Origin of the sequence: Amycolatopsis sp. NPDC049691 (assembly GCF_040675005.1) — a bacterium.
Taxonomy (GTDB): Bacteria; Actinomycetota; Actinomycetes; order Mycobacteriales; family Pseudonocardiaceae; genus Amycolatopsis.
Genome location: NZ_JBFANX010000007.1, coordinates 45986 through 270312, shown reverse-complemented (window position 1 = coordinate 270312; position 224327 = coordinate 45986). Strand labels below are relative to the sequence as shown.

Sequence of the window (224327 nt, the reverse complement as noted above, 5' to 3'; positions counted from 1 at the left end):
CGCCCCCGCTCTTTCTTCATAAACTTTCTTAAAACACTTTTTAACACACACGACCGATGCCCAGCAGGTCCACGAAAGCCAGGGCCGCCGGGGTCGGGTTCGCTTCCGCCCAGATCACGTACTCGACCCGGGCCGGGGCGTCGGTGATCTCGATCGTCACCACGCCCGTCAGCTGCGGTGCGTACCCCGACGGCAGCATCGCCACGCCCAGCCCGGGGCCGACGAGGCGGGGCACGTAGTCCGCGCTCGTCACCTCGTACGCCACCTCGCGGTCCAGGCCCGCGGCCGCGAACGCCTGGTCGGACTGCGCGCGCCCGGCGGTGCCCGGCGGCAGGTCGACGAACACCTCCGACGCCAGGCGTTTCAGGCTGACCGACGATTCGCCTGCCAGCGGGTGGTCCGGGGCCACCACGGCGATCAGGTGGCCGCGGGCCAGTTCGCGGACCGCGACGCCGCGCGGGGTCGCCGTCGTGGGCAGGCCGAGGAACGCCACGTCGAGGCTGCCGTCGCGGACCTGCTCGATCAGGTCGTCGCTCGCGCCGACCCGCAGGCTGATGCGCACCTGCGGGTACCGGTCGTGGAACTCGCGGATCGTGGCCGGGACGTCGGCCGCGGTGACCGTCGGGATCAGGCCGACGGCCAGCCGCCCGCGCACCTCGCCCACCGCCGCCGCGACCTCGGCCGCCGCCCGCTCCGCGGCGGCCAGGCACTGGCGCGCCGGCGGCAGGAAGGCCTCGCCCGCCGGGGTCAGCCGGACCCGGCGGCTCGTGCGGTCGAACAGCCGCGCGCCGAGCTCGCGCTCGAGCCGCGCGACCTGGTGGCTGAGCGCGGACTGGACGACCAGGCACCGCTCGGCGGCCCGGGTGAAGCTGTTCGTTTCGGCGATCGCGACGACGTACCGCAGCTGCTGGAGTTCCACCCATCCATCTTGAACCACGATCGCTGCGGTGACGAACATGTGTTGGACTCATCAATCCGTCTCCGGTGGACTTGCCGTATGACAAGCCAGCTCCTGCGGACCGACCCCCACCGGGTGGACGTCCCGCGCATCGCCCTCACCGCGGTCGCGCCGATGGTGTGGGGCACCACCTACCTCGTCACCACCGAGTTCCTGCCGGCCGGCCACCCGCTCTTCGCCGGTCTCCTGCGTGCGCTGCCCGCCGGGCTCATCGCGCTCGCCCTCACCCGGACGCTGCCGCGCGGCGCCTGGTGGGGCAAGGCCGCCGCACTCGGCGTGCTCAACATCGGCCTCTTCCTGCCGCTGCTGTTCGTCGCCGCGCAGCGCCTGCCCGGCGGCGTGGCCGCGACACTGGGTGCCGCGCAGCCGCTCGTCGTCGCCGTCCTGTCCGTGCCGCTGCTGCGCGAACGCCTGTCGGGGTGGCGGCTCGGCTGGGGCGTGGCGGGCATGGCGGGCGTCGGCCTGGTCGTGCTCGGCCCGGCGGCGGCGTTCGACGGCGCCGGCATCGCGGCCGGCCTGGGCGGCGCGGCCACGATGGCGCTCGGCGTGACGCTGACCAAGCGCTGGGGGCGCCCGGAAGGCGTCGGCCCGGCGGCGTTCGCCGGCTGGCAGCTGACGGCGGGCGGCCTGTTCCTGCTGCCGCTCACGGCCGTGTTCGAAGGCGCACCACCGTCGATCGACGGCCGGGCCGCGCTCGGTTACCTCTGGCTGGGCCTGATCGGCGGGCTGCTGACGTACGCGCTGTGGTTCCGCGGCGTGACGACGCTGCCGGTGGCGTCGGTGGCGGTGCTGGGGCTGTTGTCCCCGCTGGTCGCGGCGCTGCTCGGCGCGGTCGTGCTGGGGCAGCTGCTCGGTTGGGTGCAGCTCGTCGGGTTCGCGCTCGCGCTGGCCGCGCTGGTGGCCGGTCAGGTTCCGGGTGCGTCCGTCCGGAAAGGACAGTCACGGTGAAGATCGCCGTCGTCGGCGCCGCCGGTATGGTCGGCTCCCGCGTCCTCGCCGAAGCCGCCCGGCGCGGCCACGACCTCCTCGCGATCCTGCGGACGCGGCGCCCGGCCGCACTCCCGCCCGGCGTCGGCACGGCCGAGGCCGACGCGAACGATCCGGAGCGGATGGCCACGCTCTTCGCGGGCACGGACGCGGTCGTGGCCGCCGCCCGGCCCGCGCCCGGTCAGGAGCACACCGTCGGCGCCACGACGACGGCGCTGCTCGACGCGGCCGCCAGGGCGGGCACCCGCGTCCTCGTCGTCGGCGGTGCGGCCCCGCTGCGGGTCCCCGGCGGCGGGTTGGTCCTCGACGACCCGCGGTACGTCCCGCCCGAGTACCGCGCCATCGCCGGTGCGAGCGCCGCGCAGCTGGCCGTCTGCCGGGCACACCCGGCCGCCGACTGGGTCTACCTCAGCCCGCCGGCGGTCCTGGAGCCCGGCAGCCGGACCGGCGGCTACCGCCGCGGCACGACGACGCTGCTGGCCCGGCCCGGCGGCGAATCCCGCATCTCGGCCGAAGACCTCGCGGCGGCCGTCGTCGACGAGCTCGAGAACCCTGGTGCGGACCGGCACTTCACGGTCGGCTACTGACCTTCGTTTCACACCGCACCCGCGGGGCCGCCTCGGTCCCGGAAGCGACGCAGTCGACCCCCTTGCCGGGCCCGGGAACCGGGTAGGCGAAGACGGTCGGCGCGTCGCTGTCGCGGCCGGCGGAGAACTTGATCACCGTCGGCCGCCAGGATCCGGTGCCGTGCAGGACCTTCGAGTAGTACGCGGTGTGCGGGCCGATCGTCGTGCCCATGCCTTCGCCGTCGTCGTTCAGCTCGTGCACGGTCAGCACGTAGTCCCCGGCGGTGTACTTGCCCTGGCCCTCGTGCCCGGCTTCGGCCGGGGTCGCGCTGACGACCTCGGGCGCGACGGGGTCGGCGGCGGTGGCGATCACGGTGGCCCCGGCCGCCACCACCGCCGCCCCGGCGGCGACCGCGATGACCCCGATCCTCCTGCCTGTGAAGTCCATGACGATCAACCTAGGAGCGGGGACCGGCCACCACCTCGGCCGAAGGGACACCGGATCTCGTCCTTTCGGCCGAGGCCGAGGCCGAGGTCAAGGGCGGACGAACTCGTAGGTCAGCAGGGCCAGCGCGGTCCCGACCGTGCGCGCGCCGGTCAGCCGCGCCGCCTTGAACCCGCTCGGCTCGGGGAACAACCGCGCGCCCGTGCCGACGACGAACGGGTAGGTCATCAGCCGCAGCTCGTCGGCCAGGTCGTGCTCGAGCAGCGTGCGGACCAGCGTTCCGCTGCCGTACACCACGATTTCCCCGCTCACCTCTTCCTTCAGCCTCGCGACTTCCTTGACGACGTCACCCGCGAGGACCGTGGTCTCGCCCCAGCCGGCGTCTTCGACCGCGGCGGAGGAGACGACGTACTTCGGCAGCGCCCGCAACCGGTCCGCCCACTCGCCGGGGCGCGCCGCCCAGCCCCGGTTCAGGAAGTACCCGTGGGTCCGCCGGCCCATCAAGAGCGCCGAAGCGCCCACCGCCTCCGCGTACTCGACCTCGGCCCACGCCGCGCGGTCTTCGTCGCCGATCCGGGTGAACCAGCGGACGGACCCCTCCTCGCCGGTCGGGTCCTCGACGACCCCGTCGAGCGTGACGTTTTCGCTGATGATGATTTTTCCCATGCCCGGGCAGACGCCGGGACGGCCGGAAAGGGGGCGGCCGCCCCCTTCGCGGCGCCGGCGGCGTCCGTACAGGATGGAAGCGCGAGCAGGGAGACGAGGCCGGATGGGAACCGAACTGATCGGGCGGGCGCGGGCCGGGGACGGCGAGGCGTTCCGGGCGCTGACCGAACCGCACCGCCGTGAGCTGCAGGTGCACTGCTACCGCATGCTCGGCTCGTTCCAGGACGCCGAGGACGCCCTGCAGGACACGTTGCTGTCGGCGTGGCGGGGCCTCGGCGGTTTCGACGGCCGCGCGTCGATCCGCACCTGGCTGTACCGGATCGCCACCAACCGCTGCCTCAGCGCGCTGCGCGCGGCGGGGAGGCGCCCGGCGAAGGCGTGGGACATCCCCGGCGTCGAGCCGCCCGAGCCGACGCGGCTCGGGGAAGCCGTCTGGCTCGAGCCCTTTCCCGACGCGCTCCTCGAAGGCGCGTTCCCGGTGCCGCCCGGCCCGGAGGCGCGGTACGAGCAGCGCGAATCCGTCTCGCTGGCGTTCGTGACCGCGCTGCAGGTCCTGCCGCCGCGCCAGCTGGCGGTGCTGGTGCTGCGCGACGTCCTCGGGTTCCCGGCGGCGGAGGTCGCCGCGATGCTGGACACGACGGTCGACTCGGTGAAGAGCGCCCTCAAGCGCGCCCGGGCCGGGCTGCGGCGGCAGCGACAGCAGCGCGAACCGGCGCCCGCGCCGGGCTCGCCCGCCGAGCGCGCGATCGTCGCGGACTTCGTGCGGGCGTGGGAAACCGCGGACATCGGCGCGCTGGTGGCTCTGCTGACCGACGACGTGTTCGTGTCGATGCCGCCGCTGCCGCTGGAGTACGAGGGCCGGGACGTGGCCGCCCGGTTCTGCGCGGCCTTGTTCGGCGCGGGCCGCCGGTTCGACCTCGTCCCGACGCGCGCCAACGGCCAGCCGGCGTTCGGCGCGTATCTGCGTGGTTCCGCCGGCATCCGGCACGGAACCGGCTTGTACGTGCTGACCTTGGCGGGTGACCGGATCAGCGCGATGACCCGGTTCGAGAACAGCGTGCTCCCGGCGTTCGGGCTGCCGAGGTCGGTGCCGGGGTGACTCAGCCCGGCAGCGTCGCGGGCAGCCCGAACGCCGGGAAGAGCCGCTCGTCCAGGAACACCACGATCCGGCCGATGACCCCGCCCTCGGCTTCCACGACGTGGATGCCGTGGCCGGCGAACGAGCCGTCCGCCCGCCGCGTGTAGCTGCCCATCGCCGGGAACCCGTTCGCGCTCGTCGGCAACGCCCGGCGGGGGGAGCCGAAGATCCGGCGCGTGTGGTGCTCCAGCACGGCGTCCCGGCCGTGGAACCACACCGCGATCGGCGGCATCTGGTACTCGACGTCCGACCGCAGCAGCGCCGCCAGGCCCGCCGTGTCCGCGTCCTCGAACGCCTTCAGGTAGCGCCGCAGGACTTCGTCGTCGAGCGCCGGGTCCGGCCGCACCCGGTCTTCGACCGGCTGGTCGGCCGCCAAGGTCGCGCGGGCGCGCTGCAACGCGCTGCGGGCCGCCGTGGTCGTCATGTCCAGCGTCGCGGCCGCCTCCGCCACCCGGAACCCCGCCACTTCCACGAGCATCAGCACCGCCCGCTGCCGCGCCGGCAACCGCTGGAACGCCGCCACCACCGCCAGGCGCGTGCTGTCGCGCAGCGCCGTCAGCTCGGCCGGGTCGTCCCCGGCCGTCGGCAGCGGCTCGAGCCACGACACCGTGTCGATCCTGGGCAGCGCCCCGGCGGTCTCCGTCCCCGCGCCGAGCCCGGCGGGCAGCACCCGCCGCCGCGCGCTCTTCAGCACGTTGAGGCACGCGTTCGTGGCGATCCGGTACAGCCAGGTGCGCACCGATGAGCGTCCTTCGAAACCGTCGAAGGCCTGCCACGCGCGCAGCATCGTGTCCTGCACCAGGTCTTCGGCGTCCTGGAAGGAGCCCAGCAGCCGGTAGCAGTGGGCGAGCAGCTCTCCGCGGTACGGGTCCGCCAGCCGCCAGAAGTTCTCGTCAGACATCGGGTCCTCTCCTGTCCACGCCGGTGCGGACAACTCGGCGGCCCCGGATGCACCGGTGCGTTCGCCCGCCGTGCCCGGTCCACCCGGTCATGACACCCGGAACCGCGAAGTGATTCCCGAACGGGCCCGGCGCCGGGCCCGCCCCGCCGTCGACGGCGTGCTGCAGGCGGCCCTCGGCGCGGGCATGGTCGCGATGACCTGGCCGTCGGCGCCGCTCCCGCTGATCGTGCTCTACGGCTTCGCCGGGCTGTGGTTCGCGGCCCGGTCCCTGGCCGGCAGGCGCGGCCACGACGCCCACCACGCCCTGATGGCGGCCGCGATGGCGTGGATGCTCTCGCCCGGCGGTGCGTCGAAGGTCGTGGCCCTCCCGCTGACGGCGGTCTTCGCGGTGACCGGTGCGTGCTGGCTGGCACGGGCCGGTGCATTCCGGCCGTGTGCCTTGTCGGACCGGAAGACCCAGACCCCGGATGAGGGAGAACGACCGATGGTGGACCTGCCCCGGATCGCTTCGCGGGAAGAGTGGCTGACCGCCCGCAAGGAACTCCTGCGGGAGGAGAAAGAGGTGACCCTGCGGCGGGACGCGCTCGCCGCGCGGCGCCGCGAACTGCCGATGGTGAAGGTGGACAAGGACTACGTCTTCGACGCGGCGGCCGGGAAGGCCCGGCTGCTCGACCTGTTCGAGGGCCGCCGCCAGCTGGTCGTCTACCACTTCATGTTCGGCCCGGACGACACCGAAGGCCACAACAGCTGCGCGCTGCTGGTGGACAACATCGCGCACGAGGAGCACTTGCACGCCCTCGACACGACGGTCGCGCTCGTGTCCCGGGCGCCGATCGCCCGGCTGACGGCGTTCCGGGAGCGCATGGGCTGGACGATCCCCTGGTATTCCTCGCTCGGCAGCGACTTCAACTTCGACCACCACGTGACGAACGACGAGTCGGTGGCCCCGGTCGAGTACAACTACAAGGACAAGGCGACGCTGCTGGCGAAGGGCACGCCGTGGTACGCCGAGGGGGAGTGGCAGGGCCTGAGCGTGTTCGTCCGCGACGGCGACGAGGTGTACCACACGTACTCGACGTACGAACGCGGTCTCGACCAGCTCGTGACGACGTACACCTACCTCGATCTGACACCCCTGGGGCGGCAGGCGCACATCACGAAGTTCAGCCTGCACGACCAGTACGCGTCGCCGGCGGATCGGGAATCGCATATTCGCATTTCAGATACCCTCGCCGAAAATTCCGGACCGCCGGCCGTCCGTCGCCCGTGATCAATGGACGGCAGATCCGCCGGTGAATCAATTTCGGTTACACCAACAACGGTGATTCACCCGATCGTGTAAATGCGCGGAAAGACCGACCGCCGCGGATAGGCGTGCAGTGGTGATGGCGGTAGGGTCGCCGGCGACACAGCAACTCGAATGGCTGATCGCCTAACTGATTTCCGAAGGAAAGCAAAGAGGGAATTGGACTTCGACGCACTGGCTGCCGAGCTGCGCACGCTCCGGGACAGCGTCGCCGGGGTGACCGGCACGGTGCTCGCCGCGGTCGACGGCATACCCATCATCGCCGACGCGGACGACTACATCGATCCGGCGAAGATCTCCGCGCTCGCCGCCGCCGATCTCGGAATCGCGCGCCAAGCCGCCGAAATGACCGGGAAGGGCACGCTGAGCCAGACCGTGGTCTTCGGCAGCGAGGGGTACCTGGCCGTCTACGCCGTCGGCCGGCTGGCGCTGATGGTCGTCCTGGGGGACAAGGGCCTGAACGTCGGGCGCCTGCTCTTCGAGACCCGGCCGGTCATCGACCGGATCGGCACGATCCTGGCCGCGTAGCGGAAAAGCCCGTCCAACGGAAAGGTGCAGCATGATGATGAACATCGACACCGCGCTGAAGGAAGCCATGTCGATCACCGGCGCCGTCGGCGTCGCCCTGGTCGACTACGAGAGCGGGATGTCGCTCGGCACCAGCGGTGGCGGCGAGTGGCTCGACCTGGAGGTCGCCGCCGCGGGCAACACCGAGGTCGTGCGGTCGAAGCTGCGGGTGATGTCCTCGCTCGCGCTCAACGACACCATCGAGGACATCCTGATCACGTTGCACCGCCAGTACCACCTGATCCGGTTGCTGAACTCGTCGCGGAACTCGCTGTTCCTGTACCTGGTGCTGGACCGGGAACGGGCGAACCTGGCACTGGCCCGCCACTACCTGAAGCGCATCGAAGCCGACCTGCAGGTGTAGCCGCGGGGGAGGAGGAGACGATGACCGGAGGCGGCTCCCGCGCCGCACTCGTCATCGGCTCGGCGTTGATGCACGACCTCGGTTCGCTGTTCCCGGTGGCGATGACCCTCGCCGGCGACGAACTGGCGTTCACCTTCGTGTCGTCCTGTCCCTCGCCCGACGCCGTCGAGGAGTGGGTCCGGTTGCGGTCGGGTGCCGTCGTCGCCGACCGCGTGCTCCGCTTCTCCGTCGACGCGGACCGGCGGCGGATCCGCGTCGAGCTGGCCGGATCGCCGGTCCGGGCCCTGGTCGTGCTCGCCGACGAGGTCACGGCGGCGTCGGTGAACGCCCCGCGGCTCGGCCGCTGGCAGGACCAGGTGCCCTGCACGCTGCAGGTCGCGATGGACGAGCTCGCGCGGGTGCTCTCGCGCTGTCACCACCGCGCCGGCGGCGCCGAGCCGTTGATCGACCTCGACCTCGCCTACCGGCCGGACCGCGAGTACGAGATCCGGCTGGCGGGGGCGCACGAACGGGTGCGGCCCTTCATCGCCCCGGTCCGCCCGGTGCTGGCGATGCGCTGGCGCTCGACGACCTCGGCGCAGCGCAAGGCGTTCCTCGACGAACTGCCGGACGGCGTGCCCGCCCGCGGCTGGCTCCGCCGTCGGCGCACTGTCCGGCTGATGGGGCTGGACGTGGAGGTTTCCCCCTGAGCACGCGGTGGTGGCAAGGTGAGCCGCATGCGGATCAGCGACGACGACTACCGGTGGTTCGCCGGCCGCGCCCTCGACGGGATGGCGACGATCCTCACCGAGCTCGGCGACGAGCGGGCCAACCGCCGTCCCCCGCTGCCGGGGGCGAACACGCCCTACGCGATCGTCACGCATTGCCTGGGCGTGCTCGAGTTCTGGGTCGGCGCACTGGTCGCCGGCCGCCCGGTCGAGCGCGACCGGGACGCGGAGTTCACCGCGTCGGGACCGGTGGCCGAGCTGCTGTCCCGCTTCGCGGTGGCGAAGGAGCGGCTGCGCGCCGATCTCGCGGCGGCCGACTCGGCGGCGCCGCTGCGCGCGCCGGCGCCGCCGAAGTACGCGGACACCCCGGCGGGCCGGACGCAGGGCGGGGCGCTGCAGCACGCGTACGAGGAACTGGCCCAGCACCACGGCCAGCTCGAGCTGACCCGGGACATCCTGTGCCAGGGCCGGCCGGTGAGCGGCTCCGCCGGAACGGTGTAGCGGTTCGCGGGGCCCGCCGGTCGTGATCACGCGGCCGGGTGGCCGCGGTGTGGCTCAGGCCCGCGCTCGGGCGGCTCCTGCCGCAGGGCCAGGGCGGGGAGCGCCAGGATCACCGCCTTCCACTCGCCGCCGGTCCGCCCCGCGGTGACCTCCGCCGGCGGCCGGGTCAGGCCGGGTTCCGCGGTGCGGCGGGGTCGCTGCCCGCCAGTTCCGCCGGGTCGACGTCCAGCGGCTGCCACCGGAACACCCCCGCCCCCTGGGCGTACGCCAGGTGTCCGCCGAGTGCGCCGCCCGCACTCGCCGCCGTCAAGCCGAGCGCGCCCAGCACCTTTCCGCGCACCGGCCGGCCGCGGCGGCGGGCCGCGTAGGACGCCCCGAACAGCGCGATCGCCACCGCGTTGCTCGCCGCGTGGACCAGACCGACCCGGCGTTGCCGTACGTCGAGGTCCGCGTAGTCGGCCAAGCCGAGCACGATCGCCGGCGGGGCCGCCAGCAGCCCGGCCGCCACCAGCCGGCGGGCTTCCTCCTGACGGCCCGGCAGCAGGTCGAACGCCGCCGCGCAGAGCCACGCGCCGATCGGGACCGTCACGGCGATCGGGTGCAGCGGGTGGCCGAGCCACCGCCCGCGCAGCAGCTTGCCGACCGTGCTCTCCGCCGGGCCGCGCAGGCGCCTGCTCAGCTCGGCCGCCGGTTTGTCGAGGGCCTCGGCGTGTTCGACCGCGTGCAGGGCCCGATGAGGTGCGGGGGAGTTCATTCCTCGCGGCTACCCCGTCCGCCGCGCCTCAACCCGCGTCCCACGCCGCTCTCGCGTGGCTCACGAACTCGGCGCGGCTGCCCGCGGTGATCGCCCCGGTCCGCGTGCGGTAGCAGTCCAGCACCGCCGCGAACCCGGTCGCCTGCAGGAAGTCGCGCACCGCGGGCCGGTCACCCGTCACCACCCGCAGGCGCGCGGCCGAAGCGCGGTCGTGCGCCGCCCGCACTTCGCGGACGCCCGCGACCGAGAGAAACGACAGCTCGGACAGGTCCAGCACCAGCACTTCCGGTTCGCTCGCCAGCACCCGTGCCGTGGCCTGGCCGAGCTTCGGCGCCGTGCCCGCGTCCAGCTCACCGGTGAGGACGAGGACGACGACGCCGGGCTCGGCCCGCGTCCGGAGGACCCGGAGCCGCTCCGGCTGGAAGGAACCGGTCATGGGCATGCACCGTCCTCGGGCGAAGAGACGAAGTACCCGATCGGCTACCCGGGTGCCGGAGCGGCAAAACCGGGTTCAGGCGCGCATCAGGATGAAGTCGCCGTGGCCGCCGTAGCCGAGGACGTCCTCCGCGTACTGGGTGCCGTCGAACGTGGGCAGCCACCAGCGGTCGCCGATCCGCACCAGCATCGGGTGCGGGATGTTCGTGCCGTACGGCGCGTTCAGCGTGCCCAGCTTGCGCAGCCGGAGGTCGTAGACCGGGTACTCGCGGGCGTCGCCGTCGCTGGCGAACAGGTACCACCGGCCGCCCACCCGCTGCAGGATCGTCCCCTCCGTCTGGCTGACCGACGTGTCGGCGCCCAGCAGCGTCAGGCCCTGGTCGTAGTCGGCGCCGCGCGGCGCGGCCGCGAGCGCGGGGTGGAAGACGAACGACGGCTGCTGCGCGGGGCTTTCGACGAACGCGATGTGCCACCGCCCGTCGATCCGGGTCAGCGCCGGGTCCCACGAGCTGACCGCGGTCGGCAGCGGGAGCTGTGCGGTGGGCAGGACGTGCACCCCGGACAGCACGTTCTCGCGGGTGACGGTGTGCCGCACGTGCACCCCGGCGAAGGAGAAGTCGCCCCAGGAGCTCATCAGCAGGATGAACCGGTCGTCGTCGACGACGATCTGCCCGGCGTGGTCGCCGAGCACGACGCCGTCGCGGGCGAAGAACAGCGTCGCGACCTGCTCCAGCTTCGTCGGGTCGGCCAGGTCGAGCGTCCACACCGCCCAGTGCGCCTGCTGGAAGAAGCCGAGGCCGGCGTTGGTCATCGTGAGGTAGAGCTTGCCGTCGCGGAGGTAGGGCCGGCCGTCGGCGTACTGCACGACGTGCGGGTCGCGGACGCCGGCCTGGCCGAAGTAGCCGGCCCGCACCCGGCCCAGCCGCGCCGGGCGGCGGCTGCCGTAGGCGTAGCCGAGCTTGCCCAGCACGGCCGGGTCGCGCAGGTCGATCCGCGCGCGCACCTGGTCGCGTTCGGTCAGCAGCGGCCGCCAGCCGGCGCCGGTGTCGGCCAGCACCGTCACGGCGTTTTCGTTGACCACCACGGCGAAACCGAACGCTCTCGGCAGGCTCGCCGCCGCGGTCTTGACCACGGCGGTGCCGCTCGCGGTGGTGATTTCGATGCCGGCCTGTCCCGCGGCGGGGTCGTAGGTGCCGAGCACCGAGACGCCGGCCCCGGCCAGCCCGGCGACCACGGGCGCGCCGGCGTCGCGCACCTCGACGGTCACCGTCCCGTAGGGCGCCTTCGGCCGGACCCCGGTCTTGACGAGGGCGCCGGGCCGGGCCGCGGTGTCGACCTGGACGAACTTCGGGGCGATCAGGGCGAAGGGCCGGAACTGTTCCGTGACGGTGAACTTCAGGGAGAGCGGGTCGGTGCCGGCGGCTTCGGCGGTCCCGCCGAGCAGGCTCGCGGTCACCCCCGTCACCCCCAGCGCGGTGAGGGCACGCAGCACGTCGCGTCGATCGAAGTCGGTCACCTTTGACCTCCGGGTGGGGACGGATCGGACGGCTCAGTTTGCGACGTGGCATGCCACGTTGCAACCGGCGCGGGAGCCAGGCGCGGGGCATGCTGGACGCGGCGTGCCGGCAGAGGAGGTCCCGGGTGAGCGGCAGGACGACCGAAAAGGCGTGGCCCCGGCCGCCCGGCCTGGCGACCGGGCCCGCCTACCTCGACTACAACGCGACCACGCCGGTCGATCCGCGCGTCACCGAAGCCGCGCTGCCGTACTGGACGGACTTCTTCGGCAACCCGTCGAGCGAGCACGCCTACGGCGGCGAGCCGCGCCGGGCGCTGGCCGCCGCGCGGGCGCGGGTGGCGGCCCTGATCGGCGCGCGGCCGGGGGAGATCGTGTTCACCGGGTCCGGGTCCGAGGCGAACCTGCTGGCCCTGCGCGGCGCGGTGCTCGCCGCGGGCGCCCGGGACGCACACCTCGTCGTCCAGCCGACCGAACACCCCGCCGTGCTGGAGACGGCCCGTGCGCTCGGCCGGCTGCACGGCACCCGGGTCACCGTGCTGCCCGTCGACCACCAGGGCCTGGTCTCCCTCGACGCGCTGGCGGCGGCCCTGCGGGCCGGCGCGGATCGCACGGTCGTGTCGATCATGGCGGCGAACAACGAGACCGGCGCGATCCAGCCGGTCGCGGAAGTTTCCGCGGTCGCGCACTCCCGCGGCGCGCTCGTGCACTGCGACGCCGCGCAGGCGTGCGGGAAGATCCCGGTCGACGTCGGCGCGCTCGGCGTCGACCTGCTGACGGTGGCCGGCCACAAGGTGTACGCCCCGCGCGGCGCGGCCGCGCTCTTCGTGCGCGAGGGCGTGGTGCTCGAGCCGGTCGTCTACGGCGGCGGGCAGGAACGCGGCCTGCGGGCGGGCACCGAGAACGTCGCACTCGCGGTGGCGCTAGGGACCGCCGCCCGCCTCGCGGCCGACGACCTCGCCGCGGGCGCCGCGGAGCGGATCGCGGCGCTGCGCGACGACCTGCACGCGCGGCTCTCGGCGGCGCTGCCGGGCCGCGTCCGCGTCAACGGCCCCGCGGCGGCCGGGCGGCGGCTGCCGAACACGCTCAACGTCAGCGTCGAGGGCACCCGCGGTCACGAGGTGCTGGCCGCCGCCCTGGCGATCGCGGCCTCGACCGGATCGGCGTGCCACAGCGGGATCCACGCGCCGTCGCCGGTGCTGACCGCGATGGGGTTCGACGCGGACCGGGCCCTGTCCGCGATCCGGCTGTCCCTGGGGCGGTGGAGCACCCCGGCCGACGTCGACACCGCCGTGCACGCGATCGCATCGGCCGCGAGCCGCTGAGCCGGGCGCCCGGGAACCGCGGCGTAGTGTCGCATCGTGCAGATGCCGACACAGCGGGGACGCGGGCCCGCCCGCGACCGCGTGTGCCGGCGGTGGGCCGCCTCCGCGGGCCGGCCATGACCGCCGGACCGGAGACCGCGCCGCGGGGCTACGACCACGCCGCCGTCCAGTACCGCTCAGACGCCGAGCTGCTCGCCGTCGCCGTCCCGTTCCTCGAGGGTGGGCTGGCCGCCGGCGAGCCGACCGTGGTGTCGCTGGAGCCGGACCGGGCGGAGCTGGTGCGCCGGGCCCTCCCCGCGTCCGCGGACGTGCGGTACCTGACCGCAGACGAGCTTTACGTCCGCCCGGCCGCCGCGATCCGGTCGTACCGGACGATGCTGGCCGGGCTGGTCGCCGGCGGCGCCACCGGCATCCGCGTCTTCGGGGAGATCCCGCGCGCGGCGGTCGACGCGGCGTGGGACGGGTGGGCGCGCTACGAAGCCGCGGTCAACCACGCCTACGACGAGTTCCCCCTGCGCAGCGTGTGCGCCTACGACACCCGGACCACCCCGCGGCACGTCCTCGACGACGTCGCCCGCACGCACCCCTTCGTCCTGACGCCCGGCGGGCGCCACGGCAACGCCGGCTACGTCGACCCGCCGGCCTTCCTGGCCGGCCCGCGGCCGGTGGCGCCGCTTCCGATCCAGCACACCGCCCCGCTCGTCGTGTTCACCGACCCGCAGCCCGCGACGGCGCGCCGGGCCGTGCTCGAGCTGGGCAAGACCGACCTGCCCGCCGCCGAGATCGACGACCTCGTCCTGGCGGTCAGCGAGATCGTCGACAACGCGCTGCGCCACGGCCGCCCGCCGGTCGAGATGCGGATCTGGGCTGACCCGGGCCACTTGGTCGTGACGGTGCACGACACCGGCGACGGCCCGGCCGACCCGTTCGCGGGACTGCTGCCCGCCGCTCACCGGATCGGCGGCCGCGGCCTGTGGATCGCGCACCAGATCTGCAGCCAGGTGGCCCTGTACCGCGACGAAACGGGCTTCACCGCACGGCTCACGGCGGGCAACCCCTGAGCGTCTATTCCTCGTCGGCCGTGGTCAGCGCGCCGCGGTTGTCGACCAGCGCGGCGGCGATCTCGGTCAGCTTGACGTTGAGCTCCTGCGAAGTGCGCCGAAGCAGACCGAAAGCGGCGTCGGCGCTGAGTCCCTGGCGGGCCATCAGGATGCCCTTCGCCTGGCCGATCACGTCGCGGGACTCGATCGCGCGGCGCAGGTGCGTGCGTTCCAGTTCGGCGAGCTCGGCCACCCGGGCGTGCTCGAGGGCGAGCGAGGCGTGCGTGGCCAGCAGCAGGGCCCGGTGGCGGTCGGTCGGCGTGATGCCGCCGCGATCGGCGTAGATGTCGAGCGCACCGGTGAGCCCCGCCGGGCGCGACGACGGCAGCAGGGCCGTGGACAGCACCGCGCCCAGCCCGTGCGCGGTCGCGACGGCGGCGAACTGCGGCCACGCCGGGGACCGCGCGAGGTCCTGGTCGAGCGAGTAGGCCGGTCCACCGGGGGCGGCGGCGTCGAGACAGGGCCCGGAGCCGGTGCGGTACTGGACTTCGTCGAGGTCGGCGGCGATGCCCGGGATCTCCACCGGGGTGAAGAAGCGGCCGGCGGCGTCCCGCAGGGTGATGCTGACCAGCCGCGCGTGCGGCACGACGACGGTGGTCGCCGCGACCACGTCGTTCAGGGCCTGGGTCACCGTGGACGCGTCGAGCAGGACCCGGGTGAGGGCCGCCAGCTGCTCACCGAGCCGTCCTCGGACGTCCGCTCGGCGCCGTGGCGGTCGATCGCTTCGTCCACACTGGCGTGCACGGGCAGCGTGTCCCCGGGCAGCGCACCGCGCGGGATCCGGGTGTTCAGCGCTCCCGGGTCGAGCAGGACGGCCGACCGGACCCCTCCTCGCGCGCGGCGCACGGCGAATTCGCCGAGCGCCCGCACCCCGGCCGCGGAAAGGGTGCCGACGTCCCACAGGTCGAGGATCACCAGGTGCGGGGGCGGCAAGGTGACGGTCGAATCGAGCAGCCGGGCCAGCGCGGCCGTGGCGGTCCCCGTGTCGAGCGTCCCGCTGAGCCGCAGGACGAGGGCCTGCTCCGCGTCCATCGGCAAGACCTCGACGTCGCCGGTCATGTCCCCACCTCCTCGTCCGCGGTCCGAAGAGAATCGGTTACCCGCACCGGCGGTGCTCAACCCGCCCCATCACCGGTTCGCGGACGTCCGCGGTGCGCGCGGCGGGTGCGTCGCCCCGCCGTAGTGGGTGGCGCCGAGCGTCACGGCGGCGACGAGCGCGACCGCGCCGGTGACCGTCCCGATGCGCGCCGGTGTGCGCAGGCGCGGGGGGCGGGGGCGGGGGACGTCGGCGGCGGCGTCGGACAGCCTCGCCGTCGCCCACCGGTAGCCGTGGGCGAGCGAGAACGCCAGGGTGGCCCCGATGATGAAGAAGTCCGCGACGTTGAAGGAGTACTTGCCGATCGGGACGAAGTCGATGGCGCCGCGGACGCTGCCCGGCGCGGTGACGTGGTGGAGCCCGAGGCGGTCCAGCAGGTTGCTGGTCCAGCCGCCGATCGCCAGCGCGGCCGGCGCCCGCAGGAGCACCGGGTGCCGCCGGCGCAGGAGCAGCAGCACCGCGGCGGTGAGCAGCGCGGCACCGGCGAGGTCGAGCACCGCACCGGTCACCGGCCCGGCGTACCACGCGCCGACGACCGGCCCGACCAGCGGGTTGCCGCCGAAGTTGATGCGCGTCCGCGGCACTTCCCGCCAGGCCCACGCCTTGGTCACCTGATCCGCGGCGACGACCAGGAGCAGGGCGTAGGCCGTCCACGGCGGGCGGAGGACCGGTCCTTCGAGCCGGGACGTCCCGGCGGTGCCGTCAGGGTTCATCGGTACCTCACAGCCCGGGCCGGGCGACCACGGCCGTCGCCCGGACGGGTGGCGACGGGGCTGCGTGGATTCGCGGGGTCGGTTAATACCCCACCGGCGGTCCGGTCAAACATCCGTCCTTTGTGGACGGACTCGGGCGGCGGTCTTGATGTGCGGCACGTCCCGGCTCAGCTCCCGGAAGCCGACGCCGTGGTACAGCTCCCGCGCGGCGGGACGAGCCGGCGCGCCGAGGCAGGCGACTGTCGCGTGGGTGGCTCCGGCGTCCCGCGCGCGCCCCAGCCCGTGCAGGAGCAGCGCGCGGGCCAGGCCGCGCCGCCGGTAACCCGGATGCGTCCCGACGGGTTCGAACTCGGCGGTCCGGTTCGGTTCGTCGAGCCACAGGATCGCCGAGGCGGCCATCGTCCCGTCCGGCGCCTCGACGAGGACGTGCAGGTCGCCCCGGTACGCCGTGGTCCGCCGGACGCCGTCGTAGCTCTCCGCCGTGTACGTGGTCGGCGCCCAGGCGTCGACGTGTGCCCGGACCGCGGCGGCGGGTCCGGCCTCGGCTGCCGTGCGGAAGCGGAATCCCCGCGGCAGCACGGGTTCCTCGATGTCGGTGAGGTCGCGTTCGGTGAGCTGGGTCCACGAGCCCGCGTCGCCCGCCGCGACCGGGTCGGGCCGGTAGCCGTGGGCGGCCCAGCGCGCCAAGGCGACCTCGTCGGCCGCGCCCGGCAGCACCGTGCGTTCGACCTCGCCCGCCGTGGCGTCGAACCAGGCGATCACCTCGTCGACCAGCCCGGCGTGCGCGGGGTGGACCTGGTAGGCCAGGTACGCGCCGGTGATGTTGCGCACCGACCCGTCGGTGCGCCGCACCCGGCGGGGGAGCTGGGCCCAGCCCCACGCCACCAGGTCGCCGCCGGAGAACCACAGCCGGCGCGGCCAATGCGCGCCCTCGGCCGCGTGGCCGCGGCCCCAGTTCCAGGCCAGCTCGCCGTAGGAGGCGTCGCTGTTGACCAGGTCCGGGCGCAGCGCGGTGACCCGCTGGGCGAGGCCCTGCATCAGCTCGACGTCCGCGGCGGTCAGCAGCTCGGCGTTCCCCATGGCCGGTCACTGTGGCAGGGGACCGGCGACGCCGTCGAACCGTTTTCGCGAGCTAGAACCGGTCGGGGATGCCCGCCAGCACCGCGCTCAGGCTCGGCAGCCACCGCTGCCGCGGATCGGGCGCCGACAGCCACTCCGTCGCCACGTCCACCCGGCGCGGCCCGACCGGCAATGGCAGCAAGGTGCCCCACGCCAGCACGTCGACGTTCCTCGGCAGCGTGTCGCGCGGCGGGATCAGCCCGTCCGTCTCCGCGAGGAGGGCCACCCGCGGGCCGTGCTGGGTGGGCAGGTGCATCGCCGGGCCCTGGCAGCCCGTCGCCGCCAGCCGCGCCAGGACCGGGCCCGCGCTCAGCTTGGGCAGCGTCACCGCGCAGATCCCGTTCTCCAGCGCCAGGAACGGGTGGACTCCCCGCCACTTCACCGGCCAGCCGAAGAGGCGGCCGTAGAAAGCGTCGACCCGGTCGCCCGCCGGGTCACGGGGCGCGACAGGCACCTGCTGGTCGAGCGACATCGTCGACGCCTTTCCACTCGCGGGGCGGGGTGCTGCCAGCCTAACGGCACTCAGTGCCGTTAGCAAGCCCGGCTGCTACCGTCCCCGCCATGACCGATTCGCCGCGCCGCGCGCCGGCCACCCGGGTCGGGGCGACCCCCGCCGGACGGCGGCAGCTGCGCCGCGCCCTCGCCTCGGCGGCGGTGGACCTGTTCGCCGCCAACGGCTACGAGGCCACCACGGTGGACGACATCGCGGCCGCGGCCGGCGTCGGGCGCCGCACGTTCTTCCGGTACTTCGACGCCAAGGACGACGTCCTCTTCGCCAACCACGACGAGATCGTGGCGGAGATGGAAGACGCCTTCGCCGCCGCCGACCCGGCGCGCGACCCGGTCGAGGTGGCCTGCGACGCGGTCGGCCTCGTGCTCGACTCCTACGCCGCCGAGCTCGACGTGTCGCTCAAGCGCTTCGCGCTGACCCGCACGGTGCCTTCGCTGCGGGACAAGGAGGTCGCGACCGTCGACCGCTACCAGCGCGTCCTCGCGCGCTACCTGCAGGCGCGCTACGAACAGCAGGGCGACGCGGCGGCGAGCCTGCGGGCGGCCGTCGCCGCCGCGGCGATCGCGGCCGCCAACAACCACGTCCTGCGGCGCTGGCTGCGCACCGGCGGCGAAGACGACATCAAGGTCCGCGCGGCGGAGGCGTTCGCACTGGTGGTCGCCGCTTTCCGGGCTCCGCGCGCGGACCCGGCCACGGTCGTCGCCGTGATGACCACCGCGACGCCCCTGCACGAGGTGGTCGCCCAGGTGGGGGAGATCCTCCGCCACCCGTAGTGGCACTGAGTGCCACGCTGCCGGAAAGCCGGTTTACACTCGGCCCGTGGCGAAGCGGAAAAACGTGAAGCCGACGCCGTTCCGCGAAAGGAACGGCGAAAACCCGTTCAACGCTTCCGGCGTGGTGCGAACGGGTCCGCGGCGCTTCACCTTCGTCGACAACAAAGACCCCACCGCATTGTTCGAAATGACGTTCGACGCCGGCTGGGAGAAAGTCGACCGCATCCGCCGGCGCCGGCTGCTCGGCGCCGGCGACTTGGGCGATCCCGAAGGGCTCGCCAGTGCCGACCACGACGGCGAAACCGTCCTGATCGTCTCCTCCTCGCTGTCGGTCGAGCGAAACCGGGTCAACGACGGCTTGGTGCGCGTCCGGTACGGCCCCGACGGCGACCTGCCCGCCGAGCCGATGGCCGGCTTCCGGGCCTGGCTGCTCGACCGCGTACCCGCCCTCGCCGCGCCCGGCACGCGGGAACCGGACGACGACGGCCTGAACGTCGAGGGCCTCGCCTGGGACGCGGCGACGAGCGCGCTCCTGCTGGGCCTGCGAGGACCGGTGGCACCCGGCCGCGTCGCCCTGGTCCGGATCCCCGTCGACCTCGGCGGGAAGTGGACGACGGAGGCCCTCGGCGAGCCCGCCGTGCGCTCGGCCCGCCTTCCGCGACCCGCGGCGGCCCAAGGCATCCGCGACCTCTCCTGCACCGCGCCGGACGGCGACCTCCTCGTGTTGCTCGGCCGATCGGCCAGCCACGACGACGCGCCGTTCCGGCTCGGCGTCTGGCCCCGCGACGGTGACGTCATCCGGCTGCTCGACATCACCTTCCACCACACCGCGAAACCCGAAGGCGTCACGACCTTCCCGGCCGGCGGCGAACGGAAGATCCTCGTCGTCGACGACACCGGCGGTTATGCGGTCCTCTAGGAGAAGTACAGCTTCGACGCCGCCGGGTCCTGGACGACCCGGGGCCGCCCGGACGGCGCCGGATCGGCGGCGAACGCCGCGCCCGCCCCGGTCCGGACGCTCGTCAGCGTGAAATAACCGCTGTAGGCGAAGGGGTCGCCCGGCGGGTCCACCGGGGTCACCGCGAACTCTTCGGCGTGGTCGGCGTTGTCGGCCGCGCGAGTGCAGAGCAGCTGGTGGCCCTGGGCCGACGTCGTCGTGCTCGCGTGCAGGAACCGGCCGGACGCCTTGGCGGCGAGCGACTTCCCGGTGCCGAGGGTGTCGAAGCACCACAGGTCCGCCTCGTCGACGGTGGCCGGCCGCAGCCGGTGGACGACCTCGAAGCTCCCGGGTTCGAAGGTTTCGGTGCCGCTGGCGTGCATGCACTCGTTGGTGACGTCTTCGCGGACGAACGCCCCGTCCGGGCCGGGCAGGCCGCCGCCGAGGTAGCCGGCCGACGTCGCGAGCCGCAGCTGCTTCCGCAGGACGGTGACCTGCGCGGGCAGGCCGGGCACGCCGAGCCCGGTCAGCACCGCCGCCATCCGGTCGAGCAGCGGCTTGAGCACCGTTTCCTGGGTCCGGTGGCCGAACACGCTCTCGCGGTAGGCGCGGATCCGGCCGAGCAGCTGCGCGCGGCGGTCCGGGTCGTCGCGCACGAGCTTGGCGAGCAGCCCGGCGGTGTCGATCCGGAAGTGCCGGTCCGGCTGCAGCGTCTGGTCGAGGCCCCACGGGATCAGCTTGAACCTGATGTCGCCGGCACCGGGCGCGGCGACGGCCGCCACGTCGTTGTAGACGTAGGTGTTGTTGGTGTTGCGGGAATAGCCGTCCCAATGCTTGAGGAAGAACTCCATCGCGTACAGCTTGACGAACTGGTCGAGGTCGAACACCTCGCTCGCGCCGGCCAGCCCGTGCGCCGCGATGTGGTCGATGGCGAACTTCAGGTCGGCCTTGTCGTCGAACTTCGACAGCGGTTCCACGCCGATGAAGCCGAACCGGGCGGCGACGAAGTCGTCCTTGTGCTCCAGCTCGTAGAGGTTTCCGTCGGTGTGCCCGAAATTGCGCTCGATGTACCGCGGCATGATCGGCTCGACGTTCACGTACACGCCCGGGCTGTCGACCCCGGCGACCCCTTGGCCGATCGGCGTGCCGTTCACGAGCACCTTCGCGAAATTGCCACGGGAATGGGGGAGACCCGCGAGTTCGAACAGCCGGTAGCCCAGCAGCTGCCGGAGGTAGGAAAGGTCCTGCACGGAGTTGTTGAGGGTCAGGTAGCGCGATCCGATCAGATCCCGGATCGGCGCCTTGTTGGCGTCGGTGAACTTCGCGAAATCGACGTGCAGGCACGGCTTGTCGCTGTTGATCGAGCCGCAGAAGGACTTCTTCTTGATCCCCACGTCGGTGAACGTCGTCCTGGCGGGGAACTGCGTCCCGGAGATCGTGACCGACGCCTTCCGCCAGGTGTAACGGCTTCCGCCGGTCCAGTCGAAGTTGCACACGCCGCCGGCCGGCTGCTCGGTGCGCACGGCGTCCCAGTCGGCCTGCGGCACCGCGATCTCGACCGTCAGCACATTGCCGATCTCGTAGAGGGAATCGAGGGCTTGCTGTTCCTGGGCGCTCATCCCGTCATGGTACGGCCGATTTCCCCGGCGCAGGCCGGCGGAAAATTCAGCGGCGAATTTCGCGTTCCGGCCCTTTCCCGTTGCTGTATCACCCGGCTCGCGGCAGGTGGACGGCGGTGATGCCGGCGAGGACCAGGTCCAGCCCGGCGAGGAACTGCTCGCGGTCGTCGTGCCCGCGCACCTCGGCCGCCACCGCCCGGGTGAAGGGGTAGTCGTCCGGGTCCAGGTCCTCCCACGCCGCCGAGACGGCGTCGAGGAATTCCTCGCGGTCGCCGCCCGGCGCGGCGCCCGCGTTGTTGGCGGCGTTCTGGCCGGCGGCGCCGAAGATGTAGCTCACCAGCGCCGAGGTCGTGGTGAACAGGTGGCCGTCCGGCACGCCCAGGGCGCGGACCTGGCGGCCGATGCTCTCGAAGATCCGGGGTGTCACCGACCCCCACGGGCTGCGCGAGAGCTGCAGCGCCAGCTGCGTGGCGAGCCAGGCGTGCCGCTCGATGGCGTCGAACAAGCCGAGCGCGACGGCGCGGATCTCCTCACGCGGCGAGCCGGGGGAGCCGACGGCCAGCGCGGCGGCGATCACCCCGTCGGTCGCCGCGTCGAGCAGCTCGCCCTTGTTCGCCACGTGCCAGTAGATCGCGCCGGCGCCGGTCGCGAGGCGCTCGGTCAGCGTCTTGAAGGTCAGCCCGGCCTCGCCGGAGGTGTCGAGCAGTTCGACCGCCGCTTCGACGATCCGTTCCCGGCTGAGTGCCTCGGTGCGCCGGCGGGTCCGTGGTGCCATGCCTCATCTTGACATAGCTGGAATGATGTTCCAACATGGAATGACATTCCAGAAGGAGGCATCGTGCACGTCACGATCATCGGAGCCGGGCTCGGCGGTCTCGTCCTCGCCCGCGTCCTGCACGTCCACGGCATCGCGGCCACGGTCTACGAGGCCGAGCCGTCCCCGGCTGCCCGCGCGCAGGGCGGGCTGCTCGACATCCACGTCGGCACCGGCCAGGCCGCCCTCGAAGCGGCGGGCCTGACCGACGAGTTCCGCCGGCTGGTCCTGGACGGGCACGAGGCCACCCGGGTCCTCGACCGCGACGGCACGGTCCTGCACGACGAGCCCGACGACGGCACCGGGGGACGCCCCGAAGTACCCCGCGGTGAGCTGCGGCAGCTCCTGCTCGGCTCGCTGCCGGACGGCACCGTCCACTGGGGACACAAGGTCACCGGCGTCCGCGCGCTGGGAGGCGGCCGGCACGAGGTGACCTTCGCCGGCGGCGCCACCGTCACCACGACCCTGCTGGTCGGCGCGGACGGTGCCTGGTCGAAGGTCCGGCCGCTGCTCTCCCCGGCGACGCCGGAGTACATCGGCCGGTCGTACGTCGAGACCTTCCTGTACGACAGCGACACCCGGCACCCGGCCGCCGCGAAGGCGGTCGGCGGCGGCGCCATGCTCGCGCTCGCCCCGGGCAAGGGTATTCAGGCCCACCGCGAGAAGGGCGGCACGCTGCACACCTACGTCGCGCTGACCCACCCGATCGACTGGTTCGGCGACTTCGCCGACGCCGAAGCCGCGATTGCCCGGACCGCGGGGGAGTTCGCGGGCTGGGCGCCCGAGCTCACCGCGCTGATCACCGACGGGGACACCCCTCCGGTCCTGCGGCCGCTCCACACGCTGCCGGTCGAGCACCGGTGGGAGCGGGTGCCGGGGGTGACGCTGGTCGGCGACGCCGCCCACCTCGCGGCCCCGAACGGCGAAGGCGCGAACCTGGCGATGCTCGACGGCGCCGAGCTGGCCCTGGCCCTGGCCGGGCACGACGACGCCGAGACCGCGCTGGCGGCGTTCGAGCGGGTTATGTTCCCCCGCAGTGCCGAGGCGGCGGCCGACGGCAACGAGCTCCACGAGCTGCTCTTCGGCGACGACTCACCGCACGGGCTGATCACGCTGTTCACCCGGGGAGCGAGCGGGTAGGCGCTTACCCCGCGTGGGGCGCCGGAGCCGGCGCGGCCGGCACCCGCAGGGTCGGGCGGAGGGCGAGGACGACCGCGCTGGTGACCGCCAGGTGCATCAGCATCAGACCGACCACGTTGGCGGCCGTCGCGCCCGCCGTCAGCAGGAGGAGGTCCGGGATCCACGTCAGGACGAGCACCAGGGGAACCACGACCCGCAGCACCTTCGCGTTGCGGCGGGCGATCAGTCCCCAGCCGGCGGCGCCGGCGAGCAGCCCGAGCACCGTCGCGGGCAGGTAGGCCGCGGGGTTGAGGCCCATGCCGATGCCGCCGTCGTCGAGCGCGGACGCCGCGAGCGCGATGACCGTGTTGACGGCGGCGGCCGCCACGAGGGCGATCCCCAGGCGGAGAACCGTGACCGAGGTCGGGGTGGCGGTGGTCGGCATCGCTCCTCCTTGGGTTGCGTGTTAAACCCAAAGGTAGTTCGGGTTGCGTGTTAAAGTCAAGCGTGCGGGAAGCAGTGGAGCCCTTCGGCCGGCTGGGCGATGATGAGCGGCGCGCGTGGGTCAACCTGGCCAAGGTGCTGCTCACGCTGCCGGGAGCGCTGGAAAGCCAGCTGCTGCGGGACGCCGACCTGACGTTGCTGGGCTACATGATCCTGGCGCGGCTTTCGGTGGTGCCGGGGAACAGCCTGCGGATGAGCGAGATCGCGGAGATGGCCAACGGGTCGCTGCCGCGGATCTCCCACGCGGTGGCCCGGCTGGAGGATCGCGGGTGGGTGACCCGGAAGGTGTGCACCGGCCAGGGCCGCCGCTTCACGACCGCCACCCTGACCGACGCCGGGCGCGCGCACCTGGCGACCGCGTCCCCCGCGCACGTGGCGAACATCCGGCGCCTGGTGATCGAGCCGCTTGGCGCCGACTTCGTCCGGCTCGGGGACGCCGTCGAGCGGATCGTCGAGAACCTGGGGCTGCCGACCGAGGTCTTCAAGCGGCCGGAAGCCTGACCGGCTCGGGCGCCCGACTCCGCCGTCGGTCACCATGGGACCGTGTCCCAGCCCGAAGCCGCCGGCCCCGGCCTGCTGTACCTCGTGAAGCAGCTCGAGCTCGCCGTGCGGGCCCGGCTGGACGAGGTGCTCCGCCCGGTCGCGCTCACGCCCCTGCAGTACACCGCGCTCACCGTGCTGGAACGGCGGTCCGGGCTCACCACCGCCGAGCTGGCGCGCAACTCCTTCGTCACCGACCAGGCGATGGCGGACATGGTCGTCGCGCTCGAACGGCGGGGCCTCATCGCGCGCGAAGGCGATCCGCGGGACCGCCGGCGGCGGGTGATCGGCCTGACCGACCCCGGGCAGGAACTTCTCGACCGGGTCCGCGACGACGTCACCGCGCTCGAACACCGGATGGTCTCGCAGCTGGACCAGCGTGACGCGGCCCGGTTCCGCGCGTACGTCGTCGCGTGCCACGCAGCGCTCGCGGATCGGCCGTCGCACTGAAAAGTACAGGAAACCTGTACATCTCCCGCGCGGCGTGGGACTCTCGGTGCCACATCGAGCCGGGCGTGACGGCCCGGGGTGAGGGGCACCACCATGCGCGTCCTGGCGCTGATCGGCGCGATCCTGCTGGCGGCCGGCTTGGTCCCGGGGACCGCGGCCGCGGCCGCGAGCGAACACCACACGGGTCAGCTGCCGGACGGGGCCACCTGGGTGGCGGACGTGCCGGCCGCCTGGAACGGCACGACCATCCTCTACAGCCACGGTTTCGGCCCGCTCACCGCGCAGGACGCGCCGGACGACGAAACCCGGGACGCGCTGCTCGGCAGCGGGTACGCGCTGGTCGGCTCCTCCTACAGCGGCCCGTCGTGGTGGGCGCTCGCCTCCGCCGTCGACGACCAGTTCGGCGCGCTGGCGGCGGTCGGGCGGCTGACCGGCCACCCGCGCCGCACGATCGCGTGGGGCACGTCGATGGGCGGTCTCGTCAGCGCCCTCGAAGCCGAACGCGGCGGGCTCGACGGCGTGCTGAGCACCTGCGGCCTCGTCGCCGGCGGCCTGAACCTGAACAACTACCAGCTGGACGGCGAATACGCGCTGGCCCACCTCCTCGCGCCCGCGCAGGACGTCAAGCTCGTGCGGTTCGCGAACGCGGCCGAGGCGAGCGCGTCGGCCGCCGCGCTGACGAAGATCGCCACCGACGCCCAGGCCACGCCCGCCGGGCAGGCGCGCATCGCGCTGGCCGCCGCCCTGATGAACGAGCCCGGTTGGTTCACCGGCCCGACGCCGCCGGCCCCCACCGACTACGCCGGCCAGGAAACCCAGCAGCAGCAAGAACTTTCGCAGTTCGTGCTCGGGTTCGTCGTCTCCGGCCGGTACCAGATCGAGCTGGCCGCCGGCGGCAACAGCGCGTTCACCGCCGGCGTCGACTACCACGCCCTGCTGGCCGGCAGCAGCCACGCCCGCCAGGTACGGGCGCTCTACCGCGCGGCGGGGCTGGACTTGGACGCCGACCTCGCGACGCTGACCCGTGACGCCGACATCCGGCCGGATCCCCAGGCCGTGCGCACCCTCGCGCGCACATCCGCGGTGACCGGACGGTTGCGCGTCCCGACCCTGGACGTCCACACGATCGCCGACCAGCTCGTGCCGGTGGAGCAGGAAGACTGGTACGGCAAGCAGGTGCGCCGGGCGGGCGCCGGAAGCCTGCTGCGCCAGGCCTACGTCGGCGCGACCGGGCACTGCGCGTTCCGGACGGCGGAGACGATCGCGGCCCTGCACGCTCTCGAGTCGCGGATCGAGACCGGGCGCTGGGGCGACGTCGCGGAACCGCGGCGTCTCAACGAAGCCGCCGGCGGCACCGGCCGGTACGTGCGGTTCGACCCGCCGCCGCTGACCGGTGCCCGCCGGTAGGGGCTACGACCGGAGGACGAACGCGGCGACGTCGAGACCGAGCTGCCGCCCGGCTTCGTGGTCGAGGCGGGTGTGGACGCCGGCGACGATCCGGCTCAGTCCCGCCTCGTCGGCGGCGTCCTGGAACGTGGCGAACCGCCGGACCACCCCGGGCAGCGCTTCGGACGTCACGGCCAGTGGCCACCGTGGCCCGAACTCCTGGCGCAGCACCAAGGCGCCCGCCTGCGAGACGACGCTGTGCGCGCCGGGGTACGCCGGGTCGGCCGGGGTGGTGGCGAGGCTCGACCAGTCGGGGACGCCGTCCGTCGCCGGGTTGCCGTCGTCGCCCGCCAGACGGATCGCCGTGATCGGGCGCCAGATCCGGTAGTGGTACTTCGCTTCGTAGAACGCGATCACGGCGTCGGCGAAGGCGAGGTTCAGCCGCGCGAACACCCGCGCCGCGACGACGAGGTTGCCGTGCGAACCGCCGACGACGGACTGCGCGATCTCGTTCCAGTAGTTCCAGATCGGCGCCGCCCAGAACCGCGCCCGCACGGTTTCGTCCGCGGTGCGGGTGGTGCTGCCGTCCCGCCCGGCCGCGGCGACTTCGTTCAGCGCCTTCGCGTACCGCGTACCGGTCAGCGCGGGGTAGGCGCCGGGCCGGAACCGGCCGGCGCGGTCGAGCACGAACGGCGTCACCGCGGCCCAGTGGGTGAACGCGGCGGGCGCGAACGCGGGCGGCGTCGGCCGGTACTGCCCCGGCGCGGTGCCCGGGGGAATCGCCGGCGGGACGGCGGCCGAGCCGTCGTTGGCCCGCAATCCCAGCAGCAGCCGGGCGACGAGCCCGCCGGCCCGCACGCCGGCGGCCCGGCCCGCCGGGTGCACGCGGGCCAGCTGGCCGGCCAGCAGGTTCGCGAACTCGCCCGCACGGGTGGGGTACAGGGCGGCCAGCACGTCGTGACCGGCCTGCGCCGCGGCCGCTTCCGGGTTCGCCGCGGCCGGGACTTCGACGGTGAACAGGTAGGGCCGTCCGGTCCCGGTCGTCGCGACGACGGCGTCGTGGATCGCCGCGTGCAGCAGGGCGAAGCTGCGCGTCGGGTGCACGGTCGCGGGCTGGAGGCCCGCGGTGCGGACGGTGGTCAGCAGCTCCCGGTTCCAGGCGAGGACGACGTCCGCGCCGCCCCGCCGGCCGCCGGCCGCGGCGGCGGGCGACGGCAGGCCGGTGGTGGCGAGCACGGCGGCGGCCGCCCCGCCGGTGACGAGCAGGTGCCGTCGCGACATCGATGTGGTCATTTCTCTCCCCGGTTCGGCGGATGGTCCGCTTCCCGATACGGTCCTTGGTTACGGCGTAACCCCGGCCCATATCCCTCATCCGGCGGGAAGAATCGGCAGGGGAGAAGGCGGGCGGTGCCGGTGGCACAGCGGTTCCGGCGCAAAAGCGCCGAACAGGACGAAGCGGCACCGAGACCGCGGCTGCACGCGGTCGGCGCGGATGTCTACCCGGACTGGGAGGCGGTCTACCGCGACAACGTCGATCGCGTGTACCGGCTGATGTTCTCGAAGGTGGGCAACCGGCCCGACGCGGAGGACCTCACCACCGAGGTGTTCCTGACGGCGTTGCGGCCGCTGCGCGTCTCGGCGAGCATCGGCGAGGTCCGGGCGTACCTGCTGGCCACCGCGCGGACGGTGCTGGCCGGGCACTGGCGGCGCACGCTCGGCCGGGAGATCACCACCCTCGACGAGGAGCGGGACATCGCGGCGTTCGAAGCCGGCGCCATCGACCCGCGCACGCCGGCCCGCGCCGAAGCGATCCTCGCGCGGCTGCCCGAGCGGTACGGCCGGATCCTGCGGCTGCGGTTCCTGCAGGCGTGCTCACTCAAGGAGGCGGCGGCGGAGCTGGACATCACCGTCGGCAACGCGAAGGTGCTGCAGCACCGCGCGTTGCGGCAGGCGGCCCAGGTGGCGGAAGGGATGGAGCCGTGACGACTCGAGGTGTCCGCCGGTTCGTCAAGGATCTCCTGCGCCGCCGCCGGCCGCGCGCGTTCGCGGCCGGTCCCGGCGACGAGGCCGAGCTGCGGACCGCGGTGCTGCTGCGCGCCGCCCGGCCGGGTGCCGGGGCGGCGAGCGAGGAGTTCGTCGCCGGGCTGCACCGCAGGCTCGCCCAGGAGCTCGGGGAACCGGCGCCGACGGGCAACCGGCGCCGGTTCATCCAGGTGTCGTCGGCCGCCGCGGTGGCGGCCGCGGCGGGCGCGGGCGTCGAATACCTGGTGACGTCCGGGACCGCCGAGCCGGCCGCCGAGGACGTGCTCCGCCCGGAGAACGGCGAGTGGCGGGCGGTGGTGGCGGCGCACGACCTGCCCGAGGGTGGCGTGCTGCCGTTCGACTTCGGGGCGGTGGCGGGATTCGTGCAGCGGTCGGCCGGGCAGGTGCGCGCGGTCTCGGCGACGTGCACGCACCTCGGCTGCCGGCTGAACCTGGACGCCCCGGCCCGGCGGCTGAACTGCCCGTGCCACCGGACGTCCTTCACCGTGGACGGTGCCGTCCTCGTGCACCAGCTGCCGGTGACGCCGCCGCCGTTGCCGCACCTGGTGGTGCGCGAGGCCGGGGGAGTGGTCGAGGTGCTGGTCCCGCCGACGGGAGCGTGACACCCGCGCGTATTCCGGGCATGAGGAATTCCGTTGCGGTGAAACACTTCCTGCTCGTCACGGTGGCGGCGGTCCGGGCATGACTCCGCCACCGTGACGGTGACGCCGTGACCGGCGGTCAGCGCAGGTACGAAGCCCCGTTGACGTCGAGGATCGCGCCGGAACTCCACGCGGCTTCGGGCGAGGCGAGGTGGACGATCGCCGCGGCGACGTCCTCCGGCGTGCCGACCCGGCCGAACGGGCTCTGCTCCCGCAGCTCGTCGCCACCGGGGCCGGCGAGCTTGGTCTCCTGGCGTTCGGTCGCGACGAACCCCGGCGCCACCGACGTCACCGAAATCCCGTGCGGTGCCAAGGCGATCGCCATCGACTGGCCGAACGCCTGCAGTGCCGCCTTGCTCGCGCCGTAGGCCGGGTGCTCGGGTTCGCCGCGGAACGCGCCCCGCGAGCCGACGTTGACGACGCTGCCCGGGCGGCCCTGCCCGATCAGGTGCCGGGCCACCGCCCAGGTGACGTTCGCGGCGCCGAGCAGGTTGACCTCGACCGTGCGCCGCCACACCTCGACCCACTGGTCGTAGCCGACCTCGGCGACGGCGTGCCGGGTCCGTTCGGTCGGGGCCTGCGCGGCGTTGTTGACCAGGACGTCGACCCGGCCGAGCGCCGCGACCGCGTCGTCGGCGAGCCGCCGGGCCGCCGCCGGGTCGCCCAGGTCCCCGGCCAGGCACACGTGCCCGGAGCCTTCGAGTTCGCCCAGCGTCGTCTCGGCGTCTTCGCGGCGCGTGCCGTAGTGGACCGCCACGCGAAAACCCCGGGCGGCGAACGCTTTCGCGGTGGCGCGGCCGATCCCGCGGGACCCGCCGGTCACGAGCACGCCCTTCACTTGCCGTCCACCTCGACCAGGTCGAGCCGCGGGGTTTCGCCGGGGCCGACCGGGAACTGCGCGAGGAACGTGACGCCGTCCTCCTGCGCGTCGAAGCGGGCGATCCGGGTCGCTTCCGGTTCGTAGAAGACGTCTCCGGGCCGCAGCAGCGTTTCCGGCTCGCCTTCGATCTGGTAGACGGCGGACCCGGTCTCGATGCTGCCGAACACCGGTCCATTGTGGACGTGCAGGCCGGCGCCGTGGCCGGGCGCGATGGTGATCCGGCGGACCTCGACGAGGTCGACCAGGCGCGGGGCGGGGAGCCGCTGTTCCAGCACGAGCGTCCGGGTGACGGGTTCGGCGGGGACGGGCGCCGGTTCGCCGCCGGCCACCGCGTCGCCGATTTCGGTCGCGGTGCCGTCGCCGGGGATCTCCTCGATGGCCAGGTGGGTCATCGCGGTCGTGTCGGTGGCACCGTGCCAGTGCCATTCGCCGGCGGCGACGCGGACCGTGTCGCCGGGCCGGACCAGCTGGGCCGGGCCGCCGCGCCGCTGCACGTACCCGGTGCCCTCGGTGACGACGAGGACCTGGCCGAGCGGGTGCCGGTGCCAGCGGGTACGCGCCCCGGGCGCGAACTGCACGCGGTCGACGCGCGTCCGCGACGGGCCTTCCGGGACGGCGAGGGACGTGACCCACGCGCTGCCGCTGATCGCGTCGGCGGGCGCGGGCGTGCTGGTCTGCGGGACGGGACGGACGTGCACGAAGGACTCCTCAGTGGACGGTGAGCAGGGCGAGGACACCGGAAACGGCCTGGTCGAACGGTTCGGGCGCGTTGGCCGCGCGGGCGAGCACATAACCGCCCTGCAGGACGGCGACGACGGTGGCGGCCAGTGCGGCGGGGTCCGGTGTTGGGGGAAGCTCCCCCGCGGCCTGGCCTTCGCGCAGGACGTCGGCCAGCCGGGCCTGAAGGCGGGTGAGCGTCGCGTCGACCGGAGCGCGCAGCTCGGGGTCGGCGACGACCTCGGGGTCCTGCGTGAGCCGGCCGACGGGGCAGCCCCGGAGCACTTCGCGCTCGCGGCGCAGGTACGCGGTGATCCGCTCCACGGCGGTGCCGGGCCCGCGCAGCTGGGCGTCGGCGGCGGCGAGCAGCTCGTCCGCGCTGCGCCGCACGGCTTCCAGCGCGAGTTCCCGCTTGCCAGAGAAGTGGTGGTACATGCTGCCCTGCCCGGCGCCGGCGCGCTGTTGGATGGCCTTCGGGCTGGTGCCGACGTACCCGCGTTCCCACAGCAGCTCGCGGGTGCTGTCGATGAGCTGGTCCCTGGTGTCCACGTCCGGGACTGTACATACTAGTAGGTACAGAAGCCAGTGCTTTGCCGTTTCGCACGCGCGAGCATGGCGCGCAGCTCGGTCGCACCGACGTTCGCGCCGAAGGCCTCGGCACCCGGCTCGAGACGGACACCCTCGGCGAGCGGGCCGGCCACCACCGGATCGAAGCCGAAGGCGTCGACCAGCTCCGCCACGCGCGCCACGTCGGCCGGGTCGTCGCCCGCGAGCGCGATCGCCTTGCGGCCCGGGGCGCCCGCGGGCCGGGCCTCGTCCTCGAGGTCGTGGTAGCCCATGTGGTTGAACGCCTTCACCACGTGCGCGTCCGGCAGGAAGGCCTGGACCGTTTCGCTGGTCGACACGCGCAGGTCCGCCCGGACGCCGTCGACCTCCCACCAGTAGTTCATCGCGTCGACGACCAGCTTGCCGGCGAGCGCCGCCGCCGGGATCGTGCGGTACTTGCCCAGCGGCAGCGCGAGCAGGACGACGTCCGCCTTGGCCGCCGCCTCCCCGGCGGTCACCGCGACCGCGCCGGGGGTGAGGACGTCGACGGTGAGCGCGATCTTCTCCGGCGCCCCGGAGCCGGCGACGAGCACGTCGTACCCGGCGGCCAGGGCGAGGCGCGCCAGGACCGTGCCGACCTTGCCCGCGCCGAGGATCCCGATGATCATTCCGCCGCCGCCAAGAGGTCGCGCACCATCGGGATCACCTTGGCGCCGTACAGCTCGACCGCGCGCAGGCGGGCGCTCACCGGCTGGGCGCCCGCGGTGTAGATCAGGTCGAACCGGCCGACGCCCAGCTCCGCGACCGCGCGGGCGATCTTGCGGGCGACCGTCTCGGGTGACCCGATGTACAGCGAGCCGTGCTCGATCTCGTGGTCGTACTCCTCGCGCCGGATCGGGGCCCAGCCGCGCAGCGCGCCGATCCGGTCCCGGATCACGCGGTAGTGCGGCCAGAACACTTCGCGCGCCTGCTCGTCGGTGTCGGCGACGAAGCCGGGGGAGTGCATGCCGATCGGGTGGGCGGTGGTCCCGAACTGCGCCGCCGCCTTGCGGTAGAGATCGACGTACGGCGCGAACCGCCCCGGCGGGCCGCCGATGATCGCCAGCATCAGCGGGAGGCCGTGGCGGGCGGTGCGGATCACCGACTGGGGCGAGCCGCCGACGCCGACCCACGTCGGCAGCCGTCCGCTTTCGGTCTTCGGGTGCACGTCGGCGGCTTCCAGCGGCGGCCGCAGGGTTCCGCGCCAGATCACCGGTTTCTCGTCGAGCAACCGCACGAACAGGTCGAGCTTCTCCTCGAACAGCGCGTCGTAGTCGCTCAGGTCGTAGCCGAACAGCGGGAACGACTCGGTGAACGAACCCCGCCCGAGGATGACCTCGGCGCGGCCGCTCGACAGGGCGTCGACCGTCGCGAAGCGCTGGAACACGCGGACCGGGTCGTCCGAGCTCAGCACCGTGACGCCGGAGGACAGCCGGATCCGCGACGTGCGGGTGGCGATGCCGGCCAGGACGGTCTCGGGGGTCGAGATCGCGTACTCGGGCCGGTGGTGCTCGCCGAGCGCGAGCACGTCGACGCCGAGTTCGTCGGCGAGCACGGCTTCGTCGACCACCTGCCGGATGGCCGCGGCGGGGGAGAGGGGCCGTCCGGCGTCGTCGTGCGGGACGTCGCCGAAAGTGTCGAGCCCGAAGTGCAGGTCGGTCACGCTGACTCCTTTGATTGACACGTCAATCATCCGCTCGATATGATTGACGTGTCAACCAGGAGGTGTGGTGACCCAGCCGACACGACGGCGGCGCGTGCTGCCGACCACGGAGGAGCTGCGTGTCTGGCGCGGCTTCATCGAGACCGCCGAGGCCCTGCGCGCCGAGCTCGGCGCGCGCCTGCAGGCGGAGTCCGGGCTGTCGCCCGGGGACTACGCGGTCCTGCTCGCCCTCACCGAGGCCGACGGGCAGCGGCTACGATCGTCGCAGCTCGCCGACGACATCGGCTGGGAGCGCAGCCGCCTGTCGCACCACCTCGGCCGGATGGAGAAGCGCGGCCTGCTCCGGCGCGAGGAGTGCCGAACGGACAACCGTGGCGCCGAGGTGGTGCTGACCCCGGAAGGCGACGCGGCGTTCCGCGCGGCGACGGTCCCGCACCTGACGGCGGTGCGCGAGCTGTTCGTGGACGCGCTGACCCCGCACCAGCTCGCCGCGGCCGGCGAGGTCGCGGCGGCGCTGCGGGCCAACCTCGGCTAGAGCCGGGAGGTCCTGCCGGTGATGTCGCGGGCGCCGCGAGTCCGGATCAGGCTGGCCACGACGGCTGTCGCCAGGATCAGGCCCACCACTGCCAGCGACAGACCCGTCGGGATCTTCCAGACCTCCAGCAGCAGCATCTTCACGCCCACCCAGACCAGCACCAGCGCCAAGCCGAGCTTCAAGTACACGAACCGGTGCATCAGATCCGCCAGCAGGAAGTACATCGCGCGCAGGCCCAGGATCGCGAACGCGTTGGACGTGAACACCAGGAACGGCTCCCGCGTCACCGCGAAGATCGCCGGGATCGAGTCCACCGCGAAGACCACGTCGGTCACCTCGATCAGCACCAGGACCGCCAGCAGCGGGGTCGCCACCCAGCGGCCCGCCTCGCGGACCAGGAACCTGCCGCCGTGCTGGACGTCGGTCGTCGGGACGAGGCGGCGGAACACGCGCAGGACCGCGTTCCGCTCGTAGTCCACCGCCTCCGCGCGGTGCAGCGCCATCCGCACGCCCGTCAGCACCAGGAAAGCGCCGAACACGTACAGGATCCAGGCGAAACTCGCGAGCAGCGCCGAGCCGGCCGCGATGAACACCGCCCGGAACACCAGTGCGCCGAGGACGCCGTAGAACAGGATCCGGTGCTGGTGTTCGCGTGGCACCGCGAAATAGCCGAAGATGATCGCGAACACGAAGACGTTGTCGACCGCCAGGGACTTTTCGATCACGTACCCGGCGAAGTACTGGCCCGCGAACTCCGCGCCCCAGGCCCACCAGACGACGGCGCCGAACGCGACGCCCAGCGCCACCCACACCCCCGACCACACCAGCGCCTCGCGGACGCCGACGACGTGCGCCTTGCGGTGAGCGAACAGGTCGATCGCGAGCATGAGCAGGATGACGCCGAGCACGGCAGCCCAGGCCCAGAAGGGGACGGTCACGGCACACTCCTCCGGTTCGGTGCGAACCGGAGGTCTTCCCGGCCACCGCGAGGTGGCGCCGGCACCGGGTCTGCGCCGGGGCAGCCGGATTGACGATGCCGGACCGGGGCGGGTACTCCCCTCCGTCCACTCCAGAATGACGAACTTTGCTTCGTCTGTCAACTGTGGACGGCTAAGCTCCCCGCATGGCTTCGTGGACGTTCCTGAGCAACCACGCGCACGTCCTGCTGTGCCTGGCCGAGAACCCGGACCACCGGCTGCACGACCTCGCCGAGCGGGTCGGGATCACCGAACGCGGCGTGCAGCTGATCCTCGCGGACCTGATCGCGGACGGCTACGTCGAACGCGAGCGCGTGGGCCGCCGCAACCACTACACGATCCACCCGGAAGGCCGCCTGCGGCACCCGCTGGAAGCCCACCACCGCGTGGCCGAGCTGGTGGCGGCGCTGGGCCCCAAGCGGCGTTGAACCCTCAGTCCAGCACAGGCAACGACAGCCGGAAGCACGCGCCTTCGCCGACCGCCGTCTCCAGCTCGACGTCGCCGCCGTGCGCGCGGGCCAGCGAGCGGGCGATCGACAACCCCAGGCCCGCGTCCGCGCCGCCGGCCCGCGTGCGCGACCGGTCGGCGCGGTAGAAGCGGTTGAACACCTTCTCCGCCTGCCCGGCCGTCAGCCCCGGCCCCGTGTCGGCCACCTCCAGGACCGCGCGGCCCGCCACCGTGCCGACGCCGATGCGGACGCTCGTGCCCGGCGGGGTGTGCGCGGCCGCGTTGCCCACCAGGTTCGTCACCACCTGGCGGAGCCGGGCCTCGTCCGCGTCGACCGGGGCCGGGCCCGGCGGTCCGTCGCCGCCCGGGCCGGTGAGGGCGACCGTGCGGGACGGGTCGAGCGCGCGCAGGTCGTGCCGGGCGTCGCCGGCGAGGGTGCGCAGGTCCATCGGGGCCCGGTCGAGCTGCTCCTCGGGGGCCTCGTCGAGCTGGGCGAGCAGCAGCAGGTCCTCGGTGAGCGCGGTGAGACGGGTGGCCTCCCGGTCGATGCGGCGCATGGCTTCGTCCACATCGGACGGTTCGGGCAGGGCGCCCATCCGGTACAGCTCCGTGGACCCCTTGATGCCGAACAACGGCGTGCGCAGCTCGTGGCTGACGTCCGCGACGAACGCGCGCATCCGCGCCTCCGACGCCGCCCGGGCGGCGAAGGCGTCCTCCAGCTGGCCGAGCATGGTGTTGAGCGACGCCGCGAGGTGCCCGATCTCCGTGCCGGGCGGCGCGAGGACCGGGACGCGTCGGGTGAGGTCGCCGCCGGCGATCGCGGCCGCCGTGTGCTCGATCCGGCGCAGCGGGCGCAGGCCCCGGCCGAGGGCGAACCAGCCGGCCGCGGTCAGCAGGACGAGCAGCGCCCCGCCGGTGATCAGGCTGCTCACCCGCAGCTGGGTGATCGTGGCGTCGGCTTCGGCGAGTGGTGCGGCCGAAACGATCGTCCCGCCCCAGCGGGCGGCCGGGCGCGCGACGGCCCGCCAGCGTTGCGAGCCGTCGGTGGCCACCAGGTCGACGCCGCTCCCGCCGGTGGGCACCGTGCGCAGCGCGTCGAGCGGCGGCAACGTCGAACCCGGTACTCGCGACGAGTGCAGGCCGCCCACGACCGCGCCACCGGCGTCCAGGTAGACGACGTACGGGCTGCCGAACAGGTCGAGCGCGGGGTCGAGGAGGTCCGGCCGCACGGCGGGGTTCCCGGCCGGGGGCGGGCTCGCCGCTAGGGAGATGAGCTCGGTCATCGAGCGCAGCTGGCCGTCGAGGCGGTCGAGCTGGAAGCGTTCCAGCTGATCGGTGACGAGCGCGCTGACGAGCGTCAGGCCGGCCAGCAGGAGGCCCGCGGTGAGCAGCAGCAGCCGCGCCCGCAGCGACAGCCGCCTCACCGCCGGGGCTCGCGCAGCACGTAGCCCACGCCGTGCACGGTGTGGATCAGCTTGGGCTCCTCGGTGTCGACCTTGCGCCGCAGGTAGGAGATGTAGGTGTCGACGATGCTGGCGTCGCCGCCGAAGTCCTCGCGCCAGACGCGGTCGAGGATCTGCGCCTTCGACACGACCCGGCCGGCGTTCTCCATCAGGTAGCGCAGCAGGCGGAACTCGGTGGCGGACACGCGGACGGGCCGCCCCGCGCGGGTCACCTGCCGGCCGTCGGCGTCGAGGGCGAGGTCGCCCACGGTCAGGACCGCGGCCGGGTGCCCGGCGGTGCGGCGGAGGATCGCCCGGATCCGCGCGATCAGCTCCGCCAGGTCGAACGGCTTCGTCACGTAGTCGTCGGCGCCGAGGGACAGGCCGGTGACCTTGTCGGCCTGCCCGTCCCGCGCGGTGAGGAAGAGAACGGGCACCGGGCGGTGCTGCTCGCGCAGCCGCCGGACCACTTCGAAGCCGTCCAGGTCGGGCAGCATGACGTCCAGCAGCACCAGGTCGGGCGGTTCTTCGGTGGCCGCGGCGACGGCTTCGGTGGCCGTCGCCGCGGAGGTCACCCGGAAGCCGGCGAACCGGAGGGCGGCCGAGAGCAGCTCGCGGACGGTGGGTTCGTCGTCCACCACCAGCAGCCGGGTCATCGCGTCCATGCCCGCGAGGATACGGAGATCGCGCGGACGAGCAGGCTGCCGGCGAGCCCCGCGACGGCCCCGCCCGCGGCTCCGGCGACCAGGGCGAGGAGCGGGTTCGCCGCCAGCCGCGCGCCGAGGACGGGGACCGAGAAGCCGAACACGGACACCGAGAGGTCGACGGAGAACCGCGTGAGGAGCGCGACGGCGGTCGAGACACCGCCGACGATCACGGCGAGTTCCGCGGCTTGGCGCAGGGGTGGGTGGCGCCGGTGGAGGGCGACCGCGATGCCGCAGCCGAGCAGCACCACGGCGGCGATCCAGTGCGTGGCCGGGAAACTCGTGTCCGGCGCGCAGGAGAGCAGGCCGGTGGTGCCGAGGTGCCAGGGGACACCGAGGCCGGTCAGGACGGCGGCGGGCAGCAGCTGGGGGAGCAGGAGCAGGACGGCCCCGGCCGCGGTGGCGCCGCCGAGGATCCCGGCGGCGACCAGGCAGACCGCGGCGAGGCACGCGAGCGGCCACCCCAGGGCGCGCAGAGTTGGTGCCACGGAAGGGAAACGCGCGATCAGCCAGCATGCCGCGACGACCACGAGCGCGAAGGCCAGGGCGCCGGCGACGGTGGGTCCGGCGGCCACGGAGAACGCGGCTTCCAGGTGAGAGGGGGTTGGTAGGCCGCCTTGGGTGGGGAACCCGGCGCCGAGGCCGCCGGGGAACGGCTGATGGGCTCCGGCGGAAGGCCAGATGCCAAGCCCACCCGGCAGGGGCCGGCTCAACCCTCCGGAAGGCCCGGTGCCAAGCCCACCCGGCAATGCTTCCCGCATCCCCGCCGGGGAACCGGCGCCCGACAGCGCGGCCGAAGCACAGCCCCGCGGCGCACCGATACCACCCGGCAAGCCCACCTTTCCCCTTGCCCAGAACGAAACCGTCCCCAGCGTCCCCGCGAAAGCCACCCCCGCCACCGCACCCCGAACGACCAGCCCCTCACGCCGGCGCAGCAACAGCCACCCCAAAACCACCGCCCCGGCAAGGGAAACCCCGAGCGGAATTCCGCTCAACCCACCCCGCAAGGCAACCGGAAGCCCGCCGACGGCAGCGGCCTGGAGATCGACCGACCCGCCCACGGCCAACGCGACCACCGCCGCCGTCGACGAACCGACCTGGTCCATCCCGAGCAGCAGCAACCCCACCGCCGCCACGCCCGCCATCGCCACCAGCGACGCGGCCGCCGCGAGCAAGCCGCGGACCACCTCGCGCATCAGACGTCCCGGCGGCGGAACACCACGAACGCCACCGCCAGCACCGCGGCCACCCCGGCGCACATCCCGCCCAGGTTCAGCCACGGGTGCGGGAAGTCCGGGTCGGGCACCGTCTTCAGGACCGCGGACGCCCCGAGCGTCGGCCAGTAGAAGAACAGCCCGCGCACCCACGCCGGGAAGAGGCCGGCGAGCGCCGGGACCAGGAAGACGATCCCGACGAGCGTCGCCAGCGCGCCCGCCGTCGCCCGCATCAGCGTGCCGAGCCCGACCGCCAGCAGCGCGATCGCCGCGAGGTAGAGCCCGCCGCCCGTCACCGCGGACAACGCTCCGGGATCGCCGAGGGACGCCCGGGGCAGGCCCTGCGCACCCAGCACCGCCTGGCCGAGGAAGAACGCGGCGAACATCAGCACCTGGCCCGCCACCACGGCGACGGCGACGGCGACCACGACCTTGGCCGCCAGCAGCCGCTCCCGGCGGGGCGTGGCGACCAGGGACGTCGCCACCAGCCCGGTCGCGTGCTCGCCGGTGACGACCAGGATGCCCAGTACCCCGATGATCAGCTGCGCGACGATGTACGACGTCAGGCTGCGGTTGGTCGGGTCCCAGGCCTGCGGGTCCTCGGCGTAGGCCTTGCCGGCGGCGTTCATCGCGAGGGCCGTGATGCCGAGCCCGGCCGCGAACAGGCACGCCAGGGTGTACCAGGTCGAGCGCAGGCTGCGGAGCTTGATCCACTCCGCGTGGACGGACCGGGTGAAGCTCACGCGCCCACCCCCGCGTACTCGAGGCTGTCGCGGGTCAGCTCCATGAACGCGTCTTCGAGCGAGACGCGCTGCGGGGTCAGCTCGGCGAGCGCGACGCCGTGGTAGGCGGCGAGCTTGCCGATCTCCCCGCTCGTCAGGCCGGAGACCACGAGTGAGGCCTCGGCGCCTTCGCGCACCTCGGCCCCGGCGGTGACGAGCAGCCGCGCGAAGCCGGCGTCGGGCGTGCGGACGAGCACGGTCCCCTCGCCGCGCACCAGCTCGCTGACGGCGGTGTCGGCGACGAGCCGGCCGCGGCCGATCACGACCAGGTGGTCGGCCGTCTGCGCCATCTCGCTCATCAGGTGGCTCGACACCAGCACGGCCCGGCCTTCGCCGGCCAGGGAGCGCATGAAGTCGCGGATCCACCGGATGCCTTCCGGGTCGAGCCCGTTCACCGGCTCGTCGAAGATCAGCACGCGCGGGTCGCCGAGCAGCGCCGCCGCGATGCCGAGCCGCTGCCGCATGCCGAGCGAGAACCCGCCCGCCCGCTTGCCCGCGACGCTCTCCAGCCCGGTCCGGGCCAGCACCTCGCCGACCCGGCGCCGCGGGAGCCCGTTGCTCACCGCCAGGGCCAGCAGGTGGTCGTACGCCTTGCGGCCACCGTGGACGGCACCCGCGTCGAGCAGCGCGCCGACCTCGGTCAGCGGAACGGGGAGGTCGCGGTAGCGGCGCCCGCCGACGGTGACGGTTCCCCGCGTCGGCGCCGCGAGGCCGAGGATCAGCTTCATGGTCGTGGACTTGCCCGCGCCGTTCGGCCCGAGGAACCCGGTGACCTGCCCGGGCTCGACGGTGAACGACAGGTCGTCGACGACGGTGTCGGGGCCGTACCGCTTGGTCAGCCCGCGCACTTCGATGGTGGTCATGCCGGCGAGCGTGGCCCGCCCGCCTGGCCGGTTCCTGGGAGGTTCTGGGAGAACCCTGGGAGTTCGCGCGGCCGGGAGCGTCTTCGCCCGTCGCTTCCCCGGAAATCGAGCCCGGGCGCCGGTCAGCCGCGGGTGGCGCGGGCGCGCAGGTGCGCCCGTTCGCCGTGCTGCCCGAAGAGGATGAGCAGCTCGACGGCCTTCCCGTCGGCGCTGCCGAGCCAGTGGGGCAGCGTCGTGTCGAACTCCGCGGCCTCGCCCGCCGGCAGCACCAGGTCGTGCTCGCCGAGGACCAGCCGCAGCTTCCCGTGCAGCACGTAGAGCCACTCGTGGCCGTCGTGGGTCTGGTGCGCCGGCTCCGGCGGCCGGTCGCTGCCCGGGATCAGCATCTTGTACGCCTGCATGCCGCCCGGCCGCCGGGACAGCGGCACGAACGTCATGCCGTGGCGGTGGATCGGGGCGAGGTGGACGCGCGGGTCGCCGGTGCGGGGCGCGCCGACGAGGTCGTCGAGCGGGACGCGGTACGCGCGGGCCAGCGGCAGCAGCAGTTCCAGGCTGGCCCGCCGCTGCCCGCTCTCCAGCCGCGACAGCGTGCTCTCCGACACCCCGGTGGTGCCGGCGACCTCGGCCAGCGTCAGCCCGCGGGTCCGGCGCAGCGCCCGCAGCCGCGGGCCGACCGCGTGCAGGACGTCCTCGATGTCGTCGCTCACCCGGCCATCTTGCCGAAACCGCAAGAAAGCGTGCCACTCCGGCACGGCCGCGCCACGGTGGGGCCATGACCGCCACGGAATTCTGGGACGCCCACTACGCGACCCCGCGGGACGAACCCCGCCCGAACGTCCGGCTCACCGAGGCCGTCGCCGACCTGCCGCCCGGCACCGCGCTCGACCTGGGCAGCGGCGCGGGCGGCGACGCGCTGTGGCTCGCCCGACGCGGCTGGCGCGTGACCGCGGCCGACCTCTCCGGCGTCGCGACCACCCGTCTGGCCGGACACGCCCGCGAACTCGGGCTCGGCGAGCGGATCCGCGCCGAGCGGCACGACCTGGCCGAGACGTTCCCCCCGGGCCGCTTCGACCTCGTCTCGGCGCACTACCTGCACACGTCCTTCGCGTTCCCGCGCGCCCGCGTGCTGCGCCGGGCCGCGCACGCGCTGGTGCCGGGCGGCCTGCTGCTGGTCGTCGACCACGGGTCGGTCGCGCCGTGGTCGTGGGACCGGGAGGCCCGGTTCCCCGCGCCACGGGATGTGGCGCGGTCGCTGGATCTCGACGCCGGCGAGTGGACCGTCTCGCGTGCCGAAGCCCTCTCCCGCCGGGCCACCGGACCCGGCGGGCAGGTCGCCGAGGTCGTCGACCACCTGCTGCTGATCCGCCGAAGCCGATGACCGTCCGAGGAGGACAGACCATGCCCCGCCGACGTGACACCCCGCCCCCGCGGACCGGCCCCGGCGAGAAGGACGTGCTGCGCGGGTTCCTCGACCAGCTGCGCGCCGCGGTGGCGGCCAAGGCCGAGGGCGTGCCGGAACCGCAGGTCCGGACACCCGGCGTGCCCTCGGGCACGTCCCTGCTCGGCTTGGTCCGGCACCTGACCCACGTCGAGCGCTTCACGTTCCTCGGCGAGCGGACGGCCGACTGGCAGGCGACGTTCCGGCCGCGGCCGGCCGAAACGGCGGCCGCGCTCCTGGCGGGCTACCGCGCGGCGGTCGCCGAGGCCAACGCGGTGATCGACGCGTGCACCGACCTGACCGAGCCGGTGGCCCGCCCGGGCGGGACGCAACCTTCGATGCGCTGGGCTTTGGTCCACATGATCGAGGAGACCGGCCGCCACGCCGGCCACGCCGACATCCTGCGCGAGCTGATCGACGGGTCGACGGGCCGGTGACCGGTGCCCGGCGTGGTCGGGGGCGCGCCGCCGCGGGCGGCTTCCCCGGCGACGCGCTCGGGTACGTCGCGACTGTCCGAACAGGACAGCCGAGCCGGGCCCGCCGGTGGTGCGGCGGGCCCGGGTCCGGTCCTAGCGGATGGTCTTGTTCGCGGCGAAGTAGGCGTTGGACGGCGTCAGGAACGACAGCACCACGCCGATGACGGCGACGACCACGCTCACGTAGCCGAGCACCGTGGTCTGCCCGGCCAGCACCGAAATCAGCTGCAGGGCGGTGATCACCGTGAGCACGATCCGCGCCCAGTTCCGGCCGGCGCGCAATTTGAACGCGAACAGCAGGTACAGCGCGGCGATGATCACCGCGATCACGAGCGCGACGACCATCGTGATCGTGACGGCCTGGTCGATCTGCGCGTCGGTCAGCCCGCCGCCGCTTTGTCTGTTCGAATTCCGCAGTGTGTCGGCGATCGCGTCACGGCTTGCGAAGATCAGGAAGCCGCCGACGAGGCCGATGACGGTCGAGGCGATGAACGCCCAGAAAGCGCCTTCGACCGTGCTGGGCCGTGCCGGCGCGGTGGCGGGCTGCCCCGCCGCCGCGGATTCGGGGTAGTTCGGGTAGTTCGGTGATTCGGTCATAGAGATCGAATAGCACGATCACCACCCGGCCGCCGAACGAACCGCCATTTCCGGCGCGAAACCGTGATGTCGGACATCAGTGCCGGCGGGTGAGTGCCTCCCGTTTGACGAAGCCGATCACCGCGGTCGCGACGAACAGCACCGCGCCGACGATGATCAGCCAGAAGAGGCCCTTGATGACGATGCCGAGAACGGCCAAAACGGCCCAGATCACCAGCAACCCGACGAGAAGACCCATGTCAGCTCCCTTTTCGAAGGTGACGGCGGGGTACCCGCGCTCGCGGGGCGCTACACCCGGCACCGGCGTCGCCAGTACGCCCAGGTGACGGCGGCCAGCAGCGGCGCCCAGAGCAGCAGCGGCAGGTAGCAGGCCACGAGCAGGGCGTGCCGGCCCGGGCCGGCGAACGTGACGGCGCCGAACCCGGGGAAGTCCCGGAACGCGTACCCCCAGATCACCGCGAGGGCCAGCGCCCCGGCGGCCGCCGGGACGATCGCGGCGTACGGCGCGACCCGGCGGCCGCCGAGCAGCGGGACCCACCGCGGGACGCGTTCGCCCCACGGCCGGACGAGGCCGAGGGTGAGCAGGGCCAGTGCTTCGGAGACGACGCTCAGCCCGACGATGTACGCGGCTTCGCCGAAACCGATGACGTAGTAGGGCCGCAGCCCGAGGTCGGCGCCGCCCGCGAGGAAGAGCCGCCAGATCCCGGACGGCAGGGTGACGAGCGGGACGGCGTGGGCGGCGGCGACGGCCCACCGCTGTGGGCGGACGACGGGTGTGGTCATGGCCCCAGCCTGGCTCGGCCGGGGCGCCGCGACCTCCCACCCGGGTATCAGCCGTCCCCTCGCTCGGGGGAGGCGCGCTCGTGCAGCGTCGCCTCCAGCTTGGCCAGCAGCCCGGTGAGCGTCGTGCGCTCGTCCCGTGTCAGCCCGCCGATCAGGTCCGCTTCGTGCTCGAGCAGCCGGCGCACGGTCGCCTCGATCAGGGCGTGGCCGGCGTCGGTGAGCTTGACCGCGACCGCGCGGCGCGACGCCGCCGACGGCGCCCGCTCGACCAGGCCTGCCTGCTCGGCGCGGGCGATCCGCTGGGAGATCGCGCCCGCGGTGACCAAGGTGCGGCGCGTGATCTCGCGAGTCGTCAGCTCGTACGGCGGCCCGGCGCGCCGGATCACGCTCAGCAGGTCCAAAGTCGACGGATCGATGCCGAGCTCGGCCAGCGTCCGGCGCCGGTCGTCGGCCAGCAGCTTGGCGATGCGCCAGGCGGGCGTGATGACCTCGATGGACTCGGTCCGCACGCCGGGCAGCTCGCGCTGCCACGCCGCCGCGATGTCGGCCGCGGGCCAGCGCAGGATCGCTTCCATCGGGTAGCCGTCGTTGGACACCCTCGCCTCCCGTTGCTACGTTTAGAGCTAAACATAGCAGAGGAGGAGTGTTCGTGAGTCGTATCGTGCTGGTCACCGGCGGCGGGAGCGGGCTCGGCAAGGCGGTCGCCGCCCGCTTCCGCGCGGCCGGGGACACCGTGGTCGTCACCGGCCGGGACGCCGGCCGCCTCGAACGCGTGGCCGGCGAGCTCGACGTCCGTCCGATCCCGTGCGACGCCACCGATCCCGGGCAGGTGGCCCGGCTGGCGGACGAGCTGGGCCCGGACCTCGACGTCGTCGTGAACTCGGCGGGCGGCAACACCGACCTCGCCGGCGAGCCGGGCCCGGGCCTGGCGGGCGTGCTCGCGGCGTGGCGGGCGAACCTGGACGCCAACCTGCTCAGCGCCGTGCTGACGACGACCGCGGTGCTCGGCAAGCTGCGCCCGGGCGGCACCATCGTCGCCGTCGGGTCGATCGGCGCCGAGTACGCGTCGGGTTCCTACGGCGCGGCGAAAGCGGCGCTGGCCGCGTGGACCGCCGGGCTGTCGGCGGAGGTCGGTCCGAAGGGGCTCACCGCCAACGTGATCTCGCCGGGGTACATCGCCGAAACCGCGTTCTTCCAAGGCAAATTGACCGATCGGCGGCGGGAGGCGCTGATCGCGGCGACGCACAACGGCCGGGCCGGCCACCCCCGCGACATCGCGGAGACCACGTTCTTCCTGGCTTCCGAAGGGGCCCGGCACATCACCGGCCAGACGCTGCACGTCAACGGCGGCGCGTTCACCACTCGTTGACGTCCATTGTGGATTCCCAGCCGAGGTCCGCGGAAATCCTCGCGGCGGCCCGGGCGGTGACCCGGCCGGCGGCGTCGAGGCGCCCGCCGAGCCGCCCGGCGGGCGCGGAGACGTTGAGCGCGGCGACGACCCGGCCGCGGAAGTCCCGCACCGGTGCCGACACCCCGGCGAGGCCCGGCTCGAACTCTTCGTGGACGCGGGCGTAACCGTCCCGCCGGGCTTCCCGGATCTTCGCCGCCAACCGGGGCAAGGAGTCCACTTCGGACGGTTCCGGGAAGCGGACGTAGAGGTCGTCGGGGGAGGCGTCGAGCAGCAGCACGCGCCCGGCGGACGTGCGGCGGGCCGGGACACCGCGGCCTTCCCAGCCGGGCGCGCGGAAGGAGTGCCCGGACACCGAAAGCACGGTGAGCACCTCCTGGCCGCGCAGCACGCAGAGGTGGGTGGTCTCTTCGAGCTCGACCGCCAGGTCCCGCATGACCGGTTCGGCGGCGCGGACGAGCCGGTCGTCGACGGTCCGGGCGACGAGCGAGAACAACCGCCTGCCGAGCCGGTAGGCGAGCGTGTCGGGATCCCGTTCGACGACGTCTTCTCCGGCGAGCGCCTTGAGCGCCCGCGAGACCTGGCTCTTCTCCCGCCCGGTGAGCCGCGCGAGCCGGGCCACACCCAGCCCGCCCGCGCGCTGGGCCTCGGGTGAGGCGAGCGCTTCGAGGAGGTCCAGGTCGCGGCGGAGGCCGTGGCCGGGGTGGCGCTGGTCGTCGGGCATGCCCGCGAACGTAGCAAGCCGCGGTTGGCGTGAGCGCAACGCGCGTTGCGATCGCCGGCTGGTCCTTGCCCGGCGTTTCCGGTGGCTCCTACCGTCGAGCGGGTGCGGATCACGGCCATCACCCTCGACCGGCTGCGGCTGGACCTGGACCCGCCGCTGCGCGCGGCCTGGGACCCGGACCCACGCCGGCACTTCGACGCCACGATCGTGCGCGTCCACACCGACGACGGCGTCACCGGCATCGGCTCCGGCGACACCATGGCCGGCTTCGAGGCCGTCGAGCACCTGTTCCTCGGCGAGGACCCCCTCGACATCGTCCGGCACGTCCAGGCCATCGAAACGGCGAACTTCCACGGCGGTCGCTTCTGGCCCCTCGAAGCCGCTCTCTGGGACGTCATCGGCCAGGTCGCCGGCCTGCCGGTGGCGACCCTGTTCGGGAACGCCACGCGTTCGCTGCCCGCGTACGCCTCCTCGGCGGAGCTGAAACCGCCGGCGGAACGCGTCGAAACCGCCCTGCGGGCCCGGGAAGCCGGGTTCCGGGCGATGAAGATCCGCATCGCCCGCGAGCGCGTGGACGATGGCGTCGCCGCGGTGGCGGCCGTCCGCGACGCGCTCGGCCCGGGCTTCGGGATCATGGTCGACCTCAACCAGTCCTGGCGGATGGCCGGCGACACGAGCGCCGCGACCGACCTCGCGGACACCCGCAAGCTGGTGCGCCGGCTGGCCGAACTGGACGTCCTGTGGGTCGAAGAACCGTTGCCGTACCACGACCTCGACGGCTTCCGCACGCTGCGGGCGGAGAACCCGGGCGTGCGGATCGCGGCGGGGGAGATGCAGCACTCGGTGCCGGAGCTGCTGCGGTACCTCGAAGAGGACGTCCTCGACGTCTACCAGCCGGACGTCGTGCTGGCGGTCGGCCTGCACCGCGCCCGGACGCTGGCCGAGCTCGCGCGGCTCAAGCACCGCGCGTTCACCCCGCACAGCTGGACCAACGGCATCGGCGTGCTCGCCAACCTGCACGTCTCGGCCGGGGTCGGTGGTGGCCCGTACTTCGAGCTCCCCTGGGACCCGCCCGGCTGGACGCCCGGGCGCCGCGACTTCATGCTGGCGGCACCGCTGATGATCACCCCGGACGGCGACCTGGAAGTTCCTCCGCGGCCCGGTCTGGGTGTCGAACTCGACGAGGAGGCGGTGGACCGGTGGCGGATCTGACGCGCTGGACCGTGGTACCGGGCGGCCGGACCGAATACGGGCCCGGGGTACTGGCCGAGCTGCCCGCCTTCGTCGATTTCGTAGGGCACGCGCGGGTGTTCGTTGTCACCGATCGCGGTCTGCGGGCCACCGGGATCGTCGGGCGCGTCGAGAAGATCCTGGCGGCGGCCGGGATCGAGCACGCCGTGCACGAGGACGTCGGCCCGAACCCGTCGACGGCGGAGCTGGACCGCGGGGCCGCGCGGCTGCGCGAGTTCGGCGTCGCGACGGTGCTCGCGCTCGGCGGCGGGTCGGCGCTGGACGCGGCCAAGGGCATCGCCCTGCTGGCCGGCAACCCGGGCGCGGCCGCGGCGGACGCGGACCGGCTGTGGGACGCGCGCGACGGCCTGCCGCTGATCGCGGTGCCCACCACCGCGGGCACCGGAGCCGAGACCAACGGCTTCGGCGTCACCGAAGACCGGTGCACCCGCCGGAAAGTCTACATCGGACACTCGTCGGTGCGGCCGCGGATCGCCGTTCTGGACCCGGAACTGACGCTCGCCCTGCCCGCCGCGGTGACCGCCGCGACCGGGCTGGACGCGCTGGTCCACGGCATCGAGTCACTGGCTTCGCGCGGGTCGACGCCGTTCTCCGCGGCGTACGCGACGCAGGCGGTCGAGCTGGTCGGCCGCTGGCTCCCGGTGGCCTGCCGCGACGGCGGCGACCTGGCGGCGCGGTCCGGGCTCATGCTGGGCGCGCACCTGGCCGGGCACGCGCTGACGTTGTCCGGGCTCGGGCTGGTCCACGGGATCGGGCACGCGCTGACCGCGCACACGGGCACCCCGCACGGCGTGGCGCTGGCGGCCGTGCTGGAGGAGGTGCTGGCGTTCGGTGCCCCGGCGTACGAGGCGACGGCTCGTGCGTTGTGCCGGCCGGGCGAGGCGATCGAGGCGGTGCGCGGGATTTCCGGCGCGCTCGGGATCAAGCGCCCGCTGCGCGAACTCGGCGTCGCCCGCGAGGACCTCCCGGTGATCGCGGCGGACGCGGTCGCCGACACCGTCACGAAGAACACGCCCCGGCTGCCGTCGGAGGCGGAGGTCGTCGAGCTGCTGCGGAGCGTGTACTGAACCGCTACGCGGCGAGCCCGGCCGCCACCGCGAGCAGGTGGGGCGCCAGCGCGTCCGCGATCACCGCGTACCCGGCCGACGAGGGGTGGAACCGGTCCGCCGAGAACAGCGACGCGTCCGCCGCGAACCGCCCGGTGAGCTGCGGGCCCGCGGTGGCCACGGCACCGCCGGCCCGGATCGCGGCTTCGGCTTGGGCGCTCGCGTAGTGGCCGCTCGCCGCGGAGACCAGCTCGCGGTAGGGCCCCGGCACCCGCGACACGATGCCCAGGTCGGGGGCGGGCACGACGAGGACGCGGGCGCCGGCGCGGACGAGCCGGGCCACGGCGTCGTGCAGCTGGCGGGCACCGACGGCCGGCGAGACGAACCCGGCCAGGTCGTTCGCGCCGATCACGATCAGCGCCAGGTCCACGCCGGCGCGCAGGGCGGCGCCGGCCTGGCGGTCCAGGTCGGCCGAGCGCGCGCCGGGCACGCCGAAGCCCTGAAGCTGAACGACGTGGCCCGCGGCCCGCAGCCGCCGCGCGAGCCGCTGCCCGAGGGTGTCCTCCGGGCGCGCGCTGCCGACACCGGCGGCCAGCGAGTCGCCCAGGACGCAGAATCGGAGCGTGGTCATCGTGGGTACAACGTCCGCGGGGCGTGGTTGTTTCCCGGGCGGTTCGCTTGACTAGGACCGTGGTCGTGCGGGTGCTGCTCGGGCTGGTGCTGGTCGTCGTGCTGGCGCTGGCGCTGGTGTGGGTCTTCCAGCGCCGTCTGATCTACCTGCCGGACACGACGCCGGTGCCCGCGGCGGCCACGGTGCTGCCCGGCGCCGAGGACGTCCGGCTCCGCACCGCCGACGGCCTCGACCTGGGTGCGTGGTTCGTCCGGCCCGCTCAGCGGGAACCGCTCGCGACCGTGCTGGTGGCGAACGGCAACGGCGGCAACCGGGCCGACCGGGCGCCGCTGGCGGCGAAGCTCGCACAGGCGGGGCTGGCGGTGCTGGTGTTCGACTACCGCGGCTACGGCGGCAACCCCGGCGATCCCGGCGAGGACGGCCTGGCGCTCGACGTCCGCGCGGCCTGGCGGTTCCTGACCGAGGACCGGCGGGTGCCGCCCGGCCGGATCCTCTACTACGGCGAGAGCCTCGGCTGCGCGGTGGTGACCGAGCTGGCGCTCGAGCACCCGCCGGCCGGGCTGCTCCTGCGGTCGCCGTTCACCGAGCTGGCTGCGGTCGGCGCCGAGGTGTACCCGTACCTGCCGGTGCGGCTCCTGCTGCGCGACCGGTTCCCGGTCAAGGAGGAGGTCGCTCGCCTGCGGGTGCCGACGGTGGTGGTCCTGGGCGGCCGCGACACGGTCGTCCCGCCCGCCCAGAGCCGCGAAGTGGCCGCGGCGGCCGCGGCGCGGCTGGTGGAGATCCCGGACGCCGACCACAACGACCCGGTGCTCCTCGAGGGACCGGCACTCGTCGAGGCGGTGTTGTCCCTGGTGCCGCGCTAGGCGTTGGCGGCGACCCACTTGGCGATCTGGGCGCGGTTGGTGCAGCCGAGCTTGGTGAGGATGTGCTGGACGTGGCTCTCCGCCGTCCGCTCGGAGATGTGCAGCAGCGCCGCGATCTGCTTGTTCGTCAGCCCGTCGGCCACGTGCGCGGCGACCTCCCGCTCGCGGCGGGTCAGCGGCCCCGGCGTGTCCCCGCGCAGGGTCGCGGCCAGCGCGTCGGCGGCCTGCCGGACCGGGGCCATGCCCAGCCGGGCGGCCGTCGCCGACACCGAGGCCGCCAGGCCGAGCGCTTCGGGCACGTCGCCCGGACGGCCGCGCCGGGCCAGCGTCTTGGCCAGCTCGAAGCGCGCCAGCGTGGCGTACGGCGGGGTGCCTGCCTCCTCGTTGGCCGCGATCGCGAGCCGGGATTCCCGCACGGCTTCGTCGAGCCGGCCGGCGGCCGCGGCCGCCAGCGCGAGGTAGCGGCGGACCGAGCCGGTGACGAGGATCGAGCCCGCGCCGCCGGTGACGAACAACCCGGCGTGCGGCCGCAGGATCGCCGCCGCCCGCTCGACGGCCTCCGGCGGCCCGAACTCCGCGCCCACCTCCACCGCGGCCGCGGCGACGGGCAGCGTCGCGGGCACCGGCGCGGGCTCGAAAACCGCGCCGCGGCGGTAGAACCCGGCCGCCCCGGCCCGGTCGCCCATCTGCAGCAGCCACGCCGAATGCAGCAGGGCGACGAACGGCGGAGCGTGCTCGGTGAAGATGCTCGCCATCGCCGGCGTCACCAGGCTCGCCCGCCCGGTGAGCCCGGCGACGGACGCCAGCACGGTGATCGGCACGCCCCGCAACGACATGTGCGCCCGGTCCGCGACGAGCGCGAAGCTCTGCTGCAGCGCCTCGACGGCGTCGTCGAACCGCCCGCGCGCGATGGCGACCGTCGCGGAGCTGCGCAGGTGGTGCCAGCGCGCGAGCGGACGGCGGAGGCGTTCGGCCGGCAGCCGCAGCGCGTCGAGCTCCTGTTCGGCCTCCCCGAACCGGCCGAGCATCAGCAGTGCGTCGAACCGCCACAGGTGACCCCACAGCAGCGCGTCGGCGTCGTCGCGGTCTTCGCCGAGCGCGAGCATCCGCTGGGCGAGGGCCAGCCGTTCGTGCACGCCGTCGGGGCCGGACCGCACCATCTGCCGGGCCCGCAGCGCCGAGCAGAGCACGTCCGGGTCGCCGAGGGTCTCGGCGATGGCCAGCGCCTCGGCCGACTCGGCCTGGCCGCCCCCGAGGAACCCCGCTTCCCCCGCGTGCAGGGCGAGCAGCCGGGCGCGCAACGGGTCGTCGCCCGGCGGCAGCCCGGCGAGCGCCTCGCGGGCGATCTTGGCCCCGTTGAAGCTGCCCCACGGATCGGACAGGCCTTCCATCGCCAGGGCGATTTCGCCCAGCAGCGCCGGATCACCGGCCTCCCGGGCCGCGACGGCGGCGGCCTCCAAGGCCCGCGAGCCGCGTTCGATCTCGCCGCCGCGCAGGTGGGCGACCCCTTCGCGGCGGCCGAGCCGGGCCCGGTCGGCGGCGGACGCGGGCGCCGCGTCGAGCGCGCGCCGGTAGAGCTCGGCGGCGCGTTCCCAGGCGAGCTGGGCCAGCGCCTGGTCGCCGGCGCGCTCGGCCCAGTCCGCGGCTTTCGCCGCGTCGCCGACGGGCAGCGATTCCAGCCAGTGGTGGGCGATTTCCGACGTCCGGGCCGGGTCGCGGTGCTCAAGCCAGGCCGCCAGCCGGGCGTGCGCGGTCAGCCGCGCCGCCGTCGGCAGGTCCGCCGCCGCGGACTCCCGGATCAGGTCGTGCTTGAAGCTGCGCGCGGTCACGATCCCGGCTTCGGCGGCCTCGTCGAGGTCGGTCAGGACGTCGGCGGCGGGCCGGCCGGTGACCTCGGCGAGCGCGGTCGGGTCGAGGTCGCGCCCGAGCACCGCGGCGGTCGCGACCAGCAGCCGGCACGGCTGGCTCAGCCGGGCCAGCCGCGCCCGCACGGTGTCCACGACGCCGTCCGGCAGCGCGTCCCCGCCCGCGCCGGCCAGCCGGGCCAGCTCGGACACGAAGAAGGGGTTGCCGCCCGACCGGCGGCTGACGAGCGTCGCGAGCTCGGCCGGGACGCCCCCGCGGCCGAGCTGTTCGACGACCTCGGCTTCGGTCAGCCCGGCCAGCCGGATCCGGGTCAGGACCGGCTCGCGGGCGAGTGCGGCGAGCGCGGTGGTGAGGGCTTCGCGGCCGGTCGCCTCGGTGTCCCGGTAGGTCGCGACGACCAGCACGGGCGCGCGGTCGAGGTCCCGGGCGAGGTGGACGAGCAGGGCGAGCGACGCGGCATCGGCCCACTGCAGGTCGTCGAGCACGGCGAGCAGGCCGTGCGGCGCGGCTGCCTCGCGCAGGCCGTCGGCGAAGGCTTCGAAGGCCTGGAAGCGGGCCTCGGCGGAACCGTTCGCGTCGCCGGTCGGGAACGGCCGGTCCAGTGAGCGCGCCAGCTGCCGGAAGACCCAGTACGGCGGGCTGCCTTCGTCGTCGCTGGCGCGTCCCCAGCCGACCGGCACGCCGATGTCCTCAGCGTGCCGGGCGAGTTCCCGGGCGAGGCTGGTCTTGCCGATGCCGGGCTCGCCGACGACGAGCACCACCCGGCCCCGCCCGGCCCGCGCTTCCGCGAGGCCGGCGCGCAAGAGGTTCAGTTCGCCGGCCCGGCCGACGAAGCCCCGGCCGAGCTCCATGCGCCAGTACGATACGGCGCCCGCGCGGCTCCGGCGTGGTTCGCCAGGCCGGCGGGGGAGGCGGGCAGGTGCCGGTCAGGGGGTCCGCCGGGTCAGCGGGGCTCGCCCGGCCACCGGAACTTCGGCCCGGCCGGCCAGATCGGCGCCGGGAACCACGACGCCCGCGCCAATCCCTTGACCAACGTCCGCCAGAGCGCCTTCACGCGACCCACGTCCCTCGCGCGCAGACCGCCCGGACCCGCAGCAACGCCCGCGGGTCCGCCAGGGGATCGCCGTCCACCGCCAGCAGGTCCGCGTCGAACCCGGGTGCCACGCGGCCCTTGCGGTGCGCCAGTCCGCAGACCCCCGCCGCGACCGAGGTGACCGCGCGCAGCGCGTCGGCCGGGGAGAGGCCGATCTGGCGCAGCATCAACGGCGCCCACGGCAGCACCCCGTGCGGCTTCACCGGCGCGATCCCCGCGTCCGTGCCCGCGACCACCCGCGCCCCCAGCTCGTGCAGGCGCCGGTAGTTGCCGATCACGCCCGGCATCCGGCGCGCGATCTCCTCGGGCGGTGCCAGGCCCTCGACCGGCACCATGCCGACCGTCGCCCCCACCGCCACTCCCTGGTCCACGACGGCCCGCAGCAGCTCCTCGGAGTGCTCGACGCCCGTCGCGGTCCAGAACGTCACGTGCTCCATACCGTCGACGCCCGCCGCGAGGGCGTCGACGATCGACGGCGTGCCGTGGGCGTGCGCCGTCACCGGCAGCCCGTGGCGGTGGGCCTCGTCGACCGCCGCGCGCAGGACGTCCCGGTCGAACTGGGCGTCCTCCTGGCGCGTGCCCGGCGTCATCGTCCCGCCGCTGGCCATGATCTTGATGACGTCGGTCCCGCGTTCGACGTGCTCGCGCACCGCCGCCCGCACCCCCGCCTCGCTCGCCTCCGCGACGCCGCCGAGGAAGTGGCAGTGCCCGCCCGGGCTGGTGATCGGCGGCCCGGCGGCGACCAGCGACGGCTGGTCCGCGCGGTCCCGCAGCCCCAGCGACAGGTAGCCGCGGTCGCCGAGGTCCCGCACCGTCGTCACCCCGGCCCGCAGCGACGCCCGCCCGGCCTCGGCCATCGCGGCGAACGCCTGCTCGTCGTCCCGGGCGGCGAGCCGTGCGACGGGTTCGGTACTGGCGTCGAAGGCCAGGTGGACGTGCGTGTCGACCAGGCCCGGCAGCAGCGTCGCGCCACCCAGGTCCAGGACGTCGGCCCCGTCGGGGACGGTCCCGCCGGACTCGACGCCCAGTACCGTGGCGCCGTCCAGCACCACCAGCGGGTTCGCCACCAGGGCGGACCCGACGCCGTCGAACAACCGGGCCGCGCGCACCGCCGTGAGCCGCCGCCGCTCGGTCACCACAAGCTGTTTCGTCATGGGGCCACGATCGCCCGGATCCGCGGTCCGCACGTCGAGGCAACTACGGAGACGCGGTACGGAGATCGGTCAGCGGTTCGCCGCGCTGACTTGGTCCTGGACCCGCGTCCGCACCGCGCTCTCCGCCGACAGTCGCGCTTGGACGGTCGGCGTAGAACGCACCGGGCCGGCGACCGGGTACACCCGGTCCTCGCCCGGCAGCGGGACCCCCGGGCAGGTCGTGCTGCCGGGCCGGGAGTTCTTGGTGAGGAACACGTTCACCAGCCCGTCGACGCACGGGTTGCCCGCCAGCGCGTACTGCCCGTGGAACGGCGAGTCGTCGACCGACACCAGCGGCACCCGCGCCGAGCGCACCGCCGCCGATGCCTGCTCGTAGCCGGTCTGTGGATCGAATTCCCCTTGCACCACAAGGATGTTCGCCGCCACCGAAGCGGGCACGTCCGGCAGTTCGTGCTGCGGCGCGTCGGACCAGAAACCGCACGTCTCGCCGAGGCCGTAGGCCCAGCCGAACAGCGGGTACCGCGGTCCCTGCCGGTCGCTGAGCCGCCGGTACCAGGCCGCCGGACGCGTCGGCTGGTCACCGCACGCGACGGCGTAGCGGGTGCCGGGCGCCTGGGTGTAGTCCGGCGCCGCCGCGGCCACGACGGCCGGGGTCACGGCGGCGGCCGGGACCCCGAACGCCTTGTGGGACACCGCATCCAGCGCGTCGGCCAGCGCCGGCGGGGGAGTGGCCGCGGTACCGTCGAGCGCCGCCGCGCCGCCGAGGAGGACGACCGCGCCGAGCAGCCACTGCAGCTCGCTGCCGTTGCCGACGAAGATGCCGTCGAAGTTGTCGGGCGAGACGCCCTGACTGCCGTAGTAGGCCCGGACGCGTTCCCACTTCGCCTTCACCTCGGCGGCCGTCCCGCCCAGCTGCGCGGCGAAGTTCCGCGCGAGCCACGGCACGTAGACGTCGTCGAACTGGCGCTGGTCGATCACCGGGAACGCCTCGAAGTCGGCCTGCAGCCTGCCTTCGAAGTCGACGCTGGAATCGAGCACGGTCTTGCCGGTGTGCTCCGGGAACAGCGACGCGTACTTGGCGCCGAGCCACGTGCCGTAGGAGTAGCCGAGGTAGTTCAGCTTCTCGTCGCCGAGCAGGGCGCGGATCAGGTCCATGTCGTGCGCGGTCTGCCACGTCGTGACGTAGGGGGCGAGCGCGTCGCTCTGGCACGCTTCGGCGACGGCCCGCGGACGCTTCTGGTGTTCGGCGATGCTCGCGGCCGACCGGTCGCGGGCGTCCAGCAGGCCCTGCGGCAGCCGCCCGACCGGTACCCGGCACTGGAAGCCCTGATCGCCGGTGCCCGCGTGGCCGGTGCCGCGCGGGTCCATGCCGACGAAGTCGTAGAGCCGGTGCACGGACGGCTCCAGCGCGGCGAGCGGACCGGCGAGCGTGCTGCCCTGGCCGCCGGGCCCGCCGGGGTTGAGCAGGAGCGCGCCCTGCCGTTCGCCGGTCGCGGCGGCGCGGCTGACCTGCACCGTCAGGTCGGTGCCGGCGGCCGGGTTCGCCCAGTCGCGCGGCACGGTGACCAGCGCGCACTGCGTCGGCGCGTCGCCGGCGCCCGGCTTGAACGGGCAGTCGCCCCACTGGAGCTGCTGGCTGGTGTACGGCGTGAGCGGGTCCGCGGCCGCGGCGGGCACCGCCGCCGCGAAGAGGGCGGCCGTCGCGGCCGCGAGTCCGGTCCGGGAGATGCGCACCGGGTGTCCTTTCGTCGCCGGGTGGGGTGCGCCCGAGCCTGGCCCGGCGCCGGGCGCCGGTGATCAACCCGGAGGACGAACTCGCCGCCGACGCCTCGACCCTGGGTATGAGCCGGCCGGCTCAGCGCGCGCCGCGCCGCGGGGATCGGGATCATGGGCTCATGACCCGTCCGGGAATCGGCGTCGTCGGGCGCCGCCTGGTGCAGTTCCTGCTCGACGAACTGCTCGTCTTCCTGCCGATGCTGCTGCTCGCGATCGCCGTGGTCTGGCTCTTCCACCCGAACGGCCCGGGCCTGCTGACGTTCCTCAAGGTCGTCCTCTACACGATGCTGGTGCTGGACTTCCTCGGTCTGGTGTTCGTCAACGTGTGGTGGCCCTACCGGCACGGCGGGCAGACCCCGGCGATGCGCTGGCTGCGCCTGCGCATCCGGACCCTCGACGGCGGCCACCCGACCTTGGGCGCGCTCTTCGTCCGCGACCTGCTGATGGTCGTCGACGGCTTCGCGTGGGGCCTCGCGGGCATCGTGGTGATGCTGGTGTCGCGCCGGCGGCAGCGGTTCGGCGACATCGTCGCGCGCACCGTCGTCGTGCGCGTGCCGAAGTCAGTGGACCAGGCCGCTTTCCCACGCCCAGATGGCGATTTCGGTGCGGTTGCGGGCCCCGAGCTTGCGCTTGACGGCGCCGATGTGGGTTTTGACCGTGGGCAGCGAAACCACGAGTGAGCGGCAGATCTCGTCGTTCGTCGCCCCGCGCGCCACGGCCTTCACGACGTCGAGTTCCCGCGGCGTGAGCGGGGTTTCCGGCGCCGGGCGGGACGTGGCGCGCGTGAAGTGCGCGAGCAGCCGGGTCGTGATCGCGGGGGAGACGAGCGCTTCGCCGTGAGCGGCCGCGTGCACGGCTTCGACGAGCAGGTTCGGCCCGGCGTCCTTGAGCAGGAACCCGCACGCCCCGGCGCGCAGGGCCGCGTGCACGTTCTCGTCGAGCCCGAACGTCGTCACCATCACCACGTGCAGCGGGTCCGGGACGTCCGGGCCGGCCAGCAGTTCGGTGGCGCGCAGCCCGTCCACACCAGGCATCCGGATGTCCATCAGCGTGACGTCGGGGCGCAGTTCGCGGGCCAGCCGCACGGCCTGGTCGCCGTCGGCGGCCTCGCCGACGACCTCGATGTCCGGTTCGCCTTCCAGGATCAGCCGGAAGCCCGCGCGGACCATCGCCTGGTCGTCGGCGATCAGCACTCGCGTCGGCAACCCGCTCTCCCCTCCCGCGGCGGTCAGTCCGGCCGCAGCGGCAGCCGCGCGACCACGCGCCAGCGCCGGCCTTCCGCCGGTCCCGCGTGCACCGTACCGCCCACCGCCGCGACGCGTTCGGCCATCCCGAGCAGGCCGTAGCCGCCCCGGCGGGCGGGCCGGGCGGCGCCGTCGTTGACCACCTCGACGCGCAGCCCGCCGGGCGGTTCGTGGTGGACGAGCACCCGGACCTCGGCGGCGTCGGGCGCGTGCCGCCGGACGTTGGTGAGGGACTCGGTGAGCAGCCGGTGCGCGGTGGTCACGACCTCCGGCGCGACGGCGAGCTCGCCGAGGTCCGGGCTGACGTCGAGGTGGATGCGGTCGTCGTCGGGCACCGCGCGGTCGACGGCGGTGGCGAGGTCGGCGGGCGGCACGAAGAGGTCTTCGTCGCCGGTCCGCAGCGCGCCGACGAGCCGGCGCATCGCGGAAAGCGCCGCGGCGCCCGCGGTTTCGAGCTCGGCGAAGGTCGCGGTGTCGCCGCCGGTGCGCTCGGCGACCCGGTGCGCGGCCTGGACGCGCACCACGATGCCGGTGATCTGGTGCGCCACCAGGTCGTGCAGTTCGCGGGCCAGCCGGAGCCGTTCGGCGGAGCGGAGTTCGAGGACGTCGACGCGGTGGCGGACGTCGGCGTCGCGCAGCACCAGGCCGCCCGCCAGGGCCCCGCCCCAGACCACCGCGGCGCCGGCGGCGTAGAGCGCGGCGGGGGAGCCGGTGCCGTAGCGCAGGATCGGGGCGAGCGTCGCCGCGCACCCCCCGAGCACGGCCTGGACGGCGGCCGCCCGCGGGGAGAGCCGGTGGCAGGAGGCGCCGACGACGAGCGCGATCGCGAGGGTCTCGGCCGCGCCCGGCTGCGGCGGGAGCCGTGTGCCCGCGACGGCCAGTGCCGCCGCGATCACCGAGCCCAGCAGCGAAAGCCCGGAGACGGCGGAGGCCAGCCCGGCGATGTGGTCGGGGAACCGGCGGCGCAGCACGGCCAGCACCGCGATGACCGGGCCGGCTCCCGGCGCGAACTCGATCGCGACGCTCGTGAGACCGCCCTGGCCCGGCACGGCCCGGGCGGCGAAGACCATGTCGAGCACCACCAGGACGCCGAGCACGACCGCCTCGGCCACCAGCGGGCCGCGGCGGCCGGTCCACGGGATCCGGTCGGTCACCTGCCCGATGGTGCCGCACCCGGCGGCCCGGCGCTCCGCCCGCGCCCGGAGTTCGTACCTGGGTACGAGACCGCGGTGGGGATCTCGTACCGCCGGTTGATCGATCGCGCGGGGGTTCCGGCGAGGCTGGGGAGCATGAACGGATTCCAGGCACCGGAGACCGAAACCCGCCCCGGGAAGATCGAGGGGCTGCCGGGCTGGTACTTCGTGCTCGTCGGGCTGCTGGTGGCGTCCAACGACCTCAGCCTGCAGTTCGGCGACCGGTACCACTGGGTCGTCTTCCTGCCGATCGTGCTCGTCGTGGTGCACCTGACGCTGTGGTTCACGCTGTTGTCCCGGCGCCGCAAGTACCTGCGCGCGGTCTGGCGCAGCAAGCAGGCCCTGGTCCTCGTCGCCGTGCTCTTCACGCTGCGGCTGGGACTCCAGTTCGGACTGACGAAGCTCACCGACAGCGCCGCGCCGCTGCACAGCTACACGCACCTGATCCTCGGCCTCGTGATGCTCGTCGTCACCACGGCCGGGGCCTGGTTCGACCAGTGGCTCATCCTGCGCGTGGTCAACCGGCGGGCGTGACGCTGGTCCCGCGCACCACGAGCCGGTGGGGGGCGACGATCGAACGCGGCGGGCCGGGCTCGGCGGCCAGGCGGTCCAGGGCCAGCTCGGCGATCCGGTCCTTGTCCGGGGACACCGTGGTCAGCGCCGGGACGCTGAACCGACCGTCCTCGATGTCGTCGAACCCGACCAGCGCGAGGTCGCCGGGCACGGTCACCCCGCGGTCGGCGGCCGCGCGCAGCGCGCCCAGGGCCAGCTCGTCGGTGAAGCAGAAGACGGCGTCGGGCGGCTCGGCCCGGTCGAGCAGCTCCAGCATCGCGCGGTGGCCGTCCGCGCGGTGCAGGCGCCGGACGGGCACTTCCAGGTCCGCTTCGGCGGGCACGCCGGCTTCGGCGAGCGCCTGGTGGTACCCGGTGAGCCGCTGGCGGGCGGTCGCGTTGAGCGAGCGCGGCTGGATACCCAGCGCGGCGATGCGCCGGCGGCCGGTGGCGAGCAGGTGCCCGGTGGCCTCGCGCGCGGCGGCGACGTTGTCGATCGCGACGTGGTCGACGCCGGCCGCGCCGTCGTGTTCGCCGAGCAGCACCAGTGGGACGGTGTCGGTACGGGCCGCCAGCTCCGCGGGCGCCACCGCCCACGGGCTGAACAGGACGCCGTCGACGAGCTGGCTGCGCCGGCCGTGCAGCAGCTCCTTCTCCCGCTCGGCGTCCCCGTCGGTCTGGTCGATGAGGACGGTCAGGCCGCGGCGTTCGGCGATCCGGACCGTCCGCGCGGCCAGCTCGGCGAAGTACGGCGAGTCGATCTCCGGGACGACCAGGGCCACCAGCCCGGTCCGGCCGCGGCGCAGCGTCCGGGCGGCCATGTTCGGCCGGTAGCCGAGCGCGTCGATGCTCGCCTGCACGCGCTCGCGCGTCGCCGGGGCCACGTAGCGGAAGCCGTTGACCACGTTGGACACGGTCCGCACCGACACCCCGGCGTGTTCGGCCACGTCCCGCAGTTTCGGGTTCACGTCCGCAGCCTACCTCTTGCAACGTGGCATGCCACGTTGCAAACTGAAGTCGCCACGCCGTCGTGACGCCTTGGAGGTCCCCATGACCACGAACCTGACCTCGCCGTTGTCCACCGCCGAGGTCGACTCCCTGACCCGCCGGCTGTACGAAGACGGCATCATCGGCCTGCCCCAGGCCTTCCCGCGCGAGTGGGTGGCCCGCCTCGGCGAAGACATCGACACGGCGTTCGCCGAGGCCCGCTCCCGGCCGGACGGCGCCGTCGGCCGCGGCCCGAACCGCTTCTACGTGGAAATCCACCCGGAACAGCTGCGCGGCTTCGCCGACCTGGCGGGGCACCCGTGGATCACCGCCGTCGCCGAGTCGGTGCTCGGGCCGGACTACCGGATCGTCGAGGTCGGCTTCGACGTTCCCCTCGCCGGCGCGGTCGACCAGCCGTGGCACCGCGACTTCCCGATGCCCGAGGAGACCGCTCGCCACCGCAGGCTGAACTCGCTCGCCGTCAACGTGACCGCCGTCGACACCGAGCCGGACATGGGCCCGTTCGAGATCGCGCCCGGCACGCACTGGGACGACGGGACCGCCTTCGACCACGGCATGTTCCCGCCGCGCGAGGCCTACCCGCGCTACCGCGAGCTCGCCGTCCGCAAGTTCCCGCGGATGGGGGACATCTCGATCCGCTCGGCGCTGACCGTGCACCGCGGCACCGCGAACCACTCGGCGAAATCCCGCCCGGTTCTGGTGCTGGGCCTCGACGCGCCGGGCGCGGGCAACGACGAGCGCCACGACACCGCCGTGACGCGCGAATTCTGGGCGTCCCTGCCGGAATCCGTGCGGGCGCACCTGGACTGCCCGATCGTCGACACCCTCACGCCGATCACCCAGAAGCACACGATCGAGGGCTTGGTGATGGGCGAAGATTCCTGAACCCGATGTTTGCCCGTCCCGGCCCGGGGCACCAGAAAGCCATGACTGAAGCAGGGATCACCGAAGTGTCGGGCCGGGCCGGGGTCGTCGCGGGGTTGCGCCGCGTGCTGCTGGCGTTCGGGGTCGGGGGCGCGCTCGCGTGCCTCGCCTGGATGGCGCTGTGGCTGGCGATGCACCTGTAGGAGCTAGAACTCGTCGGACGCCGTCAGTTCGTGCTCCAGCGAGTCCGCCCGGGCGACGACCGACTTGAGCGGCCGCTCGAACTCGTGCTCGATGCTGAGATCTTCGAGCGGCACGGTGTGCTTCAACAGCGCCACGCCGTCCACGACCGCCGCGCCGCCGACCGCCGAGTTGCCGGCCAGCTCGAGCAGGCGCCGCAGGTCGATCTTGTCGGCCCAGCCGACCGGTGAGGAGATTTCCACCCACGAGCCGCCGTGCAGTTCCTCCACGTGGTGCGCGGTCACCTGCTGCGTGCGGCCGTCCGGGCCCTCCAGGCGGAACCGGAGCCAGCCATCGGTGTCCTCCAGGACTTCGTACCGCGTCCGAACGTAGTTGATCACATCGGTCCAGGTGGTCACCCGCTCCGCCTCTCCCTCGGGCCTGCTGCGCGGTCGCAGCATCTCACGAGCCCCTGCCTCAGATGATCCCGGCTTCGATGAGCTGCGGCCAGATTTCACTCTGGTCGGCCACGGTGACGCCGTGCTTCTCGGCCTTCGTCAGTTTCGCGGCGCCGACGTCGGCGCCGGTGATGAGCAGGTCCGTGCTCGCCGAGACCGACGAGGCGATGGTGGCGCCCGCCTTTTCGCACAGCCGCTGGAACGTCGGCCGGGGCACCTTCTCGCCGGAGCGCGGGTCGCTGATCGAGCCGGTGACCACCACCGTCTTGCCCGCCAGGGGAGCGCCGGCCGCGACGACCGGCGGCAGGTCCTCCTCGCGGACGTCCAGCGAAACCCCGCGCTCGCGCAGCCGCTCCAGTTCGGGCCGCAGCCGCGTCAGGTGCTCGATCAGCGACGCGGCGACCTTCGGCCCGATGTCCTCGACGGCGACCAGCCCGTCGACGCCGGCGTCGAGGACGTCTTCCAGCGACCCGAACCCGGCCCGGCACAGGCGGGCGGCCGTTCCTTCGGACGCCATCGGGATGGCGAGCCCGATCAGCGCCCGGCGCAGCCCGACCGAGCGGCTGCCGTCGATCGACTCGATCATGCGCGTGGCCGAGACCTCGCCGATGCGGTCGAACTCCAGCAGGCGTTCCTTCGTCAGCCGGTAGAAGTCCGACGGGTGTTCGAGGTCGCCGGACTCGGCCAGCCGCTCGATCCACACGCCGCCGATCGCGTCGATGTCCGCCGCGGCCCGCGACGCCCAGTGGATCAGCCGCCGGACGGTCTGCGCGGGGCAGGAGACGTTGGTGCAGAACAGTTCCCGGCTGTTGCCCTGCTCGGTCAGCGGCTGCCCGCACGATGGGCACGCGCTCGGCGGCACGATCTCCCGCTCGGCGCCGGTGCGCTTCGACGCGTCGAGCACGCCGGCCACGAACGGGATGACGTCCCCGGCGCGGCGCACGAGCACGGTGTCGCCGATCTTGATCCCGCGGGCCTTGATGACCTCCTGGTTGGCCAGGGTCGCCCGGGTGACCGTGGTGCCGCCGACGAACACCGGCTCCAGCCACGCCACCGGCGCGATCTTGCCGGTCTTGCCGACGTCCCAGACGACGTCGGCCAGCACGGTGGTCTTCTCCTCGGCGGCGAACTTGAAGGCGAGCGCGCCGCGCGGCGAGCTCGACCGGGTGCCGGCCGCCGCGTAGGCGTCCCGGTCGGCCAGGCGCAGGACGGCGCCGTCGAGGTCGTAGTCCAGCTCGTTGCGCCGCCGCTCGATCTCGCCGATCACTTCCTGCGCGGCGGCCGCGTCGGTGCAGCGGCGCATGTCGGCGGCGGTGAAGCCGAGCGTGTGCAGCGCGCCGCCCAGGTCGGTGTCCGCGCTGTCGGGGTCGGTGTAGAGGTCGAAGGCGAAGAACCGCAGCCGCCGCTCGGCGACGGTGGCCGGGTCCTTGGCCCGCAGCGTGCCGGCGGCGGCGTTGCGCGGGTTGATCAGCGGCTTGTCCGGGTGGGCCTCGTTGTAGGCGGCGAAGGTGGAGCGCAGCATGACGGCCTCGCCGCGCACCTCGACCCGGCCGGGGGCGTCGAGCCGCTCCGGGATGCCGTCGGTCAGCGCCCGGACCAGCACGGTGACGTCGTCACCCGTCGTGCCGTCGCCGCGGGTGACGGCGCGCTGCAGCCGGCCGTCTTCGTAGACGACGGCGAGCGACAGGCCGTCGAGCTTCGGCATGACGACGACGGGCTGGCCGGGGAAGCGGTCGAAGAAGGCCTCGACCTGCTCGGGCTTGGTGGCTTTCTCCAGCGACAGCATCGGCCGCGAGTGCCGGATCGGCGCGTGCAGCACGGCCGGCGCGCCCACCTGGTCGAGCGGGTTGGGGTCCGGGGTCAGCTCCGGGTTCGCCTCGACGAGCCCCCGCAGCTCGTCCTCGATCGCGTCGTACTCCGCGTCCGCCACGACGGGCGAACCCCGGTAGTACGCGTCGCGCAGGACGACGATGCGATCGGCGAGTTCCTGAATGCGTTCCCGTGCTTCCACGACCAGGACATTACCGGGCAGCACCGACGAAAACGCTCAGCCGTCGCCGAAGCGCCCGGCGATCCCCTCGATCTCCGGCAGGCCGGCCGGCTCGGCGAAGTCCGTCAGCCCCGGCAGGTCGCCGACCACCCCGGCCGGGGTGCCGTCCGCGGCGATCCGGCCGAGGACCGCGCGCATCGCTTCGGTGGCCGCCAGCAGTGTCGAGATCGGACAGATGATCAGCCGGAACCCCAGCTCCCGCAGCCGGTCCCGGCCCAGCGGCGGGGTCTTCCCGCCTTCGGCCCAGGTGAACAGCAGCGGCACGCCGCGGAAGACGTCCGTCGACGTCGGGCCGCCCCAGCAGCGACGCCGTCGTGCCGGAGCCGGTCAGGTACACGGCCGGGAACCCGGCGGCTTCGACCAGCCGGGCGCTGAGCCGGCAGATCGGCCACGGCGATCACCTCCTCGCGGAGGCGTTCCCGAGCGGTCCCGGGGCCAACCGCACCCGCTCGAACACGATCTTCTCGTACGGGCCGGCCGTGCCCGTCTCGTACAGGACGCCGAGCGTGGCGGGGTCGGCCTGGACCAGGTCGGAGTACGCGGCAGGGCCGCTGGTGAGCGTCGGGCCCGCGCGCCAGGTGCGCCCGCGGTCGGTGCTCAGCCGCAGCTGCATGACGGTGCGCGTGGCGGGGTCGGCCGGGCCGGAGTACACCAGCAGCCACGGGACGGTCGTCTGCAGGACGCTGCCTTCGACCTTCGGCCCGGACAGCGCTGGCTGCACCCGGTAGGGCCGGACGAGCGTCTTCCCACCGTCGGCGCTGTAGCCGTCGACGCGGTGTTCGGGGGCCGAACCCTGGTTGCGGCTGGAGAAGTAGAGGGTGCCGTCGGGCAGTTCGGTCGCGGTGGTCTCGTTCGCGGCGACGACACCGTCGGTGCGGTCGTCGGTGAAGCCGATGTGCCAGGTGCGGCCGTCGTCGTCGCTGTAGAGGTCGTGGCCGCCGTAGTACTTGGCTTCGGTGCCGACGTCGGCCGAGCCGGCAGGCGGGGAGGCGGAGTGGTTGGCGGGCACGACGATCCGGCCGGCGTGCGGGCCGTGGCGCAGCAGGGTGGCGTGCCCGGGGCCGGTGGCGTACCACCGCCAGCCGGGGAGCTTGGTGTCGGCGGTGACGTCCCGGGCGGCGCTCCACGTGCGGCCGTCGTCCCGGCTGCGCAGCACGAACACGCGGCGGGTGTCCTGTTCGGACGCCTGCCCGGACATGATCTGCTTCTCCGAAACGAGTCCGTTGTGGACGGTCAGCAGGACGAGCTCGCCGTCCCGTGCGAGCACGGGCGTGGGGTTGCCGGCGGTGGCGTCGCCGTTGCTGTCGACGACCGACAGCGGGCCCCAGGTGCAGCCGCCGTCGCTCGAGGTGCGGGAGACGGTCTGGATGGCCCCGGAGTCCCCGGCCGAGTCGCGCCGCCCTTCGGCGAAGGCGACCAGGGCGCCGTCCACGGCCCGGACGACGGCGGGGATCCGGAACGTGTCGTAGCCCTCGGTGCCGGAGGTGAAGGGCACCGAGGAAGTGCAGCCGGGAGCGGCGGTGGCGGCGGGGGTGCAGGGCAGGCCCATGGTGACGGCGGCCAGCAGGATCGTGCCGAATCTGCGCACCGGGTTCGACCTCCTCGTCGAGGTAGGACATGGGATGTCTGACGTCCTATGTCCGGCAAACTTAAAGAGGCCGCGCTCGATCGTCAAGGGCTACGGTGCGCTTGGCTGGTTACCGGCGAGCGCGACGACGTTCGGCGGTAGCGGCCGGCCGGAGGTGCACCCGGGTGTGGGGGAGGTTGGGCGGGTGGCAACCGGCGCTCACCGGGTTCGGCCGGCGGCGAGGGCAGGCCCTCGGGCGCCGGTTACCGGCGGGGTGCGTCACACGGGCCGAAGTACCGGCACTCCACCAGCGCGCGCACGTCGTGCGCCCGCGCGACCGGCTCCAGCTCGTCCACCATCGCCGTGAGCGTCACCAGGTCGACGTGGCCAGTCCCGGTCAGCGGGAACAGCCGCTCCCTCGTGTCGTGCTTCGCGCACCCGCTGCCGCGCAGGTTGCCCGCCGGGAGGACGCCGAACACCACTTCGCCCTCGTCGCCGAAGGTGAAGTAGCACTGCAGGACCATCGGCGTCGTGTCGCCGACGTCGTTGGTCCGCTCGCCGCCGAAGCTGGCCGGGTACGACCAGCCCGCCGTGGCGTCGTCGAGGAACCGGACGTCGGCCGGGCCGGTGTCGCCGTCGAGCCGCCAGCCACGGGCCAGCAGGTGGTCGTGCACCTCGAGCTGGCGGGCGATGAGCAGCGTCGCGGTCATGCCCCCAGTGTGGCCCACGCCGTCGTCCACGATCGGGTGACCTACCGATGGGGCTGGCTCCCGCGGCCCGGGACTGATAAGCCTCTGCGCGTGACGATGGACCTGCACAGCATCAACCCGTGGGAAGTGTCGTTCCTGCGCGAAGAGGTCGGCGGTTACTTCACCAACGGCGTCGAGCTCGCGCCCGGCGCGACCGTCCTGGACGTCGGGGCCAACGTCGGCGTCTTCTCCGCGGCCGTCTACGAACGGCTGGCCGGCGACGTGCGGATCTACGCCTTCGAACCGTTGCCGCCCCTGTACGAGAAGCTGGCGCGCAACGGCGAGGACTTCTTCGCGGGCCGCGTGAAAGCGCTGCCCTTCGGGCTCGCGGCCGGCGAGGACGAGCTCGACTTCAGCTACTTCCCGGGCGCGACGATCTTTTCCTCGTCGTGGCGCGACGAGGGCAACGTCGAGGCCGAGCGCCGCCGGGTCACCGCGAGCATCGTCGAGATGATCCGCCGGGGCGGCCTGGGCGCGGCGGCCCGCCGCGTACCGGCGCCCGTGCTGCGCGGGCTCGTCGGCCGCAAGCTGCGGGTGCTGCGGGACCTGGAGACCCACCGCGTCCGCGTGCGGCCGCTGTCGGCGGTGCTCGACGAGGAGGGCATCGACCGCGTCGACCTGCTCAAGGTCGACGTCGAGGGCGCCGAGCTGGAAGTCCTGCGGGGCATCGAAGACCGCCACTGGCCACTGGTCCGCCAAGCGGTCGTCGAGGTCGAGCGGTGGTCGGCCAACCGCGACCGCGTCCAAGACGTGTTCGCCACGCACGGCTTCGCGGTCGAGGCGGTGCAGGACCCGGTCCAGCGGGCGGCCGACATCGGAATGGTGTTCGCGCTGCGGTAAGCGGTTGCCTTGACGCGGGCGGCACTGTTTAGCGTCGCCCTCCGTGAAGTTCGGAATCAGCTACAGCACCCCGCACCTCGGCGTCGACCCCGCCACTCTCCTGCGCGTCGCAACGGACGCCGAGGAACTCGGCTTCGAGTCGCTCTACCTCCCGGAACACGTCGCCCTCCAGCCCGGCATGAAGATCGGGGCGATGGCGCTGGACCCGTCGCTGCCCTACGGCGACCCGCTCGAGTGCCTGGCCTTCGTCGCCGCCGGGACGACGCGGCTCCTGCTCGGCACCGGCGTCCTGCTGCTGCCGTACCACCACCCGGTCGTGCTCGCCAAGCGGCTGGCGACCCTCGACCTGCTGTCCGGCGGGCGCCTGCGGCTGCTCACCGTCGGCGTCGGCGCGCTGCCCGGCGAGGCCGCCGCGGCCGGCGTCGACTTCACCACCCGGGGCCGCCGGGCCGACGAGGCGATCGACGTCCTGCGGCTGCTCTGGGAAGGCGACGAGACCGGCGTCAGCCACGACGGCGAGTTCTTCCGCTTCGCCGACGTCTGCAGCTTCCCCAAGCCGACCGGCCGGCTGCCGATCCACGTCGGCGGCTCGAGCGCGGCCGCCGCGCGCCGGGCCGGGCGGCGCGGCGACGGCTACTTCCCGGGCGGCAGGCTCACCCCGGACGAGCGCCGCCGTCAGCTCGACCTCGCCCGGTCGGCTGCGGCCGACGCCGGCCGGGATCCGGAGGCCCTGCAGTACACGCGATGGGGCTCGCTCGGAATGTCCGAAGTGGACGTCGAGGCGCTCGCGGACGAAGGCGTGACCCGGCTCGTCGTGAGCCCGTCGACCGCCGACCCGGCCGCCCAGCGGGAGGAGCTGGCGGCCTTCGCCGAGCGGTTCGCCCTGGTTCGTCCGGTTGAGCCAGTCGAGTGAAGGAACCGGAGTCGCAATTTTTCTGACTGATGTCAAGTTCTTGCGTGACGGCGCTCACTTGTTGCATGCTCGGGTGGCTCTGAGTCCCCTCCCCGCCGTCTCGAAGAAGAGAAGACGCCATGACTCGAACGCGCCTGTCCCGGCTCGCCGCCGGTTTCCTCGCCGTGGGGCTGTCCGCCGCCGGGCTCTCCCTCGCCTCCGCCGCGAGCGCTCCACCGGTACCGGCGGCGCAGCTCGCCGACGTGCCCCTGACCAGGACGGTGTCGGCGAGCAGCGCGCTGCCCGGCTACCCCGTCGCCAACGCCGTCGACGGCGACCAGGCCACCTACTGGGAGTCGGCGAACAACGCGTTCCCGCAGTGGATCCAGGCCGACCTCGGCGCCACGAAGACGCTCTCGCGGATCGTGCTGAAGCTGCCCGCCACCTGGGAATCCCGCACCGAGACCCTCGCCGTGCGCGGCAGCACCGACGGCACGGCGTTCACCGACCTCGCCGCCGCCACCGGGTACGCCTTCGCCGCCGGCACCAACACCGTCACCATCCCGGTGACCGCCTCGACCCGGTACGTCCGGCTGAACGTCACCGCGAACACCCGGTGGCCCGCCGCGCAGCTCTCGGAATTCGAGCTGTACGGGCCGGACTCCGGCGACACGCAGGCGCCGACCGCGCCGGCGAACCTCACGCTCACCGAGCCCGGGTCCGGGCAGCTCAAGCTCACGTGGTCGGCTTCGACCGACGACGTCGGCGTCACCGGGTACACCGTCTACCGCGACGGCACACCCGTCACCACGGTCACCGGCACCGAGTTCACCGAGACGCGGCCCGCCGGAACGCGCGTCGAGTACTTCGTGCGCGCCAAGGACGCCGCCGGGCACGAGTCCGCCGACAGCAACCACGTCGTGCGCCAGGGCACCCAGGCCGGCCGGAACCTCGCCGCGGGCAAGCCGATCGAGGCCTCCTCGAGCGTCTTCTCCTTCGTCGCCGCCAACGCGAACGACGGGAACACCGGCACCTACTGGGAAGCCTCCGGCCACCCGAGCACGCTGACCGTCAAGCTCGGGGCGAACGCCGACCTCGACCAGGTCGTCGTGCAGCTCAACCCGGACCCGGTCTGGGGCGCGCGGACGCAGACCTTCGAGGTCCTCGGCCGCGACCAGGGCGCCACGGCGTTCACCACTCTCAAGGCCGGCGCCGACTACCGCTTCGACCCGGCGGCGAACCAGAACACCGTGACCATCCCGGTCACCGGCCGCGCGGCCGACGTCCGGCTCCGGTTCACCGGCAACTCCGGCGCGCCCGGCGGGCAGGTCGCGGAGTTCCAGGTGTCCGGCACGCCGGCGCCGAACCCGGACCTCGTCGTCACCGGCACGACGTGGACCCCGGCGAACCCGACCGAGACCAGCCAGGTCGCGGTCTCGGCGACGGTGCGGAACGCGGGCACCGCGCCCGCGCCCGCCACGACGGCCACCGTCAGCCTGGGCGGGACGGTCGTCGGGACCGCGACCGTCGGTGCCCTCGCCGCCGGCGCGTCGACGACCGTGACGGTGAACGCGGGCACCCGCCCGCAGGGCACCTACAGCCTGGCCGCCACGGTCGACCCCGCGAACACCGTGGTCGAGCTGGACGACACCAACAACACCTTCACCTCACCGGCCCAGCTGGTGATCGCCCAGGCGCCGGGCCCCGACCTCGAGGTCACCGGCATCACGTCGAACCCGGCGAACCCGGCGGCCGGCGCGGCGGTGTCGTTCACCGTCGCGGTGCACAACCGGGGTACCAGCGCCACCGGCACTTCGATCACCCGGCTGACCGCCGGCGCCACCACCCTGACCGGAGCGACGGGCGCGATCGCGGCCGGTGCCACGGCGACCGTCGCGATCTCCGGGACGTGGACCGCCACCAACGGCGGCGCCACCCTCACGGCGACCGCCGACGCGACGAACACCGTGGCGGAGACCAACGAGTCCAACAACGAGCTGTCGCGGGCGATCGTCGTGGGCCGGGGCGCGGCCGTGCCGTACACCGAGTACGAGGCCGAATCCGCCCAGTACCAGGGACAACTGCTCCAGGCCGACCCGCTGCGCACGTTCGGGCACATGAACTTCGCGACCGAGTCCTCGGGCCGCCAGTCCGTCCGGCTGGCGAGCCAGGGCCAGTACGTCGAGGTCACGTCGGCGAACCAGGCGAACTCCATCGTCGTCCGCAACTCGGTGCCCGACGCCCCGGGCGGGGGCGGGCAGGACTACACGCTCAGCCTGTACGTCAACGGGACCTTCGCGCAGAAGCTGACGCTGTCGTCGAAGCACAGCTGGCTCTACGGCACCACCGACGACCCCGAAGGCCTGACGAACACCCCGCAGGGCGACGCGCGGCGGCTGTTCGACGAGTCGCACGCGCTGCTGTCCCAGTCCTACCCGCCGGGCACGAAGTTCAGGCTGCAGCGGGACGACGGCGACACCGCGGCCTACTACGTCATCGACCTGGTCGACCTGGAACAGGTGGCCCCCGCGCTGCCGAAGCCGGCCGAGTGCACGTCGATCACCGAGTACGGCGCCGTTCCCGGCGACGGCGTCGACGACGCCCCGGCCATCCAGCGCGCGGTCACCGACGACCAGAACGGCAGGATCGCCTGCGTCTGGATCCCGGAAGGGCAGTGGCGGCAGGAAGTCAAGATCCTGACCGACGACCCGACCGTGCCCAACGGCGGCGGCCAGTACAACCAGGTCGGCATCTCGAACGTGACGATCCGCGGCGCCGGCATGTGGCGTTCGCAGCTGTACTCGCTGATCCAGCCGCAGGACGCCGGCACGATCAACCACCCGCACGAAGGCAACTTCGGCTTCGACATCGACAAGAACGTGCAGATCTCGGACATCGCGATCTTCGGCTCCGGCCGGATCCGCGGCGGGGACGGCAACGCCGAGGGCGGCGTCGGGCTCAACGGCCGCTTCGGCACCGGCACGAAGATCTCGAACGTCTGGATCGAGCACGCGAACGTCGGGGTCTGGGTCGGCCGCGACTACAGCAACAAGCCTGAGCTGTGGGGCCCGGCCGACGGCCTGGAGTTCAGCGGGATGCGGATCCGCGACACCTACGCCGACGGCATCAACTTCACCAACGGCACGCGCAACTCGAAGGTGTTCAACTCCTCCTTCCGCACCACCGGCGACGACTCGATGGCGGTGTGGGCCAACCAGTACGTGAAGGACCCGTCGGTGGACATCGCGCACGACAACGCCTTCACCAACAACACGGTCCAGCTTCCCTGGCGCGCCAACGGTCTCGCGATCTACGGCGGGTACGGGAACCGGATCGAGAACAACCTGGTGTCCGACACGATGAACTACCCGGGCATCATGCTGGCCACCGACCACGACCCGCTGCCGTTCTCCGGGCAGACGTTGATCGCGAACAACGCCCTGTACCGCTGCGGCGGCGTCTTCTGGGGCGAGCAGCAGAAGTTCGGCGCGATCACGTTCTTCGCGCAGGGCAAGGACATCCCGGGGGTGACGCTGCGGGACACCGAGATCCACGACTCGACCTACGACGGCATCCAGTTCAAGACCGGCGGCGGCGTGGTGACGGCGGCGATCACGAACGTGACCGTCGACAAGTCGAACAACGGAGCCGGGATCCTCGCGATGAGCGGCGCCCGCGGCAGCGCGACGCTGACGAACGTGCGGATCACCGGGTCGGCCAAGGGTGACGTCGTCGTCGAGCCGGGCTCGCAGTTCGTGGTCACCGGGACTCCGGTCCCGGCGGTGGTCGCCGCGGGCCGGCGCGGGGCCAGGTAGGCGACCGGGTGCCGGGGCGGCCCGCCCCGGCACCCGGCCGGCCGCGGCGCGGGACCGCTGGGGCCCGGTTCACGCGTCGGTGGGGGAGCGGCTCCACACCACCGCCGCGTGCCAGGCGGCGATCAGCGCTTCGTCGTCGGCGTAGCTGGGGCACGTCCCGACCGGGATCCACGCCTGCTCCACCGGGGTGCCGTCCTCGACCCGCAGGACCGTCACCCCGGCGTACTCCACGACTTCGCGGCCGTGCCCGGCGGGGACCGAAACCGCGCGGGTGCCCAGCCGCAGCCGCACCTGCCGTTCGCCCGTCATCGACCCCGCTTTCCCCGTCATGCTCCACGGTGGTGTCGCGCACCGGCCGGGATCTGTAACAGCCGGGCCGCTCCGGCTGCGGTGAACGGCAGGAATCGGCCGCCCAGCGGCGCCCGCGCGACGAGTGGTTGCGTCCGTTCGTGCTAATCCACGTGTGAGGACGTTGCGGACCGGTCACTCCGTGCCGGGAGAATCCTTCTGGGGGAGGTGCCGTGGACGTGACGCCCGAAAGTTTCGAGTTCGCGCCGGAGCCGGTGCAGATCAGGCTGGTGCGGTCCTGGGTGCGCGAGCGCCTGGCCGCGGCGGACGTGCCGGCCGGGGTCGCCGCGGACGTCGTGTTGATCACCGACGAGCTGGCGACCAACGCGGTCCGGCACGCCGCCGGGCCGCTGCGGGCGCTGCTGGTCCGCTCCGACGCCGCGGTCTGGATCGGGGTGGAGGACGCCGGCGGGTCCGCGTGGTTCGACCCGGTCGCGCCCGAGGCGGCGCCGGCGGGGACCGGGCTCACCCTGGTCGCCGCGTGCTCCGACCGGCGCGGGTACTTCCACCGCCGGGACGGCGGGAAGACGGTGTGGGCGGAGATCCCGCTCGCGTACTGAGCGGGGTCAGCTGCGGCGCAGCGCGATGACCACCGTGTCGTCGGCGTAGGTGACGACGTCGTGCATCCGGCCCACCAGCTCGCGGGGCAGGACGGCGGCCGGCCGGGCGGACAGGTCGCGGGCCAGCGGCAGGAGCCGGGCCTGGCCTTCGATGATGTCCTTGCGGCTTTCCACCAGCCCGTCGGTGTAGAGCAGCAGGGTGTCGCCCGGCGCGAGCTCGGCCTCGGCCAGCCGCGGGCTGCCGGGGTCGGGGAAGCCGATCCCGCGGCCGACGACGGGCGAGGGCAGCAGCCGCGCGTCGCCCGCCGCCGTCACCAGCAGCGGCTCCGGGTGACTGCCGTTCGCCAGGAGCGTGCGGCCGGTCGCCGGGTCGGCGCGGGCGAGCAGGACCGTGGCCATCAGCCCGGGCTCGATCGCGGCCAGGGTGCGGGCGGCGTGCGCGATCAGGTCCGGGAACGGGTGCCCTTCCAGGGCGAGCGTCCGGATCGCGTGGGTGACGGTCAGGGCGTGCCGGGTGGAGGTGACGCCGTGGCCGACCGCGTCGACGAGCGTCACGTGCAGGTCGCCGCCGGGCAGGACGAACCAGTCGTAGAGGTCGCCGCCGGTCGGGGAGTCCTGGTCGGTCGGGGAGTAGTGGACGGCCAGTTCCAGGCCGGGCACCACCGGCGGCGGCGGGCGGAGGGCGTCCTCCAGCTCGCGGAAGATGCGCGCGTGCGCGTGCCGCAGTTCCTCGTCGCGCTGTTCGAGGTCGACGTACATCGCGAGCACGCCGCTGTTGGTCTCGGCGAGCTCGTGCTTGAGGTCCCGCTGCTCCTGGGCCAGCGTGTCGGCGCGGGCGATCAGCGCGAGCATCTCCGCGCGGGTCGCCGGTTCGTCGTCGAGGCCGGCGGGCTCGCCCGCCGGCCGCCCGCCGGTGAGGTGCCAGGTGAGCGTGCCGTCGGTCCCGGCTTCGGGCAGCAGTGGCAGTCCGTTGCGCCGGCGCTGGCTCACGGCGCGGGCGAGCCGGACGGTGACGGCGAGCCGGTGGCCGTCGGCTGTCGTGGTCACGTCGACGGCCTCCCCGGCGGCGAAGGCGGGTTCGGCGAGCAGCGTCACGGCGAGCACCAGGCGCGCGCGGTCGTCGGCGGGCACGCCGGCTTCGCCGCAGGCGGTGCGCAGCCGCCGCCGGAGGCGGAGGAGGTCGGGGTGCATCAGGCGGGCCGGCCCGGGTGCAGGGCGAGCAGAGCCGCGTCGTCGCGCGGGTTCCGGTACCGGTGGGCGAGGTCCGCGGCGAACAGCAGCACGTCCGCCGGGCGGCCGGGACCGCGCCAGCCGCCGCCGACGCCGTCGGTGTGCAGGACGACGGCCTCGTCGCCGGCCAGCGCGAGCTGCCGGACCGGGGCCGCCGGCAGCGAGAACCCCACGATGCCGGGCGTGCTGAGCAGCAGCCGCGACGAGCCGCCGACGGTCGCGCCGCTGACGTTGCCGACCCCGCAGAACTCGAGCCGGTGCGGCGCGACCCGCACCAGCGCGACCGCGGCGCCGCGGGTCGTGCGCAGCGCGCGGTGCATGTTCGTCAGCTGGTGCGGCAGCGGCCGGTCCGGGTTCTCGGTGAACACGCGCATCGCGGCGTCCGCGGCCTCGGCGGCGTCCGGCCCGTGGCCGAGCCCGTCGGCGACGCACGCGGTGCGGCTGCCGGTCACCTCGGCCAGCGCGACGGCGTCACCGCAGAACTCCTCACCCTCGCGCGGCAGCCGGAAGTGCCCGGCCGACCCGGAAAACGCGGGTCCCGCCGGGTCGAGGACGCGGGCGGCGGCGAGCGTCCCGGCGGCAGGCGAGGACGTGATCCGGAACCCGGTCGCCATCCGCTTCACCGCGCCCAGGCCGGCGCCCAGCGTCGCGGTGGTCGTGTGGCCGTCGACCAGCCAGTGGTCGAGGTCGGCCATCCCCGGGCCGTCGTCGGCGGCCAGCACGTCGATGCCGCGCCCGGTGAGCGACCGCTGCACGAACAGCGACCCGCCGCGGGTGTGCTTGTCGATGTTGCCGGCCAGCTCGGCGGCCACGACCGCGGCGCGTTCGGCCAGGACGTCGGGCAGCCCGGCGTCGTTCGCCGTTTCCCGCGCGACCCGGGCGGCGGCGTACGCGGCGCTCGGGTGGTCGACGCGGATCCGGCGGGTCGGCTCGGCGACGGTCGCGGTCACGGTTTCCAGCGCACGACGGTGACGGTGGTGCCGCGGCCGGGTGCGGTGTCGAGGTGGAAGTCGTCGACCAGGCGGCGGGTGCCGCCGAGGCCGTGGCCGAGGCCGGCGCCGGTGCTGAACCCGTCGGTCATCGCCTGCTCGACGTCGGCGATGCCGGGGCCGTCGTCGCGCACCTGTAGCCGCAGCCCGGTGCGCCCGCGCGCGTCGCGGACGACGCCGACGGTCATGGTGCCGCCACCGCCGTGGATGTAGGCGTTGCGGACGAGCTCGCTGGCCGCGGTGACGATCTTGGTCTGGTCGACGATGGAGAAGCCGGCGGCGACCGCGGCGGCCCGCACGGCGTGGCGGGCGGCGAGCAGGTCTTCCTCCACCCGCACCGGGTGGACGTCGTGCTCCTCGCCGATCCGCTCGTCAGGGCGCATGGGGCGCCTCTTCGGCGGGGCGGCGCCAGCCCAGCAGCTCCATGGCCTGTTCGGCGTTGAGCGCGGTCGCGACGCCGGTGAGCCGCAGCCCCAGCTCGGTGAGGGTCAGCGCGACCGCCGGGCGCATGCCCGCCACGACCATCCGCGCGCCGAGCAGCCGTCCGGTGCCCGCCAGCTGCATCAGCACGCGGGCGACGAACGAGTCGATGATCTCCAGGCGGGAGATGTCGATGATGACGCCGCGGATGCCCTCGTTCGCGATCCGCTCGGTCAGCTCGTCGGTGAACGCCAGCGCGGTCTTGTCGTCGAGGTCGCTCAGCAGGCCGCCGAGCAGGATGTCGCCGAGCCGCAGGATCGGCAGGCCGGCGCTCACCCGGTCACCCCGCCCGGGCGGGTGCCCTCGTCGATGAGCCGCATCGCGGTCGCCAGCGCGTCGGCGAGCGAGCCGCGGGTGACGATGTGCGAGAGGTCGATGCCCAGCTGCGTGATGGTCTGCGCGATCGACGGGCGGATGCCGCTGACGACGCACTCCGCGCCCATCAGCCGGACGGCGCCGACGGTCTGCAGCAGGTGCTGCGCCACCGCGGTGTCGACGGTCGGGACGCCGGTGATGTCGATGATCGCCACCCGCGCCTCGTTCGCCTGGATCGCCTCCAGCAGGCTGTTCATCACGACCTGGGCGCGGGCGCTGTCGAGCGTGCCGATCAGGGGCACCGCGAGGACGTGGCGCCACAGCCGCACGACCGGCGTGGACAGCTCGAGCACCTGGCTGTGCTGCTCGCGGATGATCCGTTCCCGGCCGCTCGCGTACACCGCGAACGTCAGCACGCCCGCGCTGTCGAGCAGCTCGTTGACCAGCAGTGCCGCCCGGTAGCGCAGCGCGGAGTCCTCGGTGTGGCGCTCGATCGCGCCGAGCATCGTCCGCTTCAGCGCGAGCATCGCCATCGCGGTGGCCGACGGCTCGGCGCCCACGCGGGCCCGGCGTTCCGACCACGACGTCAGCGCGTCGCGCACCGCCGGGTCCTGCTCGACGATCCGCGCCACCGGCAGCGAGCCGCCCACGGCCCCGCGCAGCGCTTCCAGCAGGCCGGTCGCCTCGCGCTGCAGCTCGCGGCCGCTCTCCGGACCGGTGCCCGCCTGCTGCCCGGCCCAGTCGCGCACCAAGGTGGCCTGGTCCTCGGCCAGCATCCGTGCCAGCACTTCCCGGACCTGGCCCTCGTCCGTGCCCAGCACCGCACCCCTCCTCGACTCCGGGGCGCGCGCTGCTGTACGCCGGCTGACTATTGTCATAAGACAACGATTGTGCCGACTATACAACGCGGGGTTCAGGGCGTCCCGGCGGACTCGCCGTCGGCGAGGGCGCGGTACTCCCGCAGCCCGGCGGCCAGCGCGGACCGGCCCGCGGGGCTCATCTTCGCCAGCAGCGCCTCGACGTTCTCGCGGCGCCGCGCCCGCAGGTCCCGCAGGTAGGCGCGGCCGCGGTCGGACAGCCGCAGCGTCAGCTCCCGCCTGCTGCGCGCGCTGGGCAGCCGCTCGAGGAAGCCCACCGCCTCCAGCCGGTCGCAGAGCCTGCTCACCAGCGGCGGCGTCGAATCCAGCTGTTCGGCCAGTTCCCGCAGGTTGACGCCGTCGTGGCGGTCCAGCGCCACCACCGCGCGCAGCTGCGACACCGAAAGCGGCCGCGGCGAGATGTCGCGGACACCTTCGAGCACCGCCTCGAACAGCTCCGCGAGGCTCGCGAGCGCCGCCTCCCCGTCCGGGGCGGCCTGCTCGCGGGTTGGCTCCACGGCCCCCATCGTGGCATCTCTATGCTGAACCGGCAGCACGGCTCACGCGACTCGCCGTGGGCCGGCGAGCAGGAGGCGGGCATTGGACAGATCCCTGGCAGTGGAACGGCTCCTGCGTGACGTGCCGCCGCACGACCTGCCGGCCGCGCTGCGCTCGGCGCTGCGCGAGCACTTCGGCGCGCTGGCGGTCGAACTGCTGATGGCCGACTACGCGCTGACCGAGCTGTGCCGGGTGGGCCGCGAGCCCTACACCACCGAGCCCATTCCGGTGGACGGCACGACGCCGGGGGCCGCGTTCGTCGCCCAGGCGGCGACGTTCGAGCACGACGGCGATCGCGTCACGGGCTACCTGCCGGTCAGCGTCCGCGGCGACCGGCTCGGCGTCCTCGCGGTGACGTTGCCGGCGGAGCCCGAGCCACCGGTGTGGGCGGAGTTCGAGCGGTTCGCCGAGGCGGTGGCGCACGAGCTGTTCGTCGCCGACCGCGACACCGACCTCTACGTCCAGGCGCGGCGGTCGTCCCGGCTGACGCTGGCCGCGGAGATGCAGTGGCAGCTGCTGCCGGGCCGGGCGTGCACCCGCGCCGAGTTCGCGCTGGGCGGCCAGCTCGAACCGGCGTACGCGATCTACGGCGACTGCTTCGACTGGTCGGCGTCGGCGCGCAAGCTCGCCGTCACGCTGATCAACGGCATGGGGGAGGGCAGCGAAGCCGCGCTGCTGACCAACTTGGCGGTCAACGCGCTGCGCAACGCCCGCCGCGCCGGGATCCCGCTCGACGCGCAGGCCGAGCTGGCCGACCAGGCGGTCTACGCGCACTACCGCGGCGCCGAGCACGTGGCCGCGCTGCTGCTGGAGTTCGACCTCACCACCGGCGCGGTGGCGGTGGTCGACGCCGGGTCCCCGCGGCTGTGGCGGCTGCGCGACGGCAAGGCCGAGCGCGTGATCTTCGACGAGCAGCTCCCGCTGGGCACGTTCGACGGCACGATCTACGAGTCCGAAAGCTTCCAGGCCACCGAAGGCGACCGGTACGTGTTCGTCAGCGACGGCGTGTACGACGCGATCGGCCCCCACGGCGAGCACTACGGCGACCGGGAGCTGGCGGAAGCGGTCACGGCGACGGCCGAGCTCCCGGCCGCGCACGTCCCGGGCGCGGTGCTGCGCGAGCTGAGCCGCCGCCGGCGCGGCGGCCAGGCCGAGGACGACGCGATGGTCGTGTGCCTCGACTGGTTCGGGCCGGCCCCGCTGCCCGACACGGCCCCGGCGGTGACGGTGCGCCGCGCCGAAGAGGCCCGGTAGCCGGTCAGTCCCCCTCCCGGCGCGCGAGTTCGGCGCGCAACACGGCGATCTCGGCGTGGGCGGCGGCGAGCTCGTCCTGCAGGCCGATGATCCGCGCGGCGGCGGCGAGGGTGTGGCCGTCGTCGAGCTGCTCGCGGACCCGGGTGACGAGCGTGAGCTGGCGGCGCGTGTAGCGGCGGTGCCCGCCGCCGGAGCGGTGCGGCCGGACCAGCCCGGCGGTGTCGAGGCTGCGCAGGAACGCTTCCTGGACTTCGAGCACGGCCGCGACCTGTCCGGTGGTGTAGGTGGGGTAGTCCTCGTCGTCCAGCTTGCTCGCGTCCGCCACGGCTTCAGCTTATGGTGAGCAGGGGGTTGAAACAACCTGCAGTCGGTGCTATAGAAATAGTGAAGCGCAGGACATGACCTGGTGATATCGCGAGACGATCCGGGGAGTGGGAACGATGATCGTTCGTTCGGCAGGCGGGTTCGCCGATCTGGTGCTGGCGGATCCCGCGTGGCTCGAGGCGGAGTTCGACGCCATCGTGGCCGCGAACTTCGGTCCGCCGCCACCGCTGTCCCCCGCACCGCGCGCTTCGGGTTTCCCTCACCCTTCTCTCGGCCGCGCCCGCTCGCGGCGGTCTCCGCGCGTCCGGGCTCCGGCCGGGAGGTGCCCGCGGCGGGAGCGCTCGCCGCCCGGAACAGCCGTGAAGTGCCGGTGATGGACGAGAAAGGGGTGATGTGCTGACGGCTGTCGGGGATGCCCGCGGCACCGGCGTGGGCCGCCTGCCCCGAACGCGGCCGGTGAGCGAGGAACGTCCCGGCCCCGCGCCTCCAGGCGCACCACCGCGGCGGCCACGCCCCGCGCCCGGCGCCGTCGAAGGGAGAGCCACCACGGACAACCGGTTCGACACGCAGTTCCTCCGCGCGGGGTACCGCGCCCCGCGCGGAGGACGGGCCCCGGTCAGCCGGTCTGCGCGCGGATCCAGTCCGCCACGACGTCGACCCGCGCGATCGTCTCCGCGCCCGGTCCGGGGCACGGTGGCCCGGTGTTCACGATGGCCACCAGGGTTGCGCTGTGGTCGCCGTCGTCCGAAACGAAGAACGGGCCGCCCGAATCCTCCGGGCAGGGGCCGTTGTCCACCGTGCGCGTGCCGACCGGCAGTGCCTCCAAAGTGGACTCCGCGATGCCGGAAACCCGGAACCGGCCGCGTTTGAGGTGGTCGGACGGGCCGAGCACGGTCGCCGAATGCGACCCCCAGCCCGCGAACTGCAGCTCCTCGCCGACCTTCGGGCGGGTCGAGGCCAGCGTCACCGGCGCGATGTCCGCGACCGGCGTGCTGAGCTTCGCCACCGCGAGGTCGTTGACCGGCGACTGGCGGACGTCGACGACGACCGCCGTGTGCCCGCCCGGGTCGGTGTCCTTGAGCCGCCCGATCGTCACCGTCATCGTGTACGGCGGCCGTCCGCCGATCCGGGCGTCCTTCAGGTCGTGGAAGCAGTGGCCGGCCGTGACGACCCACTGCGGCGCGACCAGCGAGCCGCTGCAGGCGCCGTCGCGCACGCCGCCACCGGGGACCGGGATGTCCGCCGACGTCAGCTTCGCGTTGAACGGCAGGATCGGCGCCGGCGCCGGCGCCGGGCTCGGGGGAGCGGGAGCCGGGTCGCGGCCCAGCGCGGCGGTGTCGGGCAGGCGGTGCCCGCCGAGGGCCGCGGCCAGCGCGGGTCCGGCGGCCGGTGTGCCGATGGCCGCGCCCGCGAACGCGATACCGGCCCCCACCAGCACCGCGAGGGTCACGGCCCGCGCGCGGAAGCGGCGCCGTCGATCCGAAGTCGTCCTCACACCCTTAATGCACGGATGGGAGCCCGGAATGGTTGTGCGCGACGCTCACTCGCGCGCGGCGATCGCGGGCCACAGCACCGAAACGACCGCTTCGGGGATTTCGTCCCGCCCGTCGCCCCGGTAGAAGGCGGCGAAGTAGCTGCCGAAGCACATCGTCGCGATGGTGTGCTTGTCGACGTCGTCCCGCACGGCGCCGTCGTCCTGCAGCCGCGTCAGCACGTTCTCGACGAGCGTGACCCGCGGTTCGACGGCGTGCTCGCGCAGGATCCCGAGCAGCTCCGGCGTGCGGATGGCCTCGCCGGCGAAGTTGCCCATGAGGACCATGGCGTCCGGGTTGAAGTACGCGGGGTCCAGCCGCCGGACGGCTTCGGTGAACGCCTCGCGCGGGGCCATGCCCGCCAGGTCGATGGAGTAGCTGTCGCGCTGCTTGCGGAAGCCGTAGTCCAGCGCGTCGACGACGAGGTCGAACTTCGTGCTCCACCGCCGGTACAGCGTCGGGCGGCTGACCTTGGCGTCCGCGGCGATGTCGCCGATGGTCATGAGCGAGTAGCCGTCCCGGACGAGCCGCTCGCGCGTGGCGAGGATGATCGCCTCGTCGAGGGCGGCGTCGCGGGGACGGCCCCCGGGGCGCGGGGTGTCGTCGTCCGACGCTGCTGCCATGAGCGGAGCCTAGCGGAAATGTTACGACCTCTGGTTGTTAAGTTACGATACTTGACTGTAACGAAACTTCGGCTTACCTTCGGAGCACCACCGGAAGGAGCCCCCGATGACCACCGCGCAGCAGCTGATCGACCGCAGCATCCCGTTCCTCGACGCCGTCAAGAACCGGACGGCGGGCGGGGAACTGGAGACCTGGCTCAACACCCACCACGGTCCCGGCAGCCCGCTCTACGACGACCTCGCCCGGATGATCACCGACGGCGTCCGCGACGGCTGGGCGGCGAACATCGAAGTGGACGGCCCGAAGTACCGGCGCAGCCGGATCGCCGATCCCCAGGACGTGCTGAACTACTTCAGCGTCACCGCCGTCTACATGGACAGCGTCGAGCCCTACCGCGGCCAGTACCACCAGCACCCCTACGGCGAGCTCAACCTCGTCGTGCCGCTCGACGCGGGCGCGAAGCTGATGGGCCCGCGCGGCTGGAGCGGCGCGGGCTGGACTGCACCGGGACCGGGCAGCCACCACTACCCGGAGGTCAAGGGCGGCGCGCTGATCGCCCTGTTCTACCTGCCCGCGGGCCGGATCTCCTACGACATCACCCCGCCGGCCGAGTGAGCACGACCGTCGAGGACGCGCTGCTGACCCGCCGCAGCTGCCGCGCGTTCCGGCCGGACCCCGTGCCCCGCGCGGAGATCGAACGGCTACTGGAGCTGGCGGCCCGCTCGGCCAGCAACTCCAACTGCCAGCCGTGGCGGGTGCACGTGCTCACCGGCGCGGCCAAGCGGGCGCTGACCGCGGACCTGCTGCGCGCGCACGACGAAGGCCGCCGGGCCGCGAGCGAGTTCGGCTACCAGCCGGCCGCCGACGAATGGCCCGAGCCGTTCCGCTCCCGGCGTCGCCGCTTCGGCGAAGGGCTCTACCGGGACACCCTCGGCATCGAGCCCGGCGACACCGCCGGCCGCCTGGCCCACCACCGGCGCAACTACGACTTCTTCGGCGCGCCGGTCGGCATGGTGCTCACCGTGAGCAGGCTGCCCCTGCGCGGCGCGCTCGTCGACGCCGGGCTGTTCCTGCAGGGGCTCATGCTCGCCGCGCGCGGGGCCGGGCTGCACACGTGCGCGCAGGCGTCGCTGATCGACTACCACCCGGTCCTGCGCCGCCACCTGGGCGTGCCGGCCGACCACGTGGTCGTGTGCGGGATCGCGCTCGGGTACGCCGACGACGAGCACCGGCTCGGGGCCCACCGCACGACCCGCGAGCCGGTGTCGGCGTTCGCGACCTTCCACGACCGGGCCACGGGCTAGGGGCGCCGGCCCGCCTCGTCGACGAAGGTCTTCACGGTCACGGCACTGTCCCGGGTGCCGAGGAACTGGTGGGTAGCGGCGTCGAAGACCAGCACGATCCCCGGGAAACCGGGCGAGTCGGCGGGGTTGGTCCACGTGATGCCCACCCCGGGCCGGCCCGCGCCGTCGGTGACGTGGTCCAGTGCCGTCAGCCCGGGTGCCTTCGCCGCCGCCTGGTAGAGAGCGGCGTAGGAGGCGGGGGTGAGGGCCCGCTCGTCGGCGAGGGTCAGCACGTTCTTGCCCATCGTGTTGACGCTGTCCTTGCCGCCGGGGATGGTGCGCAGGTAGGCCAGCATCGCGTCGGCGGTCGTCGGCAGGTCGGCGTGGTAGGCGGGGGAGGGCCGGCAGTCCTCCAGGGTGCCCTTCTTCTTCGGGTCGTACGGGCCGGAGTACGGGGCCTTGCCGTCGTGGCAGCCGGGCAGCACGGTGTCGGTGCCCAGGAGGCCGTCGCGGGTGCCGTCGACCGACAGCCAGATCTCGCGGACGTGGTGGTCGGGGTATTCCGTCTTCACGTAGAGGAACTGGTCCGGCCGCGGCGGGGTGGCCGGTTCCCGCAGCGCCGCGCTCGCCGCCTCGGTCAGGACCTTGACGGGGTCGGCGTGCGCGACGCCGGCGCCGATGCCCACCCGGTCGGCCGGGGCGAGCGCGACGACCGCGGTGATCGCCGCGGCCAGTCCGATCGTGGCGCCGGCGGCCCAGAACCAGCGGCGGGACCGGTGCGGTCGTTCGCCGCGCGCCGCGGCCAGCAGCCGCTCCCGCGCGGGGGCGAGGTGTTCCGCCGGCGCGAAGCCGACCGCCTGCGCGCGTTCGCGGATCAGGTCGAGGTCATCCATGGCTGGCGGTCTCCTTCACGGGGTCGAGGGCGCCGAGTTCGGCGCGGACGCGGCCGCGGGCGCGGTTGAGCCGCGACTTGACGGTGCCGACGGGGATGGCGAGGGCTTCGGCGACCTCCTGGTAGCCCAGCCCCTCCGCCGCGACGAGCAGCAGGACGTCCCGTTCGCGCGGCCGCAGCTTGGCCAGCGCCCGGTCGAGGTCGGCGCCGAGGGCCTGGGCGGTGACCTGCTCGGCGACCCGGTCGGCGTGCCCTTCGTCGACGCCGGGCGGCCCGACGGCCAGGCGGAGCTTCAGTTCGCGCACCTCGTTGCGCCACTGCCGCGAGACGAGGTTCGTCGCGATGCCGTAGAGCCACGGCCGCGCGTCCGGCCGGGAGAGGTCGAACTTCGCCCGCTTGCCGAAGGCGATGAGGAACGTGTCCGCGAGGACGTCGTCGGCCGCCGTCGGGCCGAGCCGCCGGACGAGGTAGCGGTGGATGTGCCGGGAATGGCGGTCGAAGATGACCGCGAACAGGCTCGGTTCCGCCCGCGACCGCGCGATCACGCTCGCGTCGTCGGTGTCTTCCGGGGTCATCGCCCGCCTTTCGCCGCGCCCAGTGTCATCTGCTGTTCTCGCGAGCCGGGGAGCGGGTTCCGGCGACGAAGGGTGAAGTGACACAGGTCACGCGAGGACGAAGGCGACCCGATCCGGGAATAGCGGCGGGGTGGCCCGGTTGCACCAGGACGGACCCAGCGCAGCACCGCCCGAGCGGCGGGAACCCCCGAAGGAGCACCCGTGCCCGGGAAGTCCCTGCACTTCAACGCCTTCATCTGGCCGAACGGCTACCACGAGTCCGCGTGGCGGGTGGTCGAGGACGACGTCCGCGGGGTGCTGGGACTGCCGTACTACGCGGACATCGCGCGGACCGCCGAGCGCGGCCTGATGGACTCGATCTTCCTCGCCGACAACATCGCCATCGCCGAGTACCGCGTCACGCACCTGCCGCAGACGCAGTTCGACCCGATCTCCGTGCTCTCGGCGCTGGCCGCGGTCACCGGGAAGATCGGCCTGATCGGCACCGGCTCGACGACCTACAACAAGCCGTGGGAGCTGGCCCGCCGGTTCGCCACCCTGGACCACCTCAGCGGCGGCCGCGCCGGCTGGAACATCGTCACCACCATCACCTCGCTGGCCGCGGCGAACTTCGGCGAGAAGGCCCACCCCGACCACGCCGACCGGTACGAGCGCGCCCACGAGTTCGTCGACGTCGTCACCCGCGCCTGGGACAGCTGGGACGACGACGCGATCGTCGGCGACCGCGAGAACGGCGTGTGGGCCGACCGCGCCAAGCTGCACGCGCCGCGGTTCCACGGCAGGTTCTACGACGTCGAGGGCGTGCTGCCGTTCCCGCGGTCGCCGCAGGGCCGCCCGGTGCTCGTCCAGGCGGGACAGTCGGCCGCCGGCATCGGGCTGGCCGCCCGGTACGCGGAACTGGTGTTCTCCGGACCGCCGTCGCTGGAGGCGGCGGTGAAGTTCCGCGCCGAGCTGGACGCCCAGGTCGTCGCGGCGGGCCGGGACCCCGCGCGCGTGCGGGTCTTGCCCGCGCTGATGGTGACCCTGGGCGGCACCGAGGCCGAGGCGAAGGCCCGGGCGGAGCGGCTCGAGGAGCTGGCCAGCCCGGAGTTCCGGTGGCAGAACGCGCTCTACACCGCGGGGCTCGACCCGGACGCGTTCGACCCGGACGCGCCGCTGCCCGCCGAGCTGCGGGCCGAGGGCGGCTCGAGCCGGCTGCAGCAGCTGGCCGCGGCGGCCCGGGAGCGGCCCGAGGCGTCGCTGCGCGAGATCGCGCAGAAGGTGACCGGGGGAGCGGGGCAGGTCCACTTCGTGGGCACGCCCGAGCAGCTCGCCGACCACGTGCTCACCTGGCAGGACGCCGGCGCCGTCGACGGGTTCACCATCATGGGCTCGACGCTGCCCTACGAGCTGGCCGCGTTCGTCGACCACGTCGTCCCGATCCTGCAGGCCAAGGGCCGGTACCGGACCGAGTACACCGGCTCGACGCTGCGTGCGCACCTCGCCGGGTGAATCCCAGTATGTGGTTTCTGTCGGTGGGTCTCGTTAGGGTCCTGACCGTTCGATCGTGATTGAGGAGTGTGGGACGTGGGCTGGACCCGGAACATCCGAGTGGCCGCGCTGGTGGCGGTGGCCGCTCTGGGCCTGACAGCGTGCGGCGGCGGGGACGACAAGCCCGCCGCGGCGGGCAAGGGCGGGGCGCCGATCGTCGTCGCGTCCTTCAACTTCACCGACAGCCAGATCCTGGCGGAGATCTACGCCCAGGCCCTGGAGGCCAAGGGCTACCCGGTGACGCGGAAGCTGAACCTGGGCTCGCGGGAGCTGATCTACCCGTCGCTGAAGTCCGGTGAGCTGCAGTTCATCCCGGAGTACCAGGGCTCGGCCATCGCCGCCGGGTTCGGCAAGGACCCGGTGAAGGACGCGAAGGGCGAGCACGAGCAGCTGGCGAAGCTGCTCGAGCCCAGCGGGGTTTCGCTGCTGGACTACGCGGCGGCGGAAGACAAGAACACCTACATCGTGAAGGCCGACCTCGCGCAGTCGAAGGGCCTCACGACCATCGGCGACCTGAAGAAGCTCGACAAGGTCGTCCTGGCCGGCGGCCCGGAGTGCGAAAAGCGGCTGACCTGCTTCAAGGGCTTCACCGACGTCTACAAGCTGACGAACGCGACGTTCCAGACCGTCCAGGAGCTCGGGCCGCGGGTGCAGCAGCTCGACTCCGGTGGCGTCACGGTCATCCCGGTCGACTCGGTGAGCCCGCTGGCCGGCGACAAGAAGTACGTCGCGTTGAAGGACGACCTGTCCATGGTGCCGACCGAGAACGTCGTCCCGGCGGTCACCAAGAAGGTCCTCGACGAGCGCGGCCCGGACTTCGCGGCCGCGGTCAACGCCGTGAGCGCGAAGCTCACGACGGAGGGGATGCGCGACCTGAACAAGCGCGTCGACTCCGACGGCGAGAAGGCCGCGGACGTGGCGAAGGACTGGCTGGCGCAGCAGGGCCTGGTCTGAGCCGGGGGGAGGCCTCAGCCGGGTGCCTGCCGGCTGAGGTCCTCCCACCGCGTGTACTCCTCGGCGCGCATCCGGGCCAGCTCCCGGACCATGTCGAACGACGCGCTGCCGACGACGAGCCGGCGCGGCGGGTCGGCCAGCGCGGCCACGCGCAGCACGACCGGCGCGGCCGTCTCCGGTGCGGGCCCGGCGTCGTCGCCCCACATCTCCTCGAGCTCCGTGCGCAGCTCGCGGTACGCCGGGTCGGGCGTCGTGGTCGTCGTGCCGCTCGTGAACAGTTCGGTCGCGTAGCCGCCCATCTGCAGGTTCGTCACGTGCACGCCGAACCGCTCCACCTCCATGGCCAGGGCCTCGCTCAGCGCGTCCAGCGCCGCCTTGCCGGCGCCGTAGAACCCGACCGACGCCATCCCGCCGCCGCTGCCCATGGACGTCACCTGCAGCAGCCGTCCGCCGCCCTTGAGGTGGGGGAGCACGGCCTGGGCGACCCAGACCGCGCCGAAGAAGTTGACGTCGAAGTGCGCGCGGATCTGCTCTTCGGTGGCCTCTTCGACCATCCCGTAGAGCATCACCCCGGCGTTGTTGACGACGACGTCGAGCCCGCCGAAGACGGCCGCTGCCCGCTCCACCGCGTCGAATACGGCATCGCGGCTGGTCACGTCCAGCGGGATGTGCACGAGCCGGCCGGGATGCTCGTCGCCGAGCGTGCCCTTGGTCCGGGACGCGGCGACCACGCGGTGGCCGGCCGCCAGCGCCGCTTCGGCGATCGCCCGGCCCAGGCCGCGCGAAGCCCCGGTGACGAACCAAACCCGACCGTCGGTAGCCGTCATGGCTCAACTCCCCTCGTATCACGAGACGAATCGTCTCGTCTCGCGGCGTCGAGTCTGCTCGGCTCGCCGCGGTGTGTCAAGACGGAACGGTTCGTCTCGCCGTGCGCTAGGCTGCCCGTCCATGGCCACCAGGAAGCCCGATGCCGCCCGGCGCAGCGAACGGTCCCGGCGGGCGATCCTCGCCGCGACCCGGGAGCTGATCGTCGAAGCCGGCTACGCCAAGGTGTCGATCGACGCCATCGCCGCGCGGGCCGGCGTCGGCAAGCAGACGATCTACCGGTGGTGGCCGAACAAGGGCGCGGTGGTCTTCGACTCGGTCCTGGAGCTGAGCGCGGACCCGTCCGGCGCGGTCGCCGCGCTGCCCGACACCGGCGACCTGGAAGCCGACCTGCGGCTGGTCATGCGGGCGACCGTCGCCGAGTTCGCCGAACCGGCGTTCGAGGCCCCGATCCGCGCGTTGAACACGGAGATCGCGCACGACCCGGACCTGGCCGCGCTCTACCGCGAACGGCTCGCCGCCCCGGTCGACGAAGCCAAGAAGGACCGGCTGCGCAGTGCCCAGCGCGCGGGCCAGCTCGCTGCCGACGCCGACCTCGACCTGGTGCTCGAGGTGCTCTACGCGCCGCTGTACCAGCGGTGGCTGCTGCGGACCGGTCCGTTGACCGAGAGCTACGCGGACGCCTTGGTCGCGGCGGCGGTGAAGGCGTTCCGCCCTAACTGAAGTCGACGCGGCCCAGCAGTTCGTCGACCAGGTCGGGCAGCGGCCGGTCCGCCGAGCCCTCGAGCCACAGCACGCTCGCGGTCCGCACGGCAGCGAGGAACGTCGCCGTCATCAGTCGCGCCAAGGCTTCGTCGAGGCCGTGGCCGCGCGCGACGAGCACCGCGGCCAGGTCGCGCTCCAGGGCGATCTGGTCGTCGGCCTGCTGTGCGAGCAGCGACGGGTGGCGCCGCAGCAGGCGCAGCTGGGCCACCCATTCGCGGTCGGGGACGTGCAGGATCGCGCTTCTGTCGCGGAGAAGGCCGACGAGCCGGCTTCCGATGCGGGAGCGGGCTGGATGGGCGCTGCCGATGCGTTCGAATCCACTGTGGAGCGCGGGCCACCGGCCGATTCTGGTCGTCCCGTGACGGAGAAAGAACCGTTCGAGTGACGGGAAAAGCCGCGATCCGGCGTTAGCCTCGGATGATGAAACGATCTTGGGGAGTGCTCGCCATCGTCCTGGTCGCGCTGGCTTCGCCGGCGGTTCCGGCCGCCGCGGCGAGCCGCGCGGACGTGTTCTGCCGCGGTGCGGCGGTCGGGTTTCCCGGGAAGTGGGGGGCCGTGTCGAAGTCGTGCAGCTTCACCAGCCCGCCGCAGTGGCGCGGCTACCTCGAAGTCACCTGGTTCGTGGAGGCGGGTACCCAGCAGCGGGGCTGCGTGGACGGCCGGATGGCCAGCGCGCGCTCGCCGCGGCCGTGGGAGTCCCTCGGCTGCGGCAAGGGCGCTACCGGGCGGGTGAGCTGGCCCGCGAACACGTTGTCGCTCCTGGAGATCCGGGTCAAGAGCGTCAACGTCGGGCTCGCCGAGGTCACCTACGAGATCTGACCGTCCCGGTACCGGGTGGCGAGTTCCGTGCTCTGGCCGCCGAAAGCGGCCAGCTCGGCCCGGAAGACCGTGTCGAGCAGGCCGGTGTCCTCGACGCCGGGTGCGCAGACGACTTCGCCCAGCTCCAGGCCGCGCAGCGACGCCGTGACGACGTCGGCCGCGCTCATCCGGGGGATCGCGCTGAGGTCCATGCCCTGGCGCTCGTGGAACTCCGTCGCGACCACGCCCGGGCAGACCACCTGGACCCGGACGCCGGTGCCTTCGAGTTCGGCGCCGAGGGTCTGCGACAGCGTGACGAGGTTGGCGAGCGAACCCGCGTAGACCGCGCGGCGCGGCATCTGCGAGTGCGGTGCCGGGCCGCTGAAGGCGATCATGCCTGCCACGTTGACGATCGCGCCGCGGCCGCGTTCGACCATGCCGCCCACGGCCGCGCGGGCCAGCATCGTCGGCGCGAGGACCTTGACCTTGACCAGTTCGCGGGCCTTGGCGGCGGGCAGGTCGGCCAGCGGCATGTAGTGCGCGACGCCGGCATTGTTCACGAGCAGGTCGAGCGGTTCGGTGGCGGCGATCTCCGCGACGGCGTCGATGCCGTCGTCGGTGGCCAGGTCGGCGGCCACGGTGCGGACCTTGACACCCGGGTGGGCGGCGGCGAACGCGTCCAGCCGGTCCTGCCGCCGGCCGACGACCACGAGGTCGTGACCGTCGGCGGCGAGGCGGTCGGCGAACGCCTGCCCGATCCCGGAGGTGGCGCCGGTGACGAGGGCGAGCTTGCTCATGCGTGGTTTTCCTGTTCGATCGGGGTGACGGGGGTCAGCGCCGCGGAGGCCAGCAGGGCCAGCTTGTCCGCGGCGTCCGTGCCGGGGTCGGGGTGGTAGACGGCGAGCACGAGCCCCGGGGCTTCGCTGACGAGCAGCTTCTCCCGGTTCAGCACGAGCTCGCCGACCTGCGGGTGGTCGAACCGCACGGTGGCGCCCCGCCGGTTCGCGACGTCGTGGCGTGCCCACAGCTCCCGGAACCGCGGGCTGGCCAGCGAAAGCTCGCCGACGAGCTCGATGAACCGCGGGTCGTGCGTCTCGGTACCGACGGACTGGCGGAAGCCGGCGACCAGGCTCCGCGTCGCGGCCGCCCAGTCCGGGAAGAGCGCCTGCTCGGCCGGATCGAGGAATACGTCACGCAGCCGGTTGGCGCCGACCACGAGGCGGGGCGAGATCGCCGCGGCGAGCGGATTGGCGGCCAGCACGTCGAGGTACCGCCCCTCGACGAAAGCGGGCAGCGACAGGGCGGCCAGGAACTTGACGATGCTCGCCGGGACACGTTCCTTGCGCCGCCGGCGCGGCCGCCGGGGTTTCGCTTCGGTGAGGCTGATCAGGTACGCCGTGGTGTCGTCGTCGAGCTGCAGCACGCGGGCCAGGGACTCCAGCACCGCCCGGGAGGGGTTGCGGTCGCGTCCCTGTTCCAGGCGCAGGTAGTAGTCGGCGCTGATGCCGGCCAGCATCGCGACCTCTTCCCGGCGCAGGCCCGGCACCCGTCGCAGGCCGCTGGCCGGGAGGCCCGCTTGTGCGGGGGTGAGCAGCTCACGGCGGGCGCGCAGGTGGTCGCCCAGCAGGTTCGGCTCGTCGGTCATGCTTCGACTGTAGGTCGCGCGGCGGGCCCGTGCCTGGCCCTGTCACTCCCAGGAACGCGGGGGCGGCTTTCCTGCGGCGGGCCGTGCTGCTGGCGGCGCGAGCTGTAGTCCATTCTGGACTGTGGTGCGACTGGAGCATCGCTCATCGTGCAGTGCAACGCATCCGTGCCGTCGTCGTACGATGTGGTGGTATGCCGGGTGGTCGTTTGGCTCGTGCCCAGGTAACTCCTTATGACCACTTGTTCGTGTGGTGATCATGTGTTCGGGTTCGGCTAACCTTGTTGTATGGCAACGGTCGCGGAGTCATGGAACTCTTCGGCTACCGCTCGGTCGCCCGACTCCTCGAGCACTTGGCTGACATCCCGAAGTCCGCTGCCGAGACGATGGTCAAACGAGCCCGCTCTCTGCACCCCGGCCACCACCTCGACAGCCCGCCACCCGTCGCTCCCGCTACCGGGGCCGCGGCTGCGGAAGGTCGCCTGAGCAACCCGATGATCGACACCCTCGTCGGCGCCCTCGTTCCCCGCAGGAACGCTACGGCGACGCCTTCTCCGACGCAGTGGATCTCGCCCTCAACTCACCGGACCTGCCCATGCAAGCGGGCGAGCGGGCGCACGTGATGGTCGCGGTGTCGCTGAAGGACCTCAGAGCTGGCGTCGGCCAGGCCACCCTGGGCGACACGGGCACCATGACGGCGGCGGAGGCCCGGATCCACGCCTGCGACAGCATGATCATCCCGGCGGTTCTGGGCGAGAACAGCGAACCCCTTAACCTCGGACGCCTCCGCCGCCTGATCTCCGCAGGCCTCCGCCGAGCATTGTTCCTCCGCGACCGCGGCTGCGCCTTCCCCGGCTGCCACCGCCCACCCCGCCACTGCCAGGGCCACCACATCCGCCACTGGGCCGACGGCGGCCCCACCAACCTGAACAACCTGGTCCTGATGTGCGCCCACCACCACCGACTACTCCACCGCTCCGGGTGGGAGGTCCGCATCGCCGCCGACGGCCTCCCGGAGTTCCTCCCGCCAGCATTCCTGGACAAGCACCGAAAACCCAGGCGCAACAACCTCCACCAACCGCTGCCATTCGCAGCGTGAACAACCGGACACGGGAAAGGCCCGCAGCCAGAAGGCTGCGGGGCCCGTCAGCTCCGGAGCCAACACATCCACCAGCAACGAACGCACCAACCCCGCCTGCTCCAGCTGCCCACCTGATACGTCAACCCACTGCTGAGTTCGAATTCGAGCCCCCGCGCAAGCGCCTGTTAGTGTCGGGACGTCGGTCCGAAGGAGGCGCGTGTCCGAAGCCCTGACGTTCGACCCAGGGGCCGCTGCCCGGGTGCGGTTGTGCAGCCGGCGGGACAACGGCTGGTCCGGTGTGCTCGTGCGGCTGCTCGACAACGCCGAGACCGCCGAACTGGATCTTCCGCCCGTTGACGACCAGATCGTCGTCCTCGTCAGCCGCGGCAGCACCTCCATCGAATCGCGGCACGGCTCCACCTGGCGGCGGGCCGACTACGGTCCCGGGTCGATCGGGCTCACCGCTCCCGGGCACCCGACGCGGATCCGCTGGCGCGGCACCGATCGGACGCAAACCACGCACGTGCACCTCCCCGGGGCCCTCGTCGACCGCACGGCCCTCGACCTCTGGGGCCGGGACGCCGGCCGGCTCGGCCGTCCCGATGCCCTCTCCGTCGAGGATCCCGTGCTGGCCTCCGTGCTCGGTGCCCTCAAGTCCGCCGCCCTCGCCGGGGCCGACGAGCTGTACGCCGAGTCCGCCGCCACCTTCCTCGCCGTGCACCTGCTCACCCGGCATGCCGCCGCGCCGCCGCCGCGAGAGTTCGGGCGGGACGAGCTGCGGACGCGGCGGGCCGTCCAGTTCATCCGCGACAACCACCACCTGCCCCTTTCCCTCGCCGACATGGCCGCCGCCGCGGACCTGAGTGCCTTTCACTTCCTGCGCGTCTTCAAGACCGCCACCGGGCAGACGCCGTACCGGTACCTCACCCGCATCCGGGTCGAACGGGCGTGCCGGCACCTCGAACGCGGCGAGCTCTCCGTCACGGAGATCGCGCAGGCGTGCGGGTTCGCCACGCCCTCCCGGTTCGCTTCGGCGTTCCGGGCCCAAATCGGGCAGTCGCCCTCCGCCTACCGGGCCGCCGTGCGGTACCAGCAATAAACGGCCGCTCCCGCAGCAACCACGGGAAAGCGCCGGGCGGCCGAGGCCGGTTAGCGTCGCCGGCGTGTCCACTCCGGAAATCATCGTCAACGGCGAGGCCGTGCGGCTCGAGCTCGACCCCCGCGAGTCGCTCCTCGACGTCCTGCGCGAGCGGCTCGGCCTGACCGGCACCAAGAAGGGCTGCGACCAGGGCCACTGCGGCGCCTGCACCGTGCACCTCGACGGCCGCCGCGTGGTCTCCTGCCTCACCCCGGCCGTGCAGGCCGCCGGGCAGACCGTCACCACCATCGAAGGCGTCGCCGGCCCCGGCGGGGCGCTGCACCCGCTGCAGCAGGCCTTCGTCGACAACGACGCGCTGCAGTGCGGCTACTGCACGCCCGGCCAGATCATGTCCGGGCTCGCCTGCATCGCCGAGGGCCACACGGCCGACGACGACCAGATCCGCGAATACCTCAGCGGCAACCTCTGCCGCTGCGGTGCCTACGTCGGCATCGTCGCCGCCGTCCGGCAAGCAGCCGACGCACAGCAAACAGCCGACGCACGGAAGGAGGGCTGATGCGCCCCTTCGCCTACGTCGCGCCCGGCAGCCTCGCCGACGCCGTCGACGCCCTCCGCGACGCCGTCCCCGGCACGAAGGTCCTCGCCGGCGGCACGACGCTCTACGACCTCATGAAGCTCGGCATCGAGACCCCGCCCGCCGTCGTCGACGTGCACCGGCTGCCCGAGCTGACCACCATCGAGACCGGCGACGGCGAACTCTCCTTCGGCGCCGGTGCCCGGATGGCCGACGTCGCCGACCACCCGGCCGTCCGCGACGGCTACCCCGCCCTGTCCGAGTCGCTCTGGCGGGCCGCGTCGCAGCAGCTGCGCAACATGGCCACCGTCGGCGGCAACCTGCTGCAGCGCACCCGCTGCGGCTACTTCCGCGGCGGCCCGGAGTTCCCCTGCAACAAGCGCGAACCCGGCAGTGGCTGCGCGGCGCTCGAAGGCCACGACCGCACCCACGCATTGCTCGGCACCAGCGACGCCTGCATCGCCACGTACCCCGGCGACTGGGCGATCGCGCTGCTCGCGTTCGACGCGGTCGTCGACGTCGTCGGCCCCCACGGCGAGCGCACGGTCGCGCTGAAGGACCTGCACGTCGAACCAGGCGACAACCCGGCGCGCGAGCACACCCTCGACGCCGACGAGCTGATCCTCCGGATCCGCGTCCCGGCGACGCCCGCGGGCCGCGGCTCCACCTACCTGAAGATCCGCGACCGCGAGTCCTACGCCTTCGCGCTCGCCTCCGCCGCAGTCGCGTTGACCGTCGAGGACAGTGTCATCGGGGACTGCCGGATCGCCCTCGGCGGCGTCGCCACGCGGCCGTGGCGGGCCGAAGACGCCGAACGTGCCCTGCGCGGCGCGCCCTTGACCGCCGAAGCCGCCCGGCACGCCGGCGAAATCGCCTTCGCCGGCGCGCGGCCCGGCACCTTCAACGGATTCCGAGTCGAATTGGGCATCCGCACGGTCGCCGACGCCGTGCGCATGGCCGGGGAGAGAGCCACCCGATGACCGACACGCGCCGCGTGGACGCCTACGAGAAGGTTACCGGCAAGGCCGCCTACGGCACCGACCGCGTCCCGGACGGCGTCGCCCACGCCGCGCTCGCCCTCGCGAAGGTCGGCCGCGGCCGGGTGTCGCATGTGGACACCGCGGCGGCCGAGGCCGTGCCGGGCGTGCTGCTCGTGGTGACCCGCTTCGACGCCGACGAGCTGGGCGGACCCGGGTTCATCATGGGTGGCGGGTTCTCCTTCCAGAGCCTGCAGCCGCTGCTGGACGACCACATCGCCTACCGCGGCCAGCCGATCGCCCTCGTCGTCGCCGAGACGCTCCTCGCCGCGACCGAGGCCGCCGAGCTCGTCACCGCCGAGTACGAACCCGAGCCCTTCGCCGTCCACCTCGACGCCGAGGGCGCGACCACCCTGGTCCAGGAAGAGGCGATCCCGCTGCCGTTCCTGGCCGACATCAAGGTCGGCGACGCGGACGCGGCGGTCGACGCGAGCCCGGTCCGGATCGAAAGCACCTACGAGCACGCCGCGCAGCACGCGGTGCCGATGGAGCTGAACGGCGCGGTCGTCGAGTGGCGGGGCGACACGCTCGTCGTGCACGAGGGCACCCAGAACGCCGCCGCGGTCCGGGCCGGCCTGGCCCAGCAGCTCGGCCTCGACCCGGCCCACATCGAAGTGCGCTCGCCGTACGTCGGCGGCGGGTTCGGCCAGAAGAACTCGCTGCAGCCGCACCTCGGCCCGCTCGCCCTCGTGGCGCGGCGGCTCGGGCGGCCGGTCAAGCTCGTGCTGGCCCGCACCCAGACCTTCCACAACGGCAGTTTCCGGCCCGCGACCCGCCACCGCGTGCGGCTCGGCGCCGACGAGTCCGGCAGGATCCTCGGCGCCGTCCACGAGGTCGACCAGCAGACGTCGCGGCACGACCTGTTCCCGGCGATGCACACCGAGGTGACCTCGCGGCTCTACGGCTTCCCGGCCTTCCGCGGCCGGCACCGGCTCGTGCGGACCGACGTGCAGACACCCGGCTACATGCGGGCGCCGTTCGAAAGCTCGGCGATGTTCGCGTTCGAGTCGGCGGTCGACGAGCTGGCCTACGCCACCGGTCAGGACCCGGTCGCGCTGCGGCTGGCCAACGACACGATGACCGACCCGGTGACCGGACGGCCCTTCTCCACCCGGTTCCTCGCCGAATGCCTCCGCCGCGGGGCCGAGCGGTTCGGCTGGGCGGACCGCAACCCCGAGCCCCGCTCGATGCGGGGCGACGACGGCTCGCTCGTCGGCTGGGGCGTCGCGGCGGGCAACTACCCGGGCAACGTCGCGCCCGCGGTCGCGCACTTCACCGCGCAGGCCAACGGCTGCGTGACGGTCGGTGTCGACGGCCACGAGATGGGCCAGGGCATCCGCTCGGCGATCGCGCTGCTCGTCGCCGGGGACCTCGGTATCCCGGTGGGCGACGTCGAAGTCCGCGTCGGCGACACCCGGTTCGCGCCGCAGCACCTGACGGCGGGTTCGTGGGGGACGGCGACCGCGCTGCCTGCCGTCCACTCCGGACTGCGGGAGCTGCGCAAGCGCCTGAACGTCGCGGACACCGGCGAGGTCGACGTCGCCGCGGCCGTCGACCGCGTGGGCCATCCGGTCGAGGTCGAAGTGGCCACGGTCGGGCCGGGGCAAGGGCCGGAAGTGGTCGGCCAGTCCAAGGCGGGGCACCTCGCCATCGCCGGGCCGGTCTACCCCGAGTTCAGCACGTTCAGCTGGATCGCCCACTTCGTCGAGGTCCGCGTGGAGCCGACGACGTGCCGGATCCGGGTGCCTCGCGTGGTCAGCGTCGTCGACTGCGGCCGGGTGGCCAGCCCGGTCACCGCGGCGAGCCAGGTGCGCGGCGGGGTGGTGTGGGGCATCGGCGGGGCGCTGCGCGAGGAGAGCCTGGCCGACGACCGGTTCGGTGGCTTCCTCAACTCGACGCTCGAGGAGTACCCGGTCATGGTCAACGCCGACGTCCACCGCATCGACGTCGGCTTCGTGGACGAACCCGACCTGCGGTTCAACCCGGTCGGGGTGAAGGGGCTCGGCGAGGTCGCGATGGTCGGGGTGGCGGCCGCGGTGGCCAACGCCGTGCACCACGCCACCGGACGGCGGCACCACCGGCTGCCGATCCGCCTCGATGACGTCCTCTAGGCAGCGAACCGACGACCGCCCGGCGGTCTGCCGTCCGGACGCGCTGAGCCCCGAAGCCCTGGCGGACGCACGGCGGGCGCAACCCCGGCGCGGCCTGCTCGGCCTGGTGTTCGTCCTGCCGGTGGCCGCGCTGCTCGCGGCGGGCGCCGGCGGTCCGGTGCGCTCGCTGGAAGTGCTCGGGCCGCCGGTCACGTTCGCGCTGCCGATCGTCGCGGTGATCGCGTTCTGGTGGGAGGACTGGCCGGGCAGCCTCCTGCGCGGCGGCTGGCCCGGCCTCTCCGACACGGCGCTCGTGGTGGCCGGGGGAGCGGCGCTGACGCTGCTCGGCCGGGCCGTCACCGGGACGGCGTCCGTACCGCTGGCGGCGGGCATCTTCACCCTGGTGCTGCAGGTGACGCTGGTCGGCGAAGGCTGGCCGCTGCGCGGCCGGGGCGTGCGGTGGCCGGGTGTCGCGGCCTTGGCGGTGTGCTGGGTCGCCGGGTGGGTGCTGTACCGGGGGCTGGTCGGGACCGGCCTGGTGCCGGGCGAGGACTACGGCGCGTGGTTCGCGGTACTGGGTGCCGCGCAGATGGTCTGGTACGTGGCGCTGCGCGGCTGGCCGTTCGCCCGGATCCGGCAGCGCGCGGTCCGGCTGGCGACGGCGCACGCCGCAGTCGTCGCCTGCGCCTGGGCGGGCTACTTCGCGCTACCGCGGGAGTGGGCCGCCCCGGTCGCGGGCGCGGTCATCGCGGCGGTGCTCGTCGTGGCGATGCTGTTCGAGGCGTGGCCGGGGATCCGGCTGACGCCGGTGCCGGGCCGCGCCACGGTCCTGGTGCTGGTGGTGCTGCTGACGGCGGCGCTGGGGTGGCTCGTCCCGCTGGTGGCGCGCGGGGCCGGGGTGCCGGACCGGCTGGTCGCCGCGTGGACGACGCACACGACGTTGAACGCGCTCAGCCTGGCGGTGATCCTGCACGTGGCGCTCTGGCGCCGCTGGCCCGTTTCAGCGTCGTGACGCGGCGGTCGCCAGCTGCTCGGTGATCTGGTCGAGCAGCTCCGTCGCGGCCTGGTCGAGCGCGGCCAGGTCGGCCAGCGTCGTCTCTTCGGTCTTCACAGGTCTTCCTCGAAAGCTTCGTGACGGGCGATGACGGCTTCGGCGAAGGCGGTGTGCACGCGGAGGTACTCGTCGCGGCCGACCGCCGCGTCCGCCCACTCGTGCCAGCGGATGTGCGCTTCGGCGACGTCGATCTTCGCGGCCGCCGCCACCGTGGCGGGCGCGGTGCCGGCGAGGATCGCGTGGTGCATGAGCGACGGCGAAGAGCGCCGGGCGAGCTCGGCCAGCGCGGCGAGGCGGCCGAGCTCGGTGAGTGCGTCGGAGGCAACCGGACGGCGACGCGGCACCGGGACCGGGCGCGAGCTTTCGAGACCGTCGGTCAGGACGCTGGTCATCAAACGACTCCTGGGCGGAAGCGGCGAAAAGACCTGAACGGCGGACGTTTACCCGGCCCGAGCAGGGGTAAACGCCGCCGCTGGTGATCTCCGTCTCACCGAGTCGAGTGACCCGCCTCAGCTGTACCGGACTTTGCCCCGGCACTGCGGGATCCGCTCCGGCCGCACGCTCTCCAGCGTCGGCGTCACCGGCGCGATCGTCCCGTCGCGCCGGAAGGTCAGCTTGTCGATCGTCGTCTCGCGGTGGGTGCCGTCGCCGCCCGGGGTGCCGAACCGGTGGTAGGCGAGGTACCAGTCGTCGGTGCCCGGCACCTGCAGCATCGAGCTGTGCCCGGTGCCGAGGACGCCCAGGTGCGCGTCCTTGCTCAGGAGCAGCCCGCGGTTGGTGAACGGCCCCGTCGGCGAGGGCGCCGTCGCGTAGCCGACGCGGTAGTCCTCGCTGCGGGTGTCGTCGATCGACCAGCTCAGGTAGTACGTGCCCTGCCGCTCGGCCATGAACAGGCCTTCGCGGAAGCCGTCCAGGCCGGTCAGGCGGGTGATCTTCGCCGGGTCGAACGACACCATGTCGTCGTTCAGCGGCACCACGTAGGCGTTCCCGTTGCCCCAGTACAGGTACGGCTGCCCGCTCGCGTCGACGAACACCGCCGGGTCGATCGCCTGGCCGCCGTCGGGGTTCGCCGCGATCAGCGGCTTCCCCGAGTCGACGAACGGGCCGGTCGGCGAGTCGCTCACCGCCACGCCGATCTTGGCCTCCGCGCAGAAGTAGAAGTAGTACTTGCCGTTGCGCTGCGCGATCGTCGGTGCCCAGGCGTTCTTGTCCGCCCAGGAGACGTCCGGTCCGAGGTCGAGGACGACTCCCTGGTTCGTCCAGTTCACCAGGTCCTTCGACGACCACGCCGAGAACTTCGTGCCGCTCCAGCCGTCGAAGCCGTCGGTCGTCGGGTACAGGTAGTAGGTGTCACCGAACGCGACGATGTTCGGGTCGGCGTTGTAGCCCGGCAGGACCGGGCTGCGCGTCTCGTGCGCCTCGACCGTCCACACGCGACGGTCGCCACCCGCGCCGGTCACGGTGAACCGCCGTGGCCGGCTCAGGTCCACGGTCCGGGCGGCCGGCTCGATCGTGGCGCCGGGCGCGAGCCCGAACTTCAGCGACAGCTTCCGCAGGTCCGTCCCGGGCCGCACCGGCAGCACGACCGTCGACGCGCCGGAGTCGATGACGGCCGGTGTCTTCAGGGAAGCCAGCTCGACCGAGCGGATCGTCGTGCTGTTGGACGGCAGCGCCGAGACCTCGAGCCCCGACAGGGCGCGGTTGTAGAGCCGCACGTCCTTCATCTTGCCCTTGAAGTACTTGTCGCCCGCGTACACCGACCGGCCCAGGTAGTTGGCCGCGGTGACGCCGTCGCCGAGGTCGGACGGCTTGATCGTGGCGTTCGCGTTGCGCCCCACTTCGACGCCGTCGAGGTAGAGCACCGCCACGCCGTCGCCGACGGTCAGCGTCAGGTTCTTCCAGACCCCGCGCGGCAAGCCGCCGCTCGCCGCCACCTGCTGCTCGGTCGTCCAGTTCCCGGTCGCGATCGCGCCGCGCAGGCCGCCGCTCGCGGTGCCGCCGGTGGTGAACAGGTAGCCGTCGCCGGTGCCGTCCTTCGCGGTGTTGCCCAGACCCCACAGGAAGTACGGCGTCTGCTGCGCCGGGTCCACCAGGACGTCGGCGGACACCGTCGCCGCGGCGGCGCCGGTCAGCAGGTTGTTCGGCAGCTGGACGTGGCCGTTCGTGCCGCCGAAGTTCAGCGAGCCGTCGGCCCAGGAGACGTCACCGGCGAGGGCGCCGTCGTAGCCGTGGCCGGTCGTGTCGGCCGCGACCCGGCCGGACTTCGCGTCCAACGGCCAGTGCGCGACCAGGCCGGCGGCGTCCGCGCGCACCGGCGCCGGGGGAGCGCTCAGCCGGTCCATCTCCGCCTGGGTGACCGGCAGGACGGTGCCGTGCCGCGGCGACGCGGGCAGGTGCGCGCCGGCGGACATCGTCCACTTGCCGGAGTTCAAGTCGGTGGATTCGAACGGGACGTACCCGCGGCCGCCGAACTCGTCGATGAACAGGTACCACTTGTCCTCGGTGTTCGACTTGAACCCGGTGGGTCCTTCGCCGGCGGAGAGGCCGGGGCTCGTCGCGGTCGCCTTGCCGATGCAGTCGGCGACGAAGCCGTAGTGCGGGTCGAGCAGGTCGGTGGACTTCTCCTCGGTGATGAACTTGCTGCACGGCGTCGACGAGGTGTTGTTGCGCTCGTCCTTGGTGAAGCGGTAGTAGGTGTCCTGGTTCTTGATGACGGTCGAGTCGATCACCGAGTAGCCCGGGTCGTTCCACACCTGGGGCGCGGTGAAGGTGACGAAGTCGCGCGTGGTCGCGTACATCATGCGGTTGTAGCTGTCCCCGGTGTGGTTCGGGTCGCTCTCGGCGTAGAGCTTCGAAGCCCAGTAGACGACGTAGGTTCCGCGCTTGGCGTCCCAGAAGGCTTCCGGGGCCCAGGTGTTGCCGGCGGTCGGCGGGGACACCTGGACGCTGCGCTGGCGCGACCAGTGCGCCAGGTCGGTGGACTCCCAGACCATGATCGACCGGCTGCCGGTGCGCTGGGCGGCGTCCCAGCCGCGGCCGGCGTAGATCCGCAGGTCGGTGGCGAGCAGGTAGAACTTGTCGCCGTCGGGGGAGCGGAGGATGAACGGGTCGCGCACGCCCAGCTCGCCGAGGCTCGACTTGAGCACCGGACGGCCCTGGTTCAGCTCGGTCCAGTTCAGCGGGTCGTTGCCCTTGCTGAGCGCCGAGTAGATCTGCTCGCCGTCGGAGGTGCCTTCGCCGGTGAAGTAGAAGAAGCTGTAGCCCGCCAAGGGTTCCTGCTTCGGCTTCGGGACGACGGTGGCGGCGAACCGCCGCGTGGCGCTTTCGCGGCCGAGGCTCACTTTCGCGGTCAGGACGACGTTCGCGGGCTGCGCGCCGGCCGGCGGCCGGGTGACCTCGCCGGTCGGGGTGATGACGGCGGGCGCGGAGGACGTCCAGGCGACGCTCGTGCCGTCCGCGCCGGACGTCGGCAGGGTGAGGTTGCCGCGGACGTCGTCGATGCCGGGCACGGACAGGGCGCTCGCGGAGGCGCGGAGCGGGCCGGACGGGGGCGCGGCGCCGGCACCGGCGGTGCCCAGCGGGACGAGTGCGGCCGCGACGGCCAGCACGACGCCGAAACGGCGCGGGGAGAACAACTTCATCGTTGTCGGTTCCTTCGGGGCGCGTCGGGACCAGCGGATGTTAACGTTAACATCGAATGGGGCACGCTGACCTTAGAGTCCGTCGTGTCCGCCGGTCAAGAGGCCGCCCGGGTCGCCGTGCCGGTCAGCCGAGGTCCGCGAAAGCGGGCGCGAGCCGCTCCAGCACCGCGATGCCGGCGCCGAAGTCGTCGGCCGGCGGCGGCATGAGCACGCCGTGGTCGGCGCCCGCGGCGAGGTGCTCGCGGACCTTGGCCGCGATGGCGTCCGGACCGCCGTGCGCGACGACCGCGTCGGCGAGGCCTTCGACGTCGTCCAGCGAGAAGTCCAAGCGCCGCAACGCGGTGCCGAACGTCGGCAGGCTAAGCGTCTGCGTCACGCGCTCGACCGCCGCCGCCCTGGCCCGGCCGGCGTCCGGCTCGGAAACCACCGTGAGCCCCACCACGAGGAGCTTGTCCGGGCCGAGCACCGCGCGGGCTTCGCGGGTGAACGCCGGCGGCAGGCCGGCGGGCAGCGCGCCGTCCGCGATCTCCGCCGCCAGGGCGAGCGTCTTCGGCCCGTTCGCGGCGAGGATGCGCGGGTAGGCGGCGGTGGGCGCCGGGGGCCGGGTTTGCGCGTCTATCCGGGCGACGTAGTCGCGCATCGTCGCCAGGGGGTGGCCGAAGTCCCGGCCGGCGGCTTCGGCTTGCTGCGGGTAGCCGACGCCCACGCCGAGCACCAGCCGGTCCGGGTGGGCGTCGGCGAGGAAAGCCGCCGCGGCGTGCAGTGCCTGCGGTGCGCGGGACCAGATGGTGGCGATGCCGGTGCCGAACGTCAGCCGCTCGGTCGCGGCCAGCAGCACCGCCAGCTGCACCAGGGCGTCCTTGCCGCCGACGACCTCGTTCGTCCACACGGCCCGGTAACCGGCGCGCTCGAGCCGGCGCACGGCGTCGCGCTGGCTGTCGGCCGGCGGGACGCGGGTGAACGAAATCGGCAGGTAGCCGCCGACCGGGCCCAGGTTTGCCATGGAAGTCCTTCCGAAGGGGGTACTTCCACCGTGGCGGCGCCGGGCGCGCGGCGTCCAATGACACAGCTTCGCCGTCGTCGCCGAGCACCGGCACTTCGGCCGCGCCGCCGCCGAGCTGCACCTGACGCAGTCGTCCCTGAGCCGGCAGATCGTCCGGCTCGAGCGGCAGGTGGGGGCGCGGCTGCTGGACCGGACGCCCCAGGGCACGCGGCTCACCGAGGCGGGCGAAGCGTTCCTGCCGCTCGCCGCGGAGGTGCTGCGGGCGGCGGCGGACGCGACGGCCCGTGCGCGGGCCGTCGCGCGCCCGAGCCGGATCACCGTCGGCTACACCGGGAACCTGATCGTCACGCCCGCCGTGCGCGAGCTGCGCCGCCACCACCCCGGCGCCGAAGTCCGCACCCGGCACCTCGCCTGGGACGACGCCCGGGCGGCGTTGCTGGAGCACCGCGTCGACGTGGCCGTCGTCCGGCTGCCGCTGCGGGCGGCGCAGCTGCACGTGACGGTGCTCTACGACGAACCCCGCGTGCTCCTGCTCCCGAGCGACCACCGCTTGGCGGGCAAGGAATCGGTGACGCTCGACGACATCGCGGGCGAACCGCTGCCGCGGGCCCACGACGCGGACTGGGACGCGTTCTGGCGCGTCGACCCACGCCGGGGCGGACCTGACGACGGTGCCGCTGGACGGCGTCGAGCCGGGCCAGGTGGCGGTGGCCACCCGCGCGGGCGAGCGCAACGGGCTCGTGGCGGCGTTCCGGGAGTTCGCGGAGGCACTGCTTGCGCCGCCGGGATGAGTGATGCCGCGGCACCTCGACCGGGCACCGCGGCATCCATTGTGGACAGTCGGGTCAGCGGGGCGTGGCGGACGTCCCGGCCGGCGTTCGCGAGGCCTGCCGCGCTCGCTTCCGCTGGATGGCTTCCTGTTCGCGCTGCAGTTTGGCGTGCCAGGCTCCTGAGTCGTTGGTCATGGTGCACTCCGGTGGGCGAAAAATGTGCGTGGCTGTGCCGTGCCGCGGGCGAACCCGGTCACGGGCGGAGGGGCGGCCCGGCGGAGGAGGACCTGCGATCCGAGTGCCGGTGCCGTGTCCCCGAAGTACCCACGCTTCCCGGCGGTCAACCACGATTTTGTGGTCCGACCTGCGGATCTTCGGTGTGCGACCGGGGTTCACACGTTCGGCGCAAGGAGTGCTCCGGCCGGGCTAGGCGTTTTCCGCACCCGGCTCACGCGTCGCGGCCAGGCCGTCGAGGAACACCCGCACGAGGCGCTCGGCCGGTTCCGCCGCCACCAGCGCCGCCTCGTGCATCTCGAACAGCAGCGCCAGATCCGCCGGCTCCAGGTCCGCGCGCACGCTGCCGTCGCGTTGCGCCTCTTCGAAAGCCGGGCGCAGCAACGAAACCAGCGCCTGCGTGTACTGGCGTCGGCTGCGCTCGGGCAGTTCGCGGAACAGCCGGACGAGCGGGCGCCGCCGGGCCTGCATCGCCAGCACCGTCCGCAGCAGCTCGCGGAACGGCTCCGGGCCGCGCGCCCGGTTCTTCAGCGCCGCCAGGTGGCGGGCCGCGACGGCGAGGGCCAGTGCCGTGCGGTCGGGGAAGTGCCGGTAGACCGTCGCCCGGCCGAGCCCGGCGCGGCGGGCGACCTCGTCGAGCACGACGTCGGCCTCTTCGCTGAACGCCTCGTCGGCGGCGCGGAGGATCGCTTCGCGGTTGCGGCGGGCGTCGACGCGCCGGGGCACGGCCGCGGACGGTCGTGCAGCGCGCATGCCCCCGGACCCTACTCGCGAGTAGTGAGACCGGCAATCCGTTCCATCTCTCGGTTCGGATTCCTACAGTCACCGAACGTCACCGCAGCCGAAGGAGCCGCCCATGCGCAGCCTGAACCGCCGCACCGTCCTGCGGGGCGCGGCCGCCGTCGCCGGCGTCGCCGCACTCGGGGCGGGCCGGGTGCCGGTCACCCGGGAAGACCACCGGGTCGTCGTCATCGGGTCCGGGTTCGGCGGCGGGGTCACGGCACTGCGGCTGGCGCAGGCCGGGGTGCCGGTACTCGTGCTCGAACGCGGCCGCCGCTGGCCGACCGGGCCGGACGCCGAGACGTTCCCGCACCCGACGTCGGCGCCCGACAAGCGGATCTTCTGGCTCGGCTCCGCCCCGGCGCTGCCGGGCCTGCCGTCGCTGCCGCCGTTCGAGCGCTACACCGGGCTGCTGGAGCAGGTGAGCGGCCAGGGCATGAGCATGATGTGCGCGGCGGGCGTCGGCGGCGGTTCGCTGGTCTACCAGGGCATGACGCTGCAGCCGACGGCCGAGCTGTTCCACGCCTGCTTCCCCGAACAGCTCGACTACCCGCGGCTGGACGCCGAGTACTACCCGCGCGTCGCCCGCATGCTGGGCATCGCGACCGCCCCGGACGCCCTCCTCGAAAGCAAGTCGTACCGGGCTTCGCGGGTCTTCGCCCGCAACGCGCGCAACGCCGGCTACGCGGTCGAGAAGATCCCGATGCCGATCGACTGGGACTACGCCCTGCGCGAGCTGAACGGCGAGATGAAACCGTCCTACACCAACGGCGACTGCGCGCTCGGGGTCAACAACGGCGGCAAGCACTCGGTCGACGTCACCTACCTCGCCGCCGCCGAGGCCACCGGCCGCTGCACCGTCGCCGCCCTGCACCACGTCACCGATGTCGCACTGGCCCCGGACGGCCGCTGGGAGATCCGCGTCGACCGGATCGACACCGCCGGGACCGTGCTGGAGAAGAAGGTCCTCACGGCGAAGGCGCTGGTCATGGCGGCCGGCACGGCGAACACGACCCGGCTGCTGCTGCGCGCGGGCGCGAAGGGCGACATCCCCGACCTGCCCGACGCGCTCGGCGCCGGCTGGGGCAGCAACGGCGACCGCATCTACACCTGGACCGACCTCGCCGACGACTTCGGTGCGCCGCAGGGCGGCCCGGTCGTCTACGGCAGCAAGGACTGGGCCGACCCCGCGACGGCGAACACCGTCATCCAGGCGTCCCTGCCGCCGCTGCCGGACCTGCGGACCACGATGCTCGTCGGGTACGGGATCAGCGCGGGCCGCGGCCGGTTCGTCTACGACGCGGTGAAGGACGACGCCGTCCTGCACTGGCCGTCGAACGCGGACGCGAAGCTCAGCGCGCGCATCCACGAACGGATCTCCCGCATCGCCGGCCCGCTCGGCGTGCTGCTCGACACGACCGCCGTCGCGCCCAGCACGTGGCACCCGCTCGGGGGCGCCGCGCTGGGCTCGGTGTGCGACCTCGACGGCCGCGTGCTCGGCCACCGCGGCCTCTACGTCCTCGACGGCGCCCTGATGCCCGGCACGACCGCCGCCTGCAACCCGTCGATGACCATCGCGGCGCTCGCCGAACGCGCGCTGGACAACCTCATCGCCGAAGACGTCGATCGCATCTTCTGAACGGCCGGAACTACCTCGGCGACCGGTTCGCGGGCAAGCCCGCGCGCTCCAGCTGCCGAGCGATTTCGTCGCGGGGGTAGAGAGTCTTGCGGCTTTCGGTGTGGAGCGCGAAGTAGAAGTCGTTGACGACCGCCGCCAGCGGGGCGTAGCGGCGCAGGAGCGGTGCCGGGTGCTCCGCCGCGCGTTCGCGGACAAAAGCGTTGCGGGTGCGGGCATCCGGCCACGGCCGGAGACCGCGGACGACCCGGTTGACCAGGTGGGTCAGGACGTAGGCCCGGTCGTGGTCGGCGTGGTCGGCGAGGAACCCGGCCTCGGCCTCCGAAAGCTCGAACCGCGAGGACACGGTGAGCCCGAAGTCCGTGAGGTAGAGCCGCTCCCCGTCGGTGACGATGTTCGCGAAGTGCGCGTCGAAGTGCTGAACGCCCTGGCCGGCCAGAAATTCGGTGATGTGCCGCAGCTCCCGCTCGAGCGGCAGGTCCTGGCCGGGCCACTCGGCGAGACTGTGCGGCAGGTACTCGAGGACCAGCACGAGGTCGGTGGTGGAGCCGGCGAGCGCTTCCAGCCGGCGCCGCACACCGGCGTCGCCGTGCCAGAACGCGACGTCCCGCTCGATGTCCGCGCCGGGGCGCGGCAGCCCGGGCAGCACCCGCCAGTGGTGCAGCAGCGGGAAGTTCTCGCACGCGCCGGTGCGGACCCAGTCGGTGGCCGCGAGGTGCGCCGCCAGCTCGCGCCAGGCCCCGCCGCCCGCCGAGCCGACCCCGTAGTGCGACCACGGCGGCAGCCCGTACAGGTCGGCCGTCGAGCCTTCGTGCCGCAGCTCGACGTCGGTGAGCGCCACGCGCTTGACGAACACCGGCTCGCCCGCCACCTCCAGCAGCCAGGTCGACCCGCCGATCCCGGTGCCGAGCGGACGTGCGGAGGTCAGCAGCTCGCCGGGCGCCTCGGCGAGGGCCGCGGCGAGCTTGGCGTGGCGGTCGAGTCGGGTCATCCTTCGAAGCTACTCAGGGACGCACCACCGTGAGGGCGAACCGCGTCGTCGTGCCGGCCGCGTGGTCGAGGGCGGCGGTGATGTCGGCGAGCCCGAACTCGGTGACGGCGAACTGGTCCAGGTCCAGCAGGCCGGCGCGGGCGAGCGCGATCAGGCTCGCGTTCGCCGTCCGCGGGGCCAGCCACTGGCCGCGCAGGGTGATGTTGTTGCGCATGAGCCACGGGTAGGGCAGCGCGAGGTCGTCGCCGCCGAGCATGCCGACGCCGCCCATCAGCACCACCCGGCCGTACTCGCGGACCGTCATGGCGGCCGCGCGCACGGGTGCGGTGCCCGCCGACGGCGGCAGCAGGTCGAGGACGACGTCGATCGGGCCGGGTGCCGCCCGGCGCAGGCGTTCCGTGTCGTCGTCGCCGGTCAGCCGCACGGTCCGGACGCGGGCGCCGAACCGGCGTTCGAGGTCCGCCAACGCGGTCTCGTTGCGGCCCGGCGCGACCACGCACGCCGCGCCCATCGCGAGCGCGACGGCTACGGCCGCGCCGCCGAAGTTCCCGGTGGCGCCGCTGACCAGCACGGTCTCGCCCGGCCTCAGGTCGGCCGCCAGGAGGCCGCCGTAGGGCACGAGGCAGACGGTGAGTGCGGCCCACCGGCCGGCGTCGGCGGGTTCGACCGGCCCGAGCGGGATCGCGTTCTCCGTCGGCACGAGCACCTGCTCGGCGTACGAGCCGTGGCCGAAGCGGCGTTGCAGGAACACGCCGCCGTCGCCGCGGGCGCTCAGGCCTTGGAGCGTGATATCCGGGGTGAGCGCGTCGTCGCGGGAACGGATGGTGGGGTCGCACAGCACCCAGTCGCCGGGCTCGAGACGGGTCGCGTCCGGGCCGGTCGCGCGCACCCGCCCGACCGCGCCGGCGCCGGGCACGACCGGCAGCGTCAGCAGGTAGTTCCGCTCGCCGCGGAACACCTCGGCCGCGTAAGGCAGCACGCCCGCCGCGACGACGTCGACCAGCACTTCGCCGGTACCGAGCTCCGGCGCGGGGACCTCGCACACCGACAGGGGTTTACCGAATTCTTCGAGGACAGCAGCTTTCACCCCGCCATCGTCGGAAAGATCGGGAGCGCTAGCCAGACCTGGTATTATCCTGGGACTGTCGAGTGCCACGGAGGTCGCGATGCCCGACGCGGCGCGGGCCGGGCTGGGGGAGTTCCTGCGGTCCCGGCGCGAACGGTTGAGCCCGGCGGCGCTCGGGCTGCCGGACCGCCGCCGGCGCCGGACGCCGGGGCTGCGCCGCGAAGAGGTCGCCGAACTGGCCGGCATCGGCGTCGACTGGTACATCCGGCTCGAGCAGGGCCGCACGGTCAGCCCGTCGGCCGCGACCGTCGAAGCCCTCGGGGACGCCCTGCGGCTGGACGACGCCGAGCGCGCCCACCTGCGGGCCCTCGCGCGAAACCCGGCCCGGACCCCGTTCGGCCGCGAGCGGGTGCCGGCAGCCACCCGCCGGCTCGTCGAGGGCCTGAGCGAACCGGCGTACGTGACGGGCCGCCGGTGGGACGTGCTGGCCTGGAACCGTGCGGCGGCCGAGCTGTTCGCCGACTTCGGCGCACTGCCGGAGGCGGACCGGAACGTCCTGGTCTTCCTGCTGCTCGACGAGCGCGGCCGCCGGCTGTTCGGCCCGGGCTGGGCGGCGCAGGCCGAGCACGCCGTGGCGCAGTTCCGGTCGGCGCACGACCTGTGGGCCGGCGACCCGGCCTTCACCGGGCTGGCGGCGCGGCTGCGGTCGGGCTGCCGGGAGTTCGCGCGGTGGTGGGACCGCCATGACGTCGGCCGGAGCGGGCCCGGCCGGAAGACGCTGTACGTCCCGGAGCCCACGGAGTTCGACTACGCGACCTTCCAGGCCGCCGAGGACCCGGCGCTGCGCTTGACGATCTACGCGCCCACCAGCGGCAAGTAGACCTCGTCGACGATCTCGACGAGCACCGCGTCGTCCACTGTGGTCAGTCCGCGGGTCAGGAACTCGTTGCGCAGCAGCACGAGCGCGACGGTCGCGACCCGCGGAGTGCGGGCTCCGGGGCGCGCTTGGCCGCGGGCGACGGCCCGGTCGAGGATGGTGAGCCACGGCTTCGGTCCGCCCTCGGCGGCCTGGTCGTGCAGTTGCTGCCGGAGCTCGGGCTCGTCGCCGACGCCGGTCAGGAGGCCGCGCAGGATCCGGGCGGCGGGGGAGGACTGGCCGCAGTTGATCGCGCGCAGCAGGGCCAGCGCGTCGTCGCGCAGGTTGCCGGTGTCGGGCGGGGTGAGCCGGTCTTCGGCGACGTGCCGGTAGGCGGCGACGCCGAGCGCGGCGCGGTTGGGCCAGCGGCGGTAGATCGCGTTCTTGTTGGTGCCGGCGCGCTGGGCGACGCGTTCCATCGTCAGGCCCGGGTAGCCGGCCTCGGCGAGCTCGTCCGCGGCGGCGCGCAGGATCGCGTCTTCGAGCTCCGCACCGCGGCGGCGGGTCTTCTCGGCCATGTGCGGCAGTGTAGCAATTTAGGGTACGGTACGAACCGTACCCTAAATCGACGGAGGCGCAGTGAGAGCCAAGGGCATCGGCTACGACACGGGCTTGGCGCGCGGCGGGCGGTTCAACCGCCCGTTCGACCCGGACCTGGTCCGCCGCGAGCTGACGATCATCCACGACGACCTGCACTGCACGGCGGTGCGGCTGATCGGCACGGACCTCGACCGGATCGAGCACGCCGCGCGGGAGGCGGCCGCGCTCGGGCTGGAGGTGTGGTTCTCGCCGTTCCCCTGGGACCGGCGGCCGGAGGAGATCCTGGAGCTGCTGGCCGACGGCGCCGCCCGGGCCGAACGCCTCCGCGCGGACGGCGCCGAGGTCGTGTTCGTCACCGGGGCCGAGCTGAGCCTGTTCAACCACGGCTTCCTGCCCGGCGACGACCTCACCGCCCGGGTGGCCGGGCTGATGGCGTCGCGGGAGCTCATCGCGGGCCTTCCGGAGCGGGTGAACGCGTTCCTGGCGCGTGCGGTCGAAGCGGTCCGGGTGCGGTTTCGCGGCCGGGTCACCTACGCGTCGGTGCCGCTGGAGCGGGTGGACTGGACGCCGTTCGACATCGTTTCGGTGGACGCGCACCGGTCGAAGGAGGTCGAGCACGTGTACCGCGAGGGCGTCCGCACGCTGGTGGCCTCGGGCAAACCGGTGGCGATCACGGAGTTCGGCGTGACGCCCTACCGCGGCGCGGCCGACCTCGGCGCCCGCTGCGGCGAGATCCTGGAGTACGAGGGCGACGAGCCGGTCCGGCTGAACGGCGCCTACGTGCGCGACGAAGAGGAGCAGGCGCGGTACTTCCGGGAACTGCTGGAGGTGTTCGAGACCGAGGGCGTCGACGCGGCTTTCGCCTGCACGTTCGTGTGCTACGGGCTGGTGCACCGGGCCGATCCCGCGGTGGACCTGGACATGGCGAGCTGGGGCGTGGTGAAGGTGCTGGAGCAGGGGAGCGGCGAGACCTACGGAAACGTGCCGTGGGAACCGAAGGCGGCGTTCGGCGCCTTGGCCGAGTGCTACGCCTGAGCCAGGAACTCCACCATCGCCGTGGTCAGCTCCGGGCTCGACATCGCCGTGTAGTGGTCGCCCGGCACCTTGGCGAAGCGGCCGTCCGGCAGGGCCGCGGCCAGAGCGTCCGCCGTCGCGTGGTTGTGGTCTTCCTCGCCCACCACGACCAGCGTCGGCGTCGTGATCCGGTCGAGGCCGGTCGTCGGGACGTGCGTGTCCAGGACGTGAAGCAGTGCGACCGGGTCGCCGCCGGCCTGCCGGATCCAGTACGCCGGTGACCCGGGCGCCACCGGGCCGCCGTCGATCAACGTGGCCAACGCCCGGTGGTAGACCCCGGTCCGCGAGGTCGCGCGCCGGACGGCGTCGAGGCTCTGGCCGGCGATGATCGCGCGGCCCGGGCGGGCGCCGCGGGCCAGCAGGCGCAGCACCACCCGGCCGCCGAACGAATAGCCGCCCAGGTCGTAGTCGTCGAGCCCGAGCTGCTCCAGCAGCGCGAAACCGTCGTCGGCGAGGACGTCCGGCGGGTAGGCGGCCGGGTCGTGCGGACCGGCGCTCGCGCCGTGACCGCGCAGGTCGGGCAGGAGCACGCGGTGCCCGTGCGCGGCGAGGACCTCGGCCGGGCCGAGCCAGTCGCGGCCCGAGCCGGTGAGGCCGTGGAACAGCACCAGCGGCCGGCCCGCGCCGAGGTCGCGGTAGCTGAGCTCCAGGCCGTCGTGCCCTCGGAAGTGCGGCATGCAACCAGCTTATCCATCAGATGAATCGCCGACCAAGAAGGCGAGCATCTTGCCAAAGACCACCGGATGGCGCTAACTTCGTCGCGCCAGACATCGGATGTCCAGCCCGGTCACGCCGGGTCCGTCCGCCGACCGATGTGCACCCCTGCCGACCACTTCGTCAGGAAGGACACACCGACGATGTTCCCCCGCAGGACGGCCCTCGCCGTCGCCGCTCTCGCCCTCCCGATCCTGTTCAGCCCCGTCGCGCACGCCGCCCCGCTGTGGCACCCCGACCCGGCCACCGACGGGCTCAAGGCCTTCGAAGGCATCGAAGCCGACCGCGGAAACCACCACCCGGACCGCAAGTACGTCGTCGTCGAAGGCGACCACTACCGCTTCAACATCTGGAAGGACGACCGCGACACCACCGGCGGCGGCGACCGCCAGCGCACCGAGACCAAGGGCATGGTGCAGAACGGCACCACGCTGAAGATGCACAACGGCGAAACCTGGACGCTGTCCTACGAGATGTACATCCCGAGCACGCTGCACGGGACCAGCAAGTTCACCCACATCTTCCAGACCAAGACGCCGTCGACCAACGGCGGCCCGTGGGTGACGCTCGACCTGACCCGCAGTGGCGGCAAGGAAATGCTCAACGCCCGCGCGTACGCCAACTCGGGTTCGCCGAGCATCGCGGCCACGGACCTGGCGCCGCTGCGGAACAAGTGGATCACCATCGAGTGGACGTTCACGCCGGGGTCGAAGGGCAAGGCGGCGTGCGTCATCCGCAACGGCACGGGCTCGGGCGCGCCGGTCGCGGCGCAGGGCAGCATGACGAACGTGAACATCCCCGACCAGGGCGACTACGTGCGGCCGAAGTGGGGGATCTACCGCTCGGTCGAAAGCGCGTCGTCCGACATCCTCGACACCTACCTGCTGTTCCGGAACTACACGGCGTCGCGCAAGTAGCCTCGGCGACGCCGCGCTCGCGGGGTTCGCCGCCCGATCCGTGGCGGCGGACCCCGGCCCGGGGTGACACTGGCGCCATGAGGGTCGTCGACGGGTATCCCGGCACACGCCGCCCGCCGACGGCCGCGCGCGATACCGTCCCGCCGCCGCTGAGGCGGGGTCCGGTGCTGGTCACCGCCGCGTTCGCCGCGCTCGGCGGTGCCCTGATCCCGGCCGCCTCGGTGCCCGCGCTCTGGCGGATCTGGCAGTTCTACGCGATGTTGTTCGCCCTGGTCGCCGCCGTCGAGGCGCTCGCCTTCGTCGCGGTCCTCGGGTGGCCGACCCGCAAGACCGTCCACTGCGGCGCGTTCGTCGCCGCCGGCGGCCTCGCGCTGTGGGTCGCGAGCCGACCGCTCGGGCTGCTGACCCGGTTCGACCCGTGGCAGCCCGCGGACACCGTCGTCGGCTTCACCGACTACGTCGCGGCCGCGCTGCAGGTCGTCGCCGTGTTCGGGTTCCTGGTCGTGGCGCGGCGGCGCGCGCACCCGCGGCCCTCGCTGCCGCGCCGCGTGACGGCGTGGATCCTGCTGTTCCCCGTGCTGCTGGTGGTGCTCGCGGCCGGCGTGGCGGGCACGATCGCCGCCGGCGACCGCATCGGCGGGACGGCCGCCTCGGCGCTGCTGGACGGCAGCACCGTCGAGTACTGCCGTCCCGACGGCATCCCGCTCGCCATGGACCTCACGCGCCCGGCCGCCCGCACCGCCGCTCCGGTGGCACTCTTCCTGCACGGCGGCGGGTTCGTCGCCGGCAACCGCCGGCCGTCCGGCCCGGGCGCGCTGCTGGCCGGCTCGCGGCTGGTTCCGCTGCGCGACGCGCTGACAGCACGCGGGTTCGCCGTGGCCTCGATCGACTACCGCCTCGCGCCCGCCGCGCGGTGGCCGGCACCGCTGGAGGACGCCCGCTGCGCGGTCCGGTTCCTCACGGCCAACGCGGCGGCGTTGAACCTCGACCCGGCGCGGATCACGGCCGTGGGCACGGGAACGGGCGGCACGCTGGCCGCGCTGCTGGGCGTGGCCGGGAAGCCGGAGGTCCGCGCGGTCGCCGCGCTCGACGCCCCGGCGGACTTCGACCTGGCCGGCCTGGACCCGCTCACCCGGGCGTCGGTGCTGCTGGCTTTGGGCCGTTCGCCGGCGACGGTGCGCTCGGCGAGCCCGCTGACGTACGCGGGTGTGGGCGCGCCACCGTTCCTGCTCGCCGGCGGCCGGAAATCGGCCGAGTTCGCCGACCACCTGCGAGCGGCGGGTGTCCCGGTGACCACGGGCACCGGTGATCCGGCCGAGGTGGCGCGGTTCCTGGATACCGGCACACTGACGGGATGACCGCGCGCGCCGAGATCCGCTGGCTGCTCACCCCGGACATCGACCCGGAGACCTACGTTCCGGAGGACCCGGAGCGCTTCGTGTTCCTGGTCCAGCTGATCGCCGGGCCCGCGGGGGGAGCGCGGTGAAGAGTCGTTCGACTTCGAGGTCTGCAGCCCCGGGTGGCTGGCCGAGCAGGCGCGCGGCGGGCCGATCTCGGGCCGCCACCACGTGATCGTCGACCGGTTCGACTGGCCCGCGCTGGTGGCGTACTTCGAGCGGCTCGTCGCCCGCTGCACCGGCGCGGACTGGACCGAGGTCGCCACGAAGCTCAGCCGCTACGGCCTCTGGGAATTCGAGGACTACCGGCCCTGACCGGTCCACGTCAAGTCGTGCGGTAGCGTGCAGGCATGAGCGGACGGGCGATCTTCGGCGATCACTCGTACCGCTGCGACTTCTACGGTTGACGGATTCCGCGTCCGGATCCCTCTTTTTCGTCAACCGCAAGGAAACCATGTCTTCCAGCACGCGCTGGGCGCTTAAGCACATGCCGCTGACCGCTGCCGCCGTCGAAGAGGCCGCGCCCGTGCTCACCGGGCGGCGGCTGGCAATGTGCCTGCACGTCGAGCCCAAGACGGCGGCCCTGGTCACGTTGCTGGCCCGCGCCGGCGTCGAGGTCACCTTGACCGGCTCGCCCGGCACCACCCACGACGACGTCGCCGCCGCGCTCCGGGAGCTCGGGGTGGCCGTGCACACCCGCCGTGCCGACGACGAGGCCGACCACGCCCGCAACGTCGCCGCGGTGCTCGAGTGCGAGCCGGACCTCACGCTCGACAACGGCGCCGACCTGACGTTGTCGCTGCTGGCGGCCGGCACACCCGCGGGCTACCTCGGGGGCACCGAAGAGACCACCACCGGCGGCCTGCGGCTGCGCGAGGCGTCCGTGCGCCACCCGGTGGTCGTGATCAACGACTCGCGGCTGAAGCTGCTGGTGGAGAACGAGTTCGGCGTCGGCCAGAGCGTCGTGCAGGGCTTCCTCAACGCCACCAACCTGATGGTGCCCGGGATGCGCGCGGCGGTGCTCGGCTACGGGCCGTGCGGCAAGGGCGTCGCGGACACCCTGGCGCGGCTCGGCGCGCGCGTCGCGGTGTGCGACACCGACCCGATGCGGGCGCTGCAGGCCATTTTGGACGGTCACCGGGTCGGCTCGTCCGTCGACGTGGTGTCCGACGCGCAAGCGGTCTTCACGGCGACGGGTGCCCCGGGTGTCGTCGGCGCGGCCGAGCTGACGGCCCTGCCCGACGGCGCCCTGATCGCCGGAGTCGGGCACTTCGCGTGGGAAATCGACGCGGCGGCGCTGTGGAAGGCGACGGTCCGCACGGTCGAGTACGGCGCGCCGGGGCGCCGAGTGGGTCACGTACTGGCGGACGGCCGCGAGATCGTCGTCCTCGACCGCGGCCGGATGCTGAACCTGACCGCCGCGAACGGGAATTCCGTCCAGGCGATGGACCTCGGGCTCACCCTGCAGGTCCGCAGCCTGGCGGCGGTGGCCGCGGGCGGGCTCACCGCCGGCGCCCAGCCGGTGCCGGCCCCGATCGAGCACCGGATCGCCACGGACCTGGTGGCCACGCTGGCTTGACCTGGAGCGCGCTCCAGCCTCTAGCGTGAGGACACGCCGACCACACGTCAGGAGCACGTTCCATGGAACTCGGTTTCCACCTCCCCATCTTCGACATCGACGGCGGGACCACCGCCATCGCCGGCGAGCTCGCCCGCGTGGGCGCCGCGGCGGAGGAGGCCGGGGCGACCTGGCTGTCCTTCATGGACCACTACTTCCAGATCGAGCCCACCGGCCTGCCCGCCGAGTCGAACATGCTGGAGGGCTACACGACCCTGGGCTTCCTCGCCGCGCACACGTCCCGGATCGAGCTCGGCCTGCTCGTCACCGGCGTCACCTACCGGCACCCCGGCCTGCTCGCGAAGATCGTCACCACCCTGGACGTCCTCTCGGGCGGCCGGGCCGCGCTGGGCATCGGCGCGGCCTGGTACGAGCGCGAGCACCGGGGGATGGGCGTGCCGTTCCCGCCGGTCGCCGAGCGGTTCGAACGGCTGGAGGAGACGCTGCGGATCTGCGGGCAAATGTGGGACCCGGCGGCCAACGGGCCGTTCGACGGCAAGTACTACCAGCTCGCCGAGACGCTCTGCTCGCCCCAGCCGATCAGCAGGCCGAAGGTGCTCATCGGCGGCAGTGGGGAGCGCAAGACGCTGCGGCTCGTCGCGCAGTACGGCGACGCGTGCAACCTGTTCGCATCTTCGCCTTCGGATGTGGAGCACAAGCTGGACGTGCTGCGCCGCCACTGCGACGACGCCGGCCGCGACTACGACGCGATCCGCAAGACGGTCCTGGCCAACAACCCGCGTCCGACGCCGGAGACCCGCGACGACTTCGTCCGCGCCATGGCGGACTACGCGAAGCTCGGGATCCAGCAGGCGATCGTCACACCGACGACCGGCTCGCCCGCCGCGTGGATCGAGGGAATGGCCCCGGCCGTGTCGCAGTTGGCTTCGCTGGGCTGAAGCTTTACCTCCGGATAACCCGGGCTCTGGTAGTCAGGAAGCGGCCGGTGGACCGCCGGCCGCTTCCGTGTGTCCACTGTGGACTCCTGTGGGTTGTTTTCCTCTTGTGGTGAACCGTTCCCGGCGCGGCGCCGTGTGCCGTGGTGAGGTGGCGACCAGAGAGGAGGGGCTCGATGCCCCACGCACGCAGTACCGGACGACACCGCAAACCGGCGACGATCGGGCTGGTCGCGCTGCTGGGAGTCGCGGGGGCGACCGCGACGGCGATCGCGCTCAGCGGCCCGGCGAGCAACGCGGCCACGGAAAGCTGCGGCGGCCTGGACACGGCGCTGCAGAACAACCTGACGTTCATCGCGGGCCAGCAGGCCGCACCGGACGCGCAGTCGGCGGCGAGGATAGCCAACCGCCAGGCGGTGGTGAACCAGATCCAGCAACGCCGGGCGGCAGCGGGCTGCGGCGGCGCGGTGGCGGCGAACGCGGTGGCGGCCCAGTGTGCGGCGGTCGCCCGGGAAGGCGAGAAGGCGGCGGAAGCCAAGGGCGCCGGTAAGGCCGGGAAGGCCGCGCGGCAGGGCAAGGCCGCCGGGAAGGGCGCGGCGGACGAGAACGGCATGGCCGCCGGAAATGGTGAGGCCGGCGGTATCGCCGCTGCGAACGGCGCGGCCGACCAAAACGGCATGGCCGCAGCGAACGGTGCGGCGGACGAGAACGGCATGGCCGCCGCGAACGGCGAGGCCGACCAGCAGGAGGCCGCCGACCAGGGCGCGGCCGCCGCCGGCGACGGCAAGGCCAAGCAGAAGAACAAGGCCGCCGGGAAGAACGCCAAGGCCGAGCAGGACGCCGCCGCCCAGGATGCAGCGGCCGCTCAGGCCTGCGGCGTGGTCGAGCAGTGCGTGGCCCAGGCCGCGGGGGCCGCCGACGCCAACGGCATGGCCGCCGAAAACGGAATGGCCGACCAGAACGGCGCAGCCAAGCAAAACGGCGCGGCCAAGCAGAACGGCATGGCCGATCAGAACGGTATGGCCAACCAGCAGGGCATGGCCAACCAGCAGGGTGCGGCCGACCAGAACGGCATGGCCGATCAGAACGGTATGGCCAACCAGCAGGGCATGGCCAACCAGCAGGGTGCGGCCGACCAGAACGGCATGGCCGACCAGAACGGCATGGCGAACCAGCAAGGCATGGCCGACGAGAACGGCAAGGCCAACGAGAACGGCGCGGCCGACCAAAACGGCATGGCCGCCCAGCAGGGCGAAGCCGCCCAGAACGCGGCCGCCGGCCAGAACTGCGCCACCGTCCTCGACTGCGTCGCCAAGGCCACGGCCGATTCCGCCGCCACCGCCGACCAGCAGGGCACGGCCACCGCCCAGAACGGCAACGGCCAGCACAAGGCCAAGGGCAAGAACAAGAAGGCCGCCGAGCAGGCAGCCGCCGTCGCGGTCGCCGAAAAGTGCGTCGCCGCCGGCAACCAGGAAGGCACCGCAACCGCCACCGGCACTGCGGCCGCCACCGGTACCGCGACCGCTACCGAAAGCGAGTCCGCCACCGCCGGCAAGTGAGACCAGGAGGGTGTGCACCGGTGGCGGGCCGGTGCACGCCCTCCGTCGCACGATCCGGTGACCGGCGGGAACTCCGGCCCACCGCCGTTCGTTCACCGATCGAAGCGCAGTAACCTGGAGCGCGCCCAGACGACCGACGACAGCACGAGGCTTCAGTGACCACCGATCCGGCGGCCGACGATCTGCGGGAGGCCGCCGACGAGCTCGCCGTCGCCGGGCAGCTCCCGCGGTTCCTGCTGATGTACAAGTTCGCCATCGAAGAGCTGATGACGAAACTGCGGATCCTCAGCGAGGAATTCGACTTCGTCCACCAGCACGATCCGATCGAGCACATCACCAGCCGGGTCAAGCGGCCGGAAGCCATCAAGGAGAAGGTCCGCCGCCGCGGGCTGGGCGACGACTGGGTGGCCGCCGCGCACGTCCTCGACGACATCGCCGGCATCCGCGTCGTCTGCCCGTTCGTCTCCGACGTGCACGAGGTCGCCCGGATGCTCACCGCGCAGGACGACGTCGAGCTGTTGCGTACCAAGGACTACATCGCCCGGCCGAAACCCAACGGCTACCGCAGCCTGCACCTGATCGTCCGGATCCCGGTGTTCCTGTCCGACCGCGTCGAAAAAGTCAAGGTCGAGGTGCAGCTGCGCACCATCGCGATGGACTTCTGGGCGGCCGTCGAGCACAAGCTGTCCTACAAGTACGCCGACCGAGTGCCGGACGACTTCGCGGGCGAACTCGCCGCCGCGGCCCGCACAGCCGCCGACCTCGACGCCCGCATGGCCGCGCTGCACGAGCGGATCCGCTGAGGCGTGCCGAACGGTCAGGTCTCGGTCTGGGTGCCGATCCTCGAGGACAGGCTGGCCTGGCGGGAGAAGCGGCTCGCCATCGCCGTGGACTTCCTCATCACCCTCAACGCCTGGCGCGAGCTGGCCGTCGACTCCTGGCGCGAAGCCCGCCGGGACGGGCAGGCCGCCGATGCCACCGTGAGCCGGCTTCACGACGCGGTGACCCGGATGAGCGACCAGCTCGCCGAGATCAAGCTCGTCGGAACCGAACGGATGCGCACCGCCGCCGCGGACGCGGTCGACGCCCTGCTCGAGACGTCGACGGCGGCCCGCGAGTCGCTCGACGGCTTCGAAACGGCGTCGCTGCGGCTGTCGGCCGTCATCCACGGGCTCCGGGAGACCTTCCGCGCCGAGCTCGGCATCCCGGACGGCCGCTGACTCACGGAGCCAGCGCGTCGAGCAGGATGCCCAGCCCGAACTCGAACTCCGCTTCGTGGTCGCACACCGCCAGGTACGGCGCCGCCGCCGACACGGCCGGGAGCCCGGATCCGGTCAGCTCGGCGAGCCGGCCCGGGGAGGCGGTCGCGCTGAACGTCGGGGCCGCGTCGACCTCCCGCATCAGCGTTCCGATCAGGAACGCCAGCACCGCGCGCAACCCGTGCACCGCGCGCTCCGGCGGATAGCCCGCCGCGAGCAGCGGGCCGAGGACGGCCTCCACCGGCGCCAGCGCGGTCATCGACGCCAGCTGCCGGGTCAGCACGAGCGGCGCCGCCCGCGGGTGGCCGAGCATCGCGTCCCGGAACCCGTGCGCCAGGCCGGACATCGTCTCCCGCAAGCCCCCGCCGGGAACCGGCGCCGGGATCGCCGCCAGCAGCACCTCGGCGACGCCGTCCAGCAGGGCGTCCTTGCCGTCGACGTGGTTGTACAGGCTCATCGGGTCGACGCCCAGCCGCCGCGCGAGCTTCCGCATGCTCACCGCTTCGAGACCCTCTTCGTCGACGAGCGCGAGCGCCTCCCGCAGGATCCGCTCCCGCGACAGGCCGCCGGCCTCCTTGGGCGGCCGCCCGCGCCGGCCCGTCACGGCGTGAGCACCGCGGGCAGGACCTCGTAGCCGCGCAGGATCCGCGTGTCGCGGCGCCGGCCACCCGGCAGCACGCGCAGCCCGGGGAACCGGTCGAAGATCGTGCGCAACCCGATCTCGCCCTCCATCCGCGCCAGCGACGCCCCCAGGCAGTGGTGGCGCCCGGCGCCGAACGACACGTGGTCGCGCGCACCGTCCCGCGTGACGTCGAACGTGCCGGGGTCGGCGAACACGCCGGGGTCGCGGTTCGCGCCGGCCAGCACGGTGGTCACCAGCGCCCCGCGCGGCAGCGGAACGCCCGCGACCTCGGTGGCCCGCGTCGCCAGGCGCCCGGTCAGCAGGACCGGCGGGTCGTACCGCAGGACCTCCTCGACGGCGTTGCCCCACAGCTCCGGCCGCTCGCGCAGCACCGCGAGCTGCCCGGGATCGCCCGCCAGCAGGGCGATCCCGCTGCCGAGCAGGTTGACCGTCGTCTCGAACCCGGCCGCCAGCACCAGGCCCGCGGTCGACTTGAGCTCGGTCTCGGTGAGGCCGACACCCTCGTCGCGGGCCGCGACGAGCTTGCTGAACAGGTCCTGGCCCGGGTGCCGGCGCAGGTGGTCGAGGTGTTCGCCCAGCCAGGCGTCGAACTCCGCCAGCGCGGTCTCGACGTCGCGGAACGTGCGCCAGCCCAGGCCGAGGTCGAGGCTGGGCGCCGCGGCCGCCCCCAGCGACAGCACCTTGCCGAGGTCCGACGGCGGGACGCCGAGGATTTCGCTGATCACCGTCACCGGGAGCAGCCCGCAGTAGGACTCGACGAGGTCGAGCGGGCGGCTCGGGTCCAGCGCGTCGAGCAGGCCGTCCGCGATCTCCTGGACGCGGCCGCGCAGCTGCTCGACCGCGCGCACGGTGAACACGCCGGTGACGAGCTTGCGGTACCGCGTGTGCTCGGGCGGGTTGACGGCGAGCAGCGACGGCGGCCGCACCGGGTGCAGGTGCTCGCCCGCCGACCACTCGACGAGCCTGCCGAGCGGCGAGCCGTCGGAGCCGATGACGCCCACGCGGAAGTCGTCGCTGGAGAGCACTTCCCGGACGGCGGCGTGCGTGGTGGTCATCCAGCCGAAGCGGGTGCGGGCGAGCGGGCCCGCCGCGCGGATCTCCTCGAACAGGCCGGTGAGGTCGCGCCCTTCGGCCGCGGCGACCACCATTCGCCCCTGCAGGTCGCCGCGCCGGGCTTCGCGGCGCAGCACGGTCCGGGGGAGTGCGTGGCCCAGACCCCACCTGATCACCGGCTTGGCGCGGGCGAGGGTTCCTTCGAGCACGGCGTCCCCTTCCATCGGCGTGCCTACAGTGTAGGTTATCGTCGATTACCTACATCGTAGATTCAAGGAGCGCGATGAGCGAGTTCGACATCCCCGGCCCGGAAGTCCTGGCGGCGCGGCAGAAGCTCGTGCTCGACCACTTCCGCGACGAGGTCGCCCAGGACTGGGACGCGACCCTCTCGACGTTCCCGCACCCGCACTACGAGGTCGTCGCGACGATGACCGTGCACGACGGCGACGGCGCCGTCCGCGGCTACTACCACGACACGCGCACCGCGTTCCCCGACCAGCACCACGAGCTGATCGCGTTGCGCCACAGCGCCGACGCGGTCGTGGTCGAGTTCTGGCTGCTGGGCACGCACCTCGGCCCGCTCGGCGCGATCCCGGCGACCGGATCCCGCTTCCGCGTCCGCATGACCGCGTACTTCGTGTTCGACGCCGAGGAGAACCTCGTCTGCGAGCGCATCTACTTCGACACGCTGTCGATGCTCAAGCAGCTGATCGGCGGGGTGGACAAGAAGAACCCGAAGAACTGGCCGCTGCTGCTGCGGGTGGCACGGGGCTTCCTGGCGATGGCGGGGGAGAAGCCGGACCCGCGGCTGACGGAGACGACGGAACCGGTGCTGCGGGCCGGCTGAGCACCGCCAGCACGTTGACCGCGACGATCACCGCGATCGCCGCCCACGCCGGCGCGTCGAGGCGCTGGCCGAGCACGACCCACCCGACGAGCGCCGCCAGGACCGGGTTGACGCTCATCACCGTGCCGAACACCGAGGCCGGGACCCGGCGCAGCGTCAGCAGGTCGGCCAGCATCGGCACGGCCGACGACAGGACGCCGGCGGTCACCGCCGCGAGCACCGCGCCGAGGTCGGGCCGGTGCGTGATCATCGCGAAGACGCCGACCGGCACGTACGCGAGCCCCGACACGCCCGCGGCGGCCGCGGAGCCCGCGACACCGGGGATGCGCGCGCCGACCGCGCGGTTGAGCAGGATGTAGCTCGCCCAGCATCCGGCGGCGAGCAGTGCCAGGCCGATGCCGAGGTAGTCCGTGCTCGGCCGGGGCCGCACCAGCACCACCACGGCGGCCGCCGCGGCCAGCGCGCCCAGCAGGTCGCCCCGCCGCCGCGACCCGGCCAGGGCGACGGTGAGCGGACCGAGGAACTCCAGCGTGACGGCCAAGCCGAGGCCGACCCGGTCGACCGCGCTGTAGAGCGAGAGGTTCATCGTCCCGAACACCAGCGCCAGTGCCAGCACGAGCCGCCACTGGGCGGCGGTGAACGCGCGCAGGCGCGGCCGCGCGGTCGCGAGCAGCACCACGGCCGCGACCCACTGGCGGACGGCGACGACGCCGGCCGGCCCGAGCTGGGGGAAGGCCAGGGCCGCGACCGACGCCCCCACCTGGTTGGACAGCCCGCTGCCCGTCATCAGCACCGCGCCGCGCCAGCGCCTTTCGCTTGTCATGCCTCGACTATCGGCCCCGCCGGCGCATACGCAAAATGCATCCGACACGTCGGCTATACGCTGGACGTATGGATGGTTCGCTGGAGCTGCGCCACCTGCGGCACTTCGTCGCGGTCGTCGACAGCGGGAGCTTCACCGACGCCGCGATCGAACTCGGCGTCTCCCAGGCGACGGTGTCGCGGACGCTGCTCGCCTTGGAGGGGATCCTCGGCGTCCGGCTGCTGCACCGCACCAGCCGGAGCGTCGAGCCGACCACGGACGGCGTCACGGTCCTCGCCAGGGCCCGGCTCCTGCTGGCCGACGCCGAAACGCTGGTCCACGAGGTCACGACCGGCCACACGCGGCTGCGGCTGGGGCACGCGTGGTCGGCGCTGGGCAAGCACACCGCCGAGTTCCAGCGGCGCTGGCACGACCGGTACCCGGACGTCGAGCTGCAGCTCGTCCGGACCAACACCGCGACCGGCGGGCTCGCCGAGGGCCGCTGCGACCTGGCCGTCGTGCGCACCGCCGTCGACACGCGCCGCTACAGCCACGCGCTCGTCGGCCGCGAACGCCGGTGCGTCGCGCTCGCCTCGGACGACCCGTGGGCGCGGCGCCGCGCGATCCGGTTCGCCGAGCTGGCGGAGCGGACGCTCGTCGTCGACCGGCGCACCGGCACCACGACCCCGGACCTGTGGCCCGAAGGCGCCCGGCCGGCGGTGGAGTACACCCACGACATCGACGACTGGCTGGCGGCGATCGCGACCGGCCGCTGCGTCGGCGTCACCCCGGAGGCGACGGCGGCGCAGTACCGGCGCGACGGCATCCGCTACCGGCCGCTGCGCGACGCGGACCCGGTGCCGGTCCGGCTGATCTGGCGCCACCACGACGCGCACCCGGCGACGCACCTGGCCGCCGCCCTGCTGACGGAGCTCTACCGCGGCTGAGTGCGCGCCGGAGCGAGCAGGACACCCAGCGCGATCAGCTCGGTCAGCGCCATCCCGCGTTCGACCAGGCCGAGCGGGATGAGCGTCCACCAGCGGCCGCCGTCGACCGCGGCCACCACGACCGCGCCCAGGATCACCGCGAACCAGCCCAGGGACGCCATCGCCAGTACCCGGGCCAGCCACCGGCGGCCGGCGGAGTCCGGGAACGCCGTGCGGGCCGCGACCAGCACCGCGAGCGGGAGCGCGACGAACGCCACCACGCTGGCGATCCGGTGCAGCGTGCCGCCGAAGTCCGCGCGCGAAACCGTCGCCCAGTCCGGCTTGGGGAAAGCGACGATGACCAGCAACCCGACCGTCCACAGTGTCCCCAGCAGGGCGGCGGGCACGGGCAGCCGCCGCTGGCTGTGCAGGACGGCGAGCCCCGCCGCCGAGCCCAGCGCCACCAGGATCACCGCGAGGTCGAACACCCACTTGTGGTCGGACAGGCCGTATTCGCTGATCGTGCGGCGGGTCGCGCTGATCTCGTCGGTCGGCGGGATGACCTGCAGCAGCAGCACGAGCGCGGCGCCGACCACGAGGGCGGCGATGCCGCTCAGCGAGACCGCGAGCGACGTCCGTCGCGCAGGGACCGTGACCATGAACCGACAGTAGCCGAGCGCCGGTTGAACTCCCGGTGAAATGTCCTTTCGGGCGGCCGATGGTGTGAGAGCGGGGTGAAGGCTGTACGACTTACGGCGGTTACCGTAGCCGGTTTTCGTCCATTACGGTCACTCGCTACCGGTACGTCCGTGCTGTGCCGGCCTCGGTCAAGGAGGTCTTTGCCTGTGGGGAATTCACCAAGAAGACTGGTGCTGGCGGCTTCGGTCGTGGCGCTGGCGGCGGCGTTCGTCGCGTTACCGGCCGGTACCGCCGGCGCGGCCCAGAACATCCTGCGTGCCGACAAGTCGGTACCACGCTCGTGCTTCGCGAAAGTGCAGCCCAAGGGCACCGCGGGCGTCGATCGCCGCGAGCTCACGTCCACTGTGGACGGACTGGTGCAGGCCCGGCTGAAGCCGGTCCCCGGCACCGAAGGCGACTGGGACGTCGCCGTGTTCGACAAGGCGACGGGCGCGGTGGTCGCCGCCTCCACGGCGTTGCGCACCCACGAACTCGCCGAAAGCTTCGTGAAGAAGGGCCAGGAGCTCGTCGTCCAGGGCTGCCGCTACGGCGGCCCGGCCGGCCAGGCCCAGCTCGGCGTCGACTTCCTCGCGCTCACGCCGCAGGGCACGCCGACCACCGTGCAGAAGGCGCAGCTGGTCCGCGTCGAGACGCCGACGCGCGCCGACAAGAACAAGCTGACCGCGCTCGGCCTCGACGTCACGGAGAAGGGCGACGCGACCGGGGTCGAGGTCGTCCTCGCCGACGACGCGGACCGCCAGACGCTCAAGAACAGCGGGTTCAAGTCGAAGGTCATCGAAGCCGATCTGTCGGCCAAGTCCGTGCAGGACGCGAAGACCGACCGCCAGTACGCCGCGACCACGGCCGCCTCGGCGCTGCCGTCCGGGAGCACGAGCTACCGGCACCTCTACGACTACAACTACGAAATGAAGGAGCTGGCCCGCAAGAACCCGGGCCTGGTCTCGGCGTTCACCATGCCCGAGCCGACGTGGGAAGGCCGCGACGTCGTCGGGATCGAGATCGCCACCGACGTCAAGAACGTCACCGACGGCAAGCCGGTCAACTTCACCATGGGCGTGCACCACGCGCGGGAGTGGCCGGCGGGCGAGCACGTCATGGAGTGGGCGTACGAGCTGATCAACGGCTACTCCCGCGACAACGCGATCCGCAGCCTGGTCGGCAAGACCCGCAACATCGTCGTGCCGATCATCAACCCGGACGGGTTCGAGATCTCCCGCGAAGCCGAGCCCAAGGGTGACTTCACCCGGTTCGACTACGAAATGAAGCGGAAGAACTGCAACGTCAACGACTCGCCGGCGCAGTACTCCACCGGAGTGTGCAAGGCCAACCCGGCCGGCCGCCTGCGCGGCACCGACCCGAACCGCAACTACGGCGGGTTCTGGGGCGGCAACGGCGCCGAGATCGCCTGGAGCGGCGACACCTTCCGCGGGTCCGCGCCGTTCAGCGAGCCCGAGGTCCGCAACGTGCGCTCGATCGTGTCCTCGCGCCAGGTGACCAACCTGCTGACGATGCACACCGTCGCGGCGCTCGTGCTGCGCCCGCCGGGCGTGGCGGACGTCCGCCCGCCGCTGGAGGAGCCGGCCTACAAGGCGCTCGGCGACAAGCTGGCCTCCCGCAACGGCTACGTCAGCGAGCCCAGCTGGGCGCTGTACGACACCACGGGCACCACCGAGGACTGGTCGTACTGGGCCACCGGCGGCTGGGGCTTCACCATCGAGGTCGGCGGCAACGGCTTCCACGGGCCGTACGCCGACAGCGTCGTGGCCGAGTACGAGGGCCTGGCCCCCGCGGCCGGGGCGGGCAAGGGCGGCAACCGCCAGGCGTTCCTGGACATGCTGGGCAACGCGGCCGACCCGCAGCAGCACTCGACGCTGATCGGCTCGGCGCCGAAGGGCTACCAGCTCAAGCTGCACAAGACGTTCCAGACGCCGACGTCGCCGGTGATCCAGCCCGACGGCTCCACCAAGCCGCCGATCTACATCACCGACGACCTGAACTCGAAGCTGACCACCACCGGCGGGCGGTTCGCCTGGTCGGTCAACCCGTCGACCCGGCCGTACGTGGCCGGCCGCTACGGGCGCGACCCGCAGGGCCCGGCGCAGCAGGGCTTCGCGGTGGCCAACCCGCCCGGTGTCCCGCCGATCAACCAGAACTACCCGGCGGACGCGACGGCGGAGAGCTTCACCTTCCACGTCGACGGCCTGCCGAAGGTGGACAACGGCAAGTTCAGCGTCAACATCAACTGGGCGAGCACCGCGACCGACTGGGACCTGTTCGTCTACGACGCGGCGGGCAACCTGGTCAGCTCGTCGGCCAACGGCGGCACGACGTCCGAGCACGCCGTGCTGTTCGACCCGCCGGCCGGCGACTACAAGGCCGTGGTGGTCAACTACGACCAGGCCGACCCGAACGCGGTCGACGACTGGACCGGGGACGTCTCGTTCGCGTCGCCGATCCCGCCGACCTACGGGACCAAGGAGGCCTACCAGCTGACCTGTTCGTCGCCGAAGGGCCAGCTCGTGGGCGTCGCGGACGTGTTCGTCGACCGCGGCCAGACGGTCGACGTCGGTGAGGTCTGCACCCGTTCCGCGCACGCTCAGAAGCAGCGCGCTTCGGGCGGCGTCCGGTAGATCGGTTCACGGTCGCCTGGTGAAGGCCTCCTCGCTGCGGCGGGGAGGCCTTCACGGCGTTACGGCGAGGGTCGCGCCCAGTGCGACGAGGATCGTGCCCACGACGCGGTCGAGGGCCGGTTTCGCGCGGGCGTACCAGCGCCGGGTGGCGGGGGAGGAGAACAGCAGCGCCACGCTCAGGTGCCACGCCGTGGACGCGACGACGATCAGCGCGACCGCGGCGGCCTTGACCGCGGTGGGTTCGGTGGGCGGCAGGGCGGCGGTGAGGACGCTGCCGAAGAACGCCGCGGCCTTGGGGTTGGTCAGGTTGCTGACCACGCCCCGACGGAAGTGGGCCACGCGCTCGCGGCCGCCGGGCTGGTCCGGCAGTGTGTTCGCGGGTTCCGCGGCTCGGGGGTGCGCCGGTGGCGCCTCGGGTTCCAGGTCGCCGGGCCGGTCCCGGTTGTCGTCGGGGAGCGGGTCGTCTTGCGCGCCGGGCCGACCCCGCCTGTCGTCGGCGAGCGGGTCGTCTTGCTCGCCGGGCCGGCTCCGATTGTCGTCGGGGAGTGGGTTGTCTTGCTCGCGGGGCCGGCCCCGCCTGCTGTCGGCGAGCGGGTCGTCTTGCGCGCCGGAACCCGTTGCCAGCGCCGGCGCCCGCCACCACAGCCGCACGCCCAGCCACGCCAGATACCCGCCGCAGAGCACGCGCAACGCCGTCGCCAGCCAGGGTGTCCGGGCCAGCACGCTCCCCAGCCCGAACACCGCCACGGCGGCCAGCACCCCGCCCGCCGCGACCACCCCGAGCGCGACCGCCACCGCCGCCCGGCGCGTCCCGGCCGCGGCCGTGTGCGCGATGAGCAGGAAGTTCGGCCCCGGCGAGATCGCCGCCGGGAGGTAGGCCAGCAGCACGGTTCCCAGCGTGGCGGCGGCGTTCACAGCGGACAGCCTGACATGGCGGCCGGCCGTCCCGCCGGTCTCACGCCGCCCGGCCGCCCCCGCCGACCACCTGGTCGCGCATGGTCCGCAGCGCCTGGTGGTCCACTGTGGACGGATCGGCGGCCAGCCATTCGCCGATCTCGTGCAGGAACTCCTCCGGCGTCATCGGCGCGGCGGGCAGGTCGCCGGGGTCGGCCGTGGTCAGGTCGCCGCTGCGGCTCGGGTACACGATCATCGCCCCGCGCAGCGCCACCCCGGGCAGCAGGTCGCGGTAGGCGGCGAGGCTCTCGGCGAGCCGGCTGCCGCCGCCGCGGAACGGGCGGCCGTTGCGCAGCAGCCTGCCGTCCTCGGCCGTCTCGTAGTGCCCCGGCAGCCACAGCTTCGACTCGATGAGGACCAGGCGTTTCCCGCACAGCACGGCGTGGTCGACGTCGGCGAACACCGAGCCGGGCCAGGCGAGGCCGTGGAAGATCCGCGCGCCGGGCAGCCGGGTCAGGTAGGTCTCGAGCAGGTCGGCGGTGAGCCGCTCGGCCAGCTCGTCGCGTTCGGTCCCCGGCGTGCCGAACACGGTGCGGCCGCCGAACTCCTCGGCGTAGGCCTCGCGGGCCCGGTTCGCCCGCAGGTAGCCGCGGGCCAGGCGCTGGACGAGCAGTGCGGTGCCGGCGGTGAGCAGCAGCCAGACGATGAGCACCGGCGTGCTGAACCCGACGCCGGTGACCAGCGGCAGCAGCACCAGCACCATCCCACCCACCGCGGCGACCACCGGCGTGTGCCCCGGCCCGCGGCGGCGGCCGTGGCGCATCCGGGTGTCCTGCCCGGCGAAGTGCCACCAGCTCAGGTCCTCGGCGTCGAGTTCGGGCAGGTCGGGGACGAAGCCGGGTTCGTCGCCGAAGCGCCGCCGGGGCCGCGGCCGGGCCGGGACGGGCACCACGGTCGCGCCACCGGAGTCGTAGCGCGCGCGGGCGATGGGGTCGCCCAGGACCTCGTAGGCCTCACGGAGCAGGCGGAACGTGCCGACGGTGCCGCCGCCGTCCGGGTGCATGGTCTTGGCCAGCCGGCGGTAGGCCGTCTTGACGTCGGCCGCCGTGGCGTCCCGGCGGATGCCGAGCACCTCGTAGTAGTCGACGTCGGGCACGCGGGCGGTCACCTCCGGATGGCTGCGCGAAGACTTTATGGGACGCGGTTTCCCGGTCTCGCACCGCCTCTTCGGCGCGTCGGGGTGATGGTCCTCCGGCGAAGTCGCGTGACGGGGTGCCGGGCTGGGCTTCCGGTGCGTTTGCCGTGGTCCGTGAGTGTCCATTTCGGACCGTGTGTCACCCGGAAGTGTTGCCGCGACGGGGTTTCCGGGCGTGTTGGTGACTTTTCGTAGCGGGGATTCACCTGAAGAGACGCGAACACGTGTTCGACTCGGCGGGTATCGTGGAGGCATGTCCTCCCACAGACGTGACGGGCCCACCGCCACCCCACCTCGGCAGCGGGTCCGTCACCCCCGTCAGCGCTCGCGCAGCAGGAAGCGCTGGAGCTTCCCGCTCGCGTTGCGCGGCAGCGCGTCGATGAACCGCACCCGGCGCGGGTACTTGTACGGCGCCGCAACGGCTTTGGCGTGCTCCTGCAGGGCGTGCACGACCTCCGGGCCGGGGGTGACGCCCGCGCGCAGCACGACGAAGGCGGTCACGACCGCGCCCCGGTCCGGGTCGGGCGTGCCGACCACCGCGCACTCCTCGACGTCCGGGTGGCCGAGCAGCACCTCTTCGACCTCCGGAGCGGCGATGTTGTAACCGGAGGAGACGATCATGTCGTCGCTGCGCGCCACGAACCGGAAGTAGCCGTCGGGTTCGCGGACGTAGGTGTCGCCGGTGATGTTCCAGCCGTCCCGGACGTAGTCGGCCTGCCGCGGGTCCTCGAGGTAGCGGCAGCCGGTGGGGCCCTGCACCGCGAGCAGGCCGGGGGTGCCGTCGGGTACCGGGGTGCCGTCGACGTCCAGGACGGCGGCGCGGAACCCGGGGACGGCGGTACCGGTGGTGCCCGGGCGCGCGGCCTCGTCGGCGGCGGAGATGAAGACGTGCAGCATCTCCGTGCTGCCGATGCCGTCGATGAGCGGGCGTCCGGTGACGGCGCGGTACTGCTCGGCGACGGCGGCGGGCAGCGCTTCGCCGGCGGAGACGGCGCGGCGCACTCCGGCGAGGAGGGCGCCGTCGCCGGAGCCGAGGATCGCGCGGTAGGCGGTCGGCGCGGTGAAGAGCACGGTCACCGCGTGCTCGGCGACGATCGAGGCCAGTTCCTTGGGCGTGGCGCGCTCGACCAGCAGCACGGACGCGCCGGCGTGCAACGGGAAAACCAGCAGGCCGCCCAGGCCGAACGTGAACGCGAGGGGAGGGGTACCGCAGAAGAGGTCGTCGGCGGTGGGCCGCACGACGTGGCGCGAGAACGTGTCGGCGATGGCGAGCAGGTCGCGGTGGAAGTGCATCGTCGCCTTGGGTGATCCGGTGGTCCCGGAGGTGAAGGCGAGCAGCGCGACGTCGTCGGCGGCGGTGGGCACGTCGGCGAAGGTGGCCGGGTGCCGCGCGCAGCGTTCGTCCAGTTCGCTGCCGTAGGCGACGACGGGCAGCCCCGGTGGCAGTTCGTCGAGCAGGTGCTCGTCGCACAGGGCCACGGCCGGCCGGGCGCGGTCGACGATCTTGTCGAGCTCGTGGCGCCGCAGCATCGGCATGGTGGCGACGGCGACCGCCCCGGCCTTGAGCACGCCCAGCCAGCAGGCCGCCAGCCACGGGGTGTTGGTGCCCCGCAGCAGCACGCGGTTCCCCGGGACGACCCCGAGTTCGGTGGTGAGGACGTGCGCGATGCGGTTGGCGCGGGCGCGGACCTCGCCGTAGGTCCACGTCTCCCGGAGCGACCGCAGGCACGGCCGGTCGGGGCCGAGGCGGTCGATTGCGCCGTCGAGCAGGGCGGTGGCCGCGTTGAGGCGGTCCGGGTAGTGCAGCTCGGGCAGGTCGAACACGAGCCGCGGCCACTGCTCCGCCGGCGGCAGCCGGTCGCGGCAGAACGAGTCGGTGTGCGCGCTGGGAGAAAGCCTCATCGCAACCCCTCGGGTCGACCTGCACCACGAGGAACGTAGCACTCGTTGCGACCGTCGAGAAGACGCGATGTCGGATTGATGACGGTAGCGACGCAAGTGCAATGTGCGGGGTGTGTGGTCAGCCGCGGGCGTCGGCGGGGACGGCCGTCGCGTCGTCGTGCGCCGGGGGCCGGGCGCGGGCGAGGGGGATCGCGCAGCCGAGCGCGAGTGTCGCGGTGGAGGCCCAGAACAGCGCCGCGACCCAGGCACCGCGGGCGGTGGCGAGGCTCAGCGACGGCGAGATCGCCGCGCTCGCGAACGCCCACGCGGGCAGGGGCACCAGCGCGAACACCCCGAGGGCGATCCGCCGCCACGGCGCGCCCCGGCCGGCGATCGCGTAGCCGCCCGCCATGCCGAAGAGCGGCAAGGCGAGCGCGCCGCCGCCGAGGCCGTCGCTGAACGGGACCTGGCCGGCGGCGATCGTCGCGACCACGTCCGGCGAGACGATCACGGCGATCGGGAACGCCAGCGGCGCGACGACGAGCCACCGGTGGCGGCGCGTGTGCCACGCCCAGCCGAACAGCGCGCCGGTGACGACGCCGGGCAGCAGGATCTGGACGAAGGTGCCGTACCAGTGCACGGCGGACTCCGGCCCGGCGACCTCGACCATCAGGCCGCGCAGGCCGGCGGCCCAGGCCAGGCCCGCCGCGCCACCGGCGGCGAGCGGGCCCGCGGCGCGGCTCATCGCGCCATCGCGTGCCGGGGCGCGCCGCTGAGCAGCAGCCCGAGCCCGACGATGGTCAGGAGGACGAGCCCGCCGGCGAGGAGCCGGGCCCACGTCGGGGCGTCGACGAAGAAGGCGGGAAGGGCGAGCAGCGCCGACAGCGCCCGCGAACCGGCAACGGCGAAGTGCCCGGCGCGGTTGCCCCGCCAGGCCGGCACGGCCGCGGCGAGGGTGACGAGGCCGAAGACACCGCCGAGGATCACGACGATGGCGGGCGGGGCGTCGTCCATGTCGAGGCCGGCGACACCGACGAGGTCGGCGAGCCCCAGCACGACGCAGATGACGTAGCCGGTGGTGTAGACGGGGGTGCGGGTCATGGTCTCCTCCTGGGTTTCGAACCGGCTCCCAGCCTGAGCCGGCGCAACCTCCCGAACCACGACGCGCACCCACCGAGCACTCACCGTTGACCGGCCGAACCCGCCGGCGGTGGGTGGCGCTTCACCCGGCGCGAGGCCGGGCCCGCAGCGACCGGTCGTGAGTGAAACAGGGTTTCTCACTCACGACCCGCCCGGACCACCTCCAGGACCGCCTCGAAGCCCGGCGGGTTCATCGGCGGCAGCCGCGCGTCGAGACGGCTCAGCAGCTTCTCCCGCTCCTCGCACAGCCGCGCCGCCAGGGGCTCGTCGCCGTCCGACACCGCCAGGCCGGCCAGCCCCTCCAAGCACCACGACAGGTACATCGGGTTGCCGATCCGCCCGAACAGCTCGCGGCTCTCCGCGAACAGCGCCCTGGCCCGCTCGACCCGCCCGTCCGCCAGCTCGACGTGGCCCAGCTGGGTCGTCGACATCGCCGTCGCCCACAGGTCCTCGTACCGGCGGGCCGATGCGAGCGCGATCACGCTGGTCTCGCGGGCCGCCTCGAGGTCGCCCGTCAGCATCGACAGGTGGCCCAGGTGCGCGAGGAGCTGGTCGGCCGTGTGGTCGTCGCCGCGGTCGCGGTTGAGGCGTTCGCACTCCCGCAGCGCTTCGCCCGCTTCCTCGTAGCGGCCCATCAGCTGGGCGTTCGTGCCCAGGCCGCGCAGCGCCTCCGCCACCCGGCTGCGGTCGCCCATCGCTCGGGCGACCGAGACCCCCTCCCGGCCGAGCTCGCGCGCCCGCTCGTGCAGGCCCGCGTGCATCGCCTGCCACGCCAGCAGGGTCAGCGCGTCGGCGAGGTCCCGGTCCGAGCCGGCCGCCCGGGTCTCCGCCAGGCCGCGCTCGGCCAGCTCGATCGCCTCGCCGGTGTGGCCGGTGAAGAACCGCGCGTACGCCGTCCCGATCAGCGCGGCCGCGTGCCCCGCCCGGTCACCCGACGCCTCGGCCAGCGCGAGCGCCTCCTCGTGGTCGGCGAGGGCGTCGGCGTAGCGGTCGACCAGCCGCGCGAGCACGCCCCGGGTGTTGAGTGCCGTCACCAGGCCGGTCCCGGTTCGCCGCGCGAGGCCGACGAGCTGTTCGCACCACGCCGTCGCCTCTTCGAACGCCGAGATGCCGGTCGCCATCCGCGCCGCCCCGGCCAGTGCGGGGAGCCGGTCGGGTGCGTCGCCGGGGAGGGCGAACACCGCCGCCGCCGCGCGAACGCCTTCGTGCAGCAGGCCGTGGTCGGTCCAGAAGCCCGACAGCGCGAGCCACAGCCGGAGCGCGGCGGCCGCGTCCCCGCGCTCGACGGCCCGGTCGAGCGCCGCGCGCACATTGTCCTTTTCGGACTCGACCGCCGCGGGCTCCAGGCTCGCGAAGAACTCGATGTGCCGTCCTACGGCGGCGTCTTCCTCGCCGCGGTCGCGCAACCGCTCGAGCCCGTACTCCCGGATCGTCTCGAGCATGCCGAGGCGCCCGTCCGGCCCGGTCGTGACGAGGCTGGCGTCGACGAGCTCGGTGAGCGTGTCCAGGTCGTCGACCGCGGCCAGCGGGCACCCGCCGGCGAACACCGACAGCGTGCGGAACACCGCCTGCGCCGCCGGCGACAGGAGCTGGTAGCTCCAGCCGATCGCGTCGCGCATGGTGCGCTGCCGGTCGGGCAGGTCGCGCGGGCCGCCGACCAGCATCGGCAGCCGGTGCTCGAGCCGGTCGAGCAGGACGCTCGGCGGCAGCACCCGGGTCCGCGCCGCGGCGAGCTCGATCGCCAGCGGCAGGCCTTCCAGCCGCCGGCAGATCCGCGCCACGGTCTCGTCGGCTTCGAGGGACACGCCCGCGGCGGTGGCGCGCTCGGTGAACAGCCGCACGGCCGGGGCGTCCGGCCGGCCCGACTCCAGCGGGGCGATGCGGTAGTCCCGCTCGGCGCGCACGCGCAGCGGCACCCGGCTGGTGACCAGGACCGTCACCCCCGGGCACGCGCCGAGCAGCGCCACCACGTCGGCGCCGGCGTCGACGAGGTGCTCGAAGTTGTCGAGCAGCAGGATCGCCCGCTTGTCGCGGAACGCGGCGGCCACGCGGTCGGCGACCGGGAGCGGCCCGCGTTCGTCCAGCCCGGCCTCGTGCGCGATCGCGGGGAGGACCTGCCCGGGATCGCGCAGGGGCGCGAGATCGGCGAAGAGCGCGCCGTCCGGGTAGCGCGGGCGGACCGTCTCGAAGACCTCCAGCGCGAGGCGCGTCTTGCCGACGCCGCCGGGACCGGTGAGCGTCAGCAGCCGCGTCTCGCCGCGGTCCAGCAGCTCGACGAGCGCGGCGGCCACTCCCGCCCGGCCGATCAGCGGCGGCAGCAGCCGCGGCGGCCCGGGCGTGGGTGACGGTGGCGGTCCGGCCGGGCGGGCGGCGGCCAGCAGCGCGGCGCGGTCCGCTTCGGCCAGCGCGAGGGCGTCGGCGAGCAGCCGCACCGTGTCCAGCCGCGGGATCCGGCGCGGGTCGCGTTCGAGGTCGCTGACGGCGCGCGGGCTCACCCCGGCGCGCTCGGCGAGCGCCTCCTGGGTCAGGCCGGCGGCCAGGCGCAGCCACTTGAGCAGGGCGGAAAAGCTCACGGCCTTGAATCGTCGCGGACCCGGCGAATGTGTCAAGCCGACGGTGAGCGAACGTCGTGGTCCCGTCCGCGCCCGGACGCGAGGCTGGCCGGCATGACACCCGACGAGATCCGGGCGCGGGCCCGCAGAATCACCGAAGAGCTGTTCAACCAGGGCGACCTCGCGGTCATCGACGAGCTCGTCGACCCCGCGTACGTCCAGTACCTCGCGGTCGAGGACCGCACGACCGGCGTCACCGAGCTGGCGGAGTTCGTCGCGGAGATCCGGCGCGCGTTCCCCGACCTGCGCGCGCACACCGAGCAGCAGGTCGTCGACGGCGACACGCTGGCCCAGCGGCTCACCGTCACCGGCACGCACAGCGGCGCGGCGTTCGCGGGGCTGCCGCCGGCGACCGGTGCCCGGCTGCGGGTGAACGTCGTCGACATCTACCGCGTCGGCCCGGCGGGCCGGTTCACCCAGCGGTGGACGCTCTGGGACGAGCACACCTTCCGCCTCCAGCTGGGGTTGGCGTCATGACCGCGGTGCCGCGCCTGGCGAACAAGCTCGCGGTGGCGCTGTACCGCCGGGGGCTCGGCCGGACGGCGAAGCGCCGGCCCGTCCTGCTGCTCACCGTCGCCGGCCGCCGGACCGGCAGCCCGCACACGGTGCCGGTCGCCTACTTCGACCACGACGGCGGCTACCTGGTGGCCGCGTCGGCGGGCGGCGCGAAGCGCGAACCGCAGTGGTTCCGCAACATCCGCGCGGCGGACGACGCACAGGTACGGGTCGGCGACCGGGCGCGCGACGTCGACGTCCGGATCCCGGACGCGGCCGAGCGCGACCGCTTGTGGCGGGACGTCGTCCTCCGCCGGGCGCCGTTCTTCGCGGACTACGAGCGCAAATCCGGGCGGACCATCCCGTTGTGCCTGCTCACCCCGTCCGGGGTTTCGTAGGGCGCCCGCGTGGTAGCCCCTGGGCATGGTGAGTGTCGGCTACTTCCTGTCGTCCGAGGAGTTTTCGCCGCGTGAGCTGGTCCGGCAGGCCCGGCTCGCGGAGTCCGCCGGGTTCGAGCGGCTGTGGATCTCCGACCACTTCCACCCCTGGCTGGACGAGCAGGGCAACAGCCCGTTCGTGTGGTCGGTGCTCGGCGCGCTGAGCGAAGTCACTTCGCTGCCCGTCTCGACCGCGGTCACGTGTCCGATCGTCCGCCTGCACCCGGCCGTCGTCGCACAGGCCGCCGCGACCGCCGCCGTGCAGTTCGACGGGCGGTTCGTGCTCGGCGTCGGCACCGGCGAGGCGCTGAACGAGCACGTCACGGGCGAGCAGTGGCCGCCGCCCGCGGTGCGGCTGGAGATGCTCGAAGAAGCGATCCACGTCATCCGCGAGTTGCACACCGGCAAGGAGGTCGACCACCGCGGCCGGTACTACACGGTCGACCACGCCCGGCTCTACACGCTGCCCGACGAGCCGGTGCCGATCTACGTGTCGGCGTTCGGCCCGGCGGCCGCCGGCCTCGCGGCCCGCGTGGGCGACGGCTTCTGCACGGTGCAGCCCGACGCCGATCTGGTCCGGAAGTACCGCGAAGCGGGCGGCGGCGGCAAGCCGGTGCAGGGCGGCCTGAAGGTGTGCTGGGCGGAGTCCGAAGAGGACGGTGTCCGTACCGCGCACAGCCGGTGGCGAAACGAGCTCCTGCCGGGCAAGCTGCCCTCGACGCTCCCGACCCCGGCCGACTACGCGGCGGCGTCCAGCCTGGTGACCGAGGAGATGGTTCGCGAGCAGTTCCCGTGCGGCCCGGACGCCGACCGCCACGTGGAAGCGGTGCGCGAGTTCGCCGAGGCCGGGTTCGACGAGGTGTACGTCCAGCAGATCGGCCCGGACCAGGAGAAGTTCTTCGAGGCGTGGCGAACGCAGGTGCTGCCCCGCCTCTGACTCAGGGTGCGACGGTGGCGTCCGGCTGGTTCGCCCGGCGCAACGCCTCGGCCACGAACCCGTTCGCCTTCAGCTCTTCGACCAGCTCGCGCAGGAACGCCACCGTCGCCGGGGCGCGGTCCGGTGACGTCCCGACCGCCTGCTCGATCTGCATGAACCGCTCCGGGATCACCCGCGTCCCCGGGTGCGCGGCGGCGTAGGCGGTGATCGGCTGGCGGATCCCGGCGGCCGCCTCCAGGCTCTGCTCTTCGAACACCGCGACGCCGTCCGAGCCGCGCACCACCGTCGCGTGCTCGAGGGTCCGGGTCAGGAACAGGTCGTAGGCCGAGCCCTGCTTCACGCCGATCCGGACGCCCGGCCGGTCGACGTCCGCGGGGGAGGCGAACGCGGAACCTTCCGGAACCGCGTACACGCCTTCGATGACGACGTACGGCGCGGTGAACGCCACCGAGGCCGCCCGCGCCGGCTCGATCGCGAGGAAACACAGGTCGGCCGCGCCCGAGGTCAGCGCCTCGAACGACTTGCGGGCCGCGTCGAAGCAGGCGAACTCCACCGGCACGCCCAGCCGCGCGGCCACTTCGCGCGCGATGTCGACGGTGACGCCGCCGGGCGAGTCCGGCGTGCCGTGCGCGAGCACGGGATTGCCGAGGTTGATGGCGGCGCGCAGCACGCCGGTCGGTGCGAGGTCGGCGGCGAGGTCTCCCATGACCGGCGAGGGTAACGGCGGGGGCCGCCGGAGGAGGGGCGAATGTTGCTCACGCCACCGGCGGCTCGTCCGACGTCGTCAGCTCGAAGGCCGTCTCCTGGTGGTAGACCTCGCCCGGGCGCAGCACCGTGCCCGGGAAGTCCGGCCGGTTCGGCGAGTCCGGGAAGTGCTGCGCCTCCAGCGCGAACCCCGTGAAGGGATCGCCCAGGTGGTTGCCGGAGTAGAACTGCAGGCCGGGCTCGGTCGTCCACATCGTGAGCAGCCGCCCGGACGACGGCTCCCAGGCGCGGGCGGCGAACGGCGAACCGTCGTCGAGGACCCAGTTGTGGTCGTAGCCGCCGCCGATCGCCAGCTGGGGGTCGGGGTCGCCGAGGCGGGCGCCGATCGCCGTCGCGCGGCGGAAGTCGAACGGCGTCCCGTCCACCGGCGCCGGGGCGCCTGCCGGGATCAGGTCCTCGTCGACCGCGCAGTAGCGGCTCGCGGCGATCGCCAGGGAGTGGTCGTGCACGGTCCCGGCGCCGGCCAGGTTCCAGTAGGTGTGGTTGGTCAGGTTGACGACCGTCGGCGCGTCGGTGGTCGCCCGGTAGGTGATGCGCAGCCGGTCGTCGAGCCGGTAGGTCACCTCGGTGGTGAGCCGGCCGGGGTAGCCCTGGTCGCCGTCCGGGCTCACCAGCGTGAGCCGAACGCCGTCCGGAACTTCGGAAGCGGCCCACACGCGCGTGTCGAACCCGGCGGGGCCGCCGTGCAGGCTGTTCTTCCCGTCGTTCACCGGGACCCGGTGGAGGACGCCGTCGAGGGCGAACGCGCCGCCGGCGATCCGGTTGGCGTACCGGCCGATCACCGCGCCCAGGAACACCCGCGCCGCGCCCGGCCGGTTGTTGTCGAGGTAGCCCCGGAGATCGGGGTAGCCGAGGACGACGTCGGCCGGACGGCCGGAGCGGTCCGGCGCTTCGAGCGACTGGACGACGCCGCCGTAGTCGAGCACGCGGACGGTGATCCCGGCCCGGGAGAGGGTGTACCGGTGGACGTCGGTGCCGCCGGCCCGGCCGAACAGCTCCCGCGTGAGTTCGGTGCGCGTCATCGAGGGCCCTCCCCATTGTTAGCGCTAACAGCATGGGGGAGGAGGTACCGCACGGTCAAGGGGTCACCGCTCGCCCGGCGGCTCCGCCTCGAGCAGCCGGCGCGCCCGCAGCGTCATCTGGATCTCCAGCCGCTGCGCCGGATCGGCCAGCCGGTCGCCGAAGAGGTCGCTCAGCTGGCTCACGCGGTAGCGGACGGTCTGCGGGTGCACGCCCAGCGCCTGCGCGATGTCCGGCGTGTTCCCGTTGTGCTCCAACCAGCTCAGCAACGTCTCGGCGAGCCGGACCTGCTGCTTCGCCGTCAGGTCCGCGAACGGCGCCAGGGTCTTCGCCGACAGCTCGTCGAGCAGGAACCGGTCCGCCAGCAGCCAGTGCGTCGCCAGGTGGTCGGCCGTGTGCGTGACCGGGCGGTCGCCGACCACGCCGCGGCGCACGAGGTCGAGCGTGCGCCGGGCCCAGAGCGCCGACGTCGCCGCGTCGGCCGGCCGGACCCGCGGCCCCACCGCCGCGCGCCAGCCCGGCAGCCGGCCTTCGAGATCCCGCAGGTCGCGGTCCGGGTTGGGGGTGAGCAGGCAGGGCTCGGTGCCTTCGAGGTCGAGCAGGACGTCGTCGGCGACCTGCGGGGCCGGTGTCAGGTGCTGCTCGTCCCGCGGGTCGAGCGCGACGACGGTGACCCGCTCCGGCATGGTCCACTTCGCGGCCTTCGCCATCGTGGAAAGGGTCGCCGGTGAGGACGGCGGGGTGGCGAGGAGGAGTTCGAGCAGCCGCCGCCGTCGTCGTTCGAGCGTGCCGGTCGCCATCGCCTGCGCCAGGGTGTACCCCTCGACCGAGTACGACGAAATCTCGTCCACGTAAGCGAAGATCGCTTCCGCGCCGACGCACAGGACGGCCGCCGGGAACCGGTGGGCCTGGCCCAGCTCCGCGACGTACCGCCACGCCGCGCGCCCGCCCGCGCGGTAGGCCGCCTGCAGCGAGTTCAGGCTGCCGCCGTCGTGGTGGACGCGCTTCCCGACCTCCCGGAACAGCTTCGGCCAATTGTCCTCAGTGGACGGCAGGCCGTCGATGCTGTCGATGCAGCTGAGGACCGCCTGCTCGATCGCCAGCACGATCATCTTCCCGAACTCGCCTTCGAGGGGCTTGGCGTACTCGGGCACGGCCCGCTGGATCTCCTCGAGGATCCGCCGGGACAGCGGATCGGCGTGCGGCCGGAACCGCCGCGCGAGCTCGGTGGGCAGCGAGCACCACAGCTGCCGGGCGCGGCCGGTGCCGCGGGGGTGCGGGACGGTGATCGTCCGGGTCATGGGCACCCCTTTCCGCGTCGGCGCGGACGCCATGTACTCACACGGAAACGCCGATTGGCAACCGCCTTCCCCGCGCCCGGACGCGGTTCTGTCACGCGGGGACCAACGTGCGCGCGCGGATTTGTCACCCGTCCGACAAACGGCGGAACACTCATCCCCGCAAGGGTTTCCGAAATGCGATTTGTGAGCCGGGTCCGTATCTTCGCGAGCCATTCCGTTGTTAGCGTGATCAACCATGCGCGCTGGGAGAACGGGATGACGAGAGTCGTTTCCTGGTGTTTCCGCCACGCCGTCGTGGTCGTCGCGCTGTGGCTGACGGCGCTGGCCGGGCTCGGTTTCGCCGCCCTGCACCAGGGCGCCGACTTCCGCGACACGGTCGACCTGCCCGCCGCGGACAGCACCGCGGCGGCGAAGCTGCTGCACCGCACCGGTGCCGAAGAAACCGTCGTCGTCCGGGCGCCGGGCGGCCCGGTCGACCGCGGCGCGGGCCGCGTGGACCTCGAGGCGTTCGCCGCCCGCCTGGCGGCGCTCCCGCGCGTCGTGGCCGTCAGCCCGCCGCCCGGCCGGGTGTCGGCCGACGGGCGGACCGCGGTGCTGACCGTCCGGTTCGACGCACCGGCCACGACCCTCGGGCCGGACACGGCGGACGCCTTCGGCGACGTCGTCCGCGCCGCCCGCGGCCTCACCGCCGGCGCGTCGGGCGAGCTCGCCGCGATGACCGCGGCACCGCCGGACCTGGGCAACGCCGGGATCGGCCTGCTCGCCGCCGCCCTCGTGCTGTTCGTGACGTTCCGGTCCCTGACCTGCGTCCTCCTCCCGGTCCTCACCGCGTCGGTGTCGGTCGGCTGCGCGCTGGCCGCCGTCACGCTGCTGTCGCACGTCATGACCGTGCCGACGATCAGCACCGAGATCGCCGCGCTGCTGGGCCTCGGCGTCGGCGTGGACTACGCGCTGTTCGTGCTGACCCGCTACCGGCAGGGGCGCCGGGACGGCGCGGACCCGGCGGGGGCGTTGGCCGTCGCGGCGGCGACGTCGGGCCGCAGCGTCGTGTTCGCCGGTGTCACCGTGTGCGTCTCGCTGGCCGGGATGCTGACCGTCGGCCTGCCGTTCCTCGACGGGATCGCCGTCGCCGCCGCGGTTTCGGTGCTGCTCACCGCGTCGGCGGCGCTGACGTTGCTGCCCGCGTTGCTGCGCCCGGTGGCCGGGCGGATGCGCATCCCCGCGGAGGGCGGCGGCCGCCGGTGGGCCCGGCTCGCACGGTCGGTGACCCGGCGGCCGGGGCCGTACACGCTCGCCGCGCTGCTGGTCGTGGCCGTCCTCACGCTGCCGACGACCGGACTGCGGCTCGGCGTCCCGGACGCTTCCCTCGACCCGCCCGGCAGCATCACGCGCACGGCCGCGGAGCTGCTGCACGACGGGTTCGGCCCGGGCGCCGGTGCCCCGCTGCTGGTGGTGGGCACGGGGGACGCCTCGCTCGGCACCCTGCGCGAGGCCCTGCTCGCCCGCACCGAAGCCGGGCCGCCCGTGCCGCTCCCGGGCGGCGGCTGGCTGCTCACGGCCACCCCGCGCACCGCACCCGACGACCCGGCCACCGCCGAGCTGCTGAGCTGGGCGCGGACGATGGCCACCACCGTCGGCGGCCCGGACACGCACGTCGGCGGGCCCGTCGCCGCCCGGGCCGACTTCTCCGCGGCCGTCACCGCGCGGCTGCCGCTGTTCCTCTTCAGCGTCGTCGGCATCTCGGTCCTGCTGCTGGCCTGGGTGTTCCGCAGCGTGGTGATCCCGCTGACCGCGGCGGTGATGAACCTGCTCACCGCGGCCGCCACGACCGGTGCGGTCGTCTTCGCCTTCGGCGCCCCGATCGAGCCGTACCTGCCGGTGTTCCTGTTCGCCGGGCTGTTCGGGCTGTCGATGGACTACGAGGTCTTCCTCATCGCGCGTGTCCAGGAGGCGTGGCGCCGCCGCGGCGACACCCGGGCCGCGGTCGTCGACGGCGTCGCGGCCACCGGCCGGACCATCACCGCGGCCGCGCTGATCATGGCGCTGGTGTTCGTGGCGTTCGCCTTCGTGGACGCCCGGGTGGTGCGGGAAGCCGGTGTGGGGCTGACGGTCGCGGTCCTGCTCGACGCCGTCGTCGTCCGGTGCGTGCTCGTCCCGGCGGTGATGGCGTGGTTCGGCGAGGCCAACTGGTGGTTCCCGCGCCGCCGGCCGGCGCCGGTCGCGCGCGAGCTGGTGCGGAGCGGGCGATGACGCGGCGGACCCTGGTGCTGATCGCGCTCGGCGCGTTCGTGACGACGCTGGACAACACGATCGTCGCGGCCGGTGCGCCGTCGATCGCCCGCGACCTCGGACTGGACCTCGGGGCGCTGCAGTGGGTCGCCCTCGGCTACATGCTCCCGTTCGCCGGGCTGCTGCTGGTGGCGGGCGCGGTGCTCGACCGCTGGGGCCGTCGCGCGGCGCTGCTGGCCGGGCTGCTCGCGTTCGGGATCGGCGCGGCCGCCGGCGGGCTGGCCGCTTCGGCCGGGGTGCTGGTCGCCGCCCGGGTGCTGCAGGGCGCGGCCGCCGCGTTCCTGGTCCCGGGGTTGCTGAGCCTGCTGCGGACCAACCTCGACGCGCGGGGCCGGACGCTCGGCGCCGCCGTCTGGACGGCGTGCCTGGCCGCGGCGCTCGCGCTGGGCCCGGCGCTCGGCGGCCTGCTGAGCGCATTCCTCGGCTGGGGCTGGATCTTCTTCGTCAACCTCCCGTTCGTGGCGGCGATGCTCGTCCTGCTGCCGGGGACGGTCCCGCGCGGCCGGGATCCGGACGCCCCGAGACCGGCCGCCGGCGCGCTGACCGTCGTGACGGCGAGCCTGGTCCTGCTCACCGCGGCGCTCGTCGAACTCGGCGAGCACCCGCGGACCGCCGTGGCCCTGCTGGCCGTCGGGGTCGCGCTCGGTGCGGCGTTCGTGCACCGCGAGCGAAGGGCACCGGCCCGGCTGGTGCCCGCCGAGCTGACCGGCGACCGGGTGTTCGCCGGCTCGCTCGCCGTGCAGGTGCTGTGGGGCCTCGGGATCTCGGGCATCGTCTTCTTCACGCCGTTGCTGCACCAGGACTTCCTCGGTCTCGACCCGGTGCGGGCCGGGCTGCCGCTGGCGCTGGTCGCGGTCGCGGTGGTGGCCGCGACGCCGCTGGTGCCGCGGGCCGTCGCCCGGCACGGTCCACATCGGACGGTCGCGGCCGGGCTCGGTGTGGTGGCGGCCGGGCTGCTCGCGCTCGCCGCGGTGAACCACGTCCCGGCGGTCCTCCCGCGGATCCCCGGGCTGGTGCTGATCGGGGCCGGTTCGGCGTTCACGACGCCCTTGACGTCGCACGCGCTGGACGTCGTCGCCGAACGGCACGCGGGCACGGCGTCCGGGTTGCTCACCGCGTCTCGCGAGCTCTCGAGCGCGCTGGGGGTCGCGCTGATCGGGGCGGTCCTGACGGCGGTGCGCGCGCTGCGGCTCGGCGCCGGTGCGCCGCCGGGACCGGCGCTGGCCGCGGGCTACACCGCGGGTCTGCTCGCCGCGGCCGGGTTGACGCTCGCCGGCGCGCTGCTCGCCGTGCGCGTGTCGCGGAGCCCGTCCGCCCGGACCTCGTCGCCGCGTGACAAACGCGCGGTGCCGTAATCCGTGTGCCGGTGAGTATCGCAATTCGCTTGATTGACAACCGCCGGGGCGCAGCTATTCACTGCGCCGGTAAACGCTCTCTGCGAGGTGCCATGGAAACCATTTCCCCGCCGGTTCCCGTCACCGGGGCCGAATCGACGGCCTCACTGGCGACCCTGCTCGGCCAGTGGGCGCGCGTGCTCGGCGACGAGATCGCGCTGACCCATGTGGACTACCGGGACAGCGCGGACGGCCGGGCGGTCACGCTCACCTGGCGCGAGCTCGACGCGCGCGTCGGAACGGTCGCCGCGCGGGTGAGCGGAATCGCGGGGCCGGGCGCACGGGCGGCGGTGCTGGCCGGGCAGTCCGTGGACTACGTCGTCGCCTTCCTCGGCGCGATCCGGGCGGGGCTGATCGCCGTGCCACTGTTCGCGCCCGGCCTGCCCGGGCACGCGGGCCGGCTGGCGGCGGCCCTCGCCGACTGCGCCCCGAGCGTCGTGCTCACCACGACCGCGGACCTCGGCGAGGTCCACGCTTTCCTCGCGGATCCGGCGGCCCGGCCGGAAGTCGTCGCCGTGGACGCGCTCGCTCCGGCGGAACCCCGGGACTGGCCCGTGCCGGACCCCGACGCGACGGCATACCTGCAGTACACCTCGGGTTCCACCCGCACGCCCGCCGGTGTCGTGCTGACGCACCGCAACGTGCTCGCCAACGCGCGTCAGGCGTGCACCGCCTACGGTGCCGAAAGCCGGACCACCTCGACGGTCAGCTGGCTCCCGCTCTTCCACGACATGGGCCTGATCCTGGGCATCGGCGCGCCGATGACCGGCGGTCTCGCCTCGGTTCTGATGGACCCGCTGGCGTTCCTCGAACGGCCGTCGCGCTGGCTGCGGGCCCTCTCGGCCAGTCCCGGCGCGATCAGTGCCGCGCCGAACTTCGCTTACGCCTACTGCGCTTCCCGGGTGTCGGAAGCGGAGAAGAGCTACCTGGAGCTGAGCCGGGTCGTTTCGCTGATCAACGGCAGCGAACCCGTGCTGCCGGCCACGATCGCGAAGTTCCAGGACGCCTTCGCCGAATGCGGGCTGCGGCCGGAGGTCCACCGGTCCTCCTACGGCCTGGCCGAGGCCACCGTGCTGGTTTCGGTGTCCGACGCCGGGAAACCGGCCCGGCAGGTGACGTTCGACCGCGACCGCCTCGCCGCCGGGTTCGCGGTGCCCGCCGCGGCCGGGTCGACCCTCGTCTCGTGCGGCCGCCCGGCCGGGCAGCGGGTGCGGATCACCGATCCCGTCACCGGCGAAGAGGCCACGCCGGGCGAAGTCGGCGAGATCCGGGTGAGCGGCCCGAACGTCGGCCGCGGGTACTGGGGCCGGGACTCCGCCTCGACCTTCGGCCTGCCGCCGCTCGACCCGGAGACCGGCGAGGGCTGGCTGGCGACCGGCGACCTCGGCGTCGTCTTCGAAGGCGAGCTGTACGTCACCGGGCGGTTGAAGGACCTCGTCGTCGTCGACGGGCGCAACCACTACCCACAGGACATCGAGCAGACGGCCGAAGAACACGCGGCGGTCCGGCCGCACTCGGCGGCGGCCTTCGCGATCACCGCCGACGACGGGGAAGCCGCGGTCGTCGTGCTGGAACGCGCCAAGGACTCCGAAGCCGACGTCGCCGGGCTGGCGGCCGCGGTGCGGGCGGCGGTGTCGGCCGGGCACGGGCTGGGCCTGCACGACGTCGTGGTCCTGCCGCCGGGTGACGTGCCGCGGACGTCCAGCGGCAAGATCAGCCGCGCGCGCTGCCGAAGGTCCTATCTGGACGGAACGCTGACCGGACGGCGGCTGGGATGACGACGTCGGACGCGGTGCGCGCGTGGCTGCTCGCCCGGCTCGGTCCGGTGGACCCCGGCCGGCCGCTGCACGAAACGGGACTGTCCTCACGGGACGCGACGGCCCTCGCGGCCGATCTCGGCGAGTTCGTCGGACGCCCGCTGGAGGTCACCCTCGTCTGGCGGTACCCGACGGTCGACGCTCTCGCCGAGTACCTGTCCACAGGGGATTCGGCGGCGGTTTCCCTGCCGTCGCAGGCGGAAGAGGAGCCGATCGCGATCGTCGGCCTCGGCTGCCGGCTGCCGGGCGGGATCGACTCGCCGGAGGCGTTCTGGCGGTTCCTCGACGCCGGGGGCGACGCCGTCGGCGAGGTGCCGGACGGACGGTGGGAGACGTTCGCCCCGGCCGGTGACCTGGCGGGATTGCCGGCGCGGGGCGGGTTCCTCGACGACGTCGCCGGGTTCGACGCGGAGTTCTTCGGCATCACCCCGCGCGAGGCGCTGGCCATGGACCCGCAGCAGCGGATCCTGCTCGAGGTCGCCTGGGCGGCGCTGGAGCACGCCGGGATCCCGCCGTCGGGGCTGCGCGGCAGCCGGACCGGCGTGTTCGTCGGGCTGTCGGCCACCGAGTACGGCTCGCTGACGATGACCGACGTCGCCGGTGCCGACGTCTGGTCGGGCACGGGCGCTGCGGCGAGCATCGCGGCCAACCGGCTGTCGTACCTGCTCGACCTGCGCGGGCCGAGCCTGACGCTGGACACGGCGTGTTCGTCGTCGCTGGTCGCGGTCCACCAGGCGATGCAGAGCCTGCGTCGCGGCGAGAGCGAGATCGCGCTGGCGGCCGGGGTGAACGTGCTGCTGTCACCGGGCATCACGGCGAGTTTCCACCGCGCCGGGGTGCTGGCGGCGGACGGCCACTGCAAGCCGTTCGACGCGGCCGCCGACGGCATCGCCCGCGGCGAGGGGTGCGGAGTGGTCGTGCTGAAGCCGCTGCGGGCGGCCCGCGGCGACCGGATCCTGGCGGTCCTGCGCGGCAGTGCGGTCAACTCCGACGGCCGGTCCAACGGCTTGACGGCGCCCAACCCGTTGGCACAAGCGGACTTGCTGCGCTCGGCCTACGCTGCCGCCGGGGTGGATCCGTCCTCTGTGGACTACGTCGAGGCGCACGGCACGGGCACGCCGCTGGGCGACCCGCTGGAGGCGGGCGCGCTGTCGGCGGTGCTCGGGCGCGCGGCGGACCGGCCGTTGCTGCTGGGATCGGTGAAGAGCAACCTGGGCCACCTCGAAGGGGCGGCGGGCATCGCGGGGCTGCTGAAGGTGGTGCTGGCGATGACCCACCGGCGGCTGCCGCCGAGCTTGGGGTTCCGGGAGCCGAACCCGCACATCGACTTCACCGGGTTGAAGGTGGTGACGTCGCCGACGGAGTGGCCCCGCTACTCGGGCACGGCCCGGGCGGGGGTGTCGGCCTTCGGTTTCGGCGGAACGAACGCGCACGTGGTGGTCGAGGAATGGCCGGCGGCTTCGTTCCCGGTGCGGGTGTCCCCGCAGAGCGCGGGGCCGGCGGTGTTCGCGCTGTCGGCCCGGTCGGCCGAGGTGCTGCGGGCCCGGGCGGGGGAGCTGGCGGAGTGGCTCGAGGGTGCTTCGGAGGTGCCGCTGGGGGCGGTCGCCTCGACGCTGGCGCACGGGCGGGAGCACTTGCCGGTGCGGGGCGCGGTGGTGGGGGAGAGCCGCGCCGAGGTGGTGGCCGGGCTGCGCGAGCTGGCCGCGGGTGGTGGCTTGGTGGGGAAGCCGGGGACAGAAGCGGCTTCGGCCCCCGGCGACGGCTCGGCGACCGCGGCCGGCGGCCGGACCGCCGGCAGCGGCCCGGCGGCCGGCGGCGCGGCTCCGGGTGTGGCGGTTGGCGTGGCGGGTAAGCCGGCCGGCAGTGGCTCGGCGGGTGCCGGTCTCGGTGGCCCGGTCTCGGGCGCGGCGGCCGGCGGCGCGGCTCCGGGTGTGGCGGTTGGTGTGGCGGGTGAGCCGGCCGGCAGTGGCTCGGCGGGTGCCGGTTCCGGCGGCCCGGTCTCGGGCGCGGCGGAAGGCGCGGCGGGCAAGCCAACCGGCAGCCTCGGTCGGACCACCGGCTCCGGTGACCCCGTCTTCGTCTTCTCCGGCTACGGCTCCCAATGGGCCGGCATGGGCCGCTCCTTCCTCGCCTCCGAACCCGCCTTCCGGGCCGAGGTCGAGGCACTCGACCCCGTCTTCCGAGCACAACTCGGCTCCTCACTCCGCGCCCTCCTCGAAGGCGAACCCGGCGACCTCGCCACCACCCAGCTGACCCTCTTCGGCATGCAACTGGCCCTCGCCGGGCTGTGGCGCGCCCACGGGGTCACCCCGGCCGCCGTTGTCGGGCATTCGATGGGCGAGGTCGCCGCCGCCGTGGTCGCCGGGGCCCTCGACCCTGCCGACGGCCTGCGCGTCATGGCCACCCGGGCCCGCCTGCTCGCCGAACTCGATCGGAGCGGGGACGGTGCCATGGCCGTCGTCGAGCTTTCCCCGCGGGAACTCGCCGAGTTCCCCGAAGTGACCGTCGCCGTCTACGCGTCGCCCACGCAGTGCACCGTCAGCGGGGCCGCCGACCAGGTCGACGCCCTCGTCGAACACGCCGAAAACCTCGGCAGGCTCGCCCGCCGCCTCCCCGTCGGCGGCGCCGGGCACTCCGCCGCCGTCGACGCCGTGCTCGACAGGTTCCGCGCCGGCCTCGAAGAAATCCGGCCCCGCACACCGCGGATACCCTGCTACACCACAGTTCTCGACGATCCGAAGGAAACACCGGCCTTCGACGTCGGGTACTGGGCCGCGAACCTGCGCCGTCCGGTGCGGTTCAGCCAGGCCCTCGCCGCCGCGGCCGCGGACGGGCACACCGTCTTCGTCGAAGTCTCCCCGCACCCCGTCGCCCTCGCCGCCGTCGAACAAACCACGGGCGCGCAAGCCCTTCCCTCCGCGAGCCGGAAGGCCGACGAACGGGCGGCGTTCCTGACCAGCCTCGCCCGGCTCCACGTGACCGGGCGCCCCGGTGCGCTCGCGGCCCGTCCCCGCACGGCGCCGGTCGACCTGCCCGGCCCCGTCTGGCGCCACCGGCGGTTCTGGCCGAAGCGCCGAACCCCGGCGCCCGGCGGCCACCCGCTGCTGGGTGTCCACATCGGACACCCGGGCGGCGACCTGTGGCAGGGAGACGTCGGCACCGGCGCGCATCCCTGGCTGGCCGACCACACCGTGCGGGGCAAGCCGGTGTTCCCCGCGACCGGGTTCCTCGAACTCGCGCTCGCCGCCGCGCGGGGCGGCCGCGTCCGGGACCTCGAACTCCGCGAAGTCCTCGAGCTCGGCGAGCACACCGAGGTGACGGCCGGCCGCACCGGCACCGAGTTCAGCGTCCACGCCCGGACGAACGGCGAGTGGGTCCGCCACGCCACCGCGCACCTCGAACCCGGCGGCACCCCGTCGGCGCCGTTCGGCGCGACCACCGGCGACCCCCTCGACCTCTACGAAGTCCTGGCCGACCTGGGGCAGAACTACGGGCCGGCCTTCCGCGGCCTCCGCAACGTCGTCGCCACCGAGGGCAAAGCCTCCGCCGAAATCGCCCAGCCCGACGACCACCCCGCCTACCGCCTGCACCCCGCCCTCGCCGACGCCTGCCTGCACGCGCTCGCCGCGGCCGTCGGGGACGCCGACGCCCTCTACCTGCCCCTCACGATCGGCGAGGTGGTCCTGGCCGGGGAGCCGCGCCGCGGCGTGCGCGTGGACGCCGTCCTCACCTCGCGGGACCCGTCCGGCGACGGGCTGCTCGGCAGCGTCCAGCTCGTCGACGCCGACGACGTCGTCCTCGTGGAGTTCCGGGACGTCTACTGCCGCCGGTTCCGGGACGCGGCCCTCGATCGCCTGCTGTACGAGGCCGCCTGGCAGCAAGTGGACCTGCCCGCCGCGCCGGAGCGCGCGGTCCGGTGGATCGAGCTGTCCGATGACCGCCCTCCCCTCGAGGAACAGCTGCGGGAGAACCCGGCCGCGGTGCTCGTCCACCTCGGCGGTACGGACAGCCCCGATCCGGAGCACGCCAAGAACCTGGTCGCGACGCTCTCCGAAGTCGTCGCCGAGCTGGCCGAACTGTCCACTCCGCCGCGGTTGTGGCTGGTCACGGCCGGGGCGCAGAGCGTCGAACCCGGCGAGCGCGGCGACCCCGGCCTGGCCGCCCTGCGCGGGTTCGTCCGCGTGCTCGCCTTCGAGCACCCCGAACTGCGGGTCAGCACGGTCGACTTCGACGCCGGACCGGACCCCGCCCGGCTGTGGGTCGGGCAGCTGCGCGACGAGGTCCGCGCGGACGGCCCCGACGACGAAGTCGCCTGGCGCGAAGGCGTCCGGCACGTGCGGCGCCTGGTTCGCCCCGAGCCGGGCGACCCGGTGCGCGAGCCGGTCCGCGACGGCGCCTACGTCATCACCGGCGGGCTCGGCGGCCTCGGCCTCGTCGCGGCGAAGTGGCTGGCCGAGCGGGGCGCGACGCGGGTGGTGCTCAACGGCCGCCGCGGCGGCCCCGCACCGGACCTGGGAATCGACGTCCGCGTCGTGCCCGGTGACATCGCCGGGCCCGGCACGGCCGAAGCGCTGGTCGCGGCAGCCGTCAACGGCGGCGTGCCGCTGCGCGGGGTGCTGCACGCCGCCGGGGTCCTCGCCGACGGCGCCGCGATCAGCCTGGACCGGGCCGCGCTCGACGCCGTCTGGCGGCCGAAGGCGCTCGGCGCCTGGCGGCTGCACGAGGCGACCGCCGGGCACGACCTCGACTGGTGGCTCGTGTACTCCTCGGCCGCCGCGCTGTTCGGCTCGCCCGGCCAGGCCGCGTACGCCACCGCCAACGCGTGGGCCGACGCCCTGGTCGCCTGGCGCCGGGCCCAGGGGCTCCCGGCGGCCACGATCGGGTGGGGCGCCTGGGGTGACGTCGGCGCCGCGGCCGGGTCGCGCAACCCCGTGCTCGAGCCCCTCGGCACCGGGGAAGCGCTGTCGGCGCTGGACGCCGTCCTCGCGCGCGACCGCCAGGCGACCGGTGTCGCCCGCCTCGACGCCGAAACGGTGCTGGACCTGTTCCCGCGGCTGGCCGAGCGGCCGTTCTTCGGGCTGTTCGCACCGCGCACCGGGCCGTCCGCTTGGGACGGATTGGACGTGCTGCGGAAGAAAGCGTCGCCGGAGATCGCCCGGCAGGCGATCGCCGACCACCTGGCCGGGCTCGTCGCGGGCGTGCTGGGCTACGCGGACGTCGAGCGGGACGTGCCGCTCACCCGGCTCGGCCTCGACTCGCTGTCGGCGATGCGCGCGCGGGGCGCGGTCGAACGCGACTTCGGCCTGCCGCTGCCGATCCCGCTGCTCCTGCGCGGGGCCAGCCTGGCCGAACTCGCCGCGCACCTGGCCGAACAGGCAGGCTTCGGACCCGCGAAAGCGGAACCGGTCACCGCCGGGCCGCGCGATCCCGCCGAGCGGTGGGTGGCCCGCCACTGGCGGGCCGAGCTGGGCGGCCCGGAACCCGGCGTGCACGACGACTTCTTCGCCGTGGGCGGGGATCCCGAACGCGCGCGGCGGCTGCGTGCGGCGTTCGCGGAGCAGCTGGGCGCGGTGCCCCCGGTGGAGCGGCTGTTCGCCACGCCGACCGTCGCCGCGATGGCCGACCTGCTGCGCGCGGAACTCGAAGGCCACGGCGGCGGCCCGGTGCGGCTGCTGCGCGACGGCGTCGCCGAGCCGCTGTTCCTCTTCCACCCGGCCGGCGGCCCGACGAGCGTGTACCGCGAGCTCGTCCGGCTGCTGCCGGAGGGGCACCCGGTGTACGGGCTGGAGCGGATCGACGACGAGGACACCGTCGAAGCCAAGGCCGCCTGCTACGCCGAGCTGATCCGCGAGATCCAGCCGCGGGGCCCGTACCGGCTGGGCGGCTGGTCGTTCGGCGGCTGCCTCGCCTACGAGACGGCGCGGCGGCTGGACGGGCCGGTCGACCTCGTGGTCCTGATCGACTCGATCCTGCCGCTGCCGGCCCCGGGGAAGCCGGCGGACCTGCTGCTGGACCGCTTCGACCGCTTCGCCGAGCACGTGTCGCGGACCTACGGCGTCCCGTTCGCGATCCCGCGCGCGGAGCTGTCCGGGTTGGCCGAAGACGCCCAGATCCGCTGGGTCATGCGCAGCCTCGCCGAGCAGGTCCCGGACCTCGGGGCCGGCGTCCTGCGCCACCAGTACGAGTCCTATGTGGACGCACGAGTCGCGGAGCGGTACACGCCGGAGCCCTACGACGGCCGCGTGCTGCTGCTGCGGGCGCAGGACCCGCACCCGCTGACGACCACTTTGGACCCGCGGTACCTGCGCACGGACGAAACCCTGGGCTGGGACGCGTACTGCACGGACCTCGACGTCGTCCGGGTGCCGGGCGACCACGTCTCGATGATCGACCCGCCGCACGTCGCCGCGGTGGCCGCGGCGCTCGCGGCCCGGCTCGGAGCAGGGGTGCGGTGATGGACGAACTCACGCCGACCACGGCGTTCCGGATCGCCGATCTCGCGGCGCGCCAGGACGAAGCGGTCCGGATCGCCGAGAAGCGGGCCGTCGACCGCCAGCACGCCAAGGGCAAGCTCACCGCGCGCGAACGGATCGGGCTGCTGCTCGACCCGGGCTCGTTCGTCGAGCTCGACCAGTTCGCGCGGCACCGGTGCGCGGAGTTCGGCATGGACGCCAACCGGCCCTACGGCGACGGCGTCGTCACCGGGCACGGCACGGTCGACGGGCGGCAGGTCTGCGTCTTCTCGCAGGACTTCACCGTCTTCGGCGGCAGCATGGGCGAAGTCTCCGGCGAGAAGGTCCTCAAGGTGATGGACCTGGCCATGTCGCTGGGCTGCCCGGTCGTCGGCATCAACGACTCCGGTGGCGCGCGCATCCAGGAAGGCGTCGTTTCGCTGGCTTACTACGCCGAGCTGGGGCGGCGCAACGCCCACGCCTCCGGGGTCATCCCGCAGATATCGATGATCATGGGCCCGTGCGCGGGCGGGGCCGTCTACGCGCCGGCCATCACCGACTTCACCGTGATGGTCGACGAAACCTCGCACATGTTCGTCACCGGCCCCGACGTCGTGCACGCGGTGACCGGCGAGCGCGTCACCGCGCAGGAGCTGGGCGGTGCGGCGGTGCAGAGCGAAGTCGCCGGCAACGCCCACCACCGGGCCGCCGACGAGCAGGACGCGATCGAGTGGGTGCAGACCCTGCTCGGCTACCTGCCCGCGAACAACCTCGACCCCGCCCCGGAGTACGCCGACGACACCAGTCCCGTCGTCACGCCCGCCGACCTCGAGCTCGACCGGCTGGTGCCCGACTCGCCGAACCAGACCTACGACATGGCCGAGCTGATCGTCCGGCTGGTCGACGACGGCGAGTTCTCGGAAGTCCACAGCGCCTTCGCGCCCAACATGATCTGCGCGTTCGGCCGGGTCCAGGGCCGCACGGTCGGCGTCGTCGCGAACCAGCCACGGCACCAGGCCGGCGTCCTCGACATCGACGCCTCGGAAAAGGCCGCGCGGTTCGTGCGCTTCTGCGACGCCTTCTCGATCCCGCTGCTCACCCTCGCCGACGTACCCGGCTACCTGCCCGGCAGCGACCAGGAACGCGGCGGCATCATCCGCCGCGGCGCCAAGCTGATCTACGCCTATTCCGAGGCCACCGTGCCGAAGGTGACGGTGGTGGTCCGCAAGGCCTACGGCGGCGGTTACGCGGTGATGGGCTCCAAGCACCTCGGCGCCGACGTCACCCTCGCCTGGCCCACCGCGGAGATCGCGGTGATGGGCGCGGAAGGCGCGGTGCAGGTGCTCTACCGCCGTGAGCTGGCCGCGCTGCCACCCGAGCGGCGGGCGGCGGCGCGAAGACGGCTCACCGAGGAGTACCGCAAGCGCCACACCGGCCCGTACCTGGCCGCCGAACGCGGCTACGTCGACCAGGTCGTGCCGCCGTCGCAGACCCGGCTGCAGGTCGCGCGGGCCCTGCGGACGCTGCGGAGCAAACGGCAGACCCTGCCGGCCAAGAAGCACGGAAACATCCCCCTGTGAAGGAGACTTCGATGAGAGCCGCCCTGCTGATGCTGGCCGTCGTGGTCCTGGCCGCCAGTGGCGTCACCGCCGCCCAGGCGAGCCCCGCCGTGGCCGACGACGGCGCGAAAGTCGTCCAGGAAACGTGGCTCGACGCCCGGACGGTGGACCTGAAGATCGATTCCCCGGCGCTCGGCACCACCGGGATGGTCCGGCTGATCGTGCCCTCCGGCTGGGCCGCGCAGCCGACGCGCACCTGGCCCGTGCTGTTCCTGCTGCACGGCTGCTGCGAGCCCGTCGACTACAAGTCGTGGGACCAGTTCACCGATGTGAAAGCGTTCACCGCGACCAAGGACGCGCTCGTCGTGATGCCGACCGACGGGCCGGCCGGGATGTACACGAAGTGGTGGAACTTCGGGCTGTCGAGCAAGCCCGACTGGGACACGTTCCACACGGCCGAAGTGCGCCAGATCGTCGAACGCGGCTACCACGGCGGCACCCGCCGGGCGGTCGCCGGGCTGTCGATCGGCGGGTACGGCGCGATGGCGTACGCCTTCCAGCACAAGGGGATGTTCGCCGCGGCGGCGTCGTACTCCGGCGTGCCGAACACGCTCTACCCCGGCATCCCGGTCTGGATCATCGGCATCCTCGCCCGCGCCGGGATCTTCAACTACCTGAACCTGTGGGGCGACTCCTTCGGGATGCAGCCGATCTGGTCGTCGCACAACCCCTACGACCACGTCCAGGACCTGCGCGGCACGGCTCTGTACATCTCCTGCGGCAACGGGCAGACCGGGCCGCTCGACCCGCCCGGGCAGTCCGACGTCCTCGAACCGTCGGCGTTGCTCTCTTCCCAGAGCTTCACCGACAAGCTGCGCCAGGCCGGCATCCCGGCGACGGTGGACTACTACGGGCCCGGCACGCACAGCTGGCCGTACTGGCAGCGGGCCCTGCACGACTCCTGGCCGGTACTGGCCGGCGCGCTCGGACTCCCTGCCTGAGCACATTCCCTTTCCCCGATGGAGGTTGTGGTGAAGTCTGTCCACTTGCGACGCGTGCTTTCCGCGCTACTGGGCGTTTCCCTGGCGGCGCTGGGGGTCGTGGCCGCGAGCCCGCCGGCGGGTGCCGCCGCGGCGCCGATCCTGCCCGGCCCGTTCGACGACTCGTTCTACACCCCGCCGTCGCCGCTGCCGGCCGGGAAACCCGGTGACGTCCTGCGCTGGCGCCCGGCGGTGCCGCTGCTGAACGTCGCCAACGCCGACGCCTGGCAGGTCATGTACCTCTCGACCAACGCCCGCGGCCTGCCGGACGCGGTCACCGGGACGATCCTGGTGCCGAAGGGCAAGGACCCGGCGCAGGCGCCGATCGTCGGCTACGCCGTCGGCACGCAGGGCCCGGCGTTCAAGTGCACCGCGTCCAAGGCGATGGAACGCGGCACGCTGTACGACCAGCCCGCCATCAACGACTCGCTGTCCAGCGGGTTCGCCGTCGCGGTGACCGACTACGAGGGCTACTCGCCGACGACCACGCCGACCTACATCACCGGCCAGTCCGAAGGACCGGCGGTGATCGACTCCGTGCGGGCGGCGCAGAACCTCCCGGCCGCCAAACTGGCCAAGACCGCCAAGGTGATCTTCCAGGGGTACTCCCAGGGCGGCGGCGGATCGATGTGGGCGGGGGAGAAGCAGCCCACGTACGCGCCCGAGCTGAACGTCGTCGGCGTCGTCGCGGGCGGGGTGCCCGCCGACCTGACCGAAGTCGCGAAAGGACTCGACGGCTACATCGGGTTCGGGTTCCTCGCCTTCGCCGCGGTCGGGCTCGACGCCGCGTACCCCGATCTGAAACTGGATTCGTTCCTCAACGACACCGGACGGCAACAGTTGAACGACGCCAAGAAGAACGCGTGCGTCGCCGAACTGCTGCTGAACTATTCGTTCAAGAAGATCAGCGACTACACGACGTCGAACCCGTTGGGCACGCCGCAGTGGCAGGCTCGGCTCGCGCAGAACAAGCTGGGCGCGAACCCGCCGCGGGTGCCGGTGTTCCAGTACCACGCGAGCACCGACGAGATCGTCAACACGCCGCAGGCGGAAGCGCTGCACCGGACGTACTGCGCGGCCGGGGTCCGGGAACAGTGGCAGACCTACCTTTCCGACCACGCCACCGGCATCCTGGCCGGGAACGGGGATGCCCACCAGTGGATCGTCAAGCGGTTCGCCGGTGAGCAGGCCCCGTCCAACTGCTGACGCGTCAGAGCTCGCCCGCGGCGAAGGCGGCGGCGTCGGAGGCGTCGCCGCCATAGCTCAGGTGGGCCAGGAAGTTCGCGCCGCCCGGCTGGCAGATCGGGTCGCCGTCGGCGCAGTAGTCCTTGGTGCGGCTCTGGTAGGTCCCGGTCACCTGGCGGCCGATCGCGCGGATCGGGTTGCCGAACAACAGCACGGCCGCGACCCGCGGGGCCAGCTCCGCCGGGATGGTCGCGACGATCGGGCCGCCGACGACCGCGCCGTCGCTGCTGACGCCGAGGGAGTTGTCGACGACGTTGGCGCCCTGGGAGTAGCCGACCAGGACGAACCGCTGCTGCGGGCAGGCCGCGGCCTGCGCCTTGACGTGGTTGACCAGGTCGGTGTTGCCCTTCTGCACCGACGCCGGCTCGCCGAGGTCGGCCGGGTAGTCGACCCGGTAGCCGCTCACCGATCGCGGCCGCAGCTTGTTCTGCACGGCCTGGTAGACCGGGTCGCCGACGATGAGGCCGAGGGTGCCGGGTTCGAACGTGCCGCGGGCGACGGGCACGTCGACGTCGGTGCACGGCGCGGCCGACGCCGCGGGTGCGGTGGCGACGGCGAGCCCGGCGGCGGCGATGCCGACCGCGACGGCGGTGGAAAGCAAACGACTCATGGCTGAACCCACTTCTGCTGGGAAAACGGAATGTCCGCAAACGCTTTCTCGAAATGGCTGGAAAGGCAAGGGGGACTTCGAATTCCCGGGCGGAATTGTTCAACCGGTGACAATCGGTCCGATGTGGACGCTCAGGTGGCGCACTGCCCGGCGTCGACGTGGTCCAGCAGCGCGGGGTCGAGCCCGCGCAGGGCGGCCATCACGAACCCGGTGGCCAGCTCGCCCGCCGCGATCGGGTCGACGCCGGGGGAGTGGGAGACGTGCATCGCGGCCCGGCCGACCAGGCCGACCATCATCGCGGCCAGCAGGTCCGCGCCGGGGCCGGGCGTGCGGCCGTGGGCGAGCAGGTGCTCCCGGACGCGGTCGACGACGTGCGTGGTGACGGTGTCGGCCAGCGCGCGGCGCTCGTTCGACATCTCGTCGACGGCGGAGTCGAACAGCATCCGGAAGCTGTCCGGGTGCGCGCCGGCGTAGCGGAACATGGCCATCACGGCGAGGCGGACGCGGTCTTCGAGGGGACTGCCGCTCGCGGTTTCGTACGCGGTGAGGACCCAGTTCCGCAGCGCGGCGACCTCCCGGCTCACGGTGGCGCGGAAAAGGGCCGCCTTGTCCCCGAAATGCGCGTAGAGCGTCGGTTTGGTGGAGTCGGCGCGGGCGGCGATCAGGTCCATGGTGGCCTGGGCGTACCCGCGTTCGGCGAACACCGCGCGGGCGGCGTCGAGCAGCTCGCCGTCGGTGGGCCGGGCGGCCGGGCTCCGGCGCGTGCTGGATCGATCAGGGGACCGCGGCCTGCTCATGGAGGTGTACTGTACGGTCTCGCTGCTTTACCGCTCGGTAAAGCTCACCCGCCCCGCGAAGGGAGCCCGGTGTCCGGCGACCAAGCTCGGCAGCAAGTCCCGGTGGCGCACGACGTTTTCGGACGCGCGGAGCTGGCCGCGCTCATGCGCCCGGCGATCCCGTCGCTGGTGGAGTGGATCGTCCGGGAGGTGTGGCAGGCCGTCCCGGTCTACGCCCGGCACGGCCGCGTGACCCGGCACGGGGTCGAGTGCGCGGTGGTCCTGTTCGTCGACCTGGTCGAGGACCCGCTGGCGCCGCGGGAGCGGCTGTACGAGACGTGCCGCCGGCTCGGCGCGGGTGAGGCCTACGAAGGCCGGACCCTCGACGACCTGCAGGCGGCGTACCGCGTCGGCACCCGCGCGGGCTGGCGCTGGATCATGCGCCTCGGCCACCGGAAACGGCTGTCGTCGGCGGTGATGGCGCGCTTGGCGGAGATGCTCTTCGGCTACGCGGACGACCTGGCGCGGATGTCGATCCGCGGGCACCGCGAGGCGGAGGCGGAACTCGGCGGCACGCGGGCGGGCCTGCGCCGTCGCCTGCTGCGCCTGGTCACCGGCCCGGTGGCACCGACGGACGCGGTCGTCGCCGAACTCGCGACGGCGGCCGGGTGGCCGGTGCCCGGCGAGGTGGCGGCCGTCGTCCTCGAGGCACCGGTGGAACCGTGCTGGGGGCCCGAGGTGCTGGCCGACCTCGAACCACCGCAGCCCTGCCTGGTGGTGCCGGCGCCGGTGGACGAGCGGTTCCTCGCCGCGCTGGGCGTCCGGCTGGCGGTGGGGCCGCCGGTCGCGCCGTCGGCGTCGGCGCAGTCCCTGCGCTGGGCGCGGACGACGTTGCGGTTGGTGGGCGAAGGCGCGCTGCCGGATGTCGCGGTGACGTGGTGCGCGAAGCACCTGACGACGCTGTGGCTGCTCAGCGACCCGGCACTGGCCGAGCAGGTGGCCCGCCAGGAACTCGCGCCGCTGGCCCGGTTCCCGGACCGCACGCGCCGCCGGTTGAGCGAGACTTTGCTGTCGTGGCTGGAAAACGGCGGGAACTCGGAGAAGATCGCGGTGGACTTGTCGGTCCACCCGCAGACGGTCCGGTACCGCGTGCGCCAGCTGAAGGAGGCGTTCGGCGACCGGCTGGAGGATGCCGAGGCGCGGTTCGCGATGCAAGCGGCCTTGCGCGCCTCGGCCCTCCGGGCTCCGGGTGATCTCAGTTCTTCACCAGGGCGGTGACGGCTTCGGCGAGCGGCGTCGTCGGCCGGCCGATCAGGCGGCGCAGGTCGCCGGAGTCCGACGTCAGCTCGCCCTCGGCGATGCCGCGGTCGGCGTCGGCCAGCATGGCCGCGACGGGCTCGGGCAGCCCGGCGCCGACGAGCACCCGCCGGTACTGCTCGCCGGGCAGGTCCTGGTAGGTGACCGGCTTGCCCGCCGCGGCCGTCACGGCGGCGGCGAGGTCGGCGTAGCTCCACGGCTCGTCGCCGGCCAGCTCGTACACCTTGCCCTCGTGGCCTTCGCCGGTCAGGACCTCGACGGCCGCCTCGGCGAAGTCGATCCGCGGGACGCCGCCCAGCCTGCCCTCGCCGGCGCTGCCCACGAAGGACCCGACAGCGAGCGCCTGGGTGATCGTCTGCGCGTAGTTCTCGGTGTACCAGCCGTTGCGCAGGAAGGTGAACGGCACACCCGACGCGCGGATGGCCTCCTCGGTGGCCTTGTGGTCCGGCGCGAGCGACAGCTTCGACGTGTCGGCGGCCAGGATGCTCGTGTAGGCGAGGTGGCCGACGCCGGCCTCGCGCGCGGCCGCGATGACGGCTTGGTGCTGGGCCAGCCGCTGCCCGGGCGTGCTGCTCGAAATGAGCAGCACCTTGTCCGCCCCGGCGAACGCCGCGGCGAGGCTCGCCGGGTCGTCGTAGTCGGCCCGCCGCACCTGCACGCCCCGCGCGGCGAACTCGGCGGCCTTCGCCGGATCGCGCACGGCGGCGACGACCTCGGTGGGGGCGACCTTCTTCAGCAGGCCTTCCACGACCAGGCGGCCGAGCTGGCCGGTGGCACCGGTGACCACGATCATCTGCTGCTCCTCGCTCTTGGACTGCTTACCGTCAGAGTGTACTAACTTTTCGAAAGTGCAAACTGTTGGTGAGCATCCTCACCTGGGCTTGTGCGGTGCGCGAGGTACCGTTGACCCCATGAGCGAGTGGCTGGACGAGCACGGGCAGGTGGTGTTCGACGTCTTCGCGCAGGCGTGCACGTCCCGGACGACGCTCGAGCACATCACCGGCCGGTGGGGGATCCTGGCGATGGCCGCCCTCCACGACGGCACGCTCCGGTTCAACGCCCTGCGCCGCCGGGTGTCGGGAGTGAGCGAGAAGATGCTGGCCCAGACGCTGCAGGCACTGGAGCGCGACGGGTTCGTGCACCGCGAGGCCCAGCCGACGATCCCGCCGAAGGTGGAGTACAGCCTGACCCCCCGCGGCCGCCGCACGGCGGCGCTGCTGCTGGCGCTGATCGAGGACGTCGAGGGCCAGATGCCCGAGGTGATGGCGGCCAACGCGGAGTACGACGCGAAGCGCGAGGCGTAACGCGTTCTAGTTCGACCAGGGCGGCCGCACGGTCCGCGGCCCGGAGGTTCGAGGGGGCTGAAGTCGAATTCGGGGTTGTAGTCCAGGATCCCGGCGTCGCCAGGGTGTCCGGCCTACAGCACCGGGCTCTCCAAGTCGAGGAACCCGAACATCGCGGACTGTAGTCCGTGGCGTCGGCCGGTGCGGGTGGCCGGACCACCGACCTTGCCCAAAGTTGGAACGTGTTCTAGTTTTGGGGAGTGCAGACCGATCTGGGCCTTTCCGGCGCCGTCGTCCTGGTGACCGGCGGTGTCCGCGGGGTGGGCCGGGGCATCACCGACGTCTTCCTCGCCCACGGCGCCCACGTGGTCACCTGCGCCCGGCGCGAGGCCGCCACCGAAGCCGAGTTCCACGTCTGTGACGTCCGGGACGAGACGCAGGTCGAAGCCTTGGTCGAGCGGATCGTCGAGAAACACGGCCGCCTCGACGTCGTCGTCAACAACGCCGGCGGTGCCCCCTTCGCGCCCGCGGCCACCGCCTCGCCGCGCCTGCACGACAAGGTCGTCCAGCTCAACCTGCTCGCCCCGCTCCTGGTTTCGCAGCACGCCAACGCCGTCATGCAACGCCAGGACGGAGGCGGCTCCATCGTGATGGTCTCCAGCGTCAGCGGCACGCGCGCGTCACCCGGCACCGCCGCCTACGGGGCCGCCAAGGCCGGGCTCGACAGCCTCACCGCCAGCCTCGCCGTCGAGTGGGCGCCGAAGGTCCGGGTCAACGCCCTCGACGTCGGCATGGTGCGCACCGAACAGGCCCACCTGCACTACGGCAGCGAGGCCGCCGTCGAAGCGGTCGGCAAGACCGTGCCGCTGGGCCGGCTGGCCGAGCCGGCGGAAGTGGGCGCCTGCGCCGCCTTCCTCGCCTCCGGCCTGGCTTCCTACGTCTCCGGCGCGACCCTGCTCGTGCACGGCGGGGGAGAGGTCCCGGCGTTCCTCGCCGCGGCCGACGTCAACCAACGGGAGGATTCGTGAGCGGGTTGTGCCAGGACCGGGTGGTCGTGGTGACCGGCGCCGGCCGCGGCATCGGGCGGGCCCACGCCCTCGCCTTCGCCGCCGAGGGCGCGCCGGTGGTGGTGAACGACGTGGACGTCGACGCGGCCGCGGAAGTCGTCGCCGAGATCGAAGCCCGGGGCGGGAAGGCGGTCGCGAACACCTCCGACATCGCCGACTGGGCCGGGGCGAAGAACCTCGTCGACACCGCGCTGGCGAGCTTCGGCCGCCTCGACGTGCTGGTCAACAACGCCGGGTTCGTCCGCGACCGGATGCTGGTCAACCTGAGCGAGGACGAGTGGGACGCCGTCGTGCGCGTGCACCTCAAAGGCCACTTCGCCCCGCTGAGGCACGCCGCGGACCACTGGCGGGCCGAAGCGAAAGCCGGGCGCACCCCGAGCGCGCGCGTCATCAACACCAGTTCCGGTGCCGGGCTGCTGGGCAGCGTCGGCCAGGGCAACTACTCGGCGGCGAAAGCGGGAATCGCCGGGCTGACCGTCGTGGCGGCCGCCGAGCTGGCGCGCTACGGCGTGACGGTCAACGCGATCGCGCCCGCCGCGCGCACCCGGATGACCGAGGCGGTCTTCGCGTCGATGGCGCGGCCGGACACCGGGTTCGACGCGATGGCGCCGGAGAACGTCTCGCCGCTGGTGGTCTGGCTGGGCAGCGAGGAGTCCGCGCACGTCACCGGCCGGGTGTTCGAGGTCGAGGGCGGCAAGGTCTCCGTCGCACAGGCCTGGCGGCACGGCCCGGCCGTGGACAAGGGCGCCCGGTGGGACCCGGCCGAGCTCGGCCCGGTCGTGAAGGACCTGCTCGAGCGCGCGCCCGAGCCCGAACCCGTCTACGGAGCGAGCTGATGGGCATCCTGACCAAGCGCGACGGGCACGTCGAGGTCGTCACGGTCGACTTCCCGCCGGTCAACGCGCTGCCCGTGCAGGGCTGGTTCGCCCTCGCCGACGCGCTGAAGAAGGCCGGCGAGGACCCGGACGTCCACGTCGTCGTCCTCCGCGCGGAAGGCCGGGGCTTCAACGCCGGCGTCGACATCAAGGAGATCCAGCGCAGCGAAGGGTATGACGCGCTCGTCGGTGCGAACCGCGGCTGCTACGCGGCTTTCGGCGCGGTCTACGACTGCGCCGTGCCGGTCGTCGCGGCCGTGCACGGCTTCTGCCTCGGCGGCGGCATCGGGCTGGTCGGCAACGCCGACGTCATCCTCGCCTCCGACGACGCCACCTTCGGCGTCCCGGAAGTCGAGCGCGGCGCGCTCGGCGCCGCGACCCACCTGGCCCGGCTCGTGCCACAGCACCTCATGCGCACCCTCTACTTCACCGCCCGCACCATCACCGCCGCCGAGCTGCACGCGCACGGCTCGGTCTACCGGGTCGTCCCGCGCGCCGAGCTGGACGACGCGGCGCTGGCCGTCGCCCGGGACATCGCGAAGAAGGACCCGCGGGTCATCCGGGCGGCCAAAGAGGCGTTGAACGGCATCGACACCCAGCAGGTGCACCGCAGCTACCGGTTCGAGCAGGGTTTCACCTTCGAGCTCAACCTGCTCGGCGCGTCCGACGAAGCCCGCGAGGAGTTCTTGAATGGCCGATAAGCGCACGACCGCCGACGACGTGGCGGCCGAGCTGAAGGACGGCATGACGATCGGGATCGGCGGCTGGGGCTCGCGGCGCAAGCCGATGGCCCTGGTCCGCGCGATCCTCCGCACGCCCGTCAAGGACCTCACCGTCGTCTCCTACGGCGGCCCGGACGTCGGCCTGCTGTGCGCGGCGGGCAAGGTGAAGCGCGTGGTCTTCGGGTTCGTCACCCTGGATTCGATCCCGTACGACCCGTGGTTCGGCCGCGCCCGCGAGACCGGCGCGATCGAGGTGACCGAGTACGACGAAGGCATGTTCGGCACGGCGTTGTCCGCGGCGATGCAGCGGCTTCCGTTCCTGCCGACGCGGGCGGGACTCGGCTCGGAAGTGATGCGCGCCAACCCCGGCCTCCGCACGGTGCGGTCGCCCTACGAAGACGGCGAGGAGCTGGTCGCGGTCCCGGCGCAGCACCTGGACGTGGCGCTGGTGCACCTCAACCGCGCGGACGCCCGCGGCAACGCCCAGTACCTCGGCCCGGACCCGTACTTCGACGAGCTGTTCGGCCTGGCCGCGGACCGCTGTTTCGTGTCGGTGGAGAAAGTCGTGGAGACGGCCGAGCTGACCGCCGCCGGGCCGGTGCAGTCGCTGCTGCTCAACCGCGGTGCCGTCGACGGGGTCGTGGCGGCGCCGCGGGGTGCGCACTTCACGACGGCGGTGCCGGACTACGGCCGGGACGAGCGGTTCCAGCGCCATTACGCGGCCTGCGCCAAGGACCTGGAGGCGTGGCCGGGGTTCGTGGACCGGTTCCTGTCCGGTGACGAGCGTAGCTATCTGTCCGAAGTGGACAAGTTCGAGGCGGAGGCGGCATGAGCGCGACCCGGGCCGAGATCGTCGTCGTGGCGATGGCCGAGGTGTTCCGCGGCGACGGCGAGATCGTCGTCAGCCCGATGGGCTTCATCCCGCAGCTGGGTGCCAGGCTCGCGCGGCTGACGTTCGAACCCGACCTGCTGATGTCCGACGGCGAGGCCTGCCTCGTGACGACCGACGGCGTGGTCGAGGGCTGGCAGCCGTTCCGCAAGATGCTGGACACGATCGTCCCGCACGGACGGCGGCACGTCGTGATGGGCGCCAACCAGATCGACCGGTACGGCAACCAGAACATCTCCGCGATCGGCGACCACGCCCGGCCGAAGAAGCAGCTGCTGGGCGTGCGCGGCGCGCCGGGCAACACGGTCAACCACCGCACGAGCTACTGGGTGCCCCGGCATTCCACCCGGGTCTTCGTGGACAGCGTCGACGTCGTTTCCGGGGTGGGGTACGACAACGCGGCGAAGGCGGGCCCGTCGGCGCAGAAGTACCACGACGTCCACCGGGTCGTGTCGAACCTCGGGGTGTTCTCCTTCGGCGGCCCGGACCACGCGATGCGGGCGGTGTCCGTGCACCCCGGCGTCACCCGGGAGGAGGTCGCGGCGGCGACGGCGTTCGAAATCGACTTCACCGGCACCGCGACCAGCCGCGAGCCGACCGACGACGAGCTGCGGCTCATCCGGGAGGTCCTCGACCCGAAGAGCCTGCGGGACAAGGAAGTCCCGGCGTGAAGACCGCGCTGACCGAGCTCGTCGGCGTCGAGCACCCGGTCGTGCAGACCGGGATGGGCTGGGTCGCCGGGCCGCGGCTCGTCTCGGCGACGGCCGAGGCGGGCGCGCTCGGCATCCTCGCCTCGGCCACGATGACCTTCGCCGAGCTGGCGGCCGCGATCACCGAAGTCAAGAAGCGCACGGAAAAGCCGTTCGGCGTCAACCTGCGCGCCGACGCGGCCGACGCCGGCGACCGCGTCGACCTGCTGATCCGCGAGGGCGTCAAGGTGGCGTCGTTCGCGCTCGCGCCGCGCGAGGAGATGATCGCGAAGCTGCGCGACCACGGGATCGTCGTGATCCCGTCGGTCGGCGCGGCACGGCACGCCGAGAAGGTCGCCGCCTGGGGTGCCGACGCCGTCATCGTCCAAGGCGGCGAAGGCGGCGGGCACACCGGGGGAGTGGCGACCACGCTGCTGCTGCCGTCGGTGCTGGACGCCGTCGACATCCCGGTCGTCGCCGCCGGCGGCTTCTTCGACGGGCGCGGTCTCGCCGCCGCGCTCGCCTACGGGGCCGCGGGGGTCGCGATGGGCACCCGGTTCCTGCTGAGCAAGGAGAGCACGGTCCCCGACGACGTCAAGCGCGTCTACCTCGAGCAGGGTCTCACCGGGACGGTCGTCACCCGGCGCGTCGACGGCCTGCCGCACCGGGTGCTGCGCACCGACCTCGTCGAGAAGCTCGAACGCACCGGCCGGCTCCGCGGCCTGGCGCAGGCCGCGCGCAACGCGCTGCGCTTCCGGAATATCACCGGACTGTCCCCGGTTGCGATGGTCAAAGAAGGCCTTGCGATGAAGCACGGCAACGATCTGACCTGGAGTCAGCTGGTCATGGCGGCCAACACCCCGATGCTGTTGCGGGCGGGGCTGGTCGAGGGCCGGACGGACGCGGGAGTGCTAGCGTCGGGACAGGTGGTGGGCATGATCCACGACCTGCCCACGGTGGCCGGGATCGTCGAGGGCACAGTGGCCGAGGCAGGTGAGATCCTGCGGCGACTCGGCCGGGATACGGGAGGGTGAGCGTGACGCTCAAGGTCGGTTACAAGGCGTCGGCGGAGCAGTTCGGACCGCGGGACCTGGTCGAGTACGCGGTGCGTGCCGAAGAGGTCGGCCTCGACTCGGTCTGGGTGTCGGACCACTTCCTGCCGTGGCGCCACGAGGGCGGCCACGCGCCGTGGGCGCTGGCGTGGATGCCGGCGGTGGCCGAGCGGACGAAGCGGGTGCAGATCGGCACGAGCGTGCTGACTCCGACGTTCCGGTACAACCCGGCCGTGATCGCCCAGGCGTTCGCGACGATGTCGCTGCTGTCGAACGGCCGGGTGATCCTCGGCGTCGGGACCGGCGAGGCGCTGAACGAGATCGCCGTCTCGGGTCGTGAGTGGCCGGAGTTCAAGGAGCGCTTCGCCCGCCTGCGTGAGTCGATCAAGCTGATCCGCGAGCTGTGGACCAGCGACAACGTGAACTTCAAGGGCGACTACTACGAGCTGGTGGACGCCAAGATCTACGACCGGCCGGAGCAGCCGGTGCCGGTGTACGTCGCCGCGGGCGGCCCGGTGGTGGCCAAGTACGCGGGCCGCGCGGGTGACGGGTTCATCTGCACCTCGGGCAAGGGCATGGACCTCTACACCGAGAAGCTGATGCCGGCGGTCAAGGAAGGCGCCGAGGCGGCGGAGAAGACCGTCGAGGACGTCGACCGGACCATCGAGATCAAGCTGTCCTACGACCGCGACCACGAGAAGGCGCTGGAGAACACGCGGTTCTGGGCGCCGTTGTCGCTGTCGGCGGAGCAGAAGCACAGCGTCTCCTCGGCCGAGGAGATGGAACGGCTGGCCGACGAGCTGCCGATCGAGCAGGTCGCCAAGCGGTGGATCGTGGCGTCGGACCCGGACGAGGCCGTGGCGCAGATCAAGCCGTACCTGGACGCGGGCCTCAACCACCTCGTGTTCCACGGCCCGGGCCACGACCAGGAGCGGTTCCTGACCCAGTTCTCCGAGGACGTGCTCCCGAAGCTGCGCGCCCTCGGCTGAGCCCGGAGTTCGCCCGGCCGGCGCCACCGGCCGGGCGAACCGGGACGGCTCAGTGCACCTCGACCGTCGACTTCACTGCGCGGTCGCCCTTGTAGCCGTTGCAGACCGCCGTGCTGGTCTTCCCGACACGGACCCACGGGCCCGTGCGGTCGTAGTCGATGGCCCACTTGGACGAGCAGTGGGTCCAGGCGCGGTACTCGCCGGTGCCGTTGGTGCACACGGCCGCGGCGCTCTTCGCCTCGGGGTGGGTGACCGTGCAGTCGTAGGGATCGGCGGACGCCGTTCCCGTGCCGAGGGCGAACAGCGACGCGCCGAAGAGCGCGGTGACACCCAGCATGCCGATGCGTTTCATGGATTCTCCCCTGGTCGCCCGGCGCCACCGGCGCCGCGCATCGTCGGATTCGGCTCGACCGTAGATCCACTTCGCCCCTCGGGAACACGGTCGATCCCGGCCATTGGCCGCACCCGGACGGCTCAGGAGAGGCGCTCGATGATGGTCACGTTGGCGGTGCCGCCGCCTTCGCACATCGTCTGCAGGCCGTAACGTCCCTCGCGGCGCTCCAGCTCGTGCAGGAGTGTCGCGAGGAGCTTCGTGCCGGTCGCCCCGATCGGGTGGCCGAGGGCGATCCCGCCGCCGTTCACGTTCACGCGGGACGGGTCCGCGCCCGTTTCGTCCAGCCACGCCAGCACCACGCTCGCGAACGCCTCGTTGACCTCGAACAGGTCGATGTCCTCGATCGCGAGCCCGGTTTTCCGCAGCGCGTGGGACGTCGCCGGGATCGGGCCGGTCAGCATCCACACCGGGTCCGCCGCGCGCACCGACAGGTGGCGGATGCGCGCCCTCGGGGTCAGGTCGTGCTCCTTCACGAACGCTTCCGACGCCAGCAGTGCCGCGCTCGCGCCGTCGGAGATCTGGCTGGCCACCGCCGCCGTCAGGCGCGACCCCTCGCTCAGCGGCTTCAACCCGCGCATCCGCTCGAGCGACGTGTCCCGGCGCGGCCCCTCGTCGTGCCGGAAGCCGTCGACCGGCGCGATTTCCGCGTCGAACCGGCCGGAATCGATGGCCGCGAGGGCTCGCTGGTGGCTGCGGAAGGCGTAGTCCTCCATGGCCTCCCGGCTGAGGTCCCAGTGCTCGGCGATCATGTCGGCGCTGCGGAACTGCGACACCTCGACGCTGCCGTAGCGCTCCTGCCAGCCCTTCGAGCCGGAGAACGGGTCGTCGAAGCCGTACTCGCGCCCGGCCAGCATCGCCGCGCTGATCGGGATGCGGCTCATGTTCTGCACACCCCCGGCCAGGACGAGGTCCTGCGTGCCCGACATGACCGCCTGCGCCGCGAAGTGCACGGCCTGCTGGCTCGACCCGCACTGCCGGTCGACCGTCACCCCCGGCACGTGGTCGGGGTAGCCGGCCGCGAGCCACGCGGTGCGCGCGATGTTGCCCGACTGCGGGCCCAGGGTGTCGGTGCAGCCGAGGATGACGTCGTCGACGAGGTCCGGATCGACGCCGGTGCGCTCGACGACCGCCTTGATGACGTGCGCGCCGAGGTCGGCCGAGTGCCACCCGGACAGCGCGCCGCCGCGGCGCCCCACGGGCGTGCGGACCGCGTCGAGGAGGAAGGCTTCGGGCACGAGGAGGCTCCTAGGGGTGCTGGCTGGAGACGGAGACGACTTCGCCGGTCAGGTAGCTCGCGTAGTCGCTGGCGAGGAAGACCATGACGTTGGCGACTTCCCAGGGTTCGGCCGCGCGGCCGAACGCCTCGCGTTTCGTGAGGTCGTCGAGGAGTTCGTCGCTGGTGACCTTGGCCAGGAACGGGTGCATGGCCAGGCTGGGGGCGACGGCGTTGATCCGGACGCCGTGCTCGGCGGCGTCGAGGGCCGAGCACCGGGTGAGCGCCATGACCCCGGCTTTCGCGGCGGCGTAATGGGCTTGGCCGGCCTGGGCGCGCCAGCCGATCACCGACGCGTTGTTGACGATCGCCCCGCCGCCGCCCTGGGCGACGAACTGCTTGAGCGCCGCGCGGGTGCACCGGAAGGTGCCGGTGAGGGTGATGTCGAGAACGCGGGACCACTCGTCGTCGGTCATGTCCAGCACGGACTTCGTGCCGCCGAGCCCGGCGTTGTTGACCATGACGTCCAAGCGGCCGAAGTGGTCGACCGCGCCGTCGATCAGGGCCTGGACCTCGTCTTCCTTCGTGACATCGCAGGGCAGCGCGTGCACCTTGCCCAGCTCGGCCAGTTCGGCGGCTTTCTCGCCGAGGCGCCGCTCGTGCCAGTCGCTGATCACCACCTGAGCGCCTTCTTCGAGGCAGCGTTTCGCGACGGCGGAGCCGATGCCGGTGCCGGCGGCGGCGGTGACCACGACGACCTTGCCGGTCAGCAGCTCGTGGCCGGGTGGGTACTGGGGAATCACGGTCGTGCCTCCCGGGGCAGGCCGAGGACGCGCTCGGCGATGATGTTGCGTTCGATTTCGTCTGAGCCGCCGTAGATGGTGTCGGCGCGGGTGAACAGGTAGAGCCGCTGGAAGTCGTCCAGCTCGCCTCCGGTGCCGACCAGCGATCGCGCGCCGCGGGCGCGCATGGCGAGTTCGCCGAGCCCGCGGTGCCACTGCGCCCACAGGAGCTTGCCGACGGCGACCTCCGGTCCGGCGGCCCGGCCGAGGGTGCGCAGGGCGTGCGCGCGCAGGACGCGCAGGCCGATGCGGGCGCGGGTGAGGTCGGCGCGCAGGAGCGGGTCGTCGTAGGTGCCGAGCCGTTTCGCTTCGGCGGTGATGTCGTCGAGTTCGCGACGGAAGCCGATCTGCTGGCCGAGGGTGGAGACGCCGCGTTCGAAGCCGAGGGTGGCCATGGCGATCTTCCAGCCCTCGCCGGGGGCGCCGACGACGTGGTCGGCGGGGGTGCGGGCGTCGTCGAAGAAGACTTCGTTGAACTCCGAGGTGCCGGTCAGCTGCTGGATCGGCCGCACGGTGACGCCGTCCTGGCGCAGCGGGACCAGGAGGTAGGAGAGGCCGTGGTGGCGCTGGGAGCCCGGTTCGGTGCGGGCGACCACGAAGCACCAGTCGGCCACGTGGGCCAGGGACGTCCAGATCTTCTGGCCGTTGACGACCCATTCGCCGTCGCGCAGGACCGCCGAGGTCGAGACCGCGGCCAGGTCGGAGCCGGCGCCGGGCTCGGAGTAGCCCTGGCACCAGAGTTCCTCGACGGCGACGATCTTGGGCAGGAACCGGTTCCGCTGCTCGGGTGTGCCGAAGGCGATGAGCGTCGGGCCGAGCAGCTGTTCGCCGATGTGGTTGACGCGGGCGGGCGCGCCGGAGGCCGCGTACTCCTCGTGGAACGCGACTTGCTCGTCGAGGGAGAGGCCCCGGCCGCCGTGTTCGACCGGCCAGCCGACGCACGTCCAGCCCGCGGCGGCGAGGTGGCGTTCCCAGGCCAGGCGCAGGTCGAAGGCTTCGTGCTCGCGGCCCGGGCCGCCGAGGCCGCGCAGCTGAGCGAACTCGCCGGTCAGGTTGTCCGCGAGCCAGCCCGCGACCTCGCGGCGGAATCGCGTCGGTTCCACGCACGCCTCCTTGCTGCCGAGCCGGTCCGGCACCTAGGGTAATGAGAACACGTTCTAGTTTGTCGGTCCAGAGGAGGGTGTGGTGGGACAGACCACGATCCCGGCCGTCGTCCGCAATGCCGCCGCGAAGTTCGGCGCCGCGGAGGCACTGGTCGACGGCGAAGTCCGGCTCGGCTTCGACGCGCTTCTGGAACGTGTTCAAGTGGTCGCGCGGGCCTTCGCCGCCTGCGGTGTCCAGCCCGGTGACCGCGTCGCCATCACGCTGCCGAACACCCACCACTGGGTGCTCACGGCGCTGGGCGCGCTCTACGCGGGCGCGTCCCTGGTGCCGGTCAACACGCGGTTCACCGCCGCCGAGACCGTGGACCTGCTGGTCCGCAGCCGGGCGAAAGCGCTGGTCGTGGCCGCGGACTTCCTCGGCGCCGACCGCCACGCCGCGATCGTGGCGACCGGCGCCGCCCTGCCCGACCTCGGCACGGTCGTCCGGGTGCCCCTGGAGCGGCCGCACCGGCCGGTGCCCGGGACCCTGGGCTGGGCCGAGTTCCTGGACCTCGCCGGGCGGATCCCGCTCGCCGACGCCGAACGCCGCGCGGACGCCGTCCGGCCGGACGACGTCAGCGACATCCTGTTCACCTCCGGCACGACCGGCCGGTCGAAGGGCGTGCTGTCGGCGCACCGCCAGGTGGTCGGCGTCGCCGCGGCCTGGGCGGAGTGCGGCCGGGTCACCGCTGAGGACCGGTACCTGGTGATCAACCCGTTCTTCCACAGCTTCGGCTACAAGGCCGGCATCGTGGTGGGCCTGCTGACCGGCGCGACGATCGTGCCGCAGGCGGTCTTCGACGTGCGGGCCGCCCTGGAGCTGATCGAGCGCGAACGCGTCTCGGTGCTGCCGGGCGCGCCGACGATCTTCCAGTCGCTGCTGAACGCGCCCGGGCGCGGCGACCTCTCGTCGTTGCGGCTGGCGGTGACCGGCGCGGCCGACGTGCCGGCGTCGCTCGTCCGCCGCATGCGGTCCGAGCTGGGCTTCGACATCGTCCTGACCGCGTACGGCCTCACCGAAGCCGTCGTGGTGACGATGTGCCGCCCGGGCGACGACGCCGAGCTCGTCGCGCGCACGTCCGGCCGCGCGACGGCGGGCTTCGAGGTCGCCGTCCAGGGCTCGCCCGGCGAGGTCGTGGTCCGCGGGCCGAACGTGATGCTCGGCTACCTCGACGACCCGGACGCCACCGCGAAGGCCGTCGACGAGCAGGGCTGGCTGCACACCGGCGATGTCGGCGAACTCGACGCCGAGGGCAACCTCACGCTCACCGGCCGGCTCAAGGACATGTACATCTGCGGCGGCTTCAACGTCTACCCGGCCGAGGTCGAGCACGCGCTGACCGAGCTGGACGGCGTCCGCGACGTCGCCGTCGTCGGCGTCCCGGACGATCGGCTCGGCGAGGTCGGCAAGGCCTTCGTCGTCGGCACCGGCCTGACCGAGGGGGACGTCGTGGCGTTCTGCCGCGAACGGCTCGCCAACTACAAGACCCCGCGGTTCGTCGAGTTCCTGGACGAGCTGCCGCGCAACGCTTCCGGCAAGGTGCTGAAGCGGCTGCTGACCGAGGAGAACGCATGAGTGAACCGGTGGTCCGCTCCGAGCGGCGCGGGCCGGTCGCGGTGGTCACGATGAACCGGCCGGACTACCGCAACGCCCAGAACTCGGCCATGACCTACGCGCTCGACGACGCCTTCGCCGAGGCCGTGAACGATCCCGAGGTGAAGGTGATCGTGCTGGCGGGGGCGGGCAAGCACTTCTCGGCCGGGCACGACATCGGCAGCCCGGGCCGGGACGCGGACCGGACGTTCGACCGGCGCGCGGTGCTGTGGTGGGACCACACCGATCGCGACGGCGGCGACCAGCGGTTCGCCCGCGAGTCCGAGGTCTACCTCGGGATGTGCCGGCGGTGGCGGGAAATCCCGAAGCCGATGATCGCCAGCGTCCAGGGCGCGTGCATCGCCGGCGGGCTGATGCTGGCGTGGGTGTGCGACCTGATCGTCGCCGCGGACGACGCGTTCTTCGCCGATCCGGTGGTGCGGATGGGGATTCCGGGTGTCGAGTACTTCGCGCACCCGTGGGTGCTCGGACCGCGCGCGGCGAAGGAAGTCCTGTTCACGGGTGAGCGGTTCACTGTCCAGCAGGCCAAGGAGTGGGGGATGGTGACGCGGATCGTGCCACGGGCCGAGCTGGAACAGCACACCCTCGCGCTGGCGGAGAAGATCAGCGGGATGCCGCAGTTCGGGCTGGCGCTGGCGAAGAAGGCCGTCAACCAGGCCGAGGACCTGATGGGGCTGCGGTCCGGAATGGACTCGGTGTTCGGGTTGCACCACCTGGCGCACGCGCACAACGCGGAAACCTCGGAGGACTCGCTCGGCGGGCAGTCGGCGCGGTCGATGCGCGACGCGAACAAGGGCGCGTGATGGACCTCGACATCGACTCCGCGTCCGCGGCTTTCCGCGACGAGGCCCGGGAGTGGCTGGCTGCGCACGTGCGTACGCTGCCGTCGATGGACACCGCCGAGGGTTTCGCGGCGCACCGGGAGTGGGAGGCGGAGCTGGCCGAGGCGCGGTGGTCGGTCGTGTCGTGGCCGCGCGAGTACCACGGCCGGGACGCTTCGATGCTGCAGTGGCTGTTGTTCGAGGAGGAGTACTACGCGTCGGGCGCGCCGGGGCGGGTGAGCCAGAACGGGATCTTCATGCTCGGCCCGACGTTGTTCGCCCACGGGACGCAGGAGCAGCGCGACCGGATCCTGCCCGCGATGGCGACGGGTGCGCAGGTGTGGGCGCAGGCGTGGTCGGAACCGGAAGCCGGCAGCGACATCGCCGCGTTGCGCAGCACGGCAGTACGCACCGACGGCGGCTGGCTGCTGTCCGGGCAGAAGACGTGGAGTTCGCGGGCCACCTTCGCCGATCGCGCGTTCGGTCTCTTCCGGACCGACCCCGACGCCCAGCGCCACCACGGCCTGACCTACTTCATGGCCGACCTGTGTGCCGGAGGCGTGACGGTCCGGCCGATCCCGCAGCTGGACGGCGAGCCGGGGTTCGCGGAGATCTTCTTCGACGACGTGTTCGTCCCCGACGAGGACGTGATCGGGGAGGTCGGACAGGGCTGGCGGGTCGCGATGACGACCGCCAACAACGAGCGTGGCCTGTCGCTGCGCAGCCCGGGCCGGTTCCTTGCCGCGGCCGATCGCCTGGTCGGCCTCTGGCGTTCCGGTGGCGCCGAAGAGTCCACAAAGGACCGCGTCGCGGACGCCTGGATCGGGGCCCGCGCCTACCAGCTCTACACGTTCGGCACGGTGAGCAGGCTGGCCCAGGGTGGCGAACTGGGCCCGGAGTCGAGCGTGAACAAGCTGTTCTGGTCGCATTTGGACGTCGAACTCCACGAGACGGCTTTGGACGTACTCGGTCCGGCCGCGGAGACCGACGAGGCGTGGGTGAACGGCTACCTGTTCTCCCTCGCCGGGCCGATCTACGGCGGCACCGACCAGATCCAGCGGAACACGATCGCCGAACGGCTGCTGAAACTGCCGAGGGAGGCCCGTCGATGAGGTTCCAGCTGTCGCCGGAGCACCGGCAGTTCGCCGCGACGCTGCACGACCTGCTGGGCGGCGCGGACACCGCGGCGACCGCCCGCGCCTGGGCGGCGGGGGAGCACGACCGCGGCCTGAAGCTCTGGCGCGCGCTCGCCGACGTCGGGGTGTTCGGGCTGCTCGTGCCCGAGGACGCCGGCGGCCTCGGCGCCGGCCCGGTCGAGCTGGTCGTCGCGTTCGAAGCGCTCGGCTACCACGCCGTCCCGGGCCCGCTCGCCGAGTCGGCGGCGGTCGCCCCGGCGCTGCTGACCGGCGACCGGCTCGCCGCGCTCGCGGAAGGCGACCTCGTGGCCACCGTCGCCGCGCCGCCGGAAGTCCCTCTGGCGCTGGACGCCGACGTCGCCGGAGTCGTGCTGGACCTCACCGGCGCCGAACTGGAAGCGGAGCCGGAACTCGTCCGCTCGATCGATCCGGCCCGGCGGCTGTTCCGGGCTCCCGCCACCCCGGCGGGCGAGCCGGCCGCCTTCGACAGGGGTGTCCTGGCCGTGTCCGCCCAGCTGCTCGGCGCCGGTCAGTGGCTGCTCGACACCTCGGTGGCGTACGCGAAACAACGCCGCCAGTACGGCCGCGCCATCGGCGAGTACCAGGCGATCAAGCACCTGCTCGCCGACGTCGCGACCCGGCTCGAACTCGCCCGCCCGCTGCTCCACGGCGCGGCGGTGGCCGGAGAGACGTTCGCCCGGGACGTCTCGGCGGCGAAGGTCATGGCGGGCGACGCCGCGTACCTCGCCGCGCGGACGGCCCTGCAGGTGCACGGCGCCATCGGCTACACGGCCGAGCACGACCTCGGGCTGCGGCTGACGAAGGTGCGGGCGCTCGCCGGCGCGTGGGGGACCGGGTCGTTCCACCGGACGCGGGTGCTGCGATGACCGATCCCCTGGACACCGAGGAAGCCCGTGCCCTGCGCGATGCCGTCCGGGCGCTGCTGACCCGCCGGTCGGGGCCGGAGGCGGTGCGGGCGGCGATGGCGTCCCCGCTCGGGTACGACGACAAGCTCTGGTCGACGCTGTGCGAACAGATCGGCGTCGCCGCCCTCGCGATCCCCGAGCACTACGGCGGTGCGGGTGCCGGCCTGGCCGAGGTGTGCGTGGTCATGGCCGAACTCGGCCGGACGCTGGCCCCCGCGCCGCTGCTCGGCTCGGCGGTGCTGTGCGGGGAAGCGTTGCTGCGCACGGGGAACGACGAGGCCTGCGAACGGCTGCTGCCGGGTATCGCCGCGGGCACCACCCTCGCCGCGCTGGCCTGGTCCGGCGAGGACTGGTCGCCGTCGCTCACCGCGTCGGACACCGGACTCGACGGCCGCGCGCACTACGTCCTCGACGGCGACCTCGCGGACGTTCTTCTGGCGGTGGCCCGGACAGCGGACGGCCTCGGCCTGTTCGAGGTGCCCACCGACGGCGTCCGCCGCGAGCGCGTCACCACCCTCGACCCGACGCGGCGGCTGGCCGTGGTGGACTTCGCGGCGACGCCGGCCCGGCGCCTCGACGCCGACGGTTTCCCCCTGGGGAAGCTGCTCGACACGGCGGTGATCGCGGTGGCGGCAGAGCAGGTCGGCGCGGCGGCCCGCGCACTGGAACTGACGGTGGAGTACACGAAGCAACGCCGCCAGTTCGGCCGCCCGATCGGCTCGTTCCAGGCGCTGAAGCACCGGATGGCCGACGTGCACGTCCACGTCGAGGCGGCGCGCTCGGCGCTGTACGCGGCGATTGTGGACGGTGACGCCGAAGCGGTCACGACGGCGAAAGTCGTGTGCGGCGAGGCGTTTTCCCACGCGGCGGCCGAGATGATCCAGCTCCACGGCGGCATCGCGATCACGTGGGAGCACGACGCCCACCTGTACTTCAAGCGCGCGCACGGAACCGCCCTCCTCTTCGGCGACCCCCTCAGGTGACGCGAAAGACCGGCCAGCCGATCTCGGTGCGCCACGCAGCGGGATCGCTCGTGTCACGAGGGCCGGCGACGTAGACCTCCCGCACCGGCCCGGCCACCGACATCGCGTTCTCCACCACCCAGGTCCCGAGTTCGCCGTAGGTGACCTCGACGCCGTCGTGCTCGCCGACGTGGGTGGTGACGGCCAGTTCCGCGGCCGGCAGCACCACGGGGTGGACGCGTCCGGTGCGAGGCGGCGCGGCGGTCGGCAGGTAGACGAGCGCGTGCCCGCGTTCCTGTTCGAACAGGGCGTTGTCGTAGCAGCCGCCCGGCGGTCCGGTCGCGGCGGCGCCGACGGCCGCCTCCAGTTCGGCCATCGCGCCGGCGAACCAGGCCTCGACGTCGCCATGCCCGACCACGGCCTCCACCGCCGCGACCGTCCGGGCGGGCTCCGCACGCAGCTCGACGTCGATCGGCGCGGGGTCGGGCCGGAGCAGGCGCCGCAGCGACACGACCGCGGCCCGGGTGCGGTCGAGCACGTCCTCGAGGCGGTGCAGGTGGTCCGCGACCAAGGCCGCCCGGACATCGGGGTCGGGCGTCCGCAGGATGCGCTGCACGTCGCTCAGGGGGACGTCGAGTTCGCGGAGCCGGTGGATGACCTGCGCGGCCGGGATCTGGTCGACGCCGTAGTAGCGGTAGCCGGTGGCCTCGTCCACCACGGCGGGTTCCAGCAGGGCGGCCTCGTGGTACCGGCGCAGGGTCCGCACGCTCAAGTGGGTCAGCCGCGAAAACTCCCCGATGCTCAGCATTCCTCCATTCTGGACTCTCTCCCCGGGGGAGGGTCCACGGCTTGACCCTCCCACGCCGTGAGCTCCCACGATGGGCTCATGACACAGCACACCGATCTCCCGTCCGAACTGCTCCCGGCCACCGTGCGCGAGTTCTTCGCCGCCCACGTCGTCCGCGACGCCGACACCGCCTCGTCGTTCCTCACCGAGGACGTGGTCGTCGTCGACCAGGACGAAACCTTCCGCGGCCGCGAGGAGGTCCACGCGTTCCTGCGGGACGCCGGGTCCGAGTTCGAGTACACGACCGAGCAGATCGGCGCTCGCCGCGTCGACGACGCCCACTGGGTGGTGACCGTGCGGCTCGAGGGCACCTTCCCGGGTGGCGTCGCCGAGCTCGACTACCGGTTCACGGTGCGGGACGACCTCATCGCCGAGCTCGTCATCGCCAACCACGCAGCCTGACCTACGCCGACTTCAGGGGAGTAAGAAATGTCTGGTTCACATCGTGATCGTCTCGACGGTCGCCGGGCCCTGGTCACGGGCGGTTCCAAGGGCTCGGGCAAAGCCGTCGTGGAGAGGCTGCGGGAAATGGGTGCCGACGTGTACGTGACGGCGCGAACCATGCCCGACGGGTACGAGTACCCCGACCGGTTCATCGAAGCGGACGTGACGACGATCGAAGGCACCGACGCGGTGGCCGCTCGCATCGCCGAGACCGGCGGCGCACTCGACATCCTGGTGCACGTCGTCGGAGGTGCGTCGACGCCGGCCGGTGGATTCGCGGTCATCACCGATGACCAGTGGCTCACCGAGCTTAACCTCAACTTCCTGGGAGCGGTGCGGCTCGATCGGGCTCTGCTCCCGGCGATGATCGAGTCCGGTGCGGGGGTGGTGGTGCACTTCACCTCGATCCAGCGTGAACTGCCGCTGTACGACGCGTCCCTGGCGTACGCGGCAGCGAAGGCCGCTCTGCGCACGTACAGCAAGGGGCTCGCCAACGAGGTCGCGCCGCGCGGCGTGCGGGTCAACGCGATCAGCCCCGGCGGGATCGAGACCGAAGCCTACGAAAGGTTCGTGGATCGGATCGCCGAGGGCAACGGAATCACCCGTGAAGCAGCCAAGCAGACCATCTACGACTCCCTCGGAGGAGTACCGCTGGGACGGTTCGCGAACACCGCGGAAATCGCGGACCTCGTCGGGTTCCTGGTCTCCGACCGCGCCTCGGCGATCGTGGGAGCCGAGTACGTGATCGACGGCGGAACCGTTCCGACGGTCTGAGCCAGGAGAACCCATGACTACGCAAGTCACCGCCCAGCCGGTCGGACCACCGCCACCCTTCGATCCGGAGCTCGCTCCGGTCGTCGAGATGCTGAGCAGCCTGCGCCCGCCCGACGCGTACCGTCCGGACACCATCGTCGAGATGCGCAAGCCCGTCCCCGGGGTGCAGACCCCGACCGACGAGATCCTCTCGCGCGGTGGCGCCTACCGCGTCGAGGAGCGGACGGTGCCGGGGCCGGCCGGGGAACCGGACATCTCGCTGCTGATCTGCCTCCCGAAGCACGCGGCGGCCCCGGCCCCGGCGATCTACCACATCCACGGCGGCGGCATGATCGTCGGCGACAACCGGTTCGGCCTGGCCGAGATGGTGGACCTGGCCGAACCGATGGGCCTGGCCGTGGTCTCGATCGAGTACCGGCTCGCACCCGAGACACCCCACCCGGGTCCCGTCGAGGACTGCTACGCGGGCCTGGTGTGGCTGTCGGCTCACGCCCACGAGCTCGGCATCGACCCCGAGCGCATCGTCATCGGCGGTGCGAGCGCCGGCGGCGGCCTCGCGGCCGGTGTCACCTTGCTGGCACGCGACCGCACCGGCCCGGCCGTCCTGGCCCAGCTGCTCCTGTCGCCGATGCTCGACGACCGCAACGACTCGCCCTCCGCCCGGCAGATGCGCGGCGTCGGCATCTGGGACCGCTCCTCGAACGAGACCGGCTGGAACGCGCTCCTCGGCGACGGCGTTCGCGGAGGGCCGGACGTGTCTCCGTACGCTTCGCCTTCCCGCGCCGCGGACCTGTCCGGCCTGCCGTCCACGTACGTCGACGTCGGGTCGGCCGAAACGTTCCGGGACGAGGACGTCGCCTACGCGAGCCGCATGTGGCAGGCGGGCGGCCGCGTCGAGCTGCACGTCTGGCCCGGCGGGTTCCACGGGTTCGACGTCGTGGTTCCCGATGCCGTGCTCTCGCGGGACGCCATCGCCGCTCGAGGGGCTTGGCTGCGCCGTCAGCTGGGGCGTGTTCCGCCGGTGAAGCGCTGAGCCGCAGCGCAGGATTCGGCCTGATCGCCGGGCTCGTCGTGCTGACGAGCCCGGCGATCACGCACTAGGCCAGGTGGTGTACCTCCTGCAGCCCGTAGACCGGCGTCGGGATGCCTTCGGCGCGGGCTTTCAGCTGCAGGGCCAGGTAAAGCGAATAGTGCCGGGACTGGTGCAGGTTCCCGCCGTGGAACCACAAGCCCTCCTGCTGCGTGGGCTTCCACATGTTCCGCTGCTCACCCTCCCACGGGCCGGGGTCCTTGGTCGTGTCCGAACCCAGGCCCCACACCTTGCCGACCTTGTCCGCGACCTCCTGGCTGATCAGGTCGGCCGCCCAGCCGTTCATCGAGCCGTAGCCGGTCGCGTAGACGACCAGGTCGGCCTCCAGCTCGGTGCCGTCGTCGAGCACGACCGACGTCTCGGTGAGGGAAACGACCTGACCGTGCGCCAGCTTGACGTCGCCGTTGGCCACCAGGTCCGCCGCGCCCACGTCGATGTAGTAGCCCGAGCCGCGGCGCAGGTACTTCATGAACAGCCCGGAGTCGTCGTCGCCCCAGTCGTGGCGGAAGCCCGCGGCTTCGAGGCGGTCGTAGAACTCCTGGTCGCGCTCCTTGATCGCCGCGTACACCGGCTGCTGGAACGTGTGCATGATCCGGTAGGGGAGCGAGGCGAACGTCAGGTCCGCCTTCTGCGTCGTCATCCCGGCTTCCAGGGCACGCTCCGAATAGAGGTCGCCGAGGCCGAGGTCCATCAGCGAGTCCGACTTCACGATGTGCGTCGAGCTGCGCTGGACCATCGTGACGTCGGCGCCGGCCTCCCACAGCGCGCCGCAGATGTCGAACGCCGAGTTGTTCGACCCGATGATCACGGCCTTCTTGCCGCGGTAGGCGTCCGGTCCGGGGTGCTGCGAGCTGTGGTGCTGCTCGCCTTGGAAGCGGTCCTGGCCCGGCAGCACCGGGACGTTCGGCTTGCCCGACATACCGGTCGCGAGCACGAGCTGCTTCGGCCGCAGCACGACTTCTTCGCCGTCGCGATCGAGGACGACGGTCCACTCCTTCGCCTCTTCGTCGTAGGAGGCGCTCTTGCAGGTCGTCGACGACCAGTAGTTCACCTCCATGACCTTCGTGTACATCTCGAGCCAGTCCGCGATCTTGTCCTTCGGCGCGAACACCGGCCAGTTGCGCGGGAAGTCCAGGTAGGGCAGGTGGTCGTACCAGACCGGGTCGTGCAGGCACAGCGACTTGTACCGGCCGCGCCACTGGTCGCCCGGGCGCGCGTACCGGTCGACGACCACGTGCGGCACGCCCAGCTGCCGCAGCCGGGCACCCAGTGCGATCCCGCCCTGCCCGCCGCCGATGACGACGACGTACGGCTGCCGCGTCCTGCCCAGCTCGGCGGCTTCCGCCTGCCGCGCCTCGGCCCAGGTGACGCGGTCGCGGTTGATGCCGTGCTCCGCGCCCTTCGGCCGCGCGGTGCCGAGCGGCTCCTCGTGACCCTTCAGCTCGTACAACGTCGTGAGGAACGTGAACGCGCCTTCGTCGTTGAGCCGCAGGTGGCCGCGGCCGCGCCCGACGGCCGTCTCGAACCCGATCCACGCCTCGACGATCCCGCCGGCCTCGGTCGGCTCCTCGGTCGTGTGGAAGCCGGTCGCGTCGGTGCCGTCCATGGTGGCCAGCAGCAGATCCTTGACACCGTCGGGGTTTTCGACCGTCTTGAGGTTCCAGGTGAACGCGATGAGGTCGCGCCAGAACGACGTCGTGGCGAAGAGGGCGGCCGCCCGGTCGGCGTCGCGGGCCGCGAGCGCGGCCTCGAAGTCGGCGAGCCAGCCGTCGACGCGCTGCCGGGCATCGAGGGCCGCGGCCGGTTCGAGGGTCTGGGTCATGAGCGGACCTCCCCGTCTCGGGCACCGTCGTCGTCGGCGGCGCGTTCAGCGCAGCCAACCTCGACCGGAGGGGTCCGCGTAAGGGTTGCCCTAAGGTTGCATCAGCACGACTTCGACGCCGGGGGCGAACCGGTACGGGCGTGCGAGCAGCAGGCCGCCGATCAGCTTGCGCAGCCGGGACAGCTCGGCGCGCACGGTCACCAGGTGCGTGCGGTCGCCGTAGACGGTCTCCGACAGCTGCGCCGCCGACACCCCGGCCGGGCCCGCGGTCGCGATCAGCCGCAGCAGGTCCGCCTGCCGCCTGCCGAGCGGGTGCGTCCACCGGGCGGACCCTTCGACGACCGCGCGCGGCGGGTCGAGTTCGAGGGTGAGCCGCAGGGTTTCGCGCCGGCTGGGGCGCAGGAGCCAGCCGCCGGGCACCGGTTCGGGCTCGCACGCGCCGATGCCGCGCACCGCGACCGGGACGCCGTGGCGGGGCGCGGCGACGCGGTCGATCCCGTGGACGCCGCGCTGCGCCGCGACCCAGCCGTGGTCGTCGACGACGAGCCCGGCCGTGCTCAGCAGGGGACCGGACAGCCGGCGCAGCGCTTCCAGGCGGGCCTCGTGCCGCTGGCGGAGGACGGCCTCGGCCAGCCGCACCGACGTCCCGACCAGGGCGACGGTCATCGGGTGGACCGTCTCGGCCGGGCCGCTGACGTCGACGATCCCGAGCAGCTCGCCGGTGCGCGGGTCGTGCACCGGCGAGGCGGTGCAGGTCCAGGTGTGGTGCGAGCGCACGAAGTGCTCGGCGGCGAACATCTGCACCGGCGCGGCCTCGGCCAGCGCGGTGCCGATCGCGTTGCTGCCGATCGCCGGCTCCGACCAGACGGCGCCCTCGGTGAAGCCGAGCGAGTCGGCGCGGTGGCGCACCCGCCGGGCGCCTTCGCGCCAGAGGACGACGCCGTCGGCGTCGGTGACGACCATGAGGTGGTGCGCGTCCTCGGCGACCGACGTCAGCGCGCCGCGCAGCTCGGGCAGGACCTCGTTCAGCCGGCAGACCGTCCGCCGCCGTTCGACTTCGGCGGCCCCGACGGGATCGGGCGCGGGCGGCCGGTCGGGATCGACCCCCTGCGCGGCGACCCGGCGCCAGGACCGTTCGACGAGCCGGCGCGGCGCCTTCGCCGGCGCGCGTCCGGCGAGGACGGCGTCGTGGATGCCGGCGAGCAGCCGGGCGTGCCCGGCGACGTCGGTGCCGGGCCGGACCGCGCAGACTTCGTCGTCCACCGCCACCTCCTGGGCCGGGCTTCACGGTAACCCCGGGACGTGGGGTCGGGGCAACCTTCGCGCAACGGTGGTCAGCCGGTGAGGCGGGCCGCCGAGCCCGGCAGTTCGCGGTTCGCCTCGTCCAGCCCCCGCGCCACCGAACGGCACGCGCCGCAGCCCGCGATGTGCGCGGCGACCGCGCTCGCCCGCCGCGGGGACAGCGCGCCCCGCACCCACGCGCCCATGCGGCGACGGGGCTCGCGGCACACCGGCTCCTCCGCGTCGGGCACCTGGACCTGCAGGTACGCCTGGCGCAGCCCCTCCCGCGCCCGCATCGCCAGCGCCGACACGCTGTTCGGCGACAGGCCCAGCAGCGGCGCCACCTCCGTCGGCGTGTCGCCCTCGGCCTCGGTCCGCCAGAGCACCGTCCGCCACCGGCCGGGCAGCGTGCGGTACGCCGACCACGCGAGCTTCTCGTTCGACCGGTGCAGGGCCAGCTCGTCGGCGCCGCTCGAAGTCGTCTCCGGGACCGTCTCGCACAGCTCGACCCGGCTGCCCTGCCTGCTCCAGCGGAACACCAGGTTCCGCAGCGTCACCACGAGGTAGGGCCGCAGGTCGCCGTCCGGGCCGCCGCCCGCGCGCACCACGGCCAGCACCCGGGCGAAGGTCTCGGCCACCAGGTCGTCGCGCTCCGCGGGCTGCTCGGCCCACGCTGCCGCGGTCCGCCGCAGCGGCTCGGCGTGCCGGCGGAAGAGGGCACCGCCGGCGTCGAGGTCACCGGCGCGGAAGGCGGCGAGCAGCACCGCGTCCGGCGGCTCGTCGGCGGCGTTCCCCATCAGCACTCTCCGTCACCAGGTGGCACTCAAAGTAAGAGGTACGGCAGTGTACGGCACAGTCGGCCGCCGGCCCACCCGGTCGGTGCTCGCCCGGCGTGTCCACAGTGGACTCCGGCTGCGAGGCCGCGGGTCCCGCCGTGCGTTGTCTTCGCCGCGAACGCCTTCGGGCTGCTCGACCCGGCGGCGAAGGCGCACCCGGGAGCCTCGTGGGGCTCATCAGACCGCGAAGACCTGTGAGTCGTCGGCGAAGGCCTTGAACTCCAGTGCGTTCCCGGCGGGGTCGAGCAGGAACATCGTCCACTGCTCGCCGGGCTGCCCCTCGAAGCGGACGTAGGGCTCGATCACGAACTCCGTCCCGGCGGCGCGCAGCCGCTCGGCGAGCGAGCGGAACTCGGGAATCGTCAGGATGAGCCCGAAGTGGGGGACCGGCACGTCGTGGCCGTCGACGGGGTTGTGGATCCGCTCCGGCCCCTTCGGCGCCAGGTGCGTGACGAACTGGTGGCCGTGCAGGTTCCAGTCGACCCAGGTCTCGGCGCTGCGGCCCTGGTCGAGGCCGAGGACCTCGCCGTAGAAGCGGCGGGCGGCGGCCAGGTCGTCGACGGGCATGGCGAGGTGGAAGCGCGGGATCGTCATGTCTGAATGTTAACATTAAGACATGAGTGCTCAAGTGGCTCCCGCCCGCCGTCGCGGCCTGGCCGACGAGGTCGCCGACCGCATCCGGGATGCGATCTTCGACGGCACCTACCCGCCGGGCGGTTCGCTGCGCGAGGTGGAGCTGGCGGACGCGCTGGGCGTCAGCCGCGGCCCGGTGCGGGAGGCGCTGCTCAAGCTCGAGCGCGAGGGACTCGTCCGGAGCGAATGGCACCGGGGCACGACGGTGACCGCACTGTCCGAAGTGGACGTCGCCGAGCTGGACAGCCTGCGGGCGGCGCTGGAACAGCTGGCCGTCACGCTGGTGGTCGACCGCGGACCCGAGCTGGCGGCGGTCGACGCCGCGGTCGCGCGCATGGAGCGGGCGGCCGACGAGCACGAGATGGTCCGCTGCGACCTCGACTTCCACGACGCGGTCTACGCCGCCGCCGGCCACCGCCGCCTGCGCGAAGCGTGGGAAGCGATCCGCTCGCAGGTCCACCTCTTCCTGCTGACCCGGATCGGCGTCGAGTCCGAGGGCTACCTCGCGGGCATTCCGGCCGAGCACCGGGAGCTCGCCGAGGTGCTGCGGGCCGGTGACCGCGACGCGGCCCTCGCCCTCTTCGCCGTCCATCGCCGCCACGCGTTCGACGTGCTCACCGGGCGGTCCTGACTACGCCGGCAGGTGGGCGGCGATCCCGGCCAGCACCCGGTCCAGTCCCGCTTCGAAGCCGCGCTCCTGGCGGTCGGCGGCGTGCGGCAGCTCGGCCTCGACCATCACCCGCGTGAACCGCGGGTACTCGCCGCTGGCCATGATCATCGGACCGTACTCGCCTTCCCGCTCCATCCACTGGTCGTGGCTGAGGCCCGATCGTCGCGCCGCCTCGCGGTCGGCCAGCTCGCCGAGCACGTGGCCCAGGACGAACGCCGAGAGCGTGCCGAGCGCGGCGAGCATCTCGTCGGTGCCGAGGTCCATGCCGTCGAACGCCGAGAGCGTGCGCTCGCGCCAGTGGAGGCTGTGCGGGCCGTGGATGGCGCGGCCCGCGAGGACGTTCGCGAACCACGGGTGCCGCAGGCAGACCTCCCGCAGGGCCCGGGCGATCGTGCGCAGGGCCTCGCGCCAGCCGGCGGGCAGCTCGGTGTCGCGCAGCTCGCCGAGCACTTCGTCGCCCATCAGCTCCAGTATTTCGTCCTTTTTGGACACGTACCGGTAGAGCGAGGTCGTGCCGGCGCCGAGTTCGGCCGCGACGCGCCGCATCGACACGGCGTCGAGGCCGTCGGCGTCGGCGATCCGGATGGCGGCCAGTGCGACGTCGCGCCGGGTGTGCGCGGGCTTCGGGCCGCGCGTGCCCTGCTCGGGACGCAGCCAGAGCGGCGACTGGTCGTTCGACGGCACCGCGGACCTCCTTCGTTATTGCGAACACTGTACCCAGTTCGCTAGCCTGGTTTTTACTGAGCACGCTGTTCCGGGTTTTGGGGGCGGGGAGATGGACTTCGACGTGGTGGTGGCCGGCGGTGGCCCGGTGGGCCTGGCGCTGGCGGGCGAGCTGCGGCTGGGCGGGGCCCGGGTGCTGGTGCTGGAACGGGAGGCGGAAACGCCGCGGGCCCGCTTCGGGGCGATGGGGGCGCGGGGGCTCAACACGCCCTCGGTGCACGCCTTGCACCTGCGCGGCCTGCTGCCCGCCGTCGAACGGGCGGCCGCGATGTGGGTCGGCCCGCAGGCGCTGCCGGCTCCCGGCGGCGCTTCGGGCGACGTCTTCGTCGGGCATTTCGCCGGGATCGGCATCCGGGCCGACCGGCTTCGGCCGCCCGGTCCCGGCGAGGAGTTCCTCGGCGCCGGCGTGATCGGCCAGGCCGATCTGGAGGAGATCCTCCGCGCGTGGGCGGCGGTGGAGGTGCGGCACGGCGTCGCGCTGACGGGGTTCGCCGCGGACGACGACGGCGTGACCGTCCACACGGGACAGGGGGAGATCCGGGCCGGCTGGCTGGCGGGCGCCGACGGCGGCCGCAGCACCGTGCGCCGGCTGGCCGGGTTCGAGTTCCCGGGCGTGAACCCCGTCTTCACCGGGCGGCAGGCGGTGGTGGACCTCGACGCGCCGGAGAAGCTCGTCGCGGGCGGCTGGCAGCACGGGGAGGACGGCTCGTACGTCCTCGGCGGCTGGGGCGGCGACGGCGAACCGCCGCGCGTGCACACGGTCGAGTACGAGGTGACCGCGAAGCGCGACGAGCCGGTGACCGCGGCGGAGATGCAGGCCAGCCTGCGGCGGGTCAGCGGCACGGACGTGGCGGTCACGCGCGTGCACGTCGGCACCCGGTACACGGACACGACCCGCCAGGCCACGACCTATCGGCGCGGCCGCGTCCTGCTGTGCGGCGACGCCGCGCACGTGCATTCGCCCGCCGGCGGCCAGGGCCTCAACCTGGGCCTCGGCGACGCGGTCAACCTGGGGTGGAAGCTCGCCCTGGTCGCGCGCCGGCTCGCGCCGGAGTCCCTGCTGGACACCTACACACCCGAACGGCACCCGATCGGGGCCTGGGTACAGCGCTGGAGCCTGGCGCAGACGGCACTGAGCGCCCCGCGCGGACCGCGGGCGGAGGCGTTGCGCGAAGTGGTGGCCGACCTGCTCGACACCCCGGACGGCGCGACCCACGTGGTGTCGAGCATCGGCGGCGGCCGGCAGCACTACGACCTCCCGGGCGACTTCCCGCTGATCGGCCACCGGGTACCGGATCTGGCCTTGGCCGACGGAACAACGCTGGCAAGCCGATTCCGCGACGGCCGAGCGGTGCTGGTGGACACGGGAACGGGAGCGGCTCGGGTGGCGGAGGGGTGGGGGAGCAGGCTCCGCGTGGTGACGGCCCGGCCGCTGGCGTTCTCAGACCAGGAGCTGGCGGCATTGGTGCGCCCGGACGGTTATCTGGCGTGGGCTTCGGTGGGTGACCTGGCTGAGGAGGAGTTGCGGTCGGCGTTGGCGAAATGGCTCGGTCCGGCGGGCGGGTGTTGACGGCTCGGGCGGCGAGAGGTGCCGGTGGGCGGCGGCGCGGTTCGCAGCGCGCGACCGGTGCCGGGCGATCGCCCGCGTCGGCCCGGCCGCGCAGGACCGGCGCCGTTGGTGGCTCACTGCCTACGCGCCCGGGCGGTCACCTTACGTAGGTCCGGCGGGTGTTGACGGGGCCGCGGTCCGGCGCGGATCGTGGACCCATGGCGACACGCATGGGCGCGCGGTTCACCGGGGACCTGGCCGCGCTGCGGTACGAACCGGTGGCCAAGCGGGTGCGGGCCGTCGCGAGTGGACGGACCTTCGCCGGCTCGCGGCGGGCCGTGCTGGTCTGGGAACCGAAACGGGTCGTTCCCTCCTACGCGTTCCCCCTCGCCGACGTGCACGCCACCCTGACCCCGGCCGGCGCCGCGGCCGAGGCGGAACACCCGGTGCGGCTGGCCGACGGCGGTCCGCCGGTCCTCGACCCGCGGACCGCGTTCGCCGTGCACACCTGCGCCGGCGAGCCCCTGACCCTGGCCGCCGACGGCGTGACCCTGCCGGGCGCGGGGTTCCGGCCCGCCGATCCCGACCTCGCCGAGCACGTCGTCCTCGACTTCGCCGCCTTCGACGAGTGGCTCGAGGAGGCCGAGCCGATCGTCGGGCACCCGCGGGACCCCTTCTCCCGCATCGACATCCGGCGCAGCGACAGCCGGGTGCGGGTCGAAGTGGACGGCGTCGTCGTGGCCGACTCCAGCACGCCGCGCATGCTCTTCGAAACCGGCATCACGACCCGGTACTACCTGCCACGCGAAGACGTCCGGATGGACCTGCTCACGCCGTCGGACACGCGCACCACCTGCGCCTACAAAGGACACGCCTCCTACTGGTCGGTGGGCGGGCACCGCGACCTGGCCTGGACCTACGAAGAGCCGCTGTCCGACGCGCGGGAGATCGCCGGGCTCATCGCCTTCCTCACCGAGCGCGTCGACGTCGTCCTCGACGGGGAACGCCTGCCGCGGCCCGTCACGCCCTGGTCATAGCACCAGGTCGGCCGGGCTCCCGATCTCCTTCACCGTCCCGGTCGATTCCAGGCGCTCCAACGAGTCCGCGTCCGGCAACGCACCGAACGACAGCCCGGTGAGCGCCTCGACGCGCCGCACCGGCACCTGGAACGTGCGGTAGGCGCCGTAGCTGAACTCGCCCGCGGCCTCCAGGCCGTGGATCAGCTCCTCCTGGCTCAGCAGGTACGCCGTCGCCGACAGCGTCCCGTCCGCCTTCACCATCGCGACCACCTTCCAGAACTGGCGGGGCAGCTGGACCCCGCGGTACCGGTCGTCGTCCCCGGCGAGCACCGGGCCGGTCACCACGCTGACCCGCAGCGCGGAGTTCTGCGCGTTGTTCAGCACGTAGTCCTCGAGCCCGGCCCACGTGGTCTTGTTCTGGTTGAAGTCCTTGTGCTGCGGCGAGCAGTTGGTGAAGTGGAACGTGTCGTCGTTGCCGGCCTGCGCGAGCGCGCCCCACGCGGGGTCGAGGCGGCGGACCAGGTGCCCGCGGTCGAGCGGGTTGGCCTGGTAGATCTCCTCGCCGACCTGCTCGGCGACATCGACCCTGGGGTCCAGCGACCAGTGGTCGGCCTCGCGGCGCAGCGCCTGGCCGGTCCGGCCGTCGATGTTGACCGCGGTGAAGAAGGCCAGGCGCCGCACCTTGTTCATGACGACGCTGAAGTGGTGGTACGGCAGGACGTACCGTGGCTCGCTCGTCGCCTGGCGGTTCTCCGCGGCCAGCGGGACGAGGGCGTCGGGCAGGGTGGGCAGCGGCACGGTGTGCCCGGGCAGGAAGCCCGGGTCGTAGCCTTCGCGGTTCGAGTAGTCGGGGTCGATCCGCCCGGTCGCGGCCGCCGGCGCCGGTTCGGCGCGCAGCCGGATGTCGACCGGGGTCGTGAGGGTGAGCACCTGGGGACCGCCGTCGGCGACCGGGCGGGCGCGTTCGGGCCGGGTGGCGAGCCGGTCGACCATCGCCTGCCGATCGGCCGGAAACCGTTGGCCGCGCAGGAATTCCAGCAGCCGGCTGACCCGGATCCCCTCGTTCAGGAACCCGCCGTACTCCGCGTGCCCCTCGGCCGGGACGCTGGCGTGGTGCAGGGCCACGACCTCCCACTGGTCGTTGAACACCGGCGAGCCCGACGACCCGGGTTCGGTGTCGGTTTCGTAGTGCAGGAACTTCTCGAGGACGTCGACGATCCGGTTTTCCCGCAACGCCACCTGCTTCTTGCCGCCGCGCGGGTGCTGGATGATCGTGACGAAGTCGCCGACGATCGCCTTGCCCTCGCTGCCGATCAGCCGGTTGAACCCGAACGGCCGCAGGTCGTCCGCGGCCGCTTTGACGGCGACGAGCGCGAAGTCGAGGTCTTCGTCGGCCACGAAGAAGCGATCCGGGTCGAGGCCGAACGCGCGCACCGGCCGGGGCAGGCCGTCGACACCGTCCTGGTAGTCGAACTCGACGACGCTGAACCCGGCTGTCGCCGGGTCGGGCAGCACGTGGTGGTTGGTGAGCAGCAGTTCCGGCGACACCAGCGAACCCGTGCCGTAGCCGGTCAGCCGGCCACGGTCGTCGCGGATGTTCACCCGGCCGACGGCGGCCGAAGCCGTGACGCCGCCTTCGAGGTAGCCCACGCCGAGGAGGTCGTCGGTGAGCACGATCCGTTCGAGGATCGCGCCCGCGGCGGTCATCGCCGCCGGGTCGCCCGCCGCGATCGCCGCCGGGTTCACCGGCCGCACGTCGGGGTAGTAGCGGCCGAGCCGGTCGATCCGGGTGGCGACGCGGCTGGGCTCGTCGGCTTCGGCCATCCCGCCGGGCTTGCGCAGCAAGGCGATCTTCGCCCGCCGCTGCCCGGCCCGTTCCGCGGCCCGCGTGGCGGCGGCGCGTTCCTGTTCGGACTGCTGGTCCGTCCTGACGTCCACGGTGCCTCCCGGGGGAATCGGAGCACCGCGTTAGTCGTGCCGCTGCGGAATTCGTTACAGAATCCGGGTTGACTGCCGGAAAGTTCTTTTCAACCCCTTACATCCGGACCGGCAGCACGATCGCCGACGGGTGCGCCGGGTCGTGGTGGACCTCCTGGTCCGCCGCGCGCAGGGTGGTCGCGGTGGCATGGGGCTCGCCGGTGCCGGGATTGCGGGCGTAGCGGGGGAACGCGCCGCTGGACACCTGGACCCGGATGCGGTGCCCGCGCCGGAAGCGGTGCGCCGTCGGCCACAACCGCACGCTGATCGCGGTCAGTTTTTCGGCGCCCGTCAGGCTCGTCAGCCCGTCGCAGACGTTGACCGACCGGCCGCCGGGCTCGACGTCGCAGAGCCGGACGAAGACGTCGGCGAACGGCAGGCTGCTGCGGAAGCAGATCTCCGCGCCGACGTCCCCGACGACTTCGACGTCTTCGTTGAGCACGGCGGTGGTGTAGGTGAGGACGTCGGCGCGGGCTTCCAGGGCCGCGTTGTCGACGCGGCCGGCGTCCGGGGCCATGCGCACGCCGCCGGCCGCGGGGGTCGGGTCCGCCGGGTCGTAGCGGTAACGGTCCGGCTCGGACTCCGCGGGCCCACCCACCGACAGCGCGCCGCCGCCGTGGAGGTGGAACCGTTGCGGCGCATAGCCTTCCGGTGGCCACGAAGCGAAGTCGCGCCAGGCTTCCTCGCCCATGACGAACAACCGGACGGGCGCGCGCTCCGGCGGCTCCTCGCCGCGGGCGTGCGCGAGCCCGAAGCCGAGCGCCTCGCGGAGCGTGACGCCCGTGCCGGCGAGCAGGTCGGGCCGGCCGGCGTGGGTCCACGGCCCGACCGTCAGCCGGGGCCGCCGTCCCGTGTCCTGCAGCGTCCGGAAGTCGCGCAGCTGGCCGGGCAGGAAGATGTCGTACCAGCCGCCGACCGCGCTCACCGGCACGGTGACGTCCGCGACGCGGGCCCGGTGGTCGACCGCGGCCCACCGCGGGTGGGTTTCGGGGCGGGCCAGGATGTCCTGGATGTAGTCCGAGCGGTGGCCGATGGCGACGACGTCCGCCTGCGCGAGCGGCAGCGTGCTCAGCGCCCGCTCGAGCTTCTTCGCCTGACTTCGCCGGCGCAGCAGCGCGAACCGGCGCTCCTGGACGGCGACCTGGACGCCCCAGCCGAACGGCGTCTCCAGCGAAAGGCCGTCCTCCCGCAGGAACTCCAGCGTCAGCCCGGATTCGGTGAGTTGCGGGACCATCGCCTTCACCTGCGGCGGCAGGCGGTCGGCGACCGCCCACTGGACGTAGCCGAGGTAGCTCGCGCCGACGAGCACCATCGCGTCGCCGAACCACGGCTGCCGCACGACCCAGTCCAGCGTCGCGAGGCCGTCTTCGCGCTCCTGCCGCAGCGGGTCGAACACGCCGCCGGAGCCGAAGCCGCCCCGCGTGCTCTGGATCAGCACCTGGAAGCCGCGTTCGGCCAGCGGCCGGGCGAACAGCGCGCCGAACGCGCCTTTCCGCCCGTAGGGACTGCGGACCAGCGCGGTCGGCAGGCCGTCCCCGCCCGTGCGCGGCGCCCACCGGTCGGCGAGCAGCTCGACGCCGTCGGGCATCGGGACGCGCAGGTCGCGCCGGACGGTCAGGCGCCGGGTCGCCGGGGCGGGCAGCTCCAGCAGGCGTTCGAGGACACGGCTGATCACCGGTCGGCCTCCTTCGTGATCGTCGCGGTGACGACCGACCGGATCCGCAGCAGCCGGTCGGTGAACTCGCCCGGGTCGAGCGGGTCCGGCCCGCCGACGACCCAGGCGTTGACGACCGCGCCCGCCCCGCCGGTCAGGAACGTGGCGAGGTCCTCGATCTCCCGCGCGCCGAGCCGGTCGCCGAGCGCGTGGCCGAGGTGGCGGCGGTTGAGCGGGAGGAACAGGCCGGTCAGCGCCTCGGTGAACGCGAACGCGGACGTCCCGGTCAGCAGTGCGCGGTAGAAGCGCCGGTGCGCGGCGAAGTGCCGGGCCAGCGCCAGGAGCGACGCGCGTTCGTCGCCGGGCAGGTCGGCCAGGAGCTCCCGGCGGACGAGGTCGAGCGCGGCCTCCAGCAGGAGCGAGTCGCGGTCGCCGAACTGCTGGTAGAGCACCTGTCGGCTGACGTCCGCCGCCTCGGCGAGCTCGGAGACGGACACGCCGGTGGAGCCGCGTTCGGACACGAGCTCGACGGCGGCCCGCATCAGCGCGGCGCGCGACCGGCGCACCCGCCGGTCCTTGGCGGGTGCTTCGGTCGTCCAGTCGGCTCGCACCGCTCTGATAATGGACAGCTGTCAAGAAAAAGGCAAGTGTTCGGTAACGGCCCGTGCTACGCCTGCTGCCAGCCGGAGGCCCACAGGTGGGTCGGCGGCGCCTCGCCGCGGAACACCGCCGCGTGCCGCCGGGCGAACGCGGCGAACGTCGTCGGCCGGACGCCGAACCGCTCGTGCGTGCTCAAGTCCACTTGGGACTCTTCGGCGCCCGTCCGCCGTTCGGCGAACAGCTCGTCCATCGCGTCGGCGAAGAAGGCGGGGATCCCGGCCGCGAGCAGCTCCGCCCGCTTGGCCGCCGGGTCGGTGTCGGCGTAGCAGACCGGCCGGCCGGCGACCGCGGAGATCCGCGCGGCGACCTCGGTCATCGTCAGCGCCTCGGGCCCGGTCAGCTCGTACCGCCCGCCGTCCTCGCCTTCGCCGCGCAGCAGCGCGACGGCGACGCGGGCGATGTCGCCGACGTCGACCGGCGCGAGTTTCGCCTCGCCCATCGGCAGGGCCAGAACGCCGTCGCGCCGGATCGACGGCACCTCGCGGAAGTACACCGGCATGAACTGGCTCGGCCGCAGGACCGACCAGGCGAGCCCGGAGCCCGCGAGGTAGCGCTCGATCTCGGCGTGCATCCGCGCGAACCGGAACCCGGACGTGCTCCGGCACCCGCGCCCGGACAGCTTCACGACGTGCCCCACACCGGCCCGCTTCGCGGCGTCGATGAACGCCTGCTGCGTCTCGACGAGCCGTTCATCGGCCGAGGAGATCAGCAGGGCCCGGTCGACGCCGTCGAACGCGCCCGCGGGCGGATCGAGCAGGTCACCGGTCACCACCTCGACGCCGTCCGGGAAGCCGGCGGCCTTCGCGCGGTCGCGGACCAGCGCGCGGACCGGCAGCCCATCGGCGACGCACGCTCCGAGCACGGCGGATCCGGTCAGCCCGGTCGCCCCTGTCAGCAGGATCATGGGTTCTTCCTCTCTGTCGCCGACTTGGACCACCGGGCCACCCGGAATTCACCGCCGGAGCGGATGCGAGCATGAGCCATGTCTTCGACCATGCGGGCGTTCGTGCTCACCGGGCCGCGCGAAGGGGCTGTCCAGGAGGTGCCGGTCCCGGAAGCCGTGCCCGGTGAGGTCGTCGTGGACGTCGAACGGGCCGGGGTCTGCGGCACCGATGTCGAGTTCTTCACCGGCGACATGGCCTACCTGCACCAAGGCCACGCCGCCTACCCGATGCGGCTCGGGCACGAATGGTGCGGCACCGTCTCCGCGGTGGGTGCCGGCGTCGACCCCGCCTGGCTCGGACGGCGGGTCATGGGGGACACCATGCTCGGCGACCGGACGTGCCGCCGCTGCCGGAAGGGGCACCAGCACACCTGCGAGAACCGGCAGGAAGTCGGGATCCGCGGCGGGCGCGCGGGGGCGCTCGCCGAGAAGCTCGCCGTCCCCGCGTGGTCGCTGCACCCCCTGCCCGACGAGGTCGACGCCGTGCTCGGCGCCCTGGTCGAACCCGGCGGCAACGCCCTGCGGGCCGCGCGGGCCGCCGAGGTGGGTCCCGGCGACCGCGCCCTGGTGCTCGGCCCCGGGACGATCGGGCTGCTCACCGCGATGTTCCTGCGCGCCGCCGGTGCCGAGGTGCACGTCATGGGCCTGGTCGAAAGCGAGGACGTCCGGACCCGCGAGACGCTCCCGGACCTGCCCTTCGACGCGGTCGTCGACGCCACCGGCGCGCCCGCTTCGCCCGCGCTGGCGCTGGACCTGGTGGAACCGGCCGGCCGGGTCGTCTACATCGGACTGGCCGGCCGGCCCAGCACGCTCGACAGCCGCGCGCTGGTGCTGAAGGACGTCACGGCCGTCGGTGTCCTGTCGGCGTCACCGGGGCTGGCGGACACGATCGCCGCCTACGCCGCCGGGACCGTCGACCCGCGCCCGCTGGTCGGGGCGACCGTCGGGCTGGACCGGGTCGCCGCGGTGCTCGGCGGCGAGCGGTTCGCCGCGCCGAAGGTCCACGTCGACCCGCGGCGCTAGCGCGGCGACGCCAACGTCGTCGGGCGGCTGCGCCCGCGCAGGACGACGTCCTCGGTGGCCGTCCACCGCGCGGCTTCCGCCGCGGCCGCCGCTTCGACGGCCGTCCACGACGCCAGGAGGCGCCCCGGCGCGTTCTTCGCCAGCTCGGTCAGCCGGGCGGCTTCGTTGACCGGGTCGCCGATCACCGTGTACTCGAACCGGCGCGGGTCGCCGACGTTGCCCGCCACCGCGTCGCCGGTCGCGACGCCGATGCCGGCCGGCCCGTCCGGTACTTCGGCGGCGAGCCGCCGGGCGATCGCGCGTCCGGCGGCCAGCGCGCACGTCGCGTGGTCGGCGAGTTCGGCGGGCGCCCCGAAGATGGCCAGGGCCGCGTCGCCGACGAACTTGTTGACCAGCCCGTGGTGCCGGTCGACCTCGTCGACGACCACGGCGAAGAACCGGTTGAGCAGGCCGACGACCTCCTCGGGCGGGCGGCTCGCGGCCAGCGCCGTCGACCCGACCAGGTCGACGAAGAGCACGGAGACCGTGCGAACGGCGCCGCCGAGCGCGGTGCTGGTTCCGGAGGTGCGCATCGCCTCGACGGCGACCTCGTGGCCGACGTGCCTGCCGAACAGGTCGCGCAGCCGTTCGCGTTCGGCCAGCCCGGCCGCCATGTCGTTGAACCCCGCCTGCAGCAGGCCCAGCTCGGTGCCGTCGTAGACGGCGATCCGGGCGGCGAAGTCCCCGGCCCGGACGCGGCCCAGCGCGTCGCGGACCGAGGAGATCGGGTTGACGACCGCGCGGGCGGTGAACACGGTGACCAGCAGGCCGAAGCAGAGCACGACCAGGCCGAGCGCGATCACCGACACGGCGAGCTTCGTGGTCGAGACGCCGCCGCGCACCCAGGCCAGCACCGCCGTGACGACGAGCCCGGCCACCGGCACCCCGGTGCCCAGGCACCAGAACAGCAGCATCCGCAGGTTGACACCGCCGCTGAGCGGTCGCGGCGGCGCGGTCCCGGCCAGCGCCAGCGCGGCGTAGGGCCGCAGGGCGAACTCGCCGAAGAGGTACGCGATCGCGCACACCACGACGCTCGCGAACGCGACGACGAGGAACACGGTCAGCGCGACCGCGGGCTGCATGAGCACGGCCTGCGCCGCGAACACGACGGTCGCGACACCCCACAGGACGGCCTGCATGAGCGTCAGGCGCAGGGGGACGCGCAGGCTGGCGGCGCGTTCGGCGTCGCTCGGGCGCCTGCCCTCGGCCGCCCAGTGCAACGTCTTCAGCGCGCCACGCGTGCCCCAGAGGGTCCCGACGACGACGGCGGCCACGACGTACGCCGGAACGGCGAACGCGGTGATCCGCACGAGGTCGCCGGACATCCCGGGGGACGGCATGAGCAGCGCGGCGAGCCCGACGACGACCAGCGCGCCGATGACGTTCGTGGCGATCAGGGTGGCGGTCAGCAGGCGCTGGACGCGCCGGCGCAATACGGTGACGTCCTGGTCGAGGGGCCCGAGCAGCCCGGAGCCGAACGGTCCCGCGGGTGAGTCGCCGAGAGGGCGCACCGGTTTCACGCATTGAGTGTACGGTTGTTCACTGAGCTGTCTCGAGACGGGTCGCCGAGTATGTGTTACGGTTGGTAACAGTGAACTCGGGTAACACCTGACAAGGAGGTCGGCGATGACCAGCATCAGCGAACGCGAAGCGGCGACGACGGACCGCGAGACGACCGCGCGCAGGCTGCTGGACTCGTCGGAGCAGCTGTCCTACGACCCCGTCAAGGAGGTCGACTGGGAGACGCCGCTGGACACGGACTTCCACGGCGCGAGCCCCGAGTGGAGCACGCTCTACGGCACGTCCTACTGGGCCGAGATGACCCCGGAGCAGCAGCGCGAGCTGACCCGCCAGGAAGCGGCGTCGGTCGCCAGCACCGGGATCTGGTTCGAGATGATCCTGCAGCAGATGGTCCTGCGGGACTTCTACGCCAAGGACCCCACCGACCCCGCCTTCCAGTGGGCGCTCACCGAGATCGCCGACGAGTGCCGGCACTCGATCATGTTCGCCCGCGGGGCCGCCAAGCTGCGCGCGCCCGCGTACCGGCCGCGCCGGTTCGTCGTCGAGCTGGGCCGGGTCTTCAAGGCCACCGCGACCGGCGAGGCCGCCTACGCCGCGATCCTGGTCGCCGAAGAGGTCCTCGACGTCATGCAGCGGGACTGGATGCGCGACGAGCGCGTCGTCCCGTTCGTGCGCACCATCAACAACATCCACGTCGTCGAAGAGTCCCGGCACATGAAGTTCGCCCGCGAGGAGACCCGCGAGCGGCTCGAAGGCGCCGGCTGGTTGCGGCGCCAGGTCAACGGCTTGGTCGTCGCCATCGCGTCCTACTTCATCGTGACGAGCATGGTGAACGCCAAGGTCTACGAGAACGCCGGGCTCGACGGCAAGCGCGCGCGGCGCGAAGCCAAGGCCAACGAGCACCACAAGTCGATGCTGCGCTCGAGCTGCTCCGGGCTGATGGAGTTCCTGCACTCCGCGGGGCTGCTCACGAAGCCGTCGCTGTGGTTCTACAAGCGTGCCAACCTGATCTGACGTCATGGCGTTCGCGATCACCCAGACCTGCTGCGCCGACGCGTCCTGCGTGTCGGTCTGCCCGGTCAACTGCATCCACCCGACGCCGGACGAGCCGGACTTCGGGACGACCGACATGCTCTACGTCGACCCGGCGACCTGCATCGACTGCGGCGCCTGCGCCGACGCCTGCCCGGTCGACGCGATCTTCCCGGCCGGCGACCTCACCGGGCCGCTGAAGGTCTACGAGGAGATCAACGCGGAGTTCTACGCGGGCCGGGACGTCCTCGCCGAGGCGAGTGCCGCCCCGAACTTCCACCGCTGGTCGCCGCCTTCGTTCGCCCGGGTGCTGCCGAGCGACTTCGCGCCGCTGGACGTCGCGGTCGTCGGCACCGGGCCGGCGGGCATGTACGCGGTCGAAGACCTGTTGCTGCACACCAATTCCCGCGTCACCCTGATCGACCGGCTCGACACGGCCGGCGGCCTGATCCGCTACGGCGTCGCGCCCGACCACCCGTCGACCAAGAAGATCGGCGAGACCTTCGCCCGCTTCCACGACCACCCGCGGCTGACGCTGCGGCTGGGGGTGGAGGCCGGTCCGGAACTGGCGAGCCGGCACGACGCGGTGATCTACGCGGTGGGCGCCACCGGGGCCCGCCGCCTCGGCGTCCCCGGCGAGGACCTGCCCGGCAGCCTCCCGGCGGCGACGGTGGTGAACTGGTACAACGGCCACCCCGGCGTCCGGCCGGACGCCGTCGACCTCTCGGCCGAGCGGGTGGTCGTGGTCGGCACCGGCAACGTCGCGCTCGACATCGCCCGCATCCTCACGGCCGACCCGGAGTCCCTGGCGGACACGCCCATCGCCCCGGCCGCGCTCGCCCGGCTCCGGTCGAGCAAGGTGCGCGAGGTCGTGCTGCTGGCCCGGCGCGGGCCGTCCGACGCCGCCTACACGAGGTCGGAGCTGCTGGCGCTGGCGGCCCGCGGCAACCTCGTCGTGGACGACCACGACCCGCGGACCGCCGCGGCGATCGATGCCGGAGAAGGGAAAGCGGCGCTGCTGAAGGGCGTGCCGCGCGAGGACGTGGACTGGTCCTCCCCGCCGCCGGACGGGCGGCGGGTCGTGCTGCGGTTCCACTCTTCCCCGCTCGCGTTCACGGGCGACAGGGAGGTCCGCGGCGTCCGCGTGACCGGCGACGTCGAGATCACCGCAGGCCGGGTCGTGCGGGCCGCCGGGTTCCGCGGCGCCCCGGTGCCGGGCCTGCCGTTCGACGAAGTCAGCGGCACGGTGCCGAACGAGTCCGGCCGGGTCGTGCCGGGGACCTACGTGGCCGGCTGGATCAAGCGCGGCCCGACCGGCGGCATCGGCGCGAACAAGGCGTGCGCCCGGGAAACGGTGGGCGCGTTGCTGGCGGACGCGGTCGAGGGCCGGTTGCGGTCGGCGGGCCGGCGCCGGGGACGCGTGTTCGGGCGGTCAGCCGCGCGACGGTGAATGGCTGGTGTGGGTGAATTCCACCGTGGACAGCATCGAGGCGTCCGTCGTCGAGCGGCGGCGGCCGAAGGCGAGCACCTTCGCCGGTTCGACCGCGAACACCGCCACGTCGTCGTGGCCGCCTGCTCGACGAACACCGCCAGCCGGTCGGCCGGCACGTTCGACGAGACCCGCTCTTCGCCGCCGAGCAGCTCGCGGAAGTGCCGCGCGCCGCCGAAGACGGCGTCCCGCAGGACGCGTCAAACGGCCAGCCGGTGCAGGACGGCGGCCGCGAGCGCGGTCCGTTCCAGCGTCCCCGCCACGCTGATGTGCTCGTGCCGCGCGTGGGCGCCGTCGCCGACCGCGCCGAAGCCGTCCAGGACCGGGTGGCCCAGTGCCGCCACGAAGTTGCCGTCGCTGGCGCCGCCGACCGAACACTCGCGCAGCGTGACACCCAGTTCCGCGGCCTCGTCGCGAGCCAGCTCGTACAGCCGCGCGATGGCGTCCGAGCGTTCCATCACCGGGCGGTTCCAGCCGCCGGTCACCTCGACCGTCGCGCGTGGGTCGTGCGCCTTCAGCGCCGCCAGGCCCGCGTCGATGCGGGCCGCCTCGGCCGCGCTGGACACGCGGACGTCGATCTCGCCGGACGCCGCGCCCGCGATCACGTTCTGCCGCGTGCCGCCGGAGACCACGCCGACATTGACCGTGGTTCCCGCGTCCACATCGGACAGCCCGTGCAGCGCGAGCACCGCCCGGGCCAGCTCGTCGACGGCACTCGCGCCCTTCGCCGGGTCCAGTCCGGCGTGCGCCTCGACACCGGTCGCGTGCACCCGGAACAGGCCGACGCCCTTGCGCGCGGTCTTCACCGCGCCGTCGGCGCTCGCCTCGAACACCAGCGTCGCCCGGGTGCCCGCGGCGGCCTCCTCGATCACCGGGCGGGACGCCGGGCTGCCGATCTCCTCGTCGCCGTTGAGGACCAGCCGCACGGCCGGACGCGCCAGCCCCGCCGCGTCGAGTGCGCGCAGCGCCCACACCGCGTGCACCAGACCCGACTTCATGTCGAAGATCCCGGGTCCGGTCGCGCGGTCACCGTCCACGGTGAACGGCCAGTTCGCCAGTGTCCCCAGTGGCCACACCGTGTCGTAGTGGCACAGCAGGAGCACCGGCTCGCCGGCGCCGGGGTAGTCGTAGACCTTGATGTCGCCGTAGCGCCCGCCGTCGACGTCCCGAACGGTGCCGGGTTCGCCCAGGCGTTCGCGCAGCCAACCGTCCACCCAGGACAGTCCGGCGGTCAGCGCCGCCTTGTCGTCGCTCGGTGTCTCGATGGAGACGTAGCCGGCGACGTCGGCGAGGAGGTCGTCGCGGTGCGCGCGCACCCACTCGTGGAGGTCTCGGATCACAGCGCTCGCTCCAGTTCGACGAGGTGGTCTTCGGACATCGCCGCGGCGCCGGTCTCGACGTCGCGCAGCCGCGTCAGCATCGCCCGCAGCAGCGGGACCTCCGCCGCGGCGAGCACCGGCGCGTAGTGGTGGTGCACCTCGATCGGGCGGTGGCGGACGGCGATGTCGCGCCAGATGCCGCTGCGGTCCTTCGGCTGGGTCCGCAGCCACGCGACCAGCCGGTCGGTCGCCGCGTCGCGGCCGGGCGCGCCGGGCAGGTAGGCGGCCGGGTCGAACTGGTCGAACGGCTCCAGGACGCGGTCGCCCGCCGCCTCGAGGACCTCGGCGGCGATGGCGTGCATGAGCGGGCGGTGCCGGTCGATGAGGTCGGCCATCGGCGCGTCGGCCAGCGCCGTCGTCGTGAGCATCGCGCCGAAGCCGAGCTTCGCCCACAGGTAGCCTTCGACGTTCGCGGTCGCCTTCGCCGGACCCCAAGCCTGCAGATCGGCGACGACTTCCTCGACCCGGTCGCTGATCCGGCCGTCCGGCTCGCCGACGACGAGGGCGCCGAGCCCGCCGTCCCGGACGACCCCGGGCTCGACGACGTCGGCGAAGAGGTTCACGAACGCCCCGACCGTCCGTTCCGGACCGACGTGCGCGGCGATCAGCCCTTCGTTGAGCCCGTTCTGCAGGGACACGACGAACCCGTCCGCCGCCAGTCGCGGCGTCAGCCACGGCAGCACGGTCTCGGTGGCCTGCGCCTTGACGGCCAGCAGCACCCGGCCGAACGTCGGCGGGGCGTCCTCCGGCAGGAAGGCGGGCAGCTCCACCGTTTCGTCGCCGCCGGGGCGGCGCAGGGTGAGGCCGCGGCCGGTGATCGCGGCCACGTGGGCCGGGTCGGCGTCCACAATGGACACCGGGTGGCCGGCGCGCGCGAGGTGGAACGCGAGCGTCCCGCCGATCGCGCCGCCGCCGACGACGGTGTACGAGCGCCGGTCAGACATGCGCTTCCTTTCCTCGCTGGACGGGGGTTTCTCCGTCCCAGTGCAGGGGCAGACCGGCCGCTCCCGCCGTCGAACCGCCGTCGACGCGCAGGACGGCGCCGGTGATCCACGCGGCCTCCGGGCCGGCGAGCCAGAACACGGCGTCGGCGATCTCGCGCGGCTCGCCGCGCCGCCCGAGCGGGTTGACCGACACCGCGGCCGCGTACGCCTCGGTGACCGGGTTGGCGTCGCTGTCGACGGTGACGAACCCCGGGCTCACGGCGTTCACGCGGAGGCCGTGCGGACCCAGTTCGACCGCGCAGGCCTTGGTGACCATCTCCAGGGCGGCCTTGGACGTCGCGTAGTGCGCGGCGCCCGGACGCGCCCGGGTGGCCGCGCCGGACGAGATGTTGACGACGGCGCCGGTCGTCCCGGCCGCGACGTGCGCGCGTCCGAACGCGACGGTCGTGAGCAGCGCGGCGCGGACGTTGACGTCCTGCACGCGGTCCCAGACCGCCGCCGTCAGCTCCAGCAGGGGAGTGGCGGGGTAGATCCCGGCGGCGTTGACGAGGACGTCGACCGGGCCCGCCCGTTCGACGAGCCCCTCGGCGTAGCCGGCGTCGGCGAGATCGCCGGGCAGTGCGACGGCGTTGCCCAGTTTGGCGGCCACCGTGGACAGCTCCGCCGCGCGGAGGTCGGCGAGGACGAGGCGGTCGCCGGCTTCGGCGAACCGGGCCGCGATCGCGGCGCCGATACCGCCGCCGGCGCCGGTGACGAGCACGGTCCGCACTACAGCTCCTTGCCCTTCGTTTCCGGCATGGTGAGGTAGACCGCGACGCCGATGAGCGCGGCGACGGCGACGTAGACCCACACCAGGTTGCCGAGGTGGTTCGCGTTGAGCCACGTCGTGACGTACGGGGCGGTCCCGCCGAAGATCGCCACGGCGAGCGCGTACGGCAGGCCGATGCCGGTGGTGCGGACCTCCGGCGGGAACTGCTCGGCCATGATCACCGCGCAGTTCGCCGAGTACCCGACGATGAGGACCAGGCCGATCAGCTCGATGACGAAGACGCTCCAGAAGCTGTTGCCCAGGAAGTGGAACGCGGGCCAGGCGAACACCACGAACCCGCCGGCGAACGTCGTCATCGTCGCCTTGCGGCCGAGCCGGTCCGACAGCAGGCCACCGAAGGGCAGCAGCGCGATGAACACGACCATCGCCAGGGTGTTGGCCAGCAGCGCGGTCTTGAGCGGGATGCCGGTGGCCAGGTGGGCGTAGGCCGGCATGTAGGACACCCACACGTAGTAGATCAGCGTCCCGGCGATGGTCACGCCGGCGACGCGCAGGGCGGCCTTCGGGTGATCGCGCAGCATCGCCACCAGCGGGTTGCGTCGCGGCTTCGCACTGATCTTGCGGAACGCCTCGGTTTCGTGCACCGACACGCGCAGCCACAGGCCGACCAGGCCGAGCAGCCCGGCGAGGCCGAACGCGAGCCGCCAGCCCCAGCCGCGCAGGTCGGCGTCGGACAGCGTCGAGTTGAGGATCGTGCCCATCAGCGCGGCCAGCAGCGAGCCCAGGCCGACCGAGACCTGCTGCCACGAACCGGCGAACGCGCGGCGGCCGGGCGCGGCCGACTCGATGAGGAACGCCGAGGACGAACCGAATTCGCCACCCGCGGAGAAGCCCTGCACGAGCCGGGCCAGCAGCAGCACGATCGGGGCGAGCACGCCGATCTGCGCGTAGGTCGGGGTCAGCGCGATGACGATCGACGCCCCGGCCATCAGCGAGATGGTGAGCGTCAGCCCCTTCTTGCGGCCCCGCCGGTCGGCGTACGCGCCGAGCACCGCGCCGCCGACGGGCCGCATGACGAACCCGACGGCGAACACGGCCAAAGTGGACAGCAGGGCGGTGGTTTCGCTGCCGCCGGCGAAGAACTGGCCGGCGAAGACGGGGGCGAAGGTGGCGTAGACGGCCCAGTCGACCCATTCGACGGTGTTGCCGACGGCGCCGGCGACGATCGCCTTGCGCTGCTGCGCCGTGAGGCGGTGGCCGAGGACGGTGTCCACAGTGGTCATGGCTGCTCCTGGCGGACGTGGCCGACGATCTGCGCGTGCGTGGCGAACCAGACGCCGTCGTGGCCGGCGATGTGGTCGAGGAGCTCGGCCAGGATCGCCAGGCGCGAGCGGTGGCCGATGATGTGCGGGTGCATGGTGAGCTGGAAGATGCCGCCGTCGGCGTAGGCGGCGTCGAACTCGTCGCGCCAGATCGAAAGCACGCCGCGCGGCGGGGTGTAGGGCCGCAGTGAGGCGAACCGGTCCATCATGAAGTACGGCGCGTCGTCGCGGATCCACTCGACCGGCAGCTCGACGACGCCGGTCGGCTCGCCGTGCTCGAGGAGCTCGTAGCAGTCGTCGTCGGCCATCAGCGAGGAGTCGTAGGTCAGGCCGAGTTCCCGCGTGATGGCGAGGGTGTGGGCGGAGAAGTCCCAGGACGGCGTCCGGATCCCGACCGGCCGGGTGCCCGCGAGGCCCTCCAGGACGTCGGCCGCGCGGAAGGCGAGGTCGCGCTCCTCGGCCTCGGTGAGCGCGGTGTTGCGCTCGTGGATCCAGCCGTGCAGCGCCACTTCGTGCCCCGCATCCACATAGGACTTCACCTCGCCCTCGTGGAGGAGAGCCGACACGGCGGGCATGAAGAACGACGCGGGTGCGTTGTACTTCCGCAGCAGCTTGAGGATGCGCGGCACGCCGACGCGCGCGCCGTACTCGCCCTGCGCCAGCTTTCCGGGCAGGACGTCACCGTCGCGCAGGGAAGGCGTCTCGTGGTCGGAGTCGAAGGACAGCGCGACGGCGACCTTCGCGCCGCCGGGCCACGACGCGGGCCGCAGCGGCCGGCCGGCGCGGACGTGCTCGACGTGCCCGCGCCAGGTCTTTTCGTCCCACTGCCAGGGCTGTTCGGTCATGCGTCCTCCAAGCTGGCGGCGGGCGTCGGGGCCCACGCGCGCTTGAGCGTCGAAACCTGCAGGGTCACGTCGGCCTCCCGGAGCCCGGGCAGCGCGCCGACGACGTCGGTGGTGTGGCGGTAGAGCTCGCCGTAGTGGCGCAGGACGATCTGGCCGACGAGGTTGAACCGCCCGGTGGTGGCGGAGAGGTACTTCGTGCCGGGGTGGGCGGCGAGCTGCTGCCCGGCGCGGTCGAGCTCGCCGGGGACGACGGAGAGCCAGAGCATGAATTCGAGGGCGTAGCCGAACATGGCGGGCTCGGCGAGCGTCCGGAAGCGCAGGCAGCCGCGTTTGACGAGCGAGTCGACCCGGCGGGCCACAGTGGACTCGCTCGTCCCGACCAGTTTGGACACTTCCTTGAACGGCAGCCTGCCGTCTTCGCCGAGGGCGGCGCAGAGGGCGAGGTCGAGCTCGTCGAGCTGCTCGGGCGGGCGTTCCCAGTGCTGCTCCTCGAACGGCCGGACGTCACCGCCGCGCAGGTCGGTGGCGGCCTCGGGGCTCAGCTCGCCGGAGTCCCAGTCGTGGTTGGAGGTGAAGGTCCGCATGACGGCGAAGGTCTCGGCGTCCCGGATGGCCTCGGCGGCGGGGAAGCCGTTCTCCTGCAGCCCGGCGATGTCGGCGTAGGAGGGCAGGACGAACTCGGCGGAGCAGTCGGCGCTCCCGGCGAGCACGCTGGCGTACCGCACGTCGGGCCGTGCGGCGAGGGCTTCGGCCACGGTGGCGGCGGCACCGGGCCGGCACTTCAGCCGGGCGATGACGGGCACGCCGAGGCCGCAGCGCAGCACGTCGACGACCCCGATGACCCGCAGCCGGCCGTTTTCGGTGAGTTTTTCGGCCCGCCGGAGCACGGTGGACTCGCTGGCCCCGACGTGCCGGGCGACGGCACCCCAGGACGCCCGGCCGTTGAGCTGCAGGGCCGCGACGATGCGGCGGTCCAGCTCGGAGGTCTTGGCTTCGTTCTGCACAGGAGGCATCCTGAATGCAGGAAATCGTCAAGTCAAGGGGTCTCGATGCGGGAAAGCTGCAATCCGCCGCCGCTGCGGCATCGCGCGCCCCAATGTGGCCTTCGGTGCGTCAGACGCACCGAAGGCCACATTGGGTGCGTCAGACGCAACCAAGGCCACATTGGGGCGCTTGGGCCAGCGGCCGCCGGGGGAGCCGTCAAGGGGCCGGCCGAGCCGGGGTACGCCGCCGGCCGGCTCCGGGTCAGCCGAGCGGGAGCACCGGCGTCGCCACCGCGAAGGCGTCCGCCGCCGCCAGGTCGAACTCGCCGTGGTCGCTGCCCAACCCCTGGGCCACCAGCCCCGCCGCCGCGCAGCCCAGTACCGCCGCCTCGCGCAGCGACCGTCCCAGGCCCACTCCGCGCAGGAAACCCGCCGAGAACGCGTCTCCGCACCCCGTCGTGTCCACCACCGGGACCGCGAACGCCGGCACCGCCAGTGTCGATTCCGGCGTCACCACCAACGCCCCGCGCGCGCCCCGCGTGACCGCCACGCACCCGACCCCGCGCGCCAGCAACGCGTGCGCGCCGTCCTCCACCGTGGCCGCGCCCGTCAGGCCGATCACCTGATCCTCGTTCGGCAGCAGGTAGTCCACAGAGGACAGTGCGGGGTCGATCCAGGCGAGTACTCCCGGATCGCCGGGGGCCAGCAGGTCCGCGGAGGTCACCACGCCGGCGGACCGGGCCGGCGCCAGCAGGGAAGCGGCCGCGGCGCCACCCATCAGCTCCGGCCCACCCACGTGTAGGTGGGTCGCGCCGGCGAGCGACGCGGCCGGGAACTCGGCGGGCTCGAACCCCAGGTTCGCGCCCGGGACGTGGAACGCCGGCCGGCTGCCGTCCGGACGGATCGGGAGCACCGACGCCGACGTCTGCACCCCGGAACGCCGCAGCACCAGTGACGTGTCGACGCCGTGCTTCGCGAGCATCGTCAGCAGGAGGTCGCCGATCGGGTCGTCGCCCACCGCGCCCGCCGTCCGGACGCCGGCGCCGAGCTTCGCCAGCGTCACCGCCGTGCCCGCCGCCGTCCCCGCCGGGCCGAAGCGGATCTGCTCCACCAGTGCCGCGCCCTGGCCCTCCGGGATCGCCGACACGGGCCGGACCTGCACGTCGAACACGTGCGCCCCCAGCGTTACGACGGTCTGCGTCACCGGTCCTCCAGCGGCCGCGGGCGGCCGTAGCCGCGCTGGACCGCCGCGGTGACGACGGCTTCCTGCTGCCCGTCGTCCAGCACCCGCGGCACGCCCAGCGTCGCCGCCCGGACGTACAGGCCGCACGCCCACTCCAGCAGCAGCGCGTGGTCCATCGCCGCCTCCAGGGTCGGTCCGTGGACGATCGCGCCGTGGTTCGCCAGCAACGCCGCCGACTTGCCCTCGAGTGCCGCGAGGGTGCTCGCCGCCAGCTCCGCCGACCCGAACACGGCGAACGGCGCGACCCGGATCGAGCCGCCCAGCGCGAGCTGCTGGTAGTGCACGCAGGGCAGCTCGTCGAGCACCAGGGACACCGCGGTGGCCTGCGGGGAGTGCGTGTGCACCACCGCGCCCGCGCCGTAGCGCCGGTAGATCCCCAGGTGCAGCTCCAGTTCCGAGGTCGGCGCCAGGTCGCCGTCGACGACCGCGCCGTCGAGGTCCACCACCGTGACGTCCGACGGCCCGGCCGTGCCCAGCACGACGCCGGTCGCGGTCACCGCCACGTGCTCACCGGCCCGGACGCTCACGTTGCCCGCCGTGCCGATCAGCAGGCCCTCCGCGGCGAGGCCGTTGCTCGCCCTGGCCACCGCCCGCCGGGCGTCGTCGAGCACCGAGCTTCCTGCTGCCATGGTCCGAGGCTAGGATAAACCCGAAACAAAGTCACGTTCAGGTTTGGAGGACGGGATGCCGCGGCGAGTACCGCGCCAGGCCCGGGCCCGCGAAAAGCTCGCCCGGGTGCTCGAGGCCGCGGACCGGCTGCTCGCCGAAGAGGGCGTCGAGGCGCTGACGACGACCCGGGTCGCGGCCGCGGCCGGCGTCTCCGTCGGGACGCTCTACCAGTACCTCCCCGACCGCGACGCCATCACCGAAGCACTGGCCGACGGCTACCTCGCCCGCCTCGAAGACCTCATGGCGGCCTTCACCGACCAGGCCGCGCGGGAGACCTGGGACGACCCCGTCGGCCTGCTGGTCGACGCCTTCGCCGCGTTGTACCGCGCCGAATCCGGGTTCCGCGCGCTCTGGCTGGGCCGCGGCCTCACCGAGGCGACGCGGGAAGCCGACGCCGCCCACAAGCGCGTGATGGCCGCCGGCCTGCACCGCGTGCTCGTCGCCCAAGGCCTGCTCCGCGACGACGAAGCCGCCGCGACGGCGTGCCGCACGGCGTTCCTGGCGGCCGACGCTGTCATCCAGGAGGCGTTCCGCGCCGACCCCGACGGCGCCGTCGCGCTGCTCGACCCGCTGAAGGCGATGCTCCGGGCCTATCTGGAACGGCTCGTCTAGGCTCGCAGGCATGCCCGACACGCAGTACGAAGACCTGCTCCGCCACGTTCTCGACACCGGCGCCCGCAAGGCGGACCGCACCGGCACCGGCACGCGGTCGATCTTCGGGCACCAGCTGCGCTACCGCCTCGCCGACGGCTTCCCGCTGATCACGACGAAGAAGGTCCACTTCCGCTCGGTCGCCTTCGAGCTGCTGTGGTTCCTGCGCGGCGACAGCAACGTCCGCTGGCTGCAGGACAACGGCGTCACGATCTGGGACGAATGGGCCGCGCCGGACGGCGACCTCGGCCCGGTCTACGGCGTCCAGTGGCGGTCGTGGCCGACCCCGGACGGCGGGCACGTCGACCAGATCGCCGAGGTCCTGCGCACGCTGCGCGAGAACCCGGACTCGCGGCGGATCATCGTGTCCGCGTGGAACGTCGCCGACATCCCGCGGATGGCGCTGCCGCCGTGCCACGCGTTCTTCCAGTTCTACGTCGCCGGCGGCGAGCTGTCGTGCCAGCTGTACCAGCGCAGCGCCGACCTGTTCCTCGGCGTGCCGTTCAACATCGCCAGCTACGCGCTGCTGACGCACATGATCGCCGCGCAGGTGGGGCTGCGCCCCGGCGACTTCGTGTGGACCGGCGGCGACTGCCACATCTACGACAACCACGAGGAGCAGGTCCGCAAGCAGCTCGCCCGCGAGGCGCGGCCGTTCCCGACGCTGAGCCTCAAGGATGCCGACAGCCTCTTCGACTACACCTACGACGACATCGCACTCGACGGCTACGACCCGCACCCCGGCATCAAGGCGCCGGTGGCGGTGTGATCGGGCTGGTCTGGGCGCAGTCGGCGAACGGGGTCATCGGCCGCGACGGCACGCTGCCGTGGCACCTCCCGGAGGACCTGAAGCACTTCCGCACGCTGACGGCGGGCGCGACCGTCCTCATGGGACGCCGCACGTGGGAGTCGCTGCCGCCGCGGTTCCGGCCGCTGCCGGGCCGGCGCAACGTCGTGCTGTCGTCCACGCCGCAGGAAGGCGTCGAGACGTTCCCGGACCTGCCGGGGGCGCTGGACGCGGTGTCCGGCGACGGCTGGGTGATCGGCGGTGCGGCGGTGTACCGGGCGGCGCTGCCGTTCGCGGACCGGATCGTCGTGACGGAGATCCGGGAGACTTTCGAGGGTGACACGCGGGCGCCGGAGGTGGGGCGGGCACCGGACGTGGCGGGGGAGTGGCAGGAGTCGTCGACCGGGCTGCACTACCGCTTCCTCGAGTGGCGCCGGGTGAAGCAGAAGAAGACGATGGACGCCGCCGCCAGCACGGCCGACAGGCAGACCAGGAAGACCGTGGCGCCGGTGAAGTCCGGCGGTTCGCGGACGTCCCACAGCGTGACGTCCGGTCGGTCGGGGTCGTAGCGGATGGTGAGCCGGTCGCCGATCTCGGGCGCCGGGTCCCGCGGGAAGTCGTCGAGCCGGGTGGTCACTTCGCGGCCGGTCGCGGTGGTGAAGCTGACTTCGAGGTTGCGGGCGCTGCGGAAGACCAGGATGTTCTCGACGGTGGCGACGGCCTCCACGCCCGACTCGCGCATGTGAGACTCGTAGCGCTGTACCGCGAAGGCGCCGGCCGCGACGGCCAGTGCCAGCACGAGCCCCGCCGCGGTGATCCCCGCGCCGGTCCGCCCGCGCAGTCCGCGCCGGCGCGGTTTCCGTGGCCGTGGCGGACGACGGCCCCGCACCCAGGTGACCGGCACGGGCTCGCTCATGCGTCCAGTATGGCGACGCGAAGCGGCCCCGGGGACGATTCCCCGAGGCCGCTCACCGGCGAACGGTCAGAAGCCGTAGATCGTTTCGTGGACCTGCTGCTGGTTCGTCGCGACGAGGCCGTTGGCCCACAGCGAGTTCACCCGGCTGCGCTCGGCCGAGTTCGGGACGGCGTTGGTGCACGACGGGCCGGGGCCGCCGCCGGACATCAGCTCCGAGCACGGGCCCGAGTAGTGGTCCGGCAGCCCGAGGGCGTGGCCGGTCTCGTGCGCCGCGATGCGGGTCGGGTTGTACTGGCGGGCCTGGGTGTAGTCGATGAAGATGGTGCCGCTGCCGTGCCCGTTGGTCGAGGCGTAGGAGCCGCGGGGGTCGTTGCCCTCGGTGTAGCGGAGGCTGGCACCGGAGTTGCGCTCGACCAGTCTGACGTTGGTGACGCTGCGGTTCCAGTTGGCGGCACCGGCGTTGATGACCGACCGGAACGTCGGCGCGCTGGCGGTGCTGTAGTAGACGGTGGTGACCGCCGCTTCCTGCTCGGTGGCGGCCGACGCGGTTCCCGCGGCCAGCGGGGTCATGGTCAGGGCGAGCGCGACGGCGCCGGCCAGAGCGAACTTCCTCGACATCGGAAGACTCCTCGTGGGGGACGGGGATTTGCCGGATTTGCGCGCGCTGTCGAAAATTTACCGGTTGTTCGCCCGCCCGGGAGCCGACTTCCGTAGGGCGGTAGAAGTGGTGATTTACCAACACTAATCGCGGGTTGACAAAGCCCCGGTCGTGAGGTCGAGGAGCTGTTGTTCGAGCTCGCGTGCCGCGGTGACGTCGATGCCCGCGCCCCACAGGGGGGCCGTGCTCGCGCCGTCCGCCGCGGCGACCACCAGGGTGACCACCGGGCCCGGCAGGCCGTCGGCGCGCAGGTCGCGGTCCCAGCGCTCGGCGTCCGCGCGGGCCAGCTCGGCGATCTCGGGGATCGAGATCAGCTGCGCGATCAGGGCGATGTTCTCGCGGACCGCGACCTCGTCGTAGGACGTGTCCAGCGACGCCCGGACGTACGCGCGTGTCAGCCGGCCCGGGGCGGTGTCGGCCGGGTCCAGCGCCGCGTGGACCTCGGTGCGGAAGGCGTCCAGCAGGTCCTGCGCCAGGGTGCGGACCAGCGCGTCCTTGGCGGGGAAGTGGTACAGCAGCCCGCCTTTCGACACGCCGGCCGCCTTCGCGATTTCGTCGAGCGACGCGGCGATCCCGCGCGTGCGGATGACGGTCCCGGCCGCGTCCAGCAGCGCCCGGCGCGTCTCTTCCGGGCCGCGCCCGGCTTTGCGAGGCATGCTCAGTCCTTTCCGGACGGAATGGTACGCCAGGCGATGACCGCGGCGACGGCGGTGACCGCGGCGGCCGCGAGCGACGTCACCTGCATGGCACCGGTGAACGCCTCGCGGGCGGCGTGCGCGAGTCCGGACCCCGGATCGAGCGCGTTCGCCGCCGCCGCAAGGGAATCGCGGACCTCGGCCGGGATCGGACCGGCCGGCAAGAAGGCGCGGTAGACCACCGTGACGAGCGAGCCGAGGATCGCGATGCCCAGTGCCGCACCGAGTTCGTACGCGGTCTCGGAGATCGCGGACGCCGAACCGGCTTTGTCCCGCGGCACGGCCGAGAGCACCGAGTCGACGGTGAGGGTCAGCGCGAGGCCGACGCCGAGCCCGACCGGGACGAGCGTCAGGCCGAGCCACCAGTACTGCGGCAGCCGCTCGGCGACGGCGACCAGCGCCAGCCCCAGCGCGGCGACGGCGAGGGCCGCGGCGACGGCCCGCCCCCGGCCGAGCCGGCCGACGACCACCCCGACCGCGGCCACGACGACGATCGACGCGAGCGTCGCCGGCATCTCCGCGAAGCCCGCCTGCAGCGGTGAGAAGCCGCGGACGAGCTGCAGGTACTGGGAGAAGAAGAACAGCAGGCCCATCAGCGCGAAGACCGCGATGAAGCTGGCGAGGACGGCGCCGCTGAAAGCCCCGTTGCGGAACAGGGTGACGTCGATCAGCGGGTCGGCCGCGCGCTTCTGCCGGCGCACGAACAGGACGCCGGCGGCGATCCCGATGGCGGCGGCCACGGCGACCTGCGCGTCGATCCCCGCGCTGACGGCGTGCTTGACCGCGTAGACCAGCGGGACGATCGCGGCCATCGACAGGGCCGCCGAGAACACGTCGAACCGGCCGGGGTCCGGATCGCGCGACTCCGGCAGCAGGACGGCGCCCGCGATCAGGAAGACGACGACGATCGGCACGTTGATCAGGAACACCGAGCCCCACCAGAAGTGCTCGAGCAGCGTGCCGCCGACGAGCGGGCCCAGCGCGATGCCGCCACCCGACCCGGCCGACCAGATCGCGATGGCGCGGGTGCGCTCGCGCGGGTCGGTGAAGAGGGTGCGGATGAGGGAGAGCGTCGACGGCATGATCGTCGCGCCCGCGATGCCCAGCAGCAGCCGGGCGACGACGAGCACCCCGGCGGTGGGGGAGAAGGCCGCCAGCGCGGAGGCCAGCCCGAACGCCGCGGTGCCGAGCAGCAGCACCTTCTTGCGGCCGAACCGGTCGGCGAGGTTGCCGGCGGTGACGAGCAGACCGGCCAGTGCGAGCGAGTAGACGTCGCCGATCCAGAGGACCTCCACGGCGGTCGGCGCGAGCTCGCGCGTGAGCGACGGGACGGCGAGGTAGAGCACCGTGCCGTCCACCGCGAGGAGGAGGACCGCGCCGACCAGCACGCCCAGCGCGGCCCAGCGGCGACGGGGGCTCAGGGTGCGGAGTTCCGGGGTGGGCGCGGTGGTCGTCATGGTTCATTACTATACCGTCTGGACGGTACAGTAACGCGGGTGAAACCGGTCACCGTGCTGCGCGGACCGGGGTCAGCGGTCTCGCGGGGCTTCGTTCAGTTCTTCGGCGAGGATGAGGTTGACGTGCACGGCGGCGTGCCCGAGCACCCGGCGCGCGGCGGCGAGCGCGGTGAGGGCGACGAGCACGCACGTCCCGACGAGCAGGCCGCCGAGGGTGTCACCCGGAATGACGGCGGCGATGGAGGCGGCGAGGAGCATGGGTGGCCACCACCGCGCGGGCAGGGCGTGCCGCGGCCGCCGGACGACGGGCCGGGTGCGGTACCGGTGCATCGCCATGGGTCGCCTCCGTCCGCCGGTGGGTTATGCATCATGACTGACCGGCTCGTCCGGGTTACCGGGTATTCGCGTTGTGTACACGATCGCCCGAAATACCCGCCGAACGGCCCAATGGTGCCTGCTGAGGGTGGTGGGCCGGCGCGCCGACGTCACCGCATCGGGGCTCGCGATCGGTTCGATCAAGTGTTAGCCAGTGGCGCCTACGATGGAGGGTGGAGGTGGACATGACGGCGGAGGAGCTGATGGTCGAGTTCGCCTTGACGCGCTTGGACCACCCGGACCTGGACCTCGAGGACCTGGCGGCGCTGGTCGTGCGGCGGGGCGGGCCGGAGCGGGTGCTGGAGTTCGCGGCGGAGAACCTGGCGGAACGAGGCGAACTGAGGGGCGCGCCGTTCCCGACGGCGGTGGAGCACGTGCTGCGGGTGGTGCTCACGCTGCGGGGGCCTTCGGACTGACTCGCCGGGTGGTTGACTGCGCCGGGCAGGCTGGGGTCGGTCGCTCTCGCCTTGGGCGGCCTTCGGGTTGGGGCGTTTTCCCGTGCTGGCGGCTTTCGAGCGAACTTGCCGGGGGAGTACTTCGCCGGCCGGTGGGGGTGACCGGTCGTTCTCTCTGCGGCCTGACCGGTCATTCTTCCTGCGGCCTGACCGGTCGTTCTCTCCGCTAACCCTCCCAAGGTGCTCGGTACGAGCCGCGCCGGTCGACTCGGCGGGGAGTTCATTCCGCGGTCCCAAAGGGAGACCAGTCATTCTCTCTGCAGCCCGACCGGTCGTTCTCTCTGCCAACCCGCCCAAGCTGCTCGGTACGAGCCGCGCTGGTCGAACTTGGCGGGTAGCTCATCCCGTGATCCTAAAGAGCGACCGGTCATTCTCCCCTCGGCCTGACCGGTCGTTCTCCCTACCGCCTGACCGGTCGTTCTCTGTGCGGCCTGACCGGTCGTTCTCCCCGCTAACCCTCCCCGGCCACCCGGCGCAGGCCGCGCCGGTCGAAGACCAGCTCCCGCGCCGTCCCCAGAGCCGTCGCGATCGCCCCCGCCAGCACCGCGTCCTCGCCCAGCTGGCCCGCCACGATCTCCGGCACCACCGGCACCGTCGCCGCGAGCGCCCGCCGCATCGGCCCCGCCAGCAAGTCCGCGTTGCCGCCGATCCCGCCGCCCAGCACAATCAACCGCGGGTCCAGCACCGCGGTCACCGCCGCGACCACGTACGCCAGCTTCTCCGCTTCCTCCGCCACCACCGCCAAAGCCACCGCGTCCCCACCCCGCGCCAGCTGGAAAACGTCCTTCGCCGACCGCACCGCCAACCCCGAAGCCCGAGCCGCCTCCACGACGGCCTGCCCCGCCGCCGCGGTCTCCATCGGCCCAGGCCGGCGCGCCCCCGCGGTCGACGGCACCGGACCGAACGGCAGATCCGCGATCTCGCCCGCCGCGCCGTGGGCGCCGCGGAACAGGCGGCCCTCCACCAGCAAGCCCATCCCGATGCCCGTCCCCACCGTCAAGCACACCAGCACGTCCACGCCCAGCGCCGCCCCGAGCGCGTGCTCGCCCACCGCGCACAGGTTCGCGTCGTTCTCCACCACGACGTCCGACCCCGCGCCGCCCAGTGCCGCCACGAGCTCGTGCAGCACCCCGCGCCGCTCCCAGCCCGGGAGGTTCGGCGCGCGGTGGACCGTCCCGGTGGCCGGGTCGGGGACGCCCGGCGTGCCGACCACCGTCGCGACGACGTCGTGCGGTGCCAGCCCGGCCGAAGCCACCGCGCGTTCGACGGATTCGCTCACCGTGCGCACCAAAGCGCTCGCGGAGCGGCACCGGTTGGGCTCGTCGAGCCGGGCGACGATGCTGCCCTCCAGGTCCGCCACCGCGATCCGGATCGCGCGCCGCCCGATGTCGACGCCGACGACGTGTCCCGCGTCCGGCGCCGCCCGGTACACCACCGCCGCGCGGCCCGGGCCGGGCAGGCTGCGGCCAGTGGTCCGGACCAGTCCGTGTCGCTCGAGGTCGAGGAGTGCCTGTCCCACCGTGGGTTTCGACAACCCCGTGTCGGCGGCGATCTGCGGTCGCGTCGCCTCGCCGTGCGCGCGCAACCGGTCCAGCACGAGACGCTGGTTCAGTGCCCGCATGCTCGCCGGAGTTCCGACCTGCGGCCCGATTTGCCCCACGAGTCCTCCTGTGTTGCCGCAAGTTTATCGACGGAACTCTTTCGACCCCGCCCGTTCTATGTTAAGAAACTTTACTAACTACTAGCCGGAGGCACGTCGTGAGTTCACCCACTCGTTCAGGGGAGCCGCAGCCCGCCCTTGAACGCAAGATCGGCCCCCTGCAGGCCACCGCGATCAACATGACGCAGATGTGCGGTATCGGCCCGTTCGTCACGATCCCGGCCATGGTCGCCACGATGGGCGGCCCGCAGGCGATGTTCGGCTGGATCATCGGGGCGATCGTCGCGCTGGCCGACGGGCTCATCTGGGCCGAGCTCGGCGCCGCCATGCCGGGCGCCGGCGGCACCTACCTCTACCTGCGCGAGGCGTTCCAGTACCGCACCGGCCGGCTGATGCCGTTCCTGTTCGTGTGGAGCGCGGTGCTGTTCATCCCGCTGATCATGTCCACCGGCATCATCGGGCTCGTCCAGTACCTCGGCTACCTGATCCCCGGCGTCACCGACGACGCGGGCACGACGCCACTGGGCAAGATCATCGGCGTCGGCATCACGCTCGTGATCATCCTGGCGCTGTTCCGGAAGATCGGCCAGATCTCCAAACTCACGACGGTGCTGTTCGTGATCATGCTCGCCGCCGTGCTGACGACGATCGTCGCGGCGTTCTCGCACTTCAGCGCGGCGCAGGCGTTCGCGTTCACCCCGGGCGCGTTCAGCTCGGCCGGCGACGGCACGTTCTGGGGCGGCCTCGGCGCCGGCCTGATCATCGCCATCTACGACTACCTCGGCTACAACACGACCGCCTACCTCGGTGGCGAGGTGCGCACGCCGGGCCGCACGTTGCCCCGCTCCATCATCTTCTCGATCCTCGGCATCATGGGCCTGTACTTCCTGCTGCAGGTCGGCGTGCTCGGCTCGATCCCGCTGGACCAACTTAAGGACGCGAAGTCGGTCGCTTCGTCGGTGCTGGAACAGGTGTGGGGCACCGGCACGGCGAAGGCCATCACCGTGCTGATCGTCATCGCCGCCATTGGCTCGGTCTTCGCCGGGCTGCTCGGCGGCTCGCGCGTGCCGTTCGAAGCCGCGCGCGACAAGGTCTTCCTGCCGATGTTCGGCAAGCTGCACCCGAAGCTGCACCTGCCCACCGCGGGCGTGCTCACGATGGGCGCCATCACGATCCTGGGCTCCCTGTTCACCCTGACCACGGTGATCAACGCGGCGGTCGCGACGCTGGTCATCATCCAGTCGCTGGCCCAGGTCGCCGCGATCGTCGTGCTGCGGCGACGGCAGCCGGAGCTGCGGCGGCCGTACCGCCAGTGGCTCTACCCGGTGCCGACGCTGATCGCGCTCGTCGGCTGGGTCTACATCTACATCTCGGCCGACTGGCTCTCGATCGGGCTGTCACTGGGCTGGATCGCCGTCGGCGCGCTCGCGTACCTGGTCTACGCCAAGGCCGAGAACACCTGGCCGTTCGGACCCAAGGAGATCAAGGAGGCCTTCGCCTCCACCGACACCGAAGGGGCTCAGGCATGACGAAGAAGCTCGCGGCACTCGCCGCGCTGCTGCTCGTGCCCGGCGTGCTCAGCGTCGCCGGACCCGCCGCCGCTCAGGACGCTGGAACCGACGTGGCGAAGCCGCACGGCCTCACCACGATCGGCGCGCAGGGCTGGCAGGTCCTGACCACCGCGAACGTCAAGGACGGCGGCGACAAGGTTTCCACGCCCGGGTACGCCACCCGCGGCTGGCTGCCGGTCAAGCCGGACGACGCCGGCGCGCCCGGCACCGAGATCAACGCCCTGGTGCAGAACGGCAAGTGCCCCGACGTCTTCTACTCCGACAACATGCGCAAGTGCTTCGGGTACGTCGACAAGCTGGGCCCGGTCGTCACAAAGCCGTTCTCCGATCCCTGGTGGTACCGGACCGACTTCACGCCGGACTTCAAGACCGGCCAGCACGCGAAGCTGACCATCCCGGGCATCGTCGGCGAGGGCGACGTCTGGGTGAACGGCACGCTCGTCGCCACGAAGGACGTCGTGAGCGGCGCCTTCGCCGGGCACACCTTCGACGTCTCGAAGCTGGTCAAGCCGGGCAAGAACACCTTGGCCATCAAGGTCTACCCGAACAACCCGCTCAAGATGTACACGCTCGACCAGGTCGACTGGGGCCAGATCCCGCCGGACAACGACACCGGCATCCAGTTCCCCCCGACCCTGCAGGTGGGGGACGCGCTCACCGGCGACAACGCGCACGTCGTGCAGGACAACGCGCCCGACCTGTCCAGCTCGAAGCTGACGGTGAAGGTCGACGTCACCAACGACGCCGCCACTTCGCAGGCCGGCGACGTCGCCGCGACGATCACCCCGCCGTCGGGTGCGCCGATCGTCGTCAAGCAGCGCGTCACGATCCCGGCGGGCACCAAGCAGACCGTCACCTTCGCGCCGGTGAAGATCAGCAAGCCACGGGTCTGGTGGCCGTACTCGATGGGCGACCAGCCGCTGTACACCCTGAGCACCGCGGTCTCGCAGGACGGCGTGCTGTCGACGTCGTCGAAGAGCACCTTCGGCATCCGCACGGTCACCTCGCGCCTGGTCGGGAAGTCCGCGCCGCTGCCGGAAGGCGCGCGGCAGTTCACGATCAACGGCAGGGACTTCGTGTTCCGCGGCGGCGGCTTCGCGCCGGACCTGTTCCTGCGCTACGACAAGGCCGACACCGCGCACCAGATCGCGCTGATCAAGAACATGGGCCTCTCCGGCGTCCGGCTCGAGGGCCACGACATGCCGCAGGACTTCTACGACCAGGCCGACCGCGCCGGTCTCCTGGTCATCGGCGGGTTCCTGTGCTGCGACGCCTGGCAGCCGGACACCGCCGAGCAGCTCGGTGCGCGGGACCTGCGGATCATCCACGACTCGTCGGTCGGCATCGCGCAGCGCGAACGCAACCACCCCAGCGTGTTCAACTACGGCTGGAGCGACAACGAGCCGTTCCCGAACCAGGAGAGCGCCGTCCTCAGCGCGTTCAAGCAGGAGGACTTCCAGGTCCCGGTGATCGCCTCGGCGGAGTACAAGAGCACGCCGACCCTGGGCAATTCGGGGGAGAAGGAGGGGCCGTACGACTGGGTCCCGCCGTCGTACTGGTACGACACCTCGCACTTCGACGCTTCCGACGACAGCCGCACCAACGCGGGCGGGTCGTGGGGCTTCGCGAGCGAGCAGAGCGCCGGGCACACCGTGCCGACGCTGGACTCGATCAAGCGGTTCCTTTCGCCTGCCGAGCAGGCGAAACTCTGGCAGGACCCGGAGTACAACCAGTACCACGCGAACTTCGAGCCCGACCACGGCGGCTACGCGTTCGGCACGCTGTACACATTGGACCAGTCGATCCAGCAGCGGTACGGCAGGTGGAACTCCCTGAAGTCCTATGTGGACTTGGCGAACATCGCGAACTACGAGAACACCCGCTCGCAGTTCGAGGCGTTCCTGCACCACTCCACCGACAAGGCCAACCCGTCGACCGGCGTCGTCTACTGGCAGCTGAACAAGGGCTGGCCGACGCTGCTGTGGTCGCTCTACAACGACGACGGCGACCAGGCCGGCGCGTTCTTCGGCGCCAAGAAGGCGAACAAGCCGCTGCACGCGATCTACGGCTACGACAACGGGTCGGTCACCCTGGACAACCTCGGTGCGGCCACGCAGTCCGGTCTTTCCGTGCAGGCGCGGGTGATCGACACCGCGGGCAAGGTCCTCGACGACCAGACCGCGTCCGGTCTGAGCCTGGGCAGCCAGGGCGTGCGCACCGGAGTCCTGAAGCCGAAGGTGCCCGCCGAGACGAAGGCGCCGGCGCCCGCGCAGGTCTACTTCGTCGAGCTGCAGGTGAAGCAGGGCGGGAAGGTCGTCGACCGGAACGTCTACTGGCTCTCGACGCAGAAGGACGTCGTCGACTGGGGCAAGACGCTCGGCAACCCACAGGCGACCCTGTCGCAGTACAGCAACCTGCAGGCCCTGCAGAACCTGCCGAAGTCGCAGGTCGCCGCCGTGGCGTCGACCCGCGCGAACGGCGGCGACCTCGTCTCCACGGTGACCGTGACCAACACGGCGAAGACGCCGGGGGCGGCGTTCTTCCTGCGGGCCGACGTCCGCCGCGGCACGCCGGACGGGCACGAGGGACCGGGCGACAACCAGCTCGCGAACGCGACCTGGGACGACAACGACATCACGCTGTGGCCGGGCCAGTCGCAGACGCTGACCGTCACCTACAAGGCGTCCGACCTGCGGGGCGCGGTGCCGGTGATCAGCATCGACGGGTTCAACACCGGCCGGATCGTGGTGGGGGCGGCCGGCGGGTACGGCCACCACGGGGACGCGGCCGTCGCGCCGCAGATCGAGGGGACCAGGGAGTGACAGACGGGAAGATTCTCGGGATCGACTTCGGCGGCACGAAGGTGGCGCTGGGGCTCGCCGACCACGCCGGGACCCTGCTGGCCACCCGCCGGCTGGACACCGACGCGCAGGCGGGGGCCGAGCAGGTGGTCGTGCGGGCGCTGGCCGGGGCTCGATCGCTCCTGGCCGAGTCGGGTGCGGAGCCGGCCGCCATCGGCGTTGTCAGCCCGGGGATCGTGCTGCCGGACCGGATCCTGCTCGCGCCGAACGTCCCGGGCTGGGAGGAACTGCACCTGGCCGAGCTGGTGGCGGCCGAGTTCCCGGACGTGCCGATTTCGGTGGGCACGGACGCGAAGGCGGCGGCGCTGGCGGAGTGGCGCTGGGGCGCGCTGGAGGGGGCGGACCCGGCGGTGTTCCTGTCGCTGGGCACGGGCATCGCGGCGGCGGTGCTGGTCGGCGGCCGGTTGCTGACCGGCGCCAACGGAGCTGCGGGCGAGATCGGGTACAACCTGCTCTCGCCGCAGGACACCGAGGGTTTCGCGAGCGGAGCGGCGCCGCTCGAGGAAGCCGTCGGTGGGCGTGGGCTGGGCGGCCGGGCGAGCGAGTTGCTCGGCCGCCCGGTCACCGCCGGCGAGTTGTTCGCACTGGCCAAGGAGAACGTCGAGGCGAAGGAACTGGTGACGGCGGCGCTCGACGAGCTGTCGATGCACGTGGCCAATCTGGCGATCGCGCTGGACCCGCAGCGCATCGCGGTGGGCGGCGGTCTGGTGCGCTCGGCGGACGTGCTGCTACCGGCACTGGCCGACCGGCTGGCGCACGCCGTGCCGTTCCCGCCGGAGCTGGTGTCGGCGAGGTTCGACCAGGACGCGGCACTGCTGGGCGCGGTGGCGTTGGCGTTGGGCGGGTAGGCGTCCGGGTGGCGTGCCGGTGCCCCGACCCGGCACGCCACCCGGTATCAAGCCTGAGCTTCGGCCATCTCGCGTTCGGTGCGGTCGAACGCCGCGGGAGAAAGGGTGAACCACACCAGTACCGCGCTCACCGCCTGGATCGCCGCGGCCATCACCCACACCGCGCGCAAACCCCAGTGCGCCGCCACGAAACCACCTGTCAGCGCGCCCAGTGGGGTCAACCCCCAAGCCAGCGCGCGGTGGCTCGTCAGCACCCGGCCGAGCAGGGGCGCCGGTGTGAAGCGCTGGCGGCTGGACTGGGAGCACACGTTCCAGATCAGCACCGTCGCCGTCAGCAGCACCAGTACCGCGCCCACCAGTGGGGGCCACGGCGGGACCAGCGCGATCAGCAGGTTCGTCACCACGCCGAAGCTCTGCCCGAACCGCATCGACCGAGAGTAGCCGATCCGGTCGACCACCTTCTGCACCACGAACGACGACGCGATCCAGCCGAACGCCAGGCACGCGAGCAGCAGGCCGTAGCCGACCGAGCCGACGTGCAGGACCTGCGTCGCGTACAGCACGAACATCGAGTTGCCCGCGCTCGCCGCGAACGAGCCGAGCGCCACGTTGAGCGTGATCGAGCGCAGCAGCGGTGTCCGCACCAGGTGCCGCAGCCCCGCCGACAGGTCCCGCATCGGATGGGTTCGCGCGGCGACCACGCTCTCCGAGTGGATGCGGCGGACCAGCACCAGCGCGAGCAGCGCGAAGGCCGCCGCCAGCCACGCGGGTGCTCCGGCGGCGACGGCGATCAGGAACCCGGTCAGCGGCGGGACGACGAACTGCACGACCCCGCGGTCGATCACCTGCAGCCGCGCGTTGGCGTGGGCCAGCCGGTCCACCGGGACGATCTCCGGCACCAGCGCGCCGCTCGCGCCGTCGCCGAGCACCTGCGCCGACGTCACCACGAACGCGACGACCAGCAGCAACGGCAGGCTCAGGCCGCCGGCGGAGACGGCCACGGCCAGCACGAGCGCGGCCACGACCTGCACGGCGTACGCCCAGGCGATCACCGTCGTCCGCCGGACGCGGTCGATGAGCACGCCGGCGAAGAGCGAGAGCAGCAGCCACGGCGCCTGCCCGGCGACGTTGACCAGCGACACCTCGCGCGGATCCGTGGTGACGGAGACGGCGAGCAGCGGAATCGCGGCGAGCATCAGGCCTTCGGCGGACGATCCGGACACCGCGACGGCCTGCAGCCGCACCCACCTGTTCGTCACGCGCCCGGCCCCATGATCGACATGATGCCGAAGGGTGGTTCGCGGTTCAAACGATTTATCATCGCTGCGTGACGAAGCTGCGGCTCACCGTGCCTTCGCCGCTCGTCGAGCTGGGGGAGCCGGGACGCGGCGTGCGCGTCCTCCTCAAGCGCGACGACCTGATCCACCCCGAGCTGCCCGGCAACAAGTGGCGCAAGCTCAAGCACAACCTCCGGGCCGCCGCCGACGCCGGCGCCACCCGCTTGCTGACCTTCGGCGGGGCCTACTCCAACCACCTGCTCGCCACCGCCGCGGCCGGCCACCACTTCGGCTTCGAGACGGTCGGCGTCGTCCGGGGCGAGGAACACCGGCCCCTCAACGACGTGCTGCGGGCGGCGGCCGGCCACGGCATGCGGCTCACCTACCTCGACCGCACGGCGTACCGCGCCAAAACCGGTCCCGCCGTTCTCGCCGCGCTGCGACGCGAGTGGGGCGAGTTCTTCCTGATCCCGGAAGGCGGCGCCAACGCGGCGGGTGTCCGGGGCTGCGCCGAGCTGGTCGCCGAGCTCGACCGGCCGTTCGACGTCGTCACCTGCGCCGTCGGCACCGGCGCGACGCTCGCCGGGATCGCCGCCGCACTCGGGCCAGGGCAGCGCGCAATCGGGTTCTCGGCCCTGAAAGGCGGCGACTTCCTGCGCGCCGACGTGGCCCGGTTCCAGCGCGAGACGTTCGGACGCGAACTGGGGGAGTGGACGGTCGACACGGGCCACCACTTCGGCGGCTTCGCCCGGCGGACCAGCGAACTCGACGGCTTCGTCGACGAGTTCGAGCGGCGCCACGGCGTCCGGCTCGACTGGGTCTACGAAGCCAAGATGATGTTCGGCCTGTGGGACCGCATCCGCGGCGGGGAGTTCCCGGAGGGCACGACGATCGTCGCCGTCATCGCCGGGTAGGCGTCACCGGCGCACGCGGGTCGACTCGCGGACGACCAGTTCCGGGGTGAACACCACCGCCTGGTGCTCGACCGTCGTGTCGGCCGTCTCCGCCAGCAGCAGCTCCGCCGCAGTGCGGCCGAGGCGCTGGGCCGGCTGGCGGACCGAGGTCAAGGGGACCGCCGCCGCGCCCGCGAACTCGATGTCGTCGTAGCCGACGATCGCCATCTCGTCCGGGACGCGCACGCCCGCGCCCACCATCGCCTGCAGGACGCCCAGGGCGAGGAGGTCGTTCGCGCAGAACACCGCCGTCGGGCGGGGGATCGTGCCCAGCAGGCGGGCGCCCGCGTCGCGGCCCGAGGCCACGTCGAGGCCGATCGCCTCCAGCACGGTCAGCTCGACCGCCGCGCCCTCCAGCGCCGTCCGCAAGCCCTGCTCGCGGTCGCGGCACTGGGCGAGGATCGCCGGTCCGTTGACGAACGCGATGCGGTGGTGGCCGGTCTCCAGGAGGTGACGCGCGGCGAGCGCGCCGCCCGCGATGTCGTCCACCGCGACCGAACTGGCCTCCGACGTCGGCGCCTTGCGGTCGACGAACACGTACGGCGTGCCGCTGCGGCGGAACGCGCGCAGCGCCTCGCCGGACGTCCCGACCGGGCTCAGCAACACGCCGCGGACCCGCTGCTCGGCGAACATCGCCAGGTAGGACGCCTCGAGGTCGGAGCGCTGGCCGCTGTTGCAGGTGATGATGTTGAGGCCCTCGGCGTGCGCGGCCTGCTCGGCGCCGCGGGCGACGTCCACGAAGAACGGGTTGCCGAGGTCGAGCACCAGCAGGCCCATGATCCGGCTGCGGCCGGCGCGCAGCTGCCGGGCCGACTCGTCGCGGACGTAGCCGAGCTCTTCGATGACCGACAGCACCCGGTTCCGGGTGGCCGCGGCGACCACGTGCGGCCGGTTGACCACATTGGACACCGTGCCGATCGAGACGCCCGCCCGCTTCGCGACGTCCTTGATGCCGACCACCGCACCCCCTCGCTGAGAAGGGCGTGAGCCTACCATGGTGCTGAAACGTTTCAGGGACGTGCTTGTCCGGTCGATGTCCACCCGTTCGTCGGATGATCGCGGCACTAGGCTCCCGACCGGTGTGCCTGCCACTGGGAGGAGTCGGGGTGCGGATCTTCACGATCGTCCTGTCACTGGTGCTGACGTGGGTGCTCTCCGGGGCGGTCGCCTCGGCGGACCCCGTGCTCGAACACGACACCGACGACCCGGTGACGGCGGCGCCCGCGGTGACCCGGCCGGACACCGCGCACTGCACGGTCACCCTCGCCGACGCCTTCCGCTCCAACACCACCGACGGCACGCCCCAGTACTACGAGGGCACGCTCGCGCCGCCGAAGGCCTGCCCCGGGCCGTGGGCGAAAGTCGTCATGGACCAGACCGTGACCGTCAGCGGCCGCCAGTACGACCGGATCGGCGACCTGCGGATCGGCGGCACCGAAGTCTGGTGGGGGACCACCGAGGAGCCCAGCGGCGAGGGCACCCGGCCGATCACCTACCACTTCGACAAGGACCTCACGCCCTACACGGCGCTGCTGCGCACGCCGCAGCCGTTCCACGGCGGCATCGAGAACTACAACTCGCCGGTCTACACCGGCGTGTACGCCCAGACCGTGACGCTCACCTACTACCAGGCCGACCGGAAGCACCCCGCGCCCGAGACGGCCGACCACGTGGCCGGGTTCGGGCACGCCGACGCGACCCCCGCGGCGCCCACCGTCCACTTCAGTGCGAAGGACCTGCCGCGCAACATCACCCGCGCCTACCTCGAGGTCACCCTCGAAGGCCACGCCTGCGACGAGCAGTGGTTCGACGACGTCCCGGACGCCGTGGCGGCGAAGTACCCCGCCGCCGGGCTCTGCGGCAAGGGCCCCTACCGCGAAGCGAACTTCGCGCTCGACGGGACGCCCGCCGGCAGCGCGTTCACCTTCCCGCACATCTACTCCGGCGGGATCGTGCCGCAGCTGTGGCGGCCGATCGTCGCGATCGACACCTTCAGCCTGCACGCCGAAACCTACGACATCACGCCGTTCGCGGGCCGGCTCGTGGACGGCGCCGCGCACGACCTCTCCTTCTCCTTCCCGGACATCGGCGGCGAGTTCACCGTCGTCCCGACGCTCCTGCTCTACACCGACAAGAACGCCGCGCGGACCACCGGCGCCCTGGTCCAGCACGACGTCGCCGCGGCCCCGGTGCGGCAGGAGACCGTGAAGGACATCCAGGACGGCGTGAACGTGACCGTCACGGCGAAGCGCCACGACGTGACCGCCGGCTACGTCGACACCTCCGCCGGCCGCGTGTACACGCGCGTCGAACGCACCCGCGACTACCGCAACAGCGACGACGTCACCGGCGGCGGCTTCACCCAGCACGTCGTGCAGGGCGACGCGGGGCAGCAGACCTCGACGTCCACTGTGGACGGCCGGGTGCGCTCGGCGGACCGGCACACCTGGTCCTACCCGCTGACCACCGACGCCACCGCGAACATCACCGACGACCAGAACCTGCGGATCTCCGGCTCGGCGCAGATGACGCAGGTCCTCGGCGACCTCACCGGCGACGGCCGGCACTGGCGGCCGGTCCGGGCGTCGACGGAGTGGCTGAGCTCGTCGGGGGTGCTGGCCCGCACGAACGGCGTCAACACGGAGGCCGACGGCCGCTCCCGCACGTCCTACGCCGGCACCGACGACTCGGGCCGGCCGTACTTCCACTACGTCGCGAGCGAGCACGGGCGGATCACCGAGAACCGGGAGGTCCCGCCGCGGAGGTGAGTCCGGTCTCGCCGTTCCTCACCCGATCGGGCTAGTGCGGTACTGTCGGATCCATGGGGAGTCTCCGCTCACGGGTCCTGGGCTGGGTCGGGCGCCGGTACCTCGCGCGCCAGTCGAAAAAAGGCTTCGACCTCGAAAAGATGTCGTCCATCCTGCCGGACTCGGCGTTGGAACCGCTCCGGCGCGAGGGTCTCGACCCGGTGCCCGCGATGGCCGAGCGCCGCGCCGAAGCGCCGATCAGCAAGCTCGACCTGCCGTTCGGGATGAACGCCTGGCTGGTCACGGGCTACGACGAGGCGAAGGCGGTGCTCGGCAAGGCGACCGGGTTCTCCAGCGACTTCGGCAACCTCGTCGGCAACGCCGGCGTCACCGCGGACCAGAACCCGGGCGGGCTCGGCTTCGCGGACCCACCGGTGCACACGCGGCTGCGGAAGCTGCTCACCCCGGAGTTCACGATGCGGCGGTTGAGCCGGCTGACGCCGCGCATCGACGAGATCGTCACCGAGCAGCTCGACGCGATGGCCAAGGCAGACGGGCCGGTCGACCTGTGGCAGGCGTTCGCGCTGCCGATCCCGTCGCTGACGATCTGTGAGCTGCTCGGCGTGTCCTACGAAGACCGCGAGGACTTCCAGCGGCTGAGCACCGCCCGGTTCGACCTCTTCGGCGGCGCGGGTGCCTCGCTCGGCGCGATGTCGGAGTCGCTGACCTACCTGCTCGACATCGTGAAGAAGCAGCGCGAGGAGCCGGGCGACGGCCTCCTGGGCATGCTGATCAAGGAGCACGGCGACGAGATCGACGACCGCGAGCTGGCCGGTCTCGCCGACGGCGTGCTCACCGGCGGCCTGGAGACGACGGCCAGCATGCTCGCGCTCGGCGCGCTGGTGCTGCTGCGCGACGAGCAGGCGTTCGAGGCAGTCCGCGGCGACGAGCAGTCGGTGCACCGGTTCGTCGAGGAGCTGCTGCGGTACCTGACGGTCGTCCAGATGGCGTTCCCGCGGTTCGCCAAGGAGGACATGGAGATCGCGGGCGCGCGGATCAGCGAGGGCGACATCGTGCTGGTGTCGCTGTCGGCGGCCGATCGCGACCCGAAGCTGGGCCCGGACATGGAGAAGTTCGACGCCACCCGCGAGCCGACGTCCCACCTGGCGTTCAGCTACGGCATCCACCGCTGCATCGGCGCTGAGCTGGCCCGGATGGAGCTGCGCACGGCGTACCCGGCGCTGGTCCGCCGGTTCCCGAACCTGCGGCTCGCGGTGCCCGAAGAGGAGCTGTCGTTCCGCAAGGTGTCCATTGTGTACGGCCTGGACGAGCTGCCGGTCCTGGTGGACTGAGCGGATCAGTGCGGAATGGGCCGCCGCGGCCGCCGTTCGACGCGGTCGCGGTGGGCTTCGATGACCATGGCGACGTCGGTGGCGCTCTCGGTGCCGGCGAGTTCGCCGAGGTACCCGACGCTTTGGGCGAGGATCGCCAGGTCGACGGTGAAGTAGACGCCCATCAGCGGGTTGACGAAGAGTTCGCTGCCGGCGGTGCGCATCGTGAACTGGGTGTCGCCGAACTCGCCACGCAGGGCGGCGGCGATCTGCCCGTGCACGATGCTGGGCCGGTCCGGGGTGGCGCGCTGAGCATCGGCAACGGCGTCGAGGTAGGCCTCGGCTTCGGGCGACCGCGAGGGAATGGAGAGGGCCCCGAGGTACCCACCGACCCGATCGAGGGCGGCGAGGTTCTCGAGGACGTGGGCGTGGCAGACGCCGTGAAAGGCATCGATGCCGAAGCCGAGACTGACGACGAGCCGATCGACACCATCGAGGGCGGCGACGGCGGCAAGGCTGGTCATGTCTTCTTCGGGTGTCCCGAGCCCGGCTTCATCGCCGCGCAGGAGGATGTCGGTGCCGCCGTCGACGAGAACGACGGCATCAAGGCGAAGGTGCCGCACGAGGTGCTCGTAGGCGGCGCGCAGCGGCCGAACCCCGGCGCGGGGGAAGGCGTGCACTATGGGTGGCCAGCCGCGGGAGTCGAGCCACCGGGCCAGGGTCCGTTCGGGGAAGTAGGCATCGTCGCCGGAGCTGCCGGGACGCACGGCCGCGAGGCCGGGGGAGAGCCAGTCGTCGAGATCGAGCCGGTTGAGATCACTGAAGGCGAGGTTGGCGAGGTGGACATCTTTGCCTTGTGATCGAAGGGCAAAGGCGAGCGGAAGTCCGGCGTAGACATCGAAGCCACCCCCGGCTCCGGCAACGAGAACCCGCTGAGCGGAACGAAGCCGGCCGAAGAGGGGTGGCTCGGAAAGACTGTGCACCAGGCCATGGTACGGGGTTCAGGGAAGTCCTTTTTGGACTAACCTCACTCCCGGCTCCCGGCTCCCGGCTCCCGGCTCCCGGCTCCCGGCTCCCGGCTCCCGGCTCCCGGCTCCCGGGGCCTTGAGGTCCATGCCGGGGCGCTGAAGGTGTTCTCGGCGCCGGTCAGGACACTAGCCCGCAGCGTGAAGTCGGCTTCCAGCTCATCCATGGCGGCGGCCGGCCCGGCCGCGGGATCAGCAGCGAACCCTCAGTTCACCCCGCGAGGTCGAAACTGAACAGAGATCCGAGGCCCCACAGCCTTGGCGGTCTTGGGAACCGAATGCTCCCACGTCCGCTGGCAACTCCCGCCCATGACAAGCAAATCCCCGTGCCCGAGTGGCCGCGCCAACGTCTTCCCGCCCCCACCCCGAGGCCGCAAGGCCAAGTTCCGAGCCGCCCCGACGGACAGGATCGCGACCATGGTGTCCTCCCTGGCCCCGCGGCCGATCCGGTCGCCGTGCCAAGCCACGCTGTCGCGACCGTCGCGGTAATAACACAACCCCGCCGTCCGGAACGGCTCGCGCAGTTCCTTCAGGTAGTGCCGGCTCAACGCGTCGCGCGCCGCGGTCAATGCCGGGTGGGGGAGCGGCGCGTTCTCGCGGTAGTAGCTCAGCAGCCGCGGCACGGCAACGACGCGGTCGTACATCTTCCGCTTCTCCGCCTGCCACGGCACGCCCTCGACCAGCGCCGCGAACAGCTCGTCGGCGCCCTCGAGCCAGCCGGGCTGGATGTCGACCCACGCGCCCGAGCCGAGGTCGGTCCGCTCGGGCGCGAGGGGGCGCAGCGCGATCGACCCCTGGGCGTCGAACAGCGAAGACTGGAGAGCCGGGTTCATGGTCCCCACTCTACACCAAGATCGAACACCTGTTCTAGTGAATCACGTCGTAGACGAGCTTCTGGATGCCGTTGCCGTAGGTCTCGCTCTCGACGACCTTCAGGCTCTGCTTGTCCTTGTCGGCCGCGCTGAACAGCCGCTTGCCCGCGCCCAGCAGGACCGGGAACACCAGCAGGTGGTAGCGGTCGATCAGGCCGGCGTCGGCCAGCGCGCGGTTCAGCGTGGCGCTGCCGTGGACGGTGATCGGCCCGCCGTCGGTCTCCTTGAGCGCGGCGACGTCGTCGAGCGACCGCAGGATGGTGATCTCGCCCCAGTTCGTCACCAGGTCCCGCTCGGACAGCGTCGTCGAGACGACGTACTTGGGCATCGCGTTGTAGCCCGCGAACTCCTCGGTCATGCCCGGCCACACCGGCGCGAACGCCTCGTAGCTGACCCGGCCCATCATCATCGCGGCGGATTCGCCCTGCTCACGGCCCTTGAGCTCGTAGGCCGCCGGGTCGAACTCGATGTCCTTGAAGGTCCAGCCGGCGTTGCGGTAGCCGGCCTCGCCGCCGGGGGCTTCGACGACGCCGTCGAGCGAGACGAAGGCGGTGGCGATCAGGGTGCGCATGGGTGCTCCTCGGTGGTCGTTCCGTGCTCTCACGAGTCTGTCGAACGGCCGTGGCCGGATTCGACAACCCCTCCGGAAAATCTTCCGAGGCCTTGTTCGCGGCGGCCCGGGCTCGTACAGTCGTGCTCACGCGGAGTAAAGGTCTGAACCTTTGTCCGCTACCGCCGCCTCGAGTGACAGGAGGTCGGACGGTGCGCAAACTACGCGGCGCGGGCGTGCTCGCGGCGGTCGCGACGGGGCTCGCGGTACTCACCCCGGTCGCCGGTGCCCAGGTGGGGACCGGTCCGTGGATCCCGGACTCGCCGGGGTACTCGGAGCAGGAGCGGGGGTGCGGCGACGTCTCCGGGCTCACGTTCAAGCTCACCTGCTCCACGGCCGGCGGTGACCAGCGCGCGGAACGCCGCTACACCACCTACACCGGCGGCACCCACCAGTTCGAGGGTTCGTTCAAGATCACGAGCATGGGCGGCTCCCGGATCAGCCTGAAGCAGACGTTCCGGGACGGTTCCGACGCCGGTCCGTTCTTCCTGCTGGCGGTGGAGAAAGGCGGCCGCCTCTACGCCGTCCACGGCGGGGAGACGATCGCCACCGGAGCGACCGTGGGCACGAGCGTCCGGGTGAACACGATCAACCAGGTCGGCAGCACGCACAAGGTGTACATCAACGGCTCGCAGAAGGACTCGGTCTCGAGTCCGGGCGGGAGCTACTACGACAAGTTCGGCAGCTACCGCACCAGCAGCGGCGCCGGGCCGATCACGGTGCAGTGGAGCGGTATCAGGTTCTGGCACAAGTAGGCGACCAGGTGACCGGGTCGCGCCGTGCGGCGACCCGGTCACCGGCCCGGCCTAGACGAGTGATGCGTAACTCGGGTTAGTGGTCGTAGGCGGTTAGGGATCGGGTGACGGGCTGGCCGGTGGCGCGGTTGTGCCAGATGGCGG

222 protein-coding genes and 4 pseudogenes are annotated in these 224327 nt (G+C 73.1%); 107 read left to right on the top strand and 119 right to left on the bottom strand.

The features are described 5' to 3' along the window. Positions 1–40: 40 nt before the first annotated feature. A complete protein-coding gene (locus tag AB0J40_RS18775) occupies positions 41–919 on the bottom strand; it encodes a LysR family transcriptional regulator (RefSeq protein WP_364454374.1) in 879 nt (292 codons plus the stop codon). Between the two features lie 78 nt (positions 920–997). Between AB0J40_RS18775 and AB0J40_RS18770 the strand changes: the two genes are divergently transcribed. Together AB0J40_RS18770 and AB0J40_RS18765 are read left to right on the top strand one after the other, a co-directional pair. After that, positions 998–1906 carry an EamA family transporter gene (locus AB0J40_RS18770; RefSeq protein WP_364454371.1) on the top strand — a complete coding sequence of 303 codons (909 nt, stop codon included), beginning with the start codon at positions 998–1000 and terminating at the stop codon, positions 1904–1906. After that, the gene (locus tag AB0J40_RS18765) at positions 1903–2532 is read left to right on the top strand and encodes an NAD(P)H-binding protein (RefSeq protein ID WP_364454368.1); all 630 of its coding nucleotides are present in this window, start codon (positions 1903–1905) and stop codon (positions 2530–2532) included. The genes AB0J40_RS18770 and AB0J40_RS18765 overlap by 4 nt, the downstream gene beginning before the upstream one ends. Here AB0J40_RS18765 and AB0J40_RS18760 read toward each other — a convergent pair. Together AB0J40_RS18760 and AB0J40_RS18755 are read right to left on the bottom strand one after the other, a co-directional pair. Further along, positions 2516–2959, bottom strand: a complete 444-nt coding sequence (locus AB0J40_RS18760; protein WP_364454365.1) for a hypothetical protein — start codon at positions 2957–2959, stop codon at positions 2516–2518. The genes AB0J40_RS18765 and AB0J40_RS18760 overlap by 17 nt on opposite strands. Before the next feature lie 87 nt (positions 2960–3046). Further along, on the bottom strand, positions 3047–3622 hold the full coding sequence (locus AB0J40_RS18755; RefSeq protein WP_364454362.1) for a dihydrofolate reductase family protein: 576 nt from the start codon (positions 3620–3622) through the stop codon (positions 3047–3049). 103 nt (positions 3623–3725) lie between these two features. Between AB0J40_RS18755 and AB0J40_RS18750 the strand changes: the two genes are divergently transcribed. Further along, positions 3726–4721: a sigma-70 family RNA polymerase sigma factor gene (locus AB0J40_RS18750; RefSeq protein WP_364454359.1), complete on the top strand. Its 996-nt coding sequence runs from the start codon at positions 3726–3728 to the stop codon at positions 4719–4721. Between the two features lies 1 nt (position 4722). On the opposite strand, the gene AB0J40_RS18745 is transcribed toward AB0J40_RS18750, so the two are convergent. Continuing rightward, a complete protein-coding gene (locus AB0J40_RS18745) occupies positions 4723–5661 on the bottom strand; it encodes an RNA polymerase subunit sigma-70 (RefSeq protein WP_364454357.1) in 939 nt (312 codons plus the stop codon). A gap of 109 nt (positions 5662–5770) precedes the next feature. Here AB0J40_RS18745 and AB0J40_RS18740 point away from each other — a divergent pair, with 109 nt between their 5' ends. From AB0J40_RS18740 to AB0J40_RS18720, 5 genes are all read left to right on the top strand, one after another. Next, a complete protein-coding gene (locus AB0J40_RS18740; RefSeq protein WP_364454354.1) occupies positions 5771–6931 on the top strand; it encodes a DUF5134 domain-containing protein in 1161 nt (386 codons plus the stop codon). 195 nt (positions 6932–7126) lie between these two features. After that, entirely contained in the window at positions 7127–7495 is a 369-nt protein-coding gene (locus tag AB0J40_RS18735; RefSeq protein ID WP_364454351.1) for a roadblock/LC7 domain-containing protein, read from the top strand. 37 nt (positions 7496–7532) lie between these two features. Continuing rightward, positions 7533–7898: a hypothetical protein gene (locus tag AB0J40_RS18730; RefSeq protein ID WP_364454746.1), complete on the top strand. Its 366-nt coding sequence runs from the start codon at positions 7533–7535 to the stop codon at positions 7896–7898. Between the two features lie 20 nt (positions 7899–7918). Beyond that, positions 7919–8587, top strand: coding sequence for a hypothetical protein (locus AB0J40_RS18725; RefSeq protein ID WP_364454348.1), 669 nt, complete (start codon positions 7919–7921; stop codon positions 8585–8587). A 27-nt stretch (positions 8588–8614) separates the two neighbouring features. Then, a complete protein-coding gene (locus AB0J40_RS18720; RefSeq protein WP_364454345.1) occupies positions 8615–9106 on the top strand; it encodes a DinB family protein in 492 nt (163 codons plus the stop codon). 166 nt (positions 9107–9272) lie between these two features. Here AB0J40_RS18720 and AB0J40_RS18715 read toward each other — a convergent pair whose 3' ends face one another. The 3 genes from AB0J40_RS18715 to AB0J40_RS18705 form a co-directional block, all read right to left on the bottom strand. Beyond that, positions 9273–9860: a DUF2231 domain-containing protein gene (locus AB0J40_RS18715; protein WP_364454343.1), complete on the bottom strand. Its 588-nt coding sequence runs from the start codon at positions 9858–9860 to the stop codon at positions 9273–9275. A 28-nt stretch (positions 9861–9888) separates the two neighbouring features. Then, positions 9889–10296 carry an STAS domain-containing protein gene (locus AB0J40_RS18710; protein WP_364454340.1) on the bottom strand — a complete coding sequence of 136 codons (408 nt, stop codon included), beginning with the start codon at positions 10294–10296 and terminating at the stop codon, positions 9889–9891. Positions 10297–10371: 75 nt separating this feature from the next. After that, positions 10372–11811 (bottom strand): hypothetical protein, encoded by a 1440-nt coding sequence (locus AB0J40_RS18705; RefSeq protein WP_364454339.1) that lies wholly within the window; start codon positions 11809–11811, stop codon positions 10372–10374. 125 nt (positions 11812–11936) lie between these two features. On the opposite strand from AB0J40_RS18705, the gene AB0J40_RS18700 reads away from it, so the two are divergent. Both AB0J40_RS18700 and AB0J40_RS18695 read left to right on the top strand, forming a co-directional pair. Further along, on the top strand, positions 11937–13133 hold the full coding sequence (locus tag AB0J40_RS18700) for a cysteine desulfurase family protein (protein WP_364454336.1): 1197 nt from the start codon (positions 11937–11939) through the stop codon (positions 13131–13133). Positions 13134–13249: 116 nt separating this feature from the next. Further along, positions 13250–14194, top strand: a complete 945-nt coding sequence (locus tag AB0J40_RS18695; RefSeq protein WP_364454334.1) for a sensor histidine kinase — start codon at positions 13250–13252, stop codon at positions 14192–14194. A gap of 4 nt (positions 14195–14198) precedes the next feature. Here the strand turns inward: AB0J40_RS18695 and AB0J40_RS18690 are convergent, their stop codons facing one another. The 5 genes from AB0J40_RS18690 to AB0J40_RS18670 form a co-directional block, all read right to left on the bottom strand. Then, entirely contained in the window at positions 14199–14864 is a 666-nt protein-coding gene (locus AB0J40_RS18690; RefSeq protein WP_364454332.1) for an ANTAR domain-containing protein, read from the bottom strand. Beyond that, the gene (locus tag AB0J40_RS18685) at positions 14861–15292 is read right to left on the bottom strand and encodes an STAS domain-containing protein (protein WP_364454330.1); all 432 of its coding nucleotides are present in this window, start codon (positions 15290–15292) and stop codon (positions 14861–14863) included. The genes AB0J40_RS18690 and AB0J40_RS18685 overlap by 4 nt, the downstream gene beginning before the upstream one ends. 69 nt (positions 15293–15361) lie before the next feature. After that, a complete protein-coding gene (locus AB0J40_RS18680; protein ID WP_364454327.1) occupies positions 15362–16042 on the bottom strand; it encodes a signal peptidase II in 681 nt (226 codons plus the stop codon). Positions 16043–16147: 105 nt separating this feature from the next. Continuing rightward, the gene (locus tag AB0J40_RS18675; RefSeq protein WP_364454324.1) at positions 16148–17122 is read right to left on the bottom strand and encodes a GNAT family N-acetyltransferase; all 975 of its coding nucleotides are present in this window, start codon (positions 17120–17122) and stop codon (positions 16148–16150) included. A gap of 52 nt (positions 17123–17174) precedes the next feature. Next, positions 17175–17633: a glycogen operon protein GlgX gene (locus AB0J40_RS18670; RefSeq protein WP_364454321.1), complete on the bottom strand. Its 459-nt coding sequence runs from the start codon at positions 17631–17633 to the stop codon at positions 17175–17177. A gap of 89 nt (positions 17634–17722) precedes the next feature. Here AB0J40_RS18670 and AB0J40_RS18665 point away from each other — a divergent pair, with 89 nt between their 5' ends. Continuing rightward, positions 17723–18445: a TetR family transcriptional regulator gene (locus tag AB0J40_RS18665; protein ID WP_364454319.1), complete on the top strand. Its 723-nt coding sequence runs from the start codon at positions 17723–17725 to the stop codon at positions 18443–18445. 46 nt (positions 18446–18491) lie between these two features. After that, positions 18492–19364: a DUF3616 domain-containing protein gene (locus AB0J40_RS18660; protein WP_364454317.1), complete on the top strand. Its 873-nt coding sequence runs from the start codon at positions 18492–18494 to the stop codon at positions 19362–19364. Here the strand turns inward: AB0J40_RS18660 and AB0J40_RS18655 are convergent. Together AB0J40_RS18655 and AB0J40_RS18650 are read right to left on the bottom strand one after the other, a co-directional pair. Continuing rightward, a complete protein-coding gene (locus AB0J40_RS18655; protein WP_364454315.1) occupies positions 19361–21001 on the bottom strand; it encodes a CotH kinase family protein in 1641 nt (546 codons plus the stop codon). The genes AB0J40_RS18660 and AB0J40_RS18655 overlap by 4 nt on opposite strands. An 88-nt stretch (positions 21002–21089) precedes the next feature. Further along, positions 21090–21776 carry a TetR/AcrR family transcriptional regulator C-terminal domain-containing protein gene (locus AB0J40_RS18650; RefSeq protein WP_364454312.1) on the bottom strand — a complete coding sequence of 229 codons (687 nt, stop codon included), beginning with the start codon at positions 21774–21776 and terminating at the stop codon, positions 21090–21092. A gap of 63 nt (positions 21777–21839) precedes the next feature. Between AB0J40_RS18650 and AB0J40_RS18645 the strand changes: the two genes are divergently transcribed. Beyond that, positions 21840–22955: an NAD(P)/FAD-dependent oxidoreductase gene (locus AB0J40_RS18645; protein ID WP_364454309.1), complete on the top strand. Its 1116-nt coding sequence runs from the start codon at positions 21840–21842 to the stop codon at positions 22953–22955. Positions 22956–22959: 4 nt separating this feature from the next. Here AB0J40_RS18645 and AB0J40_RS18640 read toward each other — a convergent pair whose 3' ends face one another. Continuing rightward, positions 22960–23379, bottom strand: coding sequence for a DUF6069 family protein (locus AB0J40_RS18640; protein ID WP_364454307.1), 420 nt, complete (start codon positions 23377–23379; stop codon positions 22960–22962). 62 nt (positions 23380–23441) lie between these two features. Between AB0J40_RS18640 and AB0J40_RS18635 the strand changes: the two genes are divergently transcribed. From AB0J40_RS18635 to AB0J40_RS18625, 3 genes are all read left to right on the top strand, one after another. After that, positions 23442–23939, top strand: coding sequence for a MarR family transcriptional regulator (locus AB0J40_RS18635; protein ID WP_364454305.1), 498 nt, complete (start codon positions 23442–23444; stop codon positions 23937–23939). A gap of 42 nt (positions 23940–23981) precedes the next feature. Next, on the top strand, positions 23982–24428 hold the full coding sequence (locus AB0J40_RS18630) for a MarR family transcriptional regulator (protein WP_364454302.1): 447 nt from the start codon (positions 23982–23984) through the stop codon (positions 24426–24428). Positions 24429–24521: 93 nt separating this feature from the next. Beyond that, complete coding sequence (locus AB0J40_RS18625; RefSeq protein ID WP_364454299.1) at positions 24522–25835, top strand: alpha/beta hydrolase; 1314 nt, start codon at positions 24522–24524, stop codon at positions 25833–25835. Positions 25836–25838: 3 nt separating this feature from the next. Here the strand turns inward: AB0J40_RS18625 and AB0J40_RS18620 are convergent, their stop codons facing one another. Further along, complete coding sequence (locus AB0J40_RS18620; protein ID WP_364454296.1) at positions 25839–27107, bottom strand: vanadium-dependent haloperoxidase; 1269 nt, start codon at positions 27105–27107, stop codon at positions 25839–25841. 114 nt (positions 27108–27221) lie between these two features. Here AB0J40_RS18620 and AB0J40_RS18615 point away from each other — a divergent pair, with 114 nt between their 5' ends. Together AB0J40_RS18615 and AB0J40_RS18610 are read left to right on the top strand one after the other, a co-directional pair. Continuing rightward, positions 27222–27797, top strand: coding sequence for an RNA polymerase sigma factor (locus AB0J40_RS18615; protein ID WP_364454293.1), 576 nt, complete (start codon positions 27222–27224; stop codon positions 27795–27797). Beyond that, positions 27794–28459: a Rieske (2Fe-2S) protein gene (locus tag AB0J40_RS18610; RefSeq protein WP_364454290.1), complete on the top strand. Its 666-nt coding sequence runs from the start codon at positions 27794–27796 to the stop codon at positions 28457–28459. Before AB0J40_RS18615 ends, AB0J40_RS18610 begins: the two co-directional genes overlap by 4 nt. A 118-nt stretch (positions 28460–28577) precedes the next feature. On the opposite strand, the gene AB0J40_RS18605 is transcribed toward AB0J40_RS18610, so the two are convergent. From AB0J40_RS18605 to AB0J40_RS18585, 5 genes are read right to left on the bottom strand one after another with little or no spacing between them, the layout of a single operon-like run. After that, positions 28578–29336, bottom strand: coding sequence for an SDR family oxidoreductase (locus AB0J40_RS18605; protein ID WP_364454287.1), 759 nt, complete (start codon positions 29334–29336; stop codon positions 28578–28580). Continuing rightward, the gene (locus tag AB0J40_RS18600; protein ID WP_364454285.1) at positions 29333–30076 is read right to left on the bottom strand and encodes a cupin domain-containing protein; all 744 of its coding nucleotides are present in this window, start codon (positions 30074–30076) and stop codon (positions 29333–29335) included. Before AB0J40_RS18600 ends, AB0J40_RS18605 begins: the two co-directional genes overlap by 4 nt. A 10-nt stretch (positions 30077–30086) precedes the next feature. Further along, positions 30087–30644 carry a TetR/AcrR family transcriptional regulator gene (locus AB0J40_RS18595; protein WP_364454283.1) on the bottom strand — a complete coding sequence of 186 codons (558 nt, stop codon included), beginning with the start codon at positions 30642–30644 and terminating at the stop codon, positions 30087–30089. Positions 30645–30661: 17 nt separating this feature from the next. Beyond that, complete coding sequence (locus tag AB0J40_RS18590; protein ID WP_364454280.1) at positions 30662–31309, bottom strand: NAD(P)-binding domain-containing protein; 648 nt, start codon at positions 31307–31309, stop codon at positions 30662–30664. After that, positions 31306–32343 carry an LLM class flavin-dependent oxidoreductase gene (locus AB0J40_RS18585; RefSeq protein ID WP_364454277.1) on the bottom strand — a complete coding sequence of 346 codons (1038 nt, stop codon included), beginning with the start codon at positions 32341–32343 and terminating at the stop codon, positions 31306–31308. Before AB0J40_RS18585 ends, AB0J40_RS18590 begins: the two co-directional genes overlap by 4 nt. Before the next feature lie 67 nt (positions 32344–32410). Between AB0J40_RS18585 and AB0J40_RS18580 the strand changes: the two genes are divergently transcribed. Then, complete coding sequence (locus AB0J40_RS18580; protein ID WP_364454274.1) at positions 32411–32878, top strand: MarR family transcriptional regulator; 468 nt, start codon at positions 32411–32413, stop codon at positions 32876–32878. On the opposite strand, the gene AB0J40_RS18575 is transcribed toward AB0J40_RS18580, so the two are convergent. After that, on the bottom strand, positions 32875–33816 hold the full coding sequence (locus AB0J40_RS18575; RefSeq protein ID WP_364454272.1) for a TerC family protein: 942 nt from the start codon (positions 33814–33816) through the stop codon (positions 32875–32877). The genes AB0J40_RS18580 and AB0J40_RS18575 overlap by 4 nt on opposite strands. 185 nt (positions 33817–34001) lie before the next feature. On the opposite strand from AB0J40_RS18575, the gene AB0J40_RS18570 reads away from it, so the two are divergent. Continuing rightward, on the top strand, positions 34002–34283 hold the full coding sequence (locus AB0J40_RS18570) for a MarR family winged helix-turn-helix transcriptional regulator (protein WP_364454271.1): 282 nt from the start codon (positions 34002–34004) through the stop codon (positions 34281–34283). A gap of 4 nt (positions 34284–34287) precedes the next feature. Here the strand turns inward: AB0J40_RS18570 and AB0J40_RS18565 are convergent, their stop codons facing one another. The 6 genes from AB0J40_RS18565 to AB0J40_RS18540 form a co-directional block, all read right to left on the bottom strand. Then, positions 34288–35727, bottom strand: coding sequence for a HAMP domain-containing sensor histidine kinase (locus AB0J40_RS18565; RefSeq protein ID WP_364454269.1), 1440 nt, complete (start codon positions 35725–35727; stop codon positions 34288–34290). Beyond that, complete coding sequence (locus AB0J40_RS18560; protein WP_364454267.1) at positions 35724–36410, bottom strand: response regulator transcription factor; 687 nt, start codon at positions 36408–36410, stop codon at positions 35724–35726. The genes AB0J40_RS18565 and AB0J40_RS18560 overlap by 4 nt, the downstream gene beginning before the upstream one ends. Further along, positions 36398–37645, bottom strand: coding sequence for a streptophobe family protein (locus AB0J40_RS18555; protein WP_364454265.1), 1248 nt, complete (start codon positions 37643–37645; stop codon positions 36398–36400). The genes AB0J40_RS18560 and AB0J40_RS18555 overlap by 13 nt, the downstream gene beginning before the upstream one ends. Further along, entirely contained in the window at positions 37645–38406 is a 762-nt protein-coding gene (locus AB0J40_RS18550) for an ABC transporter permease (RefSeq protein WP_364454262.1), read from the bottom strand. Before AB0J40_RS18550 ends, AB0J40_RS18555 begins: the two co-directional genes overlap by 1 nt. Then, positions 38403–39308, bottom strand: a complete 906-nt coding sequence (locus AB0J40_RS18545; protein WP_364454259.1) for an ATP-binding cassette domain-containing protein — start codon at positions 39306–39308, stop codon at positions 38403–38405. The genes AB0J40_RS18550 and AB0J40_RS18545 overlap by 4 nt, the downstream gene beginning before the upstream one ends. Positions 39309–39430: 122 nt before the next feature. Then, positions 39431–40015: an XRE family transcriptional regulator gene (locus AB0J40_RS18540; RefSeq protein ID WP_364454256.1), complete on the bottom strand. Its 585-nt coding sequence runs from the start codon at positions 40013–40015 to the stop codon at positions 39431–39433. A 65-nt stretch (positions 40016–40080) separates the two neighbouring features. Here AB0J40_RS18540 and AB0J40_RS18535 point away from each other — a divergent pair, with 65 nt between their 5' ends. Next, the gene (locus tag AB0J40_RS18535; protein WP_364454254.1) at positions 40081–40686 is read left to right on the top strand and encodes a class I SAM-dependent methyltransferase; all 606 of its coding nucleotides are present in this window, start codon (positions 40081–40083) and stop codon (positions 40684–40686) included. Positions 40687–40706: 20 nt separating this feature from the next. Next, positions 40707–41183 (top strand): DinB family protein, encoded by a 477-nt coding sequence (locus AB0J40_RS18530; RefSeq protein ID WP_364454251.1) that lies wholly within the window; start codon positions 40707–40709, stop codon positions 41181–41183. 132 nt (positions 41184–41315) lie between these two features. Here the strand turns inward: AB0J40_RS18530 and AB0J40_RS18525 are convergent, their stop codons facing one another. The 4 genes from AB0J40_RS18525 to AB0J40_RS18510 form a co-directional block, all read right to left on the bottom strand. Continuing rightward, complete coding sequence (locus AB0J40_RS18525) at positions 41316–41819, bottom strand: hypothetical protein (RefSeq protein WP_364454248.1); 504 nt, start codon at positions 41817–41819, stop codon at positions 41316–41318. A gap of 76 nt (positions 41820–41895) precedes the next feature. Further along, positions 41896–42057 (bottom strand): hypothetical protein, encoded by a 162-nt coding sequence (locus tag AB0J40_RS18520; RefSeq protein ID WP_364454245.1) that lies wholly within the window; start codon positions 42055–42057, stop codon positions 41896–41898. A 50-nt stretch (positions 42058–42107) separates the two neighbouring features. Continuing rightward, a complete protein-coding gene (locus AB0J40_RS18515; protein ID WP_364454242.1) occupies positions 42108–42602 on the bottom strand; it encodes a hypothetical protein in 495 nt (164 codons plus the stop codon). 47 nt (positions 42603–42649) lie between these two features. Next, entirely contained in the window at positions 42650–43198 is a 549-nt protein-coding gene (locus AB0J40_RS18510; protein WP_364454240.1) for a MarR family transcriptional regulator, read from the bottom strand. Positions 43199–43251: 53 nt separating this feature from the next. Here AB0J40_RS18510 and AB0J40_RS18505 point away from each other — a divergent pair, with 53 nt between their 5' ends. Then, positions 43252–43971 carry an SDR family oxidoreductase gene (locus AB0J40_RS18505; RefSeq protein ID WP_364454237.1) on the top strand — a complete coding sequence of 240 codons (720 nt, stop codon included), beginning with the start codon at positions 43252–43254 and terminating at the stop codon, positions 43969–43971. Here AB0J40_RS18505 and AB0J40_RS18500 read toward each other — a convergent pair. Beyond that, positions 43958–44734, bottom strand: a complete 777-nt coding sequence (locus AB0J40_RS18500) for an IclR family transcriptional regulator (RefSeq protein WP_364454234.1) — start codon at positions 44732–44734, stop codon at positions 43958–43960. The two genes, AB0J40_RS18505 and AB0J40_RS18500, sit on opposite strands and share 14 nt — an antisense overlap. A gap of 102 nt (positions 44735–44836) precedes the next feature. Here AB0J40_RS18500 and AB0J40_RS18495 point away from each other — a divergent pair, with 102 nt between their 5' ends. Together AB0J40_RS18495 and AB0J40_RS18490 are read left to right on the top strand one after the other, a co-directional pair. Next, a complete protein-coding gene (locus AB0J40_RS18495; protein ID WP_364454232.1) occupies positions 44837–45946 on the top strand; it encodes a mandelate racemase/muconate lactonizing enzyme family protein in 1110 nt (369 codons plus the stop codon). After that, positions 45934–47052, top strand: a complete 1119-nt coding sequence (locus AB0J40_RS18490) for an iron-containing alcohol dehydrogenase (protein ID WP_364454229.1) — start codon at positions 45934–45936, stop codon at positions 47050–47052. Before AB0J40_RS18495 ends, AB0J40_RS18490 begins: the two co-directional genes overlap by 13 nt. Before the next feature lie 4 nt (positions 47053–47056). On the opposite strand, the gene AB0J40_RS18485 is transcribed toward AB0J40_RS18490, so the two are convergent. Beyond that, positions 47057–47662, bottom strand: a complete 606-nt coding sequence (locus AB0J40_RS18485) for an SGNH/GDSL hydrolase family protein (protein ID WP_364454226.1) — start codon at positions 47660–47662, stop codon at positions 47057–47059. 59 nt (positions 47663–47721) lie between these two features. Between AB0J40_RS18485 and AB0J40_RS18480 the strand changes: the two genes are divergently transcribed. Beyond that, on the top strand, positions 47722–48525 hold the full coding sequence (locus tag AB0J40_RS18480; RefSeq protein ID WP_364454223.1) for an alpha/beta fold hydrolase: 804 nt from the start codon (positions 47722–47724) through the stop codon (positions 48523–48525). Here the strand turns inward: AB0J40_RS18480 and AB0J40_RS18475 are convergent. From AB0J40_RS18475 to AB0J40_RS18465, 3 genes are all read right to left on the bottom strand, one after another. Then, positions 48522–51242, bottom strand: coding sequence for an AAA family ATPase (locus AB0J40_RS18475; protein WP_364454221.1), 2721 nt, complete (start codon positions 51240–51242; stop codon positions 48522–48524). The genes AB0J40_RS18480 and AB0J40_RS18475 overlap by 4 nt on opposite strands. A gap of 199 nt (positions 51243–51441) precedes the next feature. Continuing rightward, positions 51442–52638, bottom strand: coding sequence for an amidohydrolase family protein (locus AB0J40_RS18470; RefSeq protein ID WP_364454218.1), 1197 nt, complete (start codon positions 52636–52638; stop codon positions 51442–51444). A gap of 69 nt (positions 52639–52707) precedes the next feature. Further along, positions 52708–54372 carry an alpha/beta fold hydrolase gene (locus tag AB0J40_RS18465; RefSeq protein ID WP_364454216.1) on the bottom strand — a complete coding sequence of 555 codons (1665 nt, stop codon included), beginning with the start codon at positions 54370–54372 and terminating at the stop codon, positions 52708–52710. 26 nt (positions 54373–54398) lie between these two features. Between AB0J40_RS18465 and AB0J40_RS18460 the strand changes: the two genes are divergently transcribed. Beyond that, positions 54399–55094, top strand: a complete 696-nt coding sequence (locus tag AB0J40_RS18460) for an RDD family protein (protein ID WP_364454214.1) — start codon at positions 54399–54401, stop codon at positions 55092–55094. Here the strand turns inward: AB0J40_RS18460 and AB0J40_RS18455 are convergent. Together AB0J40_RS18455 and AB0J40_RS18450 are read right to left on the bottom strand one after the other, a co-directional pair. Beyond that, on the bottom strand, positions 54975–55619 hold the full coding sequence (locus tag AB0J40_RS18455) for a response regulator transcription factor (protein WP_364454211.1): 645 nt from the start codon (positions 55617–55619) through the stop codon (positions 54975–54977). The genes AB0J40_RS18460 and AB0J40_RS18455 overlap by 120 nt on opposite strands. Before the next feature lie 23 nt (positions 55620–55642). Next, positions 55643–56812, bottom strand: coding sequence for a histidine kinase (locus AB0J40_RS18450; RefSeq protein ID WP_364454209.1), 1170 nt, complete (start codon positions 56810–56812; stop codon positions 55643–55645). 135 nt (positions 56813–56947) lie between these two features. Here AB0J40_RS18450 and AB0J40_RS18445 point away from each other — a divergent pair, with 135 nt between their 5' ends. Then, a complete protein-coding gene (locus AB0J40_RS18445; protein ID WP_364454206.1) occupies positions 56948–57385 on the top strand; it encodes a hypothetical protein in 438 nt (145 codons plus the stop codon). On the opposite strand, the gene AB0J40_RS18440 is transcribed toward AB0J40_RS18445, so the two are convergent. Further along, a complete protein-coding gene (locus AB0J40_RS18440) occupies positions 57369–58370 on the bottom strand; it encodes a LacI family DNA-binding transcriptional regulator (RefSeq protein ID WP_364454204.1) in 1002 nt (333 codons plus the stop codon). The two genes, AB0J40_RS18445 and AB0J40_RS18440, sit on opposite strands and share 17 nt — an antisense overlap. A gap of 82 nt (positions 58371–58452) precedes the next feature. On the opposite strand from AB0J40_RS18440, the gene AB0J40_RS18435 reads away from it, so the two are divergent. Both AB0J40_RS18435 and AB0J40_RS18430 read left to right on the top strand, forming a co-directional pair. Beyond that, a complete protein-coding gene (locus tag AB0J40_RS18435; protein ID WP_364454202.1) occupies positions 58453–59295 on the top strand; it encodes a phytanoyl-CoA dioxygenase family protein in 843 nt (280 codons plus the stop codon). Between the two features lie 41 nt (positions 59296–59336). Beyond that, a complete protein-coding gene (locus AB0J40_RS18430) occupies positions 59337–59477 on the top strand; it encodes a hypothetical protein (RefSeq protein WP_364454200.1) in 141 nt (46 codons plus the stop codon). Between the two features lie 3 nt (positions 59478–59480). Here AB0J40_RS18430 and AB0J40_RS18425 read toward each other — a convergent pair whose 3' ends face one another. From AB0J40_RS18425 to AB0J40_RS18405, 5 genes are all read right to left on the bottom strand, one after another. Continuing rightward, on the bottom strand, positions 59481–59873 hold the full coding sequence (locus AB0J40_RS18425) for a hypothetical protein (RefSeq protein WP_364454198.1): 393 nt from the start codon (positions 59871–59873) through the stop codon (positions 59481–59483). Positions 59874–59931: 58 nt separating this feature from the next. After that, positions 59932–61923, bottom strand: coding sequence for an NAD-dependent DNA ligase LigA (gene ligA, locus AB0J40_RS18420; RefSeq protein WP_364454195.1), 1992 nt, complete (start codon positions 61921–61923; stop codon positions 59932–59934). A gap of 36 nt (positions 61924–61959) precedes the next feature. Then, on the bottom strand, positions 61960–62226 hold the full coding sequence (locus AB0J40_RS18415) for a hypothetical protein (RefSeq protein ID WP_364454193.1): 267 nt from the start codon (positions 62224–62226) through the stop codon (positions 61960–61962). 133 nt (positions 62227–62359) lie between these two features. After that, positions 62360–63550: a sialidase family protein gene (locus AB0J40_RS18410; RefSeq protein ID WP_364454191.1), complete on the bottom strand. Its 1191-nt coding sequence runs from the start codon at positions 63548–63550 to the stop codon at positions 62360–62362. A 242-nt stretch (positions 63551–63792) separates the two neighbouring features. Further along, positions 63793–64239, bottom strand: coding sequence for a hypothetical protein (locus tag AB0J40_RS18405; RefSeq protein WP_364454188.1), 447 nt, complete (start codon positions 64237–64239; stop codon positions 63793–63795). Between the two features lie 96 nt (positions 64240–64335). Here AB0J40_RS18405 and AB0J40_RS18400 point away from each other — a divergent pair, with 96 nt between their 5' ends. The 3 genes from AB0J40_RS18400 to AB0J40_RS18390 all read left to right on the top strand — a co-directional run bounded on the left by AB0J40_RS18400 (position 64336) and on the right by AB0J40_RS18390 (position 69825). Then, the gene (locus AB0J40_RS18400; RefSeq protein ID WP_364454745.1) at positions 64336–65118 is read left to right on the top strand and encodes an FkbM family methyltransferase; all 783 of its coding nucleotides are present in this window, start codon (positions 64336–64338) and stop codon (positions 65116–65118) included. Between the two features lie 43 nt (positions 65119–65161). Beyond that, complete coding sequence (locus tag AB0J40_RS18395; protein WP_364454186.1) at positions 65162–66031, top strand: TIGR03619 family F420-dependent LLM class oxidoreductase; 870 nt, start codon at positions 65162–65164, stop codon at positions 66029–66031. 119 nt (positions 66032–66150) lie between these two features. Further along, positions 66151–69825: a CARDB domain-containing protein gene (locus AB0J40_RS18390; RefSeq protein WP_364454184.1), complete on the top strand. Its 3675-nt coding sequence runs from the start codon at positions 66151–66153 to the stop codon at positions 69823–69825. Between the two features lie 69 nt (positions 69826–69894). On the opposite strand, the gene AB0J40_RS18385 is transcribed toward AB0J40_RS18390, so the two are convergent. Continuing rightward, entirely contained in the window at positions 69895–70134 is a 240-nt protein-coding gene (locus AB0J40_RS18385; RefSeq protein WP_364454181.1) for a hypothetical protein, read from the bottom strand. A 218-nt stretch (positions 70135–70352) separates the two neighbouring features. Between AB0J40_RS18385 and AB0J40_RS18380 the strand changes: the two genes are divergently transcribed. Beyond that, on the top strand, positions 70353–70733 hold the full coding sequence (locus AB0J40_RS18380) for an ATP-binding protein (protein ID WP_364454179.1): 381 nt from the start codon (positions 70353–70355) through the stop codon (positions 70731–70733). 6 nt (positions 70734–70739) lie between these two features. On the opposite strand, the gene AB0J40_RS18375 is transcribed toward AB0J40_RS18380, so the two are convergent. The 6 genes from AB0J40_RS18375 to AB0J40_RS18350 form a co-directional block, all read right to left on the bottom strand. Continuing rightward, positions 70740–71924 (bottom strand): PP2C family protein-serine/threonine phosphatase, encoded by a 1185-nt coding sequence (locus tag AB0J40_RS18375; protein WP_364454176.1) that lies wholly within the window; start codon positions 71922–71924, stop codon positions 70740–70742. Further along, on the bottom strand, positions 71924–72913 hold the full coding sequence (locus AB0J40_RS18370) for an ATP-binding protein (RefSeq protein WP_364454174.1): 990 nt from the start codon (positions 72911–72913) through the stop codon (positions 71924–71926). The genes AB0J40_RS18375 and AB0J40_RS18370 overlap by 1 nt, the downstream gene beginning before the upstream one ends. Next, a complete protein-coding gene (locus tag AB0J40_RS18365; RefSeq protein ID WP_364454172.1) occupies positions 72910–73335 on the bottom strand; it encodes an ATP-binding protein in 426 nt (141 codons plus the stop codon). The genes AB0J40_RS18370 and AB0J40_RS18365 overlap by 4 nt, the downstream gene beginning before the upstream one ends. Further along, entirely contained in the window at positions 73325–73708 is a 384-nt protein-coding gene (locus AB0J40_RS18360; protein WP_364454170.1) for an STAS domain-containing protein, read from the bottom strand. The genes AB0J40_RS18365 and AB0J40_RS18360 overlap by 11 nt, the downstream gene beginning before the upstream one ends. Beyond that, a complete protein-coding gene (locus tag AB0J40_RS18355; RefSeq protein ID WP_364454167.1) occupies positions 73705–74568 on the bottom strand; it encodes an STAS domain-containing protein in 864 nt (287 codons plus the stop codon). The genes AB0J40_RS18360 and AB0J40_RS18355 overlap by 4 nt, the downstream gene beginning before the upstream one ends. Positions 74569–74660: 92 nt before the next feature. Further along, positions 74661–75131: a MarR family transcriptional regulator gene (locus AB0J40_RS18350; protein WP_364454165.1), complete on the bottom strand. Its 471-nt coding sequence runs from the start codon at positions 75129–75131 to the stop codon at positions 74661–74663. Positions 75132–75204: 73 nt separating this feature from the next. Between AB0J40_RS18350 and AB0J40_RS18345 the strand changes: the two genes are divergently transcribed. After that, positions 75205–76416: a PP2C family protein-serine/threonine phosphatase gene (locus AB0J40_RS18345; RefSeq protein ID WP_364454164.1), complete on the top strand. Its 1212-nt coding sequence runs from the start codon at positions 75205–75207 to the stop codon at positions 76414–76416. 4 nt (positions 76417–76420) lie between these two features. Here the strand turns inward: AB0J40_RS18345 and AB0J40_RS18340 are convergent, their stop codons facing one another. The 3 genes from AB0J40_RS18340 to AB0J40_RS18330 form a co-directional block, all read right to left on the bottom strand. Beyond that, positions 76421–76741, bottom strand: coding sequence for a MerR family transcriptional regulator (locus tag AB0J40_RS18340; RefSeq protein WP_364454161.1), 321 nt, complete (start codon positions 76739–76741; stop codon positions 76421–76423). A 615-nt stretch (positions 76742–77356) separates the two neighbouring features. Beyond that, positions 77357–78235 (bottom strand): trypsin-like serine protease, encoded by an 879-nt coding sequence (locus AB0J40_RS18335; protein WP_364454158.1) that lies wholly within the window; start codon positions 78233–78235, stop codon positions 77357–77359. A gap of 45 nt (positions 78236–78280) precedes the next feature. Continuing rightward, complete coding sequence (locus AB0J40_RS18330; protein WP_364454156.1) at positions 78281–78895, bottom strand: TetR/AcrR family transcriptional regulator; 615 nt, start codon at positions 78893–78895, stop codon at positions 78281–78283. Between the two features lie 106 nt (positions 78896–79001). On the opposite strand from AB0J40_RS18330, the gene AB0J40_RS18325 reads away from it, so the two are divergent. Next, the gene (locus AB0J40_RS18325) at positions 79002–79511 is read left to right on the top strand and encodes a DUF4863 family protein (protein WP_364454153.1); all 510 of its coding nucleotides are present in this window, start codon (positions 79002–79004) and stop codon (positions 79509–79511) included. Beyond that, positions 79508–80200 (top strand): nitroreductase, encoded by a 693-nt coding sequence (locus AB0J40_RS18320; RefSeq protein ID WP_364454150.1) that lies wholly within the window; start codon positions 79508–79510, stop codon positions 80198–80200. Before AB0J40_RS18325 ends, AB0J40_RS18320 begins: the two co-directional genes overlap by 4 nt. On the opposite strand, the gene AB0J40_RS18315 is transcribed toward AB0J40_RS18320, so the two are convergent. Together AB0J40_RS18315 and AB0J40_RS18310 are read right to left on the bottom strand one after the other, a co-directional pair. After that, positions 80197–81072, bottom strand: coding sequence for a CU044_5270 family protein (locus tag AB0J40_RS18315; RefSeq protein WP_364454148.1), 876 nt, complete (start codon positions 81070–81072; stop codon positions 80197–80199). The genes AB0J40_RS18320 and AB0J40_RS18315 overlap by 4 nt on opposite strands. Then, positions 81065–81646, bottom strand: a complete 582-nt coding sequence (locus tag AB0J40_RS18310) for an RNA polymerase sigma factor (RefSeq protein ID WP_364454145.1) — start codon at positions 81644–81646, stop codon at positions 81065–81067. Before AB0J40_RS18310 ends, AB0J40_RS18315 begins: the two co-directional genes overlap by 8 nt. Before the next feature lie 201 nt (positions 81647–81847). On the opposite strand from AB0J40_RS18310, the gene AB0J40_RS18305 reads away from it, so the two are divergent. Beyond that, complete coding sequence (locus AB0J40_RS18305) at positions 81848–83137, top strand: NtaA/DmoA family FMN-dependent monooxygenase (RefSeq protein WP_364454143.1); 1290 nt, start codon at positions 81848–81850, stop codon at positions 83135–83137. A 75-nt stretch (positions 83138–83212) separates the two neighbouring features. Next, the gene (locus AB0J40_RS18300; RefSeq protein ID WP_364454140.1) at positions 83213–84130 is read left to right on the top strand and encodes an ABC transporter substrate-binding protein; all 918 of its coding nucleotides are present in this window, start codon (positions 83213–83215) and stop codon (positions 84128–84130) included. Positions 84131–84144: 14 nt separating this feature from the next. Here the strand turns inward: AB0J40_RS18300 and AB0J40_RS18295 are convergent, their stop codons facing one another. Continuing rightward, entirely contained in the window at positions 84145–84957 is an 813-nt protein-coding gene (locus tag AB0J40_RS18295) for an SDR family NAD(P)-dependent oxidoreductase (protein ID WP_364454137.1), read from the bottom strand. A gap of 121 nt (positions 84958–85078) precedes the next feature. Here AB0J40_RS18295 and AB0J40_RS18290 point away from each other — a divergent pair, with 121 nt between their 5' ends. Beyond that, positions 85079–85678: a TetR/AcrR family transcriptional regulator gene (locus AB0J40_RS18290; RefSeq protein WP_364454135.1), complete on the top strand. Its 600-nt coding sequence runs from the start codon at positions 85079–85081 to the stop codon at positions 85676–85678. Here AB0J40_RS18290 and AB0J40_RS18285 read toward each other — a convergent pair. Then, positions 85671–85928 carry a hypothetical protein gene (locus tag AB0J40_RS18285; protein ID WP_364454132.1) on the bottom strand — a complete coding sequence of 86 codons (258 nt, stop codon included), beginning with the start codon at positions 85926–85928 and terminating at the stop codon, positions 85671–85673. The two genes, AB0J40_RS18290 and AB0J40_RS18285, sit on opposite strands and share 8 nt — an antisense overlap. A 212-nt stretch (positions 85929–86140) precedes the next feature. Between AB0J40_RS18285 and AB0J40_RS18280 the strand changes: the two genes are divergently transcribed. Continuing rightward, entirely contained in the window at positions 86141–86539 is a 399-nt protein-coding gene (locus AB0J40_RS18280; protein ID WP_364454130.1) for a hypothetical protein, read from the top strand. On the opposite strand, the gene AB0J40_RS18275 is transcribed toward AB0J40_RS18280, so the two are convergent. Together AB0J40_RS18275 and AB0J40_RS18270 are read right to left on the bottom strand one after the other, a co-directional pair. After that, complete coding sequence (locus tag AB0J40_RS18275) at positions 86527–87315, bottom strand: SDR family NAD(P)-dependent oxidoreductase (protein ID WP_364454128.1); 789 nt, start codon at positions 87313–87315, stop codon at positions 86527–86529. The genes AB0J40_RS18280 and AB0J40_RS18275 overlap by 13 nt on opposite strands. Further along, positions 87312–88163 carry a helix-turn-helix transcriptional regulator gene (locus AB0J40_RS18270; RefSeq protein WP_364454125.1) on the bottom strand — a complete coding sequence of 284 codons (852 nt, stop codon included), beginning with the start codon at positions 88161–88163 and terminating at the stop codon, positions 87312–87314. Before AB0J40_RS18270 ends, AB0J40_RS18275 begins: the two co-directional genes overlap by 4 nt. Before the next feature lie 296 nt (positions 88164–88459). On the opposite strand from AB0J40_RS18270, the pseudogene AB0J40_RS18265 reads away from it, so the two are divergent. The 6 genes and pseudogenes from AB0J40_RS18265 to AB0J40_RS18240 form a co-directional block, all read left to right on the top strand. Beyond that, positions 88460–89259 (top strand): annotated as a pseudogene (locus tag AB0J40_RS18265) (DUF222 domain-containing protein); the annotation flags it as partial. Positions 89260–89458: 199 nt separating this feature from the next. Next, on the top strand, positions 89459–90340 hold the full coding sequence (locus AB0J40_RS18260) for an AraC family transcriptional regulator (protein ID WP_364454122.1): 882 nt from the start codon (positions 89459–89461) through the stop codon (positions 90338–90340). Between the two features lie 64 nt (positions 90341–90404). Continuing rightward, complete coding sequence (locus tag AB0J40_RS18255; RefSeq protein WP_364454121.1) at positions 90405–90896, top strand: (2Fe-2S)-binding protein; 492 nt, start codon at positions 90405–90407, stop codon at positions 90894–90896. Next, complete coding sequence (locus tag AB0J40_RS18250) at positions 90896–91894, top strand: xanthine dehydrogenase family protein subunit M (protein WP_364454118.1); 999 nt, start codon at positions 90896–90898, stop codon at positions 91892–91894. Before AB0J40_RS18255 ends, AB0J40_RS18250 begins: the two co-directional genes overlap by 1 nt. Beyond that, positions 91891–94062, top strand: a complete 2172-nt coding sequence (locus tag AB0J40_RS18245; protein ID WP_364454115.1) for a xanthine dehydrogenase family protein molybdopterin-binding subunit — start codon at positions 91891–91893, stop codon at positions 94060–94062. Before AB0J40_RS18250 ends, AB0J40_RS18245 begins: the two co-directional genes overlap by 4 nt. Then, the gene (locus AB0J40_RS18240) at positions 94049–95053 is read left to right on the top strand and encodes a hypothetical protein (RefSeq protein ID WP_364454112.1); all 1005 of its coding nucleotides are present in this window, start codon (positions 94049–94051) and stop codon (positions 95051–95053) included. The genes AB0J40_RS18245 and AB0J40_RS18240 overlap by 14 nt, the downstream gene beginning before the upstream one ends. Positions 95054–95148: 95 nt before the next feature. On the opposite strand, the gene AB0J40_RS18235 is transcribed toward AB0J40_RS18240, so the two are convergent. The 3 genes from AB0J40_RS18235 to AB0J40_RS18225 form a co-directional block, all read right to left on the bottom strand. After that, positions 95149–95487, bottom strand: coding sequence for a hypothetical protein (locus AB0J40_RS18235; RefSeq protein WP_364454109.1), 339 nt, complete (start codon positions 95485–95487; stop codon positions 95149–95151). A gap of 117 nt (positions 95488–95604) precedes the next feature. Then, on the bottom strand, positions 95605–98736 hold the full coding sequence (locus AB0J40_RS18230; RefSeq protein ID WP_364454107.1) for a family 43 glycosylhydrolase: 3132 nt from the start codon (positions 98734–98736) through the stop codon (positions 95605–95607). Between the two features lie 124 nt (positions 98737–98860). Next, on the bottom strand, positions 98861–99739 hold the full coding sequence (locus AB0J40_RS18225) for an LLM class flavin-dependent oxidoreductase (RefSeq protein ID WP_364454104.1): 879 nt from the start codon (positions 99737–99739) through the stop codon (positions 98861–98863). A 115-nt stretch (positions 99740–99854) separates the two neighbouring features. Between AB0J40_RS18225 and AB0J40_RS18220 the strand changes: the two are divergent. After that, positions 99855–100289, top strand: a pseudogene (locus AB0J40_RS18220) (LysR substrate-binding domain-containing protein); the annotation flags it as partial. A 646-nt stretch (positions 100290–100935) separates the two neighbouring features. On the opposite strand, the gene AB0J40_RS18215 reads toward AB0J40_RS18220, so the two are convergent. Then, on the bottom strand, positions 100936–101496 hold the full coding sequence (locus AB0J40_RS18215; RefSeq protein WP_364454101.1) for a helix-turn-helix domain-containing protein: 561 nt from the start codon (positions 101494–101496) through the stop codon (positions 100936–100938). Positions 101497–101599: 103 nt separating this feature from the next. Between AB0J40_RS18215 and AB0J40_RS18210 the strand changes: the two genes are divergently transcribed. Next, positions 101600–103162 (top strand): GMC oxidoreductase, encoded by a 1563-nt coding sequence (locus tag AB0J40_RS18210; protein WP_364454099.1) that lies wholly within the window; start codon positions 101600–101602, stop codon positions 103160–103162. 10 nt (positions 103163–103172) lie between these two features. Here the strand turns inward: AB0J40_RS18210 and AB0J40_RS18205 are convergent, their stop codons facing one another. Together AB0J40_RS18205 and AB0J40_RS18200 are read right to left on the bottom strand one after the other, a co-directional pair. Continuing rightward, entirely contained in the window at positions 103173–104150 is a 978-nt protein-coding gene (locus AB0J40_RS18205) for a hypothetical protein (RefSeq protein WP_364454097.1), read from the bottom strand. 13 nt (positions 104151–104163) lie between these two features. Next, entirely contained in the window at positions 104164–105237 is a 1074-nt protein-coding gene (locus AB0J40_RS18200) for a zinc-binding alcohol dehydrogenase family protein (RefSeq protein WP_364454095.1), read from the bottom strand. 79 nt (positions 105238–105316) lie between these two features. Here AB0J40_RS18200 and AB0J40_RS18195 point away from each other — a divergent pair, with 79 nt between their 5' ends. After that, complete coding sequence (locus AB0J40_RS18195; protein WP_364454092.1) at positions 105317–106096, top strand: helix-turn-helix transcriptional regulator; 780 nt, start codon at positions 105317–105319, stop codon at positions 106094–106096. On the opposite strand, the gene AB0J40_RS18190 is transcribed toward AB0J40_RS18195, so the two are convergent. After that, entirely contained in the window at positions 106072–106650 is a 579-nt protein-coding gene (locus AB0J40_RS18190) for a TetR/AcrR family transcriptional regulator (protein ID WP_364454090.1), read from the bottom strand. The genes AB0J40_RS18195 and AB0J40_RS18190 overlap by 25 nt on opposite strands. 61 nt (positions 106651–106711) lie before the next feature. On the opposite strand from AB0J40_RS18190, the gene AB0J40_RS18185 reads away from it, so the two are divergent. Next, positions 106712–107707: a hypothetical protein gene (locus AB0J40_RS18185; RefSeq protein WP_364454087.1), complete on the top strand. Its 996-nt coding sequence runs from the start codon at positions 106712–106714 to the stop codon at positions 107705–107707. Here AB0J40_RS18185 and AB0J40_RS18180 read toward each other — a convergent pair. After that, positions 107698–108423, bottom strand: a complete 726-nt coding sequence (locus AB0J40_RS18180) for an alpha/beta fold hydrolase (protein WP_364454085.1) — start codon at positions 108421–108423, stop codon at positions 107698–107700. The genes AB0J40_RS18185 and AB0J40_RS18180 overlap by 10 nt on opposite strands. Positions 108424–108603: 180 nt before the next feature. On the opposite strand from AB0J40_RS18180, the gene AB0J40_RS18175 reads away from it, so the two are divergent. The 9 genes from AB0J40_RS18175 to AB0J40_RS18135 all read left to right on the top strand — a co-directional run bounded on the left by AB0J40_RS18175 (position 108604) and on the right by AB0J40_RS18135 (position 116067). Further along, positions 108604–109377, top strand: a complete 774-nt coding sequence (locus tag AB0J40_RS18175) for a hypothetical protein (RefSeq protein ID WP_364454083.1) — start codon at positions 108604–108606, stop codon at positions 109375–109377. 77 nt (positions 109378–109454) lie between these two features. After that, positions 109455–110735 (top strand): alpha/beta hydrolase, encoded by a 1281-nt coding sequence (locus AB0J40_RS18170; RefSeq protein WP_364454080.1) that lies wholly within the window; start codon positions 109455–109457, stop codon positions 110733–110735. Further along, a complete protein-coding gene (locus AB0J40_RS18165; RefSeq protein ID WP_364454077.1) occupies positions 110732–110863 on the top strand; it encodes a hypothetical protein in 132 nt (43 codons plus the stop codon). Before AB0J40_RS18170 ends, AB0J40_RS18165 begins: the two co-directional genes overlap by 4 nt. A gap of 37 nt (positions 110864–110900) precedes the next feature. After that, positions 110901–111089, top strand: coding sequence for an Imm8 family immunity protein (locus AB0J40_RS18160; protein WP_364454743.1), 189 nt, complete (start codon positions 110901–110903; stop codon positions 111087–111089). A gap of 139 nt (positions 111090–111228) precedes the next feature. Then, positions 111229–112353: an adenosylhomocysteinase gene (locus AB0J40_RS18155; protein ID WP_364454074.1), complete on the top strand. Its 1125-nt coding sequence runs from the start codon at positions 111229–111231 to the stop codon at positions 112351–112353. 62 nt (positions 112354–112415) lie between these two features. Next, positions 112416–113291, top strand: coding sequence for an LLM class F420-dependent oxidoreductase (locus AB0J40_RS18150; RefSeq protein WP_364454072.1), 876 nt, complete (start codon positions 112416–112418; stop codon positions 113289–113291). A 173-nt stretch (positions 113292–113464) separates the two neighbouring features. Continuing rightward, positions 113465–114847, top strand: coding sequence for a hypothetical protein (locus tag AB0J40_RS18145; protein ID WP_364454069.1), 1383 nt, complete (start codon positions 113465–113467; stop codon positions 114845–114847). 155 nt (positions 114848–115002) lie between these two features. Further along, on the top strand, positions 115003–115650 hold the full coding sequence (locus AB0J40_RS18140; RefSeq protein WP_364454066.1) for a GTP pyrophosphokinase family protein: 648 nt from the start codon (positions 115003–115005) through the stop codon (positions 115648–115650). Positions 115651–115653: 3 nt separating this feature from the next. After that, entirely contained in the window at positions 115654–116067 is a 414-nt protein-coding gene (locus AB0J40_RS18135) for a hypothetical protein (RefSeq protein ID WP_364454063.1), read from the top strand. A gap of 1 nt (position 116068) precedes the next feature. Here the strand turns inward: AB0J40_RS18135 and AB0J40_RS18130 are convergent, their stop codons facing one another. Together AB0J40_RS18130 and AB0J40_RS18125 are read right to left on the bottom strand one after the other, a co-directional pair. Then, complete coding sequence (locus AB0J40_RS18130; protein WP_364454060.1) at positions 116069–116710, bottom strand: TetR/AcrR family transcriptional regulator C-terminal domain-containing protein; 642 nt, start codon at positions 116708–116710, stop codon at positions 116069–116071. Then, positions 116707–118011 carry a cytochrome P450 gene (locus AB0J40_RS18125; RefSeq protein WP_364454058.1) on the bottom strand — a complete coding sequence of 435 codons (1305 nt, stop codon included), beginning with the start codon at positions 118009–118011 and terminating at the stop codon, positions 116707–116709. The genes AB0J40_RS18130 and AB0J40_RS18125 overlap by 4 nt, the downstream gene beginning before the upstream one ends. Before the next feature lie 74 nt (positions 118012–118085). On the opposite strand from AB0J40_RS18125, the pseudogene AB0J40_RS18120 reads away from it, so the two are divergent. Beyond that, positions 118086–118451: pseudogene (locus AB0J40_RS18120) on the top strand (ester cyclase); the annotation flags it as partial. A gap of 49 nt (positions 118452–118500) precedes the next feature. Here AB0J40_RS18120 and AB0J40_RS18115 read toward each other — a convergent pair. After that, complete coding sequence (locus AB0J40_RS18115; RefSeq protein ID WP_364454055.1) at positions 118501–119472, bottom strand: EamA family transporter; 972 nt, start codon at positions 119470–119472, stop codon at positions 118501–118503. Between the two features lie 68 nt (positions 119473–119540). Here AB0J40_RS18115 and AB0J40_RS18110 point away from each other — a divergent pair, with 68 nt between their 5' ends. Next, complete coding sequence (locus tag AB0J40_RS18110) at positions 119541–120398, top strand: LysR family transcriptional regulator (RefSeq protein ID WP_364454053.1); 858 nt, start codon at positions 119541–119543, stop codon at positions 120396–120398. Here AB0J40_RS18110 and AB0J40_RS18105 read toward each other — a convergent pair. Further along, a complete protein-coding gene (locus tag AB0J40_RS18105; RefSeq protein WP_364454051.1) occupies positions 120386–121036 on the bottom strand; it encodes a DUF998 domain-containing protein in 651 nt (216 codons plus the stop codon). The genes AB0J40_RS18110 and AB0J40_RS18105 overlap by 13 nt on opposite strands. A gap of 210 nt (positions 121037–121246) precedes the next feature. Between AB0J40_RS18105 and AB0J40_RS18100 the strand changes: the two genes are divergently transcribed. Then, positions 121247–123706, top strand: coding sequence for a M14 family zinc carboxypeptidase (locus AB0J40_RS18100; protein WP_364454049.1), 2460 nt, complete (start codon positions 121247–121249; stop codon positions 123704–123706). A 51-nt stretch (positions 123707–123757) separates the two neighbouring features. Here AB0J40_RS18100 and AB0J40_RS18095 read toward each other — a convergent pair whose 3' ends face one another. The 6 genes from AB0J40_RS18095 to AB0J40_RS18070 all read right to left on the bottom strand — a co-directional run bounded on the left by AB0J40_RS18095 (position 123758) and on the right by AB0J40_RS18070 (position 131389). After that, positions 123758–124621: a LysE family transporter gene (locus AB0J40_RS18095; protein ID WP_364454047.1), complete on the bottom strand. Its 864-nt coding sequence runs from the start codon at positions 124619–124621 to the stop codon at positions 123758–123760. Positions 124622–124661: 40 nt separating this feature from the next. After that, positions 124662–125756 carry a DnaJ domain-containing protein gene (locus AB0J40_RS18090; protein ID WP_364454044.1) on the bottom strand — a complete coding sequence of 365 codons (1095 nt, stop codon included), beginning with the start codon at positions 125754–125756 and terminating at the stop codon, positions 124662–124664. Between the two features lie 357 nt (positions 125757–126113). After that, on the bottom strand, positions 126114–127697 hold the full coding sequence (locus AB0J40_RS18085) for an AMP-binding protein (protein ID WP_364454042.1): 1584 nt from the start codon (positions 127695–127697) through the stop codon (positions 126114–126116). Between the two features lie 118 nt (positions 127698–127815). Next, positions 127816–128421: a hypothetical protein gene (locus tag AB0J40_RS18080; protein WP_364454040.1), complete on the bottom strand. Its 606-nt coding sequence runs from the start codon at positions 128419–128421 to the stop codon at positions 127816–127818. After that, on the bottom strand, positions 128418–128777 hold the full coding sequence (locus tag AB0J40_RS18075; RefSeq protein WP_364454037.1) for a hypothetical protein: 360 nt from the start codon (positions 128775–128777) through the stop codon (positions 128418–128420). The genes AB0J40_RS18080 and AB0J40_RS18075 overlap by 4 nt, the downstream gene beginning before the upstream one ends. A gap of 176 nt (positions 128778–128953) precedes the next feature. Then, a complete protein-coding gene (locus AB0J40_RS18070; RefSeq protein ID WP_364454034.1) occupies positions 128954–131389 on the bottom strand; it encodes a helix-turn-helix domain-containing protein in 2436 nt (811 codons plus the stop codon). 93 nt (positions 131390–131482) lie between these two features. Here AB0J40_RS18070 and AB0J40_RS18065 point away from each other — a divergent pair, with 93 nt between their 5' ends. The 3 genes from AB0J40_RS18065 to AB0J40_RS18055 are packed head-to-tail and all read left to right on the top strand — an operon-like array spanning position 131483 to position 133297. Then, on the top strand, positions 131483–131905 hold the full coding sequence (locus tag AB0J40_RS18065; RefSeq protein WP_364454031.1) for an ester cyclase: 423 nt from the start codon (positions 131483–131485) through the stop codon (positions 131903–131905). Beyond that, positions 131902–132321 carry a nitroreductase family deazaflavin-dependent oxidoreductase gene (locus tag AB0J40_RS18060; RefSeq protein ID WP_364454029.1) on the top strand — a complete coding sequence of 140 codons (420 nt, stop codon included), beginning with the start codon at positions 131902–131904 and terminating at the stop codon, positions 132319–132321. Before AB0J40_RS18065 ends, AB0J40_RS18060 begins: the two co-directional genes overlap by 4 nt. 25 nt (positions 132322–132346) lie before the next feature. Further along, positions 132347–133297 (top strand): TIGR03557 family F420-dependent LLM class oxidoreductase, encoded by a 951-nt coding sequence (locus AB0J40_RS18055; protein ID WP_364454026.1) that lies wholly within the window; start codon positions 132347–132349, stop codon positions 133295–133297. A gap of 1 nt (position 133298) precedes the next feature. Here the strand turns inward: AB0J40_RS18055 and AB0J40_RS18050 are convergent, their stop codons facing one another. From AB0J40_RS18050 to AB0J40_RS18040, 3 genes are all read right to left on the bottom strand, one after another. Further along, positions 133299–134003, bottom strand: coding sequence for a transporter substrate-binding domain-containing protein (locus AB0J40_RS18050; protein WP_364454024.1), 705 nt, complete (start codon positions 134001–134003; stop codon positions 133299–133301). 49 nt (positions 134004–134052) lie between these two features. Further along, positions 134053–135084, bottom strand: coding sequence for an aldose epimerase family protein (locus AB0J40_RS18045; protein ID WP_364454021.1), 1032 nt, complete (start codon positions 135082–135084; stop codon positions 134053–134055). A gap of 63 nt (positions 135085–135147) precedes the next feature. Continuing rightward, positions 135148–136383 (bottom strand): helix-turn-helix domain-containing protein, encoded by a 1236-nt coding sequence (locus AB0J40_RS18040; RefSeq protein WP_364454019.1) that lies wholly within the window; start codon positions 136381–136383, stop codon positions 135148–135150. Between the two features lie 255 nt (positions 136384–136638). Between AB0J40_RS18040 and AB0J40_RS18035 the strand changes: the two genes are divergently transcribed. The 7 genes from AB0J40_RS18035 to AB0J40_RS18005 all read left to right on the top strand — a co-directional run bounded on the left by AB0J40_RS18035 (position 136639) and on the right by AB0J40_RS18005 (position 152140). Beyond that, the gene (locus tag AB0J40_RS18035) at positions 136639–138633 is read left to right on the top strand and encodes an MMPL family transporter (protein WP_364454017.1); all 1995 of its coding nucleotides are present in this window, start codon (positions 136639–136641) and stop codon (positions 138631–138633) included. Beyond that, complete coding sequence (locus AB0J40_RS18030) at positions 138630–140027, top strand: MFS transporter (RefSeq protein WP_364454014.1); 1398 nt, start codon at positions 138630–138632, stop codon at positions 140025–140027. Before AB0J40_RS18035 ends, AB0J40_RS18030 begins: the two co-directional genes overlap by 4 nt. Positions 140028–140119: 92 nt before the next feature. Continuing rightward, on the top strand, positions 140120–141844 hold the full coding sequence (locus AB0J40_RS18025; protein WP_364454011.1) for a fatty acyl-AMP ligase: 1725 nt from the start codon (positions 140120–140122) through the stop codon (positions 141842–141844). Further along, entirely contained in the window at positions 141841–148338 is a 6498-nt protein-coding gene (locus AB0J40_RS18020; RefSeq protein WP_364454008.1) for a beta-ketoacyl synthase N-terminal-like domain-containing protein, read from the top strand. The genes AB0J40_RS18025 and AB0J40_RS18020 overlap by 4 nt, the downstream gene beginning before the upstream one ends. Continuing rightward, positions 148338–149915, top strand: a complete 1578-nt coding sequence (locus AB0J40_RS18015; protein WP_364454005.1) for an acyl-CoA carboxylase subunit beta — start codon at positions 148338–148340, stop codon at positions 149913–149915. Before AB0J40_RS18020 ends, AB0J40_RS18015 begins: the two co-directional genes overlap by 1 nt. An 11-nt stretch (positions 149916–149926) precedes the next feature. Next, positions 149927–150895, top strand: a complete 969-nt coding sequence (locus AB0J40_RS18010; RefSeq protein WP_364454003.1) for an alpha/beta hydrolase family protein — start codon at positions 149927–149929, stop codon at positions 150893–150895. Positions 150896–150925: 30 nt separating this feature from the next. Continuing rightward, complete coding sequence (locus AB0J40_RS18005) at positions 150926–152140, top strand: lipase family protein (RefSeq protein ID WP_364454001.1); 1215 nt, start codon at positions 150926–150928, stop codon at positions 152138–152140. 4 nt (positions 152141–152144) lie between these two features. On the opposite strand, the gene AB0J40_RS18000 is transcribed toward AB0J40_RS18005, so the two are convergent. Together AB0J40_RS18000 and AB0J40_RS17995 are read right to left on the bottom strand one after the other, a co-directional pair. Beyond that, positions 152145–152789, bottom strand: coding sequence for a cutinase family protein (locus tag AB0J40_RS18000; RefSeq protein ID WP_364453999.1), 645 nt, complete (start codon positions 152787–152789; stop codon positions 152145–152147). A 131-nt stretch (positions 152790–152920) separates the two neighbouring features. Then, positions 152921–153586, bottom strand: a complete 666-nt coding sequence (locus AB0J40_RS17995; protein ID WP_364453997.1) for a TetR/AcrR family transcriptional regulator — start codon at positions 153584–153586, stop codon at positions 152921–152923. 102 nt (positions 153587–153688) lie between these two features. Between AB0J40_RS17995 and AB0J40_RS17990 the strand changes: the two genes are divergently transcribed. Further along, complete coding sequence (locus AB0J40_RS17990; protein ID WP_364453996.1) at positions 153689–154843, top strand: helix-turn-helix domain-containing protein; 1155 nt, start codon at positions 153689–153691, stop codon at positions 154841–154843. Here the strand turns inward: AB0J40_RS17990 and AB0J40_RS17985 are convergent. Next, positions 154821–155675 (bottom strand): SDR family oxidoreductase, encoded by an 855-nt coding sequence (locus AB0J40_RS17985; RefSeq protein WP_364453994.1) that lies wholly within the window; start codon positions 155673–155675, stop codon positions 154821–154823. The genes AB0J40_RS17990 and AB0J40_RS17985 overlap by 23 nt on opposite strands. A 118-nt stretch (positions 155676–155793) precedes the next feature. On the opposite strand from AB0J40_RS17985, the gene AB0J40_RS17980 reads away from it, so the two are divergent. The 8 genes from AB0J40_RS17980 (at position 155794) to fgd (ending at position 162448) form a co-directional block, all read left to right on the top strand. Then, on the top strand, positions 155794–156186 hold the full coding sequence (locus AB0J40_RS17980; protein WP_364453991.1) for a helix-turn-helix domain-containing protein: 393 nt from the start codon (positions 155794–155796) through the stop codon (positions 156184–156186). A 239-nt stretch (positions 156187–156425) separates the two neighbouring features. Beyond that, positions 156426–157193: an SDR family oxidoreductase gene (locus AB0J40_RS17975; RefSeq protein ID WP_364453990.1), complete on the top strand. Its 768-nt coding sequence runs from the start codon at positions 156426–156428 to the stop codon at positions 157191–157193. Further along, entirely contained in the window at positions 157190–158068 is an 879-nt protein-coding gene (locus AB0J40_RS17970) for an SDR family oxidoreductase (RefSeq protein WP_364453987.1), read from the top strand. The genes AB0J40_RS17975 and AB0J40_RS17970 overlap by 4 nt, the downstream gene beginning before the upstream one ends. Then, positions 158068–158808, top strand: coding sequence for an enoyl-CoA hydratase family protein (locus tag AB0J40_RS17965; protein ID WP_364453985.1), 741 nt, complete (start codon positions 158068–158070; stop codon positions 158806–158808). The genes AB0J40_RS17970 and AB0J40_RS17965 overlap by 1 nt, the downstream gene beginning before the upstream one ends. After that, a complete protein-coding gene (locus AB0J40_RS17960) occupies positions 158798–159661 on the top strand; it encodes a CoA-transferase (RefSeq protein WP_364453982.1) in 864 nt (287 codons plus the stop codon). The genes AB0J40_RS17965 and AB0J40_RS17960 overlap by 11 nt, the downstream gene beginning before the upstream one ends. After that, a complete protein-coding gene (locus AB0J40_RS17955; protein ID WP_364453980.1) occupies positions 159658–160389 on the top strand; it encodes a CoA-transferase in 732 nt (243 codons plus the stop codon). Before AB0J40_RS17960 ends, AB0J40_RS17955 begins: the two co-directional genes overlap by 4 nt. Then, on the top strand, positions 160386–161441 hold the full coding sequence (locus AB0J40_RS17950; protein WP_364453977.1) for a nitronate monooxygenase: 1056 nt from the start codon (positions 160386–160388) through the stop codon (positions 161439–161441). The genes AB0J40_RS17955 and AB0J40_RS17950 overlap by 4 nt, the downstream gene beginning before the upstream one ends. A gap of 2 nt (positions 161442–161443) precedes the next feature. Continuing rightward, entirely contained in the window at positions 161444–162448 is a 1005-nt protein-coding gene (fgd, locus tag AB0J40_RS17945) for a glucose-6-phosphate dehydrogenase (coenzyme-F420) (protein ID WP_364453975.1), read from the top strand. Positions 162449–162497: 49 nt separating this feature from the next. Here the strand turns inward: fgd and AB0J40_RS17940 are convergent, their stop codons facing one another. From AB0J40_RS17940 to AB0J40_RS17925, 4 genes are all read right to left on the bottom strand, one after another. Beyond that, complete coding sequence (locus AB0J40_RS17940; RefSeq protein ID WP_364453974.1) at positions 162498–162800, bottom strand: hypothetical protein; 303 nt, start codon at positions 162798–162800, stop codon at positions 162498–162500. Positions 162801–162922: 122 nt separating this feature from the next. Continuing rightward, positions 162923–164077, bottom strand: coding sequence for an acetyl-CoA C-acetyltransferase (locus AB0J40_RS17935; RefSeq protein ID WP_364453973.1), 1155 nt, complete (start codon positions 164075–164077; stop codon positions 162923–162925). Positions 164078–164087: 10 nt separating this feature from the next. Continuing rightward, on the bottom strand, positions 164088–164858 hold the full coding sequence (locus AB0J40_RS17930) for an SDR family oxidoreductase (protein WP_364453970.1): 771 nt from the start codon (positions 164856–164858) through the stop codon (positions 164088–164090). Further along, positions 164855–166000 (bottom strand): acyl-CoA dehydrogenase family protein, encoded by a 1146-nt coding sequence (locus AB0J40_RS17925; RefSeq protein WP_364453967.1) that lies wholly within the window; start codon positions 165998–166000, stop codon positions 164855–164857. The genes AB0J40_RS17930 and AB0J40_RS17925 overlap by 4 nt, the downstream gene beginning before the upstream one ends. Before the next feature lie 82 nt (positions 166001–166082). Between AB0J40_RS17925 and AB0J40_RS17920 the strand changes: the two genes are divergently transcribed. From AB0J40_RS17920 to AB0J40_RS17900, 5 genes are read left to right on the top strand one after another with little or no spacing between them, the layout of a single operon-like run. After that, the gene (locus AB0J40_RS17920) at positions 166083–167615 is read left to right on the top strand and encodes a FadD3 family acyl-CoA ligase (protein WP_364453965.1); all 1533 of its coding nucleotides are present in this window, start codon (positions 166083–166085) and stop codon (positions 167613–167615) included. Further along, positions 167612–168457 carry an enoyl-CoA hydratase gene (locus tag AB0J40_RS17915; protein WP_364453963.1) on the top strand — a complete coding sequence of 282 codons (846 nt, stop codon included), beginning with the start codon at positions 167612–167614 and terminating at the stop codon, positions 168455–168457. The genes AB0J40_RS17920 and AB0J40_RS17915 overlap by 4 nt, the downstream gene beginning before the upstream one ends. Beyond that, positions 168457–169587, top strand: coding sequence for an acyl-CoA dehydrogenase family protein (locus tag AB0J40_RS17910; protein WP_364453960.1), 1131 nt, complete (start codon positions 168457–168459; stop codon positions 169585–169587). The genes AB0J40_RS17915 and AB0J40_RS17910 overlap by 1 nt, the downstream gene beginning before the upstream one ends. Beyond that, positions 169584–170498: an acyl-CoA dehydrogenase family protein gene (locus tag AB0J40_RS17905; protein ID WP_364453959.1), complete on the top strand. Its 915-nt coding sequence runs from the start codon at positions 169584–169586 to the stop codon at positions 170496–170498. The genes AB0J40_RS17910 and AB0J40_RS17905 overlap by 4 nt, the downstream gene beginning before the upstream one ends. Continuing rightward, positions 170495–171520, top strand: coding sequence for an acyl-CoA dehydrogenase family protein (locus tag AB0J40_RS17900; RefSeq protein WP_364453957.1), 1026 nt, complete (start codon positions 170495–170497; stop codon positions 171518–171520). Before AB0J40_RS17905 ends, AB0J40_RS17900 begins: the two co-directional genes overlap by 4 nt. Here the strand turns inward: AB0J40_RS17900 and AB0J40_RS17895 are convergent. Then, complete coding sequence (locus tag AB0J40_RS17895; protein WP_364453955.1) at positions 171513–172307, bottom strand: MerR family transcriptional regulator; 795 nt, start codon at positions 172305–172307, stop codon at positions 171513–171515. The genes AB0J40_RS17900 and AB0J40_RS17895 overlap by 8 nt on opposite strands. 78 nt (positions 172308–172385) lie before the next feature. Between AB0J40_RS17895 and AB0J40_RS17890 the strand changes: the two genes are divergently transcribed. From AB0J40_RS17890 to AB0J40_RS17880, 3 genes are read left to right on the top strand one after another with little or no spacing between them, the layout of a single operon-like run. Further along, positions 172386–172748 carry a nuclear transport factor 2 family protein gene (locus AB0J40_RS17890; RefSeq protein ID WP_364453953.1) on the top strand — a complete coding sequence of 121 codons (363 nt, stop codon included), beginning with the start codon at positions 172386–172388 and terminating at the stop codon, positions 172746–172748. A gap of 27 nt (positions 172749–172775) precedes the next feature. Then, positions 172776–173564 carry an SDR family oxidoreductase gene (locus AB0J40_RS17885; RefSeq protein WP_364453950.1) on the top strand — a complete coding sequence of 263 codons (789 nt, stop codon included), beginning with the start codon at positions 172776–172778 and terminating at the stop codon, positions 173562–173564. Positions 173565–173577: 13 nt separating this feature from the next. Continuing rightward, the gene (locus AB0J40_RS17880) at positions 173578–174597 is read left to right on the top strand and encodes an alpha/beta hydrolase (RefSeq protein WP_364453949.1); all 1020 of its coding nucleotides are present in this window, start codon (positions 173578–173580) and stop codon (positions 174595–174597) included. Between the two features lie 64 nt (positions 174598–174661). Here the strand turns inward: AB0J40_RS17880 and AB0J40_RS17875 are convergent, their stop codons facing one another. The 4 genes from AB0J40_RS17875 to AB0J40_RS17860 form a co-directional block, all read right to left on the bottom strand. Beyond that, the gene (locus tag AB0J40_RS17875) at positions 174662–176476 is read right to left on the bottom strand and encodes an NAD(P)/FAD-dependent oxidoreductase (protein ID WP_364453947.1); all 1815 of its coding nucleotides are present in this window, start codon (positions 176474–176476) and stop codon (positions 174662–174664) included. Between the two features lie 90 nt (positions 176477–176566). Beyond that, complete coding sequence (locus AB0J40_RS17870) at positions 176567–177739, bottom strand: GAF domain-containing protein (protein WP_364453945.1); 1173 nt, start codon at positions 177737–177739, stop codon at positions 176567–176569. Positions 177740–177810: 71 nt separating this feature from the next. Continuing rightward, positions 177811–178554: a sigma-70 family RNA polymerase sigma factor gene (locus tag AB0J40_RS17865; protein ID WP_364453943.1), complete on the bottom strand. Its 744-nt coding sequence runs from the start codon at positions 178552–178554 to the stop codon at positions 177811–177813. Between the two features lie 216 nt (positions 178555–178770). After that, a complete protein-coding gene (locus AB0J40_RS17860; protein WP_364453940.1) occupies positions 178771–179187 on the bottom strand; it encodes a VOC family protein in 417 nt (138 codons plus the stop codon). Between the two features lie 22 nt (positions 179188–179209). Between AB0J40_RS17860 and AB0J40_RS17855 the strand changes: the two genes are divergently transcribed. After that, a complete protein-coding gene (locus AB0J40_RS17855) occupies positions 179210–179857 on the top strand; it encodes a GntR family transcriptional regulator (RefSeq protein ID WP_364453937.1) in 648 nt (215 codons plus the stop codon). Here AB0J40_RS17855 and AB0J40_RS17850 read toward each other — a convergent pair whose 3' ends face one another. Further along, positions 179858–180580, bottom strand: coding sequence for a TetR/AcrR family transcriptional regulator (locus tag AB0J40_RS17850; RefSeq protein WP_364453935.1), 723 nt, complete (start codon positions 180578–180580; stop codon positions 179858–179860). Positions 180581–180671: 91 nt separating this feature from the next. Here AB0J40_RS17850 and AB0J40_RS17845 point away from each other — a divergent pair, with 91 nt between their 5' ends. Both AB0J40_RS17845 and AB0J40_RS17840 read left to right on the top strand, forming a co-directional pair. After that, positions 180672–182189: an FAD-dependent monooxygenase gene (locus AB0J40_RS17845; protein WP_364453932.1), complete on the top strand. Its 1518-nt coding sequence runs from the start codon at positions 180672–180674 to the stop codon at positions 182187–182189. Positions 182190–182386: 197 nt separating this feature from the next. Next, positions 182387–183205, top strand: coding sequence for a DUF427 domain-containing protein (locus AB0J40_RS17840; protein ID WP_364453929.1), 819 nt, complete (start codon positions 182387–182389; stop codon positions 183203–183205). Here AB0J40_RS17840 and AB0J40_RS17835 read toward each other — a convergent pair. The 4 genes from AB0J40_RS17835 to AB0J40_RS17820 form a co-directional block, all read right to left on the bottom strand. Continuing rightward, entirely contained in the window at positions 183200–185125 is a 1926-nt protein-coding gene (locus tag AB0J40_RS17835; RefSeq protein WP_364453926.1) for a DNA/RNA non-specific endonuclease, read from the bottom strand. The two genes, AB0J40_RS17840 and AB0J40_RS17835, sit on opposite strands and share 6 nt — an antisense overlap. A 97-nt stretch (positions 185126–185222) precedes the next feature. Continuing rightward, complete coding sequence (locus AB0J40_RS17830) at positions 185223–186839, bottom strand: CocE/NonD family hydrolase (protein WP_364453923.1); 1617 nt, start codon at positions 186837–186839, stop codon at positions 185223–185225. Further along, entirely contained in the window at positions 186836–187429 is a 594-nt protein-coding gene (locus AB0J40_RS17825) for a helix-turn-helix domain-containing protein (RefSeq protein ID WP_364453920.1), read from the bottom strand. The genes AB0J40_RS17830 and AB0J40_RS17825 overlap by 4 nt, the downstream gene beginning before the upstream one ends. 56 nt (positions 187430–187485) lie before the next feature. Further along, positions 187486–188382 (bottom strand): SDR family oxidoreductase, encoded by an 897-nt coding sequence (locus AB0J40_RS17820; RefSeq protein WP_364453917.1) that lies wholly within the window; start codon positions 188380–188382, stop codon positions 187486–187488. 78 nt (positions 188383–188460) lie between these two features. Here AB0J40_RS17820 and AB0J40_RS17815 point away from each other — a divergent pair, with 78 nt between their 5' ends. After that, positions 188461–189444, top strand: a complete 984-nt coding sequence (locus tag AB0J40_RS17815) for an alcohol dehydrogenase catalytic domain-containing protein (RefSeq protein ID WP_364453915.1) — start codon at positions 188461–188463, stop codon at positions 189442–189444. Here AB0J40_RS17815 and AB0J40_RS17810 read toward each other — a convergent pair. Next, the gene (locus tag AB0J40_RS17810; RefSeq protein ID WP_364454741.1) at positions 189441–190994 is read right to left on the bottom strand and encodes an adenylate/guanylate cyclase domain-containing protein; all 1554 of its coding nucleotides are present in this window, start codon (positions 190992–190994) and stop codon (positions 189441–189443) included. The two genes, AB0J40_RS17815 and AB0J40_RS17810, sit on opposite strands and share 4 nt — an antisense overlap. A 115-nt stretch (positions 190995–191109) precedes the next feature. Between AB0J40_RS17810 and AB0J40_RS17805 the strand changes: the two genes are divergently transcribed. Continuing rightward, positions 191110–192018: a diiron oxygenase gene (locus AB0J40_RS17805; protein ID WP_364453912.1), complete on the top strand. Its 909-nt coding sequence runs from the start codon at positions 191110–191112 to the stop codon at positions 192016–192018. 4 nt (positions 192019–192022) lie between these two features. After that, the gene (locus AB0J40_RS17800) at positions 192023–193486 is read left to right on the top strand and encodes an FAD-dependent oxidoreductase (protein WP_364453909.1); all 1464 of its coding nucleotides are present in this window, start codon (positions 192023–192025) and stop codon (positions 193484–193486) included. A gap of 239 nt (positions 193487–193725) precedes the next feature. Here the strand turns inward: AB0J40_RS17800 and AB0J40_RS17795 are convergent, their stop codons facing one another. The 8 genes from AB0J40_RS17795 to AB0J40_RS17760 all read right to left on the bottom strand — a co-directional run bounded on the left by AB0J40_RS17795 (position 193726) and on the right by AB0J40_RS17760 (position 201639). Continuing rightward, entirely contained in the window at positions 193726–194865 is a 1140-nt protein-coding gene (locus AB0J40_RS17795; protein ID WP_364453906.1) for a M20 family metallopeptidase, read from the bottom strand. Further along, positions 194862–195848: a 2-dehydropantoate 2-reductase N-terminal domain-containing protein gene (locus AB0J40_RS17790; RefSeq protein ID WP_364453903.1), complete on the bottom strand. Its 987-nt coding sequence runs from the start codon at positions 195846–195848 to the stop codon at positions 194862–194864. Before AB0J40_RS17790 ends, AB0J40_RS17795 begins: the two co-directional genes overlap by 4 nt. After that, the gene (locus AB0J40_RS17785) at positions 195841–196617 is read right to left on the bottom strand and encodes an SDR family oxidoreductase (protein WP_364453902.1); all 777 of its coding nucleotides are present in this window, start codon (positions 196615–196617) and stop codon (positions 195841–195843) included. Before AB0J40_RS17785 ends, AB0J40_RS17790 begins: the two co-directional genes overlap by 8 nt. Further along, positions 196617–197900, bottom strand: a complete 1284-nt coding sequence (locus AB0J40_RS17780) for an MFS transporter (RefSeq protein WP_364453900.1) — start codon at positions 197898–197900, stop codon at positions 196617–196619. Before AB0J40_RS17780 ends, AB0J40_RS17785 begins: the two co-directional genes overlap by 1 nt. Further along, positions 197897–198784, bottom strand: a complete 888-nt coding sequence (locus tag AB0J40_RS17775) for a polysaccharide deacetylase (RefSeq protein ID WP_364453898.1) — start codon at positions 198782–198784, stop codon at positions 197897–197899. Before AB0J40_RS17775 ends, AB0J40_RS17780 begins: the two co-directional genes overlap by 4 nt. Further along, positions 198781–199797 (bottom strand): Lrp/AsnC family transcriptional regulator, encoded by a 1017-nt coding sequence (locus AB0J40_RS17770; RefSeq protein WP_364453896.1) that lies wholly within the window; start codon positions 199795–199797, stop codon positions 198781–198783. The genes AB0J40_RS17775 and AB0J40_RS17770 overlap by 4 nt, the downstream gene beginning before the upstream one ends. A 232-nt stretch (positions 199798–200029) precedes the next feature. After that, positions 200030–200971 (bottom strand): sugar kinase, encoded by a 942-nt coding sequence (locus AB0J40_RS17765; protein WP_364453895.1) that lies wholly within the window; start codon positions 200969–200971, stop codon positions 200030–200032. Then, entirely contained in the window at positions 200968–201639 is a 672-nt protein-coding gene (locus AB0J40_RS17760; protein ID WP_364453892.1) for a class II aldolase/adducin family protein, read from the bottom strand. The genes AB0J40_RS17765 and AB0J40_RS17760 overlap by 4 nt, the downstream gene beginning before the upstream one ends. A gap of 55 nt (positions 201640–201694) precedes the next feature. Here AB0J40_RS17760 and AB0J40_RS17755 point away from each other — a divergent pair, with 55 nt between their 5' ends. The 3 genes and pseudogenes from AB0J40_RS17755 to AB0J40_RS17745 all read left to right on the top strand — a co-directional run. Further along, on the top strand, positions 201695–202291 hold the full coding sequence (locus AB0J40_RS17755; protein WP_364453888.1) for a TetR/AcrR family transcriptional regulator: 597 nt from the start codon (positions 201695–201697) through the stop codon (positions 202289–202291). 10 nt (positions 202292–202301) lie between these two features. Beyond that, positions 202302–203099, top strand: a complete 798-nt coding sequence (locus tag AB0J40_RS17750) for a thymidylate synthase (protein WP_364453885.1) — start codon at positions 202302–202304, stop codon at positions 203097–203099. Further along, positions 203096–203473, top strand: a pseudogene (locus tag AB0J40_RS17745) (dihydrofolate reductase); the annotation flags it as partial. The gene AB0J40_RS17750 and the pseudogene AB0J40_RS17745, both read left to right, overlap by 4 nt. Before the next feature lie 56 nt (positions 203474–203529). On the opposite strand, the gene AB0J40_RS17740 reads toward AB0J40_RS17745, so the two are convergent. The 5 genes from AB0J40_RS17740 to AB0J40_RS17720 all read right to left on the bottom strand — a co-directional run bounded on the left by AB0J40_RS17740 (position 203530) and on the right by AB0J40_RS17720 (position 207179). Continuing rightward, complete coding sequence (locus AB0J40_RS17740) at positions 203530–204033, bottom strand: DUF3592 domain-containing protein (RefSeq protein WP_364453883.1); 504 nt, start codon at positions 204031–204033, stop codon at positions 203530–203532. A 66-nt stretch (positions 204034–204099) separates the two neighbouring features. Beyond that, entirely contained in the window at positions 204100–204651 is a 552-nt protein-coding gene (locus tag AB0J40_RS17735) for a snapalysin family zinc-dependent metalloprotease (protein WP_364453880.1), read from the bottom strand. Positions 204652–204774: 123 nt separating this feature from the next. Then, a complete protein-coding gene (locus AB0J40_RS17730; protein ID WP_364453877.1) occupies positions 204775–205347 on the bottom strand; it encodes a TetR family transcriptional regulator in 573 nt (190 codons plus the stop codon). Between the two features lie 2 nt (positions 205348–205349). Further along, positions 205350–206843 (bottom strand): MFS transporter, encoded by a 1494-nt coding sequence (locus AB0J40_RS17725; protein WP_364453875.1) that lies wholly within the window; start codon positions 206841–206843, stop codon positions 205350–205352. Between the two features lie 72 nt (positions 206844–206915). Continuing rightward, positions 206916–207179 (bottom strand): hypothetical protein, encoded by a 264-nt coding sequence (locus tag AB0J40_RS17720; protein WP_364453872.1) that lies wholly within the window; start codon positions 207177–207179, stop codon positions 206916–206918. Positions 207180–207403: 224 nt separating this feature from the next. Here AB0J40_RS17720 and AB0J40_RS17715 point away from each other — a divergent pair, with 224 nt between their 5' ends. Next, on the top strand, positions 207404–207634 hold the full coding sequence (locus tag AB0J40_RS17715; RefSeq protein ID WP_364453870.1) for a hypothetical protein: 231 nt from the start codon (positions 207404–207406) through the stop codon (positions 207632–207634). A 490-nt stretch (positions 207635–208124) separates the two neighbouring features. Here AB0J40_RS17715 and AB0J40_RS17710 read toward each other — a convergent pair whose 3' ends face one another. Continuing rightward, positions 208125–209294: an ROK family protein gene (locus tag AB0J40_RS17710; RefSeq protein WP_364454739.1), complete on the bottom strand. Its 1170-nt coding sequence runs from the start codon at positions 209292–209294 to the stop codon at positions 208125–208127. 137 nt (positions 209295–209431) lie between these two features. Here AB0J40_RS17710 and AB0J40_RS17705 point away from each other — a divergent pair, with 137 nt between their 5' ends. The 3 genes from AB0J40_RS17705 to AB0J40_RS17695 are packed head-to-tail and all read left to right on the top strand — an operon-like array spanning position 209432 to position 214613. Next, entirely contained in the window at positions 209432–210862 is a 1431-nt protein-coding gene (locus AB0J40_RS17705; RefSeq protein WP_364453868.1) for an APC family permease, read from the top strand. Beyond that, complete coding sequence (locus AB0J40_RS17700; protein ID WP_364453866.1) at positions 210859–213726, top strand: beta-mannosidase; 2868 nt, start codon at positions 210859–210861, stop codon at positions 213724–213726. The genes AB0J40_RS17705 and AB0J40_RS17700 overlap by 4 nt, the downstream gene beginning before the upstream one ends. Beyond that, on the top strand, positions 213723–214613 hold the full coding sequence (locus AB0J40_RS17695; protein ID WP_364453863.1) for an ROK family protein: 891 nt from the start codon (positions 213723–213725) through the stop codon (positions 214611–214613). The genes AB0J40_RS17700 and AB0J40_RS17695 overlap by 4 nt, the downstream gene beginning before the upstream one ends. Before the next feature lie 47 nt (positions 214614–214660). Here the strand turns inward: AB0J40_RS17695 and AB0J40_RS17690 are convergent, their stop codons facing one another. Further along, positions 214661–215872, bottom strand: coding sequence for an MFS transporter (locus AB0J40_RS17690; protein WP_364453860.1), 1212 nt, complete (start codon positions 215870–215872; stop codon positions 214661–214663). 68 nt (positions 215873–215940) lie between these two features. Between AB0J40_RS17690 and AB0J40_RS17685 the strand changes: the two genes are divergently transcribed. Continuing rightward, complete coding sequence (locus AB0J40_RS17685; protein WP_364453858.1) at positions 215941–216804, top strand: pyridoxal-phosphate dependent enzyme; 864 nt, start codon at positions 215941–215943, stop codon at positions 216802–216804. Positions 216805–216807: 3 nt separating this feature from the next. Here AB0J40_RS17685 and AB0J40_RS17680 read toward each other — a convergent pair whose 3' ends face one another. Next, positions 216808–217803, bottom strand: a complete 996-nt coding sequence (locus AB0J40_RS17680; protein ID WP_364453855.1) for a LacI family DNA-binding transcriptional regulator — start codon at positions 217801–217803, stop codon at positions 216808–216810. Positions 217804–217949: 146 nt separating this feature from the next. On the opposite strand from AB0J40_RS17680, the gene AB0J40_RS17675 reads away from it, so the two are divergent. Beyond that, complete coding sequence (locus tag AB0J40_RS17675; RefSeq protein WP_364453852.1) at positions 217950–219611, top strand: peptide-N4-asparagine amidase; 1662 nt, start codon at positions 217950–217952, stop codon at positions 219609–219611. A 53-nt stretch (positions 219612–219664) separates the two neighbouring features. Next, a complete protein-coding gene (locus AB0J40_RS17670; RefSeq protein ID WP_364453849.1) occupies positions 219665–220942 on the top strand; it encodes a cytochrome P450 in 1278 nt (425 codons plus the stop codon). A gap of 5 nt (positions 220943–220947) precedes the next feature. On the opposite strand, the gene AB0J40_RS17665 is transcribed toward AB0J40_RS17670, so the two are convergent. The 3 genes from AB0J40_RS17665 to AB0J40_RS17655 form a co-directional block, all read right to left on the bottom strand. Further along, the gene (locus tag AB0J40_RS17665) at positions 220948–221904 is read right to left on the bottom strand and encodes a DUF1152 domain-containing protein (RefSeq protein ID WP_364453846.1); all 957 of its coding nucleotides are present in this window, start codon (positions 221902–221904) and stop codon (positions 220948–220950) included. A gap of 248 nt (positions 221905–222152) precedes the next feature. Then, positions 222153–222779, bottom strand: a complete 627-nt coding sequence (locus AB0J40_RS17660) for an alpha-ketoglutarate-dependent dioxygenase AlkB (RefSeq protein ID WP_364453843.1) — start codon at positions 222777–222779, stop codon at positions 222153–222155. Between the two features lie 34 nt (positions 222780–222813). After that, positions 222814–223389 carry a dihydrofolate reductase family protein gene (locus AB0J40_RS17655; protein ID WP_364453841.1) on the bottom strand — a complete coding sequence of 192 codons (576 nt, stop codon included), beginning with the start codon at positions 223387–223389 and terminating at the stop codon, positions 222814–222816. Positions 223390–223604: 215 nt separating this feature from the next. Here AB0J40_RS17655 and AB0J40_RS17650 point away from each other — a divergent pair, with 215 nt between their 5' ends. After that, entirely contained in the window at positions 223605–224183 is a 579-nt protein-coding gene (locus tag AB0J40_RS17650; protein ID WP_364454736.1) for a hypothetical protein, read from the top strand. Positions 224184–224327: the final 144 nt, after the last annotated feature.

Bases quoted from the DNA above. Each gene is read 5' to 3' on its own strand.
- AB0J40_RS18385 (WP_364454181.1), bottom strand. From the start codon at position 70,134: ATGACGGGCGAACGGCAGGTGCGGCTGCGGCTGGGCACCCGCGCGGTT.
- AB0J40_RS17820 (WP_364453917.1), bottom strand. From the start codon at position 188,382: ATGATCCTGCTGACAGGGGCGACCGGGCTGACCGGATCCGCCGTGCTC.
- AB0J40_RS18570 (WP_364454271.1), top strand. From the start codon at position 34,002: ATGGCTTCGTGGACGTTCCTGAGCAACCACGCGCACGTCCTGCTGTGC.
- AB0J40_RS17940 (WP_364453974.1), bottom strand. From the start codon at position 162,800: ATGAAACGCATCGGCATGCTGGGTGTCACCGCGCTCTTCGGCGCGTCG.
- AB0J40_RS18710 (WP_364454340.1), bottom strand. From the start codon at position 10,296: ATGACCGGTTCCTTCCAGCCGGAGCGGCTCCGGGTCCTCCGGACGCGG.
- AB0J40_RS18175 (WP_364454083.1), top strand. From the start codon at position 108,604: ATGTTCCCCCGCAGGACGGCCCTCGCCGTCGCCGCTCTCGCCCTCCCG.
- AB0J40_RS18475 (WP_364454221.1), bottom strand. From the start codon at position 51,242: ATGGAGCTCGGCCGGGGCTTCGTCGGCCGGGCCGGCGAACTGAACCTC.
- AB0J40_RS18715 (WP_364454343.1), bottom strand. From the start codon at position 9,860: ATGAACTCCCCCGCACCTCATCGGGCCCTGCACGCGGTCGAACACGCC.
- AB0J40_RS18295 (WP_364454137.1), bottom strand. From the start codon at position 84,957: ATGACGGCTACCGACGGTCGGGTTTGGTTCGTCACCGGGGCTTCGCGC.
- AB0J40_RS17730 (WP_364453877.1), bottom strand. From the start codon at position 205,347: ATGCCTCGCAAAGCCGGGCGCGGCCCGGAAGAGACGCGCCGGGCGCTG.
- AB0J40_RS18770 (WP_364454371.1), top strand. From the start codon at position 998: ATGACAAGCCAGCTCCTGCGGACCGACCCCCACCGGGTGGACGTCCCG.
- AB0J40_RS18725 (WP_364454348.1), top strand. From the start codon at position 7,919: ATGACCGGAGGCGGCTCCCGCGCCGCACTCGTCATCGGCTCGGCGTTG.
- AB0J40_RS18525 (WP_364454248.1), bottom strand. From the start codon at position 41,819: ATGACCGAATCACCGAACTACCCGAACTACCCCGAATCCGCGGCGGCG.
- AB0J40_RS18430 (WP_364454200.1), top strand. From the start codon at position 59,337: ATGACTGAAGCAGGGATCACCGAAGTGTCGGGCCGGGCCGGGGTCGTC.
- AB0J40_RS17910 (WP_364453960.1), top strand. From the start codon at position 168,457: ATGGACCTCGACATCGACTCCGCGTCCGCGGCTTTCCGCGACGAGGCC.
- AB0J40_RS18590 (WP_364454280.1), bottom strand. From the start codon at position 31,309: ATGATCATCGGGATCCTCGGCGCGGGCAAGGTCGGCACGGTCCTGGCG.
- AB0J40_RS18665 (WP_364454319.1), top strand. From the start codon at position 17,723: ATGACCGATTCGCCGCGCCGCGCGCCGGCCACCCGGGTCGGGGCGACC.
- AB0J40_RS17865 (WP_364453943.1), bottom strand. From the start codon at position 178,554: ATGGGGAACGCCGCCGACGAGCCGCCGGACGCGGTGCTGCTCGCCGCC.
- AB0J40_RS17790 (WP_364453903.1), bottom strand. From the start codon at position 195,848: ATGTCTGACCGGCGCTCGTACACCGTCGTCGGCGGCGGCGCGATCGGC.
- AB0J40_RS18400 (WP_364454745.1), top strand. From the start codon at position 64,336: ATGGACCTGCACAGCATCAACCCGTGGGAAGTGTCGTTCCTGCGCGAA.
- AB0J40_RS18040 (WP_364454019.1), bottom strand. From the start codon at position 136,383: ATGACCCGGACGATCACCGTCCCGCACCCCCGCGGCACCGGCCGCGCC.
- AB0J40_RS17725 (WP_364453875.1), bottom strand. From the start codon at position 206,843: ATGACGACCACCGCGCCCACCCCGGAACTCCGCACCCTGAGCCCCCGT.
- AB0J40_RS17760 (WP_364453892.1), bottom strand. From the start codon at position 201,639: ATGGCAGCAGGAAGCTCGGTGCTCGACGACGCCCGGCGGGCGGTGGCC.
- AB0J40_RS18325 (WP_364454153.1), top strand. From the start codon at position 79,002: ATGACCACCGCGCAGCAGCTGATCGACCGCAGCATCCCGTTCCTCGAC.
- AB0J40_RS18150 (WP_364454072.1), top strand. From the start codon at position 112,416: ATGGAACTCGGTTTCCACCTCCCCATCTTCGACATCGACGGCGGGACC.
- AB0J40_RS17840 (WP_364453929.1), top strand. From the start codon at position 182,387: ATGGCGACACGCATGGGCGCGCGGTTCACCGGGGACCTGGCCGCGCTG.
- AB0J40_RS17740 (WP_364453883.1), bottom strand. From the start codon at position 204,033: ATGAGCGAGCCCGTGCCGGTCACCTGGGTGCGGGGCCGTCGTCCGCCA.
- AB0J40_RS17845 (WP_364453932.1), top strand. From the start codon at position 180,672: ATGGACTTCGACGTGGTGGTGGCCGGCGGTGGCCCGGTGGGCCTGGCG.
- AB0J40_RS18170 (WP_364454080.1), top strand. From the start codon at position 109,455: ATGAGGGTCGTCGACGGGTATCCCGGCACACGCCGCCCGCCGACGGCC.
- AB0J40_RS18215 (WP_364454101.1), bottom strand. From the start codon at position 101,496: ATGCGCGCTGCACGACCGTCCGCGGCCGTGCCCCGGCGCGTCGACGCC.
- AB0J40_RS17750 (WP_364453885.1), top strand. From the start codon at position 202,302: ATGCCCGACACGCAGTACGAAGACCTGCTCCGCCACGTTCTCGACACC.
- AB0J40_RS18020 (WP_364454008.1), top strand. From the start codon at position 141,841: ATGACGACGTCGGACGCGGTGCGCGCGTGGCTGCTCGCCCGGCTCGGT.
- AB0J40_RS17660 (WP_364453843.1), bottom strand. From the start codon at position 222,779: ATGAACCCGGCTCTCCAGTCTTCGCTGTTCGACGCCCAGGGGTCGATC.
- AB0J40_RS17860 (WP_364453940.1), bottom strand. From the start codon at position 179,187: ATGACGATCCCGCGCTTCCACCTCGCCATGCCCGTCGACGACCTGGCC.
- AB0J40_RS17915 (WP_364453963.1), top strand. From the start codon at position 167,612: ATGAGTGAACCGGTGGTCCGCTCCGAGCGGCGCGGGCCGGTCGCGGTG.
- AB0J40_RS18365 (WP_364454172.1), bottom strand. From the start codon at position 73,335: ATGCGCCCTGACGAGCGGATCGGCGAGGAGCACGACGTCCACCCGGTG.
- AB0J40_RS18110 (WP_364454053.1), top strand. From the start codon at position 119,541: ATGGATGGTTCGCTGGAGCTGCGCCACCTGCGGCACTTCGTCGCGGTC.
- AB0J40_RS18750 (WP_364454359.1), top strand. From the start codon at position 3,726: ATGGGAACCGAACTGATCGGGCGGGCGCGGGCCGGGGACGGCGAGGCG.
- AB0J40_RS18155 (WP_364454074.1), top strand. From the start codon at position 111,229: ATGTCTTCCAGCACGCGCTGGGCGCTTAAGCACATGCCGCTGACCGCT.
- AB0J40_RS18685 (WP_364454330.1), bottom strand. From the start codon at position 15,292: ATGACCGGCGACGTCGAGGTCTTGCCGATGGACGCGGAGCAGGCCCTC.
- AB0J40_RS18280 (WP_364454130.1), top strand. From the start codon at position 86,141: ATGAAACGATCTTGGGGAGTGCTCGCCATCGTCCTGGTCGCGCTGGCT.
- AB0J40_RS18245 (WP_364454115.1), top strand. From the start codon at position 91,891: ATGACCGACACGCGCCGCGTGGACGCCTACGAGAAGGTTACCGGCAAG.
- AB0J40_RS18080 (WP_364454040.1), bottom strand. From the start codon at position 128,421: ATGAGCCGCGCCGCGGGCCCGCTCGCCGCCGGTGGCGCGGCGGGCCTG.
- AB0J40_RS18180 (WP_364454085.1), bottom strand. From the start codon at position 108,423: ATGCCGCACTTCCGAGGGCACGACGGCCTGGAGCTCAGCTACCGCGAC.
- AB0J40_RS18625 (WP_364454299.1), top strand. From the start codon at position 24,522: ATGCGCGTCCTGGCGCTGATCGGCGCGATCCTGCTGGCGGCCGGCTTG.
- AB0J40_RS18250 (WP_364454118.1), top strand. From the start codon at position 90,896: ATGCGCCCCTTCGCCTACGTCGCGCCCGGCAGCCTCGCCGACGCCGTC.
- AB0J40_RS17960 (WP_364453982.1), top strand. From the start codon at position 158,798: ATGGCCGATAAGCGCACGACCGCCGACGACGTGGCGGCCGAGCTGAAG.
- AB0J40_RS18545 (WP_364454259.1), bottom strand. From the start codon at position 39,308: ATGACCACCATCGAAGTGCGCGGGCTGACCAAGCGGTACGGCCCCGAC.
- AB0J40_RS18390 (WP_364454184.1), top strand. From the start codon at position 66,151: ATGACTCGAACGCGCCTGTCCCGGCTCGCCGCCGGTTTCCTCGCCGTG.
- AB0J40_RS18165 (WP_364454077.1), top strand. From the start codon at position 110,732: ATGACCGCGCGCGCCGAGATCCGCTGGCTGCTCACCCCGGACATCGAC.
- AB0J40_RS18085 (WP_364454042.1), bottom strand. From the start codon at position 127,697: ATGAGGCTTTCTCCCAGCGCGCACACCGACTCGTTCTGCCGCGACCGG.
- AB0J40_RS18105 (WP_364454051.1), bottom strand. From the start codon at position 121,036: ATGGTCACGGTCCCTGCGCGACGGACGTCGCTCGCGGTCTCGCTGAGC.
- AB0J40_RS18290 (WP_364454135.1), top strand. From the start codon at position 85,079: ATGGCCACCAGGAAGCCCGATGCCGCCCGGCGCAGCGAACGGTCCCGG.
- AB0J40_RS17700 (WP_364453866.1), top strand. From the start codon at position 210,859: ATGACGAAGAAGCTCGCGGCACTCGCCGCGCTGCTGCTCGTGCCCGGC.
- AB0J40_RS17890 (WP_364453953.1), top strand. From the start codon at position 172,386: ATGACACAGCACACCGATCTCCCGTCCGAACTGCTCCCGGCCACCGTG.
- AB0J40_RS18515 (WP_364454242.1), bottom strand. From the start codon at position 42,602: ATGACCACACCCGTCGTCCGCCCACAGCGGTGGGCCGTCGCCGCCGCC.
- AB0J40_RS18010 (WP_364454003.1), top strand. From the start codon at position 149,927: ATGAGAGCCGCCCTGCTGATGCTGGCCGTCGTGGTCCTGGCCGCCAGT.
- AB0J40_RS17875 (WP_364453947.1), bottom strand. From the start codon at position 176,476: ATGACCCAGACCCTCGAACCGGCCGCGGCCCTCGATGCCCGGCAGCGC.
- AB0J40_RS18015 (WP_364454005.1), top strand. From the start codon at position 148,338: ATGGACGAACTCACGCCGACCACGGCGTTCCGGATCGCCGATCTCGCG.
- AB0J40_RS18655 (WP_364454315.1), bottom strand. From the start codon at position 21,001: ATGAGCGCCCAGGAACAGCAAGCCCTCGATTCCCTCTACGAGATCGGC.
- AB0J40_RS17980 (WP_364453991.1), top strand. From the start codon at position 155,794: ATGAGCGAGTGGCTGGACGAGCACGGGCAGGTGGTGTTCGACGTCTTC.
- AB0J40_RS18620 (WP_364454296.1), bottom strand. From the start codon at position 27,107: ATGACCACATCGATGTCGCGACGGCACCTGCTCGTCACCGGCGGGGCG.
- AB0J40_RS18330 (WP_364454156.1), bottom strand. From the start codon at position 78,895: ATGGCAGCAGCGTCGGACGACGACACCCCGCGCCCCGGGGGCCGTCCC.
- AB0J40_RS18680 (WP_364454327.1), bottom strand. From the start codon at position 16,042: ATGAACCCTGACGGCACCGCCGGGACGTCCCGGCTCGAAGGACCGGTC.
- AB0J40_RS18225 (WP_364454104.1), bottom strand. From the start codon at position 99,739: ATGGCAAACCTGGGCCCGGTCGGCGGCTACCTGCCGATTTCGTTCACC.
- AB0J40_RS18025 (WP_364454011.1), top strand. From the start codon at position 140,120: ATGGAAACCATTTCCCCGCCGGTTCCCGTCACCGGGGCCGAATCGACG.
- AB0J40_RS18035 (WP_364454017.1), top strand. From the start codon at position 136,639: ATGACGAGAGTCGTTTCCTGGTGTTTCCGCCACGCCGTCGTGGTCGTC.
- AB0J40_RS17905 (WP_364453959.1), top strand. From the start codon at position 169,584: ATGAGGTTCCAGCTGTCGCCGGAGCACCGGCAGTTCGCCGCGACGCTG.
- AB0J40_RS17720 (WP_364453872.1), bottom strand. From the start codon at position 207,179: ATGGCGATGCACCGGTACCGCACCCGGCCCGTCGTCCGGCGGCCGCGG.
- AB0J40_RS18670 (WP_364454321.1), bottom strand. From the start codon at position 17,633: ATGTCGCTCGACCAGCAGGTGCCTGTCGCGCCCCGTGACCCGGCGGGC.
- AB0J40_RS17895 (WP_364453955.1), bottom strand. From the start codon at position 172,307: ATGCTGAGCATCGGGGAGTTTTCGCGGCTGACCCACTTGAGCGTGCGG.
- AB0J40_RS18075 (WP_364454037.1), bottom strand. From the start codon at position 128,777: ATGACCCGCACCCCCGTCTACACCACCGGCTACGTCATCTGCGTCGTG.
- AB0J40_RS17735 (WP_364453880.1), bottom strand. From the start codon at position 204,651: ATGTCGAGGAAGTTCGCTCTGGCCGGCGCCGTCGCGCTCGCCCTGACC.
- AB0J40_RS18720 (WP_364454345.1), top strand. From the start codon at position 8,615: ATGCGGATCAGCGACGACGACTACCGGTGGTTCGCCGGCCGCGCCCTC.
- AB0J40_RS18555 (WP_364454265.1), bottom strand. From the start codon at position 37,645: ATGCGCGAGGTGGTCCGCGGCTTGCTCGCGGCGGCCGCGTCGCTGGTG.
- AB0J40_RS18760 (WP_364454365.1), bottom strand. From the start codon at position 2,959: ATGGACTTCACAGGCAGGAGGATCGGGGTCATCGCGGTCGCCGCCGGG.
- AB0J40_RS18530 (WP_364454251.1), top strand. From the start codon at position 40,707: ATGCCCCGCCGACGTGACACCCCGCCCCCGCGGACCGGCCCCGGCGAG.
- AB0J40_RS17900 (WP_364453957.1), top strand. From the start codon at position 170,495: ATGACCGATCCCCTGGACACCGAGGAAGCCCGTGCCCTGCGCGATGCC.
- AB0J40_RS18695 (WP_364454334.1), top strand. From the start codon at position 13,250: ATGACCGCCGGACCGGAGACCGCGCCGCGGGGCTACGACCACGCCGCC.
- AB0J40_RS18055 (WP_364454026.1), top strand. From the start codon at position 132,347: ATGGTGAGTGTCGGCTACTTCCTGTCGTCCGAGGAGTTTTCGCCGCGT.
- AB0J40_RS17955 (WP_364453980.1), top strand. From the start codon at position 159,658: ATGAGCGCGACCCGGGCCGAGATCGTCGTCGTGGCGATGGCCGAGGTG.
- AB0J40_RS17780 (WP_364453900.1), bottom strand. From the start codon at position 197,900: ATGACCACTGTGGACACCGTCCTCGGCCACCGCCTCACGGCGCAGCAG.
- AB0J40_RS17805 (WP_364453912.1), top strand. From the start codon at position 191,110: ATGACCAGCATCAGCGAACGCGAAGCGGCGACGACGGACCGCGAGACG.
- AB0J40_RS17800 (WP_364453909.1), top strand. From the start codon at position 192,023: ATGGCGTTCGCGATCACCCAGACCTGCTGCGCCGACGCGTCCTGCGTG.
- AB0J40_RS17755 (WP_364453888.1), top strand. From the start codon at position 201,695: ATGCCGCGGCGAGTACCGCGCCAGGCCCGGGCCCGCGAAAAGCTCGCC.
- AB0J40_RS18405 (WP_364454188.1), bottom strand. From the start codon at position 64,239: ATGACCGCGACGCTGCTCATCGCCCGCCAGCTCGAGGTGCACGACCAC.
- AB0J40_RS18275 (WP_364454128.1), bottom strand. From the start codon at position 87,315: ATGAGCAAGCTCGCCCTCGTCACCGGCGCCACCTCCGGGATCGGGCAG.
- AB0J40_RS18060 (WP_364454029.1), top strand. From the start codon at position 131,902: ATGACCGCGGTGCCGCGCCTGGCGAACAAGCTCGCGGTGGCGCTGTAC.
- AB0J40_RS17995 (WP_364453997.1), bottom strand. From the start codon at position 153,586: ATGAGCAGGCCGCGGTCCCCTGATCGATCCAGCACGCGCCGGAGCCCG.
- AB0J40_RS18000 (WP_364453999.1), bottom strand. From the start codon at position 152,789: ATGAGTCGTTTGCTTTCCACCGCCGTCGCGGTCGGCATCGCCGCCGCC.
- AB0J40_RS18375 (WP_364454176.1), bottom strand. From the start codon at position 71,924: ATGCACCCCGACCTCCTCCGCCTCCGGCGGCGGCTGCGCACCGCCTGC.
- AB0J40_RS18230 (WP_364454107.1), bottom strand. From the start codon at position 98,736: ATGAAGTTGTTCTCCCCGCGCCGTTTCGGCGTCGTGCTGGCCGTCGCG.
- AB0J40_RS18485 (WP_364454226.1), bottom strand. From the start codon at position 47,662: ATGACCACGCTCCGATTCTGCGTCCTGGGCGACTCGCTGGCCGCCGGT.
- AB0J40_RS18045 (WP_364454021.1), bottom strand. From the start codon at position 135,084: ATGACGCGCACCGAACTCACGCGGGAGCTGTTCGGCCGGGCCGGCGGC.
- AB0J40_RS18235 (WP_364454109.1), bottom strand. From the start codon at position 95,487: ATGACCAGCGTCCTGACCGACGGTCTCGAAAGCTCGCGCCCGGTCCCG.
- AB0J40_RS18240 (WP_364454112.1), top strand. From the start codon at position 94,049: ATGACGTCCTCTAGGCAGCGAACCGACGACCGCCCGGCGGTCTGCCGT.
- AB0J40_RS18350 (WP_364454165.1), bottom strand. From the start codon at position 75,131: ATGGGGGCCGTGGAGCCAACCCGCGAGCAGGCCGCCCCGGACGGGGAG.
- AB0J40_RS18730 (WP_364454746.1), top strand. From the start codon at position 7,533: ATGAACATCGACACCGCGCTGAAGGAAGCCATGTCGATCACCGGCGCC.
- AB0J40_RS17670 (WP_364453849.1), top strand. From the start codon at position 219,665: ATGGGGAGTCTCCGCTCACGGGTCCTGGGCTGGGTCGGGCGCCGGTAC.
- AB0J40_RS17655 (WP_364453841.1), bottom strand. From the start codon at position 223,389: ATGCGCACCCTGATCGCCACCGCCTTCGTCTCGCTCGACGGCGTCGTC.
- AB0J40_RS18500 (WP_364454234.1), bottom strand. From the start codon at position 44,734: ATGCCCGACGACCAGCGCCACCCCGGCCACGGCCTCCGCCGCGACCTG.
- AB0J40_RS18470 (WP_364454218.1), bottom strand. From the start codon at position 52,638: ATGACGAAACAGCTTGTGGTGACCGAGCGGCGGCGGCTCACGGCGGTG.
- AB0J40_RS18270 (WP_364454125.1), bottom strand. From the start codon at position 88,163: ATGACCGACGAGCCGAACCTGCTGGGCGACCACCTGCGCGCCCGCCGT.
- AB0J40_RS17715 (WP_364453870.1), top strand. From the start codon at position 207,404: ATGACGGCGGAGGAGCTGATGGTCGAGTTCGCCTTGACGCGCTTGGAC.
- AB0J40_RS18520 (WP_364454245.1), bottom strand. From the start codon at position 42,057: ATGGGTCTTCTCGTCGGGTTGCTGGTGATCTGGGCCGTTTTGGCCGTT.
- AB0J40_RS18640 (WP_364454307.1), bottom strand. From the start codon at position 23,379: ATGCCGACCACCGCCACCCCGACCTCGGTCACGGTTCTCCGCCTGGGG.
- AB0J40_RS18445 (WP_364454206.1), top strand. From the start codon at position 56,948: ATGAACGGATTCCAGGCACCGGAGACCGAAACCCGCCCCGGGAAGATC.
- AB0J40_RS17965 (WP_364453985.1), top strand. From the start codon at position 158,068: ATGGGCATCCTGACCAAGCGCGACGGGCACGTCGAGGTCGTCACGGTC.
- AB0J40_RS18535 (WP_364454254.1), top strand. From the start codon at position 40,081: ATGACCGCCACGGAATTCTGGGACGCCCACTACGCGACCCCGCGGGAC.
- AB0J40_RS17775 (WP_364453898.1), bottom strand. From the start codon at position 198,784: ATGACCGAACAGCCCTGGCAGTGGGACGAAAAGACCTGGCGCGGGCAC.
- AB0J40_RS18755 (WP_364454362.1), bottom strand. From the start codon at position 3,622: ATGGGAAAAATCATCATCAGCGAAAACGTCACGCTCGACGGGGTCGTC.
- AB0J40_RS18675 (WP_364454324.1), bottom strand. From the start codon at position 17,122: ATGGGGAACGCCGAGCTGCTGACCGCCGCGGACGTCGAGCTGATGCAG.
- AB0J40_RS18310 (WP_364454145.1), bottom strand. From the start codon at position 81,646: ATGACCCCGGAAGACACCGACGACGCGAGCGTGATCGCGCGGTCGCGG.
- AB0J40_RS17880 (WP_364453949.1), top strand. From the start codon at position 173,578: ATGACTACGCAAGTCACCGCCCAGCCGGTCGGACCACCGCCACCCTTC.
- AB0J40_RS18145 (WP_364454069.1), top strand. From the start codon at position 113,465: ATGCCCCACGCACGCAGTACCGGACGACACCGCAAACCGGCGACGATC.
- AB0J40_RS18195 (WP_364454092.1), top strand. From the start codon at position 105,317: ATGCCCGACGCGGCGCGGGCCGGGCTGGGGGAGTTCCTGCGGTCCCGG.
- AB0J40_RS18435 (WP_364454202.1), top strand. From the start codon at position 58,453: ATGACCACGAACCTGACCTCGCCGTTGTCCACCGCCGAGGTCGACTCC.
- AB0J40_RS18065 (WP_364454031.1), top strand. From the start codon at position 131,483: ATGACACCCGACGAGATCCGGGCGCGGGCCCGCAGAATCACCGAAGAG.
- AB0J40_RS18050 (WP_364454024.1), bottom strand. From the start codon at position 134,003: ATGGGAGACCTCGCCGCCGACCTCGCACCGACCGGCGTGCTGCGCGCC.
- AB0J40_RS18030 (WP_364454014.1), top strand. From the start codon at position 138,630: ATGACGCGGCGGACCCTGGTGCTGATCGCGCTCGGCGCGTTCGTGACG.
- AB0J40_RS17770 (WP_364453896.1), bottom strand. From the start codon at position 199,797: ATGCCTCCTGTGCAGAACGAAGCCAAGACCTCCGAGCTGGACCGCCGC.
- AB0J40_RS18205 (WP_364454097.1), bottom strand. From the start codon at position 104,150: ATGACCCGACTCGACCGCCACGCCAAGCTCGCCGCGGCCCTCGCCGAG.
- AB0J40_RS17815 (WP_364453915.1), top strand. From the start codon at position 188,461: ATGTCTTCGACCATGCGGGCGTTCGTGCTCACCGGGCCGCGCGAAGGG.
- AB0J40_RS18190 (WP_364454090.1), bottom strand. From the start codon at position 106,650: ATGGCCGAGAAGACCCGCCGCCGCGGTGCGGAGCTCGAAGACGCGATC.
- AB0J40_RS18210 (WP_364454099.1), top strand. From the start codon at position 101,600: ATGCGCAGCCTGAACCGCCGCACCGTCCTGCGGGGCGCGGCCGCCGTC.
- AB0J40_RS18115 (WP_364454055.1), bottom strand. From the start codon at position 119,472: ATGACAAGCGAAAGGCGCTGGCGCGGCGCGGTGCTGATGACGGGCAGC.
- AB0J40_RS17885 (WP_364453950.1), top strand. From the start codon at position 172,776: ATGTCTGGTTCACATCGTGATCGTCTCGACGGTCGCCGGGCCCTGGTC.
- AB0J40_RS17985 (WP_364453994.1), bottom strand. From the start codon at position 155,675: ATGATCGTGGTCACCGGTGCCACCGGCCAGCTCGGCCGCCTGGTCGTG.
- AB0J40_RS18745 (WP_364454357.1), bottom strand. From the start codon at position 5,661: ATGTCTGACGAGAACTTCTGGCGGCTGGCGGACCCGTACCGCGGAGAG.
- AB0J40_RS18315 (WP_364454148.1), bottom strand. From the start codon at position 81,072: ATGGATGACCTCGACCTGATCCGCGAACGCGCGCAGGCGGTCGGCTTC.
- AB0J40_RS17710 (WP_364454739.1), bottom strand. From the start codon at position 209,294: ATGCGGGCACTGAACCAGCGTCTCGTGCTGGACCGGTTGCGCGCGCAC.
- AB0J40_RS18650 (WP_364454312.1), bottom strand. From the start codon at position 21,776: ATGGCACCACGGACCCGCCGGCGCACCGAGGCACTCAGCCGGGAACGG.
- AB0J40_RS17855 (WP_364453937.1), top strand. From the start codon at position 179,210: ATGAGTGCTCAAGTGGCTCCCGCCCGCCGTCGCGGCCTGGCCGACGAG.
- AB0J40_RS18560 (WP_364454267.1), bottom strand. From the start codon at position 36,410: ATGGACGCGATGACCCGGCTGCTGGTGGTGGACGACGAACCCACCGTC.